Origin of the sequence: Sphingorhabdus sp. EL138, from assembly GCF_900258045.1 — a bacterium.
Classification (GTDB): Bacteria; Pseudomonadota; Alphaproteobacteria; order Sphingomonadales; family Sphingomonadaceae; genus Parasphingorhabdus.
The window spans coordinates 974,105-1,204,790 of sequence record NZ_OGVD01000004.1; the positions used below are offsets into that span (position 1 = coordinate 974,105).

Below are 230,686 nucleotides of genomic sequence, written 5' to 3' on the forward strand. Positions count from 1 at the left end.
CTGAGTCATTGAATGAGCCAATAGTACCGGCCGCGGTAGTTACTGAAGAAGCTGTTGCAGTTGAAACAGTAGCAACTGAACCAAAACCTGAATGCGAGTTGCATATTTTCCCATCTCTTGAGGGCGAGGCACAAACAACGGGTTGGCTGTCGGGCTTCGGGATTGTTGGTGCGATAGCCGATGCGGCCGCCAATGATGGGAAAAACAAGAGCGAAGGTGACTATTTGCGCGACGCACTTGGTCCGCAAATGCAAGTCCAATCTTTGAAAAGCATTGAACTTGTCAAGGAACTGAATCTTCCGGAAGCACAGATAATTTTTCAAGAGCCAATTGAGGATCGTAAGATAACCACAAAACAAAAGACCCGGCTGACTGACTCAACGGCAACTTGTTATGTGGAGTTTCTGGTTACTCAGAATTTCTATCGCAAGGCTGCCATTTATGGGCGTTCATTGAATAATCGCTTCATCTTTAAGGATTTCCGGGACGGGCTCGAAGAGACAAAACTGGTTAAAGGGCGTGGCGGGAATAGCCTGAAACATTTTCCTCCTAAAACACCTGAAGAAAGTGAAGCGGCAGAGGCTGATCTGCAGCAGGCATTCGTCGCAAACTTCAAGGAATTTGCCAAAAGATTTCACCGCAAAAAACGGCGCTAGTTGATAGTGCTGGAAGAGGCTGCTGAGTTTGGTTAGGCAGTCTCTTCCAAGATATTAACCTGAACTTGGCTTAACCCAGAACGTTTTTCAAAAGTTCATTCACGACTTGTGGATTGGCCTTCCCTTGCATCGCTTTCATCGTCTGACCCACGAAGAAACCGAACAATTTGTCCTTGCCGCCGCGATATTCGGCGACCTTGTCTTCATTTGCGGCCATGACGTCAGCGATGACTTTCTCGATCGCGCCGGTGTCAGATTCCTGTTTCAGGCCCTTTTCTTCGACGATTTTAGCTGCGCCATCACCGGATTCGAGCATGATCTCGAACACCTGCTTAGCGATTTTACCTGAAATTGTACCATCCGCGATCAGTCCGAGCAATTCTGCGGCCTGCTGCGGAGAAACCGGGCTTTGCTCGATAGATAGCCCCATTTTGTTGAGGGCACCGAATAGTTCGGAGGTCAACCAATTAGCCGCTGAACTCGCTATTTTCTCAGGCTCGTCGGTAGTTTCCAGCAATTCTTCAAACCACAGAGCGGTTTCATGCTCTGCTGTTAGAACGGCCGCGTTATAGGCGCTTAGGCCCAGAACATTCTTATACCGTGCGCGCTTCTCGTCCGGCAATTCTGGCAAGCTCGCTTTGCAATCAAAGATGAAATCATCTTCGAGTTCCAGCGGCAACAGGTCCGGATCAGGGAAATAGCGATAATCATGCGCATCTTCTTTAGAGCGCATGGAGCGGGTTTCGTTTTTATCCGGGTCAAATAACCGAGTTTCCTGAACGATTTCGCCGCCCTCTTCCAGCACATCGACCTGACGCTGGGCTTCATATTCGATGACCTGTTGGATGAAGCGCAGGGAATTAACATTTTTCGTTTCTGTCCGAATGCCTAGCTCGTCGCCGGGCTTGCGCACGGAAACATTAACGTCTGCACGCATGGAACCTTGCTCCATATTGCCGTCACAGCTGCCAACATAGCGGAGAATTGATCTCAGCTTACGGACATAAGCTGCTGCTTCTTTGGGTGATGTCATATCCGGCATGGATACGATTTCCATCAACGCTACGCCGCAGCGGTTGAGATCAACGTAGCTCATCGTTGGATGTTGATCATGCATCAGTTTGCCGGCATCCTGTTCGATATGGATACGCTCAACGCCTACGGTCTTGCCGTGTGCGTCCGGGTCTTTCTCATCCAGTGAGATTTCGATTTTTCCCTCACCCACAATTGGATGATACAGCTGAGAAATCTGATATCCCTGCGGCAAATCGGCGTAGAAATAATTCTTCCGATCAAAACGCGAATATTTGTTGATCTGAGCGTTAATCGCAAGGCCTGTACGTACCGCCTGACGGACGCACTCCTTGTTCAGCACGGGCAGCATTCCGGGCATCGCAGCGTCAACCAGACTAACCTGTGTGTTGGGCTCCGCGCCGAATTCGGTGGAGGCGCCGGAAAACAGCTTCGCGTTGGAGGTAATCTGCGCGTGGACCTCTAGGCCGATCACGACCTCCCATTCGCCGGTTGCGCCCTGGATACGATATGTTGATTCAGTCATTATACAACGCTTCTAGTAGTTGGTATTGAAATCGGCTTGTCCGCGTCTTTGTGCTTGAATTCAGTGCGGACTGAAAATTGAATGCGCGTTACGGTTGATTGAGACTTTTCTCCTTCAGCTTCTGTACCAGCGCCCACCGACAAAACCTTCAATGAAAATCCACCTTTGGCCGACGCAGATCGTTCTGCCGACACGGCAATATCAAACGCCACTTCTTTAGGAGCATTATAACCATGGACGCCTGTTCCAAATGGAGAAGTCATTCGAGCATTAGGTTGCACAGCAGAAATACCATCCATTATCGCTTTCAAACTGCCCGAGACGAAAGATTTCAACTCACCAAAGTCTTCGTCATTTTGATCCACTGTATCGCTCACCACCACTGCTCCGGCTTCGCGACAAAGCCAGCGCGTTCTTCCATCGCCAGACCGGCGTTAAACACACTTTGCTCATCCAAGGCCTTGCCAATAATCTGCAATCCCAAAGGAAGCCCCTTCCCATCCAGTCCTGCCGGAACGGATATAGCTGGCAATCCCGCCAGGCTGCTTGGGACCGTAAACACATCGTTCAAATACATGGCCAGCGGATCATCGGCTTTCTCACCCAATCCGAAGGCTGCACTCGGTGCGGTTGGCGTTAGCAGCAGGTCACAGCTTTCCCAAGCCTTGTCAAAATCCTGAGAGATCAACGTCCGGACCTTCTGGGCTTGCGTGTAATAAGCGTCATAATAGCCCGCCGACAACACATAGGTGCCGATCATGATCCGACGCTTCACCTCTGGGCCAAAGCCGGATTCGCGGGTAGCGGCATACATATCCTGCAGCCCTGCCCCGTCCGGCAAGTCGCGCATTCCATATCGCACACCGTCATAGCGCGCGAGGTTGGACGAAGCCTCTGCCGGGGCGATGATATAGTAGGCCGGCAGTGCATATTTTGTGTGTGGTAGCGACACATCGACAATCTTCGCACCGGCGTCTTTCAGCCACTCTATGCCTTTCTGCCACAGCGCATCAATTTCCGGAGGCATATTGTCGACCCGATATTCCTTGGGAATACCGATACGCTTGCCGGTAAGGTCGCTTTTCAGGCCTGCTTCCCATTCGGGAACTGGCAGATCGAGTGAGGTTGAATCCTTGGGATCAAAGCCTGCCATCGCTTCGAGCATGATCGCGCAATCACGCACATCATGGGCCATCGGCCCCGCCTGATCAAGCGAACTGGCGAAGGCAATCGTGCCCCAACGCGAACAGCGGCCGTAGGTAGGTTTAAAGCCGGTTATACCTACAAAAGCTGCAGGTTGGCGGATAGAGCCACCAGTGTCGGTTCCGGTTGCTGCTGGACAGATACGACCGGAGACTACTGCTGCGCTTCCGCCGGACGAGCCACCGGGCGCCAGATCAGTATTGCCACCATCATTGCGACGCCATGGCGAGATGACATTGCCAAAAGCACTGGTTTCATTGGATGATCCCATTGCAAACTGATCCATGTTCAGCTTGCCGAGCATGCCGGCACCAGCCTTGAACAGGTTCGCGGATACGGTGGACTCGTACTGCGGTGTAAAACCGTCCAGTATCAAGCTGCCTGCCGTTGTCGCCACACCTTCTGTGCAGAACAGGTCTTTCATACCAATCGGCACGCCAGCCATTTTACCAAGTGCTTCGCCGGCAGCTTTCGCTTTGTCCGTTGCTTCGGCGGCAGCCAACGCATGATCCGGTGTTTCCACCAGCACCGCGTTCAGCGACTTCGCCGCGCTTACCCGGTCAATGAACGTTTCGGCCACTTCTTTGGCGGTGAAATCGCCCGAAGCCACACCCGTGCGGATACCTGCAATGCCCAGTTCAAAAATCTCCGCCATTATTCGATCACCTTCGGCACGCCAAAGAAGCCATGTTCAGCCACCGGCGCATTGGCAAGAACCTTGTCGCGGACATTGCCATCACTGACCACATCATCGCGCAGGCGCAGTTTGTTGGGGATGACTGCGGTCATCGGCTCCACCTTGGAGCAGTCCACTTCGCCCAGTTGCTCGACCCAACCGAGGATGTTGTTAAGCTCTGGCACCAATGCGTCGGCTTCTGCCTCAGTTACGGCGATCCGAGACAGGCTTGCGATCTTTTTGACGGTTTCTTTATCGACTGACATGATTCATTCTTTATCGGTTCATCTTTTTTCGGGTAATAGCACACTATATTGTGTACTTCGCGCCGCTAGCATTGGCGCGAGGCCGCTTCAAGGTGAATGAGCGGCAATAGCCCAAATTGGAGTAAAATAATTGGCGCGTAAGTTTCTTTATTTCGTTGCAGCCATGATCGTGTTGGTCATCGCAGGGGCATTTGTCCTGCGCATCTACGGCGAGGAACTCGCAGAAGTCGTATTCGTTCCCGACACCGAATTTCAGGCACAGGAAGTGCTGGAAAACAACATCTATGCCGATGTTGCCATGTGGTATGCCCGGCCCGAGATCAAAAAAGGTAATCCGGCTTTATGGCTGCCGCAGGGTTATGAGCCCAATGGCGACGCGCCCAAGGAAGACCAGCGTGCCGCGATATTTTTCATCCACCCCACATCGTTTATAGACAAATCAAAATGGAACGCGCCTCTCGGACATAAAGAAACAGAAGACCGTACAAAGATCTTCCTGCGCGGTCAGGCCAGCGCCTTCAACAAAGCAGGCGATGTCTGGGCGCCGCGCTACCGCCAAGCCACGCTCGGTGCCTTCCTGACCGAGAAGAAAGAGGGACAACAAGCTCTGGATGCCGCCTATCAGGATGTTTTGATAGCTTTTGACTTTTTTATCAAAGAAGTTCCGGATGACCGCCCGATCATATTGGCAGGCCATAGCCAGGGCAGCCTGCATCTCACCAATTTGCTGAAAGACCGGGTTGCCGGCACGCCGCTCGCCAACCGCATTGTTGCGGCTTATGTCGTTGGCTGGCCGGTGTCGATAGAGGCGGATGTCCCGGCTCTGGGCCTGGATGTCTGTGAAACGGCAGAACAAACTAATTGCCTGCTCAGCTGGGAAAGCTTTGCCGAACCTGCGGATTATGGCCGGATTGTCGAAGTTTATGACACGACCATCGGATTTAATGGTAAGCCACGCAAAGACACAAATCTGCTGTGCACCAACCCGATTAACGGCGACACTAATTCCGAATCGCCTGCGGAACTGAATCTCGGAACGCTTGTACCCAATGACGAGTTAAGCGACGCAACTCTGGTCGAGGGCGCGGTGCCTGCGCGCTGCGATGATCGCGGGTTCCTGCTGATCGGCGACCCGCCGGATCTTGGGCCTTACACCCTGCCCGGCAACAATTATCATGTCTATGATTACAGCCTGTTCTGGCGTAACGTTCGCGAAGATGTGATAAAAAGGATGACCGCATTTCTCTCGCGCTAATGACAGAGGATCGGAGCGCTTTCAGGACAGCCCTGCCCGATGGCGGGCGCTTGCTGGGGCTTGATGTTGGCACCAAGACGGTCGGCATGGCGCTATGCGATGCCCAGTGGATGATCGCGACCGCCGCCGAGACGATCGAAAGGCGCAAGTTTTCGAAAGATCTGGAACGAATCAAAACAGTTATAGAACAGCAACATGTCACTGGCTTTGTCGTTGGCCTTCCGCTCAACCTTGATGGCAGCCAGAGCAAACAGACTCAGGCGGCCAAATCCTTTGCCCAGAATCTACGTCCGGTTGGCCTCCCCATATTATTGTGGGATGAGCGCTGGAGCACACAGGCCGTGACCCGCGATCTTATTGCGGCCGATGTCAGCCGGAAACGGCGTAGTAAAGTGGTCGACCAGATGGCCGCCGCCTATATTCTGCAGGGCGCAATTGACGGGCTTGCCGCCATGGAATGATGCCTCTATAGGGCTGACTTTAATGACAATTGATCAAACAGGTTCACCGCCGACTGCCGGGCATCAGTTTCCCGCAGGATCGGACGCTTTTCCACATCGCCATCTATTGGGTATCGCCGGACTGCAGCCCTGGGAGATATTGTTTCTCCTCAAGGAAGCCGAGCAATGGGTCGATCTGAACCGCCAGTCGAGCAAACATGTCGACCGGCTCGACGGCCTGACGGTCATCAACGCCTTCTTCGAAAACAGTACGCGCACGCTACTTTCTTTCGAAATTGCCGGCAAACGGATGGGCGCAGACGTCGTGAACATGCATGCCGCGCAATCCAGCGTTAAAAAGGGAGAGACCCTTATCGATACGGCGGTCACGCTCAATGCGATGCGCGCCGATGCCATCGTCATTCGCCATGCCAGTTCCGGCGCCGTGCAACTCATTGCCGATAAAGTGGATTGCCCCGTGCTCAATGCCGGTGATGGCAGCCACGAGCACCCGACCCAAGGCTTGCTTGATGCACTGACCATTCAGAGACGCAAGGGCGACATTAGTGGGCTGACAATTACAATCTGCGGCGACGTCATGCACAGCCGGGTGGCTCGTTCCAACATCTACTGCCTGACGACATTGGGTGCAAAAGTGCGGGTTTGCGCTCCGACATCGCTTTTACCGGCGGCTCTCGACAGGATGAATGTGGAGGCTTTTTCGAATTTTGAACAGGCATTGGATGGCGCGGATGTCGTGATGATGCTGCGGCTGCAGAATGAACGAATGAATGGCGATTTTATCCCCAGTCCCAGAGAATTTCATCATCTCTATGGATTAACTAGAGAACGTCTAGCACTGGCAAAACCGGACGCTCTGGTCATGCATCCCGGTCCGATGAACCGCGGTGTCGAAATCAGCAGTGATATTGCAGATGATCTTGATCGGTCCGCCATTACAGAACAGGTAGAAATGGGTGTGGCCGTTCGCATGGCTTGTCTTGATGTTCTGACCCGACGATCTCGCGGTGTGGAGGGATGGTCATGAAAAAGACTTTCATCAACGCACAGGTTCTGGTCCCCGAGACGAAGGCCCCGCAATCCGTAAACGTGTCCGTGGATCATGATCGCATTGTCGAAGTCAGTGAAGACAAACCATCTGCAGATCACGAAACTGTCGACTGTGCCGGATCGCTGTTGGCGCCCGGTATCATCGATCTGGGCGTTTTTGCGATCGACAAGCCCGCTTTCCACTATGGAGGGATTACCCGTGCTGCCTTGATGCCGGACCAGGCACCGGTGCTCGATTTACCGGCAATGATCAAGCATAACGCTTCCGAAGGAAAACCTGATCTGTGGTCTCACCCTCTTGCAGCTGCGACTAAAGGGCTGAAGGGTGTCGAACTGGCGGAAATCGGATTGATGAAACAGGCTGGGGCCCGTGCCGTGGCCACTGGCAGAAGCTGGATTGCAGACAGCGGCATAATGCTCAAGCTGCTCCATTATTGCCGGTCGCTGGACATGCCGGTCATCGTCCATAGCGAAGATAGCGGATTGACCGGAGGTGCGGTGGCAACCGCAGGTGAAACCGCTACACGCCTGGGCCTGTCCAGCGCGCCTGCATCGGCAGAAGCGCTCTCCATCGCCCGGGATATTGGTCTGGTCCGGGAAAGCGGCGCGCATATTCATTTCCGGCAAGTCACGACCATGCAAGGTCTGGAGTTGATTCGCGCGGCCAAATCGGAAGGCCTGCCGGTGACATGCGGCATTACTCCTGCTCATCTGTTCCTGTCCGATATCGCTATCAGTGAATTCAGAACCTTTGCAAAACTGTCACCGCCCTTGCGCAGCGAAGAAGATCGCCAGGCCTGTCTAGAAGCGGTCAGGGACGGAACGATAGATGTGGTTTCATCCGGCCATGACCCGCGAGGACCCGAGGATAAGCGCCTGCCCTTTGCGGAAGCAGAATTCGGCATGGCGGGTGCGGAGACATTGCTCGCACTGTCGCTCAATCTTGTTCGTGACGGACTGGTGGACATGCCTCGTCTGTTTGAGCTGCTATCGGCTACACCCGCACAAATATTGGGTGTCGAAGCCGGACAAATTACACAAGGTTATGAAGCCGACCTGATATTGATCGATCCGGAAGCGCCGTGGCAGGTCGATACCCGAAAAATGGCCGCAGCGGCAGGCAATACACCATTTGACAAACTGCCGGTACAAGGCCGCGTTCGCGCAATATATAAGGGCGGAAAAGCGCTTTAGCTTTCCCGCCCTTAAGATGTTGGTTTGGTTATATTTAGCGTGCGGCGAGCTTTTGCGGTGCCTTGCTAGCCATTTGTGTTGGACGAACTTTTTCGACGTTGCGAACAATACATGCGCCGCCCTTGGCTTTAATGCCGACACACATGTCCTTGGCTGCCTGTTCATTGCCGAAGCCCATCGCAGCCAGACGATAAAGCGTCTTGCCATTGCGCTGGATCGGCGAGCTTGCATATTGGAACGCCGCCAGGTCTTTATTTTTCGACGACAAAATACCCCAGGCGCGCTTCACATTTTCAGGTGAAGAGAATACGCCGAGCTGCACCAAATGCTTGCCATTGGAGATGGCTCGGGCACGCGGTGTGAAAGCCACTTTTTGCAATACAGGCTGTACCGCGGCAATAACTTGCTCCGCAGCCGTCGGAACAGGACCTGCTTTTTTGACCGGTGCCGGTGCGTCCGAACCCTCAACAATGAAAGTTTTTTCCGGAGCTGGTGCTACAGGCTTAGCAGCTTTCTTTTCCTCGGCAGCTTTACTTGCAGGAACTGCGACTTTTGTGACTTTGACGTTATTTTCCTTGGCCATAAAGTCGACGTCAGAATCTGCCACAGGTGCTGGACCGACAGCTGGAAGCGGTGTTTCTGTATCGAAACTGGCAACTTCCCGGCTATAATCTTCCGCAGGTGTCGCAGCAGCAACAACGGGAACAACAGGAGCAGCATTCAGTGCCAGACGAACAGGTTGACCTGGATCATTGGCAACGGGTTCAACGTTCAGCAAAGATGCTACACGCACTTCATAAGCACCCGGACGAGCCATTTGCGCCCATTGCATGATGCGGTTGTCGACAGTGGCAGGTGTCATATCCTGCATTGCCATCAGTTTTGCTTCTTTCCAGCGTCCGTCCAGAGCATAGGCCAGTCCCAGATTCTGGCGGGTACGACCGGTAACGTTAGAGCTACGAATGGCTTGCTCGAGCTCGGCAATTGCGCCTTTGGAATCACCGGCCAGAGCCAAAGCCAGACCATAGTCTGCCGTTGGGATGAATTGCCGGTTATTCTCGATCAATTGTTTCGCCTTATTGGCTTTTCCCTGGGCCAGTTGTGACAGGCTCAGGCTCAAGATCGTGCGTGCGTCTCTCTTACCCAGTTCCATGGCATCAAGAAAACTGCGCTCCGCAGAATGGAAACGACCGGCGGCCAGGTAAGACTGACCAAGCAACGCTCGTGTCTCCGGGTCACTGCCCACACCGGCAACGGACCGCTCCGCATAGGCAATCGCTTTTTCGACCTGGCCTTTACGGAGAGCCTTTTCAGCTTTTTTGGCATATTTTGCGCCATCTTTTACCGTAGCAGGTTTGCTCGATGAAGATGCGACAGAACCACCTCCGAAAGGACCGCAACCGGTCAGAGTTGTCGAAATGACCATAGTCGAAGCGGCCAGTTTCAATATCGTATCGCGTTTCATATTAATGCCCTCGCAATTAAATTCTGTATCGTTATTTTAAGCAGCGCCGCGTGACGGAATGCGCTCTGCCAAGTCGTCAAGTTCGGGGATAGACCTCAAATATTCGTCCACGGCTTTGGTTACCAACTGCTGTGCCGAAACATTCTTCACAGCCGTCGCCAACCGCAGTTTCAGGTGCCTGTCAGCGTCCAACCTTAAGGTAAACGCAGCCTTGGCTTTCCGTGTTCGCGACTTTTGTGCCGGACGACGTGTTTTCACTGCGGACTTCGCAGCATTTGCCTTCTTACGCGCAGGCGGAGCCACCCCGATGCTGGAGTTTTCAGCAACCGGCGCGACTTCACGGGAAATAGAAAGTGGAACAGGAACGGATTGTTCCTGTGCGGCAGGCTCGACTTTCTGTTCGGGTTCTGCTGCGGCTTCCTCTTCGCGTTGTGGCTGCTGGCTCAACTTCGCAGCAATTTCTTCCTGCTGTTTCTTGACCGCTGGAACAACCTCGGGAATTGCGCCTGCCAAAGGATTGTAGTGATATTGATCCGCATCGACAGGTCCGTTCGTTTCCGATTGGCCCGCTTCATGATCAGGATTGGTGTCATAACCCATGTCATTCCACCCCAAGTCTTCATTTTCATGATCAGACTGAGTTGGAAATGCCATTCCTTGACGCCGCATGGCAGGCTTGGCGCCGCCTTTGCGTGCCAGCAAGGAAGATGACAGGGATGCTAATGGCTTAGGTTCGCTCATATTCTCTGCTCCTCCCATTAGGACCCGATGACCCGGCGACCGAAATTGCTTCCGGGCCGAGGAACTCCGACATTGGTTGTCGGCGCCATGGCAGGTGATGAAAATACGGTGCGGCGGAAATTCTTCTCGAGACGATCAGAAATATAACCCCAAAGCTGCTGGATTTCCTGAGAAGACCGGCCATCGGGATCCACTTCCATAACAGTACGGCCATCGATCATCGATCCGGCAAAGTCTGTCCGGTGATGCACGGTAATCGGGGCAACCGTACCGTGCTGAGACAGCGCGACAGCGGCTTCCGAAGTGATTTTTGCTTTCGGCGTTGCGCCGTTCACGACAAACAATAACGGTTTGCCGGCACGTTCACACAGATCGACGGTTGCACCTACAGCGCGCAGATCATGCGGACTGGGACGCGTTGGTATAACAATAAGCTCAGCCACCGAGATGACGGACTGAATTGCCATGGTAATGGCTGGCGGGGTGTCAATCACTGCCAGTTTGAAGCCCTGTTGCCGCAAGATCGCCAGATCGGCAGCGAGGCGAGATACAGTGGTCTGCGCAAAAGCAGGCAGTTCTGCTTCGCGTTCGTTCCACCAATCGGCCAAAGAACCTTGTGGATCGATATCGATCAGGACAACCGGGCCGGCTCCGGCCAGTTGGGCTTGTACGGCCAGGTGACCCGACAAAGTTGTTTTGCCGGAACCACCTTTTTGGGATGCCATTGCTAGAACTCGCACTCTATTCCCCTTAGTATCATCACGTGTTGATCAGGACGTCTGAAATTCATTCATCGCCTTCTCTGACAGAACAGGGCTAAAATAGGGTTAACAAACGCGTGATGTTTTTTTGCGCGGGAAAATTATTTTACACGGCGTTAGATTTCGATTCAGTCACCGGTCAGATTTTCGGTTTAAGGTTACGAATAATTTGCAAATTGGCGTTAAGGACAAATTACGCATAAGATGACTGTCAGCAATTTGAATACCGAGGGCCTGATCACATGAAAAATTCCAAGATAGCGCGTCATATCTTAATGGCATCTGCGGTTTTCGGATTCGGCACGCCCGCATTGGCCGATGTAAAAGACGGTGTCGATGCCTGGGGACGCGGCGACTATAAAGCCGCTGTTGCCGAATGGCGCGGCCCTGCCAGTGCCGGCGATGCCGATGCGCAGTTTAATATGGGTCAGGCCTACAAGCTTGGGCGTGGTGTGCCCATGGATCTTACCCAAGCCGAACAGTTTTATAAGCGCGCGGCCGACCAGGGTCATTTGCAGGCCAGTGACAATTATGGCCTGATCCTTTTCCAGAACCAGCGGCGGAAAGAGGCCCTGCCCTATCTGCAGGCCTCCGCCAACCGCGGCGAACCGCGTGCGCAATATGTATTGGGTACCGGGCACTTCAATGGCGATTTTGTCGAAAAAGACTGGATCAGGGCTTATGCCTTGATGACTCGCGCTTCTGCCGCCGGATTGCCACAGGCGACTTCCAATATGGCACAGATGGACAAATATATTCCCCTCGACAAGCGCCGCCGGGCCATCGAACTGGCCAGCCAGATGGAAGAGAATGAAAAACGGGTCCGGACTGCACAGGTCGGTGGTTTGAGAGCAACGCCGTCCAGTGGCGCGATACAGACCGCACAATTACCCGCATCGAAAGCTGTTGCTCCGGTTCCGACTCCGGCGCCGAAACCTGTCGCTCCGCCATCAGTTGCAACGCCTCCGGCTCCAGCACCCGCTAAGGCACCGCCACTGGCTAAGCCTGCTCCGGCACCGGCCCCTGCCCCCGTTCGCACGGCAACAACCGGCAATTGGCGCGTTCAACTGGGTGCTTTTGGCGATCAGAACAAGGCCAAGGCACTATGGAACAATCTGGAGAAACGGGTTTCTGCCCTGAACAATTTGCAGCCCTATCTGGTTGCGGCCGGTTCGATCACACGGTTGCAAGCTGGGCCTTTTGCTACCAAGGCGCAAGCGAGCAAGGTTTGCGGAAGTGTCAAGGCATCCGGCAACGATTGCATCGTAAAGTCACGATAATGGGGCTCAGTAGAGCGACCTAGTCGTTCACCCAATGTTTAGAGCCGATGCCCTGCATGTATAGCAGGGCTCTAAGGTCGTTATGTTTGATCGCTGCATCAGCGGCTTGCGCCGCTTTTGGTTTGGCATGATAGGCCACACCCATTCCGGCCAACGCGATCATCGGAATATCATTGGCACCGTCCCCCACGGCCATGCATTGATCGAGAGACAGTCCTGCGGATTTTGCGCTCTGCTTTAGCAATTCCGCTTTTCTTTGCGCATCGACAATTGCACCGGTCAGCTTTCCGGTCAAAATCCCGTCCGCTTCAGCCAATATGTTCGCTTCTACGACAGAAAATCCGAGTTTGCGGGCCACCGGATCGGCAAATCGGGTGAAGCCGCCGGAAACCAATATGGTCTTCGTTCCACGCGCGGCCATGGTCTTTACGAGCGTCTCGGCCCCCGGCATGGTTTCGACTTTTTCAGCAAGACATCGGTCAATCGCCGAAATGTCCAGCCCGGCGAGCAGAGCCACCCTGCCCCGCAACGCCTCTTCAAAATCCAGCTCGCCGAGCATAGCGCGTTCGGTAATCTCTGCGATCTGGTCCTTGATTCCCGCATAGCCGGCGAGTTCATCTATGCACTCGACAGTGATCATCGTACTGTCCATATCGGATATCAGCAGTTTTTTCTCCCGGTTTTCGGATGGCTGAACGACAAGGTCCGTTGCTTCTCCGTCAATTGGCAAGGCATCCCGCAGATTTGCGAGGTCGCCTTCGAGGAAGATATCAGCCGCTTTGCCGTCAATAACATCACCAATCCGGGAAATCTTCCCGCCCGCTTCCGTCAACCGGTCTGCGGCAGAACTTAACTCTCCCTTTTGTAGCTGATCTGCTGCTATTAGCGTGGCGATGAGCATATATTCTCCGAAAGACAAGAAAGACGTGGCACTGATCGTTGGCCCTACGGCCAGCGGCAAGTCCGCATTGGCATTGGAGCTGGCCAAAAAGCAACCCTCTGTGATCATCAATGCTGACAGTGCTCAGGTTTATGCCGATCTACAGGTTCTGAGCGCCCGGCCTGACGAACAGGAAATGCAGGGCGTAGATCACCGGCTTTACGGCTATATAGATGGTGCCGAGACCTGTTCTGCTGCGCGCTGGGCCAATGATGCCAAGAGTGAAATAGCGGCGGCTCATGCCAAAGACATATTACCGATACTGGTTGGCGGAACAGGCCTCTACGTCCGCACATTGCTCGACGGGATCGCACCGATACCCGAAATCGCCCCTGCTATCCGCGCGAAGGTGCGGCAAATGGACATCGCTGACGCCTTTGCAGCGTTGCAAGACGCAGATCCGGTGTCTGCACAGCGTTTGAATGCCAGAGATTCGAGTCGGGTCATGCGCGCGTTGGAAGTTATTCTGTCGTCGGGAAAGACCATGGGGCACTGGCACGCTCAAATGGCCGGCGGGATAGCTGGCGAGATCAATCTGCACCCTCTGCTTCTGCTACCGCCCCGTGAATGGTTGTACGAACGATGTGATCACCGGTTCCAAATCATGTTGGACAATGGTGTGGAAGAGGAAGTTACGGCGCTTCTGAAGAAAGACTTGCCATCAGGCTGCCCGGTCATGCGCGCCATTGGTGTACCGGAGATCAGCGCCTGGCTCCATGGTGAAGTCAATCTGGAAGAAGCACAGACCCGGGCCATGGCCGCCACGCGGCAATATGCCAAGCGCCAGTACACATGGTTCCGTAATCAATGCCCGGGCGATTGGCCTCGCCATGAAGGGATCATAAATAATGATAATATCGAGGATATTATTATATTATTACAATAATTGAGCTTGACATAATATATATAAATATGTAGCGCCGCCCGGTTCGAGCGGATGTTGTGCGGAATCTTGCAGATTGCCTTGCAGTGCAGCATCGCCTATCAAACGCCCGCCTGTTGCGGGCTTAACAATGATTATGGAGCTTAAAGTGGCCGAAAAAAGCGGTGCGGAAATATTGGTTCAAACCCTGCTCGATCTGGGTGTCGACACCGTATTTGGCTATCCCGGCGGCGCTGTGCTGCCGATTTATGATGCGCTCTATGACCATCCCAAAATCAAGCACATATTGGTCCGCCATGAACAGGCGGCGACCCATGCAGCAGAGGGTTATGCCCGTTCAACCGGCAAACCCGGTGTTGTTCTGGTCACATCCGGTCCCGGCGCAACCAATGCGGTTACGGGGATTACCGATGCTTTGATGGATTCTATTCCGATGGTTGTCATCACCGGTCAGGTTGCGACAAATCTCATCGGTTCCGATGCTTTTCAGGAAGCCGATACGGTTGGCATTACCCGGCACTGCACAAAACATAATTATCTGGTAAAGCAGCCATCTGACCTCGCTGGCGTTCTGACAGAAGCTTTTCATATCGCCACGCAAGGCCGTCCAGGCCCGGTTGTGGTTGATATTCCCAAAAATGTTCAGGTCGCCGAAGCCGAATTCCGCTCACATAACGGAAAGATAAATCCCCGTTATCAGCCGCAAATTGATGGTGATTTCAAAGCCATAAACGAGGCTGCTGAGATGATCATGAAAGCCAAGGCGCCGATACTATATACCGGCGGTGGCATTATCAATAGCGGCCCGAAGGCGAGCGAAACACTTTGCCAGTTGGCGGAATTAACGGGCGCTCCGGTGACGTCGACTCTTATGGGGCTTGGCGCTTTTCCGGCCTCTTCTGAACAATGGCTCGGGATGTTGGGCATGCACGGCACGTTTGAAGCCAATATGGCGATGAACCGCGCTGACTTGGTGGTTTGCCTCGGCGCGCGTTTTGATGACCGTATTACAGGCCGGATTGATGCATTCTCGCCCAATAGCAAGAAAATCCATGTCGATATTGACCGATCCTCCGTAAACAAGACAATCCGCGTCGATTTGCCGGTTATCGGTGATGTCGGACGGGTTATGGAGCAACTGCTCGCTGTCCTGAAAGGGCGCAAATTCAGCGCTCCCGACTATGAGGAATGGTGGGCGCGGATTAAAGGATGGCGTGCAACCAATTGCCTAGCTTATCCTGAAAGCAAAACCGAAATCATGCCGCAAGAGGCTATACGCAAGCTGTGGGAAGCCACGCATGAGCGCAGCCCGGTCATCACCACCGAAGTCGGCCAGCACCAAATGTGGGCGGCGCAGCATTTTGATTTTGAGAAACCCAATAAATGGCTGACGAGCGGCGGTCTTGGCACCATGGGTTACGGTCTGCCTGCCGCCATCGGCGCGCAATTGGGTGATCCTGATGCTCTGGTTATTGATATTGCTGGTGAGGCATCGATCCAGATGAATATTCAGGAACTGGGTACAGCGAGTCAATATCGCCTGCCGGTCAAGATTTTCATCCTCAATAACGAATATATGGGCATGGTTCGCCAATGGCAGGAACTGACCTATGAGAGCCGTTATTCAAATAGTTATTCCGATAGTCTCCCGGACTTTATCAAGTTAGCCGAGAGCTATGGCTGGACTGGCATATTGATCGAAGACCCTGCAGACCTGGAAGCGGGTATCCGGAAAATGATTGAAACCGATGGTCCCGTACTGGTCGATTGCCGCGTTGCAAAACTGGCCAATTGCTTTCCGATGATCCCATCAGGCGCCGCCCATACGGACATGTTGCTGACGCCAGAGGACGTCAAAGGCACGATGGACGATAACGCAAAGGCACTTGTTTAATGCATATTAAGGAAGAAAAAGCCGAACGCCATGTCCTGGCCGTTCTGGTTGACAATGAAGCGGGTATTTTGGCGCGCATCGCCGGGATGTTTACCGCACGCGGCTATAATATCGAAAGCCTGACCGTCGCCGATATCAGCGCCGATCACGCGATCAGCCGGATAACCATTGCCACAAACGGTCCGCCGCATGTGATTGAGCAGATTATTGCCCAACTCGACCGGTTGGTGCCGGTGCACAGTGTCCGCGACCTGACCGAAGCCGGCCCGCATGTGCAACGTGAGCTGGCTCTGGTAAAGGTCTCTGGAAAAGGCGAAAACCGGATCGAAGCGATGCGGCTTGCCGATGTTTATCGCGCGCGGGTTGTAGATGCGACGACCGAGAGTTTTGTATTCGAAATTACCGGTGCACCCGACAAGATCCAGACATTTGTCGGCCTGATGCGGGAAGTTGGATTGGTTGAAGTCGGACGCACCGGTGTAGTTGCCATCGGCCGCGGACCGGATGCAGCATGAATAACCTAGTACTAGCTCTAAATATCTGAATATAAGGAAGAATAATGAAAGTCTATTATGACGCAGATGCCGATCTTGGCCTGATCAAAGACAAGAAAATCGCGATTGTCGGCTATGGTAGTCAAGGCCATGCCCACGCCCAAAACCTGCGCGACAGCGGCGTCAAAGAGGTAGCTATTGCGCTGCGTGAAGGCTCGGCGACGGCCAAGAAAGCCGAGAGCGCTGATTTCAAAGTGCTCAGCAACGCCGATGCCGCCGCTTGGGCCGATATTGTGATGATCCTCGCACCCGATGAGCACCAGGCCGCTATCTATGCTGCAGATTATCATGAGAATATGAAACCGGGCGCTGCCCTTGCCTTTGCCCATGGTCTCAATGTGCATTTCGGCTTGATCGAACCGCGCGACGACCTCGACGTCATCATGATCGCACCGAAAGGTCCCGGCCATACGGTACGCAGTGAATATCAGCGCGGCGGCGGTGTCCCCTGCCTGGTAGCCATCCATGCCGACAAGAGCGGCAACGCCCATGACGTCGCCCTCGCCTACGCCTCCGGTGTCGGCGGCGGACGCTCCGGCATTATCGAAACCAATTTCCGCGAAGAATGCGAAACCGATCTGTTCGGTGAACAGGCCGTACTTTGCGGCGGCATCACTCATTTGATCCAGGCGGGCTTCGAGACACTGACCGAAGCTGGCTATGCCCCGGAAATGGCCTATTTCGAATGTCTGCACGAGACCAAGCTGATCGTCGACCTGCTCTATGAAGGCGGCATTGCCAACATGCGCTACTCCATTTCCAACACAGCCGAATATGGCGATATCACAACCGGTCCGCGGATCATCACCGATGAGACAAAAGCCGAAATGAAGCGGGTATTGGCCGACATTCAATCGGGCCGTTTCGTCAAGGATTTCGTCCTCGACAACCGTGCCGGTCAGCCGGAGCTGAAGGCTGCACGGAAGCAAGCCGAAGCACATCCGATCGAAAAAACCGGTGCCGAGCTTCGCGCCATGATGCCATGGATTGGTGCCAACCAGCTGGTGGATAAAGAAAAGAACTAAACCATAGCCTTTAAGGGCCGCGCCGTTCTGGCTTGCCTAAAGCTAGGCAGCGCGGTCCCGGGCTTCGGCAAAGCTCATCAGTTCATTTGCCACGTCACGGTCGCAGTCACTTACCAGTTCCTTGACGGCGGATAGCAGACTGGCATCACCATCCACATATCTCGAAGCCATTTCCCATTTGGGAAACTGGCGCCGCCCGATATAGCCATTTTTTAGCTGGATTATCGCGGAATGACGTCTGTCAGCGGATATCCGAGCAAAAGTCTCTTCGACCTGCTCTGCTTCACCTTCCAGATATTGGAGAAATCGCCGTTTATCCTGGATTAAAAGACCGGTTATGCCGTTCCTGACATTATTCCGGCGCCCGACACGAAGAATATCTGTCATTTCTGACCGGGTGATATCCGGTTTTGGTGTGCTGATATAGACAAGTCTGTACATTCTGCACCTTGCAAACGCGTCGAGAGATGCAAGGTTATCTGATTCCGGTTAATTTTTGCCTATACGTCAAACAAAAAGGGCGGCAGAATCACGTTCCACCGCCCCTTCTCGTTATTTGGACCGCACTTAAGCGTCGTCGTAACGTGCATCCGCTGGAATTTTCGGGAATTCCTGGTCCGCTTTTTCGATAAAGCCGGGAATATCCTTGTTCCAGGTATCCTGAACTTTCTGATTGAAGTTCAGATATAGCTTACCGTCGACAACAGCATAGAGTTTCGGATCACCCGATGCGAGCTTGCCGCGTGAGGCCGCCCAAGCGCAGTGGCCACCATATTGGGGAGCAAACTTTGCAGGTTCGGCTTGGAATTTCGCCGCATTTTCGGCTGAAGCAAAGTGATATTCAACGCCATTATATCTGACGCGATGTTCCTTGCTTCCTTCAACAGGCACGCCGTCGCCTTCAAAATAGCTGACCGTGTCATAACCGCTTACAGCCACATTTTCAGATCCGGCAGGACCGGTGAAAACAGGTAATTCCATATCATCGGAAACTTCTATAATTGCGGCATCGACCGTTTCAGCTGTTTCCGTTGTTTCTGCTGTTTCAGACGAAGGGGCGGAGCAAGCGATTGGCAACGTGGCCATCATGATCGCTGCTAAAAATGTCTTGTTCATTTGTTAAATCCTTTGGGTAATCTGTTTGAGGGGGCACTGGTGTCTTAACATAAGCTAACCCCCTCAAACCACTATTCTTTATTGAGGTGCACAGGCCGCTGCGCAGGCACCGCAAGCGGCGGGTTGAGCAGCGCAGACTGCGGCATCAGCGGCACATCCTGCGGCGCAGGCAGCAGCAGCGCAGTCCGCAGCAGCACAAGCACCGCATGCAGCGGCTGCACAAGCTCCACCAGATGCAGCACATGCTGCTGCACACGCACCGCAGGCTGGTTGAGCTACTGGAGCAGCTGCCGTGCAGGTAGCAAGCGCTGCAGAAGGTGTGGCCAGGGACAAGCCGCCCATGACAGCGAGCATGGCGGAAACTTTGCGTTGGTTGTTCATGGTATTTTCCTTTGATGTAAGTGTTTACGTTAAATGGTTGCGTGACGAATGGGGGCCCCGATTAGCCGCCGAATTTGGCGTCATCCGGGAATGTTGGCCATTTGATATCAGCTTTGCTGATGAAGCCGGCGATATCTCCAAGCCAGGTTGTCTGAACCTGCTTGTTGAAGTTCAGGTATAGTTTGCCATCAGTAACTTTGTAGATGAGTGGATCACCGGGAGCCAGTGAACCGCGAGACAAAGCCCATGCGCAGTGCCCGCCATATTGCGGAGCAAATTTTGCGGGATTTTCTTTAAATTTTGCAGCATTCGATGCGTTGCTGAAGTGATAGTCTACACCCTTATACTTAACCCGATGGGCCTTGCTGCCTTTAACGGGTTTACCGCTGCCGGTGAAATAGGATGTAACGTCATATCCACTCACAGCGATGTTTCCGCCTTCCACACCGGTAAAGGTCGGACCGGCAATTGCCGCATCTATCGGCAATGCAAAAGTGGCGGTGGTCGCGGCGAGCGCGAGTGCGATTGGCATAATCAGTGTTTTCATTTTCGGTTCCTTGATAAGGTTTAAGTTCTTGTGATTGGAGGTAAAAATAATTTCGTTGAGCTGTCATGCTCGTTGATGGTTTCGCAGGGCTGAGCAAAAAGGTTTCACTTCCGGCAAAATAAATTCACCGGCATGGTTGATTTTTGCACCGCAACAGATATGAGTATCGGCATGAGATGTGCCTCAAACCTAGAGCTACACCGACTTATGCGCCCTTAGGCGTAGCTGTGCTGCTGCCCGATGCGGCAGCCCCGCCTAAGGGATTATTTTTCCAGAAAATTGAAATTAATTGGCAATTTCCGCCTTGCGCGAAATCGCTTGCAGCATAAGAGTATCGACCATGCATCCTATTCCATCTCAAAAATACCGCCCCTTTGGCCAGATTGATTTGCCGGACCGGCAATGGCCTTCCCGCACCATTGACAAAGCACCGCGCTGGCTCTCCACCGATCTGCGAGACGGCAATCAGGCACTTATTGATCCGATGGATGCGCAAAAGAAACAGCGTTTCTTTGATCTGCTCGTCAAAATCGGAATCAAGGAAATTGAGGTCGGCTTTCCATCCGCTGGCGCCACTGACTTTGATTTCATCAGCGGCTTGGTCAAGTCTGGCAGTATCCCAGATGATGTCATAGTGCAGGTTCTGACCCAGTCCCGCCGCGATTTGATCGAAACCAGCTTCGCCAGCCTGGAAGGAGCCAAGCAGGCCATTGTCCATCTTTATAATGCGGTCTCACCAGCATGGCGTGATGTTGTATTCAAGTTAGGCAAAGACGGCGTGAAGGATATTGCCAAGGAAGGCGCAACCATCCTGCGTGAACAGGCCGAAAAATATCCTGATACCGACTGGCATTTCGAATATTCGCCGGAAACCTTCTCGACCGCCGAAATTGAATTCAGCCTGGAAGTCTGTGAAACGGTCATGGAAATTATCGAGCCAACAGCAGAAAAACCGCTGATCCTTAACCTGCCAGCGACAGTTGAGGCTTCAACGCCGAATATCTACGCAGATCAGGTGGAATGGATGTGCAAGCATATCAGCAAGCGCGATCATGTAGTCATCAGTCTGCACACACATAACGACCGTGGCTCGGGCATTGCGGCATCGGAACTTGGCCTGATGGCGGGTGCTGACCGTGTCGAAGGCTGTTTGTTTGGAAATGGTGAGCGTACCGGCAATGTTGATCTGGTGACGCTGGGCCTCAATATGTACACGCAAGGCGTTGACCCCGAACTTGATTTTTCCAACATGGATGAAATCGTCAATACGGTTGAATATTGCAACCAGCTACCGGTTCCGGAACGCCATCCCTATGCCGGTGAACTGGTCTTCACCGCTTTTTCCGGTTCCCATCAGGACGCGATCAAAAAGGGTTTTGCAGCACAGGAACTGCGCAATGACGAGCTGTGGAACGTACCTTATCTGCCGATCGACCCGCGCGACATCGGCCGTGACTATGAAGCTGTGATCCGCGTCAACAGCCAGTCCGGCAAAGGCGGTATCGCGTGGATATTGGAGCAGGATTATGGTCTGAAACTGCCCAAGCGTCTGCAAGCCAATTTCAGCCGCACGGTGCAAGAACTTGCCGACGAGACAAGCCGGGAACTGTCTGCCGAGGATATCTGGGGTGCATTCCAGAAACGCTATCATCTCGATGGCGGCGGCCAATACAGCCTGATCGACTATCAGGAAAGCCAGACCGGCGGCGAACGCATATTTGTCGGAAAGATCAAAGGCCCCGATGGTGAAACGTCCGTCAGTGGTCGCGGCAATGGTCTGATATCGAGTGTGGTCGATGCCCTCGCCTCTTCGCTTGGCATCACACTGGAGATCATGGACTATCAGGAACATGCGCTGGGTTCAGGCAAAGATGCGCAGGCGGCCGCCTATGTCGAATGCAAGACCGGGGACGGCCGTGAATTCTATGGTGTCGGTATCAATAGCGACGTTGCCAGAGCCTCGGTAGAAGCGTTGCTAAGCGCGGTAAACCGGATTTAGCACCCATATTAAGCAATCGGTTAAAATAACAGTGGAATCCGCTGCCGCTTGCGGTATGGCGGGTTTCTAAGCTTTTCTGTTTAGCCTTTTTAATTGGGGACCTTATGACTTTACCTGCCATATTCGACAATCTTCGCCTGCCACTTATCGGTTCACCTTTGTTTATCGTATCGGGACCGGAACTGGTCATTGCGCAGTGTAAAGCCGGAATAGTCGGGTCCTTCCCTGCCCTCAACGCACGGCCGCAAAGCCTGCTCGACGAGTGGATGCACCAGATTACCGAAGAGCTTGCCGCATGGAACCGGGACAATCCCGACAAACCGGCGGCGCCCTTTGCCGTGAACCAGATTGTCCACAAGTCCAATGATCGACTCGATCAGGACATGGCGACCTGTGAAAAATGGAAGGTGCCGCTGATTATCACCTCTTTGGGTGCCATTGAGGACCTCAATACTGCCGTTCACAATTGGGGCGGTATCACCATGCATGACATTATCAACGACCGCTTTGCTCACAAGGCGATCGAAAAGGGCGCTGACGGCCTGATCCCGGTGGCGGCCGGCGCTGGCGGCCATGCGGGGGTTATCTCTCCCTTCGCGCTTATGCAGGAAATCCGTCAGTGGTTTGATGGCCCGGTGGCTTTGTCCGGTTCTATTGGTTGCGGCGCATCCATTCTGGGCGCTCAGGCTATGGGCGCAGACCTTGGCTATATGGGCTCCGCCTTTATCGCGACCAGGGAAGCCAATGCCGACCAAGGCTATAAAGACGGCATTGTTGAAGGCCGTGCCAAGGATATCGTCTATTCTGACCTGTTTACGGGCGTCAGCGGCAATTATCTGCGTGGTTCAATCGAAAATGCCGGTCTCGATCCCGATGACCTTCCGCAAGGCGACTATAAGACCATGAACTTCGGTTCTGGCGGCAATACCGAGAAAAAGGCGTGGAAAGATATCTGGGGCAGCGGTCAGGGCATCGGCGCCATTGATGAAGTCCGTTCGGTTCAGGATATGGTAGATCGCCTAATCACCGAATATCAGGAAGCGCGCGATAGCTTGAAAACCCGGTTTAACTACTAGGTCGTCTGAATAGGGAAGCTTATCGAAAAATCGGCAAACCGGCTTTGCTTTTCAGTTGGGTTTTTGCAAAATATCAACCGGCACGCGGCCCAACGTAATATGTTTGGGGCCTCGCCCAACCTCGATGCGTGCAATCTCGTCCTGATCGGACCGCGATACAAATGAAACATCATCGCTTCTCGTATTGGCAAGCAGGCAAAGCTCTCCGCTTTCTGAGAAGACAGACCAGCTTGGTGCATCACCGACATTAATTGTCGCACTGAGCGTGAGTTTTTCGGCGTTAACAAATGCGGCATAGTCGGACGCACGCCCGGCGACGCATAATGTTTGTTCATCAGCAGACAGGGACAGCCCATGATGCGGTGCCTCAAAATCCCAATCATCGTCTGTGACTCCCGCCTTGATGGGCAAATCTATCCGGCCTTTCTGCGTATCCCCATCCAGATCGCGTGCAACAATGGCATGCGTATTGGATAGCTGAGCATATAGCATGCGGCGACTCTCGGATATCTGGAACGGACGAATCCCTGCATCGAAGCTATATTCCTTCAACACCTGCAACGACTGCGCATCCACTACGGTTATGCGATAGGCATCGCCATTGGCGTTACGTTCAGACAACTCTGCCTCCATATCGCCAAGGCTGGCAGCATATACCTTGCTTCCATCATCACTGACATGGACATCATGCGGCCAATCGCCTGTCTTGAATTGCCCCAGTTTATCGCCTGTGCGCGTATCAAGTATCTCGACAATATCCCCGCCGCGAATAACCGCTGACACAAACAACCGTTTGCCGTCGGGTGAAATGTCCATATGATCTGCGCGTATTCCGGCGATCGGCGTCCGCCAGAGAATTTCGTGGGTCTTAAGGTCGAACGCGGCAACATCCGCTAGAAAGCCGCGCGAGACAAACAATACGCGCCCATTTCGCGACAGATCGCTGTCTTGGGCATAATTCAACCCACCCTTGCCTTCCGCGATATCTTGAGCAAATGATTGGACTGGGTCACGAAAAAATCCGGTATTTTTGCCGTCGGGAGTAATGTCTATCGTGTCTATTACCTGCCTTTTCTGAACGTCGATCAGGCTAATTGTTCCGCCAACGGCATTGGCCACAAAAGCGATTTCCCGGCTTTCCCCCTGCTGTTTTGCGGACGAGTTCAGCGGCCCTGTCCCAAAACTGCTTTCCTGCCACATACGCAGCCCGGTAAACGAGAGAGCGGCCAGTATGATGATCGCTAGATAAGGCTTTGTTCTCATGACCGGCCCCTGTTACATAGCTTGTTCTTGAAAAGTTGCCCTGAACATAACCCAAAAATCTGCACTTTTGTGGCTAATCGCAAATCCTGGTGCGATCTGAAAGAAATCCGGTGCTCATTTCCTGTCCAATCGGGCCTTGGCCTTTACAAAGGTACCGCCGCCAAAATCACTGGATGGTACAAGATTTTCACCATCTATCCTCATCAGAACCGTCCCGATGGGGTCATAACGCGCGCCTGCTTTGGGCGGATCAAATATCAGCATTACCTGTTCATCCTGAAGACTCCAGCTACCACCGGACAAAATGTCTAGCCCACCGACGATCAAATACCATTGAAAGCTGCCATCCTCTGACAATTGAAGGCCCGAAGCGGTTTCCATCACGCCGCGCAGGTGATAGCGTCCCAACAGTTTTTGTGACGCCTCGATATCTTGCTTGTCAGGGGCGGTTTGCGCTTTCCCATGTTCTACTTCTTCGGTCTTTTCGGAAGATTGCGGAACAGAGACAGCCAGCATCGACGCCATAAAGCCACTAATCACAAGATTTGCCATAAGCGTACTACATCTCGCCCCGTTCGCGGCGGATGGCGAACCATTTTTCGACATTGGCATTATGCTCGGCCAGTGTTTTGGCAAAAACATGCCCGCCTTTGCCGTCCGCGACAAAGAAGAGATAATCGCTGTCTGCCGGGTCAAGCACCGCCTCGATGGAAGCGCGTCCGGGATTGGCAATCGGCCCCTTGGGCAGGCCAACCATCGAATAGGTATTATAGTCGTTCACCGCCGCGATTTCCGACTGACGAATGCGCCGTCCCAGCGGCTTTCCCTTGGTAATCGGATAGATGATCGTCGGGTCGGCCTGGAGCATCATGTTGCGGTTGATCCGGTTGCTATAGACCGCCGCAACCGTCCGCCGTTCGCGGGCCAGAGCTGTTTCCTTCTCGACAATTGTCGCAAGGATGACGGCTTCTTCAGGTGTCTTGACCACACTGGCCGCGGTCTTTTTGGGCCATAGTTCAGCTATCGTATCCTTCATAGCCTTTTGCATGCGCGCGACGACCGCCGCACGGCTCTCACCGCGTTCAAAGCTATAACTGTCTGGCAAGAGTGAACCTTCTTCGGGAACGGGGATGTCACCGGTCAAAAGTTTTTCCGCCATCAGTTTTTCATGCACGATAATTGAGGGTGTACCTTCCGGTATCGTGATCAGCCGTTGCACTGTTTTCCCGCCTTGCAGAATGCCCAATATCGTCGCATTACTTGCGCCTGCCGGAATAACAAACTCACCCGCCTTGATCGGTTCTGATCCGCCGAAAATCTTCGCGCGATTCAGAAAAGCATCGGCGGACTTGATGACGCCATCTTCCTCAAGCGCCCTGGCCGCCATGCCGAGGCTGGAACCTGACTGAACAATAAATGTCCGTTCCTGCTCCAGCGGTCCGGAGGCGGTCCAGCCATAGATGAAATTGCCTGCCACAAGGCCGATAATGACCGTGGCGATAACAAGGACGAGGCAGCCGAAGCGCCGCATGGTGGCGCTATACCGCTTTCATAATGACGCTGGCATTGGTTCCGCCAAAGCCGAAGCTGTTGCTGAGAACCGCTTTCACTTCCCGTTTTCTGGCCACATGCGGCACCAGATCCACGCCTTCGCAGCTGTCTTCCGGATCATCCAAATTCAACGTCGGTGGTACAGTTTGGTCACGCAGCGCCAGTATAGAGAATATCGCCTCCACCGCACCAGCACCGCCCAGCAAATGGCCGATGGCCGACTTGGTCGAGCTCATCGACATGGTCGCGATATCATCGCCGAACAGGCGGCGTACGGCGGCCAGTTCCAGCACATCCGCCATGGTCGAGGTGCCATGCGCATTGACATAATCAATATCCGCCGTGGTCAGGCCAGAGCGCTTGAGCGCCATTTCCATTGAGCGATAGGCACCGACACCATCGGGATGCGGCGCGGTTACGTGATGAGCATCACCAGAGAGGCCATAGCCTACCACTTCGGCATAGATATTCGCGCCGCGTGCCTTGGCTCGTTCATATTCTTCCAGAACGACAACACCGGCCCCCTCACCCATCACAAAGCCGTCGCGGTCTTTATCATAGGGCCGCGACGCAGCGGTCGGGTCATCATTACGTTTGGTGGACAATGCTTTCGCTTGCGCAAAACCGGCAATACCAATCGGGCAAATCGTTGCTTCGGCACCACCAGCCAGCATGATGTCCGCATCATCCAGAGCAATCATCCGCGCTGCATCACCAATGCTGTGTGCGCCAGTGGAACACGCCGTCACAACCGCGTGATTGGGACCCATAAGGCCATATTTAATCGAAACCTGACCGGAAATCAGGTTAATCAGCCGTCCGTGAACAAAGTGAGGGCTAACCCGTCCAGGTCCACGCTCGTTGAGAACCAGTGATTCTTTCTCGATACCAGGAAGACCGCCAATGCCGGAGCCGATGGAACAACCGGTGCGCAGCTTCTCTTCATCACTCAGCTCGGTAAGACCCGCATCTTCCAATGCCTGTCCCGCTGCATCAATGCCATAAACAATGAAAGGATCAACCTGACGCTGGACCTTGTGGTCGACACGCAAATTGGGATCAAAACCATATTCATGATCTGCCGGTTTGACTTCACAGGCGATATGACATTTCTGGTTGGAAGCATCAAAGCGTGTGATCTTTCCTGCACCGGATTTCGAAGCAATTATATTGCCCCAGCTTGTTTCGACATCTCCTCCAAGAGGCGTTACCAAACCCAGTCCGGTCACTACAACACGACGCATTTTATGCTCCTTATTTCAGGCTTGCTTAAGCCCCAATTCAAAAGCGGCCACCGGTTCAGGAAATGCATCCCAGGCCGGTGAGCCGCTTTGTAATTATTTAGCGATCATTGGCCCCGGAATAGCAGCCCGGATATCAGGCTGCATTCCAAAATCAATTAACCCTTATTGTTATCGATGAAATCAATCGCATCTTTGACCGTTGCGATTTTTTCAGCCGCATCGTCAGGAATTTCAACGCTGAATTCTTCTTCAAAAGCCATCACAAGCTCAACAATGTCGAGGCTGTCAGCGCCCAGATCATCGATGAATGCCGCTTCTTCGGTCACCTTGTCGGCTTCAACGCCGAGATGCTCAACAACAATCTTTTTTACGCGGTCTGCAGTCTCACTCATGAGAGTTCCTTCTTCTTTGGTATTAATTTCCATTTTGTCCTAGTGGCATGGCGCGCCGCTTGCAAGAGGGCAAGCGCGGCTTTGTGAATGTATGCATAACATTACACGCTATTGTCGCAGTTCACCGTTCCGAAAATCTTCCTCGATACCAAATAGAGCGCCGCGCCATTCCCAATAATTATAGGCTAGTTCACGCAATTCCTTGTCTTCCGGGTAGCCTGCTGCGGTCAAATCTTTATCCATTTTGCCGGATAGAAAAACATCTTCCAGCATATAGCGCCCGGTTGGTTTCACATTATCGCGATAATATTGGTCGAGAAATGGCTTGAAATCGCCCAAATTCTGAATTTTTTCGATCAAACCTTCTTGCAACAACCATCCGTCCATCAAGGAAATCCGAAACGCGCTGCGCGTCTGGACATCGGTCCAGCCATACTCTGCCTGACAGTTGTCGGTTAGTTTGTTTGCTGATTGAAAGGCGTCAACTTCCTCCCCTTTGCGCGCCATCGCAAAATAAGCCTGCGCCTGATCGGCCGAGACTTTCTTGCTCACACAATCGAGATTTTCAATGGTAAGCAATCCCTCCGTCGGCAGGGATGGCCCGGGGTTTGTGGCCATTGCCAGCAGCAATAAAGTGGAGAGCATCTGAAACGCCCGTTAGCTGATCATCGCCATGCCGCCGTTGACATGCAGCGTCTGACCAGTGACATAAGAAGCCTCGTTGCTCGCCAGATAGGTCACCGCCGCACCGATATCTTCGCCCGCACCCATTTTTCCCGCCGGAATTTTGCGGTTTATCTCTTCTTTCTGGGTGTCTGTCAGAGCTTCCGTCATCGGCGTGGCAATGAAACCGGGAGCGACACAGTTTACGGTTATCCCGCGCGACGCCAATTCCTGGGCCAGCGCCTTGGACATGCCAACCAGTCCGGCCTTGGACGCGACATAGTTGACCTGCCCAGGATTGCCAGTGGCACCAACAACCGATGTAATCGAGATTATCCGTCCATGGCGCGCCTTCATCATCGGCCGCGCCGCAGCACGGGCCAGACGGAAAGCCGATTCCAGATTGACATTCAGTACGTCTGACCAATCATCATCCGACATGCGCATGACCAGCCCGTCACGGGTGATCCCGGCATTGTTGACCAATATGTCGAGTTTACCAAGCTTTTCAATCACCTGGGGGACAAGCTCATTCACTTCCTCGGCATCGGACAGGTTACACGGGATCACAACATGTCCCTCCCCTTCCAATTCCGGAATCAGATCCATCAATGTCAATTTGCGCGTGCCGGACAAGGCAATCGTCGCGCCACGGGCTGCCAGAGATTTGGCAATCGCGGACCCAATTCCGCCCGAAGCGCCAGTTACCAGCGCAGTCATTCCTGTGAGATCAAACATTTTTGTTCCTGTCTTTAATATAGGCAGCGCTTTTAGACCGAAGCCAGAAAAGCTTCAATATCATCCATTGAAATCAGGCTGGTTGTCTCAACTTCCTTGTTGATCCGTTTCACCATGCCGCCAAGCACCTTGCCGCCAAATTCGACAAACTGCTCTACACCTGCTTCGGAAAGATTCAGAACAGACTCCCGCCAGCGGACCGTTCCGGTGACCTGCTGAACTAGCAACTGGCGGATTTCATCCGTATCGCTCGCCGCATCAGCAGTGACATTGGCAAAAACCGGAACAGCGGGCGGTAATATACTGGCTTCGGCCAACGCTCCTTCCATAGCTTCCGCTGCGGGTTGCATCAGTGAACAATGGAAAGGTGCCGATACCGGCAGCAATACACCGCGTTTAATTTCATGCTCTTTTACCAATGATATGGCGCGCTCAATGGCTCCCATATGACCGGAAATGACCACCTGTGTCGGATCATTGTCGTTTGCCACGGTACACACATCACCTTGCGCAGCGGCCTTTGCCAAACCAGCGGCTTTCTTGATATCTGCACCCAGCAGGGCGGCCATTCCGCCCTCACCTACCGGAACCGCTTTTTGCATGGACTGGCCGCGCAGTTTCAATAACTCTGCTGTTGTTGTCAGGTTCAAAGCGCCCGCGGCACAAAGCGCCGTATATTCGCCCAGACTATGACCAGCAACATAGGAGCATAGGTCAGCAAGCGATTTGCCGCCCTCTTTTTCAATGACCCGCAGAGTCGCGATCGCATTGGCCATAATAGCTGGCTGTGCATTTTCCGTCAGGGTCAATTCATCTTCCGGCCCTTCACACATCAGTTGGAACAAATTTTGCTCCAGTGCATGATCGACTTCCTGAAAAACTTCGTGCGCCGTGTTGCTCGCTTCCGCAAGGGCCTTGCCCATGCCGACGGCCTGGCTGCCCTGCCCTGGAAAAATAAACGCCCTCATACTGACCCCTCATGGATTTGTTCTGCTGTAGCCGCAGGTAAGAGGGAATGACCTCGCATGCAAGTATCACGACGTAAATCGCCGGAACTATTCTGCCATTATAGCGATTGCCAATTTTTAATTGACCAATTAAGCTTTCAATATGGAAAATAAGCTTTCCGAAGAAAAACTGACTGTTTTTTGCACTAGGGCATTGGGTTCCAACGGTTCAGTTTCCGCGCTCAAACGGCTTTCAGGCGGCGCCAGCATGGAAAGCTGGGCCTTTGCTTATGGAGGGGAGGACTTTGTCCTGCGCCGCTTGCCCGCCGGCATTTCACCGGACGATGAAGGCTTGCGGGGTATATCGCTGGCAACTCAGGCCGATGTGATTGATCTTGCGGTGCAATCGGGCGTCACCGCACCAACCGTTCGGGGACGCCTGTCGCCGGAAGACGATCTCGGCGAAGGCTTTGTGATGGACAAGGCGGATGGTGAGACCCTGCCCCACAAGATTCTCGGCAATCCGGAATTTGCAGAGGCCGAAAGCAAATTGACCGACCAGTGCGCGGCAGAGCTCTGGAATATCCACAATATCGATCCCGGAATACTGGCCGACCGTCTGGAATATTATTCGCCGCTGGAACTCATCACTTTGCAGAAAGATAAATATGACGAGATTGGCGGCGCAATCCCGATCTATGAATATGCTTTCCACTGGCTGAAACAAAACGCTCCAGATAGTACGGATAGCCCGACCAAAAAGCTCGTACATGGCGATTTTCGTATGGGTAATCTAATGATTGCGCCGTCCGGACTGTCCGCCGTTCTGGACTGGGAATTGGCGCGATTGGGTGATCCGGTTCAGGATTTGGCCTATCTCTGCACGCCCAGTTGGCGCTTCGGTCATTATGAGAAAGTCGCAGGCGGTTTTGACAGTGCAGACTCCTTTCTTGACGCTTATGCACGGCACAGCGGCGAAACCGTTGATCCGGCCCGGTTCCGTTTCTGGTTGATCTATTCCACTGTCTGGTGGGGCGTTGCCTGTCTGGTGATGGGAGAAATTTGGCGCAGTCACGGGGATCGCTCATTAGAGCGCACTGTGATTGGCCGCCGTGTTTCAGAAGTCGAGATTGATCTGTCCTTGCTGTTTGAAGAGGTCCTGCCTGAAAACATCTGTACTCCGCTCGATTGGAAAATCCCCGAAGCGCAGGATACCAAAGGCGAAACCAGCTATGATGAACTGCTCACGGCTCTGGGCGAATGGAACATGGAAACGGTTCAACCCGACCTCAAAGGCCATGACCGGTTTCAATCCAGAGTGGCCGGTAACGCCCTGGGCATTGCGCAGCGGCAGGCGCGCTTTGGTCCTGCATTCAAGGCCGCTTCAGATGAACGGTTGAAAGCTATTGGATTTGATCATGGACAGCTTTGTGCCGCACTATCAGAAGGAAGCATAGAAGCAGATCATCCGGGTCTGTGGGACCATCTCAGGCTATCCGCGCTGGAACGCCTGTCGATCGATCAACCCAAATATGCCGGTCTTGCCGTCGCCCTCAACAAATGGAAGCCATGATATGAGTTTTGAAATTCCGCAGGACATCGAAGATTATCTCACCGTTCTCGACGATTTTATCGAAGCTGAAATCAAGCCGATTGAGCAGCGCGATGACAATATCCGCTTTTTTGACCATCGCCGGGAGGACAGCCGGACCGACTGGGACAATCACGGCCTGCCGAGCAAGGAATGGGAAGAGCTGCTCGATGAAATGCGCCGCACTGCCGATGCTGCCGGGCATTTTCGCTATGCCTTGCCCAAGGAATTTGGCGGACAGGACGGTTCCAATCTGGGTATGGCCCGGATCCGTGAACATCTGGCGCATAAAGGGCTGGGTCTGCATAATGATCTTCAAAATGAAAATTCCATCGTCGGTAATCTCGTGCAGCCGCTGATGGTTCGGGATTTCGGCACTGAGAAGCAGAAACAGGAATGTATTCCCGCGATGCTGAAAGGCGAAATGAAATGGTGCTTTGGGCTAACCGAGGAAGATCACGGCTCTGACGCCACATGGATGGATACCACGGCGGTTCCCGAACAGCGCGATGGTGTCGATGGCTGGCTGATCAACGGCAACAAGATGTGGACCACCGGCCTGCATGTCGCGACCCATGTGATGACCTTTGCCCGCCACCGCGGCAAGGATGGCGATGCGCAGGGTATTGGCTGTTTCCTGGTCCCCACCGATGCTGAAGGCTTTGAAGTTGGCGAGTATATGTGGACATTCAACATGCCCACGGATCACCCCAAGTGCAGCTTCACCAATGTGTGGATACCGGCGGACCAGATATTGGGCGATCTCGACATGGGCCTCGCCGCCGCGCAGCATTTCGTCCACGAAAACCGCATCCGGCAGGCCGCCTCGTCACTGGGCGCCGCGCAATATTGCATAGATGAAGCAGTCAAATATGCCGGGGAGCGCAAACCGTTCGGTAAGCCGCTTTCCGTCAATCAGGCGATTCAGTTTCCGCTGGTGGAGCTTCACACTGAAGCTGCCATGTTGCGCCAGTTAATCTATAAAACCGCCGCCCAGATGGACGGCATGGCCAAGGTTGACGTGGCGAAATATCTCTCCGCGCAGGTGTCCATGTGTAACTACCGCGCCAATCGCCTGTGCTGCGACGCCGCCGACCGTGCTATGCAGGTCCATGGCGGCATGGGCTATTCCCGCCACAAACCGTTCGAACATATCTACCGCCACCACCGCCGCTATCGGATTACCGAAGGATCGGAAGAAATCCAGATGCGCAAAATCGGTGGGCATATGTTTAAGTTTATTAAGTGAGGTTGGGTCGAGGCTTTACGCGCAAAAGGCAGACATTGGAATTCAACTAATCTACTGACCAAAGAAGATTTTTGGGCAACCGATGTTGCTGTTCGATAGATCGGTTACTCTAAGGCGGTTTATCCGTGCCCGTGTTGGAGTCTGGATATTTTATACCAATCAACATGCGAAAACTATCTATGACGGCATCAATGTCCTGCGATGATGTTCGATGAACCAATACCGCTCCTATGCCGTTTGTTGTCAACGCCATTAGCAGGTCCCCCATGATGGTAACGTCAGTTTCATCTGGTAGGTCCCCGCATTGTAAGGCATCCGCAATAATCGATTGGAAAATACTGCTATAATTTTGCCTCAGTTGCAGAATTGGAGCAAATTTCTCCGGCTCCCTGGCGATTTTCAGCTGCGTAGTACTGGTTAGAAGCTGATTCTGGGTCCCACGCTTGTAGATAGTCTTAGTTGCCTCAAGTACATTATTCAAGCGGTCCTTCCAGCTACCATAAACAAGCGATGCTTCCGTTAGAATTTTCGTATTCTGTTCGATGTAAAGTGACACGGCATCCAGGAACAACGCGTCTTTGGAATCGTAATAATTGTAGATCGCGGCTCCTGTTAAACCAGCTTCTTCGGCAATCATCGTCATGCTGACTTCCGCAAAGTCCCGCTCCCCAAATTGCTTCGTTGCAGCTTGCAACAATCGTTTCTTGGTGTTTTGCGCGAAGCTACCGTGTGGGCGGCCGGGTTTCTTCTTGGTTTGAATCTCAATGTTCAAAGTCGATCGATCCTTTTGGATTGGCGGGTTTTTCCGACCTTCTATCGCGGACGATACCATATAGGGGAGCTATATGCCCGTTCTTGGGTCATTTTTGGGATATTTGATGGTAACGCAACACTATATTTCTCAGCATCATAAGTGGTCCAGCGCTTTGTCGGAACTTCAATAACACGCACATAATAAAATGCGTGATGTTCTTTTCGGAAATCTGGATCACGCCAATAAGCCAACACCTCGGCCTCACCAGATACGTTTTCGGTCGTAGCGATGTCGTAGATATTTTCGTTAAGTCGACCTTCACTGTCCCGCCATGCCTTGATGATTTGTACGCGCTCAAGGCTTGCACCATCGGGATCTTTCATCGCACTGACAATGAAGCGAGGCGTTTCGTTACCGGAGACGGGTGACAGTACGCCTCCCATTGGTACACCTTTGTCGTAACCCTTTTTAACGAAATCGCCGATTTCCAGGTCATTTTTGGAAAATTCCCAACCGGCAAAAATACGCAACTTAATGCGCGGACCAGTTGTCGCATATACCTCCCGGCGTTGAATAGCAGCGAACAACTCTTCACGGGTATTTGTCTGCGCCCAAACACCAGTGTAACCTGATGCAGTGAGTTTGGAATTCGACCAGAGCGCGCCTCCCATCTTGCTGGTGATCCGCGACTCAGATTGCTCAGAATCCTTGAATTTGCCCCAAAAATTATTATCATCAGCAGTGGCTAGGCCAGTGTGACTATCTGTTGATCCCATCAGTCCAAATTCATACGGATTTACCCCTAAATCTGCGGCATATTTAAGACCTTTCTTTAAACCGCTACGAGCATATTCGCCTTTCAACATCTGTTTTTTTAGAGCGGGGTCCTGAGGCTTGGGGGTTTGCGATATATCACCTTCATCCCAGGTTTCGAAATCTGCATACTCATCGTCAGGTGACAAAAGCGGATGTGCCTCGCCGTCACCCTTAACCTGCGTCACTTCATAGACTGGTTCCCAACGCGAACGGGTTTTTGCATATTCTTGGGTAAGAGGCGTGCCATCAAGCCTTTGATCATCGAACATGATTCCGCCTGACAAGTTCCCATTATGCGCTATCGCCAGAACCGATCCACCGGTCTTCGTTTCATATTGCTCCAGAAACTTCCAGAGATCCTCCGGGTCATCACTGTCCAAGGCAGAAAATGGAATTATAGTTTTGGTTTTGTCCGGACCATCTTTGAACACGACTACGCGATGCAAGTTGCGACCTCCTGGCATTGAAGTCCATTCATACCCGGCAAAAGCAGTGAACTTCCCCGGTTGATTGTAGCGCTCCGCAATATCAACAACATTGCTCCATATTGTTTGGTTGAATTTCCTGTCGGGAACTTCCTGCGGCGCTGCACCGGTTACCATGGCAACATACTCGGTCATGATCGGCCCCATCCCCTCATCGCCGTCGAGATATCCTTTCCAGCGCTTGCCCAGATCCGATCCCAGAACGGTTCTGTCCTCTTGCTGTAACGCACTCAGGAACCCGAGATATTCGGCGTGATCCGCAACCATCAAAAAATCGAGAGGCCGTGTTAGCTTTGCCTTTTGGCCGGTCGATGTCTCGACCTCTTCACCCCTCGCAAAACGATATGCTGTTTCCGGGCCAAGATTCTGGTTTCCAAAGCTGTTGCTATCGAAAGACAGATTGGAATGAACATGCAGATCTCCCCAGAAAACTTGGTCGGGATATTCCGAGGCCGCGAGAAGTTCACTCTCCGCTTCAGGACTATCGTTCACTGAAGACGTATTTTGGCAAGCGAACAGCGGCATACTGAACATCGCAGCGTATAAATATCGTGCGGCGCGTTGGCCCAATGGCAATATTCCGTTTCTGTTTTTCAAGATGCTCCCCTGCCGATCCACTACTGTCAGTTTTGATTGTGGAGAATGATCCACTCATTTTTTATATGAATGATCAATTAATTAATGGAAATGGCCAAAATAAATAGGCTGTTCAAAGGGAGGAGAGTTGTCGTGAGCAACAACAGTCAGGTTTTAAAGCGGAGCTTAGCGGCTGGGACAATATTGAGTTTGATGGCGGGCATCAGCACGCCGGCCTTTGCCCAGCAAAGTGAAAGCGCTGAAGAAGATAACATCATCGTTGTGACCGGTCGTTTGCGCGGTGATTCCGAGTCTGTGCAGGACGTACCGCTGGCAGTGACGGTGGTCAGTCCCGAACAGCTGGGTGCGCAAGGCGCGTTGAATATCGAAGATCTTGAAACATTGTCGCCCAGTCTGGTGATTGATCCTGTGGGCGCTGGTCCCGGTGCTGGCGCTATTTCACTTCGCGGGGTCAGTTTTGAAGATGTCGAGAAGAGTTTTGAGCCCACTGTTGGCGTCGTGATTGACGGCGTTTTTATCGGCACCAATACTGCTCAGCTCACCAACGCTTTTGATTTTGCACAAATTGAAGTTTTGCGGGGCCCGCAGGGAACACTCTTTGGCCGAAACACAATCGGCGGCGTGATTAATGTTGAACGGACACGACCAACCAAAGAGTTCGGTTTGCGTGCTGAGGCCAGTTTCGGCAACTATGGCCGCGAGGACTATAACGCTGTCTTCAATTTCGGGGATGGTGATGTATTCGGCGCAAAGTTGTTTTTCTCTGACCGTACCTTCGATGGCTTTTACAACAACGTGACGCTGGGGCAACGGACCGGCTCGAACAGTGTACGCGGTGCCGGCGGTACGATACTGATAGAACCAAGCGATGCTCTTGAAATACTGCTAACCGCCGAGGTCACAAAAATCGGCGGTGACCCCGCGGTTGCTTCGCTATCTCAAACCGGTGAAGCCATATGCGGAGTTCCTGTTCCCGCGCTGGCTGAGCAGTGTAATCGCAATACGCGCGAAGACCTGTACACGGTTTTCGGCAACGTGCTCGGCGATGTCCAGTTTAAAGAGGACTCCTATTCCGCACGGATAAATTATGACATAGGCGACCTCACCCTATCTTCGATAACTGCGCTGAAAGAGTCTGACGAACTCGTAATCCAGGATTTTGATGGTGCATCCATCTCGTTCTTCACCACTAACCGGGCGCAGCAATATCGACAGTTCAGCCAGGAATTGCGTTTGGCAGGCGAGTTTGCACAGGGCTTCAGCGGCGTTGTCGGATTGTTCTATTTCAACAATGAATATCAACTGCAACAGGGCACGACGCTGCCAACCGGGTTTACGCTGCCGGCTGAAACCGATCATGAGACGAAGTCATATGCTGCATTCGCAGATTTTGATATTGAGTTGACTGACCAACTCCGTGTCAGTCTCGGCGCGCGCTATTCGAAGGACGAAAAAGAATATACGCGTTCGATTTTTGCCGGACCTGGTCCGCTACTCGCGTTGTCCAACGAAGATGACTGGAGCCAGTTCACACCCCGTGTCAGTGTGGACTATCGGTTCAGCGACGATATCCTCGTTTACGGTTCATATGCGCGAGGCTATCGATCAGGCGGATTTAACGGCCGCGCCAACAGCCCGTCGTCAGTGGCTGTGTCCTTTGATCCCGAGACCGTTGACTCCTTCGAACTCGGAGCCAAAACCCAGTTCGCAGACGGTCGTGTAACTTTGAACATAGCGGGCTTTTACAGTAGGTATAATGACAAGCAGGAGGATGTGGTGCAAGCGACTCCTCCAGGCTCTCCAAATCCACAAGAAACAGTCACTCTAAATGCCGCCAATGCGACCATTTTCGGGGCCGAGATCGATATGCGAGCAGAGCTTTTCGAAGGTTTCACTATTACCAGTTCTCTTGGCCTCCTTGACGCCAGCTACGATGATTTCTTCATCGATGTAAACCTGGACGGCATTCAGGATGCTGGCGAAGATGCGTCTTCCCGTGACTTGCGCAGAACGCCGGATGTCTCATTTTCAATCGCGGGAAATTATGAAGTCGCTCTTGGCAGTGACGGTACGATTAATCTCAACGCGAAATATAGTACGACCAGTTCCTACCAGACCACCATTGTCGCCGCTCCGGGCAATTTCGGACAGAACGACCCCCGCGGGCTGCATCAAGCGCAGGACGATCTGTCAGCATCGATCACATATACCCATATCCTGGGCGATGACACTGAAATATATGTCCGGGCCTTCGGACGTAATCTGACGGACAGCCGCGGACTGAGCTCTGCGCTACCAGTGGCCGGTCTGTTCACGTTCGGAACCGGAATTGCACCGCGGCAATATGGCGTGACTGTTGGGTTTGAATTCTAAAAAACGTTCCTGTTGTTACTTCGCCTCCCAAAGGCACAATACTTAGGGCCCTGTTTCGGCAGGGCTCCTTTTTGTTCGCTTGGGCTGTATCTGATCGAGTAGGAATCTCGACTGAGAGCGCGCCGAGCGCAGCCGTTTTATAAGCAAGCAGATAGCAATGCTTAAGAGGTATGAAATGTCTGAGTCTTGAAAAGAGCGGGATTGCTTTGTCTGGACATTAAGTGGATTGCATTCCCCTTCCGCTCGCCTAATGTGCCGACGATCCGCATATCATCACCATTGGACCGGAGACCAGATTGTCACAACATGATCGTCAACTTCCTTTGGTGGCTGACTTATATGGTGAGTTGCAACTTGCCGAACCCACTCAGAAAAAGACATTTTTGTCTCACTTACCCGGCCTTATGCTGGTCGCTGTGGTTTCGCTGGCTGCGCTCTGGCTCAGTGAACATTATGGTCCGCCCGCTATATTAATGGGTCTGCTGCTGGGACTGGCGCTCAGCTTCGTGAATGCCGACAAGCGCCTGTCAACGGGGCTGGATTTCTCATCGCAAACATTATTGCGTATCGGCATCGTATTGATCGGCATGCGGATCAGCTTTGCCGAAATAGGTAGTCTGGGCATAATCCCGTTTGTTGCGCTGATCGCCATTATGACGATTGTCATATTCACTGGCATCATCGCCGCCAGACTGTTCAAGCTCGATCCGCTTTTTGGCCTGCTGGCCGGCGGAGCAACAGCGATATGCGGCGCCTCCGCCGCGCTGGCGCTGTGGAGCATCATCGGCACCAAAAGAATAGATCAGTCGCGCTTCACCATCGTTTTGCTGGGGACAACGATCGCCAGTGCCTTCGCCATGACTTTCTATCCCGCCATTGCGGGATTTCTGAATCTGAGCGACAAACAGGCAGGTTTTTTGATTGGTGCCTCGATTCATGATGTCGCCCAGGCCATCGGGGGCGGCTTTTCCTATTCTCCCGAAGCCGGAGAGGTTGCAACGGTGGTGAAACTCTCTCGTGTGACGCTGCTTGCGCCGGTTTTGATCATTGTCTCAATGGTGCTTCAGAAAATGGCTGTGAAAGATACCGACCCGTCATCGCCGAAAATTGGCCTTCGACAGGGCATGCCCTGGTTCATTATCGGGTTCATCGTGCTGGTGGCCCTGAACAGCCTGGTAGCCCTGCCCTCTTTTCTGGTTGATGCGGGCAACCGGTTGGCCAGCACATTATTGCTGTTCGCCGTTGTGGCAGCCGCGATAAAGTCCAATCTGGCCGGATTGATGTCACATGGCTGGCATTGCTTTGCACCGGTCATCATGACGACGGCCATGGCGTTCCTGCTCTCGATGCTCGCCATTCAATTGCTTTGAATCCGGCAATTAATGATGATTTGAAAATATTTTCTAACTTGCCAGTCTCAGGCAAAAATATTTTCTAAATTGAAGTCATTGTCGCTGAGATTTGGCAAAGATTTTGTGCTCCGATCGATTATTACGATAGCCGAGATCAGATCAGGAGCAGATATGAAGCTTTTTACCGAACATCCAGCATCAGTCGGGGAAACCTATGCCGAGCATTTCATGATGGCATCGAGCTTTGGCATCCCAATGATTGCAGCTGGCTTTGCCTGTCTTTTGCACGGAATTTTCCCGTTTCTGTTTGAAAATACCGGCAGCAATCTCGTCAAAAGACTCTATGGCCGGATGGTCACGAACCGGGTAAAAGCGGAAAATCGCAGCGCTACCGAGCATGAACTGGAATGGTGCATCTGACGATCAAGGTCATTTTGACCAAAGGAAAGTCAGCCAGCTCTTGCATTGTAGGAAAAACTTCGCCATAGGCCGCGCTTCCCGGCGATTCCTGTAAAAGAATCACGGGAAATAGAAGAAAGCCGGAGGGGCGTGTCTGCATGGTGCGGCGTCAGCGATCGGTAACATGAAGGAAATGAAGCATGCCGCATTATGAGCATGTCTTCCTCGCGCGTCAGGACTTGAGCCAATCTCAAGTCGATAGTCTCGCCCAGGAAGCTACTAAAATTGTTGAAGCCAATGATGGCAAAGTCGTTTTGACTGAAACCTGGGGCCTGCGTACGCTGGCTTACAAGGTTCAGAAAAACCGCAAAGCCCATTATGTTATGCTGCGTCTCGACGCGCCAACCAACGTAATTGCCGAGCTGGAACGTCAGACCCGTATCAACGAAGACGTCATCCGCTTTCTGACCATCCGCGTCGACGAGCATGAAGAAGGCCCGTCAGTCATGATGCGCAAGCCAGACCGTGACTCACGCCGTGGTGGCGGAGATCGTGGTGGTGACCGCCCTCGCCGTGACCGCGACGATAGTTAAGCTAGAAAAGGAGTAATCAATATGGGACGTCCATTTTTCCGTCGCCGCAAAAGCTGCCCCTTTTCCGGTAAGAACGCACAACCCATCGACTATAAAGATGTAAAAATGCTGCAGGGATATATTTCCGAGCGTGGCAAGATCGTACCTAGTCGTATCACCGCAGTTTCTGCTAAGAAGCAGCGCGAATTGTCCAAGGCAATTAAACGCGCACGCCATCTCGGCCTGCTGCCTTATCTCGTGAAATAGGAGCAAGAGACATGGATATTATTTTGCTCGAACGAGTCGAAAAACTGGGCGGCATTGGCGATGTCGTAACCGTGAAAAACGGTTATGCGCGCAACTATTTGCTGCCTAACAAGAAAGCCTTGCGCGCCAATGAAGCGAACAAGAAGGTTTTCGAAGCCAATCGTGCGCAGATTGAAGCGGACAATGAAGCGAAACGCAAAGATGCTGAAAAAGCATCCGGCAATGTGGATGGCAAACAGATCGTATTGATCCGTGCCTCTTCCGCCAGCGGCCAGCTTTACGGTTCGGTTTCAGTTCGCGATATTGTTGAAACACTCAATGCTGATGGCGCCCATGTTGAAAAAAGCATGGTCATCCTCGAAAAACCAATCAAGACGCTTGGTGTATTCGACGTGCGCATCCGCCTGCACCCTGAAGTTTCTGTCACTGTTGAGGTCAATGTGGCTCGCTCTGACGACGAAGCTGAACTGCAGAAAGACGGCATCGACGTGATAGCCCAGATGTTTGAAGAAGAGCAGGCTGAACTGGCTGCTGCGGCTTTGGCACCTGAAAGCGAAGACGACGGTGAAGAAACCGAAGCAACAGACGCTGCGGAAGCTTCAGAGGAAGCAACTTCCGAGGAAGCTGCTGAAGAAACAGAAGAAAGCGCTGAAGACAAAGCATAGTTTTTCTCAGCAAGTGATTGAAAAGCCCGGAGCTGGTGCGTTACAGAGTAACAATCCGCCTCCGGGCTTTTTCTTAGGATTGAGGGCATATTGACCAATAGCTGGCAAAATCAGTTTTCTCAGGATGCCCGGCTTCTGCCCCATCTGGTTGACCTGCCATCCGATCAGGTGCTGCTGTCGCATTTGACCGAAGGCGATTACCGCAAGGCCAGTTTCCTCGACCAGCGCATTATAACCCCGCAATTGCAGCGACAGCTGGTACCCTGGTCGGAATTATCTGCGGTCGACATGCCGCAAACCGCCAAGCCACAGTATATTTTCCATATCGGGCATGTCGGGTCTACCCTGTTATCACGACTACTTGGCGAGATTGACAAGCTATTGGCGTTAAGAGAACCGCAGTTGCTGCGGACGCTCTGCGAAATATCACAAATTAAGGACGAACCAGAAAGCCCCTGGTCACCAGAAGTTTACGCGCAGCGATTTTCCCAAACCGTTCAATGGTTATCGCGTTCATTCCATCCTGATCAACGGGTGATGATCAAGGCAAGCAGCTTTGTCAGCGAATTGGCTCCACAGCTTTTGGCGACACCTACTGACGCGCTATTCCTCTATGCTCCACTGGACCGCTATATCCCGACAATATTGGCGGGCGAAGCCTCTGTGCAGGAAACACACATGATGGCCGGCGCACGATTGAAGCGATTGTCCCTGAATCTGGGCGAGGCACCGGCACATTTATGGGAATTATCGCTGGCCAAGCGTGTGGCGATGAGTTGGATGTGTGAACTCGTGACCCTGTTCGTGGCTGAGAAGGCAAGTCAGGCTGCCAACATCTTGTGGATGGATTTTGAATCGTTCCTTGAGGATCCTACCGGACAGTTGGTATCAGCAGCATCCCATTTCGGCCTTGACCTGTCGGAGCAAAAGGCGAGCGAGTTGGTATCAGGCCCCATCATGTCTTCCTATTCCAAAGCACCGGAACATGATTATAGTCCGAACTTGCGGCAAGAGTTGCTTGCTCAGGCAAATCGAAATCACGCAGACGCCATTCGAACAGCGATATCATGGGTCGCAGAAACAGCCGAAAATTTCCCTCTGGTGGCCGAGGCCATAAATTGGATTGAAACGAGAAGATAATGTTCAAACAGCTCAAAATATTGGATCAAAGTCAAGTTAACGAAATTAAAGCCATCGCTGGTAGCGCGCAGTTTGTGGACGGGAAAATCAGCAATCCCCATTCAAAAGTGAAGAACAACCTGCAGCTTCATGATCTTGATGCCTATAACAAGACATCCAAAATCCTCCATGACGCATTGATGACAAACCCGGAATTTATGGACTTCGCATTTCCAGAAAAGATCGCTCCGCCGCTGATCACTCGTTACCAACCAGGCATGCACTATGGCTTGCACGCAGACAGTGCCATCATTCCTCTGCCAGATGGTCCCATTCGGTCCGATATCAGTTGCACTATCTTTTTGAACGGACCGAATGATTCCAAGGGCGGTGCGCTACATGTGACGCAGGGCGAAGCCGGAATGCGCTTCAAGGGCCTGCCCGGGACGGCAATTGTCTATCCTTCCCATACATTGCATGAAGTTGAGCCTATCTCCGAAGGCGAAAGAATGGTCGCCATCACTTTCATCCAAAGCCGAATCCGGGACGTTATGAAACGCTACCTCATGTATGAGCTGAACGAAGTTGCTGCCTTGGAAGGCCTCAATATGAGAGACGAAAACTACACGCGCATGCAGGCGCTGCAATATAATCTCATGCGTATGTGGATGGAATAGGCACCTGCCTAATAGCCCATCAGGCTCATCACTTCCTTGCGACTGCGTGCATCATCAAGGAAACAACCCAATAAACGGCTGGTCGTCATGCCAACGCCAGGTGTCCGCACACCGCGCGCTGTCATGCAGCTATGGCTGGCCTCTATAACGACCGCTACACCATGTGGTTTCAGATTGTCCCAGATACACTGCGCGACCTCTGCCGTCAGACGCTCTTGCACTTGCAAACGTCGTGCAAATCCGTGGAGTACGCGCGCGAGTTTGGAGATACCAACGACTCGGTCAGTGGGCATGTAAGCGATACTGGCCTTGCCAATGATAGGCGCCATATGATGCTCGCAATGGGAATGAAAAGGAATGTCTTTCAGCAACACCAATTCATCATAACCGCCGACTTCTTCAAAAGTTCGCGCCAGATGGATGGCAGGGTTTTCCTGATAACCTTCACAATATTCTTTCCAAGCACGCGCAACCCGCTTGGGCGTATCAAGCAATCCTTCGCGATCTGGGTTTTCACCCGACCAGCGTAGCAATGTTTTAACTGCCTCCTGCACTTCATCGGGAACAGGAATTTTAGCGGCTTCGCGGGCAGCAAGAGCATCATCAAAAGAGTCAGAATAGTCGGCCAAAAAGCAATCCTTTACGCGTGGGAGAATATCTAATGCCATTAGATTACGCCCCGCAGCGCGGCAGTGCAAGTGCACCTATGACCGTATCTTCAATAATGTTTGAGGTGGAGCATCTCGCATCTTTCACTCGATGCGACGGACTATCTGAAACCTATCAAGCGGCCGCGTCACGCAATATTGCCCCAAACGTAAAGCATTTCTGATCCAGACCAAACCTCCATTGCGATCTGCGGTGAGGACCGCAACGCGGACAGAACTGCCCTTCACCGCCAAGGTCTCCCGTTTGTCAGGACACTTCAGACAACAGCAGAAAGGTGCATTGAGGATGTTTGAAGAGGTGTGCAGTGTGGGTTTTAGTCGACGGTCTTCTGGATTGCCCAAAGTGCTGGGATCACCGGGCCATCCATCAAAGATACTTCCTGAAACTGTCTTGCGACATATTGGTTGATCGTGTCTTTGAGTTCCGGATACAACTCTATGAGATCTGCAGCGCGCTTGGGAATGGTTTCAAGGGCAAGTGCGTTAAACGATCTCCACGCAGGGCTTCTTATCCGCCGCGCGACGATTGCATCACCGAAACGTGTTAACCCGGCTTCCATCGCCTTCTGTTCCAAAAGATTTTCATAGTCCTCGGGTGGGGGCACGCCGTCTTCCAGATATCCATCGTCGATGATAATCCAACCACCATCGCGCACTACGGTGCGAAGCATGCTCATAGTCTTGGCAGAATCGCCAAGCACTGGTCCGACCGCGATCATCAGAACGGCATTGAAGCGGGCGGGTTTTGCCAGACACATACGCAGGTCTTCGGCTACAAATCGGCAGCGTGACTCCAGCATCGCTTCTTCCGCCAATTGGCGCGCGATCTCAATGAATGGCGGATGAGCATCTACGCCTGTGATTTCGGCGTCAAAAGCGCGTGCTACCCGCATCGATATGTCGCCTCGTCCGCATCCAAGGTCAAGAACAGTGCTGCCAACAGGAAGGCCGACTTCGCACAGCACATCTACAACGTCATCCTCCACACCACTCAATGATGGTAAGTCTTGGAGTAGATACGGCAGATGAGACAGCAAGCATTCTGGCGCCTCCATAGTATAAGCCACTTCGTCAAGCAGGGTTTTTGTCACGGCATTTCTCCATGATGCTGTAATTGATGTGGGACAATACCGTGAATCTAGTTGTGCAGAATTCGTTCGGCAACCTCAAAAGCGGTCATACAGACCTCACGCAGTACCAATAGCAGAGGGCTCTTTCAGCATCTTCGCTGCGATCCGCACGGACGGCAGCTCTGCCGATTTTCCTCATTTTGAGCCAGTTTGTGACTTGAAGGTCAAAGTCTTCTGACGTTCAACATGCGGAAAATGGCGCGCCCGGGAAGATTCGAACTCCCGACCCCTTGATTCGTAGTCAAGTACTCTATCCAGCTGAGCTACGGGCGCGCATTGAAGGCAGTCAGATAGGGGGAGATTCTTCTGCTGGCAAGCCATTTTAACCTGTTTTTTGCGAAACGCTGTTATTTATCTGCCCATTGATTTGAGGAGCAGGGAATATGGGCGCTTGGGGTCCGGGCAGCTTTGAAAATGACAGCGCACTCGACTGGGTATCCGGGATTTCAAGCCTGGAGGATGTTGCCGCCAAATTTGATGCGCTGGCTGATCTTGAAGAAGCAGACATTGACGTTGATCTGGCATCTGAAATCATCGCTGCGGCTGAGATTGTTGCGATGTTGATGGGCCAAATCGCTCCAGACGCACCTAAGGACGTGCTGAAAAAGGTCGATAATTTCGCAAAACCCGATGCCGCGCTTGTCGAGCAGGCGAAAATGGCCGTTTCCGAAGTTTTGGGAGAGTCCGAGCTGCTTGATCTGTGGTCCGAGGATCTTCAGGACAGCGCTGGATGGAATGTGGCGATTACCGGCTTGATCACTCGGCTTAATGCCGATGTAAACGTCAATCCACCTTCATCCGAGGAAATCGAGAAAATTTCCGGGGGCTTGAGTCCCTGCGTGTTCTGCGACAAGGATATTGAACCCGAGAACCTCACCAGCCTCTCTTTTCGCGACATGAGCAGCAAGGACAACCTCGCCATCTCATATGGTGTCTATTGTCATCTGTCCTGCCTGAACAGTAAACTCCACCCCCGCCGCCTAATCCAGAACTGGAGATTCAATGTCGATGACGCGCTGGTAGATCAGATCCTCAAAGGCCCAGCTGACTAGCGCTTTTTGAGTGCTGCCTGAGCCGCAGCGAGCCTCGCAATCGGTACCCGATAAGGTGATGCACTGACATAATCCAGGCCGCTTTCCTCACAGAACGCGATCGATGCGGGATCACCGCCATGTTCGCCGCAAATGCCGAGTTTGATATCGCCGCGCGTTGCCCTGCCGCGCTCTGCGGCCAGTTCGATCAATTGCCCGACACCTTCGACGTCGAGGCTGACAAATGGATCGCGTGGAAAAATACCCTTGTCGACATATTGGGTCAGAAAGCGTCCGGCATCGTCACGTGACACGCCCAAAGTAGTCTGCGTTAAGTCATTGGTTCCAAAGCTAAAAAACTCACCATGCTCGGCAATTTTCCCGGCCATCAAGGCGGCCCGGGGCAGCTCGATCATGGTACCCACCAGATATTCGATGCGGCGGCCTTTTTCAGCGAAAACCTCTTCCGCCATCCGGTCGACAGCATCTTTCATCAACTCCAGTTCACGCGCTGTGGCCACCAGCGGTATCATGACCTCCGGAATAGGTGCTTCGCCGCTGGATTCGGCTATTTCACAGGCCGCTTCGAATATCGCACGCGCCTGCATTTCGTAGATTTCGGGATAGGTCACACCAAGCCGGCAACCACGATGGCCAAGCATCGGGTTAAATTCGTGCAGTTCATTGGCACGCTGTTTCAGTGTTTCCACGCCCACGTCGGCTGCGGCTGCCACTTCCTCAAATTCCGACTGATGATGCGGCAAAAATTCGTGCAATGGCGGGTCGAGCAAGCGGATCGTCACCGGCAGTCCAACCATGACTTCGAAAATCTGGCAGAAATCCTCGCGTTGTTCGGGGAGCAGCTTGGCCAGCGCTTCCCGCCTGCCCGCTTCATTGGCGGCCAGAATCATCTGGCGAACTGCGGTAATACGTGAGGTTTCGAAGAACATATGTTCTGTCCGGCACAGGCCAATGCCTTCCGCACCGAAATCGCGCGCAACCCTGCAATCCTGCGGTGTTTCGGCATTGGTGCGCACGCCGAGACGGCGGACCTTGTCGGCCCATTCCATCAGCACGCCGAAATCGCCAACCAGTTCCGGTTGAATCGTCTTCACGCGTCCAGCCATCACCTGGCCGTTGCTGCCGTCAATGGTCAGCGTGTCGCCTTCCTTCAGCTCACGATCGCCGATTTTCAGCAGTTTTGTCTCATTATTGATGCTGAGCCCGCCAGCGCCCGACACACAGGGGCGACCCATGCCGCGGGCCACAACGGCAGCATGTGACGTCATGCCACCACGCGCGGTCAAAATGCCTTTGGCGGCGTGCATGCCATGGATATCTTCCGGCGAAGTCTCGACCCGCACCAGGATCACATCATCGCCCATTTCCGTGCGGTGTTCGGCGGTATCGGAGTCGAATACGATAATCCCGCAAGCCGCGCCCGGAGAGGCGGGCAAACCGGTGGTCAGCACATCGCGTTTGGCATCGGGATCAAGCGTGGGGTGCAGCAGCTGGTCCAGCGCCATCGGGTCAACCCGGGCAACCGCCTCTTCCTGCGTAATCAGGCCGTCATTCGCCATATCCACCGCAATTTTCAGCGCCGCCTTGGCGGTCCGCTTACCCGCGCGGGTCTGCAGCATCCACAATTTCCCGCGTTCAACGGTAAATTCGATATCCTGCATATCGCGGTAATGGCGCTCGAGCAGATCGAAAACATTCGTCAGCTCACCATAAGTTTCCGACATCGCCTCTTCCATGGAAAGCGGCTTGGCGTTGGCTTCCTCGCGCGCGGCTTTGGAGAGATATTGCGGCGTGCGGATACCCGCGACGACGTCCTCGCCCTGCGCGTTGATCAACCATTCGCCATAATAGGCGCTGTCACCGGTGGAGGGGTTGCGGGTAAAGGCCACACCAGTGGCCGATGTCTCACCCATATTGCCGAAAACCATCGCCTGTACGTTGACAGCGGTGCCCCATTCGGCGGGAATATCGTTGAGCCGGCGATAGACCTTGGCCCGCTCCGCCTGCCAACTGCCGAATACGGCGCTGACCGCACCCCAAAGCTGGTCATTCACATCTTGCGGGAAAGGCTTGCCCCATTGCTCTTCGACAAGCCCCTTATATTCGGCCACCAGCGCCTTCCAATGCTGAGACTCCATCTCAGTATCCGTGAAGAAACCATTATCTTCTTTGGCTATTTCCAGCGCCTCTTCAAAACTATCATGATCCAGTTGCAGCACCACGTCGGAATACATCTGGATGAACCGGCGATAGCTGTCCCAGGCGAAACGCTCATCGCCAGAGGTTTTCGCCAGACCTTCTACGGTTTCGTCATTCAGGCCGAGATTGAGCACCGTGTCCATCATGCCGGGCATGGATGCACGGGCACCGGAGCGAACGGATACGAGCAGTGGATCAGCAGCATTGCCGAATGTCTTGCCCGTTACGGCTTCGATATGCGCAACGCCTTGCGTCACTTCGCCGGTCAGGCTGTCGGGATAGACCCCGCCTTCGTTCATGAAGCGTGTGCACATTTCCGTCGAAATGGTAAAACCCGGGGGAACCGGCAGGCCGATATTGGCCATTTCCGCGAGATTGGCGCCTTTGCCACCCAGCAGGTTGCGGGCTTCGGTGCTGTCCGTTGGCGCACCATCTGCATCCATGCCGCCACCGAAACGATATACATATTGAGTCATACTATGTTCTATCTCCGAAAATTATCGGCCCAAAGTTCACACAAATCACAGGGTGTGTTTCGCCTATCATGACATCCTGATGAGTCATCGTGCGATCTGCTGTTGCAGTTTCAAAGTTCACACAATTCACACAGGCTCGATTGGCAATCACATCACCCCTCAATCTTGGAAAAATCAGCGACTTGATGCACCGCCGCACGCAAACGGGCCAACAGAGCAAGCCGCGCCTCGCGTTTGTCAGCGTCACTGTCATTCACGGTCACATCCTCGAAAAACTGGTCAATCGGAGCACGCAGATTGGCCAGCGCGGTCATCGCCTTTTCAAACTCTTCCGCTGCAATGGCTGCGGTCACATCCGGCTGCGCTGCATCCAGCGCGTCGATCAGTGCCTTTTCGGCTTTTTCAGGCGTGTAGGAAAGGGATTTTGCGTCGCTTTGCTCGACATTCTCTTTCTTCAAGATGTTCGAAGCGCGCTTATAGCCGGCATGTAGGTTAGCACCGTCTTCGGTTGCCAAAAACGCCGCAAGTGCGCGTGCTCGAGCTTCAACACGATCTACTCTGCCATCTGTATCATTGCCAGCACGCCACTTTCGTGACGCCTGAATATAGTCGTGGCGAACTCCTTCGTCCTTTAGTTGGACGCCCAGTCTTTCGAAAAGAAAATCTGCCAAGACTAAACCTAGCCCGCTATCATCACCCCAGAAACGAGATACTGAACTAAGCTCCAGCTTAAGGTCGTTTTCTTGTACGAGCCTTAAATAACCAAGCCCTGCTCTACGCAGAGCGAAAGGATCCTTGGATCCTGTTGGGAACATTTCTTCGCTAAAGAAGGATAAAAGAGTATCCAGCTTATCCGCCAGACTCACCGCCACCGTCACCGGATCGGTGGGCACTTCATCGCCCTGCCCGACGGGCTTGTAATGGTCGCGGATCGCGTTTGCGACCGCCTTGGACTTGCCCTGTTTCTCTGCATAATAGCCGCCCATCAAACCTTGCAGGTCGGGAAACTCGCCCACCATTTCGGTGACGAGATCGGCTTTGCAGAGACGTGCGGCCTCGGACACTTCACCATGAAATGTATCGCCGGGGTTGGGCTGGTCAAAACCATTCCCTTCTAAAGAAACCAACCACTCGGCCAACTTGGCCACACGCTCTACCTTGTCGGCAACCGTGCCCAGTTTTTCATGGAACACGATGTTGCTCAATTTCCTGGCATGATCCTCCAGCGCCGTCTTCTGGTCAAGTTCCCAGAAGAATTTGGCGTCGGACAGCCTTGCCGCCAGCACTTTTTCATTACCCGCAACAATCGCTTTGCCGCCGTCTGTTGCGTCAATATTGGCGGTGCAGATGAAATTTGGTGCCAGTTTGCCGGATTTGTCGCGGCAGATAAAATATTTCTGGTTCACCCGGGCAGTGAGCTGGATGACCTCTTCCGGTACATCCAGAAACGCTGGATCAAAGCCGCCCAGCAGCGGCACGGGCCATTCGGTCAGGCCAGCATTCTCAACCACCAGGCCTTCGTCTGCAACCAGCTCCAGCCCGCCGTCGGATGCCGCCTTGGCCGCACCTTCGCGGACTATCGCTTCGCGTTCGGCCTGATCCACCAGCACATGGCAGGCGCGCAGTTTCTCGGCATAATCGCCAGCATTGCCGATCGTTACCACTCCGTCATGGTGGAACCGATGGCCGACGGTTTCATAACCTGACGTCACGCCGTCAATTTCGCATTCCACCAGATAATCGCCCAATATCGCGACAATGCCGGACAGGGGCCGCACCCAGCGCAGACTTTCAGTGGATAGGCTGGCTTCGCCCCAACGCATCGATTTGGGCCATGGGAAGGCCTTGATGATCGGGGGGATTGCTTCGGCCAACACATCGCTTGTTGCGCGGCCCGGCTTGTTGATCACGGCGAAATAGGTCGCGCGCCCTTTGACCTCGCGCACTTCCAGTTGATCACGGGTCACGCCATTTTTACGGCAGAAGCCGTCAACCGCCTGATCGGGCGCGCCTTCCGGTGGCCCCTTGGCTTCGTCGCTCACCGCCTCGGTCTGCGCTGGCAGGTCCTTTGCGATCAGCGCGAGCCGCCTTGGCGTCGAGTAAACGGTGATATCAGCGGCTTTCAGGCCGGCGTCAGATAATTGCGCGGCAAATAACCGCTCCAGATCAGCACGGGCTTTCGCCTGCATCCGCGCGGGAATTTCTTCGGAGAGCAGTTCAAACAGGAAATCGGCCATCACGCCGCCCACCCGTTCTTAGTCATATAGGCTTCACAGCTGCCCTTCGCGAGATCGCGGACCTGCCCCATATAGCTGGCCCGCTCCTGCACGCTGATCACGCCGCGCGCTTGCAGCAAGTTGAATACATGACTCGCCTTGATCGCCTGTTCATAGGCCGGAATGGGGAGCTTTGCCTCAAGGCAGTTCTCGCACTCCGCCGTCGCTTTCCTGAAAAGATCGAACAGTGTTTCGGTGTTCGCAACCTCGAAATTCCACTCCGACATCTGCTTCTCATTATCCAGGAAGATATCGCCGTAACTGACTCCAGCTCCATTATAATCCAGGTCATAGATGCTATCGACGCCCTGAATATACATGGCGAGCCGTTCGAGCCCGTAGGTCAGTTCCCCGGCAACCGGCTTGCAGTCAAATCCGCCCATTTGCTGGAAATAGGTGAACTGCGTCACCTCCATGCCGTCACACCAGACTTCCCAGCCCAGCCCCCAGGCACCGAGTGTGGGGCTTTCCCAGTCATCCTCAACAAAACGGATGTCATGCAGCATCGGATCAATACCGATGGCGGTCAGGCTGTCGAGATAAAGCTGCTGTATATTCGGCGGTGATGGTTTGAGGATGACCTGATATTGGTAATAATGCTGCAACCGGTTGGGATTTTCGCCATAGCGTCCATCGGTAGGCCGGCGGCAAGGCTGCACAAAAGCGGCATTCCACGGGTCCGGACCAAGCGCACGCAAGGTCGTCGCCGTGTGGAACGTCCCTGCCCCCATTTCCATGTCATAGGGCTGCAGGATCGCACAGCCCTGTTCGCTCCAGTAATCGTGGAGTTTCAGGATGATCTGCTGGAAGCTGAGAGGCTTCTGGGACAGGTTCGTATCCGGCAATGTGAAAGCTTTCTTCGCGAGTGCAATATGTTTCGCGCTTGCTTTGGCGAAAGCGCGCCAGAGGGTCAAGCCGAGATTGGCGTTTTTACCCTACTCCGCCGCTTCCAATTCTCGTACCGGCGCTACCGTTACCGGCGTCGCGTTGAGGACTGCGTTGCCGGACAGCGGGTCAAAGCTTGCCGGATCGGTGAGATCATTGATCGAAACGCCCGGTTTTGCAGCGGCGACAGACAGCCCCACCCCTTCACGGCCATGACCGAAGCCATGCGGGATCGACATCACGCCGGGCATGACGTCATCGGTGACCTCGACGACAATCTCGACGCTGTTTACCCGGCTTTCCACGGTGGCCATATCACCGTCCGTCAAGCCGCGCTCGGCCGCATCATCGGGATGAACCATCAATGTGCAACGTTCCGGCCCTTTCAGCAGGCGCTTGCTGTTATGCAGCCAGCTATTGTTGCTCCGCACATGGCGGCGGCCAATCAGGCGCAACATGTCCGGGCGGGCATCGCTCAACGAGTCAGCAAAGCGTTGTAACTCCGTCAGAAAATCGGGATGCGCACATTGGATCTGCTTGTCTTCGGTCATCAACCGATCGGCCATGCAAGGTCGCAATGGCCCCAGATCAATCCCGTTCGGCGCGGCCTCCACCTCAGCCAGAGTCAGCCCCGCTGGTGAGCTTTGCAGCATATTGTCGAGCACGTCCCGTGGTTCGCGGATATTGGGAACATCCTGCCCGTCCGTCGCCAATATCTCACGTGCCAATTCAGCAATAATTTCCCAATCCGCTTTTTCGTCCTCACGAATATCAAAGATCGCAGGCGAATAGCTGGCATAGTTGCGCACCGCCAAAGGCCCGAAAAAGAAAGGATAATGGTCCTTTTCCAGCGGGCCGCAAGGCGGGAGGATATAGTCGGCATGGCGGCTGGTTTCGGTGACATACATGTCAAACGATACCATCAGGTCGAGCTTCTCCAGCGCCCTATCCAGTCTCGCGCCATCAGGGGCTGAAAGGACGGGATTGCCAGTGACAACAAATAGGGTGCGGATCCGCTCCTCATCTTCGCGCAGCATTTCCTCGGCGAAAGTAATGGTCGGCAATTCGCCCATAACTACCGGCATTTCACCGCGGGCCGTCTGAGTTTTTCGCACAGAGCCCCTACCCACCAAATTGATCGTATCAAGCGCCGGTTCCGGCACCATCGTACCCCCTTCGCGGTCGAGATTGCCGGTTGCAATATTAATGACCTGGATCAGCCACTGGTTGAGCGTACCAAATTCACAGACAGAAACGCCCATTCGGCCATAAATCGCGGCCGGTTGGTCAGCTCCGAGTTGCGCCGCTATTTCGCGCATGTCTTCAACCGTTATCCCGCAATGAGTCGACAGTTCAGCCATATCAAAACCGGCAATAGCGGGCTCAATACTCCCCCAACTATCGTCCATTATCGCCTCGAGGCGAGAGATATCGGCATGGCCGTCATCAAAAACCGCTTTCAATATGCCGATAAATAAGGCCGTATCGGTGCCGGGCTTCACGAAATGATGCGCATCGGCCAGTTTCGCGGTTTCTGTCCGGCGTGGATCGATCACAACCAGCTTGCCATCGCGCGCCTGCATTTCCTTCACGCGCTTCTTGAAGTCCGGCACCGTCCAGATACTGCCGTTTGAGGCCGCCGGGTTTCCACCGACAATCACCAGATACTGGCTTCGATCAATATCCGGCACCGCGGCCAGGCTGACATGGCCGTACATATGATATTGCACCACATGATGCGGGATCTGATCCAGCGTCGAGGCGGAATAGATGTTTTTCAACCCTATCGCGCGGCGCAAGGTGCTGATTTGCGTCGAAATGCCATAATCATGCGCGCTGGGATTGCCCATATACATGGCGGGTTTTGCGCCAGCTTCTTTCAGGTCTTTCAGCTTCGCGGCAATTTCCTGAAACGCGGTTTCCCAGCCAATTTCCTGCCACTCGCCATTCACTTTCTTGACCGGCTTGTGCAGGCGATCCGGATCATCCTGCAAATCGGCAATGGCCGTTGCCTTGGGGCAGATATGGCCGCGGCTTAAAACATGATCGGGATTGCCCTTGATTGAGAGTATCTCACGGCCTTCGACTTCAACCAAAACGCCGCAATTGGCTTCACAGATATGGCAGGTGCGGGCGTGAATTTGGCTCATCATATGTCTCCTCATTTAACTGAGCAATTAGCAGAGTGGTAAAGCAGTGACTAGCATCTGCATCTTTTTTTGTTCAAAACTTAAATATCGCTAGGATTTGGGCCGAAAATGTTCGATTAACCGGAGCATTCGATCAAATCTTCCTGCTTTCAATGAAAATGGAAATGTTACCCATGATGCGACGCTGGCTTTCTTACCTTTTTATCGTTCCGGTATTTCTGGGATTGGCCGCTTGCGAAGCAGCGCCGCCACAATCTGCGGGAGACGCAGCTCCCCAGAAAACCGAAATTGCCACCATACCGGATGATCCGGATCCAGCGCTTTGGGTAGTCAAGGACGAAGACACAACCATTTACCTGTTCGGTACAGTGCATATTCTGAAACCAGGCCTGACGTGGTTTGATGAGGCGGTGAAAGAAGCTTTCGATGCATCCGATGAACTGGTGGTTGAAATGATCGAACCAGATCCGGCTGCCATGATGAAGATCGTCAATGATATGGCGATCGATAAAACGGGCGTTCCCTTGCGCGACAAGCTCAGCGAAGAAGATCGCGCTGACTATGAAGCGGCCCTCACTTCGCTGAATTTGCCAGTCACGGCATTTGATCCCCTGAAACCGTGGTTTGCCAGTGTCAGCCTGTCTCTCGTTCCGTTGATGAAAAGTGGATATGATACGAATAGCGGCGTCGAAGATGCGCTGACTTCCCAAGCCAAGGCACGCAATATGAAGATTATCGGGCTGGAAACACCGGAACAACAATTGGGTTTTTTCGACAATCTACCCGAAGATGTTCAAATCCGCTTCCTGAACTTCAATGTGGATACCATAGATGAAATGGCCGATGGCATGGAAAACATGGTCGCGCATTGGGCCAATGCCAACATCACCGCGCTCGCGGAATTGATGAATGCTGGTCTGGAGGAAAAGATCCTTTACGAGACACTGCTTACAAACAGAAATGCCAATTGGGCAGTCTGGGTTGACGAGCGCATGGACCAACCCGGGACTGTCTTCATGGCAGTCGGTGCAGGTCATCTTGCTGGTGAAACTAGTTTGCAGGCGCAGTTGAAAAAGCGTGGTTTGAAGGCAAAACGTGTGAAATATTAGGTAATTTCAAACGCTGCACCTTTCTTTTCGCGTTTGTCATGCCCAAATAGCAATAATGATTCATGTTCGAGCTCTACTCGCTTTAATCGCCACATTTTGCCTTGCGGCCTGTTCCAACGCCGCACCGCCAGTGCAATTGAACACTGTAAAGGAAGGCAAACCGGCTCTTTGGAAGGTGACCGGCACAAAGCCGGAGCAACAAGGCACGGCCTATATGTTCGGAACAATCCACATATTGCCCAAAGATGTGAACTGGCGAACGCCGTTGCTGGAAACCGCCCTGAAGGACTCAGATCGGTTGATTATCGAAGTGCTCGGTCTTGAGGACACCCAGAATGCGGCCAGAATATTTTCCAAGCTCGCCATCTCTCCTGATCAACCGGAGATTGAAACCCGTGTAGAACCCTCGCTCCGTGATGAACTTGATGCGGTAATTGACAAGAGCAACATCCCCGAATTTGCCTTGAACCGTATGGAAAGCTGGGCAGTCGCGCTGTCTTTGGCTTCCGCGCAAACCAATGCACTTGGTCTTGATTCCAGCGAAGGCGTGGAGAAAAAGCTGATCGCGCAATTTGCTGATTTTAAAAAGCCCGTTGAAGGCTTGGAGACTATAGAACAGCAGCTTGGTTATTTCGACACACTGCCCGAATCGCAGCAGCGCGACATGCTCACCAGCGTTGTCGAGGAAGCGGCTGATACAAAGGGAGCCTTTGAAAAACTTTTCAACGCCTGGATTTCAGGAGATACGGACAAGATTGTGGAACTGTCCAACGGCGGGATATTGGAAGATCCCAGAACGCGGGAAAAACTCTTGATTGCCCGCAATCAGGACTGGACCGAACAGTTGGACAAAAGATTGCAAAGCCCCGGCATATCATTTGTAGCAGTGGGCGCGGCTCATCTTGTTGGGCCAGACGCTGTTCAGGCCATGCTTGAAAAGCGCGGATACAAGATCGAGAAAATTCAATAATATAGATTTCAGGGCAACTTCATGACATTTCTGTTTGACCGCGAGACCGCACTCATTCCGTGCGGCGATGGGCAGTATACTATCGAAGCCAGCGATGTTTATCGCAATCCTACGGGCGCGGCATTTGGTGGCTGGGTTGCGGCAATCATGGCAAGAGCCGTTGAAGACCATCCTGATCGGACCAGCCCCGTTGTTTCCCTGCAAACCACTTATATAGCCGGTGTCGGACCGGGTGAAGTCAGCGTTGAATCAAGGTTGCTGAAATCAGGCGCTTCAACACAGTTTTGGCGAGTTGAACTGTTTCAGGCCGGTAACGTCGTCATTGTTGGCGATATTGTCACGAGCAACAGACGCCCCGTCGAACTAAACTATCAAATCGATATGCCTGAAATACCTGCCCCGGAGAACAATCCCCAGTTGAAACCAATGGAGGGTCAGGCGCCCCAGTGGATTCGAACCTACGATCAGCGTATCGCGAAAGGTGTTCCTTTTCAGGTTAACGAAACGCCGGAGACGATTGTCTGGATCAAGGAAGAGGATGGCAGGCCGCTGGACCGTATCAGCATTATCTCCATTTGCGACGTGCCCATGCCGCGCACCTTTTTCCTCAGCGAGGAATTTCGCCCGGGATCGACCGTTGCCATGTCCACTTACATATACGCCAGCGAAGAAGATATTGCCGCGGCCGGATCGGATTATCTCGTCATGCGTGTCTCCGGCGCCGTGGTCAGAAACAGCAAGAGTGATTCCCGCGTTGAACTTTGGTCTGGCAATGGAACCTTGCTCGCGACCAGCAACCAAATCGGCTTTTTCCGCTAGTAGAAAGCCATCCGGCCTCACGCTGCAATTTGCCTTGCTTTTCGGTGGTCCCCTGCCTATAGCGCCCTCTTTCCGACCATGAGCACCCTGGAGGCGTGGCGGAATATCGTAAAAACCTAATTTTTGGAGCAACATTATGAGTGATCAGCTGACGATTTCAGCCGAGCCTCGCGAACGGGCTGGCAAGGGAGCCTCCCGTGCACTACGTCGCGAAGGCCGCATCCCCGCCGTTATATATGGCGATAAAAAAGACCCTTTGACAATTCATGTGGAAGAACGAGAGCTGAACAAATTGCTTGGCACCGGCGTATTCATGAACTCTTTGGTCATGGTGGACGTAAAAGGCGAAAAAAGCCGGACCCTGCCAAAAGATGTTGCTTTTGATCCGGTCACTGACCGTCCATTGCATGTTGACTTTTTCCGCCTGGCGAAAGGCGCGAAGGTACAGGTCAACATTCCGGTTGTATTTATCAACGAGGAAGAATCACCTGGTCTGAAACGTGGCGGCGTGCTCAACGTTGTGCGCTTTGAACTCGACCTTATGTGTGACGCAGACAAGATCCCCGATCAGATCGAGATTGATGTGACCGGTCTGGAAATTGGTGATTCGATCCATATTTCCCACGTTACCCTGCCTGAAGGTTCGGAAAGCTCGATTACCGATCGTGACTTCACCATTGCTGGTGTAACCGCACCGTCCGCACTGAAATCTTCTGAAGATGAAGCTGAAGAAGGCGAAGGTGAAGAGGGCGAAGAAGGTGAAGAAGGTGCTGAAGGCGAAGCAGCTGAAGGCGGCGACGCAGAAGGCGGTTCCGAAGACTAGACCTTTTCACAGAAAACAATGTAACGAAAAACCGTTCATACTGAGCCCGTCACCGGGCTTGCCAATGTATGAGCGGTTTTTTGTATCTGGATTTTAAGGAAATCGAAAAATGCAGCTATGGGTCGGCCTTGGCAATCCGGGCGCACAATATGCGCTCCACCGCCATAATGTCGGCTTCATGGTGCTGGATGCGCTGGAAGAAGTGCATGGTTTCCCTGAACCGAAGAAGAAATTTCAAGGTTGGGCGGTTGAAGGGCGGCTGGGTTCAGAGAAGCTGCTCCTTCTCAAACCCGCCACATTCATGAATGAAAGTGGTCGGGCGGTACGAGCGGCGATGGACTTTTACAAGCTGGCGCCATCTGACGTTACCGTGTTCCATGACGAACTGGATCTGGAACCGTTCAAGGTAAAGGTGAAAGTCGGCGGCGGTCATGCTGGTCACAATGGCTTGCGATCCGTAGATGCGCATATCGGCCCGGATTTTCGCCGAGTACGTATCGGCATCGGACATCCCGGCCACAAGTCACGGGTGCACGGACATGTACTGGGCAATTATGCCAAGGCGGAGATTGACGATCTGGCAGAAATGCTGGGCGGCATTGCCGCAGAAGCAGACTGGCTGGCCAAGGGCGACAATGCCCGGTTTATGAGCGAGCTGGCGCTGAAGATGCAAAAGGATTAAACATGGGTTTTAAATGCGGTATCGTTGGCCTTCCCAACGTTGGAAAATCAACACTTTTCAATGCGCTTACCGAGACACAGGCGGCGCAGGCGGCCAATTATCCGTTCTGTACTATCGAACCCAATGTCGGTCAGGTTGCAGTGCCCGATCCGCGGTTGCAGCAGATCGCCAAGATCGCCGGTAGCGCGAAAATCATTGAAACCCAGCTCGCCTTTGTCGACATCGCTGGCCTTGTCAAAGGCGCATCACAGGGCGAAGGCCTCGGCAACCAGTTCCTTGGCAATATCCGCGAAGTCGATGCAATTGTTCATGTTTTGCGCTGTTTTGAAGATGACGATATCCAGCATGTGTCGAACAAGGTTGATCCGATTTCCGACGCCGAGGTTGTCGAAACCGAATTGCTGCTCGCCGATCTGGAGAGCCTTGAAAAACGCGTTCCGGCCTTTGAAAAGAAAGCGACCAGCGGCGACAAGGAAGCCAAGATTGCCGCCAGCGTGCTGGGCCAGACGCTCGAGTTATTGCGCGACGGCAGACCTGCACGGCTCACCCAGCCCAATGATGATGAAGAGCAACGGATTTTTGACCAGTCACAATTGCTGACCGCCAAGCCGGTACTCTATGTCTGTAATGTCGATGAGGGCGATGCCGCCAACGGCAATGACTTGAGCGCCGCTGTGTTTGAAAAGGCCAAGGCCGAAAATGCCGAAGCGGTTATCGTATCGGCCGCGATCGAATCCGAACTGGTCGGCATGGAAGCCGAAGAGCGCGCCGAATATCTTGCGGAGCTGGGACTGGAAGAATCCGGCCTCGCCCGCGTGATCCGAGCCGGTTATCAATTGCTCAGCCTGCAAACTTTCTTCACCGCTGGCCCCAAGGAAGCCCGAGCCTGGACGGTTCACAAAGGTGCCAAGGCTCCGGAAGCGGCTGGCGAGATCCACACCGACTTCGAACGCGGCTTCATTCGCGCGGAGACGATCGCCTTTGATGATTATGTATCACTGGGCGGCGAAAGCGCGGCACGCGATGCCGGTAAACTGCGCCAGGAAGGCAAAGACTATGTCGCTCAGGACGGCGACATCATGAATTTCAAATTCAATGTCTGACTTGTCATAAAAGCCGGTTAGACTGAAGTCAGTCCAAAGGGGTTTCTATGATTCGATATATGATACAGGCATTTGCCGTTTGTGCTTTGCTGGCCGGATGCGCCACTGGACAGACATCAGCACCAACGGCGGCGGGGGATATTCCCCTGCCAGCTGAACGAGTCCGCAAACCGGTCACCATATTGATTTCCATTGATGGATTCCGCCCGGATTATCTGGATCGCGGGATAACACCCAATCTCAGCGCCCTGGCAGCATCCGGTGTTCATGCCGATATGCGCTCCAGTTTTCCGACCAAGACCTTTCCCAATCACTGGACCTTGGTAACAGGCAAAAGACCGGACAATCACGGCATTGTCGGCAACAGCATGGAAGATATCGCCCGGCCCGGTGAAAAGTTCACAATGGCCAACAAGGACTCGTTTTGGTGGGATCAGGCAGAACCCATCTGGATAACCGCTGAAAAGCAGGGCGTGCGTACAGCCACCATGTTCTGGCCGGGATCAGAGGTCGAGCTGGATGGTACACGCCCCAGCGACTGGTGGCCCTTCTCACAATCCCTTTCCAACGACCGCCGCATCAATGCCGTGGTCGACTGGATGCGGCGGCCGACGGCCACGCGCCCGCAGCTTGTTACACTTTATTTTGATACCGTCGATACGGCTGGCCATTTTTACGGTCCTGCACCTGGCGAAAAACTGCATGCGGCAATAAGCGCGGTCGACAAAAATATTGGCAGCCTGATCGCACAATTGGCCGCTTTGGACCAACCGGTAAATTTCGTCATTACGTCGGATCACGGCATGGCGGAGACCCACCCAGACCGTGTGATCTATCTCGACAACATCCTGCCACGGGATCAATATCGTCTGGTAGTGGATGGCAACTACGCCGGGATTGAACCTCTGGCGGATGACATGACCGCCATCAACGCTGCTTTCTTGAAACCGCATGATAATATGGAATGCTGGAAAAAGGCTGATATTCCGGCGCGCCTACAATATGGTAAAAACCCCCGGGTACCATCGATCATCTGCCTGCCTGAATCCGGCTGGGTGGTTTATCAGGACAAGCCGGAATGGATGACGGGAACGGGCGGCGGTCATGGTTATGATCATCTGCATCCCGACATGATCGCGTTTTTCCTCGCCAGCGGCCCTGATTTTGTCGGCGACACAAAGATCGAGACGTTCGACAATGTCGATATCTATTCGCTGCTCGCACATCTGACCGGCGTTAAACCGAACCAGAGCAATGGCGATCTTTCTCCATTTGAACAGGCGCTAAAACCCTGAAACCTTGTCATAGAAACGGGGTTTCATCGGAAAGTTCATCCATGCTCTATTATGAAGATATCCAGATCGACGTCGTCCAGAAATACGGGTCGTACAAGGTTACCAAGGACGAGGTAGTCGAATTCGCCTCCAAATATGATCCGCAGCCTTTTCACCTCGATGAAGAGGCCGCTGCGAAGACCCATTTTGGACGCCTGTCTGCCAGCGGATGGCACAGCGCGGCGATGATGATGCGGATGATGGTTGACCAGATGACGGCCAATAAACAAGCCGGACTGGGCTCACCGGGCGTCGAAAACCTGCGATGGTTAAAGCCCGTCTATCCTGACGACACGCTGCGCTGCGAACATGTTACGCTGGAAAAACGCCGGTCCGAAAGCCGTCCGGAAATGGGCATCATGAAGGGCAAGATCACGGTGTTCAATCAACATGACGAACAAGTCATGACGATGGAGAGCACTGGCCTTATCCAGGTCCGCGGGGACTGATTGCTGCGGAAGTGTTCACAGCTGCATTCAAATGGCCACACCCAATCTATGAAATGTCCGCTATTTCAAACACTCGATAAAGCGTTCAACTGTTGGCTCGGATCCGGCATTGCGAAGCACAGCGGCACTGACGGAAAATTCAAGTTGTTGCGGATGTGCAAAGCCGGCCAGCTTGCCTACTGCCATTAAAGGTCTTGCCGATGATTCAGGAACCGACGTCAGAATGTCGGACTGCCCAACCAGATCAATGCAGGCCGCCTGACTCAACAATCTGTATTTGGGGAAGTCATGCTCTCTTAGCAACGCCTGCACATCGCGGGAAAGACTGGCTTCAAAGTGACTGTCAAACCCCGCAATTGCCCAGTCATGTTTTACAATATCTTCCAATTTGCGTCCGCTCTGCAGAACATCATGGCCCGGCCTGCAGACAGTGAAATAAGGCTCAGATACCAGATTGGTAACACGCAGTCGTTCAAAATGCGGCAGCCGGGCGAGTGTTTTCTCATGGTATAGAAGCAGGTGAATACGGCGCTGGACAAGTTCTTCCATGGCCTGAGCTGGCGGCATGGTCTCGGCAACGATCCTTGTGCGGGGATATATTTTCGCAAACCTCACGATCGCCGGGTGAATCATTGTGTCCAGTATGGCGGGTCCACTCACCACATGAAGAACATGCTCGCCGCCCTGCGTTTCCGATTTCACAGCTTCCGCAAAACTCAAAAGATCCCGCGCCATCGGATATAACCGTTTTCCCGCCTCGGTCGGAGCAACAGTTCGGGTCGTGCGATGAAACAGTTTTACGTCCCAGCTCTCCTCCAGGATTTTGACACTTTTTGTCAGCGCAGAATGGGTAAGGTGCAGTTCTTCCGCTGCACTGGAAAAACTGAGGAGGCGGTACACAGCCTCGAAGTGCCGTAATAATCTGAGATCATCCATATGTTCCAAATAGTATCAAATATGATCTGATTATTCAATTCCATTCATTTAATGATAATGATAGCAAAATGCCCAATCGGGAGAGACCGTTGTGACACTGGAAACCATCATCAACTCCAACATCGCTATGATAGTGATACCACTCTATTTTGCCGCGATCTTCGGTGAATCCATCGCCAATCACTTCTTTCATGAAAGAGGAGCAGGTGACTGGAAAGACAATGGGGTGTCCATGGGCCTGGGACTGGTCAGTGCAGTGACAAACGGCGCCACGGCCTTCATTTCTGTCGGCGTGCTGTTCTGGGTCCAGCAGTTCCAGTTTTATGCCATTCCGCTGAGCTTTGTGTCCTTGCTGATCTGCTTCATCCTCGACGATCTACGTTATTATTGGCATCATCGTATTGCGCATCGATGTCGTTGGGTCTGGGCGATGCACGTTGTTCACCACAGCAGCACCCAGTATAATTTTTCCGTTGCACTGCGACAGGGATGGACCAAGCATTTTACTGGTACGATGATGTTCAAGGTGCCGCTGGTGCTGATCGGCTTCGACCCGGTGGTTGTTCTGTTCTGCGGCGTTATCAATCCTACCTACCAGTTCTTTCTTCACACCGAGCTGGTAAACAAGATGCCGCGCTGGTTTGAATTTCTGTTCAACACACCGTCCCATCATCGAGTCCATCACGGTCGCAACCCACTATATCTGGACGCCAATTATGCCGGCACGTTGATCATCTGGGATAGGATGTTTGGGACATTTGTTCCCGAAGATGAAAGCGAACGGGTCGATTACGGGTTGGTCAAAAACCTCGAGACTCTCAATCCGTTCACGATCATATTCCACGAATATTGGAATATCGTGAAAGACGTATCCCAAAAAGGTATTTCGGTCTGGCAGCGGCTGCTCTACTTGCTCGCCCCTCCGGGATGGTGCCACGACGGATCGCGGCTGTCTTCGGATCAGATAAAGGCAGATTATTTTCGAAGCATGGCTGGCGAAACAGAACCAGACGTTTCGACGGTGGTGCAAGCACCAACTAGTCAGAAGCAGTTTGAAAAAGCCTGATGCCGGGTCCGCACTACGCCATTTCCGAAGCATTGATTGTGATTGCAGCCATATGGGCAGGCTTTAGTCTTGCAAAATCGCACCTTCCGCTGGCAGCAATCGGCATTGGCATATTGGGAATGGCAGCAGCAATCGGTGTTTTTCGTTTCGGATTCGAACAGATCGAAACCTTGGCGAGCCTTCACAGGAATTTTTCCCAGATTGGCGGTGCGATCGCGATGGGGCTGATTGCGTCCCAGATGATGCTGCAGCTTCCAACACTCAAGGACCGCAATAATCGCTGGTGGCTGCCGATTTTGTGTGTGGGGGGTACCGCGGTGCTCGCTATTGTAATACCGCGATTCACGACAGGATTGTTCACTGGATGGCTTGCAATAGCCATGCTCACAGCTGCAGTATTTCCCGGGCACACATCGGTCACTCGCTTTTTCACAGTGAGCCTTATCTCGGTATTTCTTTTCAATGTGCTTCTGATCCGTCAAACACCATCACTTGGAGCAGATCTTAGCTGGCACATATTCCATGTTTTGATCGCTATCTGGCTGATCGGCATAGTTTGGGTATTTGACAAGATATCAGGCGCTGCACACAAATGAGTGAACGGAAGAAACAACCTCCGTTTTCGGCATAAAACCGGTCCGTGCGTTACTTTCTTCCAAAGAGTTTTTCAATATCCCCATGCGCCAATTTGACCCAGGTGGGGCGGCCATGGTTGCACTGGCCGGAATGCGGGGTCACTTCCATTTCACGTAAAAGCGCGTTCATCTCAGCAACATTGAGAACCCGCCCGGCCCTTACCGAACCATGACAGGCCATGGTCGACGCCACATGATCGATCCGTTCCTTGAGTGACAAGGCCTCCTCATAGGCGCCAAGCTCGTCGGCCAGGTCGGTGATCAGGCCTTTGACATCACCGGAACCCAGCATCGCCGGTGTAGCCCGCACCAGCATGGCAGAGGGACCGAACCGCTCCAGATCCAGTCCGAATTCGGATAGTTCGGCCATGCGTGCCTCCAGTCGATCGCAGGCATTTTCGTCCAATTCCACGACCTCGGCCATCAACAAGGCCTGGGAAGCAACAGTGCCGCCGTCTACGGCCTTGCGCATGCGTTCGAGCACCAGACGTTCATGGGCAGCATGTTGATCGACAATGACCAGTCCGTCTTCTGCTTCGGCAACGATATAGGTTTTTGCTACCTGCCCGCGAGCTATGCCGAGTGGATGGCTAACCGCTTCAGGAACTGGTTCGGCTGCTTCTTCAGCGCGCCCCATAAGGGGAGCCAGTTCATCGCTGCTTAATCCACTGAAGGCGCTGACATTGTCTTGCACACCGCCAGTGGTTGCTGATGGATAAGGCTGTGACTGGAAGTTTGCCCTGCCCCCGACCGGTCCTTGCGCGGTAAAAATGCTGGTTTGCGGATCCGGCGCCTGTGGTTCGGTCTGCCAGTTGGCCAGAGCGGACTCCGCCGGACGCTGGACCGCGCGAAAACCGCCTTCATCCAGGGCGCGTCGCAAGCCGCTGACAATCATGCCGCGGATCATTGCCGGCTCGCGGAAACGAACCTCGGTTTTGGCCGGATGCACATTCACATCGACAAGCTCCGGCGGCATATCAATAAACAGCGCCACAACAGGATGACGATCCCGCGCCAGCATTTCCGCATAAGCCCCACGCACCGCGCCAACCAATAGCCGGTCTTTGACGGGTCTGCCGTTGACGAACAGAAACTGATGATCGGCCACACCGCGGTTATAGGTCGGCAAGCCTGCGACACCGGACAGGCGAACCTCTTCGCGCACCAGATCGACCGCGACGCTATTGGCGCGCAATTCCTTGTTGGTCAGTGCTGCCACCCGGTCCGGGCCACTTTCACCGCCCTGCACTGCAATCGCCTTGCGATTTTCATGGGTCAGCGTGAACCCGATATCCGGGCGCGCCATGGCAAGACGACGCACCACATCCACGCAAGCGGCATATTCGCTGCGCGGCGTGCGCAGGAATTTCCGCCTGGCGGGGACCTTGGCGAAAAGCTGTTCCACTCGCACTTTCGTGCCGGGCGGGATCGCTGCTGGCCCGTCGCTCTCAACCTCTCCGTGATTCACAATTCGAGTCCAGCCATCTTGGCCTTCCACCCGGCTTTCGATGGTCAGTCGTGCAACACTCGCAATGGAGGGCAGCGCTTCACCCCGAAAGCCCAATGTAGCGACCATCTCAATCGCTTCATCCGGTAACTTGGACGTCGCATGACGCTCTAGGGCCAAAGCAATGTCGTCGCGAGTCATGCCGCAGCCATTGTCGGCCACCTCGATCAGATCGAGACCGCCCTGTTCGAGGCGGATATTGATCTGGCTGGATCCGGCATCAATGGCGTTTTCGACCAGCTCTTTCAGCGCACTGGCTGGACGCTCGACAACTTCACCGGCTGCGATCCGGTTGATCAGGCTATTTGGGAGTCTTCTTATTGACATATCGCCATTCCTAGCCCAAGCGATCATGCCAAGCGACCCTTGATTGTGACTTAGTTTCTCGGGGGGATTTGCTGGACGATCCGAATGCTTAGCTTCATCCCCCGTTCAGCCAAAATGTCGCTATGGTTTTAGAAAACAGCGTTCGCTGTAAATATAAGAAAACACGGGACAAAACATGGTATTTGGTAATCTGTTCAAGTTCAGGTCTCAGGACATGGCAATCGATCTGGGAACAGCCAACACGGTTGTTTACGTACGCGGTCAGGGAATCGTTCTCAACGAACCATCGGTTGTTGCCATCGAAACGACCAATGGTATCAAAAAAGTCAAAGCGGTAGGCAATGATGCCAAGATGATGATGGGCAAAACGCCCGACAGTATCGAAGCGATTCGTCCGCTGCGTGATGGCGTCATCGCCGACATTGATGTGGCCGAGCAGATGATCAAACACTTCATTCAGAAAGTGAACGGCAAGAGCAAACTGTTCAGCTATCCGGAAATCGTGATCTGTGTGCCATCAGGTTCCACCTCGGTTGAACGCCGCGCCATTCGCGATGCCGCTTCCAATGCCGGAGCCAGTCAGGTGTTCCTGATCGAAGAGCCAATGGCCGCGGCCATTGGCGCCGACATGCCCGTCACTGAACCCATTGGTTCCATGGTGGTTGACGTAGGTGGCGGCACAACGGAAGTTGCTGTCCTTTCCCTTCGCGGGTTGGCTTACACGACATCGGTACGCACCGGCGGCGACAAAATGGATGAGGCGATCGTCTCTTACGTGCGCCGTCATCACAATCTGCTAATTGGCGAAACCACCGCTGAGCGGATCAAGAAAGACTTCGGCGTCGCGCAGGCACCCGCTGATGGCGTAGGCCACACAATCCACATCAAAGGCCGTGACCTTGTAAACGGTGTCCCTAAAGAGATCTCGATCAATCAGGGGCAGATTGCAGAAGCGCTGAGTGAGCCAATTGGCACCATTATCGAAGGCGTACGGATTGCTCTTGAGAATACGGCGCCGGAACTGGCAGCCGACATTGTTGATCAGGGCATTGTTCTGACCGGCGGCGGCGCATTGATCTCAGGCCTGGATGAAGCACTTAGCGATGAAACCGGATTGCCGGTTACGGTTGCCGAGGATCCGCTTGCCTGTGTTGCGATTGGAACAGGCCGGGCCATGGAAGACGATATGTTCCGCGGCGTGCTCACAACGGCTTGATAAATGATTTGACCAGAATGAAGAAAGCGGGAGGATAAGCAAGCATGGCGCCGCCACGAAACCGGCGCCCAGGATTTTCCAAGCGGGCGCAATATAGCATATTCGCCAGCTACTTACTGGGCATATTGGGAGCTGTTGTCGGTCTCCTGCTGCTGCTTATCTCTATTTTCGATCCTCAAGGCTTTGCTGTGCTGCGAACCATCGGCGCAGAAGCAACTGCACCGGTTAGCAGAACCCTGGCTGAAGTCGGCGGAGCGACTGGCAATGCCGGCGACAATATTTCCGCCTACTTCAACGCGGCTTCCAAAAATGCCGCCATGGAACGTGAGCTGAGAAGCAACCGCATCGAGATTTTGGAAGCGCGCGCGCTGAAACAAGAGAATGAACGGCTGAAACGGCTACTCGATCTCGACAAGGAGGTGCCCGATGCAATCGGTATGGCGCGTCTGATCAGTTCGACATCATCCAGTTCGCGGCGTATGGCGACACTTGGATTGGGCACCACTGATGGTATTTTGATCGGGCAGCCCGTGCGTGCGCCAGAAGGGCTTGTCGGACGGGTACTGGAAGCCGGACCGACAACTGCTCGGATTTTACTGGTTTCCGACAGCCAGAATGTGATGCCCGTCAAACGCGCTAGTGACGAACTGCCTGCTTTTGCGACCGGTCGGGCTGATGGAACCGTCGACGTGCGGCCGATTAACCTGGGTACCAATCCATTTAAGGGCGGTGACTTGCTGATTACATCGGGCAGCGGCGGCCTGTATGCGCCGGGCATCCCGGTGGCGGTTGTGATCCGTAAGACAGATACCGGCGCCATCGCCCGCATATTGGCCAACGCCGCAAAAGTCAGTCACGTCATCGTTCAGCCAATGTTTCAGGCAGAAACCGTTGCCGCGATCGAGCAGGAAGCAATCGGCCGCGATGATGCTGAAACGGAAGGCGGCGAATAGTGGCAAGACCCTATCGCTCCCGCATCAATCGGCAACCATCGCAGTTTCGCATCAAATTCATCCCGTCGATCACCGTCATATTCGGTTCAATGATCACGGCCCTGCCGCTGATCACCGACTATCCAATCCTTCCGCCAATCGGCCTTCTGGTGCTGCTCTCGTGGCGTTTGATCCGCCCGGGCTACTGGCCAGTATGGGCTGGTTTCCCTCTCGGCATGGTTGATGACTTGTTCAGTGGGCAACCCTTTGGTAGCGCGGCCTTTTTATGGTCACTGGTTTTTCTGGCTCTGGAAACGCTCGACCGGCGCGGCGTTGGCAGGGATTATTGGCAGGATTGGCTTATAGCCTCCCTTTCGATAATTTTTGTGCTAATATGCGGCATGCTGATCATCGACTTTCAGAGCAACTTGCTGCGCCTCGATATATTGGTGCCACAGATCCTGTTGTCGATCCTGCTCTACCCCTTTGTAACCCGCTTGATCGGAACAATTGACAATTGGCGGGTATCGATATGAGTATCGGCGGGGGCAAAACCATTAGCGGCGCGGTTCAGGCGCTGACTTTTTCCCGCCGCGCAACAGTGATCGGTGGATTGCAAGCCGGCATCGGCGTCCTGCTCGCCGGACGCATGGCCTATATTTCGGTGGCGGAAAATGAACGCTATCAACTCCTGTCCGAGAGTAATCGGGTCAATCTGACGCTGGTGCCGCCGCGGCGCGGATGGCTGATTGATCGCAACGGTAAACCGATTGCCAACAACAAGACGGATTTCCGCGTTGACCTCATTCCTGACCGGATGCGCGACAAAGACAAAACTGTTGCGACACTGGCCCAACTCCTGTCGCTGGATCAGGAGGAAATCGACCGGATCAACAAGGAATTGACACAGGCCAGCAGTTTCCAGCCTGTTCAGGTTGCAACTGGCCTGGATTGGGAAAATTTTGCTGCTGTCAGCGTCCGCCTGCCCGATTTGCCCGGCGTATCCCCGCGACAGGGTTTTTCCCGCTTTTATCCAACCGGAGCAGCTGTTGGCCATCTCGTGGGTTATGTCGGTATTGCTTCTGCCGAAGAATATAAAGAAAACCCCGACCCGATACTGGTCACGCCAGGATATAAAATCGGTAAGGACGGCCTGGAAAAAACCTTTGAGGACCGCCTGCAAGGCAAACCTGGGGCGAAGCGCGTTGAGGTGACAGCGCGCGGCAAAATAGTACGTGAACTCGATAGCCGACCCGATACACCGGGCAAAGCCTTGCAACTGACCCTCGACATTGATTTACAGGAATATGCTGCTCGCCGACTGGGCCCTGAATCCGGTTCGGTGGTGGTTATGGATTGCGAGACCGGTGATATTTTGACGATGACGTCCATGCCGTCTTTCGATCCGAACAGCTTCTCGGACGGGATCGGGCAAACCGAATATGGCATGTTACGCGACGACGATCATGTTCCCCTGCGTGACAAATCGTTAAAGGGTCTGTTTCCGCCTGGTTCGACAATCAAGCCGATGGTGTCGCTTGCTTTACTGCGGGCCGGTATTGATCCTGAAGAAACCGTGAGCTGCCCCGGTGGATTGCGGGTAGGCAATCGCTTCTTCAATTGTCACAGCACCCATGGCAGCGTGAACATGAAGCGGGCGAACGCTCAAAGCTGTGATACCTATTTCTACAAAATGGCCTTGCGCATCGGATATGACGCGATCGCGCTGATGGCGCGGGAGCTTGGATTGGGCGCCAAATATGATCTGCCGGTCGCCTCGCAAAGCTATGGTACGGTTCCAGACACACAATGGATCAAGAAGCGCCACGAACGCGAATGGGCCAATTTTGATACGGTGAACAGCGCCATCGGACAGGGTTTTTTCCTGTCCAATCCGCTGCAGCTTTGTGTGATGACCGCTCGCATGGCATCTGGAAGGAAACTGGAAGCCAGACTGCTGTCTGAGGAAAAACGGACCTCCGCTCCGCCGCTGGACATTTCACCTGAACATCTGTCCTATGTGCGCGAGGCGATGAGCGAAGTGGTGAATGGTGTGGGCACAGCAAGACGCGCACGACTGCCGATCGAAGATATCAAACTGGGCGGTAAAACCGGCACGGCCCAAGTCGTCAGCCTGAAATATGGTCGAGGAGGGCGCGATGTGCCCTGGAAATTCCGCGACCATGGACTGTTTGTTTGCTTCGCACCTGTCGATAACCCGCGCTATGCCGCCTCTGTTGTGATTCAACATGGAGGCGGGTCATCATCCGCATATCCGGTTGCGCGGGATGTCCTGACATTTCTCTATGATCGCGAGCAGGCCATGGAAAAACTGCTGGCCATGGAGGAAAGCTGGGGCGGAACCATATCCGAACGCATGGATCGCCAGCTCGCCGCTTATCGCGCGCAGAAGGAGCTGGAAAAAGCAATAGCCGAAGGGCGCGTCCCACCACCTCAAGCCGAGACAGATGGCGAGGGTCCTGCTGCCGAAGTGGGGCAATAGGCATTGAACGATTTTATTCCTGCGCCCATTGCGCAACTTCCCTGGAAAACAATATTATTGTTGCTTGTCATGGCGAGCTTCGGCTTTGTCGTGCTCTATTCAGCAGCCGGAGGAAGCCTGACACCCTGGGCCGGTCTGCATATGGCACGATTTCTGGTGTTTCTAGGCATGGCGATAGTCTTCTCCCGGTTGAAGGAGAATTTCTGGAAAACAATTGCATTCCCCGTTTATATTACCGTTGTCATCATGCTTCTCGGCGTGGAACTGATGGGCGCGGTTCGCGGTGGTAGCCAAAGATGGCTGAGCCTTGGTTTCATCCGCATTCAACCTTCAGAACTGATGAAACCGGCAATCATTCTCGCGGTCGCCCGTTTTTATGATTTATTGCCGGCAGGTCAAATCAGAACGTGGGCGGCAATCTGGCCGTTATTGGTGCTGCTCGCATTTCCGTGCGCGTTGATCCTGCTGCAACCCGATCTTGGTACGACAATCACTGTTGTGGCCGGAGCCATGACCGTCGCCTTCCTTGCCGGATTGCCGATGCGGCTGTTTGTCGGTGGAGCGGCAGCGGTTGCCGTCATCGCCCCCCTTGCCTATTTCTTCGCGCTTGAAGAATATCAACAACGCCGCGTGACCACGTTCCTCAATCCCGAAAATGATCCCTTGGGCGCAGGCTATCACATCAGCCAGTCCAAAATCGCCATCGGGTCCGGCGGAATTTTTGGCAAAGGCTTCCTCAATGGCACACAAAGCCACCTCGATTACCTCCCCGAAGGGCACACGGACTTTGTCTTTGCAACAATGGCGGAGGAATGGGGTCTGATGGGCGGCGTTGCGGTCCTGACCGGTTTTTTCCTGCTATTCCGGTGGGGCTTGGGTGTTGCAATGAAGGCCAAGACCCGTTTCTCCCAACTTTTGGCGGCCGGTCTGTCGACCACGATATTCTTCTACGTCGCAATCAACCTGATGATGGTTATGGGCCTAGCGCCGGTGGTGGGTATTCCCCTGCCCTTCCTCAGTCACGGCGGATCATCGATGATGACGATCATGATCTGTATCGGGATATTAATGTCCATAGACCGCCATCCGGGCCGCCGCAGCGGAACATTCGGATAAAGTCAAGATAGCCCATCAGACGGTTGTTCTTCGCAAGATGAGACCTATATGACATGCATATCGAAAATAGGGACGCTTAGCTCAGTTGGTAGAGCAGCTGACTCTTAATCAGCGGGTCACAGGTTCGAACCCTGTAGCGTCTACCATTTTTGCGGATTCAAAAATAATGCGAGGCATTGTTTTCCGCCAAAAATCCCGAGCGGAAGCGAAGGGTGACCTGATGCACGAGCAACGGTTGTCATGATGTGTGTAGCTCTCACAGATCTCAAGTAGACTTAAAGCAACTTACCGAGACGCATCTTTCCACCAGCACAATCCAAAACCCATGAAAAAAGGCGGGCTCCTTTGGAACCCGCCTGAATTTTTCAAACAAAGCGCGAAAAAAGGGGAAGTGCCCAGGCACTTCCCCAATTTATTTATTTGTTAACGGCGTCCTTCAAGCCCTTGCCGGCTTTGAATTTTGCTTGTGTAGATGCAGGAATCTGCATTGGCTCACCCGTGCGTGGGTTACGGCCTGTAGAAGCTTTACGCTTTGATGTAGAAAATGTTCCAAAACCGACGAGACGGACTTCATTGCCGCTCTTCAGTGAACCTGTGATAGAATCGAAAACTGCGTCAACGGCTTTGCCGGCATCGCTTTTGCTGAGACCACTGTGATCTGCTACGCTACTGATAAGATCCTGTTTATTCATAATGGGTATCCCCCCTTCTCTAAAAGCAATTCTTGATTGAATCGCGACTTTGTCTGGGGTCAGTAACAACAAGAAGCCCCCTTGAGTCAAAGGAAAACCGCCGATTTTTGGGTCAAAGATGTAATATTTATGTCAAATCGTTAAAATTGGTCCAATTTCGGACATTTTCGGCCAGTTTCTGGCGCGAACCGCAGGCAAACAGCCGCAAAGCTGGCAGCGATCACCCATAGCGACTCGCGTAAAGCTACCGTTAGTGGCGTGCCGTTGACCCGGCATCATCGGTGACTGGAGCCGTTGCATGGCTCGCCAACTCATCCGCATCACTCCACTCGATCGGTTCTACTTTTTCGGCCAGAGCCTGGGCGAGAACTTCATCGGCATGCTTGACCGGAATAATCTTCAGCGAAGACGTAATATTGTCGGGAATCTCGACCAGATCTTTCTCATTTTCCGCCGGGATCAAAACTGTCGTTATACCGCCCCGCAATGCCGCGAGCAGCTTTTCTTTCAAACCACCGATAGGCAATACACGGCCGCGCAAGGTGACTTCGCCCGTCATGGCTACATCGCGCCGCACCGGAATACCGGTCAGCGTGGAAACAATTGCAGTCACAATGCCAACACCGGCTGACGGACCGTCTTTCGGCACGGCCCCTTCGGGCAAGTGGATATGAATGTCCTTGCGGCTGAAAATACTGGGCTTGATGCCATAAGATGGCGCACGGGCCTTTACGAAGGACAAGGCGGCCTGAACGGACTCCGTCATCACCTCTCCCAGCTTGCCGGTCGTCTTGATCTGGCCCTTGCCAGAGACGGTTACGGATTCGATTGTCAGCAGCTCGCCGCCGACTTCTGTCCACGCAAGACCGGTTACGGCACCCACCTGGTTTTCTTCCTCGCCGACGCCGTGGCGATATTTGCGAACACCGGCATATTCAGACAGCGTCTCCGGCGTAATTTCAACGCTCTTATACTCGCCTTCCAGTATCCGGCGCAGCGCTTTGCGTGCCAGTTTTGCAATCTCGCGTTCCAGGGTCCGTACACCGGCTTCTCGGGTATAATAACGGATAAGATCACGCAACGCGTCATCCTGCAGCGAAAATTCGCCTTTTTTCAAGCCATGTGCATCGACTTGCTTTTCAATCAGGTGGCGTTTTGCAATTTCAACCTTTTCGTCTTCGGTATAGCCTTCGAGCCGGATGATCTCCATGCGGTCGAGCAGCGGCTGCGGCAAATTCAGAGAATTGGCAGTTGTGACGAACATGATGTCCGACAGATCAATATCTATTTCGAGATAATGGTCTTGAAACTTGTCATTTTGCTCAGGATCCAGAACTTCGAGTAGTGCAGAGGCAGGGTCGCCGCGGAAATCCTGACCAAGCTTGTCTATCTCATCAAGCAGGAACAGCGGATTGGACGTACCCGCCTTTTTCAGATTGGACACGATCTTACCGGGCAGCGAACCGATATAGGTCCGACGGTGCCCACGAATTTCAGCTTCATCACGCACTCCACCCAGGGACTGGCGAACAAATTCACGGCCTGTCGCGCGCGCAATCGAACGACCAAGCGATGTTTTACCGACGCCTGGAGGACCGACGAGGCAGAGAATCGGCCCCTTAAGTTTGTTGGTCCGCGCCTGTACGGCGAGATACTCCACGATCCGCTCCTTCACTTTTTCCAGTGCAAAGTGATCGTCATCAAGAATTTTCTCAGCCTGTTTAATGTCTTTCTTCAGACGGGACTTCTTGCCCCATGGCAGGCCCAGCAGCACATCAAGATAGTTGCGGACAACCGTCGCTTCCGCAGACATGGGCTGCATGCCTTTAAGCTTTTTATATTCAGCGTTGGCTTTGGTCTTGGCTTCCTTGGAGAGCTTCATCTCTTCGATTTTTTTACCCAGCGCCGACATTTCATCGCCTTCGCCGTCTTCGCCATCACCCAGCTCGCGCTGGATAGCCTTCATCTGTTCATTCAGATAATATTCGCGCTGGGTTTTCTCCATCTGGCGTTTCACGCGGCCGCGAATTTTCTTTTCGACCTGAAGAACCCCAAGTTCGCCTTCCATGAAAGCAAAAGCCATTTCCAGACGCTTGACCGGATCACTCTCGATGAGCAGGCTCTGTTTGTCGGCCACTTTGACGTTTATATTGGCGGCGACCGCATCGGCCAGACGCGATGCTTCGTCAATCTCGCCAAGCTGAACCACAGTTTCGGCTGGCATTTTTTTGTTAAGTTTGGAATAATTCTCAAATTGTTCAATGACAGAGCGCATCAACGCCGCTGATTCCGGGCCTTCCACGGACTGCTCGTCGATCAAATCCACTTGCGCCAGCACGAAGCCATCATCTTTCTCTTCCAGCGAAACATGCTTCGCTCGCTGCTTGCCTTCAACCAGCACCCGGACGGTACCATCTGGCAGCTTCAAAAGCTGAAGCACCGTCGCCACAACACCAAGATCATAAAGTTGATCGCGGGCCGGATCATCTTCCGCCGGATCCAGCTGTGCTACCAGGAAAATTTCCTTGTCGCTATCCATGGCCTTTTCCAGAGCCACGACCGACTTGTCACGGCCCACAAAAAGCGGGACGATCATATTGGGGAACACCACAATATCGCGCAGCGGCAACAAAGGCAGCGCCTTGGCTTCGGGATTATTGGCAGATGTGGATTCGGACTGGGACATTTATACTCCAAACTATGGCGCGAGATTCGGTACTGACTGCGCGCCTGTCAGCCTATATGGGGCGCACTCAGATGACTTCAACCACTATAAAACCATCAGAGCAGGAAAGCGGCAATACCGCTAAAAGGGAAGCTTAAAGCCCGCCGGCAGGCCCATACCGCCTGTCATTTTGCCCATTTCCTCGTTGCTGACGGCATCTGCCTTGTCACGTGCATCGTTAAACGCGGCAGCGACCAAGTCTTCCAAAATACCTTTTTCTTCTGCCTTCATAAGGCTTTCATCGATGCTGACCCCAAGTATCCGGCCTTTGGCAGTTGCTTTGACGGATACCAATCCGCCACCGGATTTCCCCTCTACCTCGATACTGTCGAGCTTGGACTGGGCTTCCTCCATCTGTGTTTGCACGGTTTGCGCGGCCTCCTGTGCCGCTTTGATCATTTCTTCCATAGATTTCATGCTTGTGAACTCCTTGATTCAGGCCGGGACTCAGCCGGGGCCTGCACTGTTTCATTTTCCAGTAATTCCGCGTCAGGAAAAGCCTCAAAGGCAGCTTTTACCAGCGGTGTATCCAATATAGCCTGTGTCGCGGCATCCTGATCAAGCTGAGCTTGTTCGGAAATGCTGGGCTTTGCTTCGCCCTGCCCTTCTTTTATGGTCCACACGCTACCTGTTGCCTCTTTCAGCGCGTCCGTGATCTTTTTCACGTCAGATACTGCAATCGGCCGCGCAGATTGATATTCAATGACCGGCGCTGAAAAGCTGATAATACGCATATCAGCTATTAATATGCTTTCCAATATCGGTGAAACGCCGCCGATAATATCGATCACACCCTGAAAATCCTGTGGCTGAAAATCCCGTGGCAGGTTATTTTCAGGGACCTGCTGTTCGGCTTGATGGTTTTCCGGCGGTTGAGGCTCGACATGTTCCGGTTCCGTGATCTGGGCAGGAATATCAGACACCGGTGCCGGCGGCGCCTCGTGAACAGGTGCCGCACTGCGTTCCGGAGCGACTTCACCGGCAGTTGGAGCCGCAGGGGCAGCACCTTGCGACAACATTTTCGCCAGTTCACCCGGGTCCGGCATATCGGCTGCGCAAAGCACTCGCAAAAGCGCCATATCACAAGCTTCGCGCGGCATATGTGCTTGCTGAACTTCTTCATAACCTTTCAAAAGAAGCTGCCATAACCTATGGAGAACTGGAAAAGATAATTGCTCCGACCAAGCGCCCAGTTGCGTTTTGGCTTCGTCTGACAAAGTCGGATCATTGGCGCGCCCGACTTTGTACAAAGTCACCTGATGGCAAAGCGACAACAGTCCATTCATCAGCGAAAGAGGCTCTACACCCACGCGATATTGTGCATCAATCGCATCGAGCAAAGCCTGAGAATCTGCCTCAAGAAGCAGTCCGAACAACCGGCGCACGGCGCTGCGATCAGACAGTCCCAGCATTTCCCGGATCTGCGACGCCTTGACGTCACCGCCCTCCTCCATGTCGGCATGAGCAATCGCCTGATCGAGGATGGAAAGGCCATCGCGAACCGACCCTTCGGCGGCCTGGGCAATGAGGTCGAGCGCTTCCTGCTCTGCCTGTACGTTTTCTTTTTCGACGATATGCGCAAAATGTGCCGACAATTGCTCCGCTTTGATCCGTTTCAAGTCAAAGCGCTGACAACGGGATAGTACCGTAATCGGTACTTTATTCACTTCGGTCGTCGCAAATATGAATTTCACATGGGCCGGCGGTTCTTCCAGCGTTTTCAAAAGCGCGTTAAACGCGTTTTTCGACAGCATGTGGACTTCGTCGATAATATAGATCTTGTAGCGCGCAGAAACCGAAGAATAGCGCACAGCCTCAATGATTTCGCGGACATCATCCACTCCGGTATGGCTGGCGGCGTCCATTTCGATAACATCGATAAAACTGCCCTCGGCAATGGAGCGGCATGGCTCGCATTTCCCGCAAGGATCAATCGTTGGACCACCCTGCCCGTCTTCACCAACGCAGTTCAGCGCCTTTGCAATCAGCCGGGCGGTCGATGTCTTGCCTACACCGCGCACGCCTGTCATCAAAAACGCATGGGCCAGGCGATCACGCTTGATCGCGTTGCCCAGCGTCTGGACCATGGCATCCTGTCCGATAAGCTCGGCAAAGCTGGACGGCCGGTATTTGCGCGCCAACACGCGGTATGGCTGTGCAGCAGCAGGGGCCGGGTCGATGGGCGCTTCCACGCCGCCAGCGGCAAATATGTCGGGTGAATCGGACATCGGCAGAGTTTAGGCGCAAGCCGTCAGCTTGTCGAAGCTTAAACAGCGATTGGTCACAAAAGCCTGTGTATATTTTGTGAGTAGGAGCCGGGCGACCCGCAGAAAAATCGTTACGGCTGCTTCCTTCCGGATCTGACCGGGTTGGCGAACACTACGTCCACCCGACTCCCGCTGCGCATATGGCGAGCTTTGTCAGCGGATTCAAGTCAGTTTTGCGATTATGATCGATTCAGACGCGGTGCTATCCAGGCTGCAATTTTCGCAACTTCGGCAATCGTCCGATCGACTATTGCTGCCGACGCAGTCGGTCGATCAGTGTAAACCGTCAAAAATCGCGGTTCATCGCCTTCATAGCCTGCAAATGATGGCCAGAATATCGCGACATCATTATAGGCCAGTCCACCTCCTGCCGTTCCCGTCTTGTTGCCTACCGGCCAACCATAGGGCAAGCCGAGGCGAATGCGACCAAGGCCGGTCTTACTCGACGCCATTGCGTCATATACGATGCTCCAGTTTGTCAATCTAGACTTCCCACTCATCATGCCGTGCATCAACTTCGCAAAAGCTATCGGACTGGTGGTATCGCGTGGATCGCCAACTTTGTTTTCATTGAGAAACGGTTCAATGCGATCAAGACGGGTGATCACATCCCCACGGCGGCGGACAAAATCCGTAAAGGCTTCCGGGCCACCAATAGCTTTCAATATCAAATTTGCCGCAGCGTTATCACTCGATTTGACCGTCGCTTTGGCTAATTGCTCCAGCGTCACCATTTTCTTTGCCGCTATCTGTTCTTCGACAAACGGCGCATAAGGGACCAGATCATTCTCCGTCACCGCGAAGCTTTTCTTCACATCAACCCGCCCTTTGTCAGCGGCGTCAAACAGCGCAAATGCAAGAGGCGCTTTGAAGGTCGAACACATCGCAAAGCGTTCATCACCCCGATGATCCAAAGCAATGTCTCCCTTAGCGTCGGTCAAGGCCACACCGAGACGGCCACCGATACGTTTTTCGAGCTTTGCCAGCTCCCGTCTTGCCGCTGCGTCTTGATATTTGAACACTGCAGGCTCTTGTGCAGATAAAGCAAAGGGCGAAGCCGCACTGACAGTCAACAGCGACGAACCTGTAACAAAGCTCCGGCGATTCATAACGGTCACACTCCTTGCATGTTGCGGCTCTCCGCAGGGATCCGCACCGTCAGGCCATCAAGATCGGGGGTTAAGGTGATCTGACAGGCCAGACGGCTCGTGCGCCGGGCACCTGCGGCAAGGTCGAGCATATCCTCTTCCATCTCCGTGGCTTCAGGCAACTTGCCGAAATCGTCAGCATCCACAATCACGTGGCAAGTGGAACAGGCCATTTGCCCTTCGCAGGTGCCTTCTAGAGGTTGATCATGAATCTGCGCAACTGTCAGCAGATCATCGCCTTCGGATGCATTTGCGGTCACTGTCTGTTCGCCATCAGCACTGACGAAATTCACTTTAATGTCACTCATATATGCTGTGTCTCAACCGCCCCGTTTATTATTTTCGATGCTATCTCAATATCTTCCAAACTGTTGTAACGGCCAAATCCCACACGAATGGAGGATTTGATTTGCGCTGGCTCAAGGCCCAATGCCGCAAGCACATGGCTTGGACGACCGGAGCCACTAGCGCAGGCTGATCCTGCTGAAAAAGCGACGCCCCGGACATCCGACATCAGGCGAGCCACATCAACGCCGTCGCGGCGGATATTGAGATTTCCCAAGTAGCGTTGATCCATTGCGCCGTTGATCTCCCAGTCTGAAAAACAGGATCGGGCTTTATTGGCCATTGCCTGAATATGAGCTGCATCAACATCATGCTGTTCTGCACACAGCACTGCCGCTTGTCCGAACCCGGCGCATAATGCTGGTGATAGCGTTCCAGACCGGATGCCTTGTTCCTGTCCGCCGCCTTGGATCATGGGCGGCAGATCAATCCCCTCACGCACCCACAATGCGCCAATACCTTTGGGGCCATATATTTTATGCGCCGATATTGCTGCCATATCGACATTGTCCGGGATAGGCACCCGCCCATAGGCTTGAACGACATCGCATAACATCAACGCACCATGCTCGTGTGCCAGATTGGTGATGGCTTCAACCGGCTGAATAACGCCAATCTCGTTATTCACCAGCATCGCGGCGACAAGTGCGGTCTTTTCGTCAATCGACCCGCCCAACTCTTCCAATGACACAATGCCGTCAGGGCCTATCGGATGCCTTTCGACCATGAAGCCATGCTCTTTGTAGGACAGCGCAGTATCACGAACCGCTGCATGCTCGCTGTCGAGAACGATAATTTTGTCGCGTCCGGCGGCTTTCAGGGCATGAGCAGCCCCAAAACCCAGGTTGATGGCTTCCGTCGCACTGCCAGCGAAAAATAGCTTCCCGTTACTCGGCAAAAGGCTGGTCACCTGATCTCGCGCAACCTCTACAGCGGCCGCAGCTTTACGGCCCAATAAATGCGCGCTGTGCGGATTACCGAAATTGTCGCGCAGCCAGGGAACCATGGCGTCAAACACTTCCGGTGCGAGCGGCGTTGTCGCCTGATTATCGAGATAGATCGGATCTTTGGCCATCGGATCAGCTCTTGGGTGCCGCGCTGAAGATGGATTTCCACTGTTCGATAAAGTCATAGATTTCCGCGCGGGTCGTATCGCGGCCGACGCTCACGCGGATAACTTCCCGGGCGGTTCCTTCATCAATGCCCATGGCTTCGAGCACATGACTGGGTTTCAGCGTGCCAGAGGAGCAAGCGCTACCTGCGGATACCGAAAAACCGGCCATATCAAATTTGATCAGCTGTGTGTTTGCCGCCACTCCGGGCATTTGATAGCTGCCGATGGTGGCAATTCTTGGTGCATTCTCTGCGACAACGGCCCCGCCCTCTGTTTTTATCGCATTATCCAAATGCGCGCGCAATTCCGTTGCTCGCCCCGCCCAATTGGCCGGTGCCTCCAGAGCGGCGACCATCGCCATTATGTAAGGCAGGTTCTGGGTACCGGAACGATAACCCTGTTCCTGACCGCCATAAGCATGGAGCAATTTCAGATCCTTGATGAGCAGCGCCCCGACACCGGGAGGGCCACCAAATTTGTGACCGGCAATGATAATCATGTCAGCATCGGGAAGCGGCATTTTGCCGGCTGATTGCGAGCAGTCCGCCAGCAGAATCGCATCGCGGTCCCGCGTTACCTTCGCTAGCGCTTCCATATCCTGCATCACGCCGGTTTCGTTATTCACTGACTGCACAACAACCAGCGCCTGCTCTTTCTCCGCCTTCAGCAGATGATTAAGCCGCATCGGCACCACGAGACCGTTGAGATCAACCGGTATACTGTCCGCGCCTTCGGCAAAACGTAAAACCACATCATGCTCAATCGGCGATACCAATTGCCGCACGGGTTTGGTCTGTTTCAATGCCATGGCAATCGCTTCGCTGGCGCCGCTGGTGAAGATGACCTCTCCATCCCAGTCCAGCGCAGCCTTGAATCGCTTGCGCGCATTTTCCAGCATTGCGCCGGCACCGCGCCCGTCTGCATGGGGCGAAGACGGGTTGGCCCAATGCGCAAACCCTTCCAGACAGGCCTGCCGGGCGACGTCCAGCATGGGCGTTGTCGCGGCATAGTCCAGATAGATGCGTTTCTGCTCAGACATTTTGCTAGGCTAAACCCTTTGACAATTACGGGATTGAGTTGCGGATTATTTCACTCTCTCTATATAGACGCTTCATTCAGCGCAAAAGCTAATCTGCCTTTTGACGCCATTCAAAATTTAATCTTGACCAAAGAATTGAAAAAGCCATGCCTGACGTAATTTTTACCGGACCCGAAGGTCGCCTCGAAGGCCGTTTTAGCCCAGGACCGCGCGACCGCGCACCGGTCGCGATGATCCTTCACCCCCACCCGCAGGCGGGCGGCACGATGAATGATCGGATCACGCAGGCCATGTACAAGACATTTGTGAACCGCGGTTTTGCTACATTGCGGTTCAACTTCCGCGGGGTTGGCCGGTCACAGGGCACATTTGACAATGGCATTGGCGAGCTTTCCGATGCCGCTTCGGCATTGGACTGGGTCCAGAGCATCCATCCTGAAGCGCAAACGACCTGGATTGCCGGCTATAGCTTCGGTGCCTGGATTGGCATGCAGCTTTTGATGCGGCGCCCGGAAGTCCGCGGCTTCATCTCCGTATCTCCGCCGGCCAACATGTATGATTTCAACTTCCTCGCCCCCTGCCCATCTTCCGGGATCATCATTCAGGGCGTGAACGACGAAGTTGTTACGCCAAGCGCGGTGCAAAAGCTGGTCGATAAACTTCGCACGCAAAAACATATCACCATCCATCACGATGAAATTCCACGTGCAAACCATTTTTATGAAAATGAAATGGAATTGCTCATGGGTTCAGTCGACAACTATCTCGACATGCGTCTGGCGCCAGATTCGCCGATCAAATAAGCTGTTAGTTGGGGCGATCCGGTATCGCACTGCCGCTTTGGCTATCCGAACCTGGGGTCGGTACTGTCCAGATTGCCACGTTGGCAAACATGACCGCAGATGCAATCAGCATCAAAATGCCCTGTTTCCTGTTCTTGCCGGTGCGTATCAAATACACACCGCCAGCCAGCAATCCGGCGCCCGCCAGCATCAAGACAGACAATATCCAATCAGCCAATAGTCCGCTCCTTTGCAAAAACACTGCAGTTATAATGAACTGATTTCAAGCCATGATCACGGTCCATCCGATATGGATGAAGTTCGACAAGATGGATGATTATGCTATGGACAAGTTTAACAAAGAACATAAAAAGAACATATCTGGGACTACAACAGACAAGGACCAAGGGTGCAAAGCGATCTCCCACTATTGATTATGGCGGATATTCCCCCGACATTCCGTCTGGCGGACCTCTCGGTTTCCGGTCAGATGTCAGAGTGTATCAGCCTTACACCCTCGCAATATCAAAGTCGCGACCGGTTGGAAGTAATGACGGGCGGCATGGGTTTTGAGCTGATTCACTACAGTGCCGAAGAGATTAGTCAAAACCTGTCAATTGCCGATCTGGATCATATTTTCTGTAAAGCTCCGGAAAAAAAAATGGCAGGCATCGGCATTAAACCAGGCAAACACATCGGAGCGGCAAAGCATAGCGATACTGTTAACCGCGCCTTGTTGAAACTGGCTCGATATGTTGGCCAATCAGTCAACGCGCGCACCATTGTCTGGCGGCCGGCTGGATTGCATGTCGGATTTGATTATTTTGTTGGGTCGACCGATCATTACATCTCCGGCGGTCCATTTCCGGTGCTTTCCCAAATCGCCATATCGGAAACCGCAAAGGGCGAATTCGAGACATCCGGCCTGTCCTATTTTTCCGGACAAGAAATAAGGATCACCAGTCCGGACGGCTATGAACCAAATGAAGTGGTCAAACGACTGGTCAGGATCGCCCACGATATTGCCACGAACGGCAAAATCGAAAAGAAAATCGAGACAGACGGCTTTGTTCGGGGAGAGAAACTCCTGATAACACCCGAAACCGACCGCTCAATGGTTGAAGTTGCAATTGTCGCGGACAAATCGCAACAATTGCACTAATCAAACATACTACGACTTAGGCGGGTTCTGATGCCGCGGTTGGAGCGGCTTCCCGAACATTCTGGTCAACATGTTCGGCAAATTGCTCAAAATTGTCGATGAACAGTTTTACCAGCTTATGGGCGGTTTCATCATAAGCCGCCTTGTCTGACCAGGTCGAACGCGGGTCAAGGATCGCGCTGTCAACACCGGGAACTGATACCGGTACTTCAAAACCGAAATTGTCATCAATCCGGAAATCGCCATCATTCAGGCTGCCGTCCAGGGCCGCATTTAGCAACGCTCGAGTTGCCTTGATTGGCATCCGGTTGCCCTCGCCATATTTACCGCCGGTCCAACCGGTATTCACCAACCAGCACCGCACGCCGCCTTTGGCGATACGTTCTTTCAAAAGATTGCCGTAGACGGATGGATGACGCGGCATGAATGGCGCACCAAAACAGGTTGAGAAAGTCGCTTCCGGTTCGGTCACGCCGATTTCCGTGCCCGCCACCTTGGCAGTATAGCCGGACAGGAAGTGATACATGGCCTGCTCTGGCGTCAACCTCGAAATCGGAGGCAAAATACCAAATGCGTCAGCGGTCAGCATGATGATGTTCTTGGGAACCGGACCCATATTCTTTTCGGACGTGTTGGGAATATAATCGATCGGATAAGCACCGCGAGTGTTTTCAGCCTTGCTGTTATCGTCAAAATCAAGTTCCCGGGTTTCCGGATCCATCACCACATTTTCCAGCACCGTACCGAAACGGCGGGTAGTCGCGTAAATTTCGGGCTCGGCTTCTTCCGACAAGCGGATCATCTTGGCATAGCAACCGCCTTCAAAGTTGAAGACAGCGGTATCAGACCAGCCATGCTCGTCATCGCCTATCAGGGTACGGCTCGCATCAGCAGACAGGGTCGTCTTGCCGGTACCGGACAAGCCAAAGAAAATCGCCGTATCGCCTTCCGGCCCCATATTCGCCGAACAGTGCATCGGCATGACCGAATCGAGTGGCAGAAGATAGTTGAGCAAACCGAATACCGATTTTTTCATCTCGCCAGCATATGCGGTACCACCGATCAGAATCAGTTTTTCGGTGAGGTTCACCGCGATAACTGTCTCGCTGCGTGTGCCATGCCGCTCCGGATCAGCCTTGAAACTCGGTAAATCGATAATCGTATATTCCGGAGCGAAACCGGGTAGCTCGTCAGCCGTCGGCCGAACCAGCATCGTACGAATAAACAGGTTATGCCAGGCAAGCTCGTTGATCACGCGGACATTGACCCGGTGCTCCGGCTGCGAACCACCGAACAAATCCTGAACAAACAACGTCTCTTTGTCCGCAACAGCTTTAAGGAAATCTTCCTTAAGTGCTGCAAAATGCTCCGGTGTCATGCTGACATTGGTCTTGCCCCACCAAACGCTATCTTCCGTCTCGCCATCGCGAACGATGAATTTATCGTTGGCCGAGCGACCGGTATGTTTTCCAGTTTCGACAACTAACGGCCCGTCTTTCGCGAGATGCCCTTCACCCCGAGAAACTGCGGCTTCAACCAAAGCAGGCGCGCCGAGATTCCAGTGCTGCTCTGCGGCTGTGGCAAAGCCTTGATCATTTAAAGTTACGGACGACACTTTTGGCACGGTTATTCCCCTATGACTTGAACTAGGAATGGGCGGTTGCCGGATTCGGCAGGTTTGGTGAGGCGCTTAACTCACCAAAACGAGTCGGTCAAATTACCTAAGTGATAATACAATACCATCATATCAGCATAAGTTGAAACCGTGCCGAAAGATAAATAAGGTCACTCCCGGCTGACCGCCATTCCGGCAGATGCATGCTTGTACAGGCGAAGCGCTTCAACTAGGTCAAATATCAACATAAAGTTGAAGTTTAGAGATAGTCACAGGATAACCCATTTGATGGCCGCCAATATCGCCCTTGTTGATGATGATCGGAACATATTGACCTCTGTATCCATAGCGATGCAGGCGGAAGGCTTTGTGACACGGGTCTATTCCGATAGTGAGGTTGCCCTGCAGGCGATACTGGACAACCCGCCGGATCTGGGCATTTTTGATATAAAAATGCCAAAGATGGATGGCCTTGAGCTGCTGCGCCGGGTTCGTGAAAAAAGCAATTTGCCGGTCATTTTCCTGACCTCAAAGGACGAGGAACTGGATGAAGCCCTTGGCCTGGCCATGGGTGCGGACGATTATATCAAGAAACCATTTTCACAACGGCTGCTGATTGCCCGGGTGAAATCAATTCTGCGTCGGGCTGAACTGGTTAAATTATCGGATGAAGAAGCCGATACCGAGGGATTGGAACCCCTTGTCCGCGGCGGTCTGGAAATGGACCCGGCTCGACACCTCGTCAAATGGAATGGCAACAACGTTACACTCACTGTAACAGAATTCATGATATTGGAAACGCTGGCCAACCGGCCCGGCGTCGTAAAAAGTCGCAATCAGTTGATGGACGCCGCCTATCAGGATGATGTCTATGTGGACGACCGCACCATAGACAGTCATATAAAACGCCTGCGCCGCAAATTCCGCGAAGTTGACTCGGAATTTGATGCCATCGACACGCTCTATGGAGCCGGTTATCGCTACAACGAATAAGTCTGCAGCCAGTGTCGATGACCCTGAGCTTTCCCTGCGATGGTCTGCGCGGCTGTCGCTGACCACTCGTATATTGGCGGTCAATATCCTCGCTATCGCTTTGCTCGCCGGCAGCCTTTTCTATCTTGATAACTATCGGGATGAACTGACCGACGAACGGCTCAGTCAGGCTCGCTTGCAGACCCAGATCATCAGTGATGCCCTGAACCTCCAGACGCCTGAAAACCGGCAAGACCTTATCACCGAATTTGCGACACATCTGGAGAGCCGCTTGCGCCTTTATGACGAAAGCGGCGCAAAAATAGTCGATAGTTTCGAGTTGGCGGACCCCACCTACCAATTCAGGGATCCGGAAACAGAGCCCTGGCAGAAAGATGTAGCCCGGGCGTTGGATCAATCGATAGAGTTGATTGTCCTCAGCAAACCGATCACTGCATTCACAGAGCCCGATGATGATATCGGATCGTCCTGGCCGGAGATTGAGCTTCTGTCGGAGGAACAGCAACCCAATAGCGCCGTTCGCTACGCACCCGATCGCACTCCTGTGATCATCGCAGCAGCCCGCTTGCCAAGCAGCAATGAAGTTCTTCTGCTGACCAGTAACGCACGGGACATCACCCGGATCGTGCGGGCAGAACGAGCCAATGTCGTGCTGGTGATTTTCCTGACCGCGATTGTTTCAGTATTGTTGTCGCTTTTCCTTGCCCGGACAATCGTCCGACCGATCAGAAAATTGGCCCGCGCCGCCATTCGTGTCCGGCTGGGCCGAGAGCCTGAAATCACCGTTCCCCGTATGCCTGGCAGACGCGATGAAATTGGTCAGCTGGCCCGTGCACTAGCCGACATGAGCGGTGCCTTGCGCTATCGCATCGACGCGACCGAAGCGTTCGCAGCGGATGTCAGTCATGAAATAAAAAATCCACTCGCTTCTCTGCGCTCTGCATTGGAAGGACTGGACCGGGTCGATGACCCCGATCTCAGGCGTCAGCTTCTGGATGTCGCCAATGACGATGTGCGCAGGATTGACCGGTTGATCAACGATATTTCCGAAGCATCCCGCGTCGATGCGCAGCTCGCCCGCGCAAAATTTGAGCGGGTCGATATCGGCAAAATGCTTGATCAGCTGCTGGCCGCCCGTGAGCAGCGCGATACCAATAAAAACATCAAAATCGCCTTTGCCCGCCCGGGCCGCGGCGTCGCCACAGTCATGGGGGATGACGATCGGCTGGAGCGTGTTTTCAGCAACATTCTTGACAATGCCGTGTCCTTTTCGCCGGCGGACGGGCTAATCGAGATTCTCGCTACGCCGGACGCAGACGAAGTTGTGATTCAAGTATCGGACCAGGGCCCTGGTATAGCTTTGGAGCTGCGGCAGAATATCTTCAACCGCTTTCACTCTGACCGACCGGCAGAGGAAGCATTTGGCAAGCATAGCGGACTCGGTCTCGCCATCGCCAAAACGATAATTGAAGGACATGAAGGCACTGTCCGGGCCATTGATCGACCAGATGGTCAGCAAGGTGCCTGCTTTGAAATCCGATTGCCCAAGGCAGCCGAATGACCAAAGAAACGCATCATGCCAGTTGTATCGCTATCGATGGCGCAGGTGTGATGATCACCGGCTCTTCGGGATCAGGAAAATCGGATCTTGCCTTGCGGTTGATTGATCGTGGTGCTCTCCTGATCAGCGACGACTATGTTGACCTTTCGCTGGATCATGACCAGATATTGTTGACGGCCCCTGCCAAGATAGCTGGAAAAATTGAAATCCGGTCATTGGGTATTTTTGACTATGCCCATGTGTCGGACATTCCGCTAATGCTGCAAGTACATCTAAGACCACAACCCGATCGCTTTCCCCTGGATAGCCAGACAGAGACAATCATGACCATCGCCATTCCCACAATCAGCATAAATCCTTTGGAGGCAAGTGCGCCGATCAAGGTGGAAATCGCTCTCAAGCGGCTGTTGCAAGGGGCCAGCGGCACATGACAACGGCAGATACCAAGCATGTCCTGCTGATCACGGGCCTGTCTGGCGCCGGCAAGACGACAGCGCTCAAAACACTGGAGGATATCGGCTGGGAAACCGTTGATAATTTCCCGATCCGGTTGCTCGAAGGCTTGCTAAAGACGCCGCCATCCAGCTCGCGCGGTGACAAGGACCCGCCACTCGCACTCGGTTTTGACAGTCGAACCCGCGGCTTTGACCCTGAAAATCTTATCAAGCGCATCAAAAAACTGCAGGAGAATGAAAATTACCATATCTCCACGCTCTATCTGGATTGTGCCGGCAGCGAGCTGGAGCGCCGCTATGGGGAGACCAGGCGGCGACACCCCCTCGCTCTCGATCGTCCCGCGAAAGACGGAATTGCTCTGGAACGCAGCCAGTTTGAACCGATCAGGCGCTGGGCAGATCATATCATCGACAGCAGTGATTTGTCCGCCAATGACCTGCAGGGCCGGATTCGCGAAGAATTCAGTTTGCAGGACACCGATATCACAACCGTGACGATCACCAGCTTTGGCTTTTCACGCGGCCTTCCCAATAATATCGACCTGCTTTTCGATGTACGTTTTCTATCCAATCCCTTTTGGGATGCGGATTTAAAGTTGATGACCGGGCTCGACGCGCCAGTCGCAGACTATATTGCCAAAGACCCAGCTTATGCCGAAGCACTGGAAAAATTTGAAGAAATGCTGAAGTTTCTGCTTCCCAAATATGTCAAGGCGGGCAAGGCCTATGTTAATATCGGAATAGGCTGCACCGGCGGGCGTCACAGATCGGTACATATTGCCGAAGTGCTCAGCAAAAACTTGCATGCCGCCGGATTTTCGCCCACTGTCCTCCATCGCAATCTGGCATCACGGCCAATGGAAGCGCTCGAAGCCATGCAGGATCTGAACGGAAATAAGGGTATTTAATCGCAATGATCGGTTTGGTTCTTGTTACCCATGGCCGTTTGGCTGACGAATTTATCACCGCGATGGAACATGTGGTTGGCCCGCAAAAAGCGATCCTGCCCGTTTGCATCGGCCCGCATGATGACATGGAAGAGCGGCGTCAGGAAATTGCCGATTCCATCGAAAAGGTCCAGAATGGAAAAGGCGTCATCATTCTCACCGATTTATTTGGCGGAACACCCTCCAATCTCGCCATTTCACTGATGGACAAGGGCAAGGTTGAGGTTATCGCCGGGGTCAACCTGCCCATGCTCATCCGCCTGGATGGCGCGCGCAAGTGCATGGACGTTGGAGACGCCGTTACGGCCGCCAGGGAAGCCGGTCAAAAATATATCAGTGTCGCTTCGGAAATTCTTGGAAGCGACGCGTGAGCGAATATCGCCGTACCGTTGCCATCACCAATAATCGCGGACTCCATGCCAGAGCCAGTGCAAAATTTGTGACCTATGTCAGCAAACTGCCAGAAGGCCTGACGGTCAAGGTTGGCAAAGACGGCACCGAAGTAACCGGAACATCGATCATGGGCCTGATGATGCTGGGTGCCGCCAAAGGAGACAGCGTCGAAATTATCGTCGCCGGTGATCAGGCCGAAAGCGCGCTGGATAAACTGGCCGGGCTAGTCGTTGATGGCTTTGGCGAGGATTAAGGTCCATGCCAACCCCTGAACGCCGCCAGATTACCGGCTTTTCCAATCCGACGATCAAGCGTCTCAAAAGCTTGCGCGAGAAGAAGCATCGCAAGCGCGAAGGTCATTTTCTTGCGGAAGGATTACGCATCCTGACCGAAGCCTTGGAGGCCGGTAAAACCCCTAAATTACTGGTGGTTGTCGAGGATAGCGAGCTACACCCGCTGGCACGGAAAATCGAACAGGCGACCTTCGATAGTGGCGGTGAAGTCATTGAAACCAGCGAGGCGATCATTGCCAAGCTGTCCGGCAAATCCAATCCGCAATCGATTATCGGCATTTACGAAGACCACCCTACCCCGCTGAGTGACCTTGATCGTGGTGATTCCGGTATCTGGCTCGTGGCCCAAGCGCTGCGCGATCCTGGCAATCTGGGGACAATATTACGCACCGGCGATGCTGTGGGCGCTGGTGGATTGATATTGATCGATGACTGTGTCGATCCCTTCTCGGTTGAGGCGGTGCGGGCCAGCATGGGTGCAATATTTACCCAGAAAATATCGCAGGCGCCATGGGAGGAGTTTGTCGCATGGCTGCGCGCCGGTGAAGGTCAGCTGGTCGGAACCAGCCTTAACACCGACAAAGACTATCAATCGGTGCGGTATAAAGCCCCTACATTTCTGCTGATTGGCAACGAAGCACAGGGTTTGCCAGACGAGTATGAAGGCGCTTGCGATACGCTGGTAAAAATGCCGATGATGGGCAAGGCCGACAGCCTCAACGCGGCGGTTGCCAGCGCTGTGATGGCCTATGAAGTGCTTAACCAACGGCGTAAATAATCGCTGTTCATCAATAGTGATCAATATGCTAATCTCAATTCCGGGAGAGAGAAGCATGAAAAAAGCAATATTACTCACACCAGTTCTGTCGTTATTGTTGGTGGCTTGTGGCGACAAAGCGCAGGACGCACCGGTAACCGAAGAAAAACTGTCGGAATATAAAGCCATCGGCACGGAGCCAGGTTGGGCCGTCGAGATCAAGGAGGGTGAGATCATCTATAGCTCCATGGAAGCGACCAATGATTTCACCCTACCCGTGCAACGGATGACGAAAACCGCAACAGGCTGGGAAGTTAAGGGTTTTAGCGATCAACACAATATCACTCTCACTATAACATCCGGCACAGAATGCAGTGATGGTATGAGTGACCGCGTATATGCGGATACGGTTAGAACAGCCGTCAGCGGCACCGGCTATCTGGACGGTTGCGGCGGCGAGATATTATCCGGTCCCGACACGCCATAAGCTGGTCCGCAGACAGGACCAGCTTATGGCGTCGTTATTCTGCAGCTTCGTCTTTGACGTCCCGGTCGTCCTCGATGAGCGCGGCTTCCACATCGTTGGAATAGCGCGGCAAGGCCTCGACCTCTGCCACCGGCTCGAGTTCCTTTTTTCCGGTCTCGATGTTCAGTTCCGCAAATTTCCGTCCCGTCGCCATAACGTTGCGTTCAAAACTGCCGACAAATTTGTTGTAGTTACCCACTGCGCTGCCAAGGCCCGACCCCATACGTTTGAGATGTTCGCCGGCCACCGCTAACCGGTCATACATTTCCTTACCCAACTGCCCGATCTGCTTGGCCTCCGCGGCCATTTTCTCCTGCCGCCATACGCCCGCAACGGTACGCGCTATCGCCACCAGATTGGTAGGTGTCGCCAGCAATACCTTTTTCTCAAACGCATGGTCCCATAAATTTGGTTCATGCTCCAATGCAGCGGACAGAAAATGCTCCCCGGGCACAAACATGATTACATAGTCGGGCGCATCCTCAAACTGGTCCCAATAGGCTTTTTTGGACAAGCCATCGATATGAGCCTTCATCGAATTGCAATGCCGCGCCATTGCAAAACTGCGCGCATCATCATCCTTCGCCTCAAACGCGTCCTGATAGTCATTGAGCGAGACTTTGGCATCAATGACCAGCTTCCGGCCACCCGGCACGCTAATTACTGCATCGGGACGCAGACGCCCTTCGTCGGTGTCAATGCTCTGCTCTGTGACAAAATCGGTATGTTCCGACAGGCCGCAAGTTTCGAGGACATTTTTTAGCTGCTGCTCGCCCCAGCGTCCGCGAGACTTCGGCGCGTTGCGCAGGCTGTTAACAAGTCGTGCTGCCTCCTGCTGCACCCGATCCTGCCCTTGGCGCACTTGCTCGATAGTTGCCGTAATTCCGGCATAGGATTCGGTGCGTTCTTTCTCGATTTTACGGATACTTTCTTCATATGCAGAAAGCCGTTCATTAACCGGCTGGAGCAACTTCGCGATTTTCTCGCCGCCTTTTTCATTGGCTTGATCAAACCGCTGATCGGCGCGTTCCAGAAACTGGCGCTGTGCGGTTTCCAGCATTTTTGCGCCGACCTCGGAAAATTGCGCGGACAGCGTTTCCTTTGCTTCAATCAACTGCTTGAGCTGCTTTTCGTGGTTGCGCGCGTCAGCTTCCAGAGAAGCAAGGGATTGCCGCGCCTGATCGCGATCATCGCGAATGGAATCGCGCTCGGATCGCGCGGCATCCCGCTCCACCTGCACGCCGTCCAGCATGGACCTCAGCGACGTCGCTGTTTCTTCGGCAGCCCTTGAAGATGCCGCAGCCGCTCGACCACCCATAAACCAGCCCGCAACCAAGCCGGCAACAAGGGTAACAATAGCTATCAGAAGAGCAACAACAGCGTCCAAAACAAGCCCTTTCAGTTGGAACGAAAGGAGAACTTAGACTGTAGGGCGCTTACATGCAACAGGGCTTTTATCCTGAACGGGCTTCAGGATGGCTGAACAAAAAAGCTAGGCTGCTTCCTTGCGATGCTTTGCCAGCTTTTTCAGTACCATTTGCCGTTTCAGGCGGGACAGATGATCAATGAACAATATGCCCTCAAGATGATCCATCTCATGCTGCAAACAGGTCGCGAGTAGGCCGTCCATCTGTTCTTCATATTGTTTTCCGGTTTCGTCCTGCCAACGTGCAGTAATGGTCGCAGGCCTCTCTACGTCGGCATATTGTTCAGGCACCGAAAGGCAGCCTTCGCTATAGACATTCAAATCCTCTGAAGGATTGAGAATCTCCGGGTTAATGAACACTTTGGGATCGCGGACGACCTCATGGTCATGATCGCAATGCTCACCATGTTCATGGTCATGTTCCACGGGCTCTTGCAGGTCGATGACCAATATCCGCTTGGGAACACCCACCTGAATCGCGGCAAGGCCAATGCCCGGCGCGTCGTACATGGTTTCAAACATGTCGGCGATCAGCGTTTTCAGCTCGTCATCGAACACGGTAACGGGCTCTGAAACAGTTTTCAGACGCGGATCGGGAACTTCAAGAATAGGTAATATGGCCATGCGCGAAATTTAGGGATTCTACCGGGATTCGTCAAGGACTGGTGACCACGCTCAATCACCACTAATGGGTCTGCGCGAACGCAGCGCCTGCGCCAATGTCCCTTCATCAAGATAGTCAAGTTCGCCGCCCACCGGTATGCCATGGGACAACTGGCTGAGACGCAATGGATAATTTTCGAGCCGCTCGGCAATATAATGGGCGGTGGTCTGACCCTCCAATGTGGCATTCATAGCCAGAACGATCTCGTCAATGCCGCCCTGCTCCACGCGCTTGATCAGCTTATCGATGGCAATATCTTCGGGCCGCACGCCGTCCAGTGCCGACAGCCGCCCGCCCAGAACGTGGAATTTGCCGGGAAAGAGACGCGATTTATCGAGCGCCCACAGATCCGACACTTCCTCGACCACACATAGTGATTTCGGATCCCGCCGCGGATCGCTGCAAATCTGGCAGGGGTCCTGTGTATCGACATTGCCGCAAATGGCGCAGGTGACAAGATTGGCATCAACCTTTTCCATCGCCGCCAATATCGGTTTCATGGTTGTTTCGGGGCGCTTCAGCAGATGCAGCACCGCCCGCCGTGCCGAACGGGGACCCAGGCCCGGAAGTTTGGACAGAGCCTGAACCAGATTTTCGATTTCCTGCGATGCCATGATTTGACCTTTAGGGCCATGATGTGCGTGCTGCCAATATAAAATCATGCTGTCCTACACGGACGAGTTTGGTTAGGGAGACTGCATGACTCACAAACCCGTTAATTTCCTGACATTCAAGGCGTTACGAAACGAATCCATATTGTCATCCCCACCGGATGAACGGGGTGAGAACTGTGTGAACTTTGGCTGGGCGTTCTGCAAAAAAGCCGGTGTGATTTGTGTGAACTTTGCTGCTGGATCCCTGCTACGGCAGGCGCGATCATGACCGTTGAGACGCCTACAAAACTGCGCCTGGCATTCATGGGCACACCGGAATTTGCTGTACCGGCCCTGCGCGCCTTGCATACGGCGGGACACGAGATTGCTGCCGTCTATTCACAGCCGCCGCGCCGTGCCGGGCGAGGAAAGAAACTAACCCCATCACCCGTGCAAAAAGTCGCAGAGGAACTGGGATTAGAAGTCCGCGTGCCGGTTTCCTTGAAGAGCGAGGAAGCCCAGGCGGAATTTGCCGCGCTTGATCTCGATGCCGCTGTGGTGGCGGCATATGGCTTGATCTTGCCGCAAGCGATATTGAGTGCACCCAAAATGGGGTGCCTGAATATCCACGGATCGCTGTTGCCACGCTGGCGTGGAGCGGCACCGGTGCAGCGTGCCATTTTGGCGTGTGATACGGAAACGGGCATTACCATCATGCAGATGGAAGCCGGATTGGATACCGGCCCGATGCTGCTGAAATCCAGTACGCCGATTGCGGAAAAAACCGCAGGCGAACTGACCGAAGAGCTAGCGCAAACAGGTGCTGATCTGATGGTGCAATATCTCGTTAATCCGGCAGACTATCTGCCTGAGATCCAGGATGATGCACTTGCCACCTATGCCAAGAAGATAGAAAAGCAGGAAGCACGTGTGAACTTTGATCAGCCCGCCAGAGCGGTACTGCAGCAGATCCGCGCATTTAATCCCGTGCCGGGCGCATTTTTCGAATTTGGCGGCGACCGCTATCGCGTCCATGCTGCCGAGCTAATGGATGCATCCGGTACAGCGGGAATATTGCTCGATGAACAAATGACAATCGCCTGCAGCGACGGGGCGATCAAACCAACACTCATTCAAAAAGCAGGCCGTCCGAAACTGACGCTGTCGGAGTTTCTGAACGGCACACAAATCCCGGCGGGCACATCGCTCCGATGACCCGTTTCGCAATCACTCTGGAATATGATGGTCGCCCATTCATGGGTTGGCAGCATCAGGATCACGGTCCCAGTGTCCAGCAGGCTGTTGAAAATGCTATTAAAACTATCACCCAGCAAGAGATTCGCGTGTTCGCCGCTGGCCGCACGGACGCGGGTGTGCATGCGCTGGGCATGCGGGCACATTTTGATCTCGAGACAAGGTTGACGCCGTTCCGGTTGATGGAGGGGCTCAATGCCGGGCTGCGTCCTCATCCTGTCGCTGTGCTCGCCTGCGATATTGTCGATGATGAATGGCACGCCCGCTTCAACTGCATCGGGCGGCGCTATGTCTACAAGATCACCAACCGCCGCGCGCCGCTGACACTGGATAAGGGGCAGAGCTGGCAGGTCGCCAGACCGCTGGATGCCGGGGTGATGCATGATGCCGCGCAGTTGCTGGTCGGGCAGCATGATTTCACGACATTCCGCTCCACCCAATGTCAGGCGCAGAGCCCGGTGAAGACCTTGGACAGCATTTCCGTCACGCGCTTTGGCGAAGAGATTGAGGTGGAGGTCGCGGCGCGATCGTTCCTGCATCATCAGGTGCGCTCGATGGTCGGTTGTCTGAAACTGGTTGGCGATGGAAAATGGGCGCGTGATGATTTGCTGAAGGCACTAGAGGCAAAAGACCGCGATGCGCTGGGGTTCAACGCGCCGCCGGACGGGCTCTATTTTGTCGATGCAATCTATCCGAAAGCGGAGGAGAAGTCAGAGGCCGAATAGGCGCTGCAGCGATTTGTCCAGCATCAGCAGTTGCCAGAGCAAACGGCTGTTGTCAGATTTACCTGCGACATGATCGTCAGCCACTTTGCTTAGGGCCTGCTGATCAAACCAGCCCATCCGCGCCAATGCGCCAGCGCCGGAAATATTCCGCGCTTCATCAGCCAGCGGCCCGCGAAACCACTGGGCTATCGGCGTCACAAAACCCATTTTCGGGCGATAGAGGATATCTTGCGGCAAATAGCGTTCCATAGACTTTTTCAGCAGATATTTGCCGGTCCCGCGACGCACCCGCAAATTGGTCGGCAGCCGCGCGGCAAACTCCATCAGCTGATAATCCAGCAAAGGCTCCCGCGCCTCAAGGCTTACCGCCATGCTGGTCCGATCGACCTTGGTCAGAATATCGCCGGGCAACCACATTTTCATGTCGGCATATTGCGCCTGATCGAGACCGTTGCGCGCCGGCGCACTCTCCATCAGGTCGATCATCCGGGCCTCGCCCTGATAGCCATCCAGTTGCTTGGACATCGCATCGGAATAGATCGCATGACGGCCCGCTGGCGTCGTCACCCCAACCGCTTCCGCGTAACCTTCCGGTCCGGAGCGCGCGAGCGACAGCAGTGTCGATTTGGCACGGAGCGGCCTCGGTGCCCAATCCGCCTTGGGATAGACCTTGCCGAGCCAGCCCAGAGCCGGACCGCGAATAGATTGCGGGAGCAAGCCCCTCACCCGTTCTTCGGCATGGTGAAACACATGACGACGATAGCCGGCCAGCGCTTCATCAGCACCATCGCCGGATAGAGCGACGGTCACATTCTCCCGCGCCAGCTCTGCCACACGGTAGGTCGGCAAGGCCGAACCATCGGCAAAAGGTTCATCAAAATGGTCGGCCAGCCTATCAATCAACCCGAAATCATCCGCCGCCACGGTTCGTGCGCGGTGATCGGTTTTGAACCGTTCCGCTACCCGTTCGGCGTAGCTTGTCTCGTCCAGCGATGCCTGGTCAAAGCCGATGGAGCAGGTTTTAACCGGCTGTCGGCTCTTCTCCGACATCAATGCAACGACCGCACTGCTATCCACACCGCCGGACAGGAACGCGCCCAAGGGCACGTCAGCAATCATCCGGGAGCCGACTGCGTCTTTCATCAGCGCAATCAGCTCTTCTTCAAGTTCCGCCGCCGAGGCCTTGCTGCGCTGGCTGAAATCCATATCCCAATATTGGATGGGTGCGGGCTCCGCCTTGCCCTGTTCGAGCAGCAGGTAGTGCCCAGCAGGCAGTTTCTTGACGCCCTTCAACAGCGATCGGTGATCTGGCACATATCCGAATGCAAGATAGTCATCGACAGCGCGCATTTCCGGTTCACGGCGCAGCAAGGGGTTGGCGAGCAAAGCCTTCAGCTCCGATCCGAACAAGATGCTGCCATCGGATACCGGTGCATAGAAAAGCGGCTTCACGCCCAGCCGATCCCGCGCCAGAAAAAGCTGTTTGGTCCGCTGATCAAATATCGCAAAAGCGAACATGCCATTAAGCCGCTTCAGACAATCGGCGCCCCATTGGCGCCAGGCGTAAAGAATGACCTCGGTATCACTGCTAGAGGTGAATTGATGACCAAGCGATTCCAGTTCCACCCGGACGTCCTGAAAATTGTAGATCTCGCCATTATAGCTGATCACCTGCGCTTCATCGGCGGTCAGCATGGGCTGCGCTCCGCCTTCCAGATCGATGATCGATAGACGGCGATGCCCCAGACCAACACCGGGCGCGGTCCATATTCCGGAACCATCAGGCCCGCGATGGGTCAGACTGTCGGTCATCTTGCGGAGGCGAACGGGATCAACCGGCTTGGCCGTCTCCAGATGAAATATTCCCGCAATGCCGCACATGATGTGCGCCCTAGCGCAGACCTGCCATTTCGTCAGCCAATTTATCAAGGGGGCCCAGCGCCTTGCGGAAATCATCCATGGCCGCCGCTGGTCCGGCCTCGTCGATTTTTTCAGCCGAAATCAAGACCGCGACTGCCTGCTGGTTCCCGCCGAGCAGTTTCGTTTTCAACGTTTCGAGCTTCACCGCCGATCCGCTGCCGGTCAGAATGCTTCCGACGCGATAGAAGGATCGCACATCTCGCACCACTGGGCCGGGCGCCGTTATCTGTATCGCCTTGCCCGATGCAGGTGCAGGCAGGTTTCGGCTCCATGACCATTGTGTTCGCGGATCAAAAGCGCCCTGCCCATAGCCAACAATCTCGCGGCCATCTTCCTGCCGGTCATAGACGGCAATGGCGAGGTCAACCTCTGCCCCACTGGAGACATGGCGATAGCGGCCGAGTAACTGATGATTGGCGCCGTCAAATCGTGGCTGCCAGTCAAATTGCGGACGATAGTCAACACGCTCCCAGCCGGCGACGTTTGGCAGAGCGATCTTGTCGGGCACAGGAGAGCTTTGCGCGGCCAGCGCCGATGTCCATAGAACCGGCGCAGCAATAATGACTGCCATCGCAATCATCGCGGCTTTGGGTGTCAGGCGCGATGGGTTAGGGACGGTTTGTTCAATCGCGTTGCCGTCAATCATCGGCTCATCCAGCTTGCGATCAAAAAACGGCCAACCGATGGCCATCACCAATGCCAGAACAAACGCGAAGAAAAACCAGCCGTAGAAGATATGATCAAAGCCAGTCGCAAAATCTGTCGTGGTGTGATGCGCAATATAGATGGTCCCAAAGGCGCGTATCCCGTTGGCGACGATCGGCACGGCCACGGCAGCAATCATGAACAATGTTCGCCGCTGCCAGCTTTGGAAACAGAGGTTGGTAACCAGTGCGCCATAGGCAATCATCGCAATCAGAAATTTGACCCCGGAACAGGCTTCGGCAACTTCAAAATAACCCGTTGGCGTTGAGATAAAGACGCCATCGATAAAGGCGGGAATATTGGCCCAACCAAGAAAAACCATCGACATTTTTGCCGTGATGGTTTGCAGAAACGGGACAAATTCCTCTCCAAAAGGTACTAGGAAAAAGCTGTAAAATAGCGGAAAAAGCAGTCCGCGCATCACCTTTGGGCCCAGCAAAGTGATAACTGCGCCTTGCAACATCATCACCAGTCCCAGCTGGCGCGCAAAGGAAACGCCGGCCGCCTCGCCCAGCAACCAACCGCCGGAAGCCGCGACCATCCACAGCAACCCGGGCGTCCAAATCGCCGGAGTGATTTTGGCCAGTTCCTCCAAACGCTGCTGCACCAGCCAGGCGATGATTGGTGCTATCAACAGACAGTGATTATAGGTCGAAACATTCCACCAGGCATCCATCATGGCCAGACCGTCCCGCCAGAACAGGACTAATATCGCAGCGATTGCCAAACACAGCAGTCGCAGATGCTTTGTCCAGAGGGTGCCGCCAACAGCGCTCGCTGGCGCGTCCATGGACCGTTCAATAGCGGCGCTACTCATTCCGCCTCCTCGGCCATGATGTTTTCATCAAAACCACACAGCTCGGCGATGTCAGCGAGCTGTGTTTTCCAGCTGTAATTTGAGCGGATCAAAGCGCTGGCTCTCTCACCCAGCGCTTGCGCCTTGGCAGAATTTGACAACAGATCGCACACCAGCATTGCTTCCTGCTGCACGTCGTCAGCGACACAAAAATGCTTGCCGTTTATAGCTTCAATACCCTGCGCGGCGGCGGCTGAAGCGACAACCGGTTTGCCCATGGCCATGGCCTCAAGGACCTTGTTTTGTATACCCCGTGCAATACGCAATGGTGCAACAACGATATCAGCTGCTTTCAGCCAGCTGCGAATATCGTCAACACTGCCCATGACCATCGTGTTGTTCAACCCATCCAGTCGGATGACGTCGGCCGTCGGCGCGCGTCCGACAATCGCGAATTGTGCGTCGGGGTGGTGATTCAGAATTTCCGGCATTGCCTCTTTTGCAAAACTGACAACAGCTTCGACATTCGGACGATAATCCATCTGTCCGGTAAAGATGATCAGCGGTCCTTCATGAGGAAGATCGACCGCGCTCACCTTTGCCGGATCATAGAAATCAAGATCAATCCCGTTGCCGACGGCTTTGACTTTCTGGTCATCAAGCCTCGAGCGCTGCCGGAACAATTCTGCTTCAGCGTCACTTACAAAAATCGAATGGTCGGCAAATGTCGCAACACGTTTTTCAAATGCCCTCAGCAACCTGCCTTCGCGCCGGTTGATCCATGCCATTGGACCGGAGCCTTCATCCGCATAGCTTTCAAACTTGGCGCTATCGACGTCCACAAAATCCATGATCACCCGACCGGGGAACTCGGCTGGAACAAATTGCGCCATCTGTCCTGAAAATACGAAAATGCAATCAATCGACCGGGTCTTCAGCGTGTCCCGAACATAGCTGCGAATTTCAGCACTCTCAAAGGACGTCAGCGAAACCGGTTTGCCAGATGCAAGCGCTTCGATCCCGGCCTGCCAGTTGGGTTTGTTGCGCCTGACAATTTTCGATGATGCCAGGAGTGTTCTGATATCGCTATCTTCGTTGGCCTCGGCTTCGTGATCGGCAAAACAAGCCAAATGTACCGGACGATATTCCATCAGCCTGCGCAAGATATGATGCGCACGAATTTTGTCTCCACGGTTCGGTGGCCATGGCACACGATGGGTCAGGAACAATATCTCGCCCATCAGCCCAAACCTTTGGCGATCATTGGTCCCAGACGGTTTGCAACAGACAGCGGCATTTTTTGCCAAAGCGCGACCTGCAGCCGGTACTTTGGACTCATAGGATTGACATCGCGGGCTTCTTCTCCGTCTGCCGAGCGAACAGCATAGGACAAAGGCTCCGGTTCAAAGCCCCAGTTTTTCTTGAACGAATAGGCACCCGTTCCATTTTTTGACCGCCCAAAATCGAAACGCCTGCATCCCCTTTGCCGCGCGTGGTTCATCAGCGCGTAGTACATGATGTCATTGGCCCGTAAACGGCGCGCATCATATGTACCGCCGCCCCAATAAGGCATCACCGTGTCCCGGTGATAAAGGCTCAATACGCTCGCGACAGGTTGACCATCGCTTGAAACAGTCAGTATGTCCGCATCAGCCCCGAAAGCATCCATGACCGCATCAAATAGTGCCTTGGGAAATACAGGCGTACCGAGGTTCCGAACACTTTCTGCATAGACATGATAGTGATCTGCCCGATCCTCTTCGTCCGATCCGATCCGAATGGTCAGATCGTTTTTCAGCCCCTTGCGGACCTCGGCTCTTTGTTTGCGCGGAATAGCTAGCAACTGACTGTCGTCATCGTCCGCCAGGTCGGTCACGAAACCTGCGTAGACATCGTCCTTGTTCTGCCACTCGCCACGCGGTGCTCGACCGCCTCTTAGTTCAACGGTTGGAAAGCTGTGCGTTTCTGCAAAATCCCAAACGGCATCCGCGAGTGTTTCTGTGGCTTGATTATCAACACTCAAAATACCGCCGCCGACGGCGAAACCCGAAGACACCAATGCGCGACCGAATAAAGCCGAATGGATAAGATTTAACGGCAATATGGCCTGCAATTCGCCAGCGGTGTTCTCTGCCAGCATGTAACACCAGCCGTGACCACATGCCTTTGAAACCGCAAGCACCCATGCTGGCCTGTGAAAGGCTGTACCCTGTGGATGATCGTTGACGAACTGGTCAATCCGCGCCAGCTCGTTCCGGTCTTCCTGATCCAAGATGCGGGCCATGATCGCCTGGGGTGCAAAGGCCATATTCATTGCGCCAACTCGGCTTCCAGCGCAGCCAGTTCATCCATTCTGCCCCACATATGATCCTGACCAACACGGATCAGTTTGGACCGCATTGCACTGAGTTGTGTGTAATGACGCAACTTTGACTTGAGTGGCGCATTGTGAACGCGAGGTTGCTGGGGGTCAATCTCCCAAGGATGAAAATAGAATATCGCACCGCGGCCGTCATCCTTCTGCATTTTGCGGATAGCACGATCATAAAGCATATATGGCAGCAGCCGGAAAAAACCGCCTCCGCCAGAAGCTAACACCCGGCTCCCAACCTGTACCGTGGTCACCGGCAGTTCAATCAAATCCGAGCCTGCCACTGGTTTCCACGCAAAGCGCGGCGATCCGGACCAACCATAATGGTCGTGCCTGATAGGAGCCACACTGGATGAATAGCGATAGCCTTGCTCTGCCAATATCTCATGCGCCCAAGGCGTGCGCTGATCGATGGAAAAGCTGGGCGCGCGATAACCTGTAACGGCTTGCCCCGAAGCGTCTTCCAAAATCTTGCGTGTGCGATCCAGGTCATCGCGAAACTGTTCTGGCGTCAATGTGGAGACGCGGGCGTGATCATAGCCGTGACTGGCAACCTCATGCCCTGCCGCGCTAATGCGTTGCATCAGTTCCGGATAGTGTTCTGCCACCCAACCGAGAGTGAAAAAGGTGGCCTTAACCCCCATCTCATCGAAAAGGTCCAGCACGGCATCGCTATTGCGTTCGACGCGATGCTCGAGGCTATCCCAGTCGGCACGGTTGATTACCGTTTCAAAGGCACCGACCTGAAACCAGTCTTCGATATCCACGGACATGGCATTGAGCAAAGCATTTGCTTTTCTCGCCTTGTGGATAGGTTCAGGCCGCGCGTCCTGCATTGACATAGCTTTCCTTGCTCCGGACATCGCTTTCAACCCAATCCACCAGCATCGTCAAGACGCGGTGCAGGCTTTCTTCCTGACTATCCATGCGGGACTCAAGTGCCGACAATTGCTTGGAAATGGCATCCAATTGGTTCAATACAGCACCATCTACAGCAGGCTCAATAGCTTCTGGCGCCTCGACAATTGGTTCGACAGGTGCTTGTTCTGCCAGGGTATCTGCACTTCTGAAAGGCAGCACCTCGTGCTCTTCCGGTACCGGTTCCTCAGAGACAGAAACGATTGGCTCAGGGTCCACAGCAGCAGCAGCGGCTGGCTCGGCCTGAGCTTGCGCCTGGGAAACTTTTGTCGGCTTTTCCCACAACGGGCTTTTCACCTTAGTCAGATCAATGTCTGTTTCCGGTTCAGCAATGTCGACTTCCTCACCGTTCAAATCAGCCAGCACACGGCCGACCAATGGTTGATCAATCAGTTCAGCGTGCTCCACCGCACCCATGAGCAGGACACGGCTCATCAATGTGTTGATCTTCCTCGGGACCCCGCCTGTTTCACTGAACAGTAGGGCAAATACATCAGAGGTAATCTTCGGACGCCCTGACCACCCGCTTTTGGATAGTCGGTGGGTGATATAGGGTTCGATTTCATGCGCTTCCATCGGTTCGAGATGGTGATGCGCGATCACCCGTTGACGCAGTTGTTCAAGACGGTCGGATTGTTGCAGCATATCCCGAAATTCAGGCTGTCCGAGCAGGAATATCTGCAACAGTGCCTGACCACCAAGTTGAAAGTTGGAGAGCATACGGAGCTCTTCCAAGGCACCTGCAGGTAGATTTTGCGACTCATCGACAACCAGCAGGCACCGGCGTCCGGCGCGTGCTTCGGCATGAAGAAATTCTTCAAAGGCGCTGAGCAGCTGCGCCTTGTCCATATCCTCGGTATCAATATCAAAGTTGTTTGCGGCAACCCGGACAATGTCTTTGCTATCCAGCGCGGTCGTCACAATGCTGGCAGCGGTCAGACGTTCACGGTCGATAGTCGCCATCAGGTGGCTGACCAAAGTTGTTTTACCAGCGCCTACGTCGCCTGTAATAACAATGAACCCCTCTCCCTGCGCCAAACCATAGCCGAGATAGGACAATGCCTTGCGGTGCGTCAGGCTTTCAAAATAATAATGCGGATCCGGCGTCAGCTGGAACGGTCGGCTTTTCAGTCCATAAAAAGTTTCATACATACTGGTATCTCCCACCCACACTCGCGGTGATATTGCTAAAATTCATATTGCAGCCCAAGCAATGCAGAAGCCGTAAGCTCACTGTCAAAGCCGTCTTGCTGAAAGCTGTCGAGACCAACAGCGGCGGTCCCATTCAATCCTGGTATGATCTGACGGTAGTATGCCGCGTTGGCACCCAGTGCGAGCACGTTGGGTGCGCCAGCAAAGCCGCTATCCAGCAGATTGGCGTAAACATTGGTATCGAAGCTGGACCGCGCATCAATCTGGCGTCCGATCGACAGGTTGGCATAATAGTTCTGATCAACCAGACCATCGACATTGGCGAGACCGCCCAATTGTGATGCAATGAACCGGCGGCGCGAATAGCCGGTGGCCAAAGACGTGTTCCAACCATTATAGCTATAAGCCAGTTGTGCGTTTACGCCGCGCGCCCGGAATGATGAAGAGGCAGCAGACTGCAATGCATCGTTGATGCACAGGCTGCTGGTTTGCCCAAAGGCACATCCATTCAGTTCACCGCTCAACGGGTTGCGATTGCTGGTGAAGCTGGTTCCCAAAGAATCCAAATTATCATTCAGCAAGTTACCGAAGCCGGACACCGTGTCATAAACGGAGACGTTGAGCGATGTGTTCTCATTGGGCTGATACCCAAGGCTACCGGCATAAGTCGTGCTACCATAACGTCGGCCGATACGCGCTTCCAGAGAGGTCCTGCGGCTAGGACGCCACAATACACCGGCGTCCCAGATCAGGCCATCCTGATCATAAGACAGCAAACGCGGAGATGCTTCATCAGTGACCAATCGGCCGTCCTCATCGACAACCGGATCACCGTTAATGTCCCGAAGTGCGTCGCGCTCGGAAATCTCGATGTCCTCATAACCGACACCACCTACCAGTGCTACAGTAGGTGTCACCGGAACAGTTACATCGGCACGGGCATATTTACCTTCAAAGCGCTGATCCAGCTGACCGGCATCTTCACGTTCATAACCTGCGCTAACGGACCAACCGAAAGGCAGGTCGCGTGGCTGCATTCCAACGCTGGCACTGGCTGAGTGGCTAACGCTGTCGTCGAAAATATCAATCGGCAACTGCCCCGGAGGCAATATGCCAGTATCTTCGCTTTCGACCTTTGTATAGCCGACGCGGTAATTGGCGTTCACATCCAGCGCACCAATATTGGTGGACAATGATGGTCCAGCATAAATTGAGTAAACCTGCGTGACATTGTCGATATTTCCGACAGTATTGGTCGGCGATTCCCCACGCAGATCAATGCGGCTGCGTGTCGCAATACCGCCTGCTTCCAGTGCGAGAACGTTGGGCACGACTTGCACATTGCCGCGAGCCAAGCCGCTCAAAATATCATCATCGCCGATATCATCTTCATAGAAAAAGCGACGTTCGTATCGCACGTTTACCTGTGCTTCTGCCTGACGGGTCTGGATGGATGTTTCGAGGCCCGCGGCAACTGTCGTGTAGGTCAAGACCTCCGAACCGTTTTTCAGGTCGGCGACCAACACCTGTTGTACTTCGAGATAGGGTGTAACCTCAACATTGCGGCTTTGCGCCTGTGCAGGCTGCACGGCAACCATGCCCAGGGGAACCAAAACTGCTCCCTGCCTGATTAAGTTCATGAACTTACTCTTGCTCACGATTATTCTCCATATCCATAATAGGATCCAAAGCTCCGCCCGGTCGGCGAGAATTTCGTACCGTTGAGAAGCAGTTGGATATTGTCACAGCCAGCCATCAAACTAAGCGCGTCACGTAGGGCTGTTTCGGTTGTTTCATCCGCTTTGACGACCATCACCACCTGTCCGACATGGGTCGCGAGCACGGATGCTGGCGAGGCCGACAAGGCGGGCGGTGAATCAAAAATAACAATTCGGTTGGGGTTGTTCTGGGTTAACCGGTTGAGCACCTCTTGTGTCCGCGAAGAGGCAAGATATTCAGTGTCCGCATTAGTCTGCTCGCCCGCCGGCAAGATGGCTAGGCCCGCAATATCAGTATGAATAATGCAATCCTCGACTGGCAGCTGCGGGTCAGCCAGCGCATCCATCAGGCCTTTACTGCCTTCCAGACCCAGGCTGGACAGGATGCTCGGCTTTGCGAAATCAGCGTCGACGAGCAGCACCTCATTGTCTTTTTCTGCCGCAATCGACAGAGCCAGGTTAAGGGCGCAGAATGTCTTGCCTTCATTCGGATGTGCCGAACAGATGAGAATGCGTTCACCGTGTGGCAGTCGCGCCTGTTTGGTCGTTCCCTTCGCTGCCAGCAAAAGCTGTCGCTTGATGATACGAAACTCTTCGGAAATGCCGGTGACGGGACCATCAGGCACAACAAAGCCCGCTTCGCGCAGTTTCTCACGATCAACGATGACACGCGGGCCATCGTAAACAGGAGCACGATCTGATGCGGCTGGCACCATCGGCCGTTTCGTTATTTCGGGCGGCAAAATTTCCGGCCCGTAGTTTTCTATCGGACCACCCTTTTTCGATGGGACATAGTCATAGACCTGCCCTGCGCGTTCAAGCAGCGATCCTGATTTACTGAGAGGATTATATTTGTTCATCTTCTTTCCTCAAGCCACCATGCCGCGCTGAATAAATTCGACGACCATCAGCAACGCAAAGACACCAACAAGGGCACCACCGGCGCTGTAGAACAGGCGCATTTTCTTTTGTCTTATGGCTCTTTGACTGCTCGTCAGGATCTGCGAAACCGAGCCTATAACCGGCAGTCCACTAGCCTTTTCAAGCCGTGCCGACGTCGGATAGCTGGTCTGCAATTGCCCCATGGCAAAAGCCGCACCAACACCGCCCCCAACACCGACAAACAGAACCATCGCCAGCAACAGCGGCCGGTTAGGTGCAGCGGGAGACCTTGGGCTGGAGGGAGGATCGATAACCTTGAACTTTACCGAATCTGTTTCCGATTCCACCTGTCCGCGCAGTTTGATCTGCTCCCGGTCTTGTAGCAATTTGTCATACTGGCTTTTCAGCACGTCATAGTCGCGGTTGATGCGCGCCATTTCAGCAGCAACTCCGGGCTCCAGAGACTGCTTGGACATCAGCTGCGTCATATCCGCCTGAATCGCGTTTTTCCGGGCTTGCAAAGCGGCAACCGAGGCTTGGCGCTCAGCGCGCATGCTTTGCAGTGAGCTATAAGCGGGATTTGGCGTTCCATAGGCGCGTGAACCTTTGGGCTCTGCCGCAACCTGTGCACGCAAAGCGGCAATTTCGCTCTTCATGGCAATGATATCCGGATGGCTATCCGTCCATCCTCGCGCTCTGGCCGATGCCAATTTGCCTTGTGCCTGCGCCAACTGACCACGTGCGCCGCCGCCTGAACTGGCACCTCCAAATCCCGGCGTGGCAATTGTTGGCGGTGTTCCCGATAACTGGCCGTTCAAGGCTGCCAGTGAGCTGGATGCAGAGGCCAATTGCGATTCAATCTGTCGGAGTTCTGCCCGTGATGCTTCTATACGCTGGCTGATGGAGCCGACACCGGGCAAAAGACCGAGGTTTTCAGTTTCAAACTGTACGCGCTTCTGTTCTGCTTCCTGCAAGGCCTTTTCACGGGTCGCAAGCTGGCCATCCAGAAATTTCAGTGTCTGCGTTGTTTCATCACGGTCACCGGACAGGTTCTCTTCGACGAAAATATCGATCATCTTTTGGACAATAGCGCGCGACAACACGGCATTTTCTGCATCTGAGAAATTGCTGGCAGATGATTTCGCCGTGATCTCGAAAAGATTATCTTTTTCCGATTTGATCTCGATGTTTTTGCGCAACATCTCAACTTTGCCAGCCAATTCCCGGTCGCTCGCAACCGACAGATTCAGATCAGTCCCGCGAACCACTTTTTCAAGATTGATGGTAGAAGCCAGCGTTTCCTGGACCCGGTCCATATTCTTTTTACGGTCGCGGGATTCGATACCCACCTTGTCAGACAGGATGGACTGCATTTCGACAAAGACGCGTGCTTTGGATTCATAGCTATTCGGAATCAGCGCAACGACCAGCCATCCCAGCAAACAGATGCCCCAGGCGACAGCCAATGCCAGCCAGCGCCTGTTCCAGACGCTGTGCACTGCTATTCTAAATTCATCATAAAGGCCGTTCATTGATCTTTTCGATCCCTTTTAAGCTTTGCGCCCCTCTGTTTCGGGTAGCGGCGGTTAAAACATGCTCTTTGGAATGATGATCACATCACCGGGACGCAGCATCACGTTGGCTTTGGTCTGGCCGCGATCCAGCAGATCGGCGATGCGCAGTGCATATTCCTGTTGCTTGCCAGTACCGCGATCATAACGGACGAGGCGTGCTTTATTGCCGGACGCAAATTCCGACAAACCACCAACAGCGATCATTGCATCGAGCAGAGTCATATTGGCGCGATATGGTATCGAAGCCGGTTTTTCGGTCGCTCCGACAACCCGGATCTGCTGTGAAAATGTACCCGAGAAATTATTGACGATAACCGACACCAAGGGCTCGTTGATATATTCCGACAGCTGCAACTTTAGATCTTCTGCAAGCATTGCGGGCGTTTTCCCCACAGCAGGCATGTCGGTAATCAGCGGCGTGGTTATCCGGCCATCGGGACGAACTTGAACCTTCGCGCCCAATTCCGGATTGCGCCAGACAAAGATGGTGAGTTCGTCAAGCGGTCCGATAACATATTCTTCACCCGGACCTTCCTGCATTGAAACAAATGAAGCGGGTGGCAATTGAGGCCCTGAAGATGTGCTGGAGCATCCGGCAACCGAAAGGGATACCAATCCAGCGCCGAGAAGATATCTCGGCAGGTTTTTCTTTTTCGAAGCAATAGCCATTCTTAAATCCTCGCAAACAACCGTTGGCGAACGGTCGATTCCACGGAGAAATCGGCCGATCACACATAGTCTTGCGAAAGCTATCGGTGAAAATAGTGAAGATAGCGTTAGGATTGATAGAAATTAGGGTTAATATTTCCCGGTTTTATTGGGATTGTGGAGTCTTGCGACCTCAACCAACCATTACTTCCCTGGCTGCCCCCTGCCCCAGAAAATTTGCAGGACTGGCTGTCGCACCATAAGCCCCGGCACAGAATATCGCGACCACATCGCCAACCTGTGCGACCGGCATTTCCGCACGGTCGCTCAAAAGATCAAGCGGGGTACACAGACAACCCACAATGGAAACAGTCTCTTCCGATGGTTGATCATAACGGTTTGCGATCGCCGCTGGATAGTTTCGGCGGATCACCGTTCCGAAATTACCGCTTGCGGCGAGCTGATGATGCAGGCCGCCATCTGTTACCAAAAATGTCTCGCCCTGACTCTCTTTCCGATCCACAATCCGGGTCAGATAAACCCCGGCTTCACCAACAAGATAGCGCCCTAGCTCAAGCGCAAATTGCGTATTCGACAATATAGCAGGCAGATCAGAAAACTGTTGCTTCAAGGCAATCCCGATTTCCATGATATCCAAGGCCTCGTCACCAGGAAAATAGGGTATACCGAACCCCCCACCCAGATTAACATGTTCCGGACTATGGCCGATTTCATCGGCCAGTCGCGCCGCCAGGGCAATGGTCTGCGCCTGAGTTTCTATAATGGCATTGGCCTTCAAAGCCTGCGACCCGGCAAAAATATGGAATCCGCGCCAGTGCGCGTCTGATGCCATAATCTTGCGCACGGTTGGAGCAACGAGGTCAGTGTCCATACCAAATTGCTTGGCACCACCGCCCATTTTCATACCGGAGCCCTTCAAATCGAAATCCGGGTTAACGCGGACCGCAAGGTGCGGTTTAACCCCTTCCCGGGCACCAATGGACAGAGCCCGGTCACATTCGTTCGGTGATTCGATGTTGATCGTAACGCCGGCCCTTATGGCTTGCAGCAGTTCATCATCCCGTTTACCCGGACCAGCGAAGCTGATGTGGCCCGCAGTAGCCCCAGCCCGCAAAGCCATGGCCAGCTCACCGCCAGAGGCAATATCGATACCATCAACAAGGGTAATCATGTGCGAAAGCACAGGTGTAAAGGGATTGGCCTTCATCGCATAATGAATGTGTAATTGTTCCGGCATAGCTGCACGCAAAGCTTCAATCCGCCGACTAAGCAGGTTCTCCGAATAGACAAAAAGCGGTGAGCCATGCTCGCCCACCAAATCAATGGCAGATGCACCGCCGATAGCGAGCTCTCCGCTTACACTTTCATAGCCGTCAGGTATCGGGCCGATAGGCTTGACCTTGTTCATATATTCCGGGCCTTTGCCAATGCGTTACGATCCAGTTTCCCGTTAGGGTTTTTTGGGAATTCTTTCATCACAACAATATCCCGCGGGTGCATAAAATTCGGTAAATTGCGTTTAAGATATTTATTCAACGCCTGCCCAATATCTTCTGTTTCCTGACCTGTAGCAGGCCGAACATAAAGGCAAATCGCATGCCCCAACCGCTCATCCGGAACGCCGATAGCCACGGCTTCCGCGATAAACCCGGACTCAACCGCAACCTCTTCAATCTCTGATGGACTGATCCGGTTTCCGGAGCTTTTGATCATATTATCGGTTCGTCCAACGAAATAAAGCAAGCCATCACTTTCTTGCCTGACTGTATCGCCCGACCAGACTGCTATTCCGCCATATTCGGATGCCGCTGGTGCCGATTTGAAGCGTTCGGCTGTGCGGTCATCATCCTGCCAATATCCCTGTGCCACAAGCGGTCCGGCATGAACGAGCTCCCCCTCTTGCCCAACTGCTGCAATATCGCCATCTGAGCCAACCACCATGATTTCCGCAAAAGGAATAGCGGTTCCCATGCTGGTCGGATTGTCATCGATCAACGCCGGTTCCAGATAAGTGGATCGAAAAGCCTCGGTCAATCCGTACATGGCGTAAATATCTGTCTTAGAGCCAAAAATAGCCCGTAATTGCTTCACCAGAGATGGCGTCAAGGCACCGCCGCTATTGGTGAGTCGGCGCATGGATAATATCGCCTCCTCTGACCAGCTCTGGTCCACCAGTTGCACCCAAAGCGGGGGCACAGCAGCCAAGGTTGTAATGGCTTCACGCCCGCAGGCCTTTATGACATCGCGCGGTGTCAGATAATCCAGTGGATAGGCGCAACCTCCCGCAAACCAGGTCGAAAGCAACTGATTCTGGCCATAATCAAAACTCAGGGGCAGCACACATAGCGTTCGGTCATCGGGCTTCATCTTCAGATATTGTGCGACACTGACAGCACCAAGGCTGAGATTGGCGTTGGTGAGCATGACACCCTTTGGCCGTCCGGTTGACCCGCTGGTATATAATATCGCTGCTAAAGCGTCGACATTCTTGGCAGTTTCATTGGGTTCCAACGGATCCGCAACGTTGTCCATATCGGTCGAAACCGCTGCATCGTTCCAAACTGCACATCCCTTATCGACCGGCATATCTTCAAGAGACTTTATGCGCCCGGTATTGGTAATCAGCAGTTTTGAGCCACTGTCTGTCACGATATGCTTTACCTGGGCAGGCTTCAGAATCGGATTAACTGGCACATGCACCAATCCCGCACGAACGGCTGCGAGCGGCATGATACAGGCCATTTCCGTCTTCGGCAGCCATGTCGCTACCCGGTCGCCTTTTTCGAAACCTTGCTCCAATAACCAACGCGCCAACACACCCACACGATGATTTAACATCTTGTAGCTAAGAGAGCCTGAGCGTGTGACCAAGGCCGTGGCGTCAGGATCTTTTCCAACGGCAAGACGGTCCAAAGGGAACGCGTATTTTATGTGTTCAGTAGTCAAATGCTTGAGCCTATGGGAAAAAGTAGAAATTTGTGACAGACATGACGATAGCAATGAACAGTGAATATCACGATAATTTCCAGTCGGCGCAAGCCGAAGCTGGCGAGAAGCTTGACCGGAGCGTTCAAAAGTCACTGTTCGATCGTATGGAATGGCTGAAACAACTGCATGAGCAGTGTCTGCCCGATACTCAACCGCTGATCGTTCATAGCGCCGAAAACGATGCGCAAGCGTGGATGTTCCTGACGAAAAAAAGGTTCGGAAACTATACCGCGCTCGCCAACTGGTATAATTTTACCTATCGACCAATTTTTACCGGGAAATTTGATGAAGTCACAAAGTTGGCTTTGCTTGCGGGGGTTGCAAAGAAGCTTAAATCCCTTTCACATCATATTGAAATTGCTCCTGTCCCAGAGGAAGATTACGCCGCCAGTCTGACCGAACGCGCGTTTGAGCAAGCCGGTTGGGTGGTATTCAAATCAAAAGCGGATGACAATCATATCCTTTCGGTAAACGGCCGCACATTCGACCAATATTGGGCTGAGCGGCCTGGCCAACTACGCAACACAGTTCGCCGCAAGGCGAAGAAAAATATCGTTTCCATCCGGATCGAGACCGAATTTTCCGCAGAGCATTGGGCGGATTATTGCGATGTTTACGCCAAAAGCTGGAAACCAGAGGAAGGCAGTCCGGATTTCCTGAAAAATATTGCCCAGCAGGAGGCCGCTGCGGGATGCTTGCGCCTTGGCCTTGCCTATATTGATGGCAAGCCCGTTGCAGCGCAATTTTGGACCGTGGAAAATGGTGAAGCGCTTATCCACAAGCTTGCTCATATAGCTGATGCCACCAAATCATCGCCCGGCACTTTGCTATCCGTTGCCATGTTTCAGCATGCCATTGATGTTGATCGGGTGAAACTGATCGATTTCGGCACAGGTAATGATCCTTACAAGCGCGAATGGATGGAAGACGTCCGTACACGGTATCGTTTGGAGATGTTTTGGCCCAATAACCCTCTTTCCTGGTTGCCTATCCTGCGTCACCGGATGTCAGCCCTTGTAGGAAAGCGTTGATCGCTTTAGGGAAGCGCGGTTATCCGGATTCGGGGGTTTATTGATGTCGGAAAATACGGAATTGACGCCAGAAGCCGCTGTCCGTGCGGTCATGCAGGACATATTGGGACTGGACGAAGCACAAGTTGCTGCGTTTACCGCGGAAACTGAGCTTTTTGGTGCGCTACCTGAACTGGACAGCATGGCGGTAGCAGGGCTTTTGACCGAGTTGGAAGACCGTCTCGATATCATGATCGAGGATGATGAAGTCGATGGCGAGCTTTTCGAAACATTCGGAAATCTCGTTGCCTTTGCTGAGATGAAAGCAGCCGAGTGACGGCAAGGCTCGACTATTCGAGTTATCAGTTTCAAGGACATGATGAACTTTGCCTGCAGGTTGGCGCTATCCACGCAAAAACCATCCTGATCATCCCGCCGCTTTTCGATGAAATGAACCGCATGCGGCGGATGCTGGTCGACATGATGCGCCTGCTTGCTGAACATGGTATCGGCAGTATCCTGCCCGACCTGCCCGGCACCAATGAAAGCCTTTTCCCTCAGGAGCAGGCCAGTTTGAAAATTTGGCGGCAGGCGCTGGCGACTTGTTCCGAAACACTGTCCGAGCCGCATCATATCGCCTCATTTCGCGGCGGATGCCTAATCGATGATTTTAATGATGACGCTGAAAAATGGCGGCTATCTCCTGCAAAAGGCTTAACTTTACTGCGAACAATGATGCGTACGCGCATGGCCTCTGACAAAGAGGCGGGGCTATCCACGGATATGGCGCAATTGGTCGCAGAGGCAAAGCAAGGTCAGGTCAATCTTGCAGGCAACAGCATTGGTCATACCCTGTTTGCCGAACTCGAAGACGCCTTGCCCGCTCAGTCCGATAGCGTTCGCACGGTACAGCTGGAAAACAACACACAACAAGCCGATGTGCGGATCGTCGGCTCGGCGCTTTGGTTACGTGCTGAACCTGGTGACGACATGCTTCTTTCAGGCGCCATAGCGACCGACTTGGCAGCATGGGTAGCGGCATGACGCGGTCCTTTCATCAATTTATATGCGAGGATACAATGCTCGCCGGCACGCTCGACAGCGGCACTTGGCCGACCGGACTATTGATTGTAAGCGGCGGCAATGAGATCAGGGCTGGCGCTCACTCCGGCATGGCCAAACTGGCAGAGGAGATTGCCCGCAATGGCTTTCCGGTCTTTCGCTATGACCGCCGCGGAATTGGCGACAGCAGTGGTAGCAATGAGGGGTTTTTGGAGACGAAAGCCGATATCGAAGCCGCAACGGAATATTTCCGCGAAACATGCCCTAAGCTTTCCAAGATAGTCGCTTTCGGCAATTGCGATGCGGCTACCGCTTTAGCGCTATTTGGCAACAATACAGCTATTGATCGCACCATATTGGCCAACCCGTGGGTTATTGAAGAAGCTGATCCGACCTCGCAAACGCCAACCAAGCCGCCCCCTTCTGCCGTCCGGTCGCGCTATTGGGCGCGTTTGAAAAATCCCAAGTCAATTGTCGACCTGTTTACCGGCAAGGTCGACTTAAGAAAGCTTGCGAGCGGCCTTAAACAAGCGACTCAAAAACAAGAAAATACTGACCTTGCCAATCGTCTTAGAAATGGATTGATCCAGCTCGACAAACCGTGCCGCATATTGCTGGCCAGCAAAGATACTACCGCTCGCGCGTTTCTGACGGCTTGGACCAGCAAAGACTTTGCAGCTGCCAGAGCGTTGCCGAACATTACCACCGAGGCACTAGATAGCGCGTCTCATAGTTTTGCCGACGACAAGTCCAAACGCTGGCTCGAAACCCAGCTTTTGGACGTCCTCAAAAACGCCTGATTATTCAGCCGCCAGCAACTCAAACTCTTCTTCAGCTAGAAAACGCTCTGCATCGAGCGCCGCCATACAGCCGGTTCCCGCCGCTGTCACAGCCTGCCGATAAACATGATCCATCACATCACCACAGGCAAAGAGTCCCGGAATCTTGGTCTTTGGTGTGCCTGGCTCAACCTCGATATACCCCCCGTCGATCAGATCGAGATGGTCTTTGAATATCTCCGTTGCAGGCGCGTGACCGATGGCTACAAATGCACCATCCGTAGCGAGATGGCTTTTCTCACCTGTCTGCGTATCGACCAGATCAACACCGACCAGACCTTCCGGATCACCGCCACCGACAAATTTTTCCACCGTCTTGTTCCACAACACACTGATTTTCGGATTGGAAAGAAGCCGGTCCTGCAGAATTTTCTCAGCGCGCAAGCTGTCTCGGCGATGGATCAGGGTGACGTCATCGCTGTGATTGGTCATATAGAGCGCTTCTTCCACCGCAGTATTTCCGCCGCCGATCACGACCACTTTCTTGCCGCGATAGAAAAAGCCGTCACAGGTCGCACAGGCCGAAACGCCCTTGCCTCCTAGTTCTTGTTCGCCTTCGACGCCCAGCCATTTGGCTTGCGCACCGGTGGCAATGACCAGCGTATCGCCTTCATAGATCGTTCCGCCATCACCAGTCATCCGAAAAGGCCGTTGCGATACATCTACATCTACGATCGTATCAAACATGGTGCGTGTGCCGACTTTTTCCGCTTGCGCCTGCATTTCCTCCATCAACCATGGGCCCTGAATGACATCACGGAACCCCGGATAATTCTCCACATCGGTTGTGATTGTCAGCTGACCACCTGGTTGAAGCCCCTGCACCACAATCGGTTCCAACCCGGCGCGCGCTCCATAAATAGCGGCACTCAACCCGGCAGGGCCAGAGCCCAGGATCAGCATTTTGGTACGATGTGTTTCGGTCATATTTTCATCCTAGATTCGTTTTATCCCACATAAGGATGCAGGGCCGCTCTCGGCAAGAGGTGAGAAGAGAAGAATCACTGTTGGCGGAGATAAGAGAACTATCGAGGATAACAACGACAAAGATGAGTTTTTCTCCTCAACCCATTTCCAAAATGTCGTTTCTCAAGTTATCATTTTCGGCCCAGTTAATCGAATATGGATTTACGAACCCTTTTTCCCAGTTTTTCTGACTCTCCCCACTTGCAGCGGTTCGTTGCTTGCTGGCGGACGGTTTTAAGTATCAGCGACCGATGATAGTTTTAAAGGATGTACTGCTATGTCTAGCGGTTGTCTGTATCTGGGGCGCAAGTTTCACTGTCGTCAAGACCGGCCTAGATGAACTGCCACCTCTTTTATTTATCGCTTGCCGGTTTTTTGTTGCCGCAGTTCCGGCTATCTTTTTCATTCCTTTTCCCAGAACATCCATATGGAATGTTGTTGCGATCGGAACCTTTCTAGGCATTGTAAAATTCGGTCTGTTGTTTGTAGCAATGAGTCAAGATGCCAGTGCGGGGATGGCATCACTGCTGTTGCAGGCACAAATATTCTTCACGATTTTTTTGAGTTATCTGGTTTTTGATGAGAAGGTCAAAATGGGACAATTGACCGGCATCGTCTTTGCTGTTGTGGGCTTCCTGTCCTTCTTCTTGAGTATCGGAGGAAACGTATCAAATTTCGGTCTGATGCTTTTGTTGGGAGCTGCGTTGGCATGGGCCGTCGCCAACATCATCATGAAAGGGATGGTTGGCGTCAATCTTCTCCACCTTATGATTTGGGCCAGTCTTGTCCCTATCATTCCGATGCTTGTTGCATCTCATTTCTTGGAAAGCTCAACACCGGTTTCACTGATTTTGACCCTTTCTCCCCAAGGATGGGCAAGCATTATCTACATGGGTTATCTTGCAACTGTTGTTGCTTATGCGATCTGGGGATGGCTGTTGCGCCAGTATAACAGCGCCACAGTGTCGCCATTTGCATTGTTGATACCTATAGTTGGAGTTGCAATCTCCTCCCTATATTTGGATGAGGTTTTTAGTCGGTGGGAGATGATGGGCATGCTGCTTGTCATGACAGGTCTGGTAATATGTGTGGTTGATGAGAAAATATTGTCGATTTACAAGCTCGCCCGCATTCGATTTGTGCGTTTCCGATACAAGAGCTAAACTATGCGCTGAATCGAATTCCGGTGCTGGAGCGCGTGTATATGGATAAACGGTTACCCCCACTAAACGCGATCCGAGCATTTGAAGTTGCAGCTCGACATCTCAGCTTTGTCCGTGCTGCCCAGGAACTGGGCGTCACCCAAAGTGCCGTTAGCAAGCAGATTCATTTGCTGGAGGATTTTATCGGAGCCCAGTTGTTCGATCGTTTACCCGGCGCACTCGCATTAACATTGGAAGGTCGCGCCCTTCGAGATTCTGTTTATCCCGCATTTCGGATTTTGGAAGAATCCTTCCAGCGATTTTCGAGAAAACCTCCTCGGTCAAAAGTAATTCGGTTGGCTACGGTGGCGTCATTCGCATCCCAGTTTTTAGTGCCACGACTTGCTTCATTTGCTGAACAGTTTCCCGACATAGAGTTGGAACTGTTAACATCAGACCGCGTTGTGGATCTCACAAAAGAAGAAGTAGATCTAAGCATTCGTTATGGCGCCGGAGAATGGGACGGTCTGATTTCGAGGGAACTGGTGAAAGGTGAGCTAATTCCTGTCTGCGCGCCACGACTGCTTGATGAAAAAGATCATAATATCGATACTCTTGTTACTGCCAATCGTCTGATACAGGTGTTTGCACAAAATGAGTGGAATCTCTGGGAGACAGAATCGGGAGTTGCGCTGCCCAAAGTCGAACACGCCTTCATCATCGAACATTTCATGGTTGCTGCGAAAGCAGCCATTGGTGGGCATGGTCTTGCCCTATTACCAAGACTTATTGTGCAGGAATATTTGACAAAGGGCGTTTTGGTCGAGTTTTCGGAACCGATGAATTGGCATCATAGTTTTAGTGTTACCCACCTGCCCAATGCCGAGAAAAATCCGACCATTCAGATGGTAATTGACTGGTTATTCACCGAAGCGGCTTGATGGTTAGAACCATCCTATGATCACTATCAGTTAACTCGGGAAAATTTCTCCTGATCCTGTTGCCATATACTCGCTTTTTGAACTTCCCCTTTTGCACCATTTGAATCGGCAGCAAATGCATTGGCCAATCCAAACAGGCCGTTGCTGATACAAAAGGAGTATTTATGACAATTTCCAAACGACTGGATCCCTTCCCGGTAGCCTCCCCATATCATGGCATTTATGCTCACGGCGTTGAAACACCCGCCGGTGCGCGCACGCTGTACATATCGGGTCAAATTGGAGATTCTCCAGACGGCGGCCCGCTTTCACCAACGGTACAGGGTCAATGCCGGCAGGCGTTGAAAAATGTTGAGGCCGTTCTGAAAAAAGCCAATATGGAATTTTCAGATATTGTAAAAATGTCATTCTTCCTGGTGCGCCGGGAAGACATGGACGGGCTTGTCGAGGTTAGAAAAGAAATCCTTGATGGCGTACGACCAGCTATCACGACGGTATTTGTCGCCGGGTTAGTCTCACCCGACTGGTTGGTCGAAGTCGATGTCGTGGCTTGCGCACAATAAGTTCGATGCTGTTTTTTGCTTTGATAGAATATCGTTCTCAGCCACATTCTTCCCAAACGCACTAGGTCACAGCTTTGAGTGATTTCAGGGCCTGACTGGGGGCTTCCCGGAACTCCCGGCGGTATAATTTGGCAAAGTGGCTGACACTGGCAAATCCTGACGCATCGGCAATTTCCGCAACCGTGTCGGCTTGACGAAGCAGGATGAGGTCACGGGCATAGCTCAGCCGTATCGATCGGATGAAGGCCGCTGGTGTCAACCCTTGTGATTTTTTCAGCCGGCGGCCGAGCGTTTTTTCAGTAACCCCTAATTCGGAAGCGAGCGCGCCGGCACTAAAACCTCTCTGGTTCACATTTTCGATGACCGATTGGGTAGCGCGGTCCAGAAAACCCTGCTCCGATGGCGGTGTCAGTTTGTTATCGAGGCCGCTCGCCCGCAGGGCATCGAGCATACTGCTTTTTGATACCGAATTCTGCTCTTGCTGATCCTCTGCCATGTCGATTTGATCCCGAAGCTTTATCGCTTCGGTCACCGCAGTGTTCCTTTGCCTTTGCATGGCATTGATCATGATCGAGATTGCGATCATCATGAATATCGCCTCCACGATCGTCGAGCTGGTATAGCTCAGCGTAATTGGCCGCATCATGATCAGATCAAAGGCCGAACTGGTTTCCTTAACTGCGACCGGGAACTTGAAAAAATAGAGCGACGAAAAAAGACCGAGGCTAAGCGCCACCAGAGACGCAAAAACCGGAACAGCCTGCTTTACGCCATCAAGCATTTTTCGCCCCGACACATAGAGCAGAATAAACGGATTGAAGATGAGCAGTATGGAAACCGGCGTTCCCCAATCAAATGGATCGATCATCGCCCATATGGTGCCAACCACGCCAAGGCCGGTTAGCCAATGGAATATAGTCTGCTTTCTTTTCCGCGGATCGGTATCGATGGTCAGGAGTATCCGGCAATATTGAATATTGGCGATCATCACCAGACCGGATGCCAGTTCAATAAACGGTCGCCACTGCTGCGTTGAAATGGTTGAACCAAACAGGACGCGCGGCCACCCGTCATACAGGAATGTCATGCAGAACATGCCGACCAGATAGACCGCATAAAATTGATAGAAACGGGGGTGGATATGCCGAAACAATATCAGGCTGAACAGGATCATGATAATGCAAAAGCCCAGCATCACGGCGGATATGGCGGTAAAGCCGCTGGACCAGCTCGCCAGCAGATTAACCGATCCGATGACCGGTGTGACGGCGGGCGCATAGGTGCCCGAAACACGGGCATAATAGGTTTCTTCCCCACCCGGTTCGATGCGGAAAGAGACAGCAGTTTGCAGCCTGTCATTGTCGCTTTGCGCCGCCGGGATGGTCCGGCCATCTTGCGCTATCTGGACAAGCGTGCCGCCGCGCACGTGAAACAGGGTCACGTCATCCACCACGGTTTCCATGAACGATATGCCCCATGCTTTTTCGTCCGCATGCGGATTGCGGGCTGTGAATTTCAACCACAGCGCGCCGGGGCGTCGCGCGATATCAAACTGCTCTTCGCAAGGTATGAAGGTGAAGGTCTGGGCGGCTATCCTGTCCGCACTGATCGTTCCCGCCCTGTCCAGAAAGTAACTCGCGGCAAGTGGTTTTAACTGGCCGTTCGGCAAATCGGCGAGAATATTGATACTCGCCCTGTCTTCGCCACTCTCAACACAGTTTTCACTACCGCCCTGCGCGAAGGCTGCCGGAGGTACCACATGAATGCACAATAGCAACGCGACCCAAAAAAATACCGTTGCTCGTGTGAATTTCATCACGGTGATTCTTCGGAAAATAGCCACTTGCATGGTATTTCGAGACAGCCGTTAGACCATGAAGAGCGTATTTCGGACAAAATTGGATGCGTTTCGGACAATCTGGCCACGACCCCTTTTTCCCTCCCTTTACCGCTGTTTACATCATCTCAGAAACGGATCGGCAGTGCAATGGTTGGAAACGGCATATTGCAAACGGACTGACTCGGCCCAGCGCCGATCATCGTCGCTGCCTCCATTTCTACGCCGGTTATCGACCAGAGACCGGCGGTTTGAAAGCACCGGGGAGGACCATATGAGCCACTATTTTACGCGCTGTCGCACGACCGAGATTCGAGCCTTCGAGGCTCGATGTCGAGGGGGCATGAGTAGGCACCCGCGGGAATGGGCGGGGTGCTCCCCGGTGTCCCGTCCATTTCGCGCGTGCCCTCAAGGCACTCCAGATATCCCACAAATATTATCGGGCCGACCCGCCCGCTAAGCCGCCGCACTGGCGCGCACCCCAATCAAGGAATTTGCATCATGACCTCTTCAATCAAAACCATCCGCTGCAGTCTTTTACTCGCAACCAGCATCGCGGCGCTGACCGCCGCCAACCCTGCTTCGGCGGAAACCTGCCTGCTCGATCGCAATAACAACGGCGAGGTAGACCCCGGCACCGACAATGATGGTGGCGCGGATGCGGAGGGAAATGGCTCCCAATTGGCTTGCGGAGTTAGGGCAGCGGCAACAGGCGATAGAAGCACCGCCATCGGGTTTAGAAGTGAGGCCAGCGGCGAAACCAGCACCGCGATCGGATTTGAAAGTGAGGCCGCCGGTGATCGCACCACCGCGATCGGATTTAGAAGTGAGGCCAGCGGTACAGGTGGCACTGCGATCGGGCAGGCCAGTGTGGCCAGCGGTCTAAGTGGAACCTCCATGGGAACCGGTAGCAGAGCAACCGCAACGAACACCACCGCAATTGGTTTTGTAAGCGATGCCACCGCTCTAAATGCCACAGCATTAGGCACTTTAAGCGAGGCAACGGCGATCGCCAGCACAGCGATTGGCGTATCGAGTGATGCCACTGGCAATGACAGCACAGCCCTAGGCCGGTCGAGTATGGCTACGGCTATAGACACTACTGCAACCGGCGCCTTTAGTGCGGCGACCGGTATCAACAGCACAGCATTGGGCCACTCCAGTCAGGCCAGCGGTGACCGCTCTATTGCTATTGGCGCTGATGGCGAGGATGCAGATGATCAGGGCGCGACCGCATCTGCCAGCGGTGCAATTGCAATCGGCAATGATGCGCAGGCGACCAGCGAACGGGCGGTGGCCCTTGGTCTTGGTGCGATTGCATCCGGCTCCACTGCGGTTGGCGGGGGAGCCCAGGCCACTGGCGAGGGGTCCGTTGCTGTCGGTACGGATTCTCGAAGCACCGGTGCGCGTTCTGTTGCCATAGGCGAAGATGGCCAGGACCCCGATGCTCTGGGCGCGCGGGCCACGAGCGATGACAGCACGGCAGTGGGCAATGATGCATTGGCCAACAATGCCCAAGCAAGCGCGTTCGGGTCCGGAAGTGCGGCGAGCGGGACCGGCAGCATCGCCATTGGAGCGTCCAGCCAGGCCAGTGCTGCACGCAGTACCGCCGCCGGATTTAACAGCGTGGCCAGCGGTTTGGGCAGCGCCGCCATCGGGGCTTCCAGCGAGGCTAGTGGTATCAACAGCACCGCTATCGGACGCGACAGTCGGGCCAGCGGGGTCGGTAGCACCGCTACCGGAACTTTCAGTGAATCTAGCGGTATCAGCAGCACTGCTACCGGGCAGGCTAGTGTGGCCAGCGGTGAACGCAGCACCGCCATCGGAACTTCCAGCGACGCAACCAGTGCATATAGCACCGCACTCGGTTCTCTCAGTCAAGCCATTGGTGACCGCAGCACCGCCCTCGGTTCAAGAAGTGTGGCCAGCGGTGACCAGTCTATCGCTATTGGTGCAGATGGCGACGATCCCAACAATATTGGCGCTCTTGCCGCTACCGCCTCCGCCAGGGGCGCGGTCGCAATCGGTAATGAAACGCAGGCAACGGCGACTAATTCGGTGGCGCTGGGCGCTGGATCCATTGCTAATCGCGCCAACACTTTATCGGTCGGCTTTGTCGGCGGTGAGCGGCAGATAACCAACGTTGCAGCAGGCACCGAGAATACCGATGCCGCCAATGTCGGACAGGTCAATGTCGTGGAGAATGCGGCCGCTAATGCCCAATCGACTGCCGATACTGCTCTCGCTAATGCGGCGACAGCGCAAAACACCGCAGATACCGCGCGCGCGGAGGCTGCCGCCGCGCAGACCCGTGCGGATGAGGCTTTTACCAATGCCGCCACGGCTCAGACGACCGCTGATACCGCTCGCGCAGAAGCCCGAGCGGCGCAGCAAGCGGCGGATCAGGCGGGCGCCGGCGTGGTCGATGCGCAGGCCAAGGCGGATGAAGCTTTTGAAAATGCCGTCAAGGCGCAAGCCAGTGCCGATACCGCTCGCACGGAGGCAATGCAGGCGCAGACCGACGCCAATCGCGCGCTGGCTCAGGCCAATGCCAACAGCGAAGAACTGGCCTATTTTCACAGCAACAGCAGCGGCCCCGGCGCCAGCGCCACCGGTCAGGATGCCTTGGCGATAGGCACCGGCAGCGAAGCCAGCGGCGAAGAATCCGTGGCCATCGGAGTTGGTGCCAAAGCAATAAATGGCAAAGCCGTCTCCATCGGCTCCAATAATACCGCCTCTGGCAATGGCGCAGTCGCCATCGGTGATCCCAATTTTGCAACCGGCACGGGCGCAGTTGCACTTGGTGCGGACAACACCGCCACAGGAACGGGCGCGGTCGCCATCGGCAATCTGAATGTTGCGATTGGAAACGGCGCAATCGCTCTCGGCAATGGTGCCAGTGCCACAGGAGAAGGCGCTGTGGCCATCGGTCCGGGTGCGGTTGCAGACCGTGATAACTTGATCGCGCTGGGCGGCGAAGGCGCGACAGTGCGTATCTCCGGCCTCACCTCCTCTGCCAGTCAGGCCGCGCAAGAAGGCGCACTCAGTCTAGTCACCACGGATGTCGCCGGTAATCTTGGCGCATTGAACATCGATGTTCGCGGACTAGTCGATTTTGACGGACGTATCGCGGCACTGGAAACGCGAGCGGACCGATTGACAGAACGAGTCTCGCTTATCGATCGCCAAGCCAATGGCGGAATCGCAGCAGCAATGGCCATGTCCGGTGCCATGATCGTGCCAGACAGCACCATGTCGCTATCTTTCAACCTCTCCACCTATGGCGGGCAACGCGGTTTTTCGACCGCATTTGTCGGCCGATTGACAGAAAAAGTCTATTTCTCCGGCGGAATTGCAGGATCCTCAGTCAAGGGCACAACCGGTGCACGGGTTGGCTTTGCAATTGGCTTTTAGACGACTCGTTTCAGCCAACTTTACGTTGCAGTTCGTTGTGATAAAATGGAACAACTGCGTTTTCGTAGATATCTGTAGTTGTTTTACCGGACACCGATTTTGTCGGACGTGAAAACAGATAGCCTTGCAGCTGGGTGCAGCCCAGTTCCTGCATGATAGCCAGTTCTTCCCTGGTCTCAATTCCTTCCGCGGTTGTTTCCATTCCCAGTTCCTGGGCCATGGAAACAATTGCACGGATAATCGCGAGGCTTTCAGTTGATCCCTGCGTAGCCGACTTTACAAAGCTGCGATCGATCTTGATGGTCGAAAAACTGGCGCGGCGCAGATAGCCAAGTGATGAATAGCCCGTGCCAAAGTCATCCAGAACCAAATTGATCCCCAGCGAACGCAAACCTTCCAGAATCGCGTCCGTTTTTTCATGTTTGTCGAGGAAGACGCTTTCGGTAACCTCCAGCTCCAGCCTTTCCGGGCTGAGGCCGCTGGCGGCCAGAGCGCTGATGATGTTACTGGCAAGACCACCACCTTCAACCTGCAGGGCCGAAACATTGACAGAAAGCCTGACATGATCCGGCCAGGTTTTTGCATGCTCGCAGGCCGTGCGCAAAACCCAAGAGCCAATATGGCCAATCAGACGCGCTTCTTCTGCGATCGGAATAAAAATGGCTGGAGAAATCTCTCCGCGGGTGGGATGATCCCAGCGCAGTAGAGATTCGTAGCCGATAATCTCTTCACTGTTCGCATCTACAATCGATTGATAGGCAATCGACAGATCACCATTTTCCAGTGCATCACGCAGATCATTTTCCAGGATATGGCGCTCATCTGCTTCGATCTGCATGAATTTCTTGTAACGAACGCACTGCCCCCTGCCCGACTCTTTCCCATGGTAAAGAGCAAGGTCAGCGCTGCGCGTCAGCGTTTGGACATCGTCACTGTCATTCGGTCCAACCGCCATACCAACGGTAGCTCCGACATTTACCGACGTTCCTTCAATGGAATGAGTACCACTCAGCTGCCGAATTACCTCTTCACCGAGCTGTTCGAGTGCTCCGTCGCTTTCGATATCCGGAACCACCAAGGCAAATTCATCACCGCTCAAGCGAACGGCATGGGCCTTGTTGCCGGCCACATCCTTCAGATGTTCCGCAACATGACAGAGCAGCTGGTCGCCAATATTATGTCCTAGCGTATCATTGACCGTTTTGAAGCGGTCCAGATCGATCAGCATCACAGCACAACGTCTTCCGGCTTTGCCGGTTTGCGCAAGCGCGTCTGACAAGAGCATGCGGAAGTAGCCACGATTGGGGAGACCTGTTAACAAGTCATGTTTCGCGGCATGCGACAACCGGGCATTAGCCGCGCTAACCTCTTTACGCCGACGCCGGACAGAAACCACAGCAAAAAACAGAGCGCCGATAACCGCGAAAGCTACAACCAGTAGTAGGCTGGTATAGCGCAGCGTGGTTTGCGATTGCGTCAGCAACAATTCCCGCTGTGCCTCTTTCGCTTCCAACTTGGAGATTTCCAACTCGCGATTGGCATCATCAAATTGCGCCGCCAAAAGTGCCGAGTTGGTGGATGCAGCCAGATCACGACCATTATCGTCAAGACGTTTGAATGCGCGGAGATGCTGCAGAGCCTCTTTATGGCGGCCCAGCGCACTGAATACTTCATGTGCTGTTGCGTGGTAGTCGCGATAGGACATTGTCGAGCTTTCCAGATCGACGCCTTCAAAAGTCCTGTTGATAAAATTCTCGGCCTGCATCAACCTGTTGTCAGCCACTGCAATCTGGGCTCTTGTTCCCCAAAGAAAAGGCTCCCATTCGGCCGCTGCACCGTCCGCGAGACCAAGACCTGAGGTCGCTGTCTTATCGGCTCTCTTCAGGTCGCCCTGAGCATATTGTGCGAAGGCGAGATTGGTAAGAATACGGGTTTGTAACAGCGCACTGTCCATTTCCTTTGCGACCTCTAGTGCAAGGCCATATTCCCTCTCAGCCTCGGCAAACTTACCCATATCGCGCAAAGCATTACCGCGATTATTATGCGACGAGAGGTTGAGAGCAGGATCATCTGCATAAACCGATTTTGCCTGATCATAATAGCTCAAGACCCGCGGATAATCGCGAGCCTCATAATAGATCGAACCGATATTATGCAGAATGATCGCCTGACTGCGCTTCTGATCAAGCTTTTCATATATCCGGTAGGCAGAATGCAACGTCGCCAGAGCTTGCTCCACCCGGCCGGTCTGCCCAGCAATGGCGGCGGATGATTTCAGCAGATCCGCATGCAATTTGGTGTTAGGTGCAACCTGCTTAACGCTTTCCAGCGCCTCGGCAATGACCGGAGCCGCCTGCTTGGGCTTGTTGAGACGAGTCAACGCCTCCCCTTCCAACCACTGGCTGGTGGCAATCGAAATGGCCATCTGTGCCTGAGGCATGGCTTCTGCCATCATCGCCGCTTTACGTGCAGACTTCAGGGCAAGGCCCGGATCAGACATCATCGATGATTTTGTCTCTGCGATCTTCGCATCAAATGGAGATAGCTCTGCGTCTGCTTGCGCGTTGGCAGCAGGGATGTTCCAGGTAGCGCTCAGCAATAGTGCCGCTGCTATTTTTCGTCCCAACATTTTTGCCACCCCCCGATTAGCAAATCGACTAACTAGGGGTGAGTATGGTTACGCAAATCACCCCTAAGAAATCTTTTAGAATGGGATACTTAGCAGACCACCTGCTATTATTTGGTTAACATTGTTACCTGAATTTCCACCATATTCAGCGCGGCCAAAGAAAGACAGTTCGCCTCCCCCCTTCATCGGGGTGGCATAGAGAAATTCTCCGGTGAAGCGGCGGCTGTCATCGGCAATACTGAAACTGCGTGTAACAGTCCCAATTTCGCCGGTTGATCTGTCAACCACTTCAACGGCACTATATTCAACTGTACCGTTTTCGATATGCATCGGCTGTGTGAACGACAGGCGCAAACGGTCATTTTTGCGCATCAGCCCCTGTTTTCCGATGGAAAACGCATAGGCAGAACTTCTAACATTGCCGTTCGTCCGCAAATTCTGGTCGCTACCACCATTTGACTTGGTAAGCGCGGCGGTGGCGGATGCAGCGATATTGATGCCGTGCGGCAGGTCGAAACTTGCTCCCAGTGTCATCGTTCTGCTCTGTGAACCGTGCCGTAGATCGTTATCGAGTGCGGATTGGACACCGAGCAGGCCGTCTTTTTCGTCCAGGGTCGCGAAACTCACGCTCACTGTCGCAGCCTTTATCGGTTTATGCGTCATTCTAAGGTTGAATGCGCTGGCCTGATAATCCTTGGCACCGCGTAATTGCGCCCGTTCAGCTTCGGTTAGTTCGAAATTTTCCGAGTGATCAAGACGGCGACTGGTCATACCAACTGCAATTTTGGTATTTTTTGCAATCGCAAATTCGGCATCAACAAACCCGCCACCCGAGGCCAGACCGAGAATGGGGTTCAAACCACCGTTGTTTGAATCATAATCTGACGTCAGACCAAAAGACTGCTGGCCGAGCAATGCGATCGCACCCTGTCCATAGCCTGCATTGAACGAGAATTTGCCCGCTGCATCGCCAAATTTCACTGCGCTATGTGGGATTTCACCTTGCCGACCATTTCTCAGATACTGCGTCGGGTTAGCCGCCGACACCGCAAAGTTCCAGCCTTCCCGTTTCGGACTCGCATAGCTGGCAATATCAGTAAATCCGCCCACTGTGTTCGATGCCGTAAAACCGTTGGTCGACCAGTCAACAAATCGCTCGGTGATATAGGATTGGAAATATTCGTTGGATCCGGTCACGCTTGATTTTTGGCCAATTAGCTGGTCTGAAAATGGCACGACAAAGTCGCGATACGTATTCCCGATTGTCTCAAACATAGTTAGGAAAACGCCTTCGGCATTCCAGGTATCACCTACGCCTGTCCTTTGAAGGTCTGACGAAGTTCGCTTGATTTTTTTGTTGTTCCGATACTCATAAAAATCAAGTGCGCCAAAATCTAAGGGTGACTGGGACGCCTCTACGTCAAGCAATCCCACACCATAGACATCGTCGACACCTGGTTCGCCCAGATCCTTGGCGGATTTCAAAATGATGCTGACGGTTTCTTCCGGATGCTGAGCAAGCCAGGGCCAGCGATCATGCAGCAATGTTATCGCACCTGATACCAAGGGCGCTGCAAATGATGTGCCGGACCGTCGGGTTACACCGCCGTTGCCGTCAGCCATCAATATGAGTTCGCCGGGCGCGACAATAAAAATGTCCCGGAGATAGTTACCATCGACACAGTGGCCCGATGTCGAAAGACAAACCGATCCCGGCTTGTTTGACAGACTGGAAATATTCCCGACCGGGTCAATGGCGCCGACCACAATTAGTCCAAAATCCGCATTGCGTTTGAATTCGACATCTTGGGTTTGCGTCATGCCATCATTTCCGGCAGCAATCACAAACACCGTGTCATTCGCAACACTTTTGACCTTGCTATCGTTAAACACATTGTTCCACTCAGGGTGCAGCGTCCAGCCTGACACGCCAAGAGACATATTGATAACGCTGGCATTCGCACTCTTCAGCGAAACAATACCATCCTCAATGTCATCCCAGGATGCGCTGCCGGTATGGTCAAACGGGTTGTAGGTTGCGACCGAAGCATTGGGCGCAATCCCCATGACACCGCGACCGTCGTGATCAGCAATCAAAAGACTGGCGACGCCGGTTCCATGCCCACCAACATGGGCCTGATAACCACCGGAATGGAAGACATTACCTTCAAGGTCCGGATCATTAACAATGGAAGAGTCCAAAATGCCGATGACGCTATCTGCGCCGCTGCCCTGAATTTTTGTCAGCTCTGGCGTCCAGTTGACGGCTTTCATCCAGTGATCAACGCGGTCGTTGCCAGTATATTCCATCAACCCGTCAAACCACTCCGTTACCAGCTGCGCACGCTTCGCAGCAGTCAAGGAACGGAAACCGGCGACCCGGTCACTGGTAATACCGAATTTTGAAAATAACGGATCCAGAAATGCAGCTTCGAAAGATTGGCCTGTGCGTGCCTCTATGGCTGATCCCCAAACATTTCTGGACTGATTGATCAAATCCGTGATCTGATAGTTCAAACGGCTGGTTTTCCAGTTGGCATCGCCATTGTTGGCGATATCATTCAGCTGCAAATTGGTCTGTCTCCAGCTCGCACCAAAACTCTGCCAAAAGCCGTTCATCTGGTGATAGCTCGGCAATATATGACCGGAGTCTGGATCTATCGCTCCTTCGAATGGATCAATATTGCCACCGAAGGGATCAACATTGCCAGCAAACGGGTCGATCGTTCCCCAAAGTGCCCGGATCTCGCCATGAAACGGATTAATATTCCCTGCGAACGGATCGATATTGCCCTCAAAAGGATTAATGTTACCCGCGAATGGATCAACGTTACCTGCAAAGGGGTCAACATTTCCGGAAAATGGGTCAATCGTTCCCGAAAACGGGTCGATAGTACCGGAGAATGGGTCAATAGAACCGGAAAACGGGTTGATATTGCCACCCATCGGTACAACCGGGCGCAAATCCGGACCGGCTGCAGAACCAGAAACAGGAGCCTGCTCACCATGCGCCACCATGACGTCATTGGCTGGCCAATCAGGCGCAACCTCTGCCGTCTGCGCGACGGATGGCACCGCAGTGCTCAATATGATTGTCGCAATAGCCAACTGGCTGGAGCGATAGTTTCCTGGTCGTTTCATTTTTACCCCGTTCACCCACGAACTTATAATGAATGAATTAGGGGTCGTTTGTTAACCAGCGCGCAAAAATATAGATTAATAGTAATGTAACCACAGCCCGGCGCAGATTTCTCTACAATCTACTCTCACCATCATTGGTTTCAAAGCTGGTGAAGGCGGCCTAACTTGCTCAATTTTAATGGGATTCGACCTCAAGCAGAGCTTTTTATTAATAGGAAACTTGCTTGAAAAAGACCTGCGATGGACATGATTCTTTAAACTCTATCGATTTGGACGAATAGCGGAAAGAACAACCACTTTAGCTCTATCTCATATGTTAATATGACAATTAACCTGTCTCAACATTGCAATGTCGCGCGATCCTGCGCACTAACTTGACATGCAAAACGCGAATCTGTTTTTCACCCTGGCCAGCTGTATCTTCTTCATGGGACTGGTTGCCTTTATTTCATGGCGGAAGACACGCGGCGGAGTAGACAGCCGTGACGGTTATTTTCTCGCCGGTCGCGGTCTTGGCAGCGTGTTTATTGCGGGTTCACTACTTCTGACCAACCTGTCGGCGGAACAGCTAATCGGTTTAAACGGCTCCGCCTATGGTTTTAATCTCAGCAGCATGGCGTGGGAGGTGACGGCGGCGGTTGCAACCATTGCCATGGCTCTGATTTTCCTGCCTCGTTATCTGGCCGGCGCTTTCACCACCCTGCCCGAGTTTCTCGCGGATCGTTTTGATGCCGATGTCCGCCGGATGTCGGTGATTTTATTCATGCTCGGCTATGGATTAATAACCATCCCTTCGGTGCTTTATTCCGGTTCCATTGCGGTCATGCAGCTTTTCGATGTCCCCGATCTGCTGGGCATTTCCTATTTCGAGGCGCTGGTTGTCACAGTGCTGACAATCGGGGGGATTGGTTCAATTTATGCCATTTTTGGTGGCCTCAAAGCTGTCGCGGTATCAGATACGATAAACGGCATTGGCCTGTTGATTATCGGGATCCTTGTTCCGGTGTTGGGGCTGATAGCCTTGGGCGAAGGAAATTTCGGGCTCGGCCTGGACAAATTGGTCAGCGATCATCCAGAAAAGCTCAGCGCCATTGGCGGCGAAGATGATCCCACACCATTTGGGACCTTGTTTACCGGGATGCTCTTCGCCAATCTCTTTTACTGGTGCACCAACCAATATGTAATCCAGCGAACCTTGGGCGCTTCCTCTTTGGCAGAGGGGCAAAAAGGCGTGTTGTTCTCCGGCTTTTTCAAGGTGCTGGTGCCATTCATGATGATGATACCGGGCGTTATCGCCTTTCATCTTTATGGCCCAGGCCTTGGCTCCATTGATCAAGCCTATCCCCGGCTGATCAAGGACGTAATGCCGGTTTATCTGGCCGGTTTCTTCCTGGCAGTGTTGTTGGGCGCTGTGTTTAGTTCGTTCAATTCATTGCTCAATAGCGCCGCAACCCTGTTCTGTCTGGACGTCTATGGTCCATGGCGTAAAAATGAGGCGAGCGATGCCGACTTGGTGCGGGTGGCAAAAATTGCGAGTATCGTCATCGCGCTGTTTTCGTTTGTGGTAGCACCTTTGCTCTACTTCGCTGAGCAGGGATTATGGCAGATCATCCGGATATTCACAGGTTTTTATAACATTCCTACAGTAGTGATTGTAATAATAGGGTTATTTACCAAGCGCGTACCGGCAATTGGTGCCAAGATCGTTATCTTGTTTCACGTAACCGCTTACGCGCTGCTGCGTTTCGTATTTGACGAAACGGTCACACTTCATTTCCTCCACCAATATGCCATCCTGTTTGTAATCGAGGTCATGATCATGCTGGTTGCAGGATATCTGCGACCCCGCGAAACGCCTTGGAATTTCAAGATCAACGCACAGGTGGATCTGCAACCCTGGCGCTTTGCGAAACCACTGGCGGCAACGCTCTTTTCCTGCGTTGTCGGGCTCTATCTGCTGTTCTCATCCATCGGACTGGCCTCTGGTGAAGGACTTGGCAATCTGTTCTACTCGCTGATGCTGACCATAGTCCTGGCAAATATCATCTACTGGGCCTGGGCCGCGAAATCGAGGACTGTGGACGCGTCGAGGCAGCCTATTTAATAAGTGACGCCAGCACCTTACGCGTGCCTTTGAACGGCTGCCGACCATGCATCACCATGAAATTGTCGACCAGTGCCACATCACCATCCTGCCATTGCAAGTCATAGCTCAGATCGTCTGCCAGCCCGATTGCCGTTGCCATGCTCTCTGCAGCGATGGGTGATCCATCGCCAAAACAAATCGATTTTGACGGATCATTACGTTTGTCCGCCCACCCGCGATAAGCAGCGATGAGCTGATTGAAAAACACCCGCCGTCCATCGGGCAGCGTGCGCACCGCATCCAGTCTGGGCGATGTTACACGCAATGTGCCATCATCCTGCCACTCCCAGTCATAACCAAGTGCGTCGAGCCGCTTCTCCGCCGCCTTCCTGTCCGGGGCATTGAGGGTGCTTCGCCAGCTGCGCCCCTGACCGGAACCGGGATCATCTGCCGCCGGCATGACGTTGGTATAGCGTACACCTTTTGTGGCGAAGGCTTCCACCAGTTCTGGCTCCGCCTCTTCCAGCTTGCTCAGTAATATATCGGACCGGCAAAGTGGCGTCGCGCCGCCTTTGTCTGCGGCAATATTGCAATAGAAAAACAGTTTGGACGGATAAATCGGCGTTTGTGCCATTTCATGATGGAGGAAGATGCTGGTCTCCGGCGGCGCTTCGTTGGCGGTAAAAACGCGCGGCGTAAGATTAATCCGGACCGCATTGGAAAGCGATTCTTCGTAAGGAAAATTCTCTGCACCATAAGACTCAACCGCAACGTCAAAATCTTCCACTGCCGGAACATGAAAACCGCGAAACAGAACTGCACCGCTTTTCATGAGTTGCTCGTCCACGTCACCTCGCCCATTAGCTAGATAATCCGCCAGGTTTGATCCGCTATCGGACGTAATTATTTCGGGGAAAGCAACATCATTCCAGTTCTGCTGTTTCATCGCCTGTCCTTAATCATAAATCGGGTTAAACAGGCCGAAAGCCGCTTCGCAAAACACGCCGGGGTCATTGAACCGCCGGTTGGCGTTTAGCGCGGAAATTGCGTGCATCTGGTCTTCGCTTAGCGAGAAATCATTAATCGCAAGATTTTCCCGCATTCGCTGCGGATTGCTGCTCTTCGGAACAATGGATGTACCGCGCTGCGTAGCCCAGCGCAGCACGACCTGCGCCGGTGTCTTGCCATGCGCCGCTGCAGTTTCCTGAACAACTGTTTCGGTCAACACGCTGTCAGCTTGGCCCGCCATATCAATCTCTACATAAGAAAGCGCTGCAAGGGGCGAAAAGGCGGTGACAGGAATGTCATATTGATGTGCCAACCGGATCAGTTTTTCCTGTGTCAGATAAGGGTGGGCCTCAATTTGCAGTACCGCTGGTTTGACCGTGGCATAGCTCATCAGGTCATGGATCAAGGCGCTGTTATAATTACATACGCCAATCTTACCTACCATGCCGGCATCCACCAACTTTTCCATAGCTTGCCAAGTGTCTTGCAGCGACACTGGCGCACGCTTCATTTGCGGATTGTCGGTGCCGGGATCAAACAACCACTCTGGGGGATAACGCGTTTCGATGGGCACATATTCCAACGCAATCGGAAAATGGACAAGATAGAGGTCCAGATAATCCAACCCCAAGTCATCAAGAGATTTTTGGCAAGCCACCTGCACGTGATCGGGATGGTGAAAGGTGTTCCATAGCTTGGATGTAATCCAAAGTTCATCGCGGGTGACAAGCCCCTCGGCCATGGCGCGGTTCAGCCCTTCGCCAACCTCTGCCTCATTCGCGTAGTCGGCTGCACAATCAAAGTGTCGATATCCGGCCTCTACAGCCTCCACCACGACATCAGCAGCAGCATCGCTGCTTACTTTCCATAAGCCAAATCCAATTTCGGGCATTTGCTTCATAGACTATCCTTTACTGAAAATGCTGGAGGTAAGGTGCACCGGCAAACCGGTTGCGATGGATTCATGCGCTGCTGCTCCGATCTCGACTGACCGCAGTCCGTCATATGTCGAGATTTCCGGTGCACCGCTATCCAGTAAAGCGTCGTGAAACTTGATCAATTGAAAGTAGGTTGCCCCGTGATGATCACCCGCCTTCAAAGCTTGCTCAGGCGTCGAAACCGCTTCTGTCGAAGGACCGGACCCATCGCGCGGCGACCAGGTGACATTGGCCGAGGGAATGCTTACCTCAAGCTTGCCTTTTTCACCCAGCGCATAAATTTGTTCCTGCTCTTCAGAACCTTCCGCAAACATGCATAGATCCAGCACAGCACGAGTCCCTTTGGCGAAATCGAGTATCACATAGGCATTGTCCAGAATATCAGGAATCCTGCCATCATAGCTCTCATCGAGATGGTTCACATCCTGCCCTCCCGATGCAAAAACCCTCACGGGTTCGTCCTGCAATATATGCCGCATCAGGTCGAAGAAATGACAGCATTTCTCTACCAATGTGCCTCCGGTATTCTCGCTGAACCGGTTCCAGTCGCCAACCTTCTGCAAAAATGGAAAACGATGTTCGCGAATTGAAAGCATCTTGACCGGCCCGGTTACACCGCTATGCACCCGCTCGATAAATCTGGTGACGGGCGGCATGTAGCGATATTCCAGACCGATCCACAAAAGATACGGATGGTCCTGTGCTGCCTCATGCAATGCGCGTGCGTCTTCAACTGTCGTACACATTGGCTTTTCAAGTAAAACAGCGACGGGATGCTTCATCACGTCCTGCATGATCTCAAAATGGGTGTGGTTAGGTGCGGCGATTACGACAGCGTCAATCGCTTCACTTGCCAACATCTCTTGTGTGCTCGCATAGCAAACCGGATCGGCACCCAGTTTCTGGGCATGATCGTGCGAGCCTTCCAGCGAGCCCCTGTCCGGGTCGGACAGCGCGACCAGCGTCACATCATCCAATAGCGCAATATTGCTGATATGCTCACGACCCATCATCCCGGCACCGATAATCGCGTATCTCTTTTTCACCCGTTTCCGTTCTTTCAATGAGCTTTAATGCGAAACTATTTTGTAGTGGGATTGTGCAATTTGGTAAAACCTGTCTTTTAGAACCGCAATGTAATGCCCCGCGCAAGAGCAGGCGAGATCGCTTCAGCCACGCGCAAAGCCTTGGTCATACCGATATTTACCTCATCCTGATTACGCTCGATTGCGACGACAATTTGCCGTGCGCATTCTTCAGGTGGCATCTTCTTGGTCGGGTTGCCATCATTCATCTGCGTGTCAACAACCGGCGGTAGCGCCTCGATCACGCGGATATTGGAATCCTTGAGCTGTTCACGCAGACCAAGCGTGTAAAACCGCAACCCCGATTTGGTAGCGCAATATATCGGTGTGCGGGCGGCCGGTGCAATGGCAAGCCCCGAGGTGACATTGACAATTGCCGCCTGCGGCCGTTTGCGCAGACTGGGCATCAGGCCAGTGATCAATCGGATGGGCGCGTTAAGATTGGCATAGATGCAATCATCAGCCGCATCGGCAACCGGATTACCCTCACGAAAGTCATGATCGACGAGCTGACCCGCATTGTTGAGCAGCACATCAACGCCTTTATTACCCCATTCTTTAAGCAACGCATCCACGCCAGCGGCATTGGACAGATCAGCCTCAATAACCTCAAATCCCTCCTGATGCATGGCGGACAGGCGCTCAGGATTGCGTCCTGTCAGCGTCACTTTCGCACCTTTTTCCTTCAGTTGTCGGGCAATTTCGCGCCCGATACCCGCACTGCCGCCGGTGAGTAAGACGATTTTATCTGCAAGTTCCATTACGTCCCAATCAAAGCCTTCCCCGCTGTTTCAAATCCTTCCCGCATCCTTGCAGCATTCGACATTGCGAGCAACCGCTTAATCTGAAGGACATTTCGCAAACGGGCCAGATTTTTCGCACCGCAAAACCTAGTAATTGCCGCTAACGATCCAAATGCTTGTTCTGCGATATTTCTGGTAGCGGAGGAGGGACTCGAACCCCCGACACATGGATTATGATTCCACTGCTCTAACCACCTGAGCTACTCCGCCATCGGTTTCTCTGCAGGACTTGAATCGCTACAAAAAACCTTGGATCGCGGCGCTATAGTCGCCGCATCTTTATCGGTCAACAAGTTGACTATCATTTTCTTGTACTTGCAACCCAACAGCCATCCGCGCTAACAGTCATGCCCTTGCCGCTCTGCGGCGCAATGGGGCCGAAAATGAACAAATCCTACGACATATTGATCGTTGGCGCTGGCCATGCCGGCGCGCAAGCTGCTATCGCACTGCGGCAGCAGAAGTTTGAAGGTACAATCGGTCTGATGGGTAATGAAAAATACCCGCCATATGAACGCCCGCCGCTATCCAAAGAGTATCTGGCCGGAGATAAACCGTTTGAGCGTATCATGTTGCGCCCCGAAAGTTTTTGGGGTGAGCGCAATATCGATCTGCTAACCGGTTGCCGGGTATCGAAAGTGGATCCGATGGAAAAGACGGTCACGCTAAGTACCGATGATGAAATTGGTTACCACAAACTAATCTGGGCTACAGGTGGCTCGCCCAGAATGCTGGATTGCCCGGGCAGTCAGGCGCGCAATATTCACGGTGTACGATCTCGCGCAGATGTCGACAAGATCATGGCCGCCCTGCCCTCAACGGATAAAGTCGTGGTTGTAGGCGGTGGTTACATCGGCCTCGAAGCAGCGGCCGTACTCACAAAACTCGGTAAGAGTGTGACGATACTGGAATCGCTTGACCGGGTTTTAACGCGGGTCGCCGGCGAAACTCTTTCTCGCTTTTATGAAGAAGAACATCGTCGGCAAGGTGTCACGGTCGAGCTAAATGCCATGGTAGAGTCTTTTGAGACCAATGACGACGGAATGGCGACCGGCGTCAGGCTTGCTGACGGACGTGTTCTAGATGCAGATATGATCATTGTTGGCATCGGTATTATTCCGGAGACTGGTCCACTGGTGGCGGCTGGTGCTGCTGCTGGCAATGGCGTCGATGTGGATCAAACGTGCCGCACCAGCCTGAACGGTGTTTACGCCATTGGCGATTGCGCTGCGCATGCCAACCGCTTTGCCCACGGTGCACATATCAGGCTCGAATCCGTGCAAAATGCCAATGATCAGGCAAAGGTAGCCGCGCTCGATATTATTGGCGAGAAATGCGAATATGATGCAGTGCCGTGGTTCTGGTCCAATCAATATGATCTCAAATTACAGACGGTCGGTTTGTCCACCGGCCATGATGAATATATTGTACGTGGTGATCCGGCCAACCGGTCCTTCTCGATTATATATCTGAAGGATGGTAAAGTGATCGCTCTTGATTGTGTGAATGCAACCAAGGATTACGTACAAGGCCGCAAAGTCGTTGAGGCAGGCCTTGCGCTGGATCGCACACAACTGGCGGACCCAGATATTCCGATCAAGGAAGTCGAAAGCGCTTAACCGCGAAACGGCCATTCGCCAATAGATTGCCAAGGCCCATCCATATAATGATGCAGTGCCAGTCCTTTGATCTGAAATGGGCGCGGCTCAAATTCCAGTGACAATTTTGTCATCAGCGCTTTCGCTTCTTTCGCTGAGACCTTGTTCTGCACCGTGACATGCAACCGTGGTGTCTGCTGATCCTGAGCGACCAGCAGCCCGTGAAATCTGTCCGCCAGTTCCATTCGCATCGCCAGCAGGTCGGGGGAATGCAGCTGATAGGCCACCCCGCTGCCAAGGTGGATCAGGCGCTGCAGAGACGTCACCGGAGGCGCGTTATATCGGGTCATGTCTTTCACCGCCTGCTTGATCTCGTCCAATGCTTGCGGCGGTAGATGATGAAACAGCGTGATATGCGCAGGCAGGACATTACGCTCTACCGGATAATATTTCCGACGCAGCGCATCGGCCCAAGCGAGATCTTGTTTTCCCATCACAGCGGTCATGATGACCGGTTTATTGTCCGCTATCATTCGTACAGACTATCGCCAAAAAAGAAGGACTGCGAACGAATAATCTCGATCGGACAGAATGGCAAAGCACCGCAGGTAAAAAGAGATTTTTTCCCGTGCTTCTTGCTATGATGACCCGGCATGTTGGGAGGAGCAAATTTATGACACAAGATAAGAAACCGCCTGTCTGGTTCTGGGCCCTGGGAATATTTGCCCTGATATGGAATGGCCTTGGTATCGGTGCCTATGCCAATGACATCATGATGACGGCCGAAAAGCTTGCCAGTATGACTGAGCTGGAGCAGAACCTGTTTGTCAATCGGCCCTTCTGGGCATCGGCCGCCTTTGCAGTTGCCGTCATTGGCGGTTTCATGGGGTCGATCATGCTGCTATTGCGCAGGCGGATAGCAGTAAGGTTATTCCTGATGTCTCTGATCGCGGTGCTGATCCAGTTCGCCAGCTATTTCATTCTTGACGGCTATCCGGACTATTTCAGCCAGAACGGATGGTTCATGCCCATATCCATCCCCATTCTTGCGGTCGCTTTTCTGTTGTTCGCACGCTGGGCAGAGAAAAGCGGATTCCTTCGATAGTATTCCGGTGATCAGGTTTTGGTACTAAATGGTGTAAAATTGGTGGATTCATCGTAAATATCGACACCCTCACGCCGCTTCAGCCAGCCCACTACTGCATAGGTAACCGGTGTCAGCACCGCCTCCCACAGGACTTTGAGCAGCCAATTGGTCACCATCACGGTCAGCACGGCCGACGTTTCCCAGATGCCCCAAAAAGCCAACGGATAGAAAATCAGGCTGTCCACACCCTGTCCGACCACCGTTGAGCCGATGGTTCGAGACCAGAGCGCCCTGCCCTGCGTCCAGACTTTCATTCGTGCCATCACGTAGCTGTTCACGAACTCTCCGGCCCAGAAAGCCAGAATTGACGCGGCAACAATGCGCGGAACCTGACCGAAAACGCTTTCATAGGCGGCCTGCCCTTCCCAGCTGTCGGCAGGTGGCAAAGACACCACGACCCAACTCATGAAGGCCATAAAGACCATCGCGGCAAAACCCGCCCAGATGACCCGCCGGGCCCGCGCATAGCCGTAGACCTCAGTCAGAATATCGCCAATGACATATCCTAGTGGAAAGAAAAGGATACCAGCGCCGTAAACCCATTGCTCACCGCTAATGGTCACAAAGGTCGGCTTCGCCGCGCCGATAATATTGGAAAGCAGCAGGATGGTGACAAAGGCCGCCATCACAAAATCGAAATAGCGAAAATTGTGACCGGACTGACTGGCAGCACTGCTGCGCTTAATGGGTTCGGAGTTCATCTCCCGATGATTAGCCAATTACCACAAAGTTTCAATGGTATAACTTGCACGGACTCCGCAGCATCCGCCAAACTCAATCCGATATCAGTGCCACTTCCGCCTCATCGTTTTCGTCCGGCGCAGGAAGAATATATGCAGCCACTGCGGCGTTGGCCCCGAAGATCCGCTTCGCCATAACACTAATATCCTTAACCGTCATTTCGCGCAAAACGCTCTCACGCATGCGATGCCGAACCATTCCATATCCACTCGTTTGCGCATCTCGGAGCACGCTCATCCAATAGCCATTATTCTGGAGCGAGCTGTCAATATCGTCGACAATAGGTTTCAACGCCCGCTGAAAAACATCCCCGTCAATAGGCTCCGCTGCCAGTTGTTCTCCGACTTGCAAAATGGCCTGACGGACCTCGTCAGCCTTTTCAGGTGCGGCTGTCACGCTGGCAAACATATAGCCATAATCGTCATACAGGTTGCTCACGAACATCCCTGCGCCTGGTGAATAGGTCAGGCCCATATCTTCCCGAAGAACGTTCGACAAACGGTTGCGGAATATACTGCGCAAGACCTGCATACGTAGAGGATCTTTGGGGTCGGAAGCATCCGGTGCCGGCCAATAGACACGCACCATGGCCTGATCAGCATTGCCCTGATGATAATATGTAAATGGTTCGGCCGGCTGTGACGGAAATTCCAGATTACGCATCTCCGGAAACGCACCTTTGTTGTCAGCACGTTCTGGCAAGGCTCCAAATGTCCGCGCAACCTCAGCGATGGCAGAGGCCCTGTCGATGTCACCCACAATAGTAATTTCTATCAAACCGTTTTGCAGCTGTGGGTCAATCCAGTCCCGGACATCCTGGATTTCGGGAGACAAAAAGGCCTCCAGATCAGAAAAACCATAACGCGGATCACCGGAGCGGATCATCCGTGGTAATTCCTTTTCTGCGACCGTCATCGGTGAAGCTTTGTGGGTTGGGTACCAGGCTTCCATTTTCTCATGATAGCGTTTAGCCGTCTGCTCACGATAAGCAGGCGCCGTGATATGTGCTGTCATTAAATTCATCTGGTCAGCAAAGTCTTTCGGGTCCGTGCGACCGACAACTTCCAAAGCATCATTATCAGGACGCAGGCGAACACGGGCTCCGACATTCTTACCTGCAAACAGTGTTTGCAGATCATCTGCACTATGCCCCTCCACGCCGCTGCGGCTCAAGAGATTTTCCGCCAGTCTGCGCAGTTCTTCGCTTTTTTCCGGCATCGATAGGAAGCCGCTGCCAACTCTCACGCGGATACCGATCGTATCAGCATCAAAATCCGTCTGCTTGAAATTCAGCCGAACATTATTGGCAAAGGTGATGGTATAGGCATCGGCATCGGCCAGATAGGATTCCTTTTCAACGCGACCGGGCTCTCCAAAGTCGGTATAGGCAAATTTTATGGCCTTTTGATTTTCCGGAGCGGAAACGGCAATTTGACGGGATGCCAGAAATGCGGACCTTATCTCCTTTTCAGGATTATCAATTTTCTGGCTGGTGGCGAGATAAACTACCGGTTCTTCAAAGCCGGCCCAACGTTCACGAAACACGCGCTCCACGTCCTCCAGCGCTATTTCCGCTACAAATTCCTCAAACCGTGCGAGGCTATCTTCCGGTGAAGTGAACACACGTTCGTTGGCGAAACTGTCCACCAGCTCCTTTGCATAATTATATTCCAGCCTTGCATAGGTCTTGCGTGTACCTTTGCGATCTACGGCGACCTGCTGCGCTTTACGCTGCCTTGCGATAACCTCATCCAGTTCGACTTGCGAAAAGCCATAGGCCAGCGCCCGCCGGATCTCCTGATCCCCTGCGGCCAGTGCCTCCTTCCAGTTGTCCGGTCCGCTGCGGAGTCGAATGATCCAAGCATCAACAGTATCCTCTGGCGCATAGCGGCTGATGGATCCGTTCAGAAAATCCGCCTCACCTGTATCAATCATACGGTCGAGCCGGCGATTGACAATCTGTGCGCCAAGCGCCCTCAACAGCCCTTCTTTTCGTCTTGCCTTGTTGTCCGGCCATTTCACATAGGGTTGCAACGATCCCAATGATACAAAGGTAAGGATCTCGTCATGGTGGTGGTAGCCGATTTTTCCCGGAACAATGTCAGCGGGCGAGAGCTTCACCTGCGGAAGTGCCTTTGTTTTCGGACGCCAATCACTGAAATAGGCCTTGATCTTTTCGATCGCCAGATCGGTTTCGACATCACCGATAAACGCGATGAAAGTATTTTCCGGGCGATAATAACCGCGATAATATTTCACAAACTCTGATCGCGGCATCGTTGCGATGGTTTCATCCACGCCGATTGGCAAACGATTAGTCAGACCGCTGCCTTCCGTCAAAAAACCCATATTGGCGATCAGAGCGCGGAAATTGATGGAATCCCGGCTGCGTTTTTCCGAAGCAATCACGCCGCGTTCCCGTTCGATGGCTTCTTCATCAAGAGTCAGGTTTTCCGCTGTTTCACGCATCAGGAAAAACGCTTCGTTCAAAATGTCGTCACCCACCGTTGGCAGGTTGAGTTTATAGGTGGTCTGGCTGAAACCGGTGCTCGCATTGGTGTCGGCGCCAAATGCCAGGCCATATCGCTCCAGGCGCTTGATCATCTCACCTTCTGCAACATTCTTGGAACCGTTGAAGGCCATATGTTCAAGAAAGTGGGCAATGCCTCTCTGCTCTTTCGTCTCGTTCAGTGAACCGGTGGCAATCCGCATGCGCACAGCCGCAACACCGCTCGGCGTGCTGTTTTTCATAACCGCATAGCGCAAACCGTTTTCGAGCGTTCCGTAAACCACTCGCGAATCCGGCTTCAGATCGCTAGCATCATGGGCAAATCCACCATTGCTATCATCACCTTTGGCCATTGCGGGACTTACTGCAAACAAGGAAAAGGCTGCAAACAATGCAGGGGCAAATCGCAAGCGGGATTTCTGTCGCATTATTAATTCTCCGGGGAATCAGGGGAAGCATTCTGATTTTTTCTAAGGCTATTACTATATAAGACGCACAAGAATGCGAAGCCCTCAACAAATAGACCAATATTCAAGATACATTTTTGGTATCATCACTTTCACCGATCCGATGACGTGGACAAGTAATTCACGGTTCTGTTTCCTGAGGTTCATTCGGGGTATAAGGGGTTGGGAACGCCCCCAGGAAACAGATGCCTGTAATTTTAGCTAGAACCGAGCTCGGACGCCCATCGTCACGCTGCGACCACCATTAAATTGATAGGTATTGGGAAAGAAGAAGTCGGCATCTGATCGGCCGGGAGTGGGCCCCGAAGCGTTTCGGATATCCGCCTCTTTTGATCCCCTAAGCAGATCATCGCCCTCCACGAAAACCGTCCAATTGCTACCGAATTTATCAAATGTGTAGGACAGTCTTAGATCAAGCGTCGAGAATGCCGGCAAAATACTATTAATATCCCTGGCGGTGTAAGAGGTAACAGTCTGGCTTTGCCGTGTGTAAATCAGGCGACCGTCAAACCCGCCTTTGGCATAGTTTATAGACGCGTTATAAACCCAAGCTGCTTGATCTGCCAACGGGCGATCCAGCGACAACTGCGTCACCTGACGAGGAGGAGGTGTGAATGCCGTAACCAATGTTGGGAAATCACCTTTAGTGTAGGTTAAATTACCCAGAACGCCAAAATCCTTTAGAAAACCTGGAAGAAAATCCAGTTGCCGGATCAACTCCAACTCAAAGCCATAGATTTTTCCGCCTTCACCATTTTCCGGTCGATTTAAAGTAAATGCCGTATCCGGAGCAAAATCAACCAGGTCGGGTCGATCTATTGCAAGTTGCCCGAAAGTATCCAGGACCCTCTGGCGCACAGTTTCATTTGGTGCCAGTTGGAAAAATACATTGGTAAAATTGTTGGAGATTTTCTTGTAAAAAAGCCCTGCCCTGATGAGACCTGGTGTATCCTGGAAATAATAAGCTACATCAAGGTCAAAATTGTCGGTTGTAGACGGTTTCAGATCAGGATTTGCTTCGCGGATATTTACGGAAGCAAAATTCGGTCGTAAGTCTATCGATATTCTGTTCGTGCTTCGAATAAGCCTGAAATCGGGGTTAACCGTCGACCTGAAATAACCGAACCGGGCGACCAGATTGTCCATCGGACGATAGTTTACCAATATGCTCGGTGTCCAGGTCGAGGTCGTTCCTGATACGTCCACAAAATTGACCAATCCGGCACTGACAAACGTCGCCCGTGGTTCCCTTTGCACTCCCGGCTGGTTAAGTCGCACAGAGGGCGCACTTAATACAGTTCCATTGCGATCTACGCTCTCAAATCGCACACCGCCAATCGCATCAAAATCGCCAAAAACAACTTTAACCTCCAGATAAGCGGCCAGCCTTTTTTCCTTAGTAGTCGCTGGCAACAGTCCGCCGACGTCCGCTATCGGATCAAGTGTGGTTGCATCGGTAAAGCGATATCTTTCTTCGTTAAACGCCGTCGCAGGGTCATCTGCCGTTAAACCAGCAAGTGCATCGAAAATGGTATCAATCGAACGTGGTTTAATCGCTGGAAATACAAATCCATCACTTCCGATATCAGCCAAGGTCGGGAAATCCAAAAGGCCGGGAGCAATATCATCCGCCGTCGTGTTCCGGCCAAATATTCTGGAGTAGTTGACGCTGGGTTTCAAAAATCCTCTGGTCGCGGTGGCAAAACGGTCATCCGCAGACCGCCGTTTGCTACGGTCATATTTACCGCCAGCTTCAAGATAATTTAGGAAGCCTCCACCGAACTCATACCTTGCACTGCCTTCCAAAAAATAAGCTTCGGTAGGGCTGTCGGTTATGGTCCGGGAAGCATTGGTCAAATTATACTGACTTGGATCATTGACGATAGCAAATCCCTGCTCCGTCAAGGAAGGGATTGGGATACCGTTGGATGCAATCACGTACCCGCCGTCTACGATCCGAGGAGTCATGGCCGCATCATCATCAGGATTGATCACCGCCGTCGCGGGATCAATAATGCCCGTCAAATTGTTAAGTACATTAGCGATCAGCGTCAAATTGACATTGTTGGATTGCGCTTTGGCTTTCGAATAGCCTGCCTTGTAATTGAACGTCCAGCGGTCGAGAACTGTATCACCGCGCAGGCTGATAGAACTACTTCGTATCTGCTGATCGACGACATTCAACGCGGTCACCGGCGCCAGACCTGACAATGTGGTCCGCCGACGAACTTCTCCTCCCAGCTCAGGAATAGGCATATCTACGCCCCTGGTGCGATAGCTGATGGCTGTTCGGGAATTTTCGGTTACAACGTCACGTTGGTTCCGCTGAAGGTCCAGACGCAATTTGGTGTGTGAACCAATATCCCACGCTAGATTGACAGATGCCAATAGATTCTCTTCGTCACGGTCACGCTGGAAATAGTTGGCCCCCGTTAGCAATCGACTTTCAAACTCGGGATCAAATGGAAATTGCGCTGGTGGCGGTACAAGAGCACCGCTGGTAAACCCGGCTGGCAATACCTGCGGTGTACTGCTCAGGATGCCGATATCGTAATTGGTTCGGTCGGTCTTCCGATATTGCAGAGTAGCAGCCACGCCAAAATTATTGGTGATTTTTTTGGCGACAGTGCCTCCAATTTGATATTCCTCACCAAAAGCCCGGTCAAAGCCACTCTCACCTTCAGCGCTGAGGTTTAGAGCAAAATCACCATAGTCCAGCCCTGACTTGGTCTCAATTTCTACCAAACCACCAGAACCATTGGACTCATGGCTTGGGAGAAGTGATTTCTGAATCCTGATCTCGGAAATATTGTCAGCTAGAAAACCACTGAGATCAACAGTTCGTTCGAAATTTGTACCCTGCAGTTCCAGTCCGTTTAGCTGTACATTGATCGCTTCGGAACTAAAACCACGCACAGTTATACGAGACCCCTCTCCCGTCGCATTGTCTCGACCAAAAGCTACACCAGGAACACGTCGCAGCGCCTCCGACACTGTTTCGGCCGGAAAACCACCCAGCAAATCAGACGAAACGATAGTAGCATTATTGTCCGCATTTTTCTGCTTGTTCAGCGCCTGTTGAATAGAACTGCGATAACCGAAAACGACGATATCTTGATTGGCTTCACCGACTTGTACATTGGCTTGCTGGCGCGACCCCGGGGACACGGATACGGTGACAGTTTTGACTTGCTCACCCAGATATTCCACCCGAACAACTTGCCGCCCGCGCGGTACTGCGGGAAAATAATATTGGCCGCGATCATCTGTAATCGCTTCCAGATTTGTTCCGTCTATGCGTACCAACGCACCCCGCAAAGCGCTACCGGTACTAGTGTTCACGACCGTACCGGAAACTATACCGGTGCTACGACCTTCCGGCGAGCGATCGTCTTGAACAGCCGCTCCAGCAGAAGTGTTTTGAACGACCGCAGGCGCCGCGGAGGCCGCAGTTGCTGATGGTGCTGCTCTGTTTCGCAACAACCGTGATGTATTTGCAATCCGGAGAGCCAGTACATTTGGTTCGATTTCACGAAAGGAAATGGCTGTATCGCGTAGCAACAGACGCAGCGCCTGTATCGGGGTCAAACGACCGGACACGGCATTTGCCCGCTTATTCGCAACCATCTCCGGTGGATAGACCAGATTTTTTCCGGTCTTCAGCGCATAGCTTTTCAAGGCAGAGGACAAAGCCTGGTCCGGCATGTTGAAAAATATCGCCTGTTCTTGGGCATGGGCCGATCCGACGATTGCGATGTTGGCGGCACCGGTTAACATTGCTGCTTGCAGCAGTCTGAACGAACGAGATGGCATATGGATCCCCTGTCTTTATTTCCCTGCTGGCTGTCAGTCATCCGCTGACTAGCCTCACAAAAGGTAAGACGCGCGAGGTTCACCATCCCTCAAAATCTTTTTCAGATAAGGGAGAAATGTTAGTGATTCCATGATAGATTATTCTTGAAAAACGCTATATTTTTCAGATGCTAAAGCTCATTCTTTCCAGTCGAGAACAATGTCACCTTCACCGGATGGTGCGCTGTTTTTGACGGGGAATGATGCTTCGAGAGCCGCGGCAAAACTGTCAACAGAACCGACCTGGAAAATACCGCTCACCCGCATGTCGGAAAGCGTTGGATCGCCGAACACCAATTTACGCGAGGAATATCTGTTCACCTCCTGAACAATCATGCCCAGTGGCTCATTGTCAAAAATCAGGCGGCCGTCTTTCCAGCTTGTCGCCACGGCCGTATCGATCACATTGACTTTGAAAGGCAGGTCACCCTGCGCGATCAGCTGCTCACCCGGTTTCAACTGTTTCTTGCTCACCGCATCCGGATTGGCAGTATCACTGTCATCCTGATCGACCGTCACGATTCCTTCGATAAGCGTCACACGCACTTCGTCATCGCTCCGCCGAACCGAGAAAGTCGTCCCAATAGCGGTAACCAGTTTGCCATCAGCTTCCACCACGAAAGGACGATCGGCATCCTTGGCGACTTCGAACAACGCTTCGCCGCGCAGCAGGATCAGGTCACGCCTGTCCTCGCTAAAGTTAATCTGGACAAGGCTATCGGTATTCAGTTCCACAACGGAACCGTCAGGCAGGTTGACTGTCGATCTCTGACCGATAGCCGTCCTGTAAATGGGTGAAGACTGTGATCCACTCTGGGCCAGTTGTTGGGACGGATCTGTATCAGCAGAACTTCCCATATTCCCGAAGGGTTTCAGCATCACCATCGAAACAACAACGATCAGGAGAGAAGCCGCAATCGCGCCATATTTCATCCAGCTGTTGTTGTTCGCTCCTGCAGATACAGCAAGAGCATTTTGGCGCATCGCCATAATTTCGTCATCGACAGCGCTATCCTGCATTGCCGTCCAGACTTCTTCCTGCAACGCATAAGCCTCGGCATGTTCAGGTGATTTTTCGAGCCAAGTCTTGAAACGCCTTTGATCTCCTTTGCTGGCATTATCTGCACGCAGCCTTGCAAACCAGTAGGCAGCTTGTTCCTCGACACTGTTGTCCGCATCCATTGCATTCATGTTATTTGGATCCATCATTCCGGTGGCCCCAAACGATGTGCAAGATGCTTGATGGCATCCATCATGTGCTTTTCAACTGAACTCATCGATATACCTAATTGCTGCGCGATCTCGCGATATTTAAACTCTTCAAACCTGTGCAACAGGAAAACATTCCGTGTGCGTTCCGGCAATTCGTTTAATGCGTTTTTCAGCGCTACTACTTTCTCTTTACCTAACAAGACGCGCTCGGGTGAAAGTTCCTCAAAAGCATTTTCATTTTGGTCGGATAAATGCTTGGTAAATGATCTTTTGGTTGCTTCGCGCCGCGCCTTGTCACGTAGCAAGTTGGCTGCGATCTGAAATATGAAGGCTTCTGGCCGCTCCAATTTTGTTGAATCTGTCCGCGATGTCAGACGATAGAAGACGTCTTGTACAAGGTCATCCACTTCATTCTGATTGTAGACTCTTTTTCGGAAATATTTTTCCAGCGGAACACGAAACTGTGAAAAAAGCTCCTCCAGGCCGTCATGCAGCGCTTGTCCGTCAAGATCATCTGCAGCGGATGTGATACCAGCAGATTTCTGGGATTCATTGTCTTTACTTGATGTCAATCTAGCCCCTAATCGAATCCGGTCAGATGGCGTAATAAAGGGGCAGAAGATAATACTTGTCAACGAATGTATAAGTATTGGCCTTTTATGTCGGCAGTGAAATACTATTAGTTCAGCTTATGTCTTGCTACTGGCAAATCACGCTTTTGCAGTCACTTCGGCCATCCACACAAGGTGATCCGGTGGTTGACATTCAATCCGATCCTGTTTACGCGCTGAGCCGCAGAAAACTGCGAATAAGCAGCTTTTCTTCGGAAACAGGGATTTCTAAGGTGCGCGCCCGTAGCTCAGCTGGATAGAGCGCGAGACTTCTAATCTTGAGGCCACAGGTTCGACTCCTGTCGGGCGCGCCAATCCTTGTTTCCCTATTTGTTAAAACCGCGCTGTACGGCATCCATGGGTTCGGATGTGACGGGATATCCAATCCCCTCCGGTATGCATAAATGCACACCGTCGTCGCGCTTTTCGATGGTCGGCGACACCATAGTTACCGGATGGCTCATGCTGTGCTCTGCGGCCTCAACAAAGGAATCAAATTGCGCCAGTCGTTCCAGATTGCGCTTGGTCGGAAAGATGATTTTGACCTCTCCGGCGTCTGCTTTATCCAGCACGCCCTGCGCGCTACTCCAGAACAGATTATAATTTTCGGTTTCATCAACCGTCGCTTCTGCGGCGTGATCGTCGTGCGATATCATGTAAAAGCGTGTATCAAAAACCCGCTTTTCGGCAAAAGGCGGGCACCAACGGGTAAAAGGCACCAACTTGTCGAGACTTAACTGCCAGTCAAACTGACCGCATATTTCTGACAATATTGTACCGTCATGCAAAGCTGCACGGGCCTCCATCACCCGCTTTGCCGCAAGGTCACCGTCAACCGCAACGGCGATGCCGGTTTCTTCAATGGATTCACGAATTGCCGCAATACGCGCGCCATATTCATCGACGTCATCATGGCCAAGGGCTCTGGCAAAATCATGGTCGGCATCATCCACTCTTCCTCCTGGGAAAACCGCCGCGCCTGCAGCAAATGCCATTTTTGCAGAACGTTCCACCATCAACAGGTCCGGTGCCGTGTTACCCGGCTGATCCCGAAAAATAACCAGTGTTGAGGCGGGAATGGGTTTTGGCATTGGTTTCCCGGTCAGGGCATCAATTGTGTTCGGCTTATTTTGATCTGTCATCGTGTCATATGACCAGCATGATCCGGCAATGTAAAGGCGCAGCATAAAACTTGGCTGTTGCCATAGCGATTTGCCAAGCCACTATGTTCGTGGCAATTACCAGGGATGGGCATTGTTGAAATCTTGGGACTGGCTGGCAGCGTCAGCCTTTTGTCGGGCTGGCGGCTCTATCTTACGGTTTTCGTAACGGGTCTGGCCATGCGGCTACAGTGGATTAGTCTACCGGAAAATCTGCAGATGTTGGATGCGCTTGCCAATCCCTGGGTTCTGGGCATCAGTGCTTTGGGCGCAGTCGCCGAATTTTTTGCCGATAAAATATTGTGGCTAGATAGCATTTGGGACACGATTCACACCGTGATCCGCCCTCTCGGCGGTGCTCTTCTCGCTTTGGCGGTGGTTGATTCCGGTGATCCCGCTTGGCAGGTTATCATCTTTCTACTCGGCGGTGGCGCGGCATTGATGAGCCACGGCGCGAAGGCAGGTGCACGCGCCATCGTCAACACCAGTCCGGAACCAGTCAGCAATGCTGTGGTATCCACAGGCGAAGATGTCGCGACGGGCGGACTATTGTTCCTGGCTTTTGCCAATCCGGTGGCGGCACTGATCATCGCATCTGTATTGCTGATCCTCTGTCTTTTTCTGGTTTACAAAGGCTATCGGCTGTGGCGAAAAATCGTCTCCAGCGGCAACTAGCTATCCGATTTCCGACCAGGCTGAAAAGATTTCAGACATGATCCGATGGGCTGCACGATTATTTCTGATGAGATTTTTCGGTTCCCTAGATGCAATTAACTGGCGAACCTGGCCATAAAGCAGATGCAGATTTTTGGCGAGATTACCCCCCTTTTTCATATCCAGGCTGGCCATCAGGGAATCCACAATCGTCAGCGCCATAACCTGTTGATCAACAATTTCCCGGGATTGGCCACGACGATAAATCAGGTGAATTTCGTCGAGCAGATTGAGTAGCTCTTCAAACAAGATATTCACCAGTTCATGCGCGTTGGCATTCAACACCCGTGCTTCTTTTCCGGCAACTGCATAGCCGGAATGCGCAATGCTCATATCGTGCATCATTTCTCTCCCGCGCGAGGCGCTTAGTCACTATTGTTGTTCCAGATCGCTATCTGCTGCGTAAGATAGCTTTGAGTCGCTTGAAGCACGACCAGTTGACGATCCATATTCGCAAAACTTTGCTGCAGCTGGGCTTCATAGCGACCACTGTCTTGGTCAAGTTTTTCCCAGGCATCGGCCAAATTTTCCTTGATCTGGTCCAGGCGTTTTTGCGAACTTTCCAACGCACCATTATCGCCTTGCAAGCGATCCCGGATCGCCTGAAGGACGCCGGCTATGCCAGGATTATTGTCATCGACCACCAATGGATCGAGCATATTGGATACTGCTTCGGCATCGCTGCTCAGCACCGCTTCAAGCCGTTCCTTGTCAATCGAAAGCGTTCCGTCACGGTCGGTTCTCACACCAATATCGGACAACGCGCGATACGGGCCGCTATCGACCAGAGTCGCTGCCCCAATCTGTCCCAGCGACCGGATCATCTCCCTGACCCCCGGATCCCCGGCCAGCGGTCCGGCAGTCCCGCTGTCTGTGCCAGCGGCCGTCGCAGCGTTCAGTGCGTTGCGCAACTGATTATAGGCATCAACAAAATCCGACACGAGATCGGAAATGGTGGTCGTAGGCTGATCCCCGCTGATAATGATTTGCATGCCCGGCGAGGCAGTATTCAGCCTTACTGACACACCCGGAATTGCATTTTCAATGACGTTACTACCATAGGCCAAATCCACGCCATCCACCACTATGAGTGCGTCCGCCGCTTCGCTCACCAAAGTCATTCCGGTAACAACTGGCGGATAGTTATAGTCTGCAAAATCACCGCTCACAGAGAATGTCTGATCTTGTCCCTCCTGCCCTTCCAGAACGAGGCGTGCACCATGATTATCTGTGATAATTGACGCCGAAACACCTGCTCCTACTTCATTGATCGCGTTTGCAAGATCCGTGATGCTGGCTGCGCCGTCCAATAGAGTGATATCGAAACTGCCACTGCTGCTGACGATCGTCATAACGCCGGCGCCAACAACGATATCACCATCCGCCACGACATCGGATACCAACCGGCGCGGCGACGCCAGCTGGTTGACTTCGAGTGTCGCCGGAAGCCCTTGCCCCAACGGACAATTGCAGGTGTGACAGCTCCGGCTTCGATGAGAACCCGTGACAGGCGATCATAGTCGAGTTTCAGCATGACACGCCGCCAGCCAGGCGCTCCTGGTTTTCAATCTCTTGGGCCATCGCAGTGGACCCGGAGGTGATCTCGCCCGAACCATAAACCAGACGCACGGAACCGGGCAGCAGGTTAGCGTCCGGCAAAACCGCAACGGGGCAGTCATGATTCTGCAACAGTTTCGTATCAGCCGCGGCAACATATAAACACACTTCGCCAACATCCGCCGCCATCAGCTCGATAGCTGCGTCGCATCGCTCCTGAAGCAGTTTCTTGTTGGTTCTTGCATGGCCCACAGCCTGCTCAAATAAGGACAGGACGACTTCCCATAGCTGCTTCGACAGATGCCCTTCATCGATTGCTTTCAGGCGGTTAATCGATAATGCCAGAGTGTCTTGGCTGGCTTCTCCTTCCTCAAGCTGTACCATCGCCGCCTGCTGTCCGTTCAGATATCCCCGCGTGTAGGCATCCGCAACTTGCTGATCTACACCGTCAACTTCGGGCTCTGGTTCATTTTCCCGAACATCATCTGAACCATCCTGTTCAGCATGCCGAAGCGGCATGTCATATGTCGCCTGAAAAGCTGTTTCTTTTGCCCCTAAACTATTGATAACAAAAATATCATCATGGCTATGAACCGGCGAAAAACTGCGCTCAGACAAAGTCATCACTGCGCCCTCCCAACAAGATGCTGCCATCTTCCGCCAGTCTCCGCGCCTGTGCGATAATCTGCTTTTGCGCGGCAACTACGTCATCTTTCGAAACCGGTCCCATCTCCGCAATTTCATCCTGAATGGCTTCCGCAGCCCGTTTTGACATACAGCTGAACATCTTCTCCGCCAGCGCAGGCTCCGCGCCTTTGATCGCCAGCTGCAACGCTGTATTTTCGATGGATCGGATACCGCCAGCAATCCCATCAATGGCAGCGCGCGCTTGATCGCCGGCTGGTCAACAAAGCCATGCAATCGTTTGCGCCAATCAGCACTGTTCGCAAAATCTGACATTCGAGTGACCGGTGTCAGATCATGCACAGGGTCTTGAACCCGTTGTTCACTAGTAAGGCTGAGTTCGTTCATGTCACACCGGCATGGTCATGATGTCTTGATAGGCCTTGATCAGCTTGTTGCGGACCTGCAGCGTCAGCTCAAAACCCAATGAGGATTTTTGCTTGGCCATCATCACACCGGCAATGTCGTTGGTTTTGCCGATGGTATAATCTTCAGTGATGTCTCCCGCCGCACGTTGCAATGCGCTGACCTCTCTCACCGCGGAGACCATGGCCACACCAAATGCTGGTTGAACCTGCGACGAACCAATTTCCAAAGAAGCCGAGGCGGCCTTTTTCAACACATCATTTTGCGCAATTATATCTTGACGCATCGCCATAAGTTGAGAACTATCAATCGCTTTCATGAGCAATCTCCAGAAACCATATCCGCTGCGCATCGATCCGATACCAAGAGGCATTTTGGTATTACTGGATTGATACGCAGCGGCAGGCCATTGCTCTCCCGGACCAGTTTGGGAGAGCGCCGATCGGAGTTCAGAATATCAACGTGATGGCTTGCCCCAATTATCCAAAGATTGAGATATATGCTCATGCAAGAGCAAAGCTTGCACACCGACCTTGTTATTTGAAACGCGGCTAAACGGAGAAGGTCCAACCAAACTTCGATTGGCTTCGGTTGCATCAACCGAGCATCGCTGATTATCATTTGAGTCATCATCTTTCCCGATTCCTGGCCCTCAAAAGCCGCCCTTGAAACAAATCAAAGTGGCATGACCCATTGGTTCGCAAACGCTATGCCAAATTCCATGAAAGGTATTTCAGTATATTTTTTAGATAGTTACCGGACGCCGACGAGCGCCGAGCCAATTTCCTGACTTCCTGGTGCCAAATCGATGACGCATCGCCATTTTTATGACGCAGGCCATTATCCGCTAAACCATCCCGAACCATTTCCGTTTTCATGCCTGAGGTTGCCGCTGACGCTCTTTGCGGTGATCCATCAGTTTTGAAAGGAAAGTTACATGACAATTATCGGAACCAATGTTGCAGCCATGCGCACCAATCAGGCGGCCAACGATGCCGAAATGAGCCTCGCCAAATCGATTGAACGGCTGTCCACTGGACGCCGAATCAACAGTGCAAGCGATGATGCCGCCGGCCTTGCCATCGCAACCCGCATGACATCCGAGATTCGCGGCCTCAACATGGCAACCCGCAATGCCAATGATGGTATCTCTCTGGCCCAAACGGCTGAGAGCGGCATGAGCGAGATCAACAACATGCTTCAGCGTATGCGTGAGCTGTCCGTTCAATCGGCCAACGGTACATTATCAGCAGGCGATCGAACCAATCTGCAGACGGAGGTCGCCGCCCTTATTCTCCAAATTGATGATGTTGCAACACGGACGGAATTTAACAACGTTGCGTTGCTCGACGGCAGTGCCGCGACCATCAACATCCAGACAGGTTCTGCAGCAGCCGAAACCGTTGTTATCAACCTGACTGATGTGACCGCCGCGACTCTGGCTGTCGATGCACTCGACATCAGTACAGAACCCGGTGCCACAGCAGCTCTGGCCGTTCTCGATACCGCTATGGATACGGTTACCACCGCACAAGCATCTTTGGGTGCATCGCAGAACCGTTTGATAGCGACGGTATCCAATCTGACAAGCCGCGTCGCTAACATTACGGAATCCCGTTCGCGTATCGAAGATGTCGACTTTTCCGGAGAAACTACTGCGCTCGCCAAAGCACAAATACTAAGCCAGGCCTCAACCGCGATGTTGGCGCAAGCCAATCAGTCGCAGCAAGGCGTTCTTAGCTTGATCCGTTAAGCGTCTGGTCCTGCTTAATGGGTTATAGGCCCCCGGCGCGTAATCACCCCACAAATGGCGCCGGGGGTTATTTTGTCAGCGTAATCACTCCTGTCCTGCTTTCGCTTGCCTTTTGAAGACGATAAATTAGCGTGACCGGCAAGCAAGGGAGCGGGATCATATGGCAGCGCAACAGATTTTGGTGATTGACGAAGGCACAACATCAACCCGTGCGATGCTTTTTGGCGTCGATGGCAAACTCCACGGATCACAGCAGGAGGAATTGCAGCAATATTATCCTTCTGCCGGTCTTGTGGAACATGATGCAGCTGAGATTTGGGACAAGACGTTGCGCTGTTGTCAAAAAATGATCGAGCAGGCAGGCGGCGCGGAAAAGATAGCGGCTATCGGAATTACCAATCAACGCGAAACCATAGTCGCCTGGGACAAACGTAATGGTGAGCCGCTTTGCAAGGCGATCGTCTGGCAGGATCGCCGCACTGCTGAAATGTGCGATGAGTTGAAAGCCGAGGGACTGGAATCGATGGTTCAGGCAAAAACAGGATTACTGCTCGACCCATATTTTTCTGGCAGCAAAATCGGATGGATGCTGAAAAACTGGCCGGAAGTTGGAGCGGCGGGTGACAATCTGGCTTTTGGGACGATTGAATCCTATCTGATCTTCCGTCTCACTGGCGGGACTCATATCACTGATGCCAGCAATGCCAGTCGCACTATGTTGATGGCGTTGGATGGAAATGACTGGGACGACGAACTGCTCCGGTTATTTGATGTTCCCCGAAAGACCTTGCCGGGCATTGTCGATTGTGCCGGAGATCTTGGCAAAACGTCGCCCGCTCTGTTTGGAGCACCGATAGCAATATGTGGGTCTGCCGGAGATCAGCAGGCAGCGACAATCGGGCAAGCCTGTCTCGACGTCGGTCAAACCAAAGCAACATTTGGCACCGGTGCATTCATTCTGACAAACAGCGGCGAAACGGCACCCCAGTCTGAGAATCGTCTACTTTCGACGGTGCTTTATCAATGGAATGGCAAACGCACATACGCGTTGGAAGGCTCTGTCTTTGTCGCTGGCAGCTTGATGCAATGGCTCCGCGATGAAGTCCGTCTGATAAGCTACGCCGGCGAAAGCGAAGAACTGGCACGATCAGTCGACGATAATGGCGGAGTTTATTTGGTCCCTGCCTTATCCGGCCTTGGCGCGCCGCATTGGAAAGCTGATGCAACGGCAGCAATTTCCGGCCTTAGTTTTTCAATAACAAAAGCCCATATTGTCCGCGCGGCTCTCGAAGCGATGGCTTATCAATGCCACGATTTAAAAACCGCATTTTCCGCTGATGGCACTGACTGGCAAAGTCTGCGTATAGATGGCGGCATGGTAGCGAATGACTGGATGGTGCAAGACCTTGCCGACATATTGGACATTCCGGTTGAACGACCCGAGTTTTTTGAGACAACGGCGCTGGGCGCAGCAATGCTGGCTGCGGTTGGGTCCGGGATATATGAATCCTTGGGTGACGCATCAGTAATGATAACCGGGCTGGAAACCTATCATCCCGACATCACTGCTTCGGGTCGCAATTTGCGGATAGAGGGATGGAACAAGGCCATGCAAACCGTTTTACAGGACTGATATCAATCGCTTTATCGTTTGTGGAATCCGGGTCTCTTGCTCGATACAGCATTTTGGAAACCAAGCCAGACATGACCATTATCAATTTTCTTAACAAAATGTCCCTGTTCATTACCTAGTCCGAAATTGAACAGGTCGACATCAATCGATTGATCGAATTGCATACCGAATTCCCGACCTTCGACCCAGCGAACCGTTCCTGAAACGGAACCGAAACCTGCTTTTTTGATCACTATTGATTGTTCTGGGAACAGATCTATCGGTGCGGTGGCGCGGATACCAAAAGTGGAAAGATTGCGGACCATAGCCTCATGTGGTCCAGAATTATCTGTAAACAGCTCTATCTTTACGAGCTTTCGTATGCGTGGCTCACGAACCGCTTCCTGCTTCTGTTCCGCTTCTGTATTTTCAAATGGCTTGGCCATCCTGATGATCCATAGTTCCGTTCCGGAATCTATTAACGGATATTGAGATAAAGCTTTAAGGGCTATGATAAAGAGGTCGGTACAGCTCTAGCTTAGTTGGTGTAGCTCGCCTGGCATCAGGTCATCTGCCAAAAAAAAGGCCCGCCAATTGGCGGGCCCTCTAATAGCGTAGCTATGCGATCTAAGCATCTTTCTTCTTTTTCTCCGCTTTCACATCCGCCCAGATTGTCTTGTAAGACAGGAAGGCAAGGATTGTAGCGATCAATAAGAAGGCGATTACCGCCCAACCGGTTTGCTTCTGCTTGACGAGTGACGGTTCTGCTGTCCAGATCAAGAAGGCCGACACATCCTGTGACATCTGGGAAACGGTCGCCTTCGTGCCATCTGAATAGGTAACTTGATCGTCTCCAGTTATCGGCGGTGCCATAGCTATATTCAGGTTCGCAAAATATGGATTATAGTGCAGACCAGCGCCTGGGCGATTAGCTTCTGGCAATTCTGATGGTGGATCAGAGTAGCCGGTAAGCAATGAATACACATAAGGTGCACCACCGTTACGCGCTTTGGTGATCAGCGAAAGATCAGGCGGAATTGCATTGTTATTTGCTGCGGCGGCGGCCACGTTATTTGCAAAAGGCTTTGGAAATTTATCGGCAGGAATCGATGGACGGGTTGATGCCTCACCCGTGTCCGGATTAACACTTGGTGTTTCGATTATCCAGTTTGCTGCAATCGCCTTCACCTCATCTTCGTTGTAACCCAGTTCTGCAAGGTTACGGAAAGCAACCAGACGAAGACCGTGGCAAGCTGCACAGACCTCCTTATAGACCTGAAAACCACGTTGAAGCTGTTGATTGTCAAATTTCCCGAATGGGCCGTCACTTGCGAAAGATACGTCCTTGGGTTTTTCATGAAACTGATATTCGACAGCTTTTACCGGCGGGTTGCTAACATACTCGACCGCGCCGCGCCCAAATGAATAGATCAGCATTCCAGCAAAGAACAAACCGATCAATATCCCGAAAAATCTTACCATTACTTCAGATCCCTGTTTCTTAGCTGGCTTGTTCTAGTGGCTTACCGGTCACTGCTTCGGTTATCGAATTTGGCAGCGGCTCCGGCTTCTCGATGCGAGAAAGCAGCGGCAATATGATCAGGAAGTGCGCAAAATAATAGGCACTCGCAAGCTGGCTCAGCATCACATAAGGTTCCTCGGCTGGCGCACCGCCACAAATACCGAGTATAACGATGCATGGGATAAGACCGAACCAGAAGAACTTTTTGAACCGCGGACGATAGTCTCCCGACCGCACAGGTGACTTGTCCAGCCATGGCAGGAAGAACCAAACCAATATGGCAGAGAACATCGCCAACACGCCGAGCAATTTCGCAGGCACAAATAGAAAGTCGAAGGTGAAGGCGCGCAAAATCGCGTACCAAGGCCAGAAATACCATTCAGGAACGATATGCGCTGGCGTCGAAAGCGGATTGGCAGGAATATAGTTGTCCGCATGCCCCAAAGCGTTTGGCATGAAGAACATCATGCCGGTGAAGAAGATCAACGCAAGGCCCAGGAACCACCCGTCTTTCGCCGTATAGAAGGGATGGAAAGGAACTGTATCTTGCGGCCCTTTTACATTAACGCCAGTTGGATTGTTCGATCCCGGGATATGCAGTGACCAGATATGTAGGATGATAACACCAGCCATCACGAAGGGTAGCAAATAGTGCAAGGAGAAGAACCGGTTCAATGCAGCGTTATCCGGTGCAAAACCGCCTAACAGCAATTCCTGAATCGGTTTGCCGACCAGCGGTATCGCCTCGAACAGACCGGTAATCACTTTCGCACCCCAGAAGCTCATCTGCCCCCAAGGAAGCACATAGCCCATAAACGCGGTGGCCATGGCCAGCAAATAAATGACCACGCCAAGCAGCCAGATCATCTCACGAGGCGCTTTGTAAGAGCCATAATAGAGGCCCCGACCGATATGAAGATATATGGCTATAAAGAAGAAACTAGCGCCATTGGCATGGGCGTAACGTATCATCCAACCACTATTCACATCGCGCATGATATGTTCGACCGAGTCAAAGGCAATTGCCGCATTGGCGGCGTAGTGCATCGCCAAAATGATACCCGTAACAATCTGCACCACCAGAAAAAATCCGGCAAGCGAACCGAAATTCCACATGTAGTTCAGATTACGCGGCGTCGGATAGCCAGCGCCCACTGAGTTGTAGATTAGACGGCCTATTGGCAGTTTCTCGTCCATCCACTGCCCGAATTCGGTGGTTGGTTTATATTGTTGTGCCCAAGGAAAACTCATTTTTCTTGCCCCTAGCCGATTTTCACGACGGTATCTGATAGGAAACTATATTCCGGTACTTCCAAATTGGTTGGCGCTGGCCCTTTGCGGGTCCGGCCTGCAGTGTCATAGTGTGAACCATGGCACGGGCAGAAATAGCCGTCATATTCGCCTTTTACTTCACCCTGCGCCGCTCCCAGTGGAACGCAACCCAAATGGGTGCAAACGCCAAGTGTGATAAGCCAGTTTTCTTTGCCGGGTTGTGTACGGTCCGCTAAAGACTCGGGATCACGAAGGCCGGACAAATCCACTGCATTGGCAGCTTCAATCTCTGAAGCGGTCAGGTTGCGAATGAAAATGGGTTGTTTACGCCAGCTCGACTTGATTGCCTGACCCGGCTCAATGGCGGAGATATCAACTTCAATCGATGACAAAGCTAGCACGTCAGCGCTAGGGTTCATTTGGTTCACCAAGGGAAATACCGTTGCAACGACACCAACGCCACCAAAGCTTACCGCTGCGATATTGATGAAGTCGCGGCGCCGAACACCACCGATTTCAGGTTCCGAAACAGCCGAATCACTGGGTTCAACCGCGGTATCAACACTAGCCATGCAAACACGCCCTTACGTTTGTTATAATCCCTGTCTGCCAGATCGAGGGCGAACCCTCAATATGTTTCATTTGGCAGCTATTGGCGCGCCTGATAGCCGCGAAGACCATGGTTTGCCAACAGTGAATTTTTGATTGACCAAACATAATGAACAACCCCATGCTCGACGAACCATGAGAGTAGCCCTTTACCAACCCGACATTGCGGGAAATTTAGGAACGATTTTAAGGACATGCGCATGTCTTGACGTTCCTGTAGATATCATTGAACCGTGTGGTTTTCCGTTTAGTGATCGCAGTTTGAAGCGGGCTGGAATGGACTATTTTGACCATGTTGATTTTACCCGGCATGCGGATTGGGATGCCTTTCTTGCTTTTGTCGATTCACGATCAACGCGTGTCGTTCTACTTACCAGCAAGGCCAAAACTGCTTATCATAAATTCACATTCCGACCGGACGACATATTATTGTTCGGATCAGAAAGTGCTGGCGTGCCCCCTGATGTCAATCAACGCGCCGACGAACGAATCACCATAAAGATGAAAAATGGCATGCGATCATTGAACCTTGCCGTTTCAGCAGGCATGGCGCTTGGCGAAGCACTCAAACAAACGGGACAATTTTCCAAATGACGGCACAGCCACCAATTCCCAAGAACGACAATCCGCTAGATGGCCAGCAGTTGCAAGCGCAGACATGGTTTGCAAAGCTGCGGGACAAAATCTGCGCTGAATTTGAAGCGATCGAAGCGGAAGCAGGCAGTGACGCATGCTTTGACTACCTGCCTTGGGATCGCGAAAACCCAGATAAAAGTCCGGGCGGTGGCGGTGTACGCGGAAGCATCAAGGGCAAGGTTTTTGAAAAAGCCGGCGTTAATATTTCCACGGTCGACGGCACGTTCAGTGAAGAATTTGCGAAATCCATTCACGGTGCGGGGGAAAACCCGCATTTCTTTGCAACTGGCATCAGTCTTGTCGCTCATATGGCCAACCCGCATGTGCCTGCCGTACACATGAATACAAGGTTCCTCTGTACCACCAAACGCTGGTTTGGAGGCGGCGCCGATCTTAACCCGCCAATTCCCTACACCGAAGATACAAACGATTTTCATGCCCGGATGAAACAGGCCTGCGATCCGCATCATCCCGGCTATCATGCAAAATACAAAAAATGGGCAGATGACTATTTCTATATCCCGCACCGGCAGGTACATCGCGGAGTCGGCGGTATATTTTATGATCATCTTGAACTCGAATCAGACGATGATTTTGACCAGCACTTTGCTTTTACGCAGGATGTCGGCCTTGCATTCCTTGATATTTTCCCAAAACTGGTGCGGCGGCGGATGGGGTTGCCGTGGACGGCGGATGAAAAAGAACAGCAACTCGTCTGGCGCGGCCGTTACGCAGAATTTAACCTGGTATATGATCGCGGCACCACATTTGGATTGAAAACCGGTGGTAATGTCGATGCCATATTGATGAGCCTGCCACCGGAAGCCAAATGGAGCTGACGTTCAAGTGACCAAGATTGATGTTCCCAACGACAACCTTGCCGTCATTACGACCTATTTTGAAATGTGTCGAAAGCCAGTATTTGAGAACAGTAGTTCATCTTTGATTCTAAGGACTTGGGACGAACCTGATTTGTTGGAATATCGGACACTATTCAGAAAAGTGGGGGAGGACTGGTTATGGTTCGGTCGACTTTTGCTGAACGATGACGAACTTCGTTCAGCAATTCATGCCCCCGAGATCGAGATTTTCAAGGTTCAGGATGATGGACATGACATTGGCTTCGTGGAACTGGATTTCAGTCAACCCGAGCAATGCGAGATATATTATTTTGGACTGGTACCGGAAATGAATGGCAGAGGCTATGGCCCCGCAATGATGACAGAGACCCTGAAACGCGCCTGGAAAAATGATGTAAAGCGCGTTTGGTTGCACACTTGCACCAATGACTCTCAGCGCGCATCCAGCTTTTATAAGCGCTCAGGATTCATCGCCTACAAACGCGAGGTCGACATGCACGCAGATCCCCGTCTGACGGGGCACCTGCCAATGGACGCAGGTCCGCATGTGCCCATCATCTCAGGTAAAGACCTCTCCAACATCTGAACCTTTGCCAGTTAACTGATAGTAGATCGATCCGATAAGGACGGTGAAAAGTATCTGCAATGCAGAACCACCTAACGCAGAAACAAGGTTTTCAATGAGCGGCCAACCTGCCCCTCCGGTCGCAAGTCCAATAATGACACCAATGATCATCTGAATGACGCCAACGGTAATCGCTCCGATAACTGCTATCATCAGAACAAGCAGCAAAATTGAGAAACCATTGTCCTTTGTGCTTTCCCAACTCTTCTTTAGCGCTTCAAGAGGGTTTCTCTCGCTAAGATCCGCGATGATAATCGGCACAAGAATTAAGCGGCAAGCGACATAGAGGCCGGGAATGATAAACAACAGGATACCTGCAAATGTGGCTAAACCAGTCAGAATGTTCGCGATCAAAAAGATAAGAAAAAGACGAAGCGCCTTACCCAGATCATCAGCAACCGTACCGCTATGTGAGGGAGCGATAGTGAAATAAATAACGAAGCCGCCAAAACTGATTAACAGATTGGACGCAATGATCGCGAACGCATTTTCACTAAAAAATGTTGAATAGGCTGCCGTTATTGCATTCAAATCTTCAGTGCCTTCCAGATTGGGCTGCCCAACAAATTGGGCCATCAACAAAGTCGGCAGGAAAAGAAAGACTCCCGCTATTGCCAATATCGCTTCCTTATGATCACGCAAAATCGCCATCGCGCCGCTCCAGCACTCCATATAATTGAGCTTCATTGACTTGACCCTCGGGTTTGAAATTCATTCCCCGCACTCTTGCCACCGACGCGTCAATTGTGCACGGAAATTCTATGACCCTGTTGTCCGACATTGAATGGCGCACAAGCGAAGACAAAATTGCCTATCCAGATGCTCTGGAGCAGATGGAGCAACGTAATGCGGCAATCCATCAAGGTGAGACGCCGGAACTGATCTGGCTTTTGGAACACCCTCCACTATACACCGCAGGAACGAGCGCTGATCCTTCTGAATTGCTAAGTCAGAAATTTCCAGTTTTTCAGACGGGCCGCGGAGGTCGACACACTTATCACGGACCAGGCCAACGGGTTGGTTACATCATGCTCAACCTGAAGAAGCGGCAAACAGATGTACGCAATTTCGTTCATGCGCTTGAGGATTGGGTCATCAGCGCCTTGGCAGAATTTGAGATCAATGCACGCGCGGTTGAAGGCCGAGTCGGCATCTGGTGCAACACACCTCAGGGGGAAGAAGCGAAAATTGGCGCGATTGGCATCCGAATCCGCAAATGGGTAACGATGCACGGATTCTCGGTGAATATTGATCCTGATCTCAGCCACTTTGGTGGCATTATTCCCTGCGGGATTAGCGAATATCCTGTAACCAGTCTGAAGCAATTAGGCGTCACCGCAACATTGAACGATTTCGACGCAGCCCTGAAGAAAACGGCACCTGATTTTCTTGCAGCAATTGATAAATAGCGAGAGCACGATATGTTACCGCTGAATCTGGTTTAGGAAAAACATGAAAAAAATTATCAAAGCTTCTGCAGTTTCCATCCTCACAATCGCAATTGCTTCTTGTTCCGGTGAAACAGATGCCCCTGAGGCTGACACAGTTACCGAAACCCGCATGGACGAGGTAGATGTTATCGATGGGACAATCAGCGATGATATGGTCGATGTCGATGCTGAGAAAACTGGTGATGAGTTGGCCGGAGATGAGAGCGCTGATGAAAGCGATAGCGATAACCAAGCCGAAGAGTAAGCACCCAGAAAGTTTGATCTAAGCTAAGCCCAGAATTTTGTGAGTTTGCAGAGACAAGCGCCATCTGGGGTTATCTTGAACAAAAGCAATCGCTTCCGCCAAATTCCGTTTACTGGCAGTTTCATCCAGGCGGGCATCCATGGGCTGCAGCAGGTGGTTGGCGAAATCCCACTCCTGCATCGCTTTCCAGTCACTTCCGGACTGCGGCCACACCAGTTTCAGTTCATCACCGGAACGCTGCACAGTCTCGCTCCCTGCTTTCGGACTTATACATATCCAATCAATCGATCGAGGCACCGCCAGCGTTCCGTTGGACTCAATCGCAATTTCAAATCCGGCTGCATGGAGTGCGTCAATCAGGGCGGAATCGACTTGTAGCATCGGTTCACCGCCGGTGAGCACGACAAAACGATCCTCCCGTCCATTGCCCCATTTCGCGGCGATCGCATCTGCAAAAGCAGCCGCATCTGGAAATCGTCCACCGCCCTCGCCATCCATTCCGACAAAATCGGTGTCGCAAAATTTGCAAACAGCAGTCGTGCGATCTTTTTCAAGACCTGACCATAAGTTACAGCCGGTAAAGCGCGCGAACACAGCTCGGCGCCCGGCTTTTACACCTTCGCCTTGCAAGGTCAGAAATATCTCTTTGACCGCATAACTCATTATTTCAGCGCGTAGCGAGTGGGGTCTGCAATTCCCGCCTCCTCAAAGCCTTTTTGACGCAAGCGGCAGCTATCACAAAAACCGCAATGCAGATTTCCTTCTGCCGGATCGTAACAGGACCAGCTTAACGCCGGGTCTATATCCAACCGTCGCGCTTCCTTGGCAATGTCGGCTTTGGTCATGTATTGCAGCGGCGTTTTTATCGTGAAACCACTACCCTGATCACCTGCCTTTGTCGCGAGATCTGCGAGCCTTTCAAATCCCTCAATAAACTCGGGACGGCAATCCGGATAGCCGGAATAGTCCAATGCGTTGACACCGATAAATATATCGCGAGCATCTCGCGCTTCCGCCAAACCAAGCGTCAAAGAGAGAAAAATCAGGTTTCGTGCCGGTACATAGGTTACCGGAATCTCGTTGCCGACACCCGATTTCGGAACATCTATATCGTCAGTCAAAGCCGATCCGCCAAAACGACTAAGGTCCAATGGCAAAACGATATGTTCGCTAACATCCAGTTTCGCAGCGATCTGAACGGCCGACTGGAGCTCGATTTTGTGCCGCTGATTATAATCGATGGTCAACGCCACAATATCAAAACCTTGCTCACGTGCTATCGCGGCGGATACCATGGAGTCGAGGCCGCCTGAAAGCAGCACAATGGCTTTTTTTCGATCTTGAGACATGGTCGCTCCGCTAATGCCCTTCGCTGAGACAATCAAGTGCTCAGACAAGTATTAACGCAAGCTTCAAGCGGGTGGGCCATAAAAAATAGGCCGCCATTCCTTTGGAATGCGGCCCAGTAGGGGTTCTAGTCAAACCCGAAGGGAGAAAGTCATGTCGAAACATGATGATTTCGGTTTAAAAGAATATGGTTAATATTTGGTAAACGCCGTGCAGGCCCAACGCGGGTTAGCAAGTGCCGGTTCTACGGCCTTCCACACTAAAAGAAAATGGCGCGTTGCCCTCGATGCCTTGCGACTGGATTTGCACCAAGCCACTGGATTCACGCTTGATCGTGGTCACGCCGTGATCAAAACTACCACATTTATAGCTAACCCGAATGCTGTTGGGCGTATCTTGAATCACGTATCGCGAACAAGCCACTCCGCTGTGCTTGATTTGCAGTAAAATTCCTGGATCACCGAGACAAACTTTCTGACCACCATTGTCGGAACCTCGTGCTTTCAGTGTCCACTCCCCTTTCTGCAAACTGTTCAACAGTGCAAGTTCAGGAGCCTGCGCCGGCGCAGATACAGAAAATGCCATGAATGCAGCGGCTGATGCGCTGATAGCCTTTATCAGTGTTACGCCCTTCATTCTCTGGTTCCTTCTTTACTACCACTAACAAACGGTAATCCCGTCGAATGGTTTCACTACTCGATGATTATGGCCAATATCGTGCTCAATTGCGGCAATTGATTGTATGGTTTCGCCAAAAGCAAGAAATTTGCCTGTTTGTTTTGAAATATCAGTTATTTAAGCTCGCGCTAGAAATCGTGAATTTCCTATTGCAAAACGCACAATCGATGGAGATTTTTCCATCCGCGTCGACCATATCCTCCTTATCTTCTTTAGGGAATCGCGCAATCACATCCCTGATATGCTCTTCACTACAACGGCATCCCTTAACGAGCGGTTTACCGCTCAAAACCCTCACTTCGTCGCTCTCGCTAAACAGGCGCCATAGCAAATCTTCCAGCGGCAATGCTGGATTTACTAGTTCTTCCTCCTGAACACTGCTGCCCATTATTGCAACATGCTCCCATTCCGGATGATTCATGCGCACGTGGAGCCTTTCTCTCCCTTCCTCGCCATCAGGAAGGTGTTGCACCAGCAATCCGCCTGCCACTGTCTGATTATCCTCTATATCAATTGCAACACGAATCACGGTCGGAATCTGCTCAGACTGCATGAAGTAACTTTGCACGGCTTCCGCCAGGCTAGCACCCTCTAAAGGCACAATTCCCTGGGAGCGTCCCCGTGGTTCAGGATGGTCAAAAGTGATCGCCAGATAGCCTTTGCCGAACAGTGCCATAAGACTTGGTACCAAAGGCTGGCTCGCCAGACGTTCGGAATCAAACTGAATATAACCCCGAACATCGCCATCTTTATAGTCACAGGCCAGCAGACTGATAACACCGCTTTCTGTTTGGGCTTGGAGAGTTAACTGTGCGTTCTCCTCTTTCAGAAGGGCGCCCAGTAAAGATGTGAGACACATCGCTTCTGCCAACAGAGACCTGATCTGAAGCGGATAGTTATGCCCGGATAAGATATCCTCGAGCACCGGCCCCAATCGCACCGCTCGCCCTCGACAATGCTTTGCCGGGATCGAGAATGACAGGTTCCTGTCAATCAACGTCGGAATGACGGGGTTTTCAGTCATCAGATTTGCCCAAAGGCCCAGCGCAAGATCGATTTTTGGGCATGAATACGGTTTTCTGCTTCGTCCCATACCAGAGATTGTGGACCGTCAATGACAGAGGGCATTACCTCTTCGCCGCGATGAGCAGGAAGGCAGTGCAAGAACACCGCATCCTGTTTCGCTTTCTCCATAATTACATCGTTGACCTGAAATGGCATCATCGCGTCCATTTTGGTATCTGCATGGGCCTGCCCCATCGACACCCATGTATCTGCAACGACTACATCAGCGCTAGCCGCCGCTTCCAATGCATCTCGGTGGACACTGATCTTGGCTCCAGCTGCTTGCGCCGCAGCAATAAAGCTTTGGTCGGGGTCATAGCCTTCCGGGCCGCCGATCCTCACGTTGAACTTCATCAAACCTGCCGCCTCAACTATACTGTTGAGAACATTGTTGCCGTCACCCAGCCAGGCGACTTCAAGACCGGGAAGAGCTTTGCCATGTTCGATAAGAGTCAGCAGGTCAGCAACGATCTGACACGGGTGTGAAAGATCAGTCAGGCCATTAATTATTGGCACAGTGGCATTAGCCGCCAGTTCTTCAACCTTTGCATGATCGTCCGTCCGGATCATTATTGCATCGCACATACGTGACAAGACTTTAGCGGTGTCGGCAACTGTCTCTCCGCGCCCGAGTTGCATCGATCCGCTGTCCATTACGATACTGGTCCCGCCCAGTTGGCGGATCGCAATATCAAATGACACACGTGTCCTGGTGCTGCTCTTTTCAAAGATCATAGCCAAAACATGATCCGCAAGCGGCGCGTCGGTATCAGTTTTCCCCTTTGGCCAGGTTTTCCGAGCATCTTTGCGGTCGATCGCGTCGTTAATCATCGCGGCGAGTGCATCACCGCCAGCATCGCCGAGGTTCAGGAAATGGCGGGTCATGATTCCGGCGCCTTATAGTCAGCAGCGCCAGCGGATAGCTTCTCGATGAACGTGGCAATATGGCTTTCATCAATGTTGAGTGGCGGCAAAATCCGCAGGGTATTGTCACCCGCGGCCACGGTCAGCAAACCATGGTTGTCACGCAAGTGAGCCACAAAGGATCTTGTTTCCTGCGTCATTGTAATACCAAGCATCAGGCCATGTCCCCGCACTCCGGTGAATAGCCCCGGATAATTGCCGATAAACTGTTCAATGGCAGCGCGGAGTTTGCCGCCGATATCGCGAACATGTTCCAGAAACTCATCATTCGCGACAATATCCCAAACTGCATTGCCCGCAGCCATGGCTAATGGGTTACCACCATAGGTCGAGCCATGCGTACCAGGAACCATACCTCGTGCCGCTTCTTCGGTTGCCAGGCAGGCTCCAAAAGGAAAACCGCCACCGATCCCTTTTGCACTGGCCATAATATCTGGCTTTATGTCGTAGAGTTCATGTGCATAGAGCGCTCCGGTCCGAGCGACGCCGCATTGCACTTCGTCAAGGATCAACAATATACCATGCTTGTCAGCCAATGCGCGAAGACCTTTCATGAAGGCTTCGGAGGCTGGACGGATACCGCCTTCGCCTTGAATAGGCTCTACCAAAAATGCAGCGGTTTTCGGACCAATCGCGGCCTCCGCGCCTTCAAGATCGTCAAAGTCCACATATTTGAATCCAGCAAGAAGGGGAGAGAAGCCATGATGCATTTTCTCTTGGTTAGATGCGGATATGGTAGCCATTGTCCGGCCATGAAAAGCATTTTTGAATGTGATGATTTCAAACCGATCACTGTCCTGAGACTGATGATATACCCGTGCGGTTTTAATCGCACATTCCACTGCCTCAGCGCCGCTATTGGTAAAGAATACCGTGTCGGCAAACGTTGTATCGACCAGTCGCTGGGCCAGTTTTTCACCTTGTGGACTGCCGTAGAGATTTGACACATGCATAAGAGTCGCAGCTTGCTCTTGTATCGCCTTTGTCAGATGGGGATGACCGTGGCCCAAAAGATTCACCGCAATACCGGTGGCAAAATCAAGCGCGCGACTGCCATCTTCGGAAATCAGCCAAGCGCCTTCACCTCGGACAGGACGAAAACCACACCGGGGATATACGGGCATAAGCGGTGTAATAGTCATGGCTAGAATCCTTTTATGATAAAACAGAAAAGGCGACCCGATTGGCCGCCTCTTTCAAGTGATGATGCTTATATGCATGAACTCGATAACGGTCAATCATTGCAGAATGACTGGGCAGCTATTCAAACGACTTCCGTTTAATCGATTCAGGCAATCAAACAGAATGTTTTAATTGATTTAGCTGGCTGACGATTCTGTATTATAACAGCTATCAGTTGCAGTTATGCATGACCCCACAAACCAAAAGGAGAGACTTAAATGGATATAAAAACACCCGGAGCCAAGATCGAAGGTTGCCCCATGGGCTTTGATGGCGGGGTGCGTGAGCTACTCGGCCGACAAAATCGTGACTGGTGGCCCAATCAAATCCCCGTTGATATCCTGACCCAAGGTGGCACTTCCCCCGACCCGATGGGCAAAGACTTTAACTATGCTGACGCATTCAAGTCGATTGACTATGACGGGTTAAAAAAAGATCTAACAGCTCTGATGACCGATAGCCAGCCATGGTGGCCGGCGGACTACGACCACTACGGTCCTTTCTTTATCCGGATGGCATGGCATGCTGCCGGCACCTATCGTACGGCGGACGGCCGCGGCGGTGCAGGCGAAGGACAGCAACGATTTGCTCCTCTCAACTCATGGCCCGACAATGGCAATCTGGACAAAGCGCGTCGCTTGCTCTGGCCGGTCAAACAGAAATATGGTGAGAAGATTAGCTGGGCCGATTTGTTCATCCTCGCTGGCAATGTCGCCATCGAATCAATGGGTGGCCCGGTCTTCGGTTTCGGCGGCGGCCGTGCAGACACTTTCGAACCTCAGCGTGATATTTACTGGGGTAACGAAGACAAGATGGTCAATGAAGGCGTGCAAACGCGTATTGATCCCGACCAAGATCTGCTTCTGGAAAATCCACTCGCCGCGATTCAGATGGGCTTGATCTATGTGAACCCCGAAGGCCCTGGCGGGAATCCCGACCCTGCCCTGTCCGCTCGCGACATGCGTGAAACCTTTGCCCGGATGGCAATGAACGACGAAGAAACCGTCGCATTGACCGCCGGCGGTCATGCATTTGGCAAGGCGCATGGCGCTGGTGATGCCAGCCTTGTTGGTGTTGAACCCGAAGGCGGCGACATCACTGCTCAGGGCTTCGGCTGGCTCAGCACCCATGGAACCGGTGTCGGCGGCGATGCCATCACATCCGGTCTGGAAGGCAGCTGGTCTTCGACCCCAACCCAGTGGAATGGCAATTATTTCCGACTGTTGCTGGACTATGAATATGAGTTGGTGAAAAGCCCGGCGGGTGCCCAGCAATGGCAACCGATCGACCAGAAGGAAGAAGATATGGCTCCACATGCCGCTGATTCTTCCAAAAAGGTTCCAACCATGATGACCACCGCCGACATGGCGCTGAAAGTCGATCCGGACTATCGCAAGATTTCGGAGCGCTTCCGCAATGATCAGGCAGCATTGGACGACGCCTTTTCTCGTGCCTGGTTCAAACTGTGCCACCGCGACATGGGTCCAAAAGCCCGCTACCACGGTCCGGAAGTCCCTGCGGAAGATCTGATCTGGCAGGACCCCGTTCCAGCTGGCCAGAGCATTAGCGACAGCGATGTTGCGAGCTTGAAATCGGCCATATTGGACAGCGGTCTGACGATCAGCGAGCTGGTCAAAGCGGCCTGGGCTTCGGCATCCACCTATCGCGGTTCAGATCATCGCGGCGGTGCCAATGGTGCCCGCGTTCGTCTGGCTCCGCAAAAAGACTGGGCAGCCAATGACCCGGCTGAACTCGGCAAGGTGATTTCCAAACTGGAAGAGATCAAAGGCGACAGCAATGTCAGCATTGCCGACCTGATCGTTCTGGGCGGAACTGCAGCGGTGGAGAAAGCGGCGAAAGATGCTGGCTTCAATATCGATGTGCCGTTCGCCAGCGGACGCGGCGATGCCACGGATGAAATGACCGATGCCGAGAGCTTTGAGCCGCTTGAGCCTAAAGCCGATGCATTCCGCAACTATCTTTGCGCCAAACATAGCGTTCCGACCGAAGAACTGATGCTGGACCGTGCGTCCCTGCTCAACCTCAGCGCACCGGAAATGACTGTTCTGATTGGCGGTCTGCGGGCGCTTGGTGCCAATAGCGGTAATAGCACTCACGGCGTCTTGACGGATCGTCCGGGTCAATTGACCAACGACTTTTTCGTCAACATGCTCGACATGAACACCGTTTGGGAAGCTGTGGATGGCAGTGGTGAAGAAGAGTTTGTAGGCAAGGATCGGAGCAGCGGTGAACAACGCTGGACCGGAACCCGCGCTGACCTCGTCTTCGGATCCAACTCCCAGCTGCGCGCGCTAGCCGAAGTTTATGCAGAAAGCGGCCATGAAGAAAAGTTTGTTCAAGACTTCGTCGCGGCCTGGACCAAGGTTATGAACGCGGATCGTTTCGACCTCGCGTAAACAAGCCTTACGGCTGCAGACTTAAAGACGGCTCGCTGGGAAACTAGCGAGCCGTTTTTTATAGCTTAGCTTTGGACGCTGCCCAATTCTGTCCGTCAAACTTGGTGATCTTCGGTTCCAAATCATGCCCCGAGTCCAGACAGTTATAATTAACGCTCCAGCAATCAGGATGGGATCGCGGCTGATAGAAGCTTTTTACCCCGCAATGACTGCAGAACAAATGATCAGCTTCCCCACTGCCAAATTTATAGCTTGTCAGGTCACTCTCGCCTTGCAGAAGATCAAACTGATCATGCGGGATGAACAAATGCAGAAAGCCTGTGCGCGCACAAATCGAGCAATTGCAATCGAGCATGTCCGGCTGTGCCTCAGCTTGCGCAGCGAACCGCACGGCACCACAATGGCAACCGCCAGCGACGTCAATCATGGCTGTACCAGGGTTTCATGAATGTCGATGCGATTTTCCAGGGTCCTGTGCACCGGACATTTTCCTGCAATTTCCATCAGCTTTTGCCGTTGCTGATCAGACAAATCCCCATGCAAAGTGATCGTCCGATCAATCACATCAATGCGGTTGTCATCATTGTTGCAGGTCGTGCAATCTTCCACATGATCGCGGCTATGCTCCAGTTCGATACACACGCCTTCCAAAGCTATGCCTTTACGGTCGGCATACATCTTCATCGTCATCGATGTGCAGGTCCCCAAAGCCGCGAGCAACAGATCATAAGGCGACGGACCTGTATCATCTCCGCCAAATGACTCGGGTTCATCGGCAGGAAAAACATGTTTCCCTACCCGGACCGTCTGCTGAAACTTACCCTGGGCGCTTTCTACAGAGACGATGGAAGGATCGGTGGCCATATTCTACTCCACAGTTACTGATTTCGCGAGATTGCGAGGTTGATCAACATCCGTACCTTTTGCAACCGCCACGTGATAGGCAAGCAACTGCACAGGCACGGCATATACGAGCGGTGCGATAAGCGGATGAACCTTCGGCATCTCAATGGTCGCCATACACCCCTCGCCCGCTTCAGCCAAACCGGCAGCATCAGAAATCAGCACAACCTTGCCACCACGCGCCATCACTTCCTGCATGTTGCTGACCGTTTTTTCGAATAGCGGACCAGATGGCGCCAGCACGATCACCGGCACGGCCTCGTCAATAAGTGCGATGGGTCCATGCTTCATCTCACCTGACGCATAACCCTCAGCATGAATATAGCTTATCTCTTTGAGCTTTAACGCCCCCTCCAATGCCAACGGATAATCCGGGCCACGGCCCAGATAGAGCACGTCTCGCGCTGGCGCGATCAGATGCGCCATATCGGCTATATCCTCATCATGGGCGAGCGCTGCGTTCAATGCCGCCGGTGCTTCTGCGAGATGTTCGACGACTTCATGCTCTTCATCACGAGACATTTTGCCCTTCACCACGGCCAAATGTGCGGCGAGCGCAGCCAGAACGGCCAATTGGCAGGAAAACGCTTTCGTTGAAGCTACGCCGATTTCGGGACCGGCATGAGTTGGCAGCAGCAGGTCAGCTTCACGCGCCATCGAACTCGTCGGGACATTGACCACTACCGCGATCTTCTGGCCCTCTTCCTTGCTGTGGCGCAATGCTGCCAGCGTGTCAGCAGTCTCACCCGATTGCGAGATAAACAACGCCAGTCCGCCTGACTCAAGCACTGGCTCACGATAGCGAAATTCCGATGCGACATCGAGGTCCACCGGCACACGCGCAAAGGTCTCAAACCAATATTTGGCAACCATCCCGGCATAATAGCTCGTGCCGCAGGCGACGATGGTTATCCGCCTGATATCCTTGAGATCAAAGTCCATCTGCGGAAGCGCCACTTGTTGCTCGAGCGGCCTGATGTAGCTTTGCAACGTCTGCGCTACCACTGTCGGCTGCTCGAAAATCTCTTTCTGCATATAGTGGCGATATTGGCCCTTCTCGATCGTTGCAGCCGACACCCCGGAGGTCGTCACTTCGCGCTCCGCGGGGTTGTTGGCCCTATCGAAAATCTCGGCACCGTCACCGTTAATCACAACCCAGTCCCCTTCTTCGAGATAGGCTATCTTCTGGGTCAATGGCGCTAAAGCAAGTGCATCGGAGCCGAGATAGGTTTCACCTTCGCCATAACCGACCACAAGTGGTGAACCGAGCCGTGCGCCGATCAGCAGATCAGGATTGGACTTGAACGCAATCGCCAGTGCAAAGGCACCGCGCAGTTGCGGCAATACCGCCTGCACAGCTTCTTGCGGAGATTTGCCAGCCTCGACCTGCTCACTGACCAGATGCGCCACAACTTCAGTATCAGTTTCGCTCTCAAAACTGCGACCCCGCGCCGATAATTTTTCGCGCAGCGGTTTGAAATTCTCGATAATACCATTGTGAACCAGTGCCACTTCACTGGTCGCATGCGGATGGGCGTTGCTCGTCGTAGGCGCGCCATGGGTGGCCCAACGGGTATGGGCAATGCCGATCATTCCCGGAGTATCTTCCTTTTTCAGCGCTTCGACGAGGTTGACCAGCTTGCCCTCGGCGCGACGGCGGATCAGTTGGCCGTCATGAACCGTACAGACGCCGGCGCTGTCATAACCGCGATATTCCATCCGCTTCAGGCCATCAACGAGACGATCCGAGACCGCTTCCTTGCCAACAATTCCGATAATTCCGCACATAGTTCTGAAGCTTTCTTCTTAAAGAGTATAGGGGACGCGAATGCCCGGCATTTCCGCCGGAAAGTCACGTGTGTTTCGGGTGATCAAGATGCGCCCGGTAAGCTGGGCAGAGGCTAGAATGACGGCATCCATGGTTTTCAACCGCCGCCGGTCACTGCGCAGTAAGGCTGCCCGCCGACCAATTTCTTCATTCACCTCAATGATGTTGAAAAAGGAGAGAAACGCCTCCGCCCGATCGCCGTCATCCGGCAGCGCCCGGGTCAACACTTCGACCCAGGTCAGCCGGCTGATATAACGCCGGTCATAGCGCTGCAGTTCAACATTGGCGCGGCCAACATCGTTCAGCGCATCGAAAAGGATATTGCTATCAAAAACCGCTTCGTTCACGAGGCGTCCTTCTTGCGATAACGTTCGGCCTCACGGTCATCGTCGGCGTCGAAAAGGTCGGGAAATTCCTTGCGCACGTCCCAGTAATCAGGATCCCAAGGCCGCGTCCAGGACGCCCGCTCGCGCCGCTGCCACGCAACCGGATCACCAACTTCCCGGCGATCGCGCCAGATTCCAAAATATTTCTCAATCCCCTGTTTCGACGCATCCGCCCGAAACGCCGCAACGGCGTCGCGCAGCAATTGCGCCCGCGACGTCCCCTGCGCCGCCGCCTGAGCATCCAGCCACTGGACATCTTCTTCGGATAGATCGGCAAGTATGCGAGTCATGATATACTGATATCATATCATGATATCATGTCAAGTTTAACCGGATTGCGGCAAGATATAGATATTTCTGTCCAGCCCGTCCGGAAAAGAACGCCGCTTCTCGACGACACCGCCAAGCTTCTCTACAAGCCGCCGAGCTGGAATATTCTCATCATTCATGTACGTTCGTACTGCGTCCCATTTGAGATGGTCGTAGCCAAAGCCGATAACAGCCTTGGAAAGCTCCATTGCCAGGCCCTGCCGCCGGAAATCGGGCGTGATCCACCAGGTCAATTCCGGACAAGGCCATCCTTGCGGATAGACCAGACCTGCTCCGCCCACCATATTTCCGGATTCCTTATAATAAGCGGACCACATTCCGAAGCCGCGGATCGTCCAGTGGCCGATATCATATGCCAACTTCCGCCAGGCTTGCTCCGCGTTTAAAGGACCTCCGTAGGCCGCCGATCCAACTTCATCGGCATAAAATCTACGGTAGACGTCAAAATCATCTTGCGCCGGTGCGCGAAGAAACAGTCTTTCCGTTTCGATTTCGGGAATACTCACCGTGTGATTGTCACTTCCCAGCCTTCTTCTTCGCGCTCACCGCGTTAAACCGGTCCGCCCAGCCCTTTTTCGCGGCTTGCTCTGCCCGCACCAGCGCCAGATCGCCGGCTTCCACATCCCTCGTCAGCGCGGCGCCAGCGCCGACTATCGCGCCATCGCCAATTGTCAATGGCGCTACCAATGCGCTGTTGCTGCCGATAAAGGCGCGCTTCCCGATCTTCGTTTTATACTTGAAATAGCCGTCATAATTGCAGGTGATTGTGCCCGCCCCGATATTAGCGCCCTCGCCCACTTCGGCATCGCCCAGATAGGTCAGGTGATTGGCCTTGGCGCCCTTGCCCAGCACCGCCTTTTTCATCTCGACAAAATTGCCGACTTTAGAACCTTCCTCGAGCACCGCGCCCGGTCGCAGTCTTGCGAACGGACCGACATTGGTATTCGCACCAATAGACGCCCCTTCAATATGGCTATAACCATAAATTCGCGCGCCGCTGGCTACCGTGACACCGGGTCCAAAGAAGACATTCGGTTCTATTATAACGTCTGAAGAAAGTGTTGTATCATATGAAAACCAAACGGTTTCCGGTGCAATCAAGCTGACACCATCTGTCATCGCCTGCGCACGCCGACGCTGCTGCCACTCACCCTCGACGGCCGCCAGTTCGGCACGACTGTTGACGCCCGCGACCTCTGCCGGGTCATCCACCTCAATGACCGCGCTGGCCTGCCCCGGCAGCATCACGATATCCGGCAGATAATATTCGCCCGCAGCATTATTATTGCCGATCTGGTCGAGCAGGATGAACAGGTCGGTTGCCCGCGCCGCCATCAACCCGCTATTGCACAGGTTGACCGCACGCTCGGCGTCGTCGGCATCCTTATATTCGACCATTTTTTCGATCTCGCCCTGCTCGCTGGCAACGATCCGGCCATAAGCACCTGCATCATCGGGACGAAAACCGAGCACGACTGCACGCGGATCGGTGCCGTCATTCAGCCGCGCAATCATCGCCTGCATGGTCTCAGCGCTAACCATGGGCACATCGCCGTAAAGGATCAGCACATCACCGGCAAAGCCCTTTAGCGCATCATGGGCCTGCGCAACAGCGTGGCCGGTGCCCAACTGATCTTCCTGCACGGCTATCGCGACATTGCGATCTTCGACGCTCGCCTCAATCTGCTCGCGCCGCGCACCGACGACCACGACCGTGCGTTCCACACCGATAGAATCAACTGTATCGAGCAAATGATGGAGCATTGGCTTCCCGGCAACCGGATGCAGGACCTTGTGCATCTCCGATTTCATCCGTGTACCTTGTCCGGCGGCTAGTATTATGGCTGCTAAAGGTCGGTCACTCATGCCAAAAACTCCGAATACCCTGTTCCAACGCTGAATTTGCGCCCCATGCCATGATGCGGTTGCTTATGCCAGCAAGATCGGTTCTATGCAGGGACTATGACAGAAATTTCTTTCGATATCATTGGCTTTGATCTGGATGGAACCTTGCTCGACACCAGCATGGAACTGGCCGCTTCGCTCAACCACGCGCTGGACAGAGCTGACCGGCCGCAAGTGGACGAACAATCTACCCGATCTTTGGTCGGCATGGGCGCGCGGCACATGCTGGAAATGGCACTGGAACAGTCCGGCGGCAGCGACAAGGATCTGGTCAAAAACCTGATGCCCGTCCTGATTGACCATTACGAGGCCAATCTGGGTAATAATGCGCCAGCTTTTGCAGGGCTGATGGAAGCCATGGATGCGTTGCAAGACCAAGGCATCAAATTGGCGGTAGTGACAAATAAGTTTGAAAGCCTTGCGGTGAAGCTACTCACTAATGTCGGCATGATAGATCGTTTCATCACAGTCATTGGCGGCGATACGATGGGCAAAGGCCGCAGCAAGCCCAACCGTGACCCGATTGACGAGATGATCCGGCGCTGCGGCGGGGTATTAGATCAAACACCGGCGGCCTTTATTGGTGACAGCATATTCGACATTAAAGCAGCCCAAAATGCCGGTATCGCCAATGTCGCGGTCAGTTTCGGCTTTTTACATCAGCCCGTTGAAGAACTGGGCGCCGATGCGATTATCGATCATTATGACGAGCTGGTGCCCGCCCTGACCGCACTGAGCCGCTAACCGTCAGCCTTTGCGCCACTTGGTCCATAAATGGCGGGCCAGCATCAACGGCGGCATCCTGAGCCAATGAGAGCGGATATAGAAGGCCTGCCGTGTGAACTTTCGGGTTTCTCTTCCCCAGCCATCACGGGCCAATAGCCTTCTGAAGTAAAGATAGTCCGTGAACTTGGTGTGGCCCGCGCGATAATTATAGACCGGCGTATCATAGAGGCGGAAAGCTAACCGCAATGCCCGTGCGAGATGCGGCTCCAGCTGATGCAGTCTGGCCCGGACGCCCAACACGGTCCAAAACTCCGCGTCTGCTTCCGAAAACTGCCGTACCAAACGGTCGATATCCCAAAGGTTGCGCAACCCTCCGGCCAGATCACCATCAGCAAAAAGATGAGCGACAGAGTGGAGCAACATATCAGCAGGCGACATGACGTAGAGACCTGAATCCAGCTTGACCGCTGCATCCAGCATGGCCTGAGGATTTGGCGTCGGTTCAGCGGTCAGTGGTAAGGTCGTGTGATGCACATCGATCATCCGGTCGCGATCGCGGTGGATCAACGGCGGTAGCTCATGCATATGTTCGCGATAATATTGATCGTCATAAGGGTCCGGCTTTACCCATTCCCAACCCGCATCCAGCAACGCCTCTTCAACAGCGAGCAGCGAGTCCTGGGCGACCATGATATCGAGATCGCCTATGCTTCGACCAATCCCCGCATCAAGATCCGCCGCGACATAGGCGGTGCCTTTCATCAGCACGACCTTGCAATTTAGCGGCGCAAGAGCCCGGCGCGCGCTATCTGCCTCCCAAAGCGCTTGTTGCCTTGCAAGGTCAGTAGCTTGAATCGCATCTTTCAGAATGGGCCCAACTTGCTCCGGGACAGCAATTTCGGCCAACCGATGGGCAAGACTGCCGATGAGCGACTCTGCTCGGGCAATGCTGATCAGGTTGGTCCATCCAGCGCCATCAAGTGAGAGAACCGTCTCTGGCTCGCGCAAGGCATCGACCAAAGGCTGAGCATCGCGCATCATGGGAGCTGGCTCCACAAGTCGTTGATCAGGTCTTCGGCCTGATCCCCTGACTGATAATCCATCGCTTTGGTGGGCACGTTATCAACAAATCGGGTCAGGGCCCGAAAGCCCGTCTCTCCAAGAGCCACATAGTTTGTCGACGCCTGGGTCAGCCGGACAAATATCTCGCTCTTGCCCATGTCACGCAGAGCAGGATCATGACCAAAGCGCGGAAACAGAAGCAACGCAGGCTTGGCGGCGTCCACCATTCTGTTCACCGCATCCAGCGGCGGGACGATATGGCGGATGTCTCCTTTCGGCGTCCCCTTCATCAAGGGGCCAAAACGATTTTCAGGTACAATTGCCTTCATTGCCGCAATTGCCTCATTTTTGAGGCTGATCAGCCGAGGGAAGCTGTGCACCATGCCGGTGTCCGGATTGAGCAAGGCAAATTCATCGCCCATGAATCGCCAGCCTTTTTCCGCGAGCATGGCGGATAGCGTCGACTTTCCCGAACCTGACAAGCCGGTCATTAGCAATGCCTTACCATCCTTTTCGACACTGCTGGCGTGCAGCAAAAGATGCCGCCGCCAACCCAGTGCCATTTGGAGATTCATACCCATTTCCGCAGCCAATAGGCTTTGATCAAGCGGGAGCGGCGCAGCATCAGGAAGCCAAAAATCACCGGAGATGTGAACAGAAGGCCGAAAATAGCGCCGCCAAGGTTTTTCAGGCTCCAACCGGACGGTGAAGTCAGCGTAGCCATCCTGTGACGTTGGATAGTCCTTGTAGAGGGTTGCCAGTTGATCGAGAGGCCGCCGCCAGGTCGACGCCAGCCGATATCGTGTCGGCCCAACGGTCAGATAGAGCTGATGCATGCGCGCCACCGGGCCTAAACCTGTTCCACAAGGCCAAGCGAACACAGCTCGACAAGCCTCGCCAGAACAATATCGGCGGCGTCGCCGCTGTCCTCCAGATCATAGCTATCAGACAGTCTGCCCGCGATATCCTCGGCCGTCAGAGCATCCTTGTTCATAACCGCCAGTATTGCGGGTACCGGGTCTACAACCATATGAGTGATACCCGATGATTTCTGGAAAATCAGCGTCATACTGTCCAGCGGATGCTGGATCAGCCCTTCGGATGCGGCGGCGCGATAAAGCTGGCTCATTGGCGGTTACACTATCCCTGATCACGGCAAATCATTCGAAAAAGCCATTAGCATGAATATGTTAATAAGCATTGGCTTTGAAGCCAAAATTCAGTGCAAAGCTATCGCGGCATTTGCAGAGATGCGTAGCAGGTAAAACCGCTTTGCCCGGACTGGAGCCGCCGGATATAATTCACATAGGCTTTGGATTGATCATAGGATGTGCCTGGTAGAGACCGGCCATTCATCGCGCGCTTCACTTCTTCACCGGTAAAATTCCGGCCTGCGGGCGGAAATGCACCCGGCGTGTCTGGTGATACAATTTTTCCGTCAGGGCCGATATACCCGCCCGCGGCATGATTTCCCGGGACCGGAATTTCACAATTCAGCACCGAACCAGCGGTCTGCGCTAAAGCCGGCTTGATACTGACAACCGCAGATGCCGTCACGGCCCCCATCATCAGCGCACGGCGGCGAGTGACGATCGCAGCATTCTGAGAAGCGTCCTGGAAATCTGCAGTTTTCCCATTCTGGGTTGGATTATCGGTCATCACGTAAATTTTCCTCTGAACTTAGCTCTTAAAGAGAAAAACGATTAAATGCGAGTGAACAGTCGCAACAGCAAATCGTCGTCCATAAACGGGACAAATTGGCTAAAACCCTTAATGCTTGAGATTTGATTTCAATCTCCGGATGCGCATCATCGACTACAATTTTTACATAGCCGTTGCTGTTTCTGTGCAAACCCGCCTAAACAAGCGACCGAATTCCAGCGCAACGGCAAATATGAACACAATTTCTCCATTTCGGCTGATTTTTGCGATTCTCCTGATCATCGGGGGATCAGTTTTGGCTGCTCAAACTTCCGCGGCACTGATGAAAATTATAATTATGTCGGCATTTGGAATCGTCGGCCTTGCCATTGTTGCCTTGGAAGATCGTGCACCGCCGCCGCCAGATTTCAACGCGCTGGAACGGCAAAAAAAACGGCTACTATACCAAGGTAGGGCGGAAGCTTACCAGGATGTGGTTGATCCCATTACCGACCCGATTTTACTTATCCGCAATGCCAAAGTAGCGATGGCCAATCCGGCTGCGAAAAATTTTCTAGGCAATCATATTATCGGAGAGGACGTGCGGGTCGCGATTCGTCATCCGGCAGCTGCCGATCGCTTGGCTAATCCCAATGCCGAACATACAGGAGAACCCATTTTATTAGTCGGGGTCGGCAGTGCTGATCAGCGTTGGGAATTACGAATTCATGCACTGGATGACGGACTAAAGCTGGTTCAGTTGTCAGACCAAAGCAGCCGCTACGCCGCAGAACGTATGCGTACTGATTTCGTGGCCAATGCCAGTCACGAACTACGTACGCCATTGGCTGCCATAAAAGGTTTTATCGAGACTCTGGAGAACCCCGAAGCAGGCAAAGATGAAGACACACGTGCACGTTTTCTGACAATCATGTATCGTGAAGCCGACCGCATGCAGCGATTGGTCGAAGATCTGATGTCGCTGTCCCGTATAGAAGCCGAAAAATATCAATTGCCCGCAGAGCCGGTTGATCTGGCCAAGCTTGTGGCAGAAGTGAGAACGGTTTTTCTGAACGGTCGTAGCAAGAATGAAGATAATTTTGTTATCTCTCTGCCCGACAACTTGCCGATGATCCAGGGCGACCATGCGCAGATATCCCAGCTGCTTCATAATCTGGTCAGCAATGCCATTAAATATGGACGACGGGGTACGCCGGTATCAGTTGCAGTCAAACCCAACCGAAATGGCTCGATGCTTCGCCTGTCCGTGACGGATCAAGGCGATGGAATAGCTGCAGAGCATATTCCGCGACTAACGGAACGTTTTTACCGCGTAGACAAAGGGCGGAGCAAATCGATCGGTGGAACCGGGCTGGGGCTAGCCATTGTCAAGCATATCACCGAACGGCACGGCGGCCGGATGGAAGTAACCAGTGAACAAGGCGTTGGCACGACTGTCGCAATATTCCTGCCGGTTATCAAACCACAGAGCGGAAGCATCACCATACCCGATGTAATATAAGTGTCATAAATATGTAATCATTAGGACACTGCGGACTTTTAAATGCTGTGCAACCGGCCAGAAATCAGGACCGATTCTTGGCCAATTTTTTTAACACTCCATAGAAAACGGGGACGGTAAAATGTTTAAGAAAATCGCTCTTTTGGCGGTATCAACACTCGCCTTGGCAGCATGTCAGGATCAGGCTTCTGGGGGACAGGGCGGAACACGCAGTGAAGTTCGCATTGTAGGTTCTTCAACCGTCTTCCCTTTCGCTAAAGCGGTGGCAGAACAATTTAGCGCTGGTGGAGCAAACACTTCACCCATTCTGGAATCAACCGGCACCGGCGGCGGAATGAAGCTATTCTGCGCAGGCGTTGGAGCCAATACTCCTGATATTGCCAACGCATCGCGGCGGATGAAGGCAACCGAGTTTGAAATGTGCAAAGAAAACGGCGTCACTGATGTGGTCGAAGTGCAAATCGGAATTGACGGCATCGCGATTGCACAAGCCAATGAAGGCCCATCGATCAAATTGACGCCGACGCAAATATATGAAGCCATTGCAGAGCGCCCATTTGGTAAAAAGAATGAGACTAAGAACTGGTCCGACATTGATCCTTCGCTTCCCAATATTGCGATCAGTGTTTACGGTCCGCCATCCACTTCTGGAACACGCGACGCACTTACCGAGTTGATTATGGAAGTCGGCTGCAAAACCGACGCCACAACCAAAGCGTTGAAAGACACAAATGAAGACGAATATGATGCCATTTGTCACGATGTACGCGCTGACGGTGCCTACATAGATGCTGGCGAGAATGACAATCTGATCGTTCAGAAGTTGAAAGCCAATCCAAACAGTGTTGGAATTTTTGGCTACAGCTTTCTGGAGGAAAATACCGACTCGGTCCGCGGCGTTGCTGTTTCCGATGTAGAACCTGCTTATGATGCCATTGCATCTGGTGAATATCCAGGAGCGCGACCACTTTATATCTATGCTAAAAAGCAGCATGTGGGTGTTATCCCTGGTCTTCAAGAGTATTTGACAGAGTTCGTCAGTGCTGGCGGGGCTGATGGCTACCTTATTAAAGCTGGCCTGATCGCATCACCTGATGACATTCGAACACAAATGGCCGACACTGTAAAAAGTCTGCCAGTCTTGACGGGTGATGAACTGAAATAATTTGCTAGCGGAATGCGGGCCGCTTTCTTAAAGGGTCCGCATTCCGCTATACCTATTCCTAACCAAGGATCAGTTATTCTACCGTGACAGGCTCCATACTCTTCATGCTGATCATTGTCCTTGGTGGCATTGCGTGGTTTTTTGGCCGCGTCAAAGCCAGCCGTTTTTCAGCTGACAACAAAAAAAGGGGAGCTGTACACTCACTCCCCAATTATCATGGTTGGTATGTCGCCCTTTGGGCTATCGGCCCTGCCCTTTTATTTCTTATGATCTGGAACACGGCTAGCCCGGCGCTCATCACCGATGCGGCGTTGACCAGCCCAGCGGCAGAACAACTCCCACAAGATCCTTTCGCGCGAGGCGCCATATTAGCGGAAGCGCGCTCCATCGCATCGGGGCAACAGGTTCAAGCCTTTAACCCTCTCTCTCAATCCATGGTTGAACCTTATCGGACCGCAATATCCTATTATCGGACACTCGGGATGGTTGCTGCGCTCTTGTTGGTGTTTGCCTGCGGTGCTTTCGGATGGCTTAGGCTAAAGCCGGAACTCAGGGCACGTACAAAGATTGAACGCGCAACCATGCTGCTGCTGCTTTTTGCATCGCTCATCGCCACCATTACCACCATAGGTATATTTGTATCATTGATCTTTGAATCGGCACGATTCTTTTCGATGGTATCTCCCATCGACTTTTTATTCGGAACCGAATGGAATCCCAAGGCCGTCGCAGGGCCACGGGGCGAGACTGGATTCGGTGCAATTCCTCTATTTTGGGGCACTGTGTTTATCGGCGCTATCATTGCGATGATAGTTGCCATCCCGCTGGGTTTGATGAGCGCAATCTATCTCACCCAATATGCACCACCTAACTTTCGCGCATGGATGAAACCGATTTTGGAGGTACTCGCTGGCGTTCCGACGGTTGTTTATGGCTATTTTGCAGCTTTGACTGTTGCACCGGCCCTGAGGGATTTTGCGGTTTCCATCGGAATTAGCGGAGCCTCTTCAGAATCCGCACTGGCTGCTGGTGTAGTTATGGGCATCATGATCATCCCCTTTGTTTCCTCTATGGCTGATGATAGTATTGCCGCGGTTCCCAGTGCGATGCGTGATGGATCGCTCGCCATGGGCGCGACAAAGAGTGAAACCATAAAAAAGGTTCTCATTCCGGCCGCTTTACCGGGCGTGGTCGGCGGCGTTTTGCTCGCCGTAAGTCGTGCCATTGGTGAAACGATGATTGTTGTTATGGCTGCAGGTCTCGCTGCAAATATGACCGCCAATCCGTTTTCTAGTGTAACAACTGTAACGACCCAGATCGTCAAGCTGCTGACCGGTGATCAGGAATTTGACAGCCCCAAAACTCTGGCGGCCTTTGCACTCGGACTGGTGCTGTTCATAGTGACCCTTCTGCTCAACCTTATCGCACTTAGAGTCGTTAAAAAATATCGGGAAGCTTATGAATAGCAACGCGACCTTTGTGGAAGAACGCAATCCCACCGATTGGCAGAGCGATGCAATGCAACAGCGCATTCGCAGGCGTTATGCCGCCGAACGACGGTTCAAGGCATTGGGTATCGGTGCGATCATATTGTCAGCCGGTTTTCTGGCGTTTCTGATGATCGTGATGGTCGGAAACGGCCTACGCGGCTTTACGCAAACCGAGTTACCGGTAGAGATTGACTTTCCTGCCATGACCGGAGGCGCGTCTGCCGACCAGTTTGAAGGAGCAAATGGCCCGGCCAATCTCAGGACATTGGGTGTTCAGGATATTGTAAACACCAGTGTTCAAATTCAATATGGCGAAGAAGGCAGCGAATTGTTCTCAGCCGGCGGGTGGCAGGCCGTCAATCAAGAGATACTGAAAAACCCCCAGATTGTAGAAACAAAAACGACGCTATACCTGCCGGTCGAATCAGAAATTGATGTCGCGTTTAAAGGAAGTGGCAGCGAGACTGCGGAAGACATGGTTGCCGAGTTGAAAGACCAGTTGAGCACTGGATTTAACTGGAATTTCTTGACCAATTCTGACGCGACTGACCCGATGCAAGTCGGGATATGGGGGGCGCTGAAAGGTTCATTGATAACAATGTTCATCACATTGCTCATCGCCTTCCCGATAGGTGTACTTTCTGCCCTTTATCTTGAAGAATATGCGCCAAAAAACCGTTTCACCGACTTGATTGAGGTTTCCATCAACAATCTTGCTGCCGTTCCATCGATTATCTTTGGTTTGCTTGGTTTGGCTGTATTCCTCAATCTCTTTGGTTTGCCGCGATCCGCTGCACTGGTAGGGGGGCTAACGCTGGCTCTTATGACCATGCCGGTAATCGTGATATCCGGGCGCAATGCCGTCAAAGCCGTACCTCCATCTATTCGTGAGGCGGCTTTGGGCATAGGGGCCAGCCAAATGCAGGTTGTCTTTCATCATGTTCTACCGCTCGCCCTGCCCGGCATCCTGACAGGTACGATTATTGGCATGGCCCGGGCCTTGGGCGAAACCGCGCCTTTACTGATGATTGGTATGCGCGCCTTTATCGCTACACCACCGGGCGGTATTGTTGAACCTGCCACCGTTCTACCGGTGCAAATTTTCCTTTGGTCGGATGAGGTAAATCGCGGCTTTGTCGAAAAAACCTCGGCGGCAATTATTGTGCTGCTACTGTTCCTTCTCACAATGAACGCTCTTGCGATATATCTACGCAATCGTTTTGAAACCCGCTGGTAGATCGTGATATGACAGAATTATTAGACAGTACCAGTTCCAGTGAAAGTCCAATCATGACAGAGACCACAGCTTCCGCCATTTCTGCTGGCGATGGACCATTGAAAATGACAACCCGCAATGTGGATGTTTTTTATGGTGAGAAACAAGCGATCAAAGATGTGTCCATTGATGTTACTATGGACAACGTCACTGCATTCATTGGCCCTTCCGGTTGCGGGAAATCTACCTTTCTGCGCTGCCTGAACCGGATGAATGACACTATTCCCATTGCTAGGGTGACCGGCGACATTACCTTGGAAGGCGAGGATATTTACGCCCCGAAGATGGATGTCGTGCAACTGCGAGCACGGGTCGGGATGGTTTTTCAAAAGCCCAATCCATTTCCCAAGTCAATTTATGACAATATCGCTTATGGCCCCCGTATTCACGGGCTTGCCAGCAGCAAAGATGAGCTCGACAATATTGTCGAAACGTCGCTGCAGAGGGCGGGTCTTTGGGGTGAGGTGCAAGATCGGTTACAGGACAGCGGAACCGCCCTGTCCGGCGGTCAACAACAAAGGCTGTGTATCGCCCGTGCCATCGCAGTTGACCCCGAAGTAATCTTGATGGACGAGCCTTGTTCAGCGCTTGACCCCATCGCAACGGCGAAGATTGAGGAACTGATCCACGAACTGCGTGGGAAATATGCTATCGTAATCGTGACACATAATATGCAGCAAGCTGCCCGGGTGTCGCAACGTACCGCCTTCTTCCATTTGGGAACTTTGGTGGAATATGGCGTAACGTCCGACATATTCACTAATCCTACGGAAGAGAAAACGCGGGACTATATTACCGGACGCTACGGCTAAGCGAACTGCAAAGGGAAGGAACCCCAAAAATGCCAAATAGCGGCACAGAACATACCGTTAAAGCTTTTGACACCGACATAAATGAGCTGCGCGGCATGGTTGCAGAAATTGGTGGTCGCAGCGAACAGGCGATTTCGAAGGCAATGCGTGCCCTTGAAAAGCATGACCTGAAACTGGCTGAAGAAGTTGTTGCAGAAGACAAGTTGATCGATGACTTGGAAAAACGGATAGATGACCTCACTTTCCAGACAATTGCATTGCGTGCGCCAATGGCTGACGATTTGCGCGAGCTGATCGCTACGTTCAAAATATCAGGGGTTGTCGAACGCATTGGCGATTACGCCAAGAACATTGCGAAACGCGTTCCGGTTATCGCCAGTACCCATAAATTGGGTCCAGCTTCGTTGTTACCCTCCATGTCAAATGTGGCGTCGGAACTTGTGAGAGACTCTCTGGAAGCTTTTGCCAGGCGAGACGCCGATCTTGCTCTTGATGTTAGCGAGCGTGACCAGATTGTTGATGATTTTTATACGAGCATATTTCGCTCGGTTATCACTTACATGATCGAAAATCCAAAGGACATTGGGGAAGCAGCGCATCTGCTTTTCATCGCCAAAAATCTCGAACGTATCGGTGATCACGCAACCAACGTTGCGGAAATGGTCTATTTTGCCGCCAAAGGTGAGCCGATGCCGGAACGTGATCGCGGTGAGAATCCCACCGATTTTATGGAAGAACCGACCAACGGGAAATAGCAATATGTCCAATGCGAGATTGTTACTGGTGGAAGATGATGCTGCACTGGCGGAACTGTTGTCATGGAACTTCAAAAAAGAAGAATATGACGTCATTCATACCGCTGATGGTGAGGAAGCATTGCTGCTTGTGAAGGAGAATCGTCCCGATGTTATCTTGCTGGATTGGATGATCGAGAACCTCTCGGGTATCGAAGTTTGCCGCCGTCTCCGTCGTTCTCCGGAAACTGCCAATATTCCGATCATAATGCTAACCGCTCGTGGCGAAGAAGAAGATAAAATCCGCGGTCTGGAAACCGGTGCTGATGATTATATTACAAAACCGTTCAGCCCGCGCGAGTTGATAGCTCGGGTCAAAGCTGTATTGCGGCGGGTCCGTCCTGCACTGGCTGGGGAGAAACTCGCTTTTGGAGACCTGGAGATGGACACTGTGGGCCACAAGGTGAAACGTGATGGCGATACTATTCCTCTCGGCCCAACTGAATTTCGGTTGTTGCGCCATTTTCTGGAGCATCCCAACTGGGTGTTCTCGCGTGAGCGCTTGCTCGACAGTGTCTGGGGGCAAGACAGCGACATAGAGCTAAGGACCGTCGATGTTCATATTCGGCGTCTGCGCAAGGCGTTGAATGCAAACCAGCGTCCGGATATTATCCGAACAGTCCGGTCTGCCGGCTACGCTCTCGATACGGAAGCTGCCTAGTCTCGAGCGTTTCGTAATGAACAAAAAAAAGGCCGGCTAATACCGGCCTTTTTTTCATTTGCTCTGCTTGAGATTACTAGAAAGAAATCTGCGCCCGCGCGCCGATCACATCGACGGAATAGTCATCCGGAGCTCCCGTTACGATGCCCAGCGCATTGCCGTATGATAGATGACCATAGTTCACCAGAAAACGAACATAATCAACCGGAGTCCAGATCAAAGATGCCATATAACCATCCTGCGTCCCTCCGATGATACCAGCATCAGTGAGATCAAGCCGGTCATAACGCACATTTACTTGCCAGGCGCCAGAACCACCAGAACCAACGGGATTGTTAACTTTCACGCCTTTGAAAACACCGCCCTTATATTCGCGCTTGTCATCGGTCAAAAACAGCCCGGCTTCCACCGAACCACCAAAGAAGGTGGGATTAGCCAGACCCGGCCGACTGACCCTCGCCCAGTGGGTTTCAGCAGCAGCGTGGAAACGGCCGGAAATAACAGCTGCTTCTAAACCATAAGTCAGCTGTTCTTCCGCAGAGATGTTACCGGTGTTGATGAAACGCGTGTCAACACTGTGGATCAATGGCCGCTGACGATAACGGACTGAATCAATGGTATCTCCGAGGTCCGTCCAGTGAACAGAGCCACCCAGATGAAGTTGGGCATCACCAAGTTTTGGCGCAAACACCAGCCTGCCATCTAGGCTGATGCTGTCATTACCGTCACTCAGGTCATCAATATTGTCGGTAAATACACCGCCTTGCAGCAACAAATCACCGGTCTTGTAAGCTGCGGAAACACCGACCTTACGCTGAAAACCAAATGCGTCGGTAAAGGCAGAACGTTCAATAAAGCTGGTATCGTTGCTGCTCGATATTTCTTCCAATGACTGGAAGTTATTATGCTGGCCAACCGTTACCGTTAGACCACCGCTTTTATAATCCAGATAGGCGTCGGTTAGTTCAACACCGTCTAAAAGATCAACCTCAAGCTTATAGCCGAAACCGCCAGGAATCTTGCCCTGCACGCCCAAGCGAACACGCCGTGCTTCGTTTGAGAAACCTTCGCCAGGAATATCAATTGTCGATGGTACAGATGAAAGATTATTGAAATCGTAGAGAATACGACCGCGTGGTTTGAAACTCCAGCCGTCGTCTGTTTTGATTTCAGGCGCGCCTTTAAACTTGATACTGGTTTTCTCTTTGGTTTGAGCGACTTTTTCTACCGCAGCGACTTGCTTGCCTTGCTGTTGTTGTAAGGTTTCAACACTACCAAGCTGCGCGCGCAAGCTCACGACTTCTTGCTCAAGCTGATTAAGACGCTCCAATAGCGCTGCTGCTTCCTCGCTCGATATTTGCGCCGCAATAGCCTGGTTCGGCAAGAGTGCCAAGATCGCGGCACTTGTTACAAGAGTAGATTTCAAATTCATGTTCACAGAATCCCCAAACAATGTCTTGATTGATGACGGCTCTATGATTTTTAGGTTTCGGAAAAACGTCTTTTTTATTGCAGTTTTTTTACGAGCTGATCGTTTCCCAGTTTTCCGGGCGAAGGTGCCTTATTCTGGAACCAGTTTCATTAATTTGCGTTCCATTGGAGCAAGTACCCCGGCAAGCTCATGGCCGCGCTTTAGAATCTGCCCATGCTCGCCATGCAACGTCCACATACCTTGTTTATTGCGATCCGCCGGACGCTTCTCGATCCGCATTTGTGGTCGTTCCGATGTCCGTCGAAATGCAGCAAAAACGGCTGCATCCTTACCCATGTCCATCGCATAATCGCGCCAGTGACCTGCGGCGACCATTCGTCCGTAAAGATTGAGAATCCGTTCCATTTCTTTCCTTTCAAATCCTACCTGAACGGAGGACACTTTCCTGTTGGGAAAAGATGAAACGTTGGAATTTTCAGAGCGCATCAGGCGCTATCTCTTTTGCTTTCCGATTTATCGTTCTGAGGCTTGTCACGGCCCTCTGCATAAGCGGCGATCCGTTTTTGCAGCTGCTCCATTTCACATTGCAAGATTTCAAGCTTCTGCGTTGCGGGATCAAAAACCTCACTGCATGGAGTTCCATAGGGGGTGAATTCTTCCTGATATTGTTCTACTTGAACAAGCGTTGGACGAGCCCTAACACCCACCATCGTCGCACCCTCTGGTACGTCCTGCGTCACCACGGCATTGGCCCCGATACGTGATCTTTTACCTACCGTAATGGGCCCTAATATCTGTGCGCCAGATCCTAAGATGGCATCATCCTCAATGGTTGGATGCCGCTTGCCACCGACACCGTTTGCCGGATTGGTCCCGCCAAGCGTCACGCATTGATAAATAGTAACATTGTCCCCGATTTCGGCGGTTTCACCAATTACCGAAAAACCGTGATCAATAAACAGGTGCCGGCCAATCTTGGCACCTGGATGAATATCAATAGCAGTAAAAAGGCGAGAAAAATGGTTCACAAAACGCGCAAAAAAGAAGAGTTCACCTTTGAAGAACCAATGCGCAATCCGGTGCAAACCCAACGCTAATACACCCGGATAAAGGAGCACTTCCCAGCGGGAGCGAGGAGCGGGGTCTCTCGCTTTTATGGAGTCCAGATACTCACCAAGGTCCCGAAACATGTCTTCCTCCGACAATTTACAAGTAGATAAGCTAAGGACCCCGATCGGATATTTCCAGTCCTTTCTTGCAACTCATTTAAAACGGGTCTTTTTGCACTCGTATTTATGATCATCTTGAATTATTGGGCAGCCATTCATCGAAGGGTCAAATCATGTCAAACTACCTGCCGACACTGAAGCAGCTGCAATATCTGGTGGCACTGGAAGAGCATGGTCATTTTGGAAGGGCGGCGGAAGCTTGTTATGTTACCCAGTCGACCCTTTCAGCCGGCATTAAAGAACTGGAGACATTGCTTGATGTAATGCTGGTAGAACGGACACGCCGCGTGGTTCGCTTTACTGAACTTGGCAAGCAAATGGTGGAAAAATCACACCGTATTTTGCGGGAAGCGGAAGAGCTTTCCGACATGGCGCGTTCCGCTGGCCAGCCACTGGTTGGTGATGTCCGAATGAGTGTAATTCCAACAATTGCGCCATTTCTATTGCCCAAACTGCTCCCCAGATTGCGAAAAGAACGGCCGGAACTCAAACTCTATCTCAAGGAAGAAACCAGTCATTCGGCCTGTGATTCACTCAATCACGGGCAAGTGGACTGTGTTCTGCTAGCCCTACCCTTTTCATGCGGTGATGTTGAATCGGAAACTCTATTCGATGATGAAATTTTTGTTGCTTTTCCAAAGGATGATCCTCGCGATCCGCCCAAAGTGATTGATCCAGCGATCATAGATGAAAATAGACTCTTGTTGCTGGAGGACGGCCATTGCCTGAAAGATCATGCTCTTGCCGCCTGTGATCGTCCGGAGCTCAGAGCATCCGCGCGTATGATGGGTACGTCACTTCATACCCTGGTTCAAATGGTCGATAACGGGTTGGGCCTGACTTTACTTCCAAAAATGGCCATCGATAGCGGAATTCTAACCCATACCGATATTTTGGCACGCCCGATCAAGTCGGATCGTGCATTTCGTGATATCGCTTTGGTATGGCGCAAAAACAGTCCTCGCAAAGAGGAATTCAAGCTTCTGGCGGAGATCATGCGCCAGAGTCAAAGCTGGGTTACAGAAAAAGCTGCCTAGTTTTCCCAGCCTTTGGCGGCATCAAGGTCTGACTGACGTTCTTCGACCCAGCTCTCGCTGCCATCTTGTTCTATTTCTTTTTTCCAGAACGGCGCAACTGTCTTGAGCTGATCCATGATGTAGGAACAGGCTTCAATCGAAGCCTGACGGTGGTCGGAACAGGTGCATGCCAAAACAATCTGTTCACCAACGCGTAAACGCCCTACCCTGTGGATGATAGTAATCCCGTGAAGATCCCACTTTTCTAGCGCTTCATCAGCAATTTTGCGTAGCGCCTTCTCGGTCATTGCAGGATAATGTTCAAGTTCCAGCGCATCAAGCGTGCCATCGCCTCGCACTTGTCCGACAAAGCTGGTCACGGCGCCACCACCGAGCGCAGACAGGTTTTTGATTTCCGCACCGGCATCAAAATCACTTTCTATGACAGATACCTTGATCATCCGCCCGTTACCGGTGGAAATATCGCAAGTTCCTCGGCATCACGCAGTGAAGCATCCAGCCCGACAAAACCCTGATCCAAAGCGAAACGCAGCTTTCTAAGATCGGAAAATACATCACGATAGACTGGATCACAATTTTGCAGATGCTCGATAAGTTGACCAACATTCTCCACAATTTCAGGAAGCTCCAATAGTTCCTGATCACGGCCAAGCCGCTCTTTTACCCATGAAAAATAGACAATGTTGATCTGGTTGGGCATTTCGTTGGTCATCTAATCCATATGCTTCAGACCAACCCGTAGATAGTCCCAGCCTGTAATGAGCGTCAATATCGCCGCAGCCCAAAGTGTCCATATGCCGACGGTAAGAATAAATCCAAACTGCGGTAATCCACCGGACAATATCAAAGCGCCAAGCGAAATGAGCTGAAATGTGGTTTTCCATTTGGCCAGCTGCGAAACCGGAACGCTGACTTGAAGTCCTGCCAGAAATTCACGCAATCCCGACACTGCAATTTCGCGAAGCAAGATGATAAGAGCTGCTATGACGTTATAACCTTCTATGTCGCCGGTTGCGCAGAGGATAAGAATGACCGAAGCGACCATGATCTTATCGGCAATTGGGTCGAGAAAGATGCCCAGCTTGGACACTGTGCCCTGGGATCGTGCAAGATAGCCATCAAAATAATCCGTTATCGCCATCAACCCATACAATACCGTCGCCAGCAAATAGCCCAGTTTCCAATCCGGCCACCATAGCAAACCGACCAGAAACGGCACCGTGAATATACGGGAAAGGGTCAAAATATTCGGTAGATTCAACATATTGCCCGCTGCCATAACGAGGTTTGGCCAAAAGTTAAATCCTATCGTTGCGATCCCGGCATTGATGCGGAAATTTTCTCGCATCCAACGCCTTGCGCTATCGGGCAACATCGTTAGGGTAACGCCAAATCTATCCCCCTGTCTGACAATGCTCAACAACAGGAAAACTCCAAGAATGAAATCAGCCGTTCGACTATTGGCAAAGCGCCGCTTTTGGCCGCTTTTCATCACGCAAATGCTTGGAGCATTTAACGATAACTTGTTCAAATTCTCAATGGTTATCCTGGTAACATATGGCATCTATAAAGATCCAGCACAGGACTTTCAGTTTAATGCATTGGCTTCTGGAATTTTCATCCTGCCCTTTTTTCTGTTCTCGTCGCTCGCCGGGCAACTGGCGGACAATTATGACAAAGCACGGATCACAAGGCTCGTCAAAACGCTTGAAATTGCGATCGCTGTCATCGGTGGCATTGGTCTGTTGATACCATCAATCCCGATCATGCTGACCGCTCTGTTCCTGCTTGGCTTACAATCGACATTTTTTGGACCAATTAAATATGCGATTTTGCCCCAACATCTTGAAAAAGATGAAGTGTTAGCGGGAACGGGATTGGTAGAAGCCGGCACCTATATCGCGATATTAGCGGGCACAATATTGGGCGGAATCATTATCGATCGCAATGGCAATGGCGTTGAACTGGCGGTTGTTTCCGTATTTCTGGTGGCGCTGGTGGGCCGTATAGGCGCGCAGTTTATGCCAAGCGCGCCGCCACAAAAAGAAGTCGAAAAGATTGATTTCAACTTTATTCGCTCGTCCATCAAACTGATCTCCGCAACCTTGCACGTTCGGAGGCTATATCTCGCAATCGTGGCCATCAGTTTCTTTTGGACAATAGGGTCGGTGCTGATCATTCAGTTTCCACCATTGGTGGAAAATGTCCTGACATCGACACCTGCGGTCGCCAGCCTTTTTCTGGGGGTCTTTTCGGTTGGTATTGCAGTGGGATCCATTTTGATAAATCGCCTGCTAAAAAGCGAAGTTTCTGCGCGATACGCACCGTACAGCGTCATCGCGATGGGTATATTCGTATTGATACTATATTTCATCGCTCGCGGCTGGGAAGGTCTACCCAATGGCGAGCTCTATACATTCAGCACATTCATGATGCACGACGGCGCATGGGCTCTGCTTGGTACTTTGGCCGGCGTAGCGGTTTTTGGTGGAATGTTTGTTGTCCCGCTTTACGCTTTCTTGACTACAACCGTCGATATCAGCGAAACTGCGAGGACAATCGCTGCCAACAACGTAGTCAACTCGGGATGTATGGTGCTAGGCGCATTGGCCGCATTGGGACTGAGCCTGTTGGGTGTTTCAACCACTGAACAGCTGTTGTTGGTAACGGGAATGTGCATCGTCGCGGCATGGCTAGGCCAGCAATTGCATCTCGCCTGCGACTAAAGCCGTCTTGAAAAACTGTTCAAAAGATGAACAGGTAAAAAGCGGTAAAGAACGCCGAAAAACTCAAAAGAAAGAGGCTTGCATCCTCACTCAGTCGTTTTCTTGGCTGTTTGGCAGTTTCTGCCAAACTGATTTGCTCATCATTCAGAGACAAAGCTTCAAGCGGCAGACTAAGCCGAAAAGGATGCCTCACGCCTTCGTGATGCAATGTAAGTGAGCGGTTCAGATTCTTTTTCATGCCGACTTGTTAACAATTTGTTAGTCATAGAATCCAACAGAAAATTGCCACTCTGTCCTTTTGTATTAAGATGACACAGTCCTATGGATGCTTCCAAGGCAGAATATTTATCCAGAATGGATCAAAAACGAAGAATGTGTGATCTTTGCAACAATGGCTAACATTAAGGACTAAAACCATAAACCTTGTTGATTTCAAACAATTGTTATGGCAGTGGGCACTACGTATTGAGTGAAATGCGAAACCCTGAAGGAGCAAATTATGCGTTTCGGTAAAATTGGTATGGCTGCAGTTGCAGCTGCATCTCTGGTTGCTACACCTGTGTTCGCACAGGCTGCACAGCCAGTGTCTAAAGTTTCTCAACCTGTTCGTGCTGGTGCATCTGCAGATGAAGAAAGCAAACTTGAAGGCGGATCAGGCATCATCATCGCCGTTCTTGCTGCTGCTGCAGTTATTGGCGGCATCATCATCGCTGCTGATGGAAGCGATGACGATCCAACAAGCCCCTGAGTTCAGGCGCTAAATGAATTTGAAATGGCGGCCTTTTGGTCGCCATTTTTTTTGCGCAATAGGTATCAGTAAGTATGAAAAATAGCTATTGAGGCACAAACGGTTGCACTTGACCGACAGATTTCCCATATCCGGTTTATGACAGAAAATCAGCACCATGGCATGCAACAATGGCATGGCACCACCATCCTCTCCGTCCGCAAAAATGGTAAAGTGATCGTCGCTGGCGACGGTCAAGTTTCCATGGGTCAAACCGTAATGAAACCCAATGCCAAAAAAGTTCGGCAACTGCATGACGGATCAGTCATAGGTGGTTTTGCCGGAGCTACCGCAGATGCCTTTACATTATTCGAGCGCCTAGAAGCGAAACTGGAACGCCACAATGGTCAGTTAATGCGTGCGGCAGTGGAACTAGCAAAGGATTGGCGCACCGATAAGTATCTGCGCAACCTTGAAGCCATGATGATCGTTGCAGATAAAGAGGTCACACTAATCCTGACCGGTAATGGAGATGTCCTTGAGCCCACTCAGGGCATTGCTGCGATAGGGTCTGGTGGGAACTTTGCTCTTGCCGCTGCGAGAGCACTGATTGACTATGAAAAAGATGCCGAGAAGCTTGGGCACAAAGCCATGGCCATTGCTGCGGAAGTCTGTGTTTATACCAATGATCAGCTTACGGTCGAGACACTGGAAAGCGCAATATAGGTTACTTGAGCCATTCAGTCACGAATTGTCCATTTTTATTCCAATACAGGTTTCACATGCTAGATAATCTTACCCCAAAAGCCATCGTTAAGGCTCTGGACGAACATATTGTCGGACAGAAAGACGCAAAACGCGCAGTCGCAGTCGCATTACGCAACCGCTGGCGGCGTCAAAAACTACCTGCGGATCTCCGCGAAGAGGTGACACCGAAAAACATTCTGATGATTGGCCCCACGGGTTGCGGCAAGACTGAAATATCAAGGCGTCTTGCCAAACTGGCGGATGCGCCGTTTATCAAGATTGAAGCCACAAAATTTACTGAAGTCGGTTATGTCGGTCGTGACGTAGAGCAAATTGCCCGCGATCTTGCTGAAGAAGCGGTGAGGCTGGAACGCGAACGCCGCCGCTCGGCGGTCAGTGACGTAGCCAGCGATGCAGCCATGAAGCGTTTGCTGGATGTGTTATGTGGTGAAAATGCGAGCGAAGCGACGCGGGAAAGCTTCCGCCAACGAGTGGTCGATAACCATATGAACGACACCGAAATCGAGATTGAGGTAGAGGATACCCCCAGTGCACCGATGGATATCCCGGGGATGTCCGGCCAGGTCGGGATGATCAATCTGTCTGACATGATGGGTAAGGCATTTGGCCAGAATGCGATGAAACGACGGAAAATGCGGGTTGCCGACGCCTGGGACAAATTGATCGAGGAAGAGTCAGACAAACGCCTCGACGATGATGATATTGCACGAGCAGCGATCACCGACGCAGAATCCAACGGTATCGTATTTCTTGACGAAATTGACAAAATCGCGGTCAGCGATGTGCGCGGTGGTTCAGTCAGCCGAGAGGGGGTTCAACGCGATCTTCTCCCCTTAATTGAAGGCACGACGGTCGCGACAAAATACGGTCCGATGAAAACGGATCATATCCTGTTCATCGCATCCGGCGCTTTTTCTATCTCCAAACCCAGTGACATGTTACCTGAGCTACAAGGTCGGCTTCCCATTCGAGTTGAACTTCGCGCGTTAACTGAAAAAGACTTTGTTCGCATTCTTACAGAAACGAAAGCCAATCTGCCTGAGCAATATGTCGCTCTCTTGGGCACCGAAGAAGTCACCATCGACATCACACAAGATGCTATTGAAAAACTTGCCCAAATTGCAGCCAATGTGAACGAAACGGTAGAGAATATCGGTGCACGCCGATTGCAGACCGTGATGGAGAAACTGCTGGAAGAGATAAGTTTCGATGCAGAGAATCACAAAGGGGAAACAATCGCGGTGGATGCCACCTATGTCGATAGCCAGCTATCTGATGTTGCGAAGGACACAGACTTGTCCAAATATGTGCTATAGGATTTTCCAAACTTGATCTGACGGGAGCAAAATATGGCTGAGGGTGGGTGTTATTGTGGGGCAGTGCGTTATGAAATATCTGGTGAGCCGATCAACCAGTCCATATGCCATTGTCGTGACTGCCAGAAAAGCAGCGGCTCGGCTTCCGTGGCGTGGATTATGCTAGAAAATGATGAATTTTCCCTAGTTAGTGGTGAACCCAAAACAGTCGAGGGCAAAAACGGTGCAGAACGACTTTTCTGCAACAATTGCGGCACAGGAATCGCTTATAAAAATGCCAATATCTTGCCGGGTATGATCGACGTGCAAACGGCCACACTTGATGAGCCAGAAGCCTATATTCCTGAAATGAACATCCAACTTGCGGAACAAATCTCGTGGGAAAAGGTCGCACACGAGCTACCGGCCTTTGATCGCTTTCCACCGCAGGAATAATCTGTCTTGAATCCGTAACCGTATACCGTCCTGCGGCGAATTGCCGCTGAGAAACCACAGGAGAATTATTTTGAAAAAGAGTGTATCTCTTTTGGCTTTGACCTCTGCACTGGCCCTCGCATCATGTTCACAATCTGGAAATCCAGTGGATGACGGCGAAGAAACATCAGAAGCAGCTGAACCCGCAGTGGCTGGAACAGTGGAGGAAGTTCCGGCCATCGACGCCGGCCTTGCTGTTGGTTCTTCGGCTCCTATTAAGGCAGAATTTAATACCGGCGACGGTAGCAAGACACTGGCCAGTATCCTGGAGGATGGTCCAGCAATTCTAGTATTGACACGTTCGGTAGAGTGGTGTCCATTCTGTCAGACTCAGTTGAAAGGCATTAACGCAATTGTCAGCGACCTCGATCAGAGGGGCTATAAACTATACGGCGTCAGCTATGACAGTGTCGAAAGCCAGGACCGCTTCTCCAAAAACCAGATGCTGGAATATACAATGTTGTCTGACGAGAATTCTGCAGTGATCGATGCGTTTGAATTGCGCGATCCACAATATACCGAAGGAAAAGCCGTTGGCGTTCCCTATGCTTCAGTCATCGTTGTCGACAAGGATGGCAAGATCATTGCCAAATCTGTGTCGGGTGATTTCAAGAAACGCCCAACAAATGATCAACTGCTGGCGATAGTCGACGCGATATAAAGCCTTTTTAATCGCCTATCGGGAAGCCGAGGAAGAAGCCGCGTCGGCTCCGACTTCGGCTTTTTCATTTCCTTCCGGTAGCACTACCAGTTTCCACTTGGTTGAATCCTTGAGATATTTTTGAGCCAGCTGCTGAACTTCTTCAGGTGTGATCACCGTGTAATCTCTCAGTAACGTTCTTAAAACCATGAACTTCTTAGGGTTAAAACTCGCACCCTCCAACTGACTCATCCAGAAGCTGTTACCACTGCTCGCCCTAGATATGAGTTGGCGAAGCGGTTCTACCACCCTGTTCAACTCATCAAGGCTAACCGGTTTTTCTCTCAGGTCTTTCGCGATCAATTCGGCCACGCCGTAAAAACGGTCGATATTATTTGGCGTCAACTGACTGGAGGCGCTTATATATCCGCCCTTTTGAAAAGCGACCGGCCAGCTATTTATCACTTGCGGGCTATAGCTCGCCCCTTCTTTGGAGCGTAAAATTTCAAACATGCGATCATTGAAGATTGAGACCAGAACCTCCAACTGACGACTTTCTTTGATATTCTGCAGTCCGCCGCCGGTTGGCCAGGCAATTAAAGCGGCTGCGCGCTCTGCATCCCCTTTGTGAACAAGAATTTCCGGCCCCGCTTTGGAAGCCGGGAACATAGGCGAACGACTACCGTCCGGAATGACAGAGACTTTTCGTTTGCGCAGTGCGCCGAAGGTTTTCAGCACCGCTTCAACCGCTTCGTCCCGTTCGAAATCACCAAATAACATCAATTCAATAGGGCCGCTCGACAAAATAGGTTTCCAGAATTTCTTGAAATCCTTGGGCGTCAGCGCTTGAAAATCCTGTTTGTCCGGTGTTTTCCAGCGCGGATCTTTGCCGCGTATCAACCAGTCCAAATCTCGTTGTAACACCGCCTGCGGCGAAGTGGCAAAACTGTCATAGCCTATTAAAGAGGCTGCACGCCCGCGAATAACTGGTGCAGCATCCCATCTCGGATATTGCAACTTGGCAGCTATCAAATGCAATTGATCTTCAAGGTCGGCTGCTCTCGTATCGGCCTTGATTTCATAGGCGTCATCATCGATTTCAAACCCGAGCCCGATCCTCCGACCGGTAGTGATTTTGTCCAGCTCCTCTTGTCCCAGATCACCGACACCGCTCGCCATCAAAGCCATTGCTCCAGTCCAGGCTAATCCTTCATCATCGGTGCTTAGACCACTATATCCCGTACCAAAACGGGTGTTGACCATGATCTTATTGCGTTCGGCTTTGTTGGGGAAAAGCATTACCCGAACACCGTTTGACAATATCAGCTGTTCGATCTCGAAACGCTTGTTCATCTCTGATGAGACAACCTTCCCCTTGCGTCCGATACGTGGCAGCGCGTCAAAACCAAGGTTCGCTTGTTCCACCCGCACGTTCGTTGCCGCCTGGACTTCTTCCAGCAACGAAGCAGCAAGTTTGGAATTGCCGTCGTCTACAACCGTGGGAGAGGTCAGCAAAGCTCGCGTTGCAATGCCGTCAAACAGCTTTTGTGTTGATTCAAGCAAGCGCTGAGGTGTGTAAAGGTCCCGCATCTCACGGAACACATCAAGCGCTGTTTGTGGTGTGGCCACAGTTTCTCGAATATCAACGGCATTGACGATATCATCCGCCTGCTTTCGGGCGGCCTCTGTTGCATAGCCTTCGGCACCAATGGAAAGCGCCGCGTCAAACTCTGCTATTTCCCTTGCGATGTCCTGTTCGGAAGGTGCATGAGTGGTTGCGTCAGCGATTACAGCCCGTACATCTTTCAAAGCAGCAGCCCAGTCATCACCCAAGGGCACGATATTCACGAAGGTGCCGTCCACCGACCGGCTAACATCCTCTTGGTTCACATTCGCTTGAAGGTAGCTGCCCCCTGCCCTCGCACGCGCCTCAAGGCGACGATTGATCATCTGGAGTGCCAAAAGATCGATCAACAATTGTTGATTATAAGCGATGGTGTCGTCCACCTTACGCCATGGCCGGACGGTCGCCATTGATATGAAACGTGGCAAGGTTGGCTCGATCAACACCCGGCTGATATCAGCATCGGAACCAGGATCACCGAAATTTGGCGCCACGCCAGGTTCGCCCTTGCCCTTCCAATCAGAAAAGTGTTTTTTTAGCAGCGCTTCGAACTCCGCTGGATCACCATCTCCGGCTATGACTATCACGGTATTTTCTGGCCGGTACCATCGACGATGGAAAAGTTGCAACATCGTGGGTGTTGCTGCTCCCAATGTTTCCGGTGTCCCGATAGGTGCCCTGCTCGCCAGCCGCTGGCCCGCGAAGAACAATTTTCGCGTGGCGTCTTGGACTTTTGTCTGTGGCCCCTGACGCTCCTGCAATTCTGCCATGACGACAGGGCGCTCGGCGTTGATCGCCTGCGCAGTCAAACCCGGCGCACTAATCATACCGGAAATAATCTTGATACTCTCATCCAGACTTGTCGGATTGGCATTGGGCAGATCAAGCTTGTACACCGTCTGAGTTGGCGTGGTTTCTGCATTGCTGTCGCTGCCGAACGTCGCACCTAACCGCTGCCAAATGCGTTTAGCTTCACCGTCAGGAACATATTCGGAGCCCCGGAACGAAAGGTGCTCCATAAAATGTGCGAAACCCTGTTCATGATCCTGTTCCATCAATGAGCCAACATCAAGACGGACCCGGATTGATACTTGCCCGGGAGGAACGCCATTATTTTTGACCGCATAGCGCAGCCCATTGTCCAACGATCCGAAAGTCCAGCTCGTGTCGACAGGAACGTCACTGCCTTCATAAAGCCAAGGCTGTTGTGCGTTAACCTCAGTCTGGGCAGGCTGTGGCTGTGCCTCGACTGGCGTTGTCAGCACCGAGAACGAGACACTGGTAAAAATGGCAAAGGCAGTGAAAAGACGACCGGATGCGCTTTGATAATATTTCATGGCGCAGTTATAAGCAGGCCCAATCTTACTGGCCAGTGAATAACGATATTGATTGCCATGCAAAATATCGATGGCAATCGGTCAACTTTTCCGCTGCTAAAAGGCAGTTTAGCCTTGATAGCCCAGCCAAATGCTCCCACATATCAAACATGTTGATAGAAACCGAAAAAACGCCCAACCCGTCCACGCTCAAATTCCTGATGGGCCAGACAGTTATGGCCGACGGGACAAGGGATTTCGCATCACCGGAAGATGCGGATATTTCTCCACTTGCAGAAGCCTTGTTTACTCTAGGAGACGTGACCGGGGTCTTCTTCGGTTCAGATTTCGTTTCGGTAACGGCTGGCCCTGGATCAGAATGGTCAGATGTAAAACCACAGGTGCTTAGCATTTTGCTCGATCATTTTTCAGCCGGGCTACCCTTGTTCAAACCTGGATCAGCAGGCGAAATACAAATTCCACCGGAGGAAGAAGTTCATGATGATCCGGAAGATGCGGAGATTGTATCACAGATAAAAGAGTTAATCGAAACCAGGGTGCGCCCAGCGGTCGCCAACGACGGGGGTGATATCATCTACCGTGGCTTCAACCGCGGTATCGTTTTCCTGAAAATGCAGGGCGCTTGCGCAGGGTGTCCGTCGTCAACTGCAACATTGAAGCATGGAATTGAGTCTCTGCTCAAACACTATGTGCCAGAAGTGGTTGAAGTTAGAGCCGCCTAATCCAACCGGTACAAAATGGGTAATGAGAAATTTATGAATCAGCCACTTGATGACGCTGCACTGGACCAACTTTTTCGAACAGCGCGAACTTTTAACGGCTATCATGACAAGCCGGTAACTACCGAACAGCTACACGCAATCTGGGATCTCATGAAGATGGGGCCGACCAGCGCAAACATGCTGCCCGCGAGGATGGTTTGGTGCCACAGTCAGGATTCCAAGCAACGTCTTGCAGACTGCGCTGGCGAAGGTAACAAAGAAAAAATTGTGAATGCCCCAGCCGCGGTTATCATCGGCATGGATCAGAATTTCCACGAATATCTTCCCGAGCTTTTTCCGCATACCGATGCGAAAAGCTGGTTTGATGGCGATCCAGAGGGTCGTATCGAAGGTGCCATGCGAAATAGTTCGTTACAAGGTGCCTATTTTATTCTGGCTGCGCGCGCTCTGGGCTTGGATACCGGCCCAATGTCAGGATTTGACAATGCGGCAGTGGATGACGCTTTTTTTGGTGACCAACCAAGTGTGAAATCAAATTTCATTTCAACCTTAGGATACGGCGATCCTTCAACAATTTTTGACCGTAGCCCGCGTCCTGATTTCGACAAATTCAACACGATCATCTGACGGCGAGCGTCAGAGCCATGAACAACCGTACTCTTGTTATAGACACTGCCACAACAGCTTGCTCGGTTGCTCTGTTCGAAAACAAGAGAATAGTAGCTAACACCTACGAAGAAATTGGTCGCGGCCATGCCGAGAAGTTGGTGCCGATGATCGCGGAACTGCCCGACAAAGGGCGCGCGGATCACATCATGATCAATTGCGGACCGGGAAGCTTTACCGGCGTCAGAATCGGTCTTTCTGCCGCAAAAGCTCTGGCTCTGGCTTGGCAAGCCGAAATTTCCGGATATCAATGTTTACATCTCGTCGCTGCGCAGGCTTTGAATGAAATGGAATCCCCCGCTCCTGTTTTTGTAGTGATGCTTGGAGGCCACGGGGAATATTTTGTTCAGAATTTTGCTGAAGACGGCGGCCCTATAGATGATCTCCTGTCCCTGTCACCTGAATCGGCTTTACGCCGCAGAAAAGCAGACCATTTAGCGGGTTCCGCAGCAAAGGCTTTGGCGAACCTGACCGATGGGCTTTCATGTTCATCCATATTGCCGAACGCCGCCAAATACAGCCTATTGTACCAAGCCTATCAATATACAGACCCAACACCTATTTATGGCCGCGCGCCAGATGCGCAGCCAGCTCATCGGGACTAGAGTATGTCAGATGTGAACCCCTATCCTGACAGCAATGAAGCGCCCTTAGATCCTACAACAGCAATAAAGCTTGAATATGGCAGTTTTGATGAACTGAAAGTCGTTATGCGGATTATGCAGGCTTCCTTTTCAAGCCTCTATGGTGAGTCATGGAACGAGCATCAATGCCGCTCAATGCTGTCTTTGCCGGGCACACAACTATTGATTGCCAACTACGACCTTGAACCTTGCGGCTTTGCTATCAGCAGGAGTGCGGCAGGCGAGGAAGAATTGCTTATGATAGCGGTCGATCCTAAATATCAGAATAAAGGTATTGGGATCGCTCTTCTTGAACGGCTAATCGCGAACGCAATTAAAAACGATGTCACAGCAGTTTTTTTGGAAGTGCGATCCAACAATCCGGCCCAACATCTATATGAAAGACTTGGTTTCCAAAAAATTGGACTACGGCGAGCTTATTATTCGGGCGATAACAAAGAAAAGTATGATGCCATCACCTACAAAAAATCTTTGTGATGCTTAAAGCAACGCAAAATCAACACAGTATATAGGTTGATGATTGATAATCCACCTTGCCCATGCGACTAAACACACAGCAAAAAATTGCTCAAAACCATAAAATGGTCGCACTAAGAGGTATATATGACAGAGGAAGATGTCGCTCTGAATGAGACGTTGATTACGCTCACTTCGGATATTGTTGCTGCACATGTTAGCAACAACAGCGTAGCTGTTTCAGACTTGCCACTCATTATTAGCAACGTTCACGACGCGTTGTCGGGACTTGCGGGAAAAGCCGCAGAACAAGCCAAACCAGAGCCAGCTGTGCCAATCAAATCATCCATAAAACCCGATTACGTCGTTTGTCTGGAGGACGGCAAGAAACTGAAAATGTTGAAACGACATTTAATGACCCACTACGGTATGACACCTGACGAGTATCGGGTAAAATGGGGTCTGCCCAGTAACTACCCGATGGTCGCACCTAATTACGCTCAGCAACGCCGGGAACTGGCCAAAGCTATTGGTCTAGGAAAGAAAAAGAAGAAGGGCTAACTTCTCCTTTTCGTTAGATTTTATCTATGGGAAGTTGCGGATGTGTTTCGCAATTTTCCCTTTGCTTTATTGTCCGCCGCGAATAGAGTATATGCAATTATCAGGATGGAGCGAATGCCGGACAAAATTGATCTTGAGAAGCTATGTGCAGAAAAAGGCTTGCGAATAACCGACCAGCGCCGGGTGATTGCCAGAGTCATTTCTGACGCAGACGACCATCCCGATGTCGAAACATTGCATGAACGTGCTTCTGCGGTGGATTCCCGTATTTCGATAGCCACTGTTTATCGAACTGTTCGCCTATTTGAGGAAGCTGGTATTCTCGATCGTCATGACTTTGGCGATGGTCGGGCACGCTACGAGGCTGTTCCGGAAGCGCATCACGACCATCTCATCGATGTAGAAACTGGCAAGGTGATAGAATTTGTCGACCCCGAACTCGAAGCGTTACAAAAGGTAATTGCAGAGAAGCTTGGGTATCGATTGGTCGACCATCGTATGGAACTATATGGCGTATCCTCTGACCGAAAGAGCTGAAGCAGAGCGTTTTTCGATTTCAGTGGTTGGAATGCTGTTTATAGCACTACGTATAGCGGCGATCCTGCTAAGCTTGGGCATCTGTCTGCCAATGCATTATCTCTGGCGCCTGTTCCGTATCCCCTCCCCGTGGCCCCGCTTTTTCCTGTGGTCAGTCGCCACCAGTTGTGGTGCGATTATCAAAACCGAGGGACATCGTCTCAAGCAAAATGTTTTCTATGTTTCAAACCACATAAGCTGGTTCGACATCCCGGTTATTGCAGGGGTAACTGGTTGCACCTTTGTGGCCCAGGACGGTATCGCAAGTTGGCCGATTATCGGATGGCTATGTCGCATCAACAAGACCATTTTTGTCTCCAGAACAGACCGTATGCAAGTTGGCAACCAAATTGATATTATTCGGGAGGCCATTGAGGAAAAATACCCGATCACGGTATTTCCCGAGGGAACAACGACAGACGGACATAGCCTACTGCCATTCAAGCCCTCACTTTTCCAAGCAATGGCACCACCACCCAAACCAACCATGATCCAACCCATGTTGCTCGATTATGGTGCGGCCAGCAAAGATATCGCATGGGTCGGTGAAGAACCGGCTATTGACAATGCCAAGCGGCTATTTGCACGATTGGGAACAATTCCGACCACTTTGCATTTTCTGGAACCTTTCGATCCCGCCGACTTTGCTGATCGCAAGGCCATTTGCGCAGAGGCCGAACGACGGATTGCCAGCGCGCTTTCCGCTTCCCTGTCCGGAGAGCCCGTTGTATAGGCGGCGGTTATGAATCGATCCGATCCGAAAAAATTCCGCATTAAATCCTTTGGCTGTCAGATGAATGTCTATGATGGCGAGCGCATGTCCGAAATGCTTGTCGATCAGGGCATGTCGAGCGCTGGTGATGGTGAAGATGCTGACCTGGTTGTCCTCAACACCTGTCATATCCGTGAAAAAGCGGCCGAAAAAGTCTATTCCGACATCGGACGACTGCGTGACAAAGATGGTAATAGCCCGATGATTGCCGTCGCTGGTTGTGTCGCACAAGCAGAGGGCAAAGAAATTTCGCGGCGCGCGCCAAGTGTTGATATCGTGGTTGGCCCACAGGCCTATCACCGGCTGCCGGGACTTATCGATCGAGCCAAGACCGGTAAAAAGGCACTGGACACAGATATGCCAGCGGCATCGAAGTTCGACGTCTTGCCAACCCGCAAGAAACAGGCACGCCCGACCGCCTTTTTGACTGTGCAGGAAGGGTGCGACAAATTCTGCACTTATTGCGTTGTGCCTTATACGCGCGGAGCGGAGATTTCGCGCCCTTGGAGTGATCTGGTAAACGAAGCAAAGGCATTGGTTGATGGCGGCGTAAAGGAAATCACCTTGCTCGGTCAGAATGTAAACGCTTGGACAAGCGAAGACGACAAGGGGCAGATGCAAGGGCTTGACGGCCTCATTCGCGCGCTGGACCATATCGATGGTTTGGAGCGCATCCGTTACACCACCAGCCATCCGAATGACATGACCGAAGCACTGATCGCAGCCCATGGCGAAATATCGGCGCTTATGCCTTATCTCCATCTTCCGGTTCAGTCGGGAAGTGACCGTATATTGAAAGCGATGAATCGTTCACATACGACTGAAAGCTATTTGGGCATATTGTCACGGATGAGAAAAGTTCGGCCGGATATTGCCATTTCTGGCGACTTTATTGTTGGTTTTCCGGGTGAAACCGACGCTGATTTTGAAGAAACTTTGGCGATTGTCCGCGAGGCCAACTACGCGCAGGCTTATTCTTTTAAATATTCCCCGCGACCCGGCACACCTGCGGCTACGATGGAAGATCAAATTGCTCCAGATGTCATGGATGAACGACTCCAGCGATTGCAATCTCTGCTGAATGAACAGCAGCATGATTTCAACAGAACAGCTCTTGGTCGACAAACCGACATCCTTTTAGAACGTAATGGCAAACTCGACGGGCAACTTGTTGGCAAGACGCCCTGGTTACAATCAGTCCATATCATCGCCCCCGAATTGGCGATTGGCGATATGGTGGATGTTACAATTGAAAGCGCGGGGCCCAACAGTCTGCAGGGTAAAGTGACACGGAGAGAAGCTGCTTAATGGCCAAAAAAAACATTGCCGAAGATAAACTCAATCTGGTGACGCTGGACGTCGAATTTGACGATCCTCAAATATTGGGCGATCTTTTTGGTGAATATGATCGCAATATTGTGGCGATTGAAAACAGGCTCGGTGTCTATATCGCCGCTCGTGGTACCAAGTTAAAGATTGAAGGTGAAGAGGAAGCGGCAGCCCAGGCGCGTGATGTCTTGACCGGGATATATAACCGCCTGGAAGAGGGTCAGGAAATTGACGCTGCACTCGTTGAGGCCATCATCGGTATGGTTGCCGATCCACGGGTTTCAAAAATCACAAAACCGGATCACACAAAAAAGGCAGCAAAAAGCGATATCTCGGCGCCCCCGAAAGTAATGATCAAGACGCGCAAGAAAACGATTTTTCCGCGCTCTGTTCGCCAGGCTGACTATATGGAAAAGCTGGCCCGTGACGACTTGATCTTCTCGCTTGGTCCTGCGGGCACGGGAAAAACCTATCTTGCGGTGGCGCAAGCCGTATCGCAGCTTATAACCGGATCAGTGGATCGTCTTATCCTGTCCAGGCCTGCTGTAGAAGCGGGCGAGAAAATCGGTTTTCTTCCCGGCGATATGAAAGAAAAAGTCGATCCTTTCCTGCGCCCTCTTTACGATGCATTATATGACACTCTGCCCGCAGAACAAGTCGAACGACGCATTGAAAGCGGCGAGATCGAGATCGCACCCATCGCATTCATGCGTGGCCGAACATTGGCCGATGCGTTTGTGATCTTGGATGAAGCGCAGAACACCACTACCGCCCAGATGAAAATGTTCCTCACCCGTTTCGGCATGAACAGCCGTATGGTCATTTGTGGTGATCCGAAACAGGTAGATTTGCCGCACGGCGCCACATCCGGTCTTGCCGATGCCGTACAAAAACTAGATGGCGTTGACAGTGTTAGTACCGTCAAATTTGGCGCAGCGGATGTCGTCCGCCATCCATTGGTCGGCAAAATTGTTGAAGCCTATGAAGGCAAAGATGCTGCAGATTGAACTCAATGCGGGTCCTCAGTGGCGAGATTCAAACGACTGGCAAAAACGCGGTGAACAGGCTGCGCGGGCTGCGCTTTCCGTTTCGTCCTATGGAGACTTGGCGGAGAGGAATTTTGCATTGGAAATCAGCATAAAACTCTCAAACAACGATGAGGTCCAGGAGCTAAACTCGGCATATCGCGGCAAAGATAAACCCACCAATGTGCTATCTTTCCCTTTGGTTCCTCATGACTTGCTGGAATCATTGTCCAACAGTGACGATGGCGAAGTGCTGCTAGGCGACGTAATCATGGCGCATGACGTTTGCGCCAGTGAAGCAGAGGCAAAATCCGTTCCCATGGCAGACCATGCAACGCATCTGCTAATTCATGGTGTTTTGCATCTATTAGGCTATGATCATGAAACAGAGTCGGATGCCTTGATCATGGAGGCTTTAGAAGTCAAAGCGTTGCAAAAATTGGGCATTGCCAATCCCTATAACGATCAACATATATGATGAGTGTCCAAAGACAAAAAGATGCCAGACGATAGTAACAACAATAATGGGGCGAACGGTCGACCGTCCTCTGCCGCTCGCAATGAGGATGATGAACCGGGGCGATTATGGCGCAGCCTGAAAGCTTTGGTTTTCGGGGAATCGGAAGATAACTCGCTGCGTGCGCAACTCGAAGAAGTTATTGATGAACATGAAAGCGATGGCGACATCGACAGAAAGGGCGAGCCGGACATTTCACCCGTTGAGCTCGAAATGCTTCGCAATTTGCTTCATTTCAGTGATCACCGGGTTGATGACATTGCGGTTCCTCGTGCCGATATGGTCGCGATTGAGGAAAGCGCGCCATTTGAAGAATATGTCGAGATATTCTCCGAACATGGCCACAGCCGAATCCCCGTATATCGCGATAATCTAGATACGATTATCGGCATGATACATATCAAGGATATCTTCGCGCTAGTTGCGAAAGGTGGAACGCCGCCGACGGACATTACGCCCTATCTTCGTCAGCCCCGATTTGTTCCGGAATCGATGGGTGTATTGGATCTGCTCGCCGAAATGAGGGCAACGCGCATTCATCTTGCCATTATTTTCGATGAATATAATGGCACAGAGGGTCTTGTCACGATTGAAGACATTGTTGAAGAAATTGTTGGCGAGATCGAAGACGAGCATGACGATGAACCGGTTCCCATGTTAAAATCACTAGACAACGGCATTTGGGAAGCAGACGCCCGGGCAGAATTGGATGATATCGGCGAAGAAATCGACCCGGCACTGGCCGAGATCGATGAAGATGTCGATACGATTGGCGGACTATCCTTCGTGCTGGCTGGCCACATTCCAAAAACCGGCGAAATGCTGCAACATCCCAGTGGCTGGCAACTTGAAATATTGGATGCTGATGACCGCCGCGTTACCAAATTACGCCTGTTACCGCCCGGTCCAGACGCCACCGCACCCCATCATATCGGCTGAGATTCTGCCAACTGCGCTGCCCGTTTTCGCCAAGTTTCTGCCAGTGCTGGCATATCGGACAATTTACGCAATTCAGCCCCCTGCCCTTTGTGCTTACCACCTATGATAAGTCCGAACAGACGCTGTAACGGCCAATCAGGGTGTATTCGCTCTTGTTGAATGATCGTATCGCCTGCACTTATCTTACCGGCTTCAAGCACCCGAAAATAGCTGCCGGACTTTGTCGTCTTTATCACCGTTTTCAAAACATCCGGATGCCCAAAATGATGATTGAGTTTCCAACAGGGTTGGCGAGCATGACTGCATTCGATCAATGCATCTCCGATACGAAAAATGTCGCCAAGACATAACTTGTCTTCCGTCATCCCTGTGCAGCTCAAATTTTCTCCAAAAGCACCTGGGCGAGTCAAAATTTCCAACCCGGGATATTTGTCTGCCCAGAAAGCGTAATGCTCCACTGGATAGAGATGTACCGCCTTGTCCCGCCCGCCATGGTGAAGCGGATCAGCTACCTGATTGCCCTCTAAACCAAGCAGTCCAAGCTGAACGGGATATGCAACCAGTTGTTTGGCTATTGCACTCATCTCGCCATCTTCGCGAAATGGTTTTGGTGTGCCGATCAGTAAGTTATCCAAAATTGTTTCAATCATTCGCACCATTTAACCGGCAAAGATCATATTAGCAATTTGCCTGAGATTATGCTTCAAGCTGACAATGAATATCAGTGATCTGCGCATTGCCTTGTATAGCGGCAATTATAACTTCGTGCGTGATGGCGCCAACCAAGCCCTGAACAGGCTTGCCGAATATCTTTTGCGTCAGGGAGCGGCAGTACGTGTCTATTCTCCGACCACGGACACCCCTGCTTTTGAACCCACCGGGGACTTGATTAGCGTTCCATCCGTTGCGTTTCCGGGACGCGGAGAATATCGGTTTCCGACTCATTTGTCCGGTAGTGCGAAACGCGATCTTGCTGCTTTCAACCCGAATGTCATGCAGATTTCCAGCCCTGACCGGGTCGGACACCGGATGGTAAGCTGGGCACGACGGAATGATATTCCCGTACTCGCATCCGTGCATACAAGATTCGAAACCTATCCACGCTATTACAATCTAGCCTTCCTGGAACCTGTTATCGAAGCGATTTTGCGCCGTCTTTACCGCCGCTGCGATGCACTTGTCGCCCCTTCCGAGTCGATGGCACAGGTTCTTCGTCAACAACGCATGAACTATGATGTCGGAATATGGTCCCGTGGTGTCGACAAGGATGTGTTTAATCCCTCAAAACGCGATCTGGCATGGCGTCAATCTTTCGGCATCACAGATGAAGAACCGGTCATCGGCTTCCTTGGACGACTGGTGATGGAAAAGGGCCTTGATGTCTTTTCCGATACGATTGATGAATTGAAGCGGCGCCGGATCAAGCACCGCGTTCTGATCATCGGTGAAGGCCCCGCGCAGCAATGGTTTCAAGAGCGAATGGATGACGCGATTTTTGCCGGATTTCAGCAAGGTCATGATCTTGGCCGGGCAGTGGCCAGTATGGATATGCTTTTCAACCCCTCGGTCACCGAAACATTCGGCAACGTGACACTGGAAGCAATGGCTTGCGGCCTTCCGGTTGTGGCAGCAAAGGCGACAGGCAGCCAGAGTCTGGTCAAAGACAAACAATCGGGAAGACTGGTCACGCCAGGCGCCATTCGCGATTTTGCCGACGTTCTTCAGCTTTACTGTCAGGACGAGGCTTTACGAAGTGCCCATGGCACTGCCGGTGAAAAGCGGGCTGACGAATTCAGCTGGGACCAGATTAATCAGACCGTCGCCGAGACTTATATACGCCTCATCCGCCAACGGCAGTCGGGCCAGAGTCCTATCAAACAGGCCGCCATTCGTTGAAGTTGCTTAGCGCAATACACCCTTTCCGGCCATTGCCCGCGTATACCAAAGTAGAAAAATGATCGAAAGTGCAATGACAGCTGTGAATATCCAAATTCCAGGCGTGCTGAGACTGGGCGGCATATCCGCTGTCATTTGATACAGAAACGAACCGATTAGTCCGACCAGGGATATTCCGAATGCAATGATTGCATGTCGGCTGCGCAGCAATATGAGCAATGATCCAATAAACGCCCCCCAAACACCCAATGCCCAAACTCCATCAGCCCATGCTGGAAACGAGTAGAAATATTCAAGCTGTTCGGGCGTAAAACCACTCATATAGGATTCATTGCGCGTTTGGGTCATTGTATAGTCCAGCGCACCGCCAGAATTCCAGAGTGTTGCGATTGCACCGACTACCCATAAATGCCAGGGTGTGTCTGGCTTACCTTCGTTCCCGACCAAAGGATCCGTTGTCGTAGACATGATTTTCCTCCCTATTTTCCCAAGACGTTATACCACGGGCGTAGATCAGCACAAAATTTGCGGGTAAACCAATGAACAAGCTGGTTTTCGATAGAGAAAATGCCATAATCACCGGCAATGGATGATTTCTTTGCCACTGATGATGCGACGCGAGGACAGGAGGATATCCCTGTCAGTGCTCCACTTGCGGAAAGACTGAGACCAAAAAACCTCGATAATGTGGTTGGTCAGGATCATCTGGTCGGCCAGGACGGCGCGCTCAAACGAATGATCGTGGCGGGAAAACTGTCTTCGATTATTTTCTGGGGTCCACCCGGGACAGGGAAAACCAGCCTTGCTCGGCTACTGGCCAACGAAACCGACCTGCATTTTAAGGCTATATCTGCCGTTTTTTCTGGTGTTGCAGAACTGAAGAAGGTTTTTGCGGAAGCAGAGCAACGCCAACAGACTGGTAAGCAAACCTTGTTGTTTGTTGATGAAATACATCGCTTTAATCGATCTCAGCAAGACAGTTTTCTACCTTATGTCGAGAAAGGCATTGTTACACTGGTGGGCGCGACGACTGAAAATCCATCATTTGAACTCAATGCCGCTCTTTTAAGCAGGACGCAGGTGCTAATCCTCAATCGTTTGGATAGCAGTGCATTGGACGAACTGTTGAACAAAGCAGAGGCGTTGACCGAGAAGAATATACCCGTAACGAAAAGCGCACGAGAAGCACTGATTGCCAGCGCGGATGGTGATGGCCGCTTCCTGCTCAATCAGGTTGAAACCTTGCTTTCTCTGGATATTGCAGAGCCGCTGGGCCCCGCCGCACTTGCAAAGCTGCTCCACCGGCGAATGGCGGTTTATGACAAGGACCGGGAAGGTCATTACAACTTGATCTCTGCGCTGCATAAATCCCTGCGCGGGTCAGATCCGCAGGCGGCACTCTACTATCTGGCCAGGATGCTCGTGGCAGGAGAAGAACCACTTTATGTACTGCGTCGTATCGTCCGCTTTGCCAGCGAAGACATCGGGCTGGCCGATCCACAAGCATTGGTTCAGGCCCTTGCCGCGAAAGATTCCTATGATTTCCTCGGGAGCCCGGAGGGCGAATTGGCAATAGTGCAAGCCTGCCTCTATTGCGCTACTGCTCCGAAATCCAACGCGGCTTACAAGGCACAAAAGTCCGCCTGGAAATCAGCCAAGCAAACCGGTTCTCTGGTGCCACCGCAAAACATCCTCAACGCGCCGACCAAATTGATGAAAGATATCGGTTATGGCCAAGGATATAATTACGACCACGAAAGTGACGAAGGCTTTTCGGGTGACAATTACTGGCCGGAAGAAATGGAACCAGAGTTATTTTATCAACCGGTAGATCGGGGTTTTGAACATAAAATTCGAGAACGCCTGGATTATTGGGAAAGTTTGAGGCGCGAGATAAATGATTAAATATAAGACACTCATATCATTGATCATTCTTTGCCTGCCTTTTGCTGTGGCAGCAGAAGACAAACAAACTCAGCCCGATTGGTATCTCGTGGACGAAATTATTGTCGATGAACCACCGGACTATCGCTCTGATATTTTCTTCGCGGACAAAGCCAGCATTGAAAGGATCGATGGCCTCGTTTCAGTTTCAATTTCCCAGATTGTCATGGCGGAGACCAATAAAGGTGATGATGATATCTCGAAGATCAGAGACATTCGCTCAAAAATATTGGTCGATTGCAACAGACATATCTACGCTGCGATGGAGCTTTCTGAATTTGACGGCAATGAAAGACTAGTTCGAACTGAAACATGGCCCAAAGACTCTGCAAAGTGGATATTGCCTTATGCAAACTCAGGATATGTTAGTATCTTCAGATTTGCCTGTGAACCGGGCACACAATTTGGTTCCCAGAAATTTCCTGGGCATATTCAACCTTTAACATCGCTCAAGGCTTACCTGAATGCAGATTGGAGCAAATAGTGAATTTTGGAAAATTACTGATCATCAGCTGTGCGCTGCTATCCGTGCCCGTTGCCGGACAGGCTAGCGATGGACCCGATGAATATCAAAAAGCACTGGCCGCAGGTTATAAAGCGCAATTTATCTGCTCCGGACTGTGGAACGGCGGCAAGACGCTGGCGGATATCGAGGCTGATGAACTGACCGGTATTTATGGTCACATCGCAGACATTGTGCCCACACTCACGGCAGATATCGACCAGGAAAAGCGCCAAGTCCGTGTCAGCTATAATGACGTCATGCCGCCGCGCATTGCCATCTGGAATCCGCGAACCGGCTGCACCGGTATGCCGATCGGTTTTGCTGGGATAAAACTGGACAAGCCACCGGCACTGCGGTCCTTCAATGATAATTTGCCTTGGCCAATGGGCGATGCCGGCGCAGCAATTAAACAAGATGATGTCGCCAAGTCTTTGCATCAAAGTGCATTGGCCGCTTTTGAAAATAGCAAATATGGCGGAAAAACCAGTGCGGTCTTGGTTATCAGGAATGACAAGATCCTGACCGAGCATTACAAGAAAGGTCATGACCGGCATACCGCTCAACGCACGTGGTCGGTTGCCAAGTCCATCGCCGGAACATTGATCGGGCACAGCGTCCAGGAAGGCTTCTCGGACGTCAACGCACCCGCCAAAATCATAGAATGGATGAGTGCTTTTGATCCACGCCGCGACATAACACTCGATCATTTGATGCGTATGTTGAGCGGCTTGACTAGCGACACGGCTGGCAACCGTACCGATCCTATTTATATGGGTGGTGCCACAGTCACCCAAAGGGCGGTGAACTGGCCCCTGCTCTATCCGCCAGGCAGTCGTTTTCGCTACGCCAATAATGACACGTTACTGGCAGTTTATGCTGCAAGATCCGGTCCTTTTGAGCCTTATGAATTTTTCCAAAAAATGGGCATGACGCGAACCTATGCCGAGACCGATTGGCAAGAGCATCCTATCCTCTCCAGTCAGGTATGGACAACAGCCCGCGACCTAGGTCGATTGGGAATACTCTATCTCAATAACGGCGTTTGGCCCTACGGGAATGATGGAGCAGAGCGCTTGCTTCCAGAAAACTGGCGGGAATATGTCAGCACACCATCAGGTCCGCAGCCGGATCGGGAATTTGGCTATGGTGCTACATTCTGGCTCATGAACAAGTCAGAAGGCATACCGGAAGACGCATTCGCAGCATTCGGCAATCGCGGGCAATATCTGGTAATCATACCTTCGCTAAATTTGGTGATTGTCAGACGTGGTTACGATACGCGCGATAATCGTTTTGATATTGCCGCCTTTACACGGGACGTGGTGACGTCGGTGGGATCGTGAGCGATACCTATCGCGCTGCTGTCTGCGCGGCTTTGACCGGACCGGATTCCGTTCGGGTGGAGGAGAGGCGGGCAAAACCGCTGAAAGCCGGAGAAGTGCGGATTGCAGTAAAAGCAGCGGGCCTCAACTTTCCAGATCTGCTGATGACTTACGGCAAATATCAGTTCCGCCCTGATCCTCCTTTCGTTCCCGGTCTAGAAGTCGCTGGAGAAATTATCGAGGTGGCGTCCGGCGTGACGGCTCTCTCGATCGGCGATCGCGTCATGGGCGGCAGCAAGGGCAACGGGTTTGCAGAGCAGATTATCTTGCCTGGAAGCGCCGTTCGCCCGCTGCCCACTGCTTTATCCTTTGCCGAGGGGGCCTGCTGGCATGGTGCCGCGATTACCGCTTGGCATGCACTAAACGACAAAGCCGAATTGCTGGATGGAGAAACAGCACTTATACTTGGCGCTAGTGGGGGTGTCGGAATGGCAGCGGTAAAACTCGCCAAGTATAAGGGCGCGGTCGTCATTGCTACAGGATCCAGCAATGAAAAGCGTCAGGCGATAGAAAAAGCCGGTGCGGATCATAGCCTTGATCCCGCCGATCCGGACCTAGCCACCAAGGTCAAAGAACTGACTGACGGCAAAGGAGTCGATGTGGTATTTGATCCCGTTGGCGGTGATCTGGCGATAAAGGCGACGCGATCCATTGCCTGGGGTGGCCGTTATCTTATCGTGGGTTTTGCGAGCGGTGATATTCCGTCCTTTCCAGCCAATCACGCGTTGATAAAAGGTTATAGTCTTATCGGGTTGCGTGCGGGAGAGAGTGCACGGCGCGATCCGGAACTCGCAAAACGGAGCGAAACGATGCTCCGCAAACTGGCAGAAGAAGGTGTGATGCGCCCGCATATCTCACATAGCTTTACTTTGGATGATACAGCTGCTGCGTTAGAAGTACTGGAACAGCGGGCTGTCATTGGACGGGCCGTGATCAATATCATGCCCTGAATCAGGATGTTACATATGATTACATCATAAGCCCGTCCCGCGCCTACTCCACACTATATCTCACCTAGAGAACGTGTTAACCTTCGGATAGTCTTAACAATGTCCAGAATTAGGGGAATGCAAATGGATGGATTGAGAATAGGAAACTATGCGCTCGATACAGAGCTCATGATGGAATGGGGGGAAAAGATCGGCGTCGCGCTTATCATCCTCCTGCTCACATGGATCGTGGCAAAAGCCGCCAAATGGGCCTTTGCTAAGCTTGTCGACAACATCAGTTTACTGCAACGCGACACCGGTTCAGGAGAATCCATCGGAATGTCGCTGGGCAAGATCGTTTCTTTACTCATTTGGCTCTTCGGTCTGATTGCAGTGCTTTCCACTTTTGGACTGAACAGCGTCATCGAACCTCTGCAAACCCTACTTGATGATGTAATGGGCTTTATTCCGAACATCATCGGTGCGGGCATTATTTTCTTTGTCGGTTCGATCGTTGCGAACATTGTGAAACAGATTGTCGAAACCACGATGATGACTGTAAATCTCGACAAATGGGCCAACAAAGCTGGTGCCGAAGAAGTTACCGGTAACAGTACAATCAGCAAGACCATTGGCACGATAGTCTATGTTCTGATCATCATTCCCATCGCCATATTGGCTCTTGATGCGCTGAACATGTCGACCATTACTGAACCGGCGACTTCGCTACTCAACACAATTTTCACCTCTATCCCGCTGGTCATCGGTGCTGCAATATTGCTTGGCATCGCCTATATGATTGCGCGCTGGGTTGGCGGTTTGATTGAAGAGGTATTGCCTGGCCTTGGTGTTGATCGTTCAGTCAATGCGCTTGGCATTCTGCCCGAGAAAACGACGGTTTCATCTGTCGTTTCCAAAATCGTGATCATTGCCATTATGCTTTTCGCAGCGATTGCAGCAACCCGTATGCTGCAATTTCCAGAACTGACCAATATCCTGAATGAAGTATTGGCGCTCGGTGGCAAGGTCATATTTGGCGGCGTGATTATCGGCCTTGGCTTCATGATCGCCAACATATTGGCACGAATCGTCGGCGGTGCATCTGAAGGCAGCATGGGCAGCCAGATCGTCAAATATGCGACCATCGTCCTGTTTGTTGCCATGGGCCTTAAATATATGGGACTTGCAGACAGCATCATCAACATGGCGTTTGGTGCACTGGTTATCGGTGGCGGAGTCGCTGCAGCCCTGGCCTTCGGGTTGGGCGGACGCGATGCAGCAGCAAAAACGCTGGAAGACATGCGTTCTGCCAAGCCCAAAGCACCAGCCGCGCGGAAACCTGCTGCACGGAAACCAGCAGCCGACAAATAAACTAACTGACTTTGAAAAAGAACAAGGGCGGGTCCGGGCGGGCCGGCCCTTTTCTTTTGCCAGCTTGATAGGTTAGAGATCATCCATGCGGCGCTTCTCTCATTTCACCTGTGTTGACTGGTCAGGCGCGAAGACGGAGCGGCCAAATGGCATCGCGATCGCCACTATTGGGCTGGATGGGCCGCCTGCCCTTCTCCGGCCCGATCCGAGATGGTCTCGATCAGATGTGCGCGACTGGTTGCTTCGGATCGCCAGGACAAAGCAGGATATGTTGATCGGTTTTGACCTGTCGATGTCGCTACCCTTTCATGACGCTGGAAGCTATTTCCCGGAATGGAATGATAGTCCATCCAACGCCAAAGAGCTCTGGAGGTTAGTGGAACAGCATTCCACCGCTGATCAGTATCTGAATGTCCTCTCTTTCCTGGATCACCCTCAGGCAGCACGCCATTTTCGGCACAGTCGTGACAATGTCGGTGATCTTTTCACGGGGAGCATGGGACGGCTTCGTTTGGTCGAACAGCATCAACGCGAAACCGGTCAGGCAAACAGTGCGAGTTGCTTCAATCTTGTTGGTGCAGCGCAAGTCGGAAAATCAAGTCTCACGGGTATGCGCATGTTGCACCAGTTAAGCGGTGCCATTCCGGTTTGGCCCTTTGATCCGGTGCCGGATAGCGGCCCAATGATCATCGAGATCTATACGACCATTGCTGCGCTGGCTGCTGGACTGCCCAAAGGAAAAAGCAAGATACGTGATCGTAAAGGGCTGGAAGCAGCGCTGCGCACCCTAGGAATGCCATTGCCTGCTAAATTGGACCGCTATGATGATCACAGCACCGATGCTCTGATAACTGCGGCCTGGATGAAAAATGCCAGTAAAGATACAAAGCTGTGGCACCCGCCGAAGCTGACAGATGAAATAGCACAAAAAGAGGGCTGGACCTTTGGTGTTTTTTGAAGCAAAGAGCGCTCGTTCGTGGCTACAGCCATCAAACCAGCGCCGAATTAGCTCAGCTGGTAGAGCAACCGCCTTGTAAGCGGTAGGTCATCCGTTCGAGTCGGATATTCGGCACCATTTTTGCGGACCAAAGTTCGTCCGGGGGACGAACGCCCGCAAAAATCCTGCAGCGCAAGCAAGGGTGGCTGCAAATAACAGTAACGGCCGCCAATGCCTCGTGAGTTGCCTAACCAAGGCCCTCAAAATCTTTCGCCAGATTGAGGATACGCAACCTAGCCGACTCCAACAAAAAAGCCCCGCCAGTCTCCCGGCAGGGCTTCTTCTCCCACGTGACGATCTCTTTAGAACTTGATGCCAGCTGCAATACCATAACGGCGCGGGTCCAGCGTGAAGATATTCGTGAACAATCCCGAAGATGCGTCAGTCAAATACTGACCCGTAATCGAGTTACTGTCGAAGATATTCTGAACAAATGCCCGAACAAACCACTTATCATCGGTACCATTTAACTGCAGCGATGCGTTTGCCTGTGTAAAGCCCTCAATCTTGTTCACATTTCCGTTGAAAATACTCGCCGTTTGATCACCTGTATAGGCAACATCGACACGAGGTACTAACGACCAACCGCTATCAAAGTTATGCGTATACTGCACCCCTGCCGACACCTTGACATTGGGTGCCTGTGGCAGATCATTGCCGCGCAAATTGACCTGCACACCCGGGCTAAGTACTTCAACGGCCCCTGCGCCAACCGTTGGAGCAAGAGCATCCAATATGCCACAGAAACTGAATGCCCCGGTTGATGCGATACCGCCGTCAGCCGGGAATGGAGCTGTGCCCTGGAGGTTCGCACCGGGTTGAATTTCCAACCCAGGGCTTGTGGGATCCAGATCAAGGCCACCATTTATCAGCGTATTTACCGTATTTACGTAACCGTTTGCAGTCGCTGCATCACCCGCAGTGGTTGGTATGACCGCACAATTGGCGCCGTTCGAAATATCCTTGATGATAACGGCGTCTGCACGTCCACCACCTGGGTCCCGCGGATTGCTGAAGAACTGATCACCCTTAACCTTGGTATTCAGATAGCTGAAACCGAGGTTAATCAACCAATCCGGATCGGGTCTTAGAAAACCTTCTATTTCAACACCATAAATATCAGCATCAATTGTATCGTTGACCGCTGTTCGAGCGATAATACGGCTCAACTGCAGGTCCTTATATTTATAGTAGAAGGCCGTCAGATTGAGTTGGAGAGCACCATCGGCAAATGTATTTTTCGAACCGATTTCAAAGGCATCAATCTGCTCGGGAGCGAATGATTCAGGAACTTCAAAAATCGGCTGCAAAGGTGGATTTATGCCACCGGACTTGTAGCCGCGCGAGTAAGAGGCATAGATCAGATTGTCATCCGTGAACTGCCAGTCAATCACGAAGCGCCCGGTTATCTCGTCAAAGGCAACACTCCGCTGCTGCACAATCTGATTGCCCGGCGTACCCGGATCGGCATCAAATCCGCCAACAAATGGCGAAGTAAACGCATCTGTTGTTTGGCCAAATGGTACAAGGAAGCTCGCCAGGGTAGATCTTGCTTCGACAAATTTCTTGTCATTATTGTAGCGCAGGCCGCCCGTGAGCTTCAAATTGTCGGTGACATCGAAATAGACTTCACCAAAAATGCCGTAGGATTCGAGTTCGAATTCCCGAGTGTTGTTGCGGAAATAAGGTGTTCCAAGGAAACCACCATTGGAAGCGCCCAGGATACCGGCGATATAGTCAATAGCGAAGGTATTCACATAATAGCTGTTCTGGCCGAGATTATTCTCGGCATAGATACCACCCAGAAGGAAATTGAATGGTCCGTCCAGATCGCTGCTTATGATGCCTTCTATAGACCAGCTAGTATTGTCCTGATTGGAACGATCAAGTGAGATTGGCGTATCAGCACAAATACGGTTACCGCCAAAAGAACCGAGCCCAATTGTGTCTGTATCCGACGTACATAACTGGTTACCGGATGTCACAGCATTTAGAACCGGCGCAAAGGCTTCGAAAGGCCCCCCAACGCCAGAAAGTGCGCCCAAGGTTGCCAATGTAGGATCAATGGTAGTCCGCGACAGAACTGAGAGGTTATAATCTTGACGGGAGTCAACCTCTGTTTCCTGATACAGACCGGTTATGGATACCTGGATCGGTCCAAAATCATGTTCAATATGCGCCTGCAATTGTAACTCGTCGGTAAAATATTCAGGATTGAAGTCAGTATTGACCGTCCGGACATCATTAGGTTCAGTGAAGTTGGCGTGACCATTGGAATTCGGGTCATAAATGCTGCCAAGTCCCAATGTAGCAAAACCAGCACCACCTTGTGAGGCCAAAAACTCCCTAGAACTCAATGTGCCTGTGAATGTCGCGTTGGTATTGACCTTGCCGAAGTCTAGGCGATTGTTGAGACAACCCAAAACACCTGTTGGGTCCGTCTGACATTTTTGTTTCTGGATCCGCAGGCGGTCATCATCCTCACGGAAATAATAACCCATAAGGTTTACAGTGGTGTCTGGCGTTGGTTCCCATTTGATGGACCCACGCACTGCATACATGTCACGACCATCAATGTCGGAGCCATCAAACAAGTTAGTCGTATAGCCATCACGGTTCAGATAAAAACCGGCAGCACGGAATGCCAGTGTATCACCCAGTGGTATATTGACCATGCCTTTGACTTTTACGGACTGGAAATTGCCATATTCACCCTCCAGCGATGCAGCAAATTCACCCAACTCTGGTTTCGCTGTAACAACGTTGACCACACCAGATGTTGCGTTCCGGCCAAACAAGGTGCCCTGCGGACCACGCAAGACCTCTACCCGTTCGAGATCGAAATATTCTGTTTCGAACAGGCGCGTATTGAACAACGGGGCATCGTTCAAGTGGATGGCAGTCGCAGAATCACACGTCACACCGACGCAAAGATCGCCGATGCCGCGAATCGTGAAGCTCGATGCGGTAAAGTTACTTTTCGTGAAAGAGACGTTAGGCAGCGTTAACTGTAGATCTGATGCATTTTCAATTTGCTGTGCTTCCAGGGCTTCGGAATCGAAAGCCGAAACGGCAATTGGCACCTCCTGAAGGCTTTGTGCCTGACGCTGTGCCGTCACGATAATGACGTTGTCATCAACATCGCTATCGGCTTGTGCCCATGCTGGTGAAGCCACTGCAGTTATAGCTGTGGCGGCTAACAGTAACGATTTACGCATTTTTCTCTCCCAATCCCGATTTATTTTTCCGGAGAGTGTAGCTTTTACTCATCCCCCCAGATGCGCCGATCTTCAACTAATCGATCGATTAAGTCCAGACTGAAATAAAAAAAATGCACCAGTGCGTTACATTTTTGCACCTTTATTGCTGAAGTAACTTGAAATCAGTCACAAAAAAAGCCCCGCCAGTTTCCCGGCAGGGCTTGAATTTTTAACGAAATTGGCTTCGATTAGAACTTGAAGCGAACAACACCGCCATATGTGCGCGGCGCGCTTGGGTAACCGGAAACCGTCCCCGATTGTGCAACACCATCGAATACGGTCGAAATATACCGATCGTCGAATAGGTTGCGGCCATACACACCAACTTCTAGACCATTGTCGAGAGCAAGCGTCATCGAAGCATTTACGAGATTAACTTCGCGGCGGAAGATCTCGGTATTCCCCACAGCCGTATTGAATGTCGGCAGACCGTTATTGATGTCGGTGTTGCTCTCGTGATTGTAATCCACACGAGTGATCAGACGATTGCCCGAACCACCGAATTCATGTGTGTATGTCGCCGAGGTTGCAATACTCCAAGCCGGAATGCCACCAGGACGCTGACCGGTGAGATCGCCCAGCACACTACCTGGAAAATCATCAAACAGCGGATCAAGGTGGGTCGCTGCGAATGTAAATATCAATCCATCGGTCGGCTGAACGTTAACGTCCAGCTCAAAACCACGGACTGACTGCTCACCGGCGTTACGCAGCGCAAAACCGGTTCCGGTGAACGCAAAACTTTGGAAGCCCTCAATCGTCTGGTCGAACAGCGCGAGGTTAACACCAATTCCAGGCCATTTGGCTTTGATGCCGACTTCATAGACTTCGGCTTCTTCTGGGCCAGCAAAGCGCGAACCAGAGACCAAATTTGGCAATGCCAGACCAGCATCGAGGATCGGCGATGACGGAGCGGCGAAGGTTGAGCCTCCCGGCCCTGCGACGAAGTCGTCATTTGACGGGCGGCTATCACGCGAGAGGTTGACCGAGCTCGCCTTAAAGCCGGTCGCATAGCTGGCATAGACGTTCACTTCCGGAGAAATCTCGTATGAAGCGCGCAGCAAATAGGTGAACTTATCATCCCTTGTCCGGCCATCTTCGACCGCGTTTGGAATGGTCAAGAATGGTGGCTGGAACTGGAATCCGGCCAGACCGATCAGCTGATTACAGTTTGGCGCCGGCGTGGCAGCGGTACATGGCGTGGTTGCCACTGCGAGCAGAGCTGCCTGGTTTGCAGCCGGCAGTGCTTGAAATTGGTCACGTGTCGTGACGGCACCTGCGGTTGCGCCCGTAATGAATGCATCAACCAGATTGACCTGACCGAGCGGATCGAAAGACTGCTGCGCAAGCGCAAAGTCCTTTGAATCGTCGGTGTAGTTGAACCCGCCGGTGAACACCAACCCGTCAACTGGTTCGAAATCAACCGTACCGAAAATCGACCATGAGGTGTTATCCATGCTGAACTGCTCAGAAGTCAGCAAAGGCGTGGTAAAGATACTCTCTTGTGGCAAGCCAAGAGCAGCTTCCACTCCGTTAAACACTGAAGGCAGGCCAGCCAGCACATCAGCGGGGTTTCCGCCAGCGAGAATTTCGAACACGTCACGGATATCGCTTCCGTTTTGAATCGCGCTGTCTTGCGAGATGGATTCATCGAAATAGTAACCACCAAGCAAGAAGTTGATCGGACCGTCAAAATCAGAAGTGATCCGGATTTCCTGAGTGAAGGTTTCGACATCCTGATCACGCGTTTCGGTCGCAAGGGAAGCACTGGTGTAGTCAATATCTGACAGGAAGAAGTTCTTCAGTTCACGATAAGAGGTGATTGACGTAACTGAGATCGGACCGGTGTCCCAATCGACTTGTATCGAACCGCCATAATTGTCGACTTCGTTGGTTGGCACAAAGTTTAGGAACGCTTCATCGCTAAAGAAATCAGTGTTCAACTGTCCGCCCACTGCATTGATCGCGGCGGTAACCGGCCCGGAAACAACCGTGGCCACCTGACAGCAAACCTCGTCGATACGAGAATAATCGGCGATTGCACGAATACGTAAATCTGGAGTTGCCTCGATCAACAACTGTCCACGTGCGGACCAACGGTTGCGATCATTTTGTTCTTCATCAAGATTGACGATGTTGGAGTAACCGTCACGACGGTTGTAGCTGCCGTCGACAGAGAAGGCGATGTTTTCGGTGATAGGGCCGGTTACATCAGCCTTAAGGACGACCGAATTGAAATTACCATAGCTGGCTTCCACCGCACCGCCGAATTCAAATTGTGGCTCACGCGTGATCACGGAAATTACGCCTGCTGATGCATTCTTACCGAACAGTGTTGATTGCGGCCCGTTCAGCACCTCAATGCGCTGAACGTTGGGAAGATCTGACAGAGCAGCAGCCGAGCGTGAACGAAACACGCCGTCAATGAAAACGCCGACCGATGGCTCAATGCCGAAGTTGTTGTCGCCGTTGCCGAAACCGCGAATGATGAACGTAGACGCCGAAGAGGTCTGCAGCTGACTGACGCGCAGCGAAGGAGCAACCGTCTGCAGGTCGAGTACGTCGCGAATTTGCGCGGCTTCAAGCGTTTCACCGGTTGTCACAGAAACCGAAATCGGAATTTCTTGCAACGTTTGTTCACGCTTGGTCGCGGTCACGATAATGACATTGTCATCAACCGTTTCTTCTTCCTGAACGTCCTGCGCATATGCAGGCACAGCGGACATTAGGCCACCAATTGCGGTAGCGGTCAAAAACTTGGTTATTTTCATGATATACTCCTGAGACCCCTAAATTTGTGTGGGGTTCTTTCAAACGAAAGTTGCCCTCCAACTATCGACCCCATTGGTAGAAATACTAAGATAAGTCTACCATTTCCGACGGTTTACAGCGGAGTAAGTATGATTATTGTGATGAAGTCCGTCAAAACGTTGCAGCAAAGCAACAAAGCCGTTGAATTTGTAAGTGATGGTGCCCCTGGTCCGACTCGAACGGACACTCCTTGCGGAACTCGATTTTGAGTCGAGCGCGTCTACCAATTCCACCACAGGGGCTGATTTGCATTGCCGCAGACTGGCACTTGCGAAATCGTCGCCCTGTTAGCGAAGTATAATTTTGCTGGCAACCCTCTGTGTGCCCGTTTCCTCGTTAAAGGAAAATACCGCCAGTCATCGTTTGGATGATCCACAATGGAAAGGCGGCAATCGCCAAGAAGCCGCCAAAAGGTAACATACTATCGGCTGCAACTGTATCCCCCCGGATACGCATCATCAAAGCAGCCAGCAATCCTGCCAGCGTTGCTCCCAGAATAACCAGCGGCAATGCGGACCATCCAAGCCAGCAACCGATAGCACCCAACAATTTCGGATCGCCGCCGCCCAAGCCTTCACGGCCGCGCAGTTTATGATAGCTCCAACCAACCAGGAAAAGTGTAAAGAAGCCAGAAAATGCACCGATCAGCCGATCTACAATGTCGGGCTCAGGGACGAAGAAAGCCGATGCCAGACCGGTGGCAGCCAAGGGCAGCGTAAGCCGGTCGGGCAACCAGTGATGCTGCGCATCGAGAGCTGCCAACGTCAATAAAATCCATCCAAATATTGCACCAAGCAATCCGGCAAGCCCCGGAGCGGCGAACATCGCCATGCCGCCAACCAAACCGGCACCCAGTTCGATCACCGGATGGTCCGATTTGATGACCGATCCACAATATGCGCATTTGCCTGATCTTGCCAAATAGCTGAGCACCGGAACCAGATCGGGGGTACGCAAAGGCTGATCGCAACTGTCACAGCGGGAACGTCCCGAAACAACTGATTTTCCCTCCGGCCAGCGAATGACAATAGTCGCCAGAAAGCTACCGATGATCAGTCCGAGAACAGCTCCTAGGATGGGATAGAGATAATCTGGCAAGGAAAGCTCCGGCAAATTACGAGACTGCCGATTGGCATGGCATCGACAGATGTTCAATGCTGCAATTGAAAAAGCGGAATGAGCGCCCTATGTGGACAGCAATTGTTTAATACCGCCAGCGCGGCCCAAGATTCCTCTGAAAGGAAAGCCCTATGTCTCAATCTGATCCTGTCGTCATTCTGTCCTATGCCCGCACGCCGATGGGCGGCATGCAAGGTGCCTTGAGCGATGTAAGCGCGCCGGATTTGGGAGCTGTATCGGTTCGCGCTGCCGTTGAACGAGCCGGAATTGACGGCTCAGATGTTGAGCGCATCTATATGGGTAACGTCCTGTCTGCAGGGCAAGGCCAGGCCCCTGCCCGCCAGGCAGCTATATTGGGCGGTCTGCCGGAATCGGTCGAAGCCACCACAGTCAACAAAATGTGCGGGTCAGGCATGCAGACCGCAATCATGGGTGCAGAGGCGCTGGCAGCGGGTTCAGTCGACATCATTGTCACCGGCGGTATGGAAAGCATGACCAATGCGCCCTACCTGCTTCCCAAAATGCGAGGCGGAGCACGATTGGGACATGCGCAAGCAATGGACCATATGTTCCTGGACGGCCTTGAAGACGCTTATGACAAAGGCCGGGCCATGGGTAGCTTTGCGGAGGAAACGGCCGGTGAATATCAGCTAACCCGCGAAGCACAGGATGAGTATGCGATTGAGTCCCTTGCTCGCGCGAAGGCCGCGGTCGAGGGTGACGCGTTTGATGACGAAGTCGTGGCCGTCGAGATAAAGACCCGCAAAGGCAGCGTCACGGTCAACAAGGACGAGCAACCACTGAAAGGCAACCCGGACAAGATTCCGCAATTGCGCCCTGCATTTGCCAAAGACGGCACGATCACCGCCGCTAATGCTTCTTCGATCTCGGACGGTTCAGCGGCGATGGTATTGACCCGCGCCAGTGTCGCCGACGCGAAGGGCCTGAAACCGGTGGCGCATATTGTTGCTCATGCAGCCCATGCACACGCACCTGCAAAGTTCACCACGGCCCCTGTTTCTGCCATCCAGAAAGTCCTTGAGAAAGCTGGTTGGAATGTCGGTGATGTTGATTTGTGGGAAGTCAACGAAGCCTTTGCCTGCGTGGCCATGTTCGCGATGCAGGATATCGGCATCTCGCGCGACAAGCTCAACATAAACGGCGGCGCAACAGCCCTAGGCCATCCCATTGGCGCCAGTGGTGCTCGAATTATGGTTACGCTGGTCGCAGCGCTCAAAAAACAAGGCCTTAAGAAAGGCGTTGCAGCACTATGTATTGGTGGCGGCGAAGCAACGGCCGTTGCCATAGAGCTAGCCGACTAGATCCCAATTTACAAAAAATTGAAGGGACGGGAGGCATCATTTTCCTGTCCCTTTTAATTACGACCTTGGAATTGTCCGCCACCATTTCTATTTCAGAGGTTCATCCCCCCAGATCGCGTCCTGATTGATATAGCCCCGCCGACCAGTAACATCCAGCAGGCACCATCCATTCTCACATTGTGTGATCTTACCGACAACACCGGTCTCAACACGCCAGATAACCTTGGCATCTCGTTGAGGATTACTCCGCAAAGATTGTGCCTGCCCTTTTTCGCCCAGCACTATAGCCGTCCTTGAGGCGCTCAATAGCCGTGCGTGCATCCATCCCTGTGCACCGTCAGGATCCTCAACCTTTCGCCATGCCTTGTAGCGTGCCAAAATTTTAATCGGTAGGCGTTCCCGCTTGTATATCCACATGGTCGGATATTCGGTGCTCGGCCCAGTGCGCATCCGCGCTTCAGGTTCGTCGATAGATGCCCAATAGGGTGGTTCCTGTTGGGCCATTGCCGGAGAGGACATCATTACGGCTGAAGCCAAAAGGCCAAAAAAGAACAGTATTTTGAAATCAAGGTTACGCATGCTTTTAACTTTTACAATCCCCCACTCCCCAGGCCATAAACTGAAAGACAAGCGCTCATCAAGCGCCACCTGCTTGACCTCATGTAAAATTCAGGCATAGCGATGGCCTTATGGTTGAAACATCCCAAACTGAGACACTCCGCCCCGCAAAACCGCGCGTCATTGTGACACGTGAACTGGCCGATGCGATCCACGACCGAATGGGCGAGCTGTTTGATGTCGTCCCGAATTTGACCGACCGCGCCTTTACCCGTGAAGATCTCATCGCTGCCATGGCCGATTGCGACGTGCTGGTTCCGACGGTCACCGATCATATTGATGCGGAGATGATTGCCAGTGCACCGGAGAGGCTCAAGCTAATCGCCAGCTTTGGCGCCGGTGTTGACCATATTGATCTGGCCGCCGCTCGTGCGCGCAAAATTCTTGTTACCAATACGCCGGGAGTATTTACCGAAGATACGGCCGACATGACCATGGCGCTTATCCTGTCTGTGCCGCGGCGTTTAGCAGAGGGTGAAAAACTCATGCGCTCTGGACAATGGAAGGGCTGGAAGCCTTCGGGCATGCTTGGCCATTGCATCGGCGGCAAAAAACTCGGCATTATCGGCATGGGCCGTATTGGTCAGGCGGTTGCGCGCCGTGCTTCCGGTTTCGGATTGTCGGTCTTCTATCACAACCGGCGTCAATTGCCTCCGGCGGTAGAAGAGTCGCTTAACGCTAGCTATATTGATGATTTGGATGAACTGATCCGTACCTGTGACATTATCACCATCCATTGCCCGCACACCCCCCAAACACATGAATTGATCAATGCCGAACGGATTGCCATGATGAAGCCATCCACATACCTGATCAACACTGCGCGCGGCGAACTGATTGATGAGAACGCGTTGATCGAAGCACTCCAGAAAGAAACCATAAGCGGCGCAGGCCTGGATGTTTATACGCAAGAGCCTGCGGTCGACGAGCGCTTTCTGACGCTGAAAAATGTTGTGCTGTTGCCCCATATGGGCAGCGCTACCTTTGAAGGAAGAGAAGCATCGGGCGAGCGCGTCATTGCCAATATCCGCGTATGGGCCGACGGACACCGACCACCAGATCAGGTATTGGAAGGCTGGGCCTGAGTTCCCACCTGCCGTCCACCATAGTTCGCGGTTGAGTCCCACTCTGTTCACGACTAGAAAATCTCAAAATATGATTCGCAGAAGCAGGTCGGCGTAATAAAATACCGCGTTCAGGGGATTACATGAAATATCTGAGTAAAATTTTCATCGGTGGTGTAGCAGCCATTCTGGCAAACGTACCGGCGGCGGCACAAGAAGTCGTCGATCCAGCAACCGATGTTGCCAATAGTGGTGATACTGCCTGGATATTAACCTCTACCGCGCTTGTTTTGTTAATGACGCTCCCTGGTCTCGCCTTGTTCTATGGTGGGCTGGTCAGATCCAAGAACTTCCTCTCGGTGCTCATACAATGCATGGCCGTGGCCGGTATTGCCTCCGTTTTGTGGGTTATCGCCGGGTACACGCTGGCATTTGGCCAAGTTACAAATGGTATTTTAGGCAATGGTATCAATTGGATGTTTGGCAATCTTGGTAATGTTCGTGAAGGAACCACCATACCGGAATCCGCCTTTGCCATGTTCCAGATGACTTTTGCGGTGATTACCCCTGCCCTTATGGTTGGCGCCTGGGTTGATCGTGCGCGCTTTGGCTGGGTCGTGGCCTTCTGTTCGCTCTGGCTACTGGTCGTATATGCCCCTGTTACCCACTGGGTTTGGGGTGGCGGCTGGCTTTCGGGTCTTGGTGTGCTCGACTTCGCCGGCGGCATCGTGGTCCACACCACGGCAGGCGTCTCAGCGCTCGTTGTTGCGATCATGATGGGCAAGCGGATTGGCTGGCCTAAAACACTGATGCTTCCGCATAGCCCTGCCTTGACTGTTGCGGGTGCAGGCTTGCTCTGGGTCGGGTGGTTCGGATTTAACGGTGGCTCGGCCCTTACTGCGACAGACGATGCATCTTCTGCGATTATCAATACCCATGTCGCGGCTTCCATGGCCGCCTTAGTCTGGATTTTGATCGAGCGGATCAAGGTTGGAAAATCAACCGCTGTTGGTGTCGCAACCGGCGCTATTGCAGGCCTCGCCACTATCACTCCAGCAGCCGGTTTTGTTGGCCCCGGAGCGTCCATCGTAATTGGCGCGGCGGCAGGTTTCGTCTGCTTCTTTGCAGTCGGCCTGGTCAAAAACGGCTTTAAAATCGACGACAGCCTCGACGTTTTTGCAGTTCACGGCGTCGGCGGCATGCTCGGCTCACTGATGCTGGCTCTTTTCATCAGCGAAGGCCTTGGCGGCACGGGTTACGGCGATGACATGGCCTTTGGCAGCCAGTTTGTTGCCCAGCTTATCGGTGTTGGTGTAGTCGCGATCTGGTCGGCAGTTGCTACTGCGATCCTCGGCTATGGGATCAGCTTCATCCTGCCAATGCGGGTGAATGAAGATGACGAACGCGATGGTCTGGACATTGCCAGCCATGGTGAACGAGCGTGGGACTTAGACTAACGACCTCAACGAAAAGACGTGAAACCCGGTGGCCAGCTTCGTTGACCAGCGAAACGAACGGTTTGTTCTAACTGGATAAAAAGGCCTTCCAACCAACATAGGCTAGAAATGGCAAGCCAATCAGGTCAGTAATGGCAATCGCGCGCAAAGTGTCGGGTTGGCCATAGATGCCATAGATGACGAGAAAGCTGATCATCGAAAGCGCCGTTAGAGTGACTGCCAGTTTGCGTACATCGGGATCAAAGGCGGCCCATAGGCAGGCGACAACTATCACTCCGAACAAAGCAGCGCGATGCTGTAGCAAAGCGAAATTCATACCATCCGGCGCTACGCCATATAGGCGAGTGATCAGTGACGGAGCAAAAAAGGCAGCGAATGGCGGCAAGTGGATAAGAATGCCCAGAACAATCCAGCAAGCCCGTTCCAACATGATACCGCTCCCGCTTGTTATAGTGTCATATGCAAAAACTGATTAAATGGACTCGCAATATAATCCCCAAAAGCAGGCCCATTTTCGAAACCGCGTTTGCGATAGAGGTGAAGAGCTGGTTCAAACTCTTTCCCAGATCCCGTTTCAAGGCTCAGCGTTCTATATCCGCGCCGTTTTGCTTCGGCAATTATGTGGTTGAGAATTGACAAACCCACACCTTTCCTAACGTGCTTCGGATCCGTTCGCATGGATTTGATTTCACCAGCTGTGCCAGACAGTTGTTTCAGCGCGCCAACGCCCAAGAGAACATCCCGCTCCCATGCGGCCCATACAGTGACATCGAGCGCCTTCAAGCCGGAAAGGTCAAGCGCATAGACGCTGCCTGCGGGAGAATTTTTGTGCATGTCGGACAGATGGATAGCCAGCAGATCCTGAACCGCCTGCCCTGTCAGATCATCTGGTCGAATTTCCATAGTCGAGCGCTTTCCTAATATCGTCCGCGATGATATATGCAGTTCGAGCACTTGGACAGTTTAAATCAATTGTTTCTGATTGTTACACGGCCGACCTGCTGGAACATATAACGTTCCAAATAGCTCAAAATGCAGTGTGACCTGTGTGAACTTTGAAACTAGAAAGCTGAATCACGGTTTAAGATGCCAGTGTCAGGGTCCGCACAATTTCTGTATCCAAAGCATCGGCAAATCGGCATCCCGCCTGCTTTGTTTTCTGCCATACCAAAGTGGCTTTGACCGGTACTTGCTTGTTGACGGTGACGGTTACTTTCTCGCCTTCCTGAAACACGGCGTCGGCTTCAAACCGGCATCCGTATATCGAAATATCCAGCAAGGTAGCAACGATGGATTTATTCCCGCTGCGTTTCAGCGATGCACTGGAAACAGTCACTTCATGGCGGGGCACAGCACGCCGGTTCAATGCAGCCGGCTCCACTCTACGGTATCTTGTCGACTTTAACGCCACGTCTACCCTCCTGCCAATTTCCACCCACCTGTATCGACACGTAAACGGAAAAAGGTATCAAAAGGTTAACGGCGCTAAAGCATGACTATTCGCCGGTCAGGATGCGATCTACCAGCTGTTTGACCGTTGGCACAAAGCCGTTGGAATAGAAGGGATCTTTACCGAAATTATAGGCTCCGTGCCCGGCAAACATCAAATGCTCTTCCACAGGGGATCCATGAACAATTTCCTGCAGCGACTTTTGAATACAAAAACTTCGCGGGTCCGCGAGTCGGCCGGTGCTGAAATTGTCATGGTCTTTCCAGGAAGAAAAACCGCAATGGGACAAACAGCCCATGCAATCGGCCTGATCCTTGCGGATCATCTTGGCTTCCTCCGGTGTGGTGAAGACGATCGTGTTGTCCGGCGTCTTAAGCGCCATGGTGAACCCAAGACCATCCCATTCCCTGGCGCGGAGCAGATCATTGCGGGTCACCCAGAAATTCTTACCCTTCACGCCGACATCCAGTTGGTGGGTATGCTCGCCCGCCTTCTCCGTCGAATAGGGAATCTGGCGTTCCGACCGTGCTTCCAGACTACGGAGAAACTCATTGCGTACTGCCGACGAATAGAAACCGGTCGGCGAAAATTTGTGCAGCAGCACATCGCCTTCCTTGATTTTAATCAGTTCATTCTTCCAGCTGTCGGGGATCGGACTTTCTTTCGTAAGAAGAGGGCGGGTGCCGAATTGGAAAGCAATCTGCCCCAGCTCATCATTATCGATCCAGTTATCCCAGTCCTTTAGAGCCCAAACACCGCCTGCCATGATGATGGGGACGCTATCAGCAATTCCTTCACCGCGCATAGTCTCACGTAGCGCCTTGACCCGCGGATATGGATCTTCCGGTTTACGAGGGTCTTCAGCATTGCTGAGACCATTGTGTCCGCCAGCCAACCAAGGATCTTCATAAACGACGGCAGCCATAAGATCGGAAACTTTATGATAAGCCCGCTTCCACAAGGCACGAAATGCGCGAGCGGAGCTGATAATCGGGAGATAATTCACGCCATATTGCTGGGCAATTTCCGAAAGTTTGTAGGGCATACCGGCACCGCAGGTGACGCCCGCAACCATGCCCTTGGTCTGTTCCAAAACGCCGTGCAACACTTGTTGCGCGCCGCCCATTTCCCAAAGCACATTGATATTGATTGCACCTTTGCCATTGGACATTTCAAAGGCCCTTGTCACCTGTGCAACCGCGCCATCAATCGCATATTTGACAAGCTCTTCATGCCGTGCGCCGCGGGTTTTGCCATGATAGATTTGCGGGATGACATTGCCATCCGCGTCATAGCTGTCCGCATTAACGGCCGAAACAGTGCCGATACCGCCAGCAGCTGCCCAGGCCCCGGAACTGGCATGATTGGTCGCGGCAACCCCTTTTCCGCCCTCAATCAATGGCCAAACTTCACGGCCATTATACTGGATAGGTTTGACCCCTTTAAACAATATACTCTCCTATATACCCAAGCGCGTCTTATAGACCGCGCATGTCAAATTGTGCGAAAAAATCAGCGAATACCCAAAACTATTTTTCATTATAAAATCCTAAGCAAATTTTGGTCGCCCGAGCGCATGACCATATAGCAGCGCATAACGTGCCAACATCTTGCTTTCATTGTACTCCGCCTGAGCCTTCATCCGGTTTTGCGCGCCAATGTCCTGCCGTAGCTGCTCATGCTGGATCAATGTCGTTAAGGCTTCGCCAAACTGCGCTTCATCTTCCACGGGTTTTATGAAGCCCTGATTGGCCTGACATACCATAGATTTCACATCTCCGACATCTGTAGCCGCAACAGGCAGGCCAGCCGCCATCGCTTCGATCAGAGATATAGGGAATTGCTCACTGTCAGAGGATAATGCAAAAATATCGAATAGTCCGATATAGCGCGCGGGATCCGTCTGAAATCCGGGCACTAGCAGACGATCGGCCATTCCGCGCTGCTGCGCCTCTGCCAGAATGGCCTCTTTTTCAGGCCCCTCACCAACAATCACAAGCCGGACATTGTCTCCCGCTTCGGCGCAGGCTCGCACCA

General features: G+C 52.5%; 224 protein-coding genes, 6 tRNA genes and 1 other RNA gene (2 of these 231 cut by a window edge). 111 read left to right on the top strand and 120 right to left on the bottom strand.

Translation table 11 applies throughout. The features are described from left to right. A protein-coding gene (locus DK507_RS14615; protein WP_162559067.1) for a hypothetical protein crosses the window boundary here: on the top strand, positions 1–656 show its 3' portion. The gene continues 109 nt to the left of window position 1, outside the view; the window shows 656 of its 765 coding nt (coding positions 110–765); its start codon lies beyond the left edge, outside the window; it ends in the stop codon at positions 654–656. 70 nt (positions 657–726) lie between these two features. Here the strand turns inward: DK507_RS14615 and gatB are convergent, their stop codons facing one another. From gatB to gatC, 4 genes are read right to left on the bottom strand one after another with little or no spacing between them, the layout of a single operon-like run. Then, positions 727–2,214 (bottom strand): Asp-tRNA(Asn)/Glu-tRNA(Gln) amidotransferase subunit GatB, encoded by a 1,488-nt coding sequence (gene gatB / locus DK507_RS14620; protein WP_109357066.1) that lies wholly within the window; start codon positions 2,212–2,214, stop codon positions 727–729. Then, entirely contained in the window at positions 2,214–2,591 is a 378-nt protein-coding gene (locus DK507_RS14625) for a trypco2 family protein (protein ID WP_109357067.1), read from the bottom strand. Before DK507_RS14625 ends, gatB begins: the two co-directional genes overlap by 1 nt. Further along, positions 2,588–4,072 (bottom strand): Asp-tRNA(Asn)/Glu-tRNA(Gln) amidotransferase subunit GatA, encoded by a 1,485-nt coding sequence (gatA, locus tag DK507_RS14630; RefSeq protein ID WP_109357068.1) that lies wholly within the window; start codon positions 4,070–4,072, stop codon positions 2,588–2,590. Before gatA ends, DK507_RS14625 begins: the two co-directional genes overlap by 4 nt. Then, the gene (gene gatC, locus DK507_RS14635; RefSeq protein ID WP_109357069.1) at positions 4,072–4,359 is read right to left on the bottom strand and encodes an Asp-tRNA(Asn)/Glu-tRNA(Gln) amidotransferase subunit GatC; all 288 of its coding nucleotides are present in this window, start codon (positions 4,357–4,359) and stop codon (positions 4,072–4,074) included. Before gatC ends, gatA begins: the two co-directional genes overlap by 1 nt. Positions 4,360–4,489: 130 nt before the next feature. Here gatC and DK507_RS14640 point away from each other — a divergent pair, with 130 nt between their 5' ends. Genes DK507_RS14640 through DK507_RS14655 form a run of 4 tightly spaced genes read left to right on the top strand, consistent with a single transcriptional unit; the run spans position 4,490 to position 8,319 of the window. Further along, positions 4,490–5,614 (top strand): DUF3089 domain-containing protein, encoded by a 1,125-nt coding sequence (locus DK507_RS14640; RefSeq protein WP_109357070.1) that lies wholly within the window; start codon positions 4,490–4,492, stop codon positions 5,612–5,614. Continuing rightward, a complete protein-coding gene (gene ruvX, locus DK507_RS14645) occupies positions 5,614–6,075 on the top strand; it encodes a Holliday junction resolvase RuvX (RefSeq protein ID WP_109357071.1) in 462 nt (153 codons plus the stop codon). The genes DK507_RS14640 and ruvX overlap by 1 nt, the downstream gene beginning before the upstream one ends. Positions 6,076–6,097: 22 nt before the next feature. Next, entirely contained in the window at positions 6,098–7,102 is a 1,005-nt protein-coding gene (locus tag DK507_RS14650; protein ID WP_109357072.1) for an aspartate carbamoyltransferase catalytic subunit, read from the top strand. Beyond that, the gene (locus DK507_RS14655; RefSeq protein WP_254054396.1) at positions 7,099–8,319 is read left to right on the top strand and encodes a dihydroorotase family protein; all 1,221 of its coding nucleotides are present in this window, start codon (positions 7,099–7,101) and stop codon (positions 8,317–8,319) included. The genes DK507_RS14650 and DK507_RS14655 overlap by 4 nt, the downstream gene beginning before the upstream one ends. A gap of 34 nt (positions 8,320–8,353) precedes the next feature. Here the strand turns inward: DK507_RS14655 and DK507_RS14660 are convergent, their stop codons facing one another. From DK507_RS14660 to DK507_RS14670, 3 genes are read right to left on the bottom strand one after another with little or no spacing between them, the layout of a single operon-like run. Further along, positions 8,354–9,784 (bottom strand): SPOR domain-containing protein, encoded by a 1,431-nt coding sequence (locus tag DK507_RS14660; RefSeq protein ID WP_109357074.1) that lies wholly within the window; start codon positions 9,782–9,784, stop codon positions 8,354–8,356. Between the two features lie 36 nt (positions 9,785–9,820). After that, a complete protein-coding gene (locus DK507_RS14665; RefSeq protein ID WP_109357075.1) occupies positions 9,821–10,525 on the bottom strand; it encodes a hypothetical protein in 705 nt (234 codons plus the stop codon). A gap of 17 nt (positions 10,526–10,542) precedes the next feature. Continuing rightward, positions 10,543–11,265, bottom strand: coding sequence for a ParA family protein (locus DK507_RS14670; RefSeq protein WP_109357076.1), 723 nt, complete (start codon positions 11,263–11,265; stop codon positions 10,543–10,545). A gap of 263 nt (positions 11,266–11,528) precedes the next feature. Between DK507_RS14670 and DK507_RS14675 the strand changes: the two genes are divergently transcribed. Then, positions 11,529–12,566 (top strand): SPOR domain-containing protein, encoded by a 1,038-nt coding sequence (locus DK507_RS14675; RefSeq protein WP_254054397.1) that lies wholly within the window; start codon positions 11,529–11,531, stop codon positions 12,564–12,566. Between the two features lie 19 nt (positions 12,567–12,585). On the opposite strand, the gene serB is transcribed toward DK507_RS14675, so the two are convergent. Beyond that, positions 12,586–13,467, bottom strand: a complete 882-nt coding sequence (gene serB / locus DK507_RS14680; protein WP_109357077.1) for a phosphoserine phosphatase SerB — start codon at positions 13,465–13,467, stop codon at positions 12,586–12,588. On the opposite strand from serB, the gene miaA reads away from it, so the two are divergent. The 4 genes from miaA (at position 13,460) to ilvC (ending at position 17,862) form a co-directional block, all read left to right on the top strand. Beyond that, positions 13,460–14,392, top strand: a complete 933-nt coding sequence (gene miaA / locus DK507_RS14685) for a tRNA (adenosine(37)-N6)-dimethylallyltransferase MiaA (RefSeq protein ID WP_109357078.1) — start codon at positions 13,460–13,462, stop codon at positions 14,390–14,392. The two genes, serB and miaA, sit on opposite strands and share 8 nt — an antisense overlap. A gap of 145 nt (positions 14,393–14,537) precedes the next feature. Then, on the top strand, positions 14,538–16,283 hold the full coding sequence (locus DK507_RS14690) for an acetolactate synthase 3 large subunit (protein ID WP_109357703.1): 1,746 nt from the start codon (positions 14,538–14,540) through the stop codon (positions 16,281–16,283). Continuing rightward, positions 16,283–16,798: an acetolactate synthase small subunit gene (gene ilvN, locus DK507_RS14695; protein WP_109357079.1), complete on the top strand. Its 516-nt coding sequence runs from the start codon at positions 16,283–16,285 to the stop codon at positions 16,796–16,798. Before DK507_RS14690 ends, ilvN begins: the two co-directional genes overlap by 1 nt. A gap of 44 nt (positions 16,799–16,842) precedes the next feature. Beyond that, a complete protein-coding gene (gene ilvC, locus DK507_RS14700) occupies positions 16,843–17,862 on the top strand; it encodes a ketol-acid reductoisomerase (protein WP_109357080.1) in 1,020 nt (339 codons plus the stop codon). Between the two features lie 42 nt (positions 17,863–17,904). Here the strand turns inward: ilvC and DK507_RS14705 are convergent, their stop codons facing one another. The 4 genes from DK507_RS14705 to DK507_RS14720 all read right to left on the bottom strand — a co-directional run bounded on the left by DK507_RS14705 (position 17,905) and on the right by DK507_RS14720 (position 19,906). Then, positions 17,905–18,303, bottom strand: a complete 399-nt coding sequence (locus DK507_RS14705; RefSeq protein WP_109357081.1) for a BLUF domain-containing protein — start codon at positions 18,301–18,303, stop codon at positions 17,905–17,907. Positions 18,304–18,429: 126 nt separating this feature from the next. Further along, the gene (locus tag DK507_RS14710; protein ID WP_216822392.1) at positions 18,430–18,978 is read right to left on the bottom strand and encodes a YHS domain-containing (seleno)protein; all 549 of its coding nucleotides are present in this window, start codon (positions 18,976–18,978) and stop codon (positions 18,430–18,432) included. 78 nt (positions 18,979–19,056) lie between these two features. Further along, positions 19,057–19,359, bottom strand: coding sequence for a hypothetical protein (locus tag DK507_RS17875; protein ID WP_162559068.1), 303 nt, complete (start codon positions 19,357–19,359; stop codon positions 19,057–19,059). A gap of 61 nt (positions 19,360–19,420) precedes the next feature. After that, complete coding sequence (locus tag DK507_RS14720; RefSeq protein WP_109357083.1) at positions 19,421–19,906, bottom strand: YHS domain-containing (seleno)protein; 486 nt, start codon at positions 19,904–19,906, stop codon at positions 19,421–19,423. A gap of 340 nt (positions 19,907–20,246) precedes the next feature. Here DK507_RS14720 and leuA point away from each other — a divergent pair, with 340 nt between their 5' ends. Both leuA and DK507_RS14730 read left to right on the top strand, forming a co-directional pair. Then, positions 20,247–21,905, top strand: coding sequence for a 2-isopropylmalate synthase (gene leuA, locus DK507_RS14725; protein ID WP_109357084.1), 1,659 nt, complete (start codon positions 20,247–20,249; stop codon positions 21,903–21,905). Between the two features lie 104 nt (positions 21,906–22,009). Beyond that, positions 22,010–22,981, top strand: coding sequence for a nitronate monooxygenase family protein (locus DK507_RS14730; protein ID WP_109357085.1), 972 nt, complete (start codon positions 22,010–22,012; stop codon positions 22,979–22,981). 51 nt (positions 22,982–23,032) lie between these two features. Here DK507_RS14730 and DK507_RS14735 read toward each other — a convergent pair whose 3' ends face one another. From DK507_RS14735 to fabD, 8 genes are all read right to left on the bottom strand, one after another. Next, a complete protein-coding gene (locus tag DK507_RS14735) occupies positions 23,033–24,244 on the bottom strand; it encodes a YncE family protein (RefSeq protein WP_109357086.1) in 1,212 nt (403 codons plus the stop codon). Positions 24,245–24,358: 114 nt separating this feature from the next. Next, entirely contained in the window at positions 24,359–24,796 is a 438-nt protein-coding gene (locus tag DK507_RS14740) for a hypothetical protein (RefSeq protein WP_109357087.1), read from the bottom strand. Positions 24,797–24,803: 7 nt separating this feature from the next. After that, a complete protein-coding gene (gene mltG, locus DK507_RS14745; protein WP_109357088.1) occupies positions 24,804–25,775 on the bottom strand; it encodes an endolytic transglycosylase MltG in 972 nt (323 codons plus the stop codon). Positions 25,776–25,782: 7 nt separating this feature from the next. Continuing rightward, positions 25,783–27,039: a beta-ketoacyl-ACP synthase II gene (fabF, locus tag DK507_RS14750; RefSeq protein ID WP_109357089.1), complete on the bottom strand. Its 1,257-nt coding sequence runs from the start codon at positions 27,037–27,039 to the stop codon at positions 25,783–25,785. 155 nt (positions 27,040–27,194) lie between these two features. Next, positions 27,195–27,431 carry an acyl carrier protein gene (locus DK507_RS14755; protein WP_074205387.1) on the bottom strand — a complete coding sequence of 79 codons (237 nt, stop codon included), beginning with the start codon at positions 27,429–27,431 and terminating at the stop codon, positions 27,195–27,197. Positions 27,432–27,539: 108 nt separating this feature from the next. Beyond that, positions 27,540–28,076 carry a hypothetical protein gene (locus tag DK507_RS14760; protein WP_109357090.1) on the bottom strand — a complete coding sequence of 179 codons (537 nt, stop codon included), beginning with the start codon at positions 28,074–28,076 and terminating at the stop codon, positions 27,540–27,542. Between the two features lie 12 nt (positions 28,077–28,088). Then, positions 28,089–28,832, bottom strand: coding sequence for a 3-oxoacyl-[acyl-carrier-protein] reductase (fabG, locus tag DK507_RS14765; protein ID WP_109357091.1), 744 nt, complete (start codon positions 28,830–28,832; stop codon positions 28,089–28,091). A gap of 32 nt (positions 28,833–28,864) precedes the next feature. Next, the gene (gene fabD / locus DK507_RS14770) at positions 28,865–29,800 is read right to left on the bottom strand and encodes an ACP S-malonyltransferase (RefSeq protein WP_109357092.1); all 936 of its coding nucleotides are present in this window, start codon (positions 29,798–29,800) and stop codon (positions 28,865–28,867) included. Between the two features lie 142 nt (positions 29,801–29,942). Here fabD and DK507_RS14775 point away from each other — a divergent pair, with 142 nt between their 5' ends. Together DK507_RS14775 and DK507_RS14780 are read left to right on the top strand one after the other, a co-directional pair. After that, complete coding sequence (locus DK507_RS14775) at positions 29,943–31,352, top strand: phosphotransferase family protein (protein ID WP_109357093.1); 1,410 nt, start codon at positions 29,943–29,945, stop codon at positions 31,350–31,352. 1 nt (position 31,353) lies between these two features. Beyond that, positions 31,354–32,619, top strand: coding sequence for an acyl-CoA dehydrogenase family protein (locus tag DK507_RS14780; RefSeq protein WP_109357094.1), 1,266 nt, complete (start codon positions 31,354–31,356; stop codon positions 32,617–32,619). Between the two features lie 109 nt (positions 32,620–32,728). On the opposite strand, the gene DK507_RS14785 is transcribed toward DK507_RS14780, so the two are convergent. Next, positions 32,729–33,391, bottom strand: coding sequence for a TetR/AcrR family transcriptional regulator (locus DK507_RS14785; protein ID WP_162559069.1), 663 nt, complete (start codon positions 33,389–33,391; stop codon positions 32,729–32,731). A 41-nt stretch (positions 33,392–33,432) separates the two neighbouring features. Then, a complete protein-coding gene (locus DK507_RS14790) occupies positions 33,433–35,208 on the bottom strand; it encodes a DUF3604 domain-containing protein (protein WP_367889565.1) in 1,776 nt (591 codons plus the stop codon). Positions 35,209–35,403: 195 nt separating this feature from the next. On the opposite strand from DK507_RS14790, the gene DK507_RS14795 reads away from it, so the two are divergent. The 8 genes from DK507_RS14795 (at position 35,404) to DK507_RS14830 (ending at position 42,695) form a co-directional block, all read left to right on the top strand. After that, positions 35,404–37,644: a TonB-dependent receptor gene (locus DK507_RS14795; RefSeq protein ID WP_162559070.1), complete on the top strand. Its 2,241-nt coding sequence runs from the start codon at positions 35,404–35,406 to the stop codon at positions 37,642–37,644. A 296-nt stretch (positions 37,645–37,940) separates the two neighbouring features. Continuing rightward, positions 37,941–39,014, top strand: coding sequence for a YeiH family protein (locus tag DK507_RS14800; protein WP_254054398.1), 1,074 nt, complete (start codon positions 37,941–37,943; stop codon positions 39,012–39,014). 153 nt (positions 39,015–39,167) lie between these two features. Continuing rightward, positions 39,168–39,416: a DUF6356 family protein gene (locus DK507_RS14805; RefSeq protein WP_109357707.1), complete on the top strand. Its 249-nt coding sequence runs from the start codon at positions 39,168–39,170 to the stop codon at positions 39,414–39,416. A gap of 179 nt (positions 39,417–39,595) precedes the next feature. Then, positions 39,596–39,988 carry a 30S ribosomal protein S6 gene (gene rpsF / locus DK507_RS14810; protein WP_109357097.1) on the top strand — a complete coding sequence of 131 codons (393 nt, stop codon included), beginning with the start codon at positions 39,596–39,598 and terminating at the stop codon, positions 39,986–39,988. Between the two features lie 21 nt (positions 39,989–40,009). Further along, a complete protein-coding gene (gene rpsR / locus DK507_RS14815) occupies positions 40,010–40,234 on the top strand; it encodes a 30S ribosomal protein S18 (protein WP_108810187.1) in 225 nt (74 codons plus the stop codon). Between the two features lie 11 nt (positions 40,235–40,245). Then, positions 40,246–40,899 carry a 50S ribosomal protein L9 gene (gene rplI / locus DK507_RS14820; protein ID WP_109357098.1) on the top strand — a complete coding sequence of 218 codons (654 nt, stop codon included), beginning with the start codon at positions 40,246–40,248 and terminating at the stop codon, positions 40,897–40,899. Positions 40,900–40,989: 90 nt separating this feature from the next. Further along, positions 40,990–42,039: a hypothetical protein gene (locus DK507_RS14825; RefSeq protein ID WP_109357099.1), complete on the top strand. Its 1,050-nt coding sequence runs from the start codon at positions 40,990–40,992 to the stop codon at positions 42,037–42,039. Then, positions 42,039–42,695, top strand: a complete 657-nt coding sequence (locus tag DK507_RS14830; protein WP_109357100.1) for a Fe2+-dependent dioxygenase — start codon at positions 42,039–42,041, stop codon at positions 42,693–42,695. Before DK507_RS14825 ends, DK507_RS14830 begins: the two co-directional genes overlap by 1 nt. A gap of 8 nt (positions 42,696–42,703) precedes the next feature. Here the strand turns inward: DK507_RS14830 and folE are convergent, their stop codons facing one another. The 3 genes from folE to DK507_RS14845 form a co-directional block, all read right to left on the bottom strand. Beyond that, entirely contained in the window at positions 42,704–43,324 is a 621-nt protein-coding gene (gene folE, locus DK507_RS14835) for a GTP cyclohydrolase I FolE (protein WP_254054399.1), read from the bottom strand. A gap of 353 nt (positions 43,325–43,677) precedes the next feature. Next, entirely contained in the window at positions 43,678–44,454 is a 777-nt protein-coding gene (locus DK507_RS14840; protein WP_109357102.1) for a cyclopropane-fatty-acyl-phospholipid synthase family protein, read from the bottom strand. Positions 44,455–44,689: 235 nt separating this feature from the next. After that, a tRNA-Arg gene (locus tag DK507_RS14845) sits at positions 44,690–44,766 on the bottom strand. A gap of 110 nt (positions 44,767–44,876) precedes the next feature. Here DK507_RS14845 and DK507_RS14850 point away from each other — a divergent pair. Continuing rightward, entirely contained in the window at positions 44,877–45,545 is a 669-nt protein-coding gene (locus DK507_RS14850; protein WP_109357103.1) for a DUF4259 domain-containing protein, read from the top strand. Here the strand turns inward: DK507_RS14850 and ppdK are convergent. The 4 genes from ppdK to DK507_RS14870 all read right to left on the bottom strand — a co-directional run bounded on the left by ppdK (position 45,542) and on the right by DK507_RS14870 (position 53,534). Further along, positions 45,542–48,220: a pyruvate, phosphate dikinase gene (gene ppdK / locus DK507_RS14855; RefSeq protein ID WP_109357104.1), complete on the bottom strand. Its 2,679-nt coding sequence runs from the start codon at positions 48,218–48,220 to the stop codon at positions 45,542–45,544. The genes DK507_RS14850 and ppdK overlap by 4 nt on opposite strands. 152 nt (positions 48,221–48,372) lie before the next feature. Beyond that, the gene (glyS, locus tag DK507_RS14860; protein ID WP_109357708.1) at positions 48,373–50,457 is read right to left on the bottom strand and encodes a glycine--tRNA ligase subunit beta; all 2,085 of its coding nucleotides are present in this window, start codon (positions 50,455–50,457) and stop codon (positions 48,373–48,375) included. Then, the gene (locus DK507_RS14865) at positions 50,457–51,341 is read right to left on the bottom strand and encodes a glycine--tRNA ligase subunit alpha (RefSeq protein ID WP_254054451.1); all 885 of its coding nucleotides are present in this window, start codon (positions 51,339–51,341) and stop codon (positions 50,457–50,459) included. Before DK507_RS14865 ends, glyS begins: the two co-directional genes overlap by 1 nt. Positions 51,342–51,431: 90 nt before the next feature. Further along, positions 51,432–53,534 (bottom strand): molybdopterin oxidoreductase family protein, encoded by a 2,103-nt coding sequence (locus tag DK507_RS14870; protein ID WP_254054400.1) that lies wholly within the window; start codon positions 53,532–53,534, stop codon positions 51,432–51,434. A gap of 170 nt (positions 53,535–53,704) precedes the next feature. Here DK507_RS14870 and DK507_RS14875 point away from each other — a divergent pair, with 170 nt between their 5' ends. The 8 genes from DK507_RS14875 (at position 53,705) to DK507_RS14910 (ending at position 60,820) form a co-directional block, all read left to right on the top strand. After that, positions 53,705–54,640, top strand: a complete 936-nt coding sequence (locus DK507_RS14875) for a TraB/GumN family protein (protein ID WP_254054401.1) — start codon at positions 53,705–53,707, stop codon at positions 54,638–54,640. Positions 54,641–54,695: 55 nt separating this feature from the next. Beyond that, the gene (locus DK507_RS14880; RefSeq protein WP_109357106.1) at positions 54,696–55,610 is read left to right on the top strand and encodes a TraB/GumN family protein; all 915 of its coding nucleotides are present in this window, start codon (positions 54,696–54,698) and stop codon (positions 55,608–55,610) included. Between the two features lie 21 nt (positions 55,611–55,631). Then, positions 55,632–56,429, top strand: a complete 798-nt coding sequence (locus tag DK507_RS14885; RefSeq protein WP_109357107.1) for a thioesterase family protein — start codon at positions 55,632–55,634, stop codon at positions 56,427–56,429. A gap of 136 nt (positions 56,430–56,565) precedes the next feature. Next, on the top strand, positions 56,566–57,252 hold the full coding sequence (locus tag DK507_RS14890; RefSeq protein WP_109357108.1) for a 50S ribosomal protein L25/general stress protein Ctc: 687 nt from the start codon (positions 56,566–56,568) through the stop codon (positions 57,250–57,252). A gap of 109 nt (positions 57,253–57,361) precedes the next feature. Next, a complete protein-coding gene (gene pth, locus DK507_RS14895) occupies positions 57,362–57,934 on the top strand; it encodes an aminoacyl-tRNA hydrolase (RefSeq protein ID WP_109357109.1) in 573 nt (190 codons plus the stop codon). A gap of 2 nt (positions 57,935–57,936) precedes the next feature. Further along, positions 57,937–59,037: a redox-regulated ATPase YchF gene (gene ychF / locus DK507_RS14900; protein WP_109357110.1), complete on the top strand. Its 1,101-nt coding sequence runs from the start codon at positions 57,937–57,939 to the stop codon at positions 59,035–59,037. A 47-nt stretch (positions 59,038–59,084) separates the two neighbouring features. Next, positions 59,085–60,332, top strand: coding sequence for an ectonucleotide pyrophosphatase/phosphodiesterase (locus DK507_RS14905; protein ID WP_254054402.1), 1,248 nt, complete (start codon positions 59,085–59,087; stop codon positions 60,330–60,332). 41 nt (positions 60,333–60,373) lie between these two features. Continuing rightward, on the top strand, positions 60,374–60,820 hold the full coding sequence (locus DK507_RS14910; protein WP_109357111.1) for a MaoC family dehydratase: 447 nt from the start codon (positions 60,374–60,376) through the stop codon (positions 60,818–60,820). Between the two features lie 60 nt (positions 60,821–60,880). Here DK507_RS14910 and DK507_RS14915 read toward each other — a convergent pair whose 3' ends face one another. Next, a complete protein-coding gene (locus DK507_RS14915; protein WP_109357112.1) occupies positions 60,881–61,756 on the bottom strand; it encodes a LysR family transcriptional regulator in 876 nt (291 codons plus the stop codon). A 91-nt stretch (positions 61,757–61,847) separates the two neighbouring features. Here DK507_RS14915 and DK507_RS14920 point away from each other — a divergent pair, with 91 nt between their 5' ends. Both DK507_RS14920 and DK507_RS14925 read left to right on the top strand, forming a co-directional pair. Then, positions 61,848–62,822 carry a sterol desaturase family protein gene (locus DK507_RS14920; RefSeq protein ID WP_216822394.1) on the top strand — a complete coding sequence of 325 codons (975 nt, stop codon included), beginning with the start codon at positions 61,848–61,850 and terminating at the stop codon, positions 62,820–62,822. Beyond that, on the top strand, positions 62,822–63,418 hold the full coding sequence (locus DK507_RS14925; protein WP_109357113.1) for a hypothetical protein: 597 nt from the start codon (positions 62,822–62,824) through the stop codon (positions 63,416–63,418). The genes DK507_RS14920 and DK507_RS14925 overlap by 1 nt, the downstream gene beginning before the upstream one ends. A gap of 49 nt (positions 63,419–63,467) precedes the next feature. Here the strand turns inward: DK507_RS14925 and mutL are convergent, their stop codons facing one another. Then, positions 63,468–65,291, bottom strand: coding sequence for a DNA mismatch repair endonuclease MutL (gene mutL, locus DK507_RS14930; protein WP_109357114.1), 1,824 nt, complete (start codon positions 65,289–65,291; stop codon positions 63,468–63,470). Positions 65,292–65,466: 175 nt separating this feature from the next. On the opposite strand from mutL, the gene DK507_RS14935 reads away from it, so the two are divergent. From DK507_RS14935 to DK507_RS14960, 6 genes are all read left to right on the top strand, one after another. After that, positions 65,467–66,507, top strand: a complete 1,041-nt coding sequence (locus tag DK507_RS14935; protein ID WP_109357115.1) for a rod shape-determining protein — start codon at positions 65,467–65,469, stop codon at positions 66,505–66,507. 44 nt (positions 66,508–66,551) lie between these two features. Then, the gene (gene mreC, locus DK507_RS14940; RefSeq protein ID WP_109357116.1) at positions 66,552–67,460 is read left to right on the top strand and encodes a rod shape-determining protein MreC; all 909 of its coding nucleotides are present in this window, start codon (positions 66,552–66,554) and stop codon (positions 67,458–67,460) included. Continuing rightward, positions 67,460–67,975: a rod shape-determining protein MreD gene (mreD, locus tag DK507_RS14945; protein WP_254054403.1), complete on the top strand. Its 516-nt coding sequence runs from the start codon at positions 67,460–67,462 to the stop codon at positions 67,973–67,975. The genes mreC and mreD overlap by 1 nt, the downstream gene beginning before the upstream one ends. After that, positions 67,972–69,942, top strand: a complete 1,971-nt coding sequence (gene mrdA, locus DK507_RS14950) for a penicillin-binding protein 2 (protein ID WP_109357117.1) — start codon at positions 67,972–67,974, stop codon at positions 69,940–69,942. Before mreD ends, mrdA begins: the two co-directional genes overlap by 4 nt. 3 nt (positions 69,943–69,945) lie before the next feature. Then, positions 69,946–71,058 carry a rod shape-determining protein RodA gene (rodA, locus tag DK507_RS14955; protein WP_109357118.1) on the top strand — a complete coding sequence of 371 codons (1,113 nt, stop codon included), beginning with the start codon at positions 69,946–69,948 and terminating at the stop codon, positions 71,056–71,058. 70 nt (positions 71,059–71,128) lie between these two features. Continuing rightward, positions 71,129–71,204 (top strand) — tRNA-Lys (locus tag DK507_RS14960). Between the two features lie 270 nt (positions 71,205–71,474). On the opposite strand, the gene DK507_RS14965 is transcribed toward DK507_RS14960, so the two are convergent. The 9 genes from DK507_RS14965 to DK507_RS15005 all read right to left on the bottom strand — a co-directional run bounded on the left by DK507_RS14965 (position 71,475) and on the right by DK507_RS15005 (position 80,388). Beyond that, positions 71,475–71,750 (bottom strand): HU family DNA-binding protein, encoded by a 276-nt coding sequence (locus DK507_RS14965; protein ID WP_074205352.1) that lies wholly within the window; start codon positions 71,748–71,750, stop codon positions 71,475–71,477. Between the two features lie 250 nt (positions 71,751–72,000). Beyond that, positions 72,001–74,436: an endopeptidase La gene (lon, locus tag DK507_RS14970; RefSeq protein WP_109357119.1), complete on the bottom strand. Its 2,436-nt coding sequence runs from the start codon at positions 74,434–74,436 to the stop codon at positions 72,001–72,003. 120 nt (positions 74,437–74,556) lie between these two features. Then, entirely contained in the window at positions 74,557–74,892 is a 336-nt protein-coding gene (locus DK507_RS14975) for a YbaB/EbfC family nucleoid-associated protein (RefSeq protein WP_108810230.1), read from the bottom strand. Beyond that, positions 74,889–76,703, bottom strand: a complete 1,815-nt coding sequence (locus DK507_RS14980) for a DNA polymerase III subunit gamma/tau (protein ID WP_109357120.1) — start codon at positions 76,701–76,703, stop codon at positions 74,889–74,891. Before DK507_RS14980 ends, DK507_RS14975 begins: the two co-directional genes overlap by 4 nt. 77 nt (positions 76,704–76,780) lie before the next feature. After that, an RNA gene (gene ffs / locus DK507_RS14985) (signal recognition particle sRNA small type) lies at positions 76,781–76,875 on the bottom strand. A 46-nt stretch (positions 76,876–76,921) separates the two neighbouring features. Further along, entirely contained in the window at positions 76,922–77,851 is a 930-nt protein-coding gene (gene bla, locus DK507_RS14990; protein ID WP_109357121.1) for a class A beta-lactamase, read from the bottom strand. Positions 77,852–77,856: 5 nt separating this feature from the next. After that, entirely contained in the window at positions 77,857–78,198 is a 342-nt protein-coding gene (locus DK507_RS14995; RefSeq protein WP_109357122.1) for a 2Fe-2S iron-sulfur cluster-binding protein, read from the bottom strand. After that, the gene (locus DK507_RS15000; RefSeq protein WP_109357123.1) at positions 78,195–79,310 is read right to left on the bottom strand and encodes a cysteine desulfurase family protein; all 1,116 of its coding nucleotides are present in this window, start codon (positions 79,308–79,310) and stop codon (positions 78,195–78,197) included. Before DK507_RS15000 ends, DK507_RS14995 begins: the two co-directional genes overlap by 4 nt. A gap of 4 nt (positions 79,311–79,314) precedes the next feature. Next, positions 79,315–80,388, bottom strand: a complete 1,074-nt coding sequence (locus DK507_RS15005) for a cysteine desulfurase family protein (RefSeq protein ID WP_109357124.1) — start codon at positions 80,386–80,388, stop codon at positions 79,315–79,317. Between the two features lie 146 nt (positions 80,389–80,534). On the opposite strand from DK507_RS15005, the gene DK507_RS15010 reads away from it, so the two are divergent. After that, positions 80,535–81,191, top strand: coding sequence for an alpha/beta hydrolase (locus tag DK507_RS15010; protein WP_109357125.1), 657 nt, complete (start codon positions 80,535–80,537; stop codon positions 81,189–81,191). A gap of 4 nt (positions 81,192–81,195) precedes the next feature. On the opposite strand, the gene DK507_RS15015 is transcribed toward DK507_RS15010, so the two are convergent. Continuing rightward, positions 81,196–81,408: a hypothetical protein gene (locus tag DK507_RS15015; protein WP_109357126.1), complete on the bottom strand. Its 213-nt coding sequence runs from the start codon at positions 81,406–81,408 to the stop codon at positions 81,196–81,198. 171 nt (positions 81,409–81,579) lie between these two features. On the opposite strand from DK507_RS15015, the gene DK507_RS15020 reads away from it, so the two are divergent. Further along, positions 81,580–82,332: a hypothetical protein gene (locus DK507_RS15020; RefSeq protein ID WP_162559071.1), complete on the top strand. Its 753-nt coding sequence runs from the start codon at positions 81,580–81,582 to the stop codon at positions 82,330–82,332. Positions 82,333–82,348: 16 nt separating this feature from the next. Here the strand turns inward: DK507_RS15020 and DK507_RS15025 are convergent, their stop codons facing one another. After that, positions 82,349–83,956, bottom strand: a complete 1,608-nt coding sequence (locus tag DK507_RS15025; protein ID WP_109357128.1) for a phosphoenolpyruvate carboxykinase — start codon at positions 83,954–83,956, stop codon at positions 82,349–82,351. 279 nt (positions 83,957–84,235) lie between these two features. On the opposite strand from DK507_RS15025, the gene DK507_RS15030 reads away from it, so the two are divergent. Genes DK507_RS15030 through DK507_RS15065 form a run of 8 tightly spaced genes read left to right on the top strand, consistent with a single transcriptional unit; the run spans position 84,236 to position 89,833 of the window. Continuing rightward, the gene (locus tag DK507_RS15030) at positions 84,236–84,940 is read left to right on the top strand and encodes a response regulator transcription factor (protein ID WP_109357129.1); all 705 of its coding nucleotides are present in this window, start codon (positions 84,236–84,238) and stop codon (positions 84,938–84,940) included. Then, positions 84,894–86,501 carry an ATP-binding protein gene (locus DK507_RS15035; protein WP_254054404.1) on the top strand — a complete coding sequence of 536 codons (1,608 nt, stop codon included), beginning with the start codon at positions 84,894–84,896 and terminating at the stop codon, positions 86,499–86,501. Before DK507_RS15030 ends, DK507_RS15035 begins: the two co-directional genes overlap by 47 nt. After that, positions 86,498–86,932 carry an HPr kinase/phosphorylase gene (locus tag DK507_RS15040; protein ID WP_109357131.1) on the top strand — a complete coding sequence of 145 codons (435 nt, stop codon included), beginning with the start codon at positions 86,498–86,500 and terminating at the stop codon, positions 86,930–86,932. The genes DK507_RS15035 and DK507_RS15040 overlap by 4 nt, the downstream gene beginning before the upstream one ends. After that, the gene (rapZ, locus tag DK507_RS15045; protein WP_109357132.1) at positions 86,929–87,864 is read left to right on the top strand and encodes an RNase adapter RapZ; all 936 of its coding nucleotides are present in this window, start codon (positions 86,929–86,931) and stop codon (positions 87,862–87,864) included. Before DK507_RS15040 ends, rapZ begins: the two co-directional genes overlap by 4 nt. A 5-nt stretch (positions 87,865–87,869) precedes the next feature. Beyond that, the gene (locus DK507_RS15050; RefSeq protein ID WP_109357133.1) at positions 87,870–88,274 is read left to right on the top strand and encodes a PTS sugar transporter subunit IIA; all 405 of its coding nucleotides are present in this window, start codon (positions 87,870–87,872) and stop codon (positions 88,272–88,274) included. Beyond that, on the top strand, positions 88,271–88,549 hold the full coding sequence (locus tag DK507_RS15055; RefSeq protein WP_109357134.1) for an HPr family phosphocarrier protein: 279 nt from the start codon (positions 88,271–88,273) through the stop codon (positions 88,547–88,549). Before DK507_RS15050 ends, DK507_RS15055 begins: the two co-directional genes overlap by 4 nt. A 5-nt stretch (positions 88,550–88,554) precedes the next feature. After that, positions 88,555–89,367 (top strand): RNA methyltransferase, encoded by an 813-nt coding sequence (locus tag DK507_RS15060; protein WP_109357135.1) that lies wholly within the window; start codon positions 88,555–88,557, stop codon positions 89,365–89,367. A 55-nt stretch (positions 89,368–89,422) separates the two neighbouring features. Beyond that, the gene (locus DK507_RS15065) at positions 89,423–89,833 is read left to right on the top strand and encodes a COG3650 family protein (protein WP_109357136.1); all 411 of its coding nucleotides are present in this window, start codon (positions 89,423–89,425) and stop codon (positions 89,831–89,833) included. A 34-nt stretch (positions 89,834–89,867) separates the two neighbouring features. Here the strand turns inward: DK507_RS15065 and DK507_RS15070 are convergent, their stop codons facing one another. The 3 genes from DK507_RS15070 to recR form a co-directional block, all read right to left on the bottom strand. Continuing rightward, positions 89,868–91,259, bottom strand: coding sequence for a DNA recombination protein RmuC (locus DK507_RS15070; RefSeq protein ID WP_254054405.1), 1,392 nt, complete (start codon positions 91,257–91,259; stop codon positions 89,868–89,870). Between the two features lie 105 nt (positions 91,260–91,364). Continuing rightward, on the bottom strand, positions 91,365–91,922 hold the full coding sequence (gene def / locus DK507_RS15075) for a peptide deformylase (RefSeq protein WP_109357137.1): 558 nt from the start codon (positions 91,920–91,922) through the stop codon (positions 91,365–91,367). Positions 91,923–91,973: 51 nt separating this feature from the next. Continuing rightward, positions 91,974–92,576 (bottom strand): recombination mediator RecR, encoded by a 603-nt coding sequence (gene recR / locus DK507_RS15080; RefSeq protein ID WP_109357715.1) that lies wholly within the window; start codon positions 92,574–92,576, stop codon positions 91,974–91,976. An 85-nt stretch (positions 92,577–92,661) separates the two neighbouring features. Between recR and DK507_RS17880 the strand changes: the two genes are divergently transcribed. From DK507_RS17880 to truA, 3 genes are read left to right on the top strand one after another with little or no spacing between them, the layout of a single operon-like run. Then, positions 92,662–92,844 (top strand): hypothetical protein, encoded by a 183-nt coding sequence (locus tag DK507_RS17880; RefSeq protein WP_162559072.1) that lies wholly within the window; start codon positions 92,662–92,664, stop codon positions 92,842–92,844. Positions 92,845–92,864: 20 nt separating this feature from the next. After that, positions 92,865–93,770: a methionyl-tRNA formyltransferase gene (gene fmt / locus DK507_RS15085; protein ID WP_109357716.1), complete on the top strand. Its 906-nt coding sequence runs from the start codon at positions 92,865–92,867 to the stop codon at positions 93,768–93,770. After that, positions 93,767–94,534 (top strand): tRNA pseudouridine(38-40) synthase TruA, encoded by a 768-nt coding sequence (gene truA / locus DK507_RS15090; protein WP_109357138.1) that lies wholly within the window; start codon positions 93,767–93,769, stop codon positions 94,532–94,534. Before fmt ends, truA begins: the two co-directional genes overlap by 4 nt. Here the strand turns inward: truA and DK507_RS15095 are convergent. The 12 genes from DK507_RS15095 to DK507_RS15150 form a co-directional block, all read right to left on the bottom strand. Then, on the bottom strand, positions 94,520–96,415 hold the full coding sequence (locus DK507_RS15095; protein ID WP_109357139.1) for an XrtA/PEP-CTERM system amidotransferase: 1,896 nt from the start codon (positions 96,413–96,415) through the stop codon (positions 94,520–94,522). The genes truA and DK507_RS15095 overlap by 15 nt on opposite strands. A gap of 10 nt (positions 96,416–96,425) precedes the next feature. Beyond that, positions 96,426–97,976 (bottom strand): exosortase A, encoded by a 1,551-nt coding sequence (xrtA, locus tag DK507_RS15100; protein ID WP_109357140.1) that lies wholly within the window; start codon positions 97,974–97,976, stop codon positions 96,426–96,428. Further along, positions 97,973–99,196: a TIGR03087 family PEP-CTERM/XrtA system glycosyltransferase gene (locus DK507_RS15105; RefSeq protein WP_109357141.1), complete on the bottom strand. Its 1,224-nt coding sequence runs from the start codon at positions 99,194–99,196 to the stop codon at positions 97,973–97,975. Before DK507_RS15105 ends, xrtA begins: the two co-directional genes overlap by 4 nt. Further along, a complete protein-coding gene (locus DK507_RS15110; RefSeq protein ID WP_174209049.1) occupies positions 99,196–100,269 on the bottom strand; it encodes a FemAB family XrtA/PEP-CTERM system-associated protein in 1,074 nt (357 codons plus the stop codon). Before DK507_RS15110 ends, DK507_RS15105 begins: the two co-directional genes overlap by 1 nt. Next, the gene (locus tag DK507_RS15115; RefSeq protein WP_254054406.1) at positions 100,266–101,168 is read right to left on the bottom strand and encodes an XrtA system polysaccharide deacetylase; all 903 of its coding nucleotides are present in this window, start codon (positions 101,166–101,168) and stop codon (positions 100,266–100,268) included. The genes DK507_RS15110 and DK507_RS15115 overlap by 4 nt, the downstream gene beginning before the upstream one ends. Continuing rightward, positions 101,143–102,396, bottom strand: a complete 1,254-nt coding sequence (locus DK507_RS15120) for an XrtA/PEP-CTERM system-associated ATPase (RefSeq protein WP_109357142.1) — start codon at positions 102,394–102,396, stop codon at positions 101,143–101,145. The genes DK507_RS15115 and DK507_RS15120 overlap by 26 nt, the downstream gene beginning before the upstream one ends. A 35-nt stretch (positions 102,397–102,431) precedes the next feature. Continuing rightward, the gene (locus DK507_RS15125; RefSeq protein WP_162559073.1) at positions 102,432–104,054 is read right to left on the bottom strand and encodes a hypothetical protein; all 1,623 of its coding nucleotides are present in this window, start codon (positions 104,052–104,054) and stop codon (positions 102,432–102,434) included. 2 nt (positions 104,055–104,056) lie between these two features. Beyond that, entirely contained in the window at positions 104,057–104,974 is a 918-nt protein-coding gene (locus DK507_RS15130; protein ID WP_109357144.1) for an AAA family ATPase, read from the bottom strand. Positions 104,975–104,983: 9 nt separating this feature from the next. After that, positions 104,984–106,528, bottom strand: coding sequence for an XrtA system polysaccharide chain length determinant (locus DK507_RS15135; protein ID WP_109357145.1), 1,545 nt, complete (start codon positions 106,526–106,528; stop codon positions 104,984–104,986). Between the two features lie 54 nt (positions 106,529–106,582). Next, positions 106,583–107,239, bottom strand: a complete 657-nt coding sequence (locus DK507_RS15140) for an XrtA/PEP-CTERM system exopolysaccharide export protein (protein ID WP_109357146.1) — start codon at positions 107,237–107,239, stop codon at positions 106,583–106,585. A 172-nt stretch (positions 107,240–107,411) separates the two neighbouring features. Next, positions 107,412–108,647: a pyridoxal-dependent decarboxylase, exosortase A system-associated gene (locus DK507_RS15145; RefSeq protein WP_109357147.1), complete on the bottom strand. Its 1,236-nt coding sequence runs from the start codon at positions 108,645–108,647 to the stop codon at positions 107,412–107,414. Then, positions 108,644–110,185: an acyl-CoA ligase (AMP-forming), exosortase A system-associated gene (locus DK507_RS15150; protein WP_109357148.1), complete on the bottom strand. Its 1,542-nt coding sequence runs from the start codon at positions 110,183–110,185 to the stop codon at positions 108,644–108,646. Before DK507_RS15150 ends, DK507_RS15145 begins: the two co-directional genes overlap by 4 nt. Positions 110,186–110,226: 41 nt before the next feature. Here DK507_RS15150 and DK507_RS15155 point away from each other — a divergent pair, with 41 nt between their 5' ends. From DK507_RS15155 to DK507_RS15170, 4 genes are read left to right on the top strand one after another with little or no spacing between them, the layout of a single operon-like run. Then, complete coding sequence (locus DK507_RS15155) at positions 110,227–111,258, top strand: GNAT family N-acetyltransferase (RefSeq protein WP_109357149.1); 1,032 nt, start codon at positions 110,227–110,229, stop codon at positions 111,256–111,258. Positions 111,259–111,301: 43 nt separating this feature from the next. Further along, the gene (locus DK507_RS15160; protein WP_109357150.1) at positions 111,302–111,574 is read left to right on the top strand and encodes an acyl carrier protein; all 273 of its coding nucleotides are present in this window, start codon (positions 111,302–111,304) and stop codon (positions 111,572–111,574) included. Beyond that, the gene (locus tag DK507_RS15165; protein ID WP_109357151.1) at positions 111,571–112,281 is read left to right on the top strand and encodes a hypothetical protein; all 711 of its coding nucleotides are present in this window, start codon (positions 111,571–111,573) and stop codon (positions 112,279–112,281) included. The genes DK507_RS15160 and DK507_RS15165 overlap by 4 nt, the downstream gene beginning before the upstream one ends. Continuing rightward, positions 112,278–113,099, top strand: coding sequence for a hydrolase 1, exosortase A system-associated (locus DK507_RS15170; protein ID WP_109357719.1), 822 nt, complete (start codon positions 112,278–112,280; stop codon positions 113,097–113,099). Before DK507_RS15165 ends, DK507_RS15170 begins: the two co-directional genes overlap by 4 nt. Here DK507_RS15170 and trxB read toward each other — a convergent pair whose 3' ends face one another. Next, the gene (trxB, locus tag DK507_RS15175; protein ID WP_109357152.1) at positions 113,100–114,065 is read right to left on the bottom strand and encodes a thioredoxin-disulfide reductase; all 966 of its coding nucleotides are present in this window, start codon (positions 114,063–114,065) and stop codon (positions 113,100–113,102) included. It lies immediately after the preceding gene. Positions 114,066–114,322: 257 nt separating this feature from the next. Between trxB and DK507_RS15180 the strand changes: the two genes are divergently transcribed. The 3 genes from DK507_RS15180 (at position 114,323) to DK507_RS15190 (ending at position 116,750) form a co-directional block, all read left to right on the top strand. Further along, positions 114,323–115,267: an EamA family transporter gene (locus tag DK507_RS15180; protein ID WP_216822395.1), complete on the top strand. Its 945-nt coding sequence runs from the start codon at positions 114,323–114,325 to the stop codon at positions 115,265–115,267. Positions 115,268–115,308: 41 nt separating this feature from the next. Beyond that, a complete protein-coding gene (locus DK507_RS15185; protein WP_109357153.1) occupies positions 115,309–116,187 on the top strand; it encodes a LysR substrate-binding domain-containing protein in 879 nt (292 codons plus the stop codon). Positions 116,188–116,351: 164 nt separating this feature from the next. Then, positions 116,352–116,750, top strand: a complete 399-nt coding sequence (locus tag DK507_RS15190; protein WP_109357154.1) for a RidA family protein — start codon at positions 116,352–116,354, stop codon at positions 116,748–116,750. Between the two features lie 61 nt (positions 116,751–116,811). On the opposite strand, the gene DK507_RS15195 is transcribed toward DK507_RS15190, so the two are convergent. Continuing rightward, positions 116,812–118,566, bottom strand: a complete 1,755-nt coding sequence (locus DK507_RS15195) for a helix-turn-helix domain-containing protein (protein WP_162559075.1) — start codon at positions 118,564–118,566, stop codon at positions 116,812–116,814. A gap of 522 nt (positions 118,567–119,088) precedes the next feature. Between DK507_RS15195 and DK507_RS15200 the strand changes: the two genes are divergently transcribed. Further along, positions 119,089–122,001: a hypothetical protein gene (locus DK507_RS15200; RefSeq protein WP_162559076.1), complete on the top strand. Its 2,913-nt coding sequence runs from the start codon at positions 119,089–119,091 to the stop codon at positions 121,999–122,001. Between the two features lie 10 nt (positions 122,002–122,011). On the opposite strand, the gene DK507_RS15205 is transcribed toward DK507_RS15200, so the two are convergent. Together DK507_RS15205 and DK507_RS15210 are read right to left on the bottom strand one after the other, a co-directional pair. After that, positions 122,012–124,630, bottom strand: a complete 2,619-nt coding sequence (locus tag DK507_RS15205) for an EAL domain-containing protein (RefSeq protein ID WP_109357157.1) — start codon at positions 124,628–124,630, stop codon at positions 122,012–122,014. A 75-nt stretch (positions 124,631–124,705) separates the two neighbouring features. Then, on the bottom strand, positions 124,706–127,771 hold the full coding sequence (locus tag DK507_RS15210; RefSeq protein WP_109357158.1) for a S8 family peptidase: 3,066 nt from the start codon (positions 127,769–127,771) through the stop codon (positions 124,706–124,708). A 379-nt stretch (positions 127,772–128,150) separates the two neighbouring features. Between DK507_RS15210 and DK507_RS15215 the strand changes: the two genes are divergently transcribed. Beyond that, positions 128,151–129,875, top strand: a complete 1,725-nt coding sequence (locus DK507_RS15215) for a solute:sodium symporter family transporter (RefSeq protein WP_109357159.1) — start codon at positions 128,151–128,153, stop codon at positions 129,873–129,875. Here the strand turns inward: DK507_RS15215 and DK507_RS15220 are convergent. The 5 genes from DK507_RS15220 to DK507_RS15240 all read right to left on the bottom strand — a co-directional run bounded on the left by DK507_RS15220 (position 129,868) and on the right by DK507_RS15240 (position 133,901). Next, entirely contained in the window at positions 129,868–130,803 is a 936-nt protein-coding gene (locus DK507_RS15220; RefSeq protein WP_109357160.1) for a TauD/TfdA family dioxygenase, read from the bottom strand. The two genes, DK507_RS15215 and DK507_RS15220, sit on opposite strands and share 8 nt — an antisense overlap. Positions 130,804–130,812: 9 nt before the next feature. Beyond that, positions 130,813–131,766 (bottom strand): aldo/keto reductase, encoded by a 954-nt coding sequence (locus tag DK507_RS15225; RefSeq protein WP_109357161.1) that lies wholly within the window; start codon positions 131,764–131,766, stop codon positions 130,813–130,815. 3 nt (positions 131,767–131,769) lie between these two features. Further along, a complete protein-coding gene (locus DK507_RS15230; RefSeq protein WP_254054407.1) occupies positions 131,770–132,849 on the bottom strand; it encodes a Gfo/Idh/MocA family protein in 1,080 nt (359 codons plus the stop codon). Between the two features lie 77 nt (positions 132,850–132,926). Next, positions 132,927–133,649, bottom strand: a complete 723-nt coding sequence (locus tag DK507_RS15235) for an SDR family oxidoreductase (protein WP_109357162.1) — start codon at positions 133,647–133,649, stop codon at positions 132,927–132,929. Between the two features lie 175 nt (positions 133,650–133,824). Beyond that, a tRNA-Met gene (locus tag DK507_RS15240) sits at positions 133,825–133,901 on the bottom strand. Positions 133,902–134,074: 173 nt separating this feature from the next. Between DK507_RS15240 and DK507_RS15245 the strand changes: the two genes are divergently transcribed. Beyond that, positions 134,075–135,310: an NAD(P)/FAD-dependent oxidoreductase gene (locus DK507_RS15245; RefSeq protein ID WP_109357163.1), complete on the top strand. Its 1,236-nt coding sequence runs from the start codon at positions 134,075–134,077 to the stop codon at positions 135,308–135,310. Here DK507_RS15245 and DK507_RS15250 read toward each other — a convergent pair. Next, the gene (locus DK507_RS15250) at positions 135,307–135,822 is read right to left on the bottom strand and encodes a 2'-5' RNA ligase family protein (protein ID WP_109357164.1); all 516 of its coding nucleotides are present in this window, start codon (positions 135,820–135,822) and stop codon (positions 135,307–135,309) included. The two genes, DK507_RS15245 and DK507_RS15250, sit on opposite strands and share 4 nt — an antisense overlap. Positions 135,823–135,962: 140 nt before the next feature. Between DK507_RS15250 and DK507_RS15255 the strand changes: the two genes are divergently transcribed. Then, positions 135,963–136,394, top strand: a complete 432-nt coding sequence (locus DK507_RS15255) for a hypothetical protein (RefSeq protein WP_109357165.1) — start codon at positions 135,963–135,965, stop codon at positions 136,392–136,394. An 11-nt stretch (positions 136,395–136,405) separates the two neighbouring features. Here the strand turns inward: DK507_RS15255 and DK507_RS15260 are convergent, their stop codons facing one another. The 5 genes from DK507_RS15260 to DK507_RS15280 form a co-directional block, all read right to left on the bottom strand. Further along, positions 136,406–137,137: a queuosine precursor transporter gene (locus DK507_RS15260; RefSeq protein WP_109357166.1), complete on the bottom strand. Its 732-nt coding sequence runs from the start codon at positions 137,135–137,137 to the stop codon at positions 136,406–136,408. Between the two features lie 73 nt (positions 137,138–137,210). After that, entirely contained in the window at positions 137,211–140,114 is a 2,904-nt protein-coding gene (locus tag DK507_RS15265; RefSeq protein WP_109357167.1) for a pitrilysin family protein, read from the bottom strand. Positions 140,115–140,354: 240 nt separating this feature from the next. Beyond that, on the bottom strand, positions 140,355–143,966 hold the full coding sequence (locus DK507_RS15270) for a TonB-dependent receptor (protein ID WP_109357168.1): 3,612 nt from the start codon (positions 143,964–143,966) through the stop codon (positions 140,355–140,357). Positions 143,967–144,143: 177 nt separating this feature from the next. Continuing rightward, positions 144,144–145,214 carry a FecR family protein gene (locus DK507_RS15275; RefSeq protein ID WP_109357169.1) on the bottom strand — a complete coding sequence of 357 codons (1,071 nt, stop codon included), beginning with the start codon at positions 145,212–145,214 and terminating at the stop codon, positions 144,144–144,146. Further along, positions 145,211–145,852: an RNA polymerase sigma factor gene (locus DK507_RS15280; RefSeq protein ID WP_162559077.1), complete on the bottom strand. Its 642-nt coding sequence runs from the start codon at positions 145,850–145,852 to the stop codon at positions 145,211–145,213. Before DK507_RS15280 ends, DK507_RS15275 begins: the two co-directional genes overlap by 4 nt. Before the next feature lie 213 nt (positions 145,853–146,065). Between DK507_RS15280 and DK507_RS15285 the strand changes: the two genes are divergently transcribed. Further along, positions 146,066–146,142 (top strand) — tRNA-Arg (locus DK507_RS15285). 12 nt (positions 146,143–146,154) lie between these two features. Here the strand turns inward: DK507_RS15285 and DK507_RS15290 are convergent. Next, positions 146,155–146,919, bottom strand: a complete 765-nt coding sequence (locus DK507_RS15290; RefSeq protein WP_109357722.1) for an NUDIX domain-containing protein — start codon at positions 146,917–146,919, stop codon at positions 146,155–146,157. A gap of 156 nt (positions 146,920–147,075) precedes the next feature. Here DK507_RS15290 and DK507_RS15295 point away from each other — a divergent pair, with 156 nt between their 5' ends. Beyond that, a complete protein-coding gene (locus DK507_RS15295; protein ID WP_109357171.1) occupies positions 147,076–147,663 on the top strand; it encodes a DUF4126 domain-containing protein in 588 nt (195 codons plus the stop codon). Here DK507_RS15295 and DK507_RS15300 read toward each other — a convergent pair whose 3' ends face one another. The 5 genes from DK507_RS15300 to fliE all read right to left on the bottom strand — a co-directional run bounded on the left by DK507_RS15300 (position 147,664) and on the right by fliE (position 150,628). Further along, positions 147,664–148,047 (bottom strand): flagellar export chaperone FliS, encoded by a 384-nt coding sequence (locus DK507_RS15300; RefSeq protein WP_109357172.1) that lies wholly within the window; start codon positions 148,045–148,047, stop codon positions 147,664–147,666. A 20-nt stretch (positions 148,048–148,067) separates the two neighbouring features. Further along, complete coding sequence (gene fliD, locus DK507_RS15305) at positions 148,068–149,162, bottom strand: flagellar filament capping protein FliD (protein WP_109357173.1); 1,095 nt, start codon at positions 149,160–149,162, stop codon at positions 148,068–148,070. Positions 149,163–149,229: 67 nt separating this feature from the next. Further along, complete coding sequence (locus tag DK507_RS15310; protein WP_109357174.1) at positions 149,230–149,883, bottom strand: hypothetical protein; 654 nt, start codon at positions 149,881–149,883, stop codon at positions 149,230–149,232. Next, on the bottom strand, positions 149,870–150,136 hold the full coding sequence (locus tag DK507_RS15315; protein ID WP_109357175.1) for a FliG C-terminal domain-containing protein: 267 nt from the start codon (positions 150,134–150,136) through the stop codon (positions 149,870–149,872). The genes DK507_RS15310 and DK507_RS15315 overlap by 14 nt, the downstream gene beginning before the upstream one ends. 156 nt (positions 150,137–150,292) lie before the next feature. Then, a complete protein-coding gene (fliE, locus tag DK507_RS15320) occupies positions 150,293–150,628 on the bottom strand; it encodes a flagellar hook-basal body complex protein FliE (RefSeq protein ID WP_109357176.1) in 336 nt (111 codons plus the stop codon). Between the two features lie 618 nt (positions 150,629–151,246). Here fliE and DK507_RS15325 point away from each other — a divergent pair. Both DK507_RS15325 and DK507_RS15330 read left to right on the top strand, forming a co-directional pair. After that, complete coding sequence (locus DK507_RS15325; protein ID WP_109357177.1) at positions 151,247–152,062, top strand: flagellin; 816 nt, start codon at positions 151,247–151,249, stop codon at positions 152,060–152,062. A gap of 160 nt (positions 152,063–152,222) precedes the next feature. Continuing rightward, a complete protein-coding gene (locus DK507_RS15330) occupies positions 152,223–153,695 on the top strand; it encodes a glycerol kinase GlpK (protein WP_109357178.1) in 1,473 nt (490 codons plus the stop codon). An 11-nt stretch (positions 153,696–153,706) separates the two neighbouring features. On the opposite strand, the gene DK507_RS15335 is transcribed toward DK507_RS15330, so the two are convergent. The 4 genes from DK507_RS15335 to petA all read right to left on the bottom strand — a co-directional run bounded on the left by DK507_RS15335 (position 153,707) and on the right by petA (position 157,040). After that, a complete protein-coding gene (locus tag DK507_RS15335) occupies positions 153,707–154,120 on the bottom strand; it encodes a PilZ domain-containing protein (RefSeq protein ID WP_109357179.1) in 414 nt (137 codons plus the stop codon). A gap of 181 nt (positions 154,121–154,301) precedes the next feature. Then, on the bottom strand, positions 154,302–155,156 hold the full coding sequence (locus DK507_RS15340) for a cytochrome c1 (RefSeq protein ID WP_109357180.1): 855 nt from the start codon (positions 155,154–155,156) through the stop codon (positions 154,302–154,304). 19 nt (positions 155,157–155,175) lie between these two features. Further along, a complete protein-coding gene (locus tag DK507_RS15345) occupies positions 155,176–156,447 on the bottom strand; it encodes a cytochrome b/b6 (protein WP_109357181.1) in 1,272 nt (423 codons plus the stop codon). Positions 156,448–156,458: 11 nt separating this feature from the next. Next, positions 156,459–157,040 carry a ubiquinol-cytochrome c reductase iron-sulfur subunit gene (gene petA / locus DK507_RS15350; protein WP_109357182.1) on the bottom strand — a complete coding sequence of 194 codons (582 nt, stop codon included), beginning with the start codon at positions 157,038–157,040 and terminating at the stop codon, positions 156,459–156,461. A 172-nt stretch (positions 157,041–157,212) separates the two neighbouring features. Between petA and DK507_RS15355 the strand changes: the two genes are divergently transcribed. Genes DK507_RS15355 through DK507_RS15365 form a run of 3 tightly spaced genes read left to right on the top strand, consistent with a single transcriptional unit; the run spans position 157,213 to position 159,159 of the window. After that, positions 157,213–157,671, top strand: a complete 459-nt coding sequence (locus DK507_RS15355; RefSeq protein ID WP_109357183.1) for a tRNA (cytidine(34)-2'-O)-methyltransferase — start codon at positions 157,213–157,215, stop codon at positions 157,669–157,671. After that, complete coding sequence (gene hemF / locus DK507_RS15360; protein WP_109357184.1) at positions 157,668–158,552, top strand: oxygen-dependent coproporphyrinogen oxidase; 885 nt, start codon at positions 157,668–157,670, stop codon at positions 158,550–158,552. Before DK507_RS15355 ends, hemF begins: the two co-directional genes overlap by 4 nt. Positions 158,553–158,559: 7 nt before the next feature. Next, a complete protein-coding gene (locus tag DK507_RS15365; RefSeq protein WP_109357185.1) occupies positions 158,560–159,159 on the top strand; it encodes an N-acetyltransferase in 600 nt (199 codons plus the stop codon). Here DK507_RS15365 and DK507_RS15370 read toward each other — a convergent pair. After that, positions 159,133–159,774 carry a glycerophosphoryl diester phosphodiesterase membrane domain-containing protein gene (locus DK507_RS15370; protein ID WP_162559079.1) on the bottom strand — a complete coding sequence of 214 codons (642 nt, stop codon included), beginning with the start codon at positions 159,772–159,774 and terminating at the stop codon, positions 159,133–159,135. The genes DK507_RS15365 and DK507_RS15370 overlap by 27 nt on opposite strands. A gap of 185 nt (positions 159,775–159,959) precedes the next feature. Here DK507_RS15370 and lipB point away from each other — a divergent pair, with 185 nt between their 5' ends. Further along, positions 159,960–160,607, top strand: a complete 648-nt coding sequence (gene lipB, locus DK507_RS15375) for a lipoyl(octanoyl) transferase LipB (RefSeq protein ID WP_109357187.1) — start codon at positions 159,960–159,962, stop codon at positions 160,605–160,607. Positions 160,608–160,650: 43 nt separating this feature from the next. Beyond that, a complete protein-coding gene (locus DK507_RS15380) occupies positions 160,651–160,893 on the top strand; it encodes a hypothetical protein (protein WP_109357188.1) in 243 nt (80 codons plus the stop codon). A gap of 18 nt (positions 160,894–160,911) precedes the next feature. On the opposite strand, the gene queE is transcribed toward DK507_RS15380, so the two are convergent. The 6 genes from queE to DK507_RS15410 form a co-directional block, all read right to left on the bottom strand. Then, a complete protein-coding gene (queE, locus tag DK507_RS15385; protein ID WP_109357189.1) occupies positions 160,912–161,556 on the bottom strand; it encodes a 7-carboxy-7-deazaguanine synthase in 645 nt (214 codons plus the stop codon). After that, positions 161,556–162,242: a 7-cyano-7-deazaguanine synthase QueC gene (queC, locus tag DK507_RS15390; protein ID WP_109357190.1), complete on the bottom strand. Its 687-nt coding sequence runs from the start codon at positions 162,240–162,242 to the stop codon at positions 161,556–161,558. Before queC ends, queE begins: the two co-directional genes overlap by 1 nt. A gap of 226 nt (positions 162,243–162,468) precedes the next feature. Beyond that, positions 162,469–162,876 carry a hypothetical protein gene (locus DK507_RS15395; protein WP_254054408.1) on the bottom strand — a complete coding sequence of 136 codons (408 nt, stop codon included), beginning with the start codon at positions 162,874–162,876 and terminating at the stop codon, positions 162,469–162,471. A 151-nt stretch (positions 162,877–163,027) separates the two neighbouring features. Further along, entirely contained in the window at positions 163,028–163,942 is a 915-nt protein-coding gene (locus tag DK507_RS15400; RefSeq protein WP_109357191.1) for an Hsp33 family molecular chaperone HslO, read from the bottom strand. Then, positions 163,942–164,868: an ornithine carbamoyltransferase gene (argF, locus tag DK507_RS15405; protein ID WP_109357192.1), complete on the bottom strand. Its 927-nt coding sequence runs from the start codon at positions 164,866–164,868 to the stop codon at positions 163,942–163,944. Before argF ends, DK507_RS15400 begins: the two co-directional genes overlap by 1 nt. Beyond that, positions 164,865–166,049: an aspartate aminotransferase family protein gene (locus tag DK507_RS15410; protein ID WP_109357193.1), complete on the bottom strand. Its 1,185-nt coding sequence runs from the start codon at positions 166,047–166,049 to the stop codon at positions 164,865–164,867. Before DK507_RS15410 ends, argF begins: the two co-directional genes overlap by 4 nt. A gap of 258 nt (positions 166,050–166,307) precedes the next feature. Between DK507_RS15410 and katG the strand changes: the two genes are divergently transcribed. Further along, entirely contained in the window at positions 166,308–168,506 is a 2,199-nt protein-coding gene (gene katG / locus DK507_RS15415; RefSeq protein WP_109357194.1) for a catalase/peroxidase HPI, read from the top strand. Positions 168,507–168,564: 58 nt separating this feature from the next. On the opposite strand, the gene DK507_RS15420 is transcribed toward katG, so the two are convergent. Further along, on the bottom strand, positions 168,565–168,813 hold the full coding sequence (locus DK507_RS15420; protein WP_254054453.1) for a GFA family protein: 249 nt from the start codon (positions 168,811–168,813) through the stop codon (positions 168,565–168,567). Between DK507_RS15420 and DK507_RS18115 the strand changes: the two genes are divergently transcribed. Beyond that, positions 168,712–168,954 carry a hypothetical protein gene (locus tag DK507_RS18115; RefSeq protein ID WP_254054461.1) on the top strand — a complete coding sequence of 81 codons (243 nt, stop codon included), beginning with the start codon at positions 168,712–168,714 and terminating at the stop codon, positions 168,952–168,954. The genes DK507_RS15420 and DK507_RS18115 overlap by 102 nt on opposite strands. Here DK507_RS18115 and DK507_RS15425 read toward each other — a convergent pair. From DK507_RS15425 to glmU, 6 genes are read right to left on the bottom strand one after another with little or no spacing between them, the layout of a single operon-like run. Continuing rightward, complete coding sequence (locus DK507_RS15425) at positions 168,930–169,370, bottom strand: OsmC family protein (RefSeq protein WP_109357195.1); 441 nt, start codon at positions 169,368–169,370, stop codon at positions 168,930–168,932. The two genes, DK507_RS18115 and DK507_RS15425, sit on opposite strands and share 25 nt — an antisense overlap. A gap of 3 nt (positions 169,371–169,373) precedes the next feature. Continuing rightward, positions 169,374–171,197, bottom strand: a complete 1,824-nt coding sequence (gene glmS / locus DK507_RS15430; RefSeq protein ID WP_109357196.1) for a glutamine--fructose-6-phosphate transaminase (isomerizing) — start codon at positions 171,195–171,197, stop codon at positions 169,374–169,376. Between the two features lie 18 nt (positions 171,198–171,215). Next, entirely contained in the window at positions 171,216–171,584 is a 369-nt protein-coding gene (locus DK507_RS15435) for a type II toxin-antitoxin system VapC family toxin (RefSeq protein ID WP_109357197.1), read from the bottom strand. Beyond that, the gene (locus DK507_RS15440; protein WP_109357198.1) at positions 171,581–171,913 is read right to left on the bottom strand and encodes a CopG family transcriptional regulator; all 333 of its coding nucleotides are present in this window, start codon (positions 171,911–171,913) and stop codon (positions 171,581–171,583) included. Before DK507_RS15440 ends, DK507_RS15435 begins: the two co-directional genes overlap by 4 nt. 36 nt (positions 171,914–171,949) lie before the next feature. Continuing rightward, positions 171,950–172,459 carry a GNAT family N-acetyltransferase gene (locus tag DK507_RS15445; protein WP_216822396.1) on the bottom strand — a complete coding sequence of 170 codons (510 nt, stop codon included), beginning with the start codon at positions 172,457–172,459 and terminating at the stop codon, positions 171,950–171,952. Between the two features lie 10 nt (positions 172,460–172,469). Next, positions 172,470–173,819, bottom strand: a complete 1,350-nt coding sequence (gene glmU / locus DK507_RS15450) for a bifunctional UDP-N-acetylglucosamine diphosphorylase/glucosamine-1-phosphate N-acetyltransferase GlmU (RefSeq protein ID WP_109357200.1) — start codon at positions 173,817–173,819, stop codon at positions 172,470–172,472. A 96-nt stretch (positions 173,820–173,915) separates the two neighbouring features. Here glmU and DK507_RS15455 point away from each other — a divergent pair, with 96 nt between their 5' ends. Beyond that, on the top strand, positions 173,916–174,602 hold the full coding sequence (locus tag DK507_RS15455; protein ID WP_109357201.1) for an HAD-IA family hydrolase: 687 nt from the start codon (positions 173,916–173,918) through the stop codon (positions 174,600–174,602). A 3-nt stretch (positions 174,603–174,605) separates the two neighbouring features. On the opposite strand, the gene DK507_RS15460 is transcribed toward DK507_RS15455, so the two are convergent. The 4 genes from DK507_RS15460 to DK507_RS15475 all read right to left on the bottom strand — a co-directional run bounded on the left by DK507_RS15460 (position 174,606) and on the right by DK507_RS15475 (position 177,215). Continuing rightward, positions 174,606–175,622, bottom strand: a complete 1,017-nt coding sequence (locus DK507_RS15460) for a nucleotidyltransferase family protein (RefSeq protein ID WP_109357725.1) — start codon at positions 175,620–175,622, stop codon at positions 174,606–174,608. Continuing rightward, a complete protein-coding gene (locus DK507_RS15465) occupies positions 175,622–176,482 on the bottom strand; it encodes an HprK-related kinase A (RefSeq protein WP_109357202.1) in 861 nt (286 codons plus the stop codon). Before DK507_RS15465 ends, DK507_RS15460 begins: the two co-directional genes overlap by 1 nt. A 14-nt stretch (positions 176,483–176,496) precedes the next feature. Then, the gene (locus DK507_RS15470) at positions 176,497–176,775 is read right to left on the bottom strand and encodes an HPr-rel-A system PqqD family peptide chaperone (protein ID WP_109357203.1); all 279 of its coding nucleotides are present in this window, start codon (positions 176,773–176,775) and stop codon (positions 176,497–176,499) included. A gap of 101 nt (positions 176,776–176,876) precedes the next feature. Continuing rightward, a complete protein-coding gene (locus tag DK507_RS15475) occupies positions 176,877–177,215 on the bottom strand; it encodes a hypothetical protein (protein ID WP_254054454.1) in 339 nt (112 codons plus the stop codon). 415 nt (positions 177,216–177,630) lie between these two features. On the opposite strand from DK507_RS15475, the gene DK507_RS15480 reads away from it, so the two are divergent. The 7 genes from DK507_RS15480 (at position 177,631) to phoB (ending at position 185,007) form a co-directional block, all read left to right on the top strand. Continuing rightward, entirely contained in the window at positions 177,631–178,809 is a 1,179-nt protein-coding gene (locus DK507_RS15480; RefSeq protein ID WP_254054409.1) for a cell wall metabolism sensor histidine kinase WalK, read from the top strand. A 121-nt stretch (positions 178,810–178,930) separates the two neighbouring features. Continuing rightward, positions 178,931–179,974, top strand: coding sequence for a substrate-binding domain-containing protein (locus DK507_RS15485; RefSeq protein WP_109357205.1), 1,044 nt, complete (start codon positions 178,931–178,933; stop codon positions 179,972–179,974). An 83-nt stretch (positions 179,975–180,057) separates the two neighbouring features. Further along, positions 180,058–181,440, top strand: coding sequence for a phosphate ABC transporter permease subunit PstC (gene pstC / locus DK507_RS15490; RefSeq protein ID WP_109357206.1), 1,383 nt, complete (start codon positions 180,058–180,060; stop codon positions 181,438–181,440). Then, positions 181,433–182,701 carry a phosphate ABC transporter permease PstA gene (pstA, locus tag DK507_RS15495; protein ID WP_254054410.1) on the top strand — a complete coding sequence of 423 codons (1,269 nt, stop codon included), beginning with the start codon at positions 181,433–181,435 and terminating at the stop codon, positions 182,699–182,701. The genes pstC and pstA overlap by 8 nt, the downstream gene beginning before the upstream one ends. A gap of 53 nt (positions 182,702–182,754) precedes the next feature. Beyond that, entirely contained in the window at positions 182,755–183,552 is a 798-nt protein-coding gene (gene pstB, locus DK507_RS15500) for a phosphate ABC transporter ATP-binding protein PstB (RefSeq protein ID WP_109357728.1), read from the top strand. A gap of 29 nt (positions 183,553–183,581) precedes the next feature. Beyond that, positions 183,582–184,307: a phosphate signaling complex protein PhoU gene (gene phoU / locus DK507_RS15505; RefSeq protein ID WP_109357207.1), complete on the top strand. Its 726-nt coding sequence runs from the start codon at positions 183,582–183,584 to the stop codon at positions 184,305–184,307. Between the two features lie 4 nt (positions 184,308–184,311). Further along, positions 184,312–185,007 (top strand): phosphate regulon transcriptional regulator PhoB, encoded by a 696-nt coding sequence (phoB, locus tag DK507_RS15510; protein ID WP_109357208.1) that lies wholly within the window; start codon positions 184,312–184,314, stop codon positions 185,005–185,007. 76 nt (positions 185,008–185,083) lie between these two features. On the opposite strand, the gene DK507_RS15515 is transcribed toward phoB, so the two are convergent. The 3 genes from DK507_RS15515 to epsC all read right to left on the bottom strand — a co-directional run bounded on the left by DK507_RS15515 (position 185,084) and on the right by epsC (position 187,629). Continuing rightward, positions 185,084–186,439: a porin gene (locus tag DK507_RS15515; RefSeq protein WP_109357209.1), complete on the bottom strand. Its 1,356-nt coding sequence runs from the start codon at positions 186,437–186,439 to the stop codon at positions 185,084–185,086. Positions 186,440–186,568: 129 nt separating this feature from the next. After that, the gene (locus tag DK507_RS15520) at positions 186,569–186,925 is read right to left on the bottom strand and encodes a DUF2794 domain-containing protein (RefSeq protein ID WP_109357210.1); all 357 of its coding nucleotides are present in this window, start codon (positions 186,923–186,925) and stop codon (positions 186,569–186,571) included. Next, positions 186,925–187,629 (bottom strand): serine O-acetyltransferase EpsC, encoded by a 705-nt coding sequence (gene epsC / locus DK507_RS15525; RefSeq protein WP_109357211.1) that lies wholly within the window; start codon positions 187,627–187,629, stop codon positions 186,925–186,927. The genes DK507_RS15520 and epsC overlap by 1 nt, the downstream gene beginning before the upstream one ends. Before the next feature lie 152 nt (positions 187,630–187,781). Between epsC and DK507_RS15530 the strand changes: the two genes are divergently transcribed. Then, entirely contained in the window at positions 187,782–188,705 is a 924-nt protein-coding gene (locus DK507_RS15530) for a hydrogen peroxide-inducible genes activator (protein WP_109357212.1), read from the top strand. Here the strand turns inward: DK507_RS15530 and DK507_RS15535 are convergent. Genes DK507_RS15535 through pgsA form a run of 3 tightly spaced genes read right to left on the bottom strand, consistent with a single transcriptional unit; the run spans position 188,702 to position 189,969 of the window. Continuing rightward, on the bottom strand, positions 188,702–189,145 hold the full coding sequence (locus tag DK507_RS15535) for a molybdenum cofactor biosynthesis protein MoaE (protein WP_109357213.1): 444 nt from the start codon (positions 189,143–189,145) through the stop codon (positions 188,702–188,704). The two genes, DK507_RS15530 and DK507_RS15535, sit on opposite strands and share 4 nt — an antisense overlap. After that, the gene (gene moaD, locus DK507_RS15540; protein ID WP_254054411.1) at positions 189,142–189,417 is read right to left on the bottom strand and encodes a molybdopterin converting factor subunit 1; all 276 of its coding nucleotides are present in this window, start codon (positions 189,415–189,417) and stop codon (positions 189,142–189,144) included. The genes DK507_RS15535 and moaD overlap by 4 nt, the downstream gene beginning before the upstream one ends. After that, positions 189,418–189,969 carry a CDP-diacylglycerol--glycerol-3-phosphate 3-phosphatidyltransferase gene (gene pgsA / locus DK507_RS15545; RefSeq protein WP_109357730.1) on the bottom strand — a complete coding sequence of 184 codons (552 nt, stop codon included), beginning with the start codon at positions 189,967–189,969 and terminating at the stop codon, positions 189,418–189,420. 175 nt (positions 189,970–190,144) lie between these two features. Here pgsA and DK507_RS15550 point away from each other — a divergent pair, with 175 nt between their 5' ends. Next, positions 190,145–191,431, top strand: a complete 1,287-nt coding sequence (locus DK507_RS15550) for an MFS transporter (protein ID WP_109357214.1) — start codon at positions 190,145–190,147, stop codon at positions 191,429–191,431. Positions 191,432–191,450: 19 nt separating this feature from the next. On the opposite strand, the gene DK507_RS15555 is transcribed toward DK507_RS15550, so the two are convergent. Next, on the bottom strand, positions 191,451–191,669 hold the full coding sequence (locus tag DK507_RS15555; protein ID WP_254054412.1) for a hypothetical protein: 219 nt from the start codon (positions 191,667–191,669) through the stop codon (positions 191,451–191,453). A gap of 261 nt (positions 191,670–191,930) precedes the next feature. Here DK507_RS15555 and DK507_RS15560 point away from each other — a divergent pair, with 261 nt between their 5' ends. The 5 genes from DK507_RS15560 to DK507_RS15580 all read left to right on the top strand — a co-directional run bounded on the left by DK507_RS15560 (position 191,931) and on the right by DK507_RS15580 (position 195,377). Beyond that, positions 191,931–192,179 (top strand): hypothetical protein, encoded by a 249-nt coding sequence (locus tag DK507_RS15560; protein ID WP_109357215.1) that lies wholly within the window; start codon positions 191,931–191,933, stop codon positions 192,177–192,179. A 162-nt stretch (positions 192,180–192,341) separates the two neighbouring features. Next, on the top strand, positions 192,342–192,884 hold the full coding sequence (hslV, locus tag DK507_RS15565; protein WP_109357216.1) for an ATP-dependent protease subunit HslV: 543 nt from the start codon (positions 192,342–192,344) through the stop codon (positions 192,882–192,884). A 56-nt stretch (positions 192,885–192,940) separates the two neighbouring features. After that, positions 192,941–194,242, top strand: a complete 1,302-nt coding sequence (gene hslU / locus DK507_RS15570) for an ATP-dependent protease ATPase subunit HslU (protein ID WP_109357217.1) — start codon at positions 192,941–192,943, stop codon at positions 194,240–194,242. A gap of 33 nt (positions 194,243–194,275) precedes the next feature. Continuing rightward, entirely contained in the window at positions 194,276–194,677 is a 402-nt protein-coding gene (locus DK507_RS15575; protein ID WP_109357218.1) for a GFA family protein, read from the top strand. Between the two features lie 70 nt (positions 194,678–194,747). Further along, the gene (locus DK507_RS15580) at positions 194,748–195,377 is read left to right on the top strand and encodes a peroxiredoxin family protein (protein WP_162559080.1); all 630 of its coding nucleotides are present in this window, start codon (positions 194,748–194,750) and stop codon (positions 195,375–195,377) included. A 15-nt stretch (positions 195,378–195,392) separates the two neighbouring features. Here the strand turns inward: DK507_RS15580 and DK507_RS15585 are convergent, their stop codons facing one another. Further along, positions 195,393–198,317, bottom strand: a complete 2,925-nt coding sequence (locus DK507_RS15585; RefSeq protein WP_162559081.1) for a pitrilysin family protein — start codon at positions 198,315–198,317, stop codon at positions 195,393–195,395. Between the two features lie 149 nt (positions 198,318–198,466). Between DK507_RS15585 and DK507_RS15590 the strand changes: the two genes are divergently transcribed. From DK507_RS15590 to DK507_RS15640, 11 genes are all read left to right on the top strand, one after another. Next, positions 198,467–199,039, top strand: a complete 573-nt coding sequence (locus DK507_RS15590; RefSeq protein ID WP_109357221.1) for a NifU family protein — start codon at positions 198,467–198,469, stop codon at positions 199,037–199,039. Positions 199,040–199,072: 33 nt separating this feature from the next. Continuing rightward, a complete protein-coding gene (locus DK507_RS15595) occupies positions 199,073–199,666 on the top strand; it encodes a malonic semialdehyde reductase (protein WP_109357732.1) in 594 nt (197 codons plus the stop codon). A 17-nt stretch (positions 199,667–199,683) separates the two neighbouring features. Further along, positions 199,684–200,310 (top strand): tRNA (adenosine(37)-N6)-threonylcarbamoyltransferase complex dimerization subunit type 1 TsaB, encoded by a 627-nt coding sequence (tsaB, locus tag DK507_RS15600; RefSeq protein WP_109357222.1) that lies wholly within the window; start codon positions 199,684–199,686, stop codon positions 200,308–200,310. A gap of 3 nt (positions 200,311–200,313) precedes the next feature. Beyond that, positions 200,314–200,826, top strand: a complete 513-nt coding sequence (gene rimI / locus DK507_RS15605) for a ribosomal protein S18-alanine N-acetyltransferase (RefSeq protein ID WP_109357223.1) — start codon at positions 200,314–200,316, stop codon at positions 200,824–200,826. A 126-nt stretch (positions 200,827–200,952) separates the two neighbouring features. Then, complete coding sequence (locus tag DK507_RS15610; RefSeq protein ID WP_109357224.1) at positions 200,953–201,366, top strand: MucR family transcriptional regulator; 414 nt, start codon at positions 200,953–200,955, stop codon at positions 201,364–201,366. A 114-nt stretch (positions 201,367–201,480) separates the two neighbouring features. Beyond that, a complete protein-coding gene (locus tag DK507_RS15615; protein WP_109357225.1) occupies positions 201,481–201,903 on the top strand; it encodes a Fur family transcriptional regulator in 423 nt (140 codons plus the stop codon). Further along, entirely contained in the window at positions 201,875–202,675 is an 801-nt protein-coding gene (locus tag DK507_RS15620; protein WP_254054413.1) for a 1-acyl-sn-glycerol-3-phosphate acyltransferase, read from the top strand. The genes DK507_RS15615 and DK507_RS15620 overlap by 29 nt, the downstream gene beginning before the upstream one ends. A gap of 9 nt (positions 202,676–202,684) precedes the next feature. Continuing rightward, the gene (gene miaB, locus DK507_RS15625) at positions 202,685–204,022 is read left to right on the top strand and encodes a tRNA (N6-isopentenyl adenosine(37)-C2)-methylthiotransferase MiaB (protein ID WP_109357226.1); all 1,338 of its coding nucleotides are present in this window, start codon (positions 202,685–202,687) and stop codon (positions 204,020–204,022) included. Continuing rightward, on the top strand, positions 204,022–205,050 hold the full coding sequence (locus tag DK507_RS15630; RefSeq protein ID WP_109357227.1) for a PhoH family protein: 1,029 nt from the start codon (positions 204,022–204,024) through the stop codon (positions 205,048–205,050). Before miaB ends, DK507_RS15630 begins: the two co-directional genes overlap by 1 nt. Continuing rightward, positions 205,037–205,546, top strand: coding sequence for an rRNA maturation RNase YbeY (gene ybeY / locus DK507_RS15635; RefSeq protein WP_109357228.1), 510 nt, complete (start codon positions 205,037–205,039; stop codon positions 205,544–205,546). Before DK507_RS15630 ends, ybeY begins: the two co-directional genes overlap by 14 nt. 21 nt (positions 205,547–205,567) lie before the next feature. After that, on the top strand, positions 205,568–206,524 hold the full coding sequence (locus DK507_RS15640; protein WP_109357734.1) for a hemolysin family protein: 957 nt from the start codon (positions 205,568–205,570) through the stop codon (positions 206,522–206,524). Here DK507_RS15640 and DK507_RS15645 read toward each other — a convergent pair. Further along, a complete protein-coding gene (locus tag DK507_RS15645; protein WP_367889562.1) occupies positions 206,512–207,174 on the bottom strand; it encodes an MOSC domain-containing protein in 663 nt (220 codons plus the stop codon). The two genes, DK507_RS15640 and DK507_RS15645, sit on opposite strands and share 13 nt — an antisense overlap. 64 nt (positions 207,175–207,238) lie before the next feature. Between DK507_RS15645 and DK507_RS15650 the strand changes: the two genes are divergently transcribed. Continuing rightward, positions 207,239–208,420, top strand: coding sequence for a glycosyltransferase family 1 protein (locus DK507_RS15650; protein ID WP_109357230.1), 1,182 nt, complete (start codon positions 207,239–207,241; stop codon positions 208,418–208,420). A gap of 6 nt (positions 208,421–208,426) precedes the next feature. On the opposite strand, the gene DK507_RS15655 is transcribed toward DK507_RS15650, so the two are convergent. After that, positions 208,427–208,888, bottom strand: a complete 462-nt coding sequence (locus DK507_RS15655; protein WP_109357231.1) for a hypothetical protein — start codon at positions 208,886–208,888, stop codon at positions 208,427–208,429. A gap of 117 nt (positions 208,889–209,005) precedes the next feature. Between DK507_RS15655 and DK507_RS15660 the strand changes: the two genes are divergently transcribed. From DK507_RS15660 to DK507_RS15690, 7 genes are all read left to right on the top strand, one after another. Next, a complete protein-coding gene (locus DK507_RS15660; protein WP_109357232.1) occupies positions 209,006–210,325 on the top strand; it encodes a replication-associated recombination protein A in 1,320 nt (439 codons plus the stop codon). A 46-nt stretch (positions 210,326–210,371) separates the two neighbouring features. Then, positions 210,372–210,848, top strand: coding sequence for a surface-adhesin E family protein (locus DK507_RS15665; protein ID WP_162559082.1), 477 nt, complete (start codon positions 210,372–210,374; stop codon positions 210,846–210,848). Further along, positions 210,848–212,212 (top strand): serine hydrolase, encoded by a 1,365-nt coding sequence (locus DK507_RS15670; RefSeq protein WP_254054414.1) that lies wholly within the window; start codon positions 210,848–210,850, stop codon positions 212,210–212,212. The genes DK507_RS15665 and DK507_RS15670 overlap by 1 nt, the downstream gene beginning before the upstream one ends. Beyond that, positions 212,209–213,201 (top strand): NADPH:quinone oxidoreductase family protein, encoded by a 993-nt coding sequence (locus DK507_RS15675; RefSeq protein WP_109357234.1) that lies wholly within the window; start codon positions 212,209–212,211, stop codon positions 213,199–213,201. Before DK507_RS15670 ends, DK507_RS15675 begins: the two co-directional genes overlap by 4 nt. 123 nt (positions 213,202–213,324) lie before the next feature. Then, positions 213,325–214,551, top strand: a complete 1,227-nt coding sequence (locus tag DK507_RS15680) for a mechanosensitive ion channel (protein WP_254054415.1) — start codon at positions 213,325–213,327, stop codon at positions 214,549–214,551. An 85-nt stretch (positions 214,552–214,636) separates the two neighbouring features. Beyond that, positions 214,637–215,509: a hypothetical protein gene (locus DK507_RS15685; protein WP_109357236.1), complete on the top strand. Its 873-nt coding sequence runs from the start codon at positions 214,637–214,639 to the stop codon at positions 215,507–215,509. Positions 215,510–215,550: 41 nt separating this feature from the next. Beyond that, a tRNA-Thr gene (locus DK507_RS15690) sits at positions 215,551–215,626 on the top strand. Between the two features lie 224 nt (positions 215,627–215,850). Here the strand turns inward: DK507_RS15690 and DK507_RS15695 are convergent. The 4 genes from DK507_RS15695 to DK507_RS15710 form a co-directional block, all read right to left on the bottom strand. Next, on the bottom strand, positions 215,851–218,766 hold the full coding sequence (locus DK507_RS15695; protein ID WP_109357237.1) for a TonB-dependent receptor: 2,916 nt from the start codon (positions 218,764–218,766) through the stop codon (positions 215,851–215,853). Between the two features lie 230 nt (positions 218,767–218,996). Then, entirely contained in the window at positions 218,997–221,579 is a 2,583-nt protein-coding gene (locus DK507_RS15700) for a TonB-dependent receptor (RefSeq protein ID WP_109357238.1), read from the bottom strand. Between the two features lie 197 nt (positions 221,580–221,776). After that, positions 221,777–221,861: transfer RNA gene (locus tag DK507_RS15705), tRNA-Leu, on the bottom strand. A 94-nt stretch (positions 221,862–221,955) separates the two neighbouring features. Continuing rightward, entirely contained in the window at positions 221,956–222,717 is a 762-nt protein-coding gene (locus DK507_RS15710; RefSeq protein WP_109357239.1) for an A24 family peptidase, read from the bottom strand. 152 nt (positions 222,718–222,869) lie between these two features. Here DK507_RS15710 and DK507_RS15715 point away from each other — a divergent pair, with 152 nt between their 5' ends. Further along, entirely contained in the window at positions 222,870–224,060 is a 1,191-nt protein-coding gene (locus tag DK507_RS15715) for an acetyl-CoA C-acyltransferase (protein ID WP_109357240.1), read from the top strand. 87 nt (positions 224,061–224,147) lie between these two features. Here the strand turns inward: DK507_RS15715 and DK507_RS15720 are convergent, their stop codons facing one another. Continuing rightward, positions 224,148–224,639 (bottom strand): SH3 domain-containing protein, encoded by a 492-nt coding sequence (locus DK507_RS15720; protein WP_109357241.1) that lies wholly within the window; start codon positions 224,637–224,639, stop codon positions 224,148–224,150. 110 nt (positions 224,640–224,749) lie between these two features. Between DK507_RS15720 and DK507_RS15725 the strand changes: the two genes are divergently transcribed. Together DK507_RS15725 and DK507_RS15730 are read left to right on the top strand one after the other, a co-directional pair. Further along, positions 224,750–225,763: a D-glycerate dehydrogenase gene (locus DK507_RS15725; RefSeq protein WP_109357242.1), complete on the top strand. Its 1,014-nt coding sequence runs from the start codon at positions 224,750–224,752 to the stop codon at positions 225,761–225,763. A 122-nt stretch (positions 225,764–225,885) separates the two neighbouring features. Next, positions 225,886–227,199: an ammonium transporter gene (locus DK507_RS15730; protein ID WP_109357243.1), complete on the top strand. Its 1,314-nt coding sequence runs from the start codon at positions 225,886–225,888 to the stop codon at positions 227,197–227,199. A gap of 67 nt (positions 227,200–227,266) precedes the next feature. On the opposite strand, the gene DK507_RS15735 is transcribed toward DK507_RS15730, so the two are convergent. From DK507_RS15735 to DK507_RS15755, 5 genes are all read right to left on the bottom strand, one after another. Then, positions 227,267–227,629, bottom strand: coding sequence for a hypothetical protein (locus DK507_RS15735; RefSeq protein ID WP_109357244.1), 363 nt, complete (start codon positions 227,627–227,629; stop codon positions 227,267–227,269). 17 nt (positions 227,630–227,646) lie between these two features. Next, entirely contained in the window at positions 227,647–228,102 is a 456-nt protein-coding gene (locus DK507_RS15740) for a GNAT family N-acetyltransferase (RefSeq protein ID WP_109357245.1), read from the bottom strand. A 178-nt stretch (positions 228,103–228,280) separates the two neighbouring features. Beyond that, on the bottom strand, positions 228,281–228,610 hold the full coding sequence (locus DK507_RS15745) for a PilZ domain-containing protein (RefSeq protein ID WP_162559083.1): 330 nt from the start codon (positions 228,608–228,610) through the stop codon (positions 228,281–228,283). Between the two features lie 85 nt (positions 228,611–228,695). Continuing rightward, positions 228,696–230,099, bottom strand: a complete 1,404-nt coding sequence (locus DK507_RS15750) for a nitronate monooxygenase family protein (RefSeq protein WP_109357247.1) — start codon at positions 230,097–230,099, stop codon at positions 228,696–228,698. A gap of 99 nt (positions 230,100–230,198) precedes the next feature. Beyond that, on the bottom strand, positions 230,199–230,686 hold the end of the coding sequence (locus tag DK507_RS15755; RefSeq protein ID WP_109357248.1) for a glycosyltransferase. 649 nt of this gene lie beyond the right edge of the window; 488 of the gene's 1,137 nt are visible here — the last part of the coding sequence; its start codon lies beyond the right edge, outside the window; it ends in the stop codon at positions 230,199–230,201.

Bases quoted from the DNA above. Each gene is read 5' to 3' on its own strand.
- gatB (WP_109357066.1), bottom strand. From the start codon at position 2,214: ATGACTGAATCAACATATCGTATCCAGGGCGCAACCGGCGAATGGGAG.
- gatA (WP_109357068.1), bottom strand. From the start codon at position 4,072: ATGGCGGAGATTTTTGAACTGGGCATTGCAGGTATCCGCACGGGTGTG.
- gatC (WP_109357069.1), bottom strand. From the start codon at position 4,359: ATGTCAGTCGATAAAGAAACCGTCAAAAAGATCGCAAGCCTGTCTCGG.
- ruvX (WP_109357071.1), top strand. From the start codon at position 5,614: ATGACAGAGGATCGGAGCGCTTTCAGGACAGCCCTGCCCGATGGCGGG.
- DK507_RS14650 (WP_109357072.1), top strand. From the start codon at position 6,098: ATGACAATTGATCAAACAGGTTCACCGCCGACTGCCGGGCATCAGTTT.
- DK507_RS14655 (WP_254054396.1), top strand. From the start codon at position 7,099: ATGAAAAAGACTTTCATCAACGCACAGGTTCTGGTCCCCGAGACGAAG.
- DK507_RS14660 (WP_109357074.1), bottom strand. From the start codon at position 9,784: ATGAAACGCGATACGATATTGAAACTGGCCGCTTCGACTATGGTCATT.
- DK507_RS14665 (WP_109357075.1), bottom strand. From the start codon at position 10,525: ATGAGCGAACCTAAGCCATTAGCATCCCTGTCATCTTCCTTGCTGGCA.
- DK507_RS14675 (WP_254054397.1), top strand. From the start codon at position 11,529: ATGAAAAATTCCAAGATAGCGCGTCATATCTTAATGGCATCTGCGGTT.
- miaA (WP_109357078.1), top strand. From the start codon at position 13,460: ATGAGCATATATTCTCCGAAAGACAAGAAAGACGTGGCACTGATCGTT.
- serB (WP_109357077.1), bottom strand. From the start codon at position 13,467: ATGCTCATCGCCACGCTAATAGCAGCAGATCAGCTACAAAAGGGAGAG.
- ilvN (WP_109357079.1), top strand. From the start codon at position 16,283: ATGCATATTAAGGAAGAAAAAGCCGAACGCCATGTCCTGGCCGTTCTG.
- ilvC (WP_109357080.1), top strand. From the start codon at position 16,843: ATGAAAGTCTATTATGACGCAGATGCCGATCTTGGCCTGATCAAAGAC.
- DK507_RS14705 (WP_109357081.1), bottom strand. From the start codon at position 18,303: ATGTACAGACTTGTCTATATCAGCACACCAAAACCGGATATCACCCGG.
- DK507_RS14710 (WP_216822392.1), bottom strand. From the start codon at position 18,978: ATGAACAAGACATTTTTAGCAGCGATCATGATGGCCACGTTGCCAATC.
- DK507_RS17875 (WP_162559068.1), bottom strand. From the start codon at position 19,359: ATGAACAACCAACGCAAAGTTTCCGCCATGCTCGCTGTCATGGGCGGC.
- DK507_RS14720 (WP_109357083.1), bottom strand. From the start codon at position 19,906: ATGAAAACACTGATTATGCCAATCGCACTCGCGCTCGCCGCGACCACC.
- leuA (WP_109357084.1), top strand. From the start codon at position 20,247: ATGCATCCTATTCCATCTCAAAAATACCGCCCCTTTGGCCAGATTGAT.
- DK507_RS14730 (WP_109357085.1), top strand. From the start codon at position 22,010: ATGACTTTACCTGCCATATTCGACAATCTTCGCCTGCCACTTATCGGT.
- DK507_RS14735 (WP_109357086.1), bottom strand. From the start codon at position 24,244: ATGAGAACAAAGCCTTATCTAGCGATCATCATACTGGCCGCTCTCTCG.
- DK507_RS14740 (WP_109357087.1), bottom strand. From the start codon at position 24,796: ATGGCAAATCTTGTGATTAGTGGCTTTATGGCGTCGATGCTGGCTGTC.
- mltG (WP_109357088.1), bottom strand. From the start codon at position 25,775: ATGCGGCGCTTCGGCTGCCTCGTCCTTGTTATCGCCACGGTCATTATC.
- fabF (WP_109357089.1), bottom strand. From the start codon at position 27,039: ATGCGTCGTGTTGTAGTGACCGGACTGGGTTTGGTAACGCCTCTTGGA.
- DK507_RS14755 (WP_074205387.1), bottom strand. From the start codon at position 27,431: ATGAGTGAGACTGCAGACCGCGTAAAAAAGATTGTTGTTGAGCATCTC.
- DK507_RS14760 (WP_109357090.1), bottom strand. From the start codon at position 28,076: ATGCTCTCCACTTTATTGCTGCTGGCAATGGCCACAAACCCCGGGCCA.
- fabG (WP_109357091.1), bottom strand. From the start codon at position 28,832: ATGTTTGATCTCACAGGAATGACTGCGCTGGTAACTGGCGCTTCGGGC.
- fabD (WP_109357092.1), bottom strand. From the start codon at position 29,800: ATGAGGGCGTTTATTTTTCCAGGGCAGGGCAGCCAGGCCGTCGGCATG.
- DK507_RS14775 (WP_109357093.1), top strand. From the start codon at position 29,943: ATGGAAAATAAGCTTTCCGAAGAAAAACTGACTGTTTTTTGCACTAGG.
- DK507_RS14780 (WP_109357094.1), top strand. From the start codon at position 31,354: ATGAGTTTTGAAATTCCGCAGGACATCGAAGATTATCTCACCGTTCTC.
- DK507_RS14790 (WP_367889565.1), bottom strand. From the start codon at position 35,208: ATGTTCAGTATGCCGCTGTTCGCTTGCCAAAATACGTCTTCAGTGAAC.
- DK507_RS14805 (WP_109357707.1), top strand. From the start codon at position 39,168: ATGAAGCTTTTTACCGAACATCCAGCATCAGTCGGGGAAACCTATGCC.
- rpsF (WP_109357097.1), top strand. From the start codon at position 39,596: ATGCCGCATTATGAGCATGTCTTCCTCGCGCGTCAGGACTTGAGCCAA.
- rpsR (WP_108810187.1), top strand. From the start codon at position 40,010: ATGGGACGTCCATTTTTCCGTCGCCGCAAAAGCTGCCCCTTTTCCGGT.
- rplI (WP_109357098.1), top strand. From the start codon at position 40,246: ATGGATATTATTTTGCTCGAACGAGTCGAAAAACTGGGCGGCATTGGC.
- DK507_RS14830 (WP_109357100.1), top strand. From the start codon at position 42,039: ATGTTCAAACAGCTCAAAATATTGGATCAAAGTCAAGTTAACGAAATT.
- DK507_RS14850 (WP_109357103.1), top strand. From the start codon at position 44,877: ATGGGCGCTTGGGGTCCGGGCAGCTTTGAAAATGACAGCGCACTCGAC.
- ppdK (WP_109357104.1), bottom strand. From the start codon at position 48,220: ATGACTCAATATGTATATCGTTTCGGTGGCGGCATGGATGCAGATGGT.
- glyS (WP_109357708.1), bottom strand. From the start codon at position 50,457: ATGGCCGATTTCCTGTTTGAACTGCTCTCCGAAGAAATTCCCGCGCGG.
- DK507_RS14870 (WP_254054400.1), bottom strand. From the start codon at position 53,534: ATGATGAGCCAAATTCACGCCCGCACCTGCCATATCTGTGAAGCCAAT.
- DK507_RS14875 (WP_254054401.1), top strand. From the start codon at position 53,705: ATGATGCGACGCTGGCTTTCTTACCTTTTTATCGTTCCGGTATTTCTG.
- DK507_RS14880 (WP_109357106.1), top strand. From the start codon at position 54,696: ATGATTCATGTTCGAGCTCTACTCGCTTTAATCGCCACATTTTGCCTT.
- DK507_RS14885 (WP_109357107.1), top strand. From the start codon at position 55,632: ATGACATTTCTGTTTGACCGCGAGACCGCACTCATTCCGTGCGGCGAT.
- DK507_RS14890 (WP_109357108.1), top strand. From the start codon at position 56,566: ATGAGTGATCAGCTGACGATTTCAGCCGAGCCTCGCGAACGGGCTGGC.
- pth (WP_109357109.1), top strand. From the start codon at position 57,362: ATGCAGCTATGGGTCGGCCTTGGCAATCCGGGCGCACAATATGCGCTC.
- ychF (WP_109357110.1), top strand. From the start codon at position 57,937: ATGGGTTTTAAATGCGGTATCGTTGGCCTTCCCAACGTTGGAAAATCA.
- DK507_RS14905 (WP_254054402.1), top strand. From the start codon at position 59,085: ATGATTCGATATATGATACAGGCATTTGCCGTTTGTGCTTTGCTGGCC.
- DK507_RS14910 (WP_109357111.1), top strand. From the start codon at position 60,374: ATGCTCTATTATGAAGATATCCAGATCGACGTCGTCCAGAAATACGGG.
- DK507_RS14915 (WP_109357112.1), bottom strand. From the start codon at position 61,756: ATGGATGATCTCAGATTATTACGGCACTTCGAGGCTGTGTACCGCCTC.
- DK507_RS14925 (WP_109357113.1), top strand. From the start codon at position 62,822: ATGCCGGGTCCGCACTACGCCATTTCCGAAGCATTGATTGTGATTGCA.
- mutL (WP_109357114.1), bottom strand. From the start codon at position 65,291: ATGTCAATAAGAAGACTCCCAAATAGCCTGATCAACCGGATCGCAGCC.
- DK507_RS14935 (WP_109357115.1), top strand. From the start codon at position 65,467: ATGGTATTTGGTAATCTGTTCAAGTTCAGGTCTCAGGACATGGCAATC.
- mreC (WP_109357116.1), top strand. From the start codon at position 66,552: ATGGCGCCGCCACGAAACCGGCGCCCAGGATTTTCCAAGCGGGCGCAA.
- mrdA (WP_109357117.1), top strand. From the start codon at position 67,972: ATGAGTATCGGCGGGGGCAAAACCATTAGCGGCGCGGTTCAGGCGCTG.
- DK507_RS14965 (WP_074205352.1), bottom strand. From the start codon at position 71,750: ATGAATAAACAGGATCTTATCAGTAGCGTAGCAGATCACAGTGGTCTC.
- lon (WP_109357119.1), bottom strand. From the start codon at position 74,436: ATGTCCCAGTCCGAATCCACATCTGCCAATAATCCCGAAGCCAAGGCG.
- DK507_RS14975 (WP_108810230.1), bottom strand. From the start codon at position 74,892: ATGAAATCTATGGAAGAAATGATCAAAGCGGCACAGGAGGCCGCGCAA.
- DK507_RS14980 (WP_109357120.1), bottom strand. From the start codon at position 76,703: ATGTCCGATTCACCCGACATATTTGCCGCTGGCGGCGTGGAAGCGCCC.
- bla (WP_109357121.1), bottom strand. From the start codon at position 77,851: ATGAATCGCCGGAGCTTTGTTACAGGTTCGTCGCTGTTGACTGTCAGT.
- DK507_RS14995 (WP_109357122.1), bottom strand. From the start codon at position 78,198: ATGAGTGACATTAAAGTGAATTTCGTCAGTGCTGATGGCGAACAGACA.
- DK507_RS15000 (WP_109357123.1), bottom strand. From the start codon at position 79,310: ATGGCCAAAGATCCGATCTATCTCGATAATCAGGCGACAACGCCGCTC.
- DK507_RS15005 (WP_109357124.1), bottom strand. From the start codon at position 80,388: ATGTCTGAGCAGAAACGCATCTATCTGGACTATGCCGCGACAACGCCC.
- DK507_RS15010 (WP_109357125.1), top strand. From the start codon at position 80,535: ATGCCTGACGTAATTTTTACCGGACCCGAAGGTCGCCTCGAAGGCCGT.
- DK507_RS15030 (WP_109357129.1), top strand. From the start codon at position 84,236: ATGGCCGCCAATATCGCCCTTGTTGATGATGATCGGAACATATTGACC.
- DK507_RS15035 (WP_254054404.1), top strand. From the start codon at position 84,894: ATGCCATCGACACGCTCTATGGAGCCGGTTATCGCTACAACGAATAAG.
- DK507_RS15040 (WP_109357131.1), top strand. From the start codon at position 86,498: ATGACCAAAGAAACGCATCATGCCAGTTGTATCGCTATCGATGGCGCA.
- rapZ (WP_109357132.1), top strand. From the start codon at position 86,929: ATGACAACGGCAGATACCAAGCATGTCCTGCTGATCACGGGCCTGTCT.
- DK507_RS15050 (WP_109357133.1), top strand. From the start codon at position 87,870: ATGATCGGTTTGGTTCTTGTTACCCATGGCCGTTTGGCTGACGAATTT.
- DK507_RS15060 (WP_109357135.1), top strand. From the start codon at position 88,555: ATGCCAACCCCTGAACGCCGCCAGATTACCGGCTTTTCCAATCCGACG.
- DK507_RS15065 (WP_109357136.1), top strand. From the start codon at position 89,423: ATGAAAAAAGCAATATTACTCACACCAGTTCTGTCGTTATTGTTGGTG.
- def (WP_109357137.1), bottom strand. From the start codon at position 91,922: ATGGCCATATTACCTATTCTTGAAGTTCCCGATCCGCGTCTGAAAACT.
- recR (WP_109357715.1), bottom strand. From the start codon at position 92,576: ATGGCATCGCAGGAAATCGAAAATCTGGTTCAGGCTCTGTCCAAACTT.
- DK507_RS17880 (WP_162559072.1), top strand. From the start codon at position 92,662: ATGACTCACAAACCCGTTAATTTCCTGACATTCAAGGCGTTACGAAAC.
- truA (WP_109357138.1), top strand. From the start codon at position 93,767: ATGACCCGTTTCGCAATCACTCTGGAATATGATGGTCGCCCATTCATG.
- DK507_RS15095 (WP_109357139.1), bottom strand. From the start codon at position 96,415: ATGTGCGGCATTGCGGGAATATTTCATCTGGAGACGGCCAAGCCGGTT.
- xrtA (WP_109357140.1), bottom strand. From the start codon at position 97,976: ATGAGTAGCGCCGCTATTGAACGGTCCATGGACGCGCCAGCGAGCGCT.
- DK507_RS15105 (WP_109357141.1), bottom strand. From the start codon at position 99,196: ATGGGCGAGATATTGTTCCTGACCCATCGTGTGCCATGGCCACCGAAC.
- DK507_RS15110 (WP_174209049.1), bottom strand. From the start codon at position 100,269: ATGAATATGGCCTTTGCACCCCAGGCGATCATGGCCCGCATCTTGGAT.
- DK507_RS15115 (WP_254054406.1), bottom strand. From the start codon at position 101,168: ATGTCAATGCAGGACGCGCGGCCTGAACCTATCCACAAGGCGAGAAAA.
- DK507_RS15120 (WP_109357142.1), bottom strand. From the start codon at position 102,396: ATGTATGAAACTTTTTATGGACTGAAAAGCCGACCGTTCCAGCTGACG.
- DK507_RS15130 (WP_109357144.1), bottom strand. From the start codon at position 104,974: ATGAACAAATATAATCCTCTCAGTAAATCAGGATCGCTGCTTGAACGC.
- DK507_RS15135 (WP_109357145.1), bottom strand. From the start codon at position 106,528: ATGAACGGCCTTTATGATGAATTTAGAATAGCAGTGCACAGCGTCTGG.
- DK507_RS15140 (WP_109357146.1), bottom strand. From the start codon at position 107,239: ATGGCTATTGCTTCGAAAAAGAAAAACCTGCCGAGATATCTTCTCGGC.
- DK507_RS15145 (WP_109357147.1), bottom strand. From the start codon at position 108,647: ATGAACAAGGTCAAGCCTATCGGCCCGATACCTGACGGCTATGAAAGT.
- DK507_RS15155 (WP_109357149.1), top strand. From the start codon at position 110,227: ATGACGATAGCAATGAACAGTGAATATCACGATAATTTCCAGTCGGCG.
- DK507_RS15160 (WP_109357150.1), top strand. From the start codon at position 111,302: ATGTCGGAAAATACGGAATTGACGCCAGAAGCCGCTGTCCGTGCGGTC.
- DK507_RS15170 (WP_109357719.1), top strand. From the start codon at position 112,278: ATGACGCGGTCCTTTCATCAATTTATATGCGAGGATACAATGCTCGCC.
- trxB (WP_109357152.1), bottom strand. From the start codon at position 114,065: ATGACCGAAACACATCGTACCAAAATGCTGATCCTGGGCTCTGGCCCT.
- DK507_RS15185 (WP_109357153.1), top strand. From the start codon at position 115,309: ATGGATAAACGGTTACCCCCACTAAACGCGATCCGAGCATTTGAAGTT.
- DK507_RS15190 (WP_109357154.1), top strand. From the start codon at position 116,352: ATGACAATTTCCAAACGACTGGATCCCTTCCCGGTAGCCTCCCCATAT.
- DK507_RS15195 (WP_162559075.1), bottom strand. From the start codon at position 118,566: ATGAAATTCACACGAGCAACGGTATTTTTTTGGGTCGCGTTGCTATTG.
- DK507_RS15200 (WP_162559076.1), top strand. From the start codon at position 119,089: ATGACCTCTTCAATCAAAACCATCCGCTGCAGTCTTTTACTCGCAACC.
- DK507_RS15205 (WP_109357157.1), bottom strand. From the start codon at position 124,630: ATGTTGGGACGAAAAATAGCAGCGGCACTATTGCTGAGCGCTACCTGG.
- DK507_RS15210 (WP_109357158.1), bottom strand. From the start codon at position 127,771: ATGAAACGACCAGGAAACTATCGCTCCAGCCAGTTGGCTATTGCGACA.
- DK507_RS15215 (WP_109357159.1), top strand. From the start codon at position 128,151: ATGCAAAACGCGAATCTGTTTTTCACCCTGGCCAGCTGTATCTTCTTC.
- DK507_RS15220 (WP_109357160.1), bottom strand. From the start codon at position 130,803: ATGAAACAGCAGAACTGGAATGATGTTGCTTTCCCCGAAATAATTACG.
- DK507_RS15225 (WP_109357161.1), bottom strand. From the start codon at position 131,766: ATGAAGCAAATGCCCGAAATTGGATTTGGCTTATGGAAAGTAAGCAGC.
- DK507_RS15235 (WP_109357162.1), bottom strand. From the start codon at position 133,649: ATGGAACTTGCAGATAAAATCGTCTTACTCACCGGCGGCAGTGCGGGT.
- DK507_RS15245 (WP_109357163.1), top strand. From the start codon at position 134,075: ATGAACAAATCCTACGACATATTGATCGTTGGCGCTGGCCATGCCGGC.
- DK507_RS15250 (WP_109357164.1), bottom strand. From the start codon at position 135,822: ATGATAGCGGACAATAAACCGGTCATCATGACCGCTGTGATGGGAAAA.
- DK507_RS15255 (WP_109357165.1), top strand. From the start codon at position 135,963: ATGACACAAGATAAGAAACCGCCTGTCTGGTTCTGGGCCCTGGGAATA.
- DK507_RS15260 (WP_109357166.1), bottom strand. From the start codon at position 137,137: ATGAACTCCGAACCCATTAAGCGCAGCAGTGCTGCCAGTCAGTCCGGT.
- DK507_RS15265 (WP_109357167.1), bottom strand. From the start codon at position 140,114: ATGCGACAGAAATCCCGCTTGCGATTTGCCCCTGCATTGTTTGCAGCC.
- DK507_RS15270 (WP_109357168.1), bottom strand. From the start codon at position 143,966: ATGCCATCTCGTTCGTTCAGACTGCTGCAAGCAGCAATGTTAACCGGT.
- DK507_RS15275 (WP_109357169.1), bottom strand. From the start codon at position 145,214: ATGATGGATCCAAATAACATGAATGCAATGGATGCGGACAACAGTGTC.
- DK507_RS15290 (WP_109357722.1), bottom strand. From the start codon at position 146,919: ATGCCAAAACCCATTCCCGCCTCAACACTGGTTATTTTTCGGGATCAG.
- DK507_RS15295 (WP_109357171.1), top strand. From the start codon at position 147,076: ATGGGCATTGTTGAAATCTTGGGACTGGCTGGCAGCGTCAGCCTTTTG.
- DK507_RS15300 (WP_109357172.1), bottom strand. From the start codon at position 148,047: ATGATGCACGATATGAGCATTGCGCATTCCGGCTATGCAGTTGCCGGA.
- DK507_RS15310 (WP_109357174.1), bottom strand. From the start codon at position 149,883: ATGACTTTGTCTGAGCGCAGTTTTTCGCCGGTTCATAGCCATGATGAT.
- fliE (WP_109357176.1), bottom strand. From the start codon at position 150,628: ATGAAAGCGATTGATAGTTCTCAACTTATGGCGATGCGTCAAGATATA.
- DK507_RS15325 (WP_109357177.1), top strand. From the start codon at position 151,247: ATGACAATTATCGGAACCAATGTTGCAGCCATGCGCACCAATCAGGCG.
- DK507_RS15330 (WP_109357178.1), top strand. From the start codon at position 152,223: ATGGCAGCGCAACAGATTTTGGTGATTGACGAAGGCACAACATCAACC.
- DK507_RS15335 (WP_109357179.1), bottom strand. From the start codon at position 154,120: ATGGCCAAGCCATTTGAAAATACAGAAGCGGAACAGAAGCAGGAAGCG.
- DK507_RS15340 (WP_109357180.1), bottom strand. From the start codon at position 155,156: ATGGTAAGATTTTTCGGGATATTGATCGGTTTGTTCTTTGCTGGAATG.
- DK507_RS15345 (WP_109357181.1), bottom strand. From the start codon at position 156,447: ATGAGTTTTCCTTGGGCACAACAATATAAACCAACCACCGAATTCGGG.
- petA (WP_109357182.1), bottom strand. From the start codon at position 157,040: ATGGCTAGTGTTGATACCGCGGTTGAACCCAGTGATTCGGCTGTTTCG.
- DK507_RS15355 (WP_109357183.1), top strand. From the start codon at position 157,213: ATGAGAGTAGCCCTTTACCAACCCGACATTGCGGGAAATTTAGGAACG.
- hemF (WP_109357184.1), top strand. From the start codon at position 157,668: ATGACGGCACAGCCACCAATTCCCAAGAACGACAATCCGCTAGATGGC.
- DK507_RS15370 (WP_162559079.1), bottom strand. From the start codon at position 159,774: ATGGCCCAATTTGTTGGGCAGCCCAATCTGGAAGGCACTGAAGATTTG.
- lipB (WP_109357187.1), top strand. From the start codon at position 159,960: ATGACCCTGTTGTCCGACATTGAATGGCGCACAAGCGAAGACAAAATT.
- DK507_RS15380 (WP_109357188.1), top strand. From the start codon at position 160,651: ATGAAAAAAATTATCAAAGCTTCTGCAGTTTCCATCCTCACAATCGCA.
- queE (WP_109357189.1), bottom strand. From the start codon at position 161,556: ATGAGTTATGCGGTCAAAGAGATATTTCTGACCTTGCAAGGCGAAGGT.
- queC (WP_109357190.1), bottom strand. From the start codon at position 162,242: ATGTCTCAAGATCGAAAAAAAGCCATTGTGCTGCTTTCAGGCGGCCTC.
- DK507_RS15395 (WP_254054408.1), bottom strand. From the start codon at position 162,876: ATGAAGGGCGTAACACTGATAAAGGCTATCAGCGCATCAGCCGCTGCA.
- DK507_RS15400 (WP_109357191.1), bottom strand. From the start codon at position 163,942: ATGACTGAAAACCCCGTCATTCCGACGTTGATTGACAGGAACCTGTCA.
- argF (WP_109357192.1), bottom strand. From the start codon at position 164,868: ATGACCCGCCATTTCCTGAACCTCGGCGATGCTGGCGGTGATGCACTC.
- DK507_RS15410 (WP_109357193.1), bottom strand. From the start codon at position 166,049: ATGACTATTACACCGCTTATGCCCGTATATCCCCGGTGTGGTTTTCGT.
- katG (WP_109357194.1), top strand. From the start codon at position 166,308: ATGGATATAAAAACACCCGGAGCCAAGATCGAAGGTTGCCCCATGGGC.
- DK507_RS18115 (WP_254054461.1), top strand. From the start codon at position 168,712: ATGACTGCAGAACAAATGATCAGCTTCCCCACTGCCAAATTTATAGCT.
- DK507_RS15425 (WP_109357195.1), bottom strand. From the start codon at position 169,370: ATGGCCACCGATCCTTCCATCGTCTCTGTAGAAAGCGCCCAGGGTAAG.
- glmS (WP_109357196.1), bottom strand. From the start codon at position 171,197: ATGTGCGGAATTATCGGAATTGTTGGCAAGGAAGCGGTCTCGGATCGT.
- DK507_RS15440 (WP_109357198.1), bottom strand. From the start codon at position 171,913: ATGACTCGCATACTTGCCGATCTATCCGAAGAAGATGTCCAGTGGCTG.
- glmU (WP_109357200.1), bottom strand. From the start codon at position 173,819: ATGAGTGACCGACCTTTAGCAGCCATAATACTAGCCGCCGGACAAGGT.
- DK507_RS15455 (WP_109357201.1), top strand. From the start codon at position 173,916: ATGACAGAAATTTCTTTCGATATCATTGGCTTTGATCTGGATGGAACC.
- DK507_RS15460 (WP_109357725.1), bottom strand. From the start codon at position 175,622: ATGCGCGATGCTCAGCCTTTGGTCGATGCCTTGCGCGAGCCAGAGACG.
- DK507_RS15465 (WP_109357202.1), bottom strand. From the start codon at position 176,482: ATGCATCAGCTCTATCTGACCGTTGGGCCGACACGATATCGGCTGGCG.
- DK507_RS15470 (WP_109357203.1), bottom strand. From the start codon at position 176,775: ATGAGCCAGCTTTATCGCGCCGCCGCATCCGAAGGGCTGATCCAGCAT.
- DK507_RS15475 (WP_254054454.1), bottom strand. From the start codon at position 177,215: ATGATGGGGGCCGTGACGGCATCTGCGGTTGTCAGTATCAAGCCGGCT.
- DK507_RS15480 (WP_254054409.1), top strand. From the start codon at position 177,631: ATGAAAATTATAATTATGTCGGCATTTGGAATCGTCGGCCTTGCCATT.
- DK507_RS15485 (WP_109357205.1), top strand. From the start codon at position 178,931: ATGTTTAAGAAAATCGCTCTTTTGGCGGTATCAACACTCGCCTTGGCA.
- pstA (WP_254054410.1), top strand. From the start codon at position 181,433: ATGAATAGCAACGCGACCTTTGTGGAAGAACGCAATCCCACCGATTGG.
- pstB (WP_109357728.1), top strand. From the start codon at position 182,755: ATGACAGAGACCACAGCTTCCGCCATTTCTGCTGGCGATGGACCATTG.
- phoU (WP_109357207.1), top strand. From the start codon at position 183,582: ATGCCAAATAGCGGCACAGAACATACCGTTAAAGCTTTTGACACCGAC.
- phoB (WP_109357208.1), top strand. From the start codon at position 184,312: ATGTCCAATGCGAGATTGTTACTGGTGGAAGATGATGCTGCACTGGCG.
- DK507_RS15515 (WP_109357209.1), bottom strand. From the start codon at position 186,439: ATGAATTTGAAATCTACTCTTGTAACAAGTGCCGCGATCTTGGCACTC.
- DK507_RS15520 (WP_109357210.1), bottom strand. From the start codon at position 186,925: ATGCGCTCTGAAAATTCCAACGTTTCATCTTTTCCCAACAGGAAAGTG.
- epsC (WP_109357211.1), bottom strand. From the start codon at position 187,629: ATGTTTCGGGACCTTGGTGAGTATCTGGACTCCATAAAAGCGAGAGAC.
- DK507_RS15530 (WP_109357212.1), top strand. From the start codon at position 187,782: ATGTCAAACTACCTGCCGACACTGAAGCAGCTGCAATATCTGGTGGCA.
- DK507_RS15535 (WP_109357213.1), bottom strand. From the start codon at position 189,145: ATGATCAAGGTATCTGTCATAGAAAGTGATTTTGATGCCGGTGCGGAA.
- moaD (WP_254054411.1), bottom strand. From the start codon at position 189,417: ATGACCAACGAAATGCCCAACCAGATCAACATTGTCTATTTTTCATGG.
- pgsA (WP_109357730.1), bottom strand. From the start codon at position 189,969: ATGTTGAATCTACCGAATATTTTGACCCTTTCCCGTATATTCACGGTG.
- DK507_RS15550 (WP_109357214.1), top strand. From the start codon at position 190,145: ATGAAATCAGCCGTTCGACTATTGGCAAAGCGCCGCTTTTGGCCGCTT.
- DK507_RS15555 (WP_254054412.1), bottom strand. From the start codon at position 191,669: ATGAAAAAGAATCTGAACCGCTCACTTACATTGCATCACGAAGGCGTG.
- DK507_RS15560 (WP_109357215.1), top strand. From the start codon at position 191,931: ATGCGTTTCGGTAAAATTGGTATGGCTGCAGTTGCAGCTGCATCTCTG.
- hslV (WP_109357216.1), top strand. From the start codon at position 192,342: ATGCAACAATGGCATGGCACCACCATCCTCTCCGTCCGCAAAAATGGT.
- hslU (WP_109357217.1), top strand. From the start codon at position 192,941: ATGCTAGATAATCTTACCCCAAAAGCCATCGTTAAGGCTCTGGACGAA.
- DK507_RS15575 (WP_109357218.1), top strand. From the start codon at position 194,276: ATGGCTGAGGGTGGGTGTTATTGTGGGGCAGTGCGTTATGAAATATCT.
- DK507_RS15585 (WP_162559081.1), bottom strand. From the start codon at position 198,317: ATGAAATATTATCAAAGCGCATCCGGTCGTCTTTTCACTGCCTTTGCC.
- DK507_RS15590 (WP_109357221.1), top strand. From the start codon at position 198,467: ATGTTGATAGAAACCGAAAAAACGCCCAACCCGTCCACGCTCAAATTC.
- DK507_RS15595 (WP_109357732.1), top strand. From the start codon at position 199,073: ATGAATCAGCCACTTGATGACGCTGCACTGGACCAACTTTTTCGAACA.
- tsaB (WP_109357222.1), top strand. From the start codon at position 199,684: ATGAACAACCGTACTCTTGTTATAGACACTGCCACAACAGCTTGCTCG.
- rimI (WP_109357223.1), top strand. From the start codon at position 200,314: ATGTCAGATGTGAACCCCTATCCTGACAGCAATGAAGCGCCCTTAGAT.
- DK507_RS15610 (WP_109357224.1), top strand. From the start codon at position 200,953: ATGACAGAGGAAGATGTCGCTCTGAATGAGACGTTGATTACGCTCACT.
- DK507_RS15615 (WP_109357225.1), top strand. From the start codon at position 201,481: ATGCCGGACAAAATTGATCTTGAGAAGCTATGTGCAGAAAAAGGCTTG.
- DK507_RS15620 (WP_254054413.1), top strand. From the start codon at position 201,875: ATGGCGTATCCTCTGACCGAAAGAGCTGAAGCAGAGCGTTTTTCGATT.
- miaB (WP_109357226.1), top strand. From the start codon at position 202,685: ATGAATCGATCCGATCCGAAAAAATTCCGCATTAAATCCTTTGGCTGT.
- DK507_RS15630 (WP_109357227.1), top strand. From the start codon at position 204,022: ATGGCCAAAAAAAACATTGCCGAAGATAAACTCAATCTGGTGACGCTG.
- ybeY (WP_109357228.1), top strand. From the start codon at position 205,037: ATGCTGCAGATTGAACTCAATGCGGGTCCTCAGTGGCGAGATTCAAAC.
- DK507_RS15640 (WP_109357734.1), top strand. From the start codon at position 205,568: ATGCCAGACGATAGTAACAACAATAATGGGGCGAACGGTCGACCGTCC.
- DK507_RS15645 (WP_367889562.1), bottom strand. From the start codon at position 207,174: ATGATTGAAACAATTTTGGATAACTTACTGATCGGCACACCAAAACCA.
- DK507_RS15650 (WP_109357230.1), top strand. From the start codon at position 207,239: ATGAATATCAGTGATCTGCGCATTGCCTTGTATAGCGGCAATTATAAC.
- DK507_RS15655 (WP_109357231.1), bottom strand. From the start codon at position 208,888: ATGTCTACGACAACGGATCCTTTGGTCGGGAACGAAGGTAAGCCAGAC.
- DK507_RS15660 (WP_109357232.1), top strand. From the start codon at position 209,006: ATGGATGATTTCTTTGCCACTGATGATGCGACGCGAGGACAGGAGGAT.
- DK507_RS15680 (WP_254054415.1), top strand. From the start codon at position 213,325: ATGGATGGATTGAGAATAGGAAACTATGCGCTCGATACAGAGCTCATG.
- DK507_RS15685 (WP_109357236.1), top strand. From the start codon at position 214,637: ATGCGGCGCTTCTCTCATTTCACCTGTGTTGACTGGTCAGGCGCGAAG.
- DK507_RS15695 (WP_109357237.1), bottom strand. From the start codon at position 218,766: ATGCGTAAATCGTTACTGTTAGCCGCCACAGCTATAACTGCAGTGGCT.
- DK507_RS15700 (WP_109357238.1), bottom strand. From the start codon at position 221,579: ATGAAAATAACCAAGTTTTTGACCGCTACCGCAATTGGTGGCCTAATG.
- DK507_RS15715 (WP_109357240.1), top strand. From the start codon at position 222,870: ATGTCTCAATCTGATCCTGTCGTCATTCTGTCCTATGCCCGCACGCCG.
- DK507_RS15720 (WP_109357241.1), bottom strand. From the start codon at position 224,639: ATGCGTAACCTTGATTTCAAAATACTGTTCTTTTTTGGCCTTTTGGCT.
- DK507_RS15725 (WP_109357242.1), top strand. From the start codon at position 224,750: ATGGTTGAAACATCCCAAACTGAGACACTCCGCCCCGCAAAACCGCGC.
- DK507_RS15730 (WP_109357243.1), top strand. From the start codon at position 225,886: ATGAAATATCTGAGTAAAATTTTCATCGGTGGTGTAGCAGCCATTCTG.
- DK507_RS15735 (WP_109357244.1), bottom strand. From the start codon at position 227,629: ATGTTGGAACGGGCTTGCTGGATTGTTCTGGGCATTCTTATCCACTTG.
- DK507_RS15740 (WP_109357245.1), bottom strand. From the start codon at position 228,102: ATGGAAATTCGACCAGATGATCTGACAGGGCAGGCGGTTCAGGATCTG.